The 225183-nt window shown below is 72.4% G+C and carries 203 protein-coding genes and 1 pseudogene (2 of these 204 running past the window's edge); 96 read left to right on the top strand and 108 right to left on the bottom strand.

The window, feature by feature from the left end:
• On the top strand, window positions 1–201 hold the 3' end of the coding sequence (locus ACQPZP_RS30400) for an SAM-dependent methyltransferase (RefSeq protein ID WP_433462802.1). Its footprint begins 582 nt before the window's first position; 201 of the gene's 783 nt are visible here — the last part of the coding sequence; its start codon lies beyond the left edge, outside the window; the stop codon is at window positions 199–201.
• 18 nt (window positions 202–219) lie between these two features.
• Here the strand turns inward: ACQPZP_RS30400 and ACQPZP_RS30395 are convergent, their stop codons facing one another.
• From ACQPZP_RS30395 to ACQPZP_RS30350, 10 genes are all read right to left on the bottom strand, one after another.
• Complete coding sequence (locus ACQPZP_RS30395; protein ID WP_433462801.1) at window positions 220–1230, bottom strand: LacI family DNA-binding transcriptional regulator; 1011 nt, start codon at window positions 1228–1230, stop codon at window positions 220–222.
• A gap of 32 nt (window positions 1231–1262) precedes the next feature.
• The gene (locus tag ACQPZP_RS30390; RefSeq protein WP_433473143.1) at window positions 1263–2687 is read right to left on the bottom strand and encodes a GH1 family beta-glucosidase; all 1425 of its coding nucleotides are present in this window, start codon (window positions 2685–2687) and stop codon (window positions 1263–1265) included.
• Window positions 2684–3583 (bottom strand): carbohydrate ABC transporter permease, encoded by a 900-nt coding sequence (locus ACQPZP_RS30385; protein ID WP_433473142.1) that lies wholly within the window; start codon window positions 3581–3583, stop codon window positions 2684–2686. Before ACQPZP_RS30385 ends, ACQPZP_RS30390 begins: the two co-directional genes overlap by 4 nt.
• Window positions 3580–4566, bottom strand: coding sequence for a carbohydrate ABC transporter permease (locus ACQPZP_RS30380; protein ID WP_433479701.1), 987 nt, complete (start codon window positions 4564–4566; stop codon window positions 3580–3582). The genes ACQPZP_RS30385 and ACQPZP_RS30380 overlap by 4 nt, the downstream gene beginning before the upstream one ends.
• A gap of 109 nt (window positions 4567–4675) precedes the next feature.
• On the bottom strand, window positions 4676–5971 hold the full coding sequence (locus ACQPZP_RS30375) for an ABC transporter substrate-binding protein (RefSeq protein ID WP_433473141.1): 1296 nt from the start codon (window positions 5969–5971) through the stop codon (window positions 4676–4678).
• A 178-nt stretch (window positions 5972–6149) separates the two neighbouring features.
• The gene (locus tag ACQPZP_RS30370) at window positions 6150–7196 is read right to left on the bottom strand and encodes a LacI family DNA-binding transcriptional regulator (protein WP_433473140.1); all 1047 of its coding nucleotides are present in this window, start codon (window positions 7194–7196) and stop codon (window positions 6150–6152) included.
• Window positions 7197–7206: 10 nt separating this feature from the next.
• On the bottom strand, window positions 7207–8844 hold the full coding sequence (locus ACQPZP_RS30365) for a glycoside hydrolase family 13 protein (protein WP_433473139.1): 1638 nt from the start codon (window positions 8842–8844) through the stop codon (window positions 7207–7209).
• Window positions 8845–8872: 28 nt separating this feature from the next.
• Window positions 8873–9697, bottom strand: coding sequence for a carbohydrate ABC transporter permease (locus ACQPZP_RS30360; RefSeq protein WP_433473138.1), 825 nt, complete (start codon window positions 9695–9697; stop codon window positions 8873–8875).
• Window positions 9694–10710, bottom strand: coding sequence for a carbohydrate ABC transporter permease (locus ACQPZP_RS30355; RefSeq protein WP_433473137.1), 1017 nt, complete (start codon window positions 10708–10710; stop codon window positions 9694–9696). The genes ACQPZP_RS30360 and ACQPZP_RS30355 overlap by 4 nt, the downstream gene beginning before the upstream one ends.
• Window positions 10711–10715: 5 nt before the next feature.
• Window positions 10716–12032, bottom strand: coding sequence for an ABC transporter substrate-binding protein (locus ACQPZP_RS30350; RefSeq protein ID WP_433473136.1), 1317 nt, complete (start codon window positions 12030–12032; stop codon window positions 10716–10718).
• A gap of 209 nt (window positions 12033–12241) precedes the next feature.
• On the opposite strand from ACQPZP_RS30350, the gene ACQPZP_RS30345 reads away from it, so the two are divergent.
• The 9 genes from ACQPZP_RS30345 (at window position 12242) to ACQPZP_RS30305 (ending at window position 19503) form a co-directional block, all read left to right on the top strand.
• Window positions 12242–12943, top strand: a complete 702-nt coding sequence (locus tag ACQPZP_RS30345; RefSeq protein WP_433473135.1) for a nucleotidyltransferase domain-containing protein — start codon at window positions 12242–12244, stop codon at window positions 12941–12943.
• Entirely contained in the window at window positions 12940–13686 is a 747-nt protein-coding gene (locus ACQPZP_RS30340; RefSeq protein ID WP_433473134.1) for a nucleotidyltransferase domain-containing protein, read from the top strand. The genes ACQPZP_RS30345 and ACQPZP_RS30340 overlap by 4 nt, the downstream gene beginning before the upstream one ends.
• 112 nt (window positions 13687–13798) lie before the next feature.
• Window positions 13799–14461 carry a GTP cyclohydrolase II gene (locus tag ACQPZP_RS30335; protein ID WP_433462789.1) on the top strand — a complete coding sequence of 221 codons (663 nt, stop codon included), beginning with the start codon at window positions 13799–13801 and terminating at the stop codon, window positions 14459–14461.
• Between the two features lie 11 nt (window positions 14462–14472).
• The gene (locus ACQPZP_RS30330; protein WP_433473133.1) at window positions 14473–15327 is read left to right on the top strand and encodes a CDP-alcohol phosphatidyltransferase family protein; all 855 of its coding nucleotides are present in this window, start codon (window positions 14473–14475) and stop codon (window positions 15325–15327) included.
• A complete protein-coding gene (locus tag ACQPZP_RS30325; protein WP_433473132.1) occupies window positions 15284–16255 on the top strand; it encodes a zinc-dependent alcohol dehydrogenase in 972 nt (323 codons plus the stop codon). Before ACQPZP_RS30330 ends, ACQPZP_RS30325 begins: the two co-directional genes overlap by 44 nt.
• A gap of 20 nt (window positions 16256–16275) precedes the next feature.
• Entirely contained in the window at window positions 16276–16674 is a 399-nt protein-coding gene (locus ACQPZP_RS30320) for a 6-pyruvoyl trahydropterin synthase family protein (protein WP_433473131.1), read from the top strand.
• A complete protein-coding gene (locus tag ACQPZP_RS30315; protein ID WP_433473130.1) occupies window positions 16671–17783 on the top strand; it encodes a glycosyltransferase family 4 protein in 1113 nt (370 codons plus the stop codon). The genes ACQPZP_RS30320 and ACQPZP_RS30315 overlap by 4 nt, the downstream gene beginning before the upstream one ends.
• Window positions 17780–18577 (top strand): SAM-dependent methyltransferase, encoded by a 798-nt coding sequence (locus ACQPZP_RS30310; protein WP_433473129.1) that lies wholly within the window; start codon window positions 17780–17782, stop codon window positions 18575–18577. Before ACQPZP_RS30315 ends, ACQPZP_RS30310 begins: the two co-directional genes overlap by 4 nt.
• On the top strand, window positions 18574–19503 hold the full coding sequence (locus ACQPZP_RS30305; protein ID WP_433473128.1) for a lysylphosphatidylglycerol synthase transmembrane domain-containing protein: 930 nt from the start codon (window positions 18574–18576) through the stop codon (window positions 19501–19503). The genes ACQPZP_RS30310 and ACQPZP_RS30305 overlap by 4 nt, the downstream gene beginning before the upstream one ends.
• A gap of 3 nt (window positions 19504–19506) precedes the next feature.
• Here the strand turns inward: ACQPZP_RS30305 and ACQPZP_RS30300 are convergent.
• The 3 genes and pseudogenes from ACQPZP_RS30300 to ACQPZP_RS30290 all read right to left on the bottom strand — a co-directional run.
• Window positions 19507–20010, bottom strand: a pseudogene (locus ACQPZP_RS30300) (creatininase family protein); the annotation flags it as partial.
• Entirely contained in the window at window positions 19910–20842 is a 933-nt protein-coding gene (locus ACQPZP_RS30295; protein WP_433473127.1) for a phosphatase PAP2 family protein, read from the bottom strand. The pseudogene ACQPZP_RS30300 and the gene ACQPZP_RS30295, both read right to left, overlap by 101 nt.
• A gap of 149 nt (window positions 20843–20991) precedes the next feature.
• Window positions 20992–22452 carry a metallophosphoesterase family protein gene (locus ACQPZP_RS30290; protein ID WP_433479700.1) on the bottom strand — a complete coding sequence of 487 codons (1461 nt, stop codon included), beginning with the start codon at window positions 22450–22452 and terminating at the stop codon, window positions 20992–20994.
• A gap of 344 nt (window positions 22453–22796) precedes the next feature.
• Here ACQPZP_RS30290 and ACQPZP_RS30285 point away from each other — a divergent pair, with 344 nt between their 5' ends.
• Window positions 22797–23300, top strand: a complete 504-nt coding sequence (locus ACQPZP_RS30285) for a hypothetical protein (RefSeq protein WP_433473126.1) — start codon at window positions 22797–22799, stop codon at window positions 23298–23300.
• A gap of 12 nt (window positions 23301–23312) precedes the next feature.
• On the opposite strand, the gene ACQPZP_RS30280 is transcribed toward ACQPZP_RS30285, so the two are convergent.
• The 5 genes from ACQPZP_RS30280 to ACQPZP_RS30260 form a co-directional block, all read right to left on the bottom strand.
• Window positions 23313–23927, bottom strand: a complete 615-nt coding sequence (locus tag ACQPZP_RS30280) for a hypothetical protein (RefSeq protein ID WP_433473125.1) — start codon at window positions 23925–23927, stop codon at window positions 23313–23315.
• 234 nt (window positions 23928–24161) lie between these two features.
• Window positions 24162–24587 (bottom strand): VOC family protein, encoded by a 426-nt coding sequence (locus ACQPZP_RS30275; RefSeq protein WP_433479699.1) that lies wholly within the window; start codon window positions 24585–24587, stop codon window positions 24162–24164.
• 218 nt (window positions 24588–24805) lie between these two features.
• Window positions 24806–25297, bottom strand: a complete 492-nt coding sequence (locus tag ACQPZP_RS30270) for a hypothetical protein (RefSeq protein WP_433473124.1) — start codon at window positions 25295–25297, stop codon at window positions 24806–24808.
• Between the two features lie 297 nt (window positions 25298–25594).
• Window positions 25595–26818, bottom strand: a complete 1224-nt coding sequence (locus ACQPZP_RS30265; RefSeq protein WP_433473123.1) for a DUF222 domain-containing protein — start codon at window positions 26816–26818, stop codon at window positions 25595–25597.
• A 438-nt stretch (window positions 26819–27256) separates the two neighbouring features.
• Entirely contained in the window at window positions 27257–28012 is a 756-nt protein-coding gene (locus ACQPZP_RS30260) for a class I SAM-dependent methyltransferase (protein ID WP_433473122.1), read from the bottom strand.
• A gap of 85 nt (window positions 28013–28097) precedes the next feature.
• Here ACQPZP_RS30260 and ACQPZP_RS30255 point away from each other — a divergent pair, with 85 nt between their 5' ends.
• Window positions 28098–28598: a winged helix-turn-helix transcriptional regulator gene (locus tag ACQPZP_RS30255; protein WP_433473121.1), complete on the top strand. Its 501-nt coding sequence runs from the start codon at window positions 28098–28100 to the stop codon at window positions 28596–28598.
• A 3-nt stretch (window positions 28599–28601) separates the two neighbouring features.
• On the opposite strand, the gene ACQPZP_RS30250 is transcribed toward ACQPZP_RS30255, so the two are convergent.
• A complete protein-coding gene (locus ACQPZP_RS30250; RefSeq protein WP_433473120.1) occupies window positions 28602–29720 on the bottom strand; it encodes an ROK family protein in 1119 nt (372 codons plus the stop codon).
• Between the two features lie 149 nt (window positions 29721–29869).
• Between ACQPZP_RS30250 and edd the strand changes: the two genes are divergently transcribed.
• The 4 genes from edd to ACQPZP_RS30230 are packed head-to-tail and all read left to right on the top strand — an operon-like array spanning window position 29870 to window position 33704.
• A complete protein-coding gene (edd, locus tag ACQPZP_RS30245; protein WP_433473119.1) occupies window positions 29870–31681 on the top strand; it encodes a phosphogluconate dehydratase in 1812 nt (603 codons plus the stop codon).
• Entirely contained in the window at window positions 31678–32655 is a 978-nt protein-coding gene (glk, locus tag ACQPZP_RS30240) for a glucokinase (RefSeq protein WP_433473118.1), read from the top strand. The genes edd and glk overlap by 4 nt, the downstream gene beginning before the upstream one ends.
• Window positions 32652–33278, top strand: a complete 627-nt coding sequence (locus ACQPZP_RS30235; protein ID WP_433462759.1) for a bifunctional 4-hydroxy-2-oxoglutarate aldolase/2-dehydro-3-deoxy-phosphogluconate aldolase — start codon at window positions 32652–32654, stop codon at window positions 33276–33278. The genes glk and ACQPZP_RS30235 overlap by 4 nt, the downstream gene beginning before the upstream one ends.
• 36 nt (window positions 33279–33314) lie before the next feature.
• Window positions 33315–33704: a PPOX class F420-dependent oxidoreductase gene (locus ACQPZP_RS30230; RefSeq protein WP_433473117.1), complete on the top strand. Its 390-nt coding sequence runs from the start codon at window positions 33315–33317 to the stop codon at window positions 33702–33704.
• Here the strand turns inward: ACQPZP_RS30230 and ACQPZP_RS30225 are convergent.
• Window positions 33677–33856: a hypothetical protein gene (locus ACQPZP_RS30225; protein WP_433473116.1), complete on the bottom strand. Its 180-nt coding sequence runs from the start codon at window positions 33854–33856 to the stop codon at window positions 33677–33679. The genes ACQPZP_RS30230 and ACQPZP_RS30225 overlap by 28 nt on opposite strands.
• A gap of 73 nt (window positions 33857–33929) precedes the next feature.
• Between ACQPZP_RS30225 and ACQPZP_RS30220 the strand changes: the two genes are divergently transcribed.
• Window positions 33930–34856, top strand: coding sequence for a LysR family transcriptional regulator (locus ACQPZP_RS30220; protein ID WP_433473115.1), 927 nt, complete (start codon window positions 33930–33932; stop codon window positions 34854–34856).
• Window position 34857: 1 nt separating this feature from the next.
• Here the strand turns inward: ACQPZP_RS30220 and ACQPZP_RS30215 are convergent, their stop codons facing one another.
• Window positions 34858–37398 (bottom strand): ABC transporter permease, encoded by a 2541-nt coding sequence (locus ACQPZP_RS30215; RefSeq protein WP_433473114.1) that lies wholly within the window; start codon window positions 37396–37398, stop codon window positions 34858–34860.
• Window positions 37399–37528: 130 nt separating this feature from the next.
• On the opposite strand from ACQPZP_RS30215, the gene ACQPZP_RS30210 reads away from it, so the two are divergent.
• Both ACQPZP_RS30210 and ACQPZP_RS30205 read left to right on the top strand, forming a co-directional pair.
• Window positions 37529–38812 (top strand): sensor histidine kinase, encoded by a 1284-nt coding sequence (locus ACQPZP_RS30210; RefSeq protein ID WP_433473113.1) that lies wholly within the window; start codon window positions 37529–37531, stop codon window positions 38810–38812.
• Window positions 38813–38817: 5 nt separating this feature from the next.
• Window positions 38818–39453 (top strand): response regulator, encoded by a 636-nt coding sequence (locus tag ACQPZP_RS30205; protein WP_433473112.1) that lies wholly within the window; start codon window positions 38818–38820, stop codon window positions 39451–39453.
• A gap of 6 nt (window positions 39454–39459) precedes the next feature.
• Here the strand turns inward: ACQPZP_RS30205 and ACQPZP_RS30200 are convergent, their stop codons facing one another.
• Both ACQPZP_RS30200 and ACQPZP_RS30195 read right to left on the bottom strand, forming a co-directional pair.
• Window positions 39460–39948, bottom strand: a complete 489-nt coding sequence (locus tag ACQPZP_RS30200; RefSeq protein ID WP_433473111.1) for a DUF1707 SHOCT-like domain-containing protein — start codon at window positions 39946–39948, stop codon at window positions 39460–39462.
• A 2-nt stretch (window positions 39949–39950) separates the two neighbouring features.
• Complete coding sequence (locus ACQPZP_RS30195) at window positions 39951–40610, bottom strand: PadR family transcriptional regulator (RefSeq protein WP_433473110.1); 660 nt, start codon at window positions 40608–40610, stop codon at window positions 39951–39953.
• Window positions 40611–40826: 216 nt separating this feature from the next.
• Between ACQPZP_RS30195 and ACQPZP_RS30190 the strand changes: the two genes are divergently transcribed.
• On the top strand, window positions 40827–42818 hold the full coding sequence (locus ACQPZP_RS30190) for a phosphatase PAP2 family protein (protein ID WP_433473109.1): 1992 nt from the start codon (window positions 40827–40829) through the stop codon (window positions 42816–42818).
• A gap of 4 nt (window positions 42819–42822) precedes the next feature.
• Here ACQPZP_RS30190 and hpnH read toward each other — a convergent pair whose 3' ends face one another.
• From hpnH to ACQPZP_RS30155, 7 genes are all read right to left on the bottom strand, one after another.
• On the bottom strand, window positions 42823–43821 hold the full coding sequence (gene hpnH, locus ACQPZP_RS30185; protein WP_433473108.1) for an adenosyl-hopene transferase HpnH: 999 nt from the start codon (window positions 43819–43821) through the stop codon (window positions 42823–42825).
• Window positions 43822–43831: 10 nt separating this feature from the next.
• A complete protein-coding gene (gene shc / locus ACQPZP_RS30180; RefSeq protein WP_433473107.1) occupies window positions 43832–45778 on the bottom strand; it encodes a squalene--hopene cyclase in 1947 nt (648 codons plus the stop codon).
• Window positions 45778–46803 carry a polyprenyl synthetase family protein gene (locus tag ACQPZP_RS30175; RefSeq protein ID WP_433473106.1) on the bottom strand — a complete coding sequence of 342 codons (1026 nt, stop codon included), beginning with the start codon at window positions 46801–46803 and terminating at the stop codon, window positions 45778–45780. The genes shc and ACQPZP_RS30175 overlap by 1 nt, the downstream gene beginning before the upstream one ends.
• The gene (gene hpnE, locus ACQPZP_RS30170) at window positions 46800–48119 is read right to left on the bottom strand and encodes a hydroxysqualene dehydroxylase HpnE (protein WP_433473105.1); all 1320 of its coding nucleotides are present in this window, start codon (window positions 48117–48119) and stop codon (window positions 46800–46802) included. Before hpnE ends, ACQPZP_RS30175 begins: the two co-directional genes overlap by 4 nt.
• Window positions 48116–49033: a phytoene/squalene synthase family protein gene (locus ACQPZP_RS30165; protein WP_433462745.1), complete on the bottom strand. Its 918-nt coding sequence runs from the start codon at window positions 49031–49033 to the stop codon at window positions 48116–48118. The genes hpnE and ACQPZP_RS30165 overlap by 4 nt, the downstream gene beginning before the upstream one ends.
• Entirely contained in the window at window positions 49030–49893 is an 864-nt protein-coding gene (gene hpnC / locus ACQPZP_RS30160; protein ID WP_433473104.1) for a squalene synthase HpnC, read from the bottom strand. The genes ACQPZP_RS30165 and hpnC overlap by 4 nt, the downstream gene beginning before the upstream one ends.
• 111 nt (window positions 49894–50004) lie before the next feature.
• Window positions 50005–50283 carry a DUF1905 domain-containing protein gene (locus ACQPZP_RS30155; protein WP_433462743.1) on the bottom strand — a complete coding sequence of 93 codons (279 nt, stop codon included), beginning with the start codon at window positions 50281–50283 and terminating at the stop codon, window positions 50005–50007.
• Between the two features lie 262 nt (window positions 50284–50545).
• Here ACQPZP_RS30155 and ACQPZP_RS30150 point away from each other — a divergent pair, with 262 nt between their 5' ends.
• Both ACQPZP_RS30150 and ACQPZP_RS30145 read left to right on the top strand, forming a co-directional pair.
• Complete coding sequence (locus tag ACQPZP_RS30150; RefSeq protein WP_433473103.1) at window positions 50546–50764, top strand: hypothetical protein; 219 nt, start codon at window positions 50546–50548, stop codon at window positions 50762–50764.
• A gap of 630 nt (window positions 50765–51394) precedes the next feature.
• Window positions 51395–54160, top strand: a complete 2766-nt coding sequence (locus ACQPZP_RS30145; RefSeq protein ID WP_433473102.1) for an aconitate hydratase — start codon at window positions 51395–51397, stop codon at window positions 54158–54160.
• A gap of 55 nt (window positions 54161–54215) precedes the next feature.
• On the opposite strand, the gene ACQPZP_RS30140 is transcribed toward ACQPZP_RS30145, so the two are convergent.
• Complete coding sequence (locus tag ACQPZP_RS30140) at window positions 54216–54935, bottom strand: SDR family oxidoreductase (protein WP_433473101.1); 720 nt, start codon at window positions 54933–54935, stop codon at window positions 54216–54218.
• 86 nt (window positions 54936–55021) lie between these two features.
• Here ACQPZP_RS30140 and ACQPZP_RS30135 point away from each other — a divergent pair, with 86 nt between their 5' ends.
• Window positions 55022–55612, top strand: a complete 591-nt coding sequence (locus ACQPZP_RS30135) for a TetR/AcrR family transcriptional regulator (RefSeq protein ID WP_433473100.1) — start codon at window positions 55022–55024, stop codon at window positions 55610–55612.
• Here the strand turns inward: ACQPZP_RS30135 and ACQPZP_RS30130 are convergent.
• Window positions 55609–56229 carry a LysE family translocator gene (locus ACQPZP_RS30130; RefSeq protein ID WP_433473099.1) on the bottom strand — a complete coding sequence of 207 codons (621 nt, stop codon included), beginning with the start codon at window positions 56227–56229 and terminating at the stop codon, window positions 55609–55611. The genes ACQPZP_RS30135 and ACQPZP_RS30130 overlap by 4 nt on opposite strands.
• A gap of 74 nt (window positions 56230–56303) precedes the next feature.
• Here ACQPZP_RS30130 and ACQPZP_RS30125 point away from each other — a divergent pair, with 74 nt between their 5' ends.
• Genes ACQPZP_RS30125 through mug form a run of 3 tightly spaced genes read left to right on the top strand, consistent with a single transcriptional unit; the run spans window position 56304 to window position 58586 of the window.
• Window positions 56304–57242, top strand: coding sequence for an aldo/keto reductase (locus tag ACQPZP_RS30125; protein WP_433473098.1), 939 nt, complete (start codon window positions 56304–56306; stop codon window positions 57240–57242).
• 46 nt (window positions 57243–57288) lie between these two features.
• The gene (locus ACQPZP_RS30120; protein WP_433473097.1) at window positions 57289–58008 is read left to right on the top strand and encodes a sulfite exporter TauE/SafE family protein; all 720 of its coding nucleotides are present in this window, start codon (window positions 57289–57291) and stop codon (window positions 58006–58008) included.
• On the top strand, window positions 58008–58586 hold the full coding sequence (mug, locus tag ACQPZP_RS30115; RefSeq protein WP_433473096.1) for a G/U mismatch-specific DNA glycosylase: 579 nt from the start codon (window positions 58008–58010) through the stop codon (window positions 58584–58586). The genes ACQPZP_RS30120 and mug overlap by 1 nt, the downstream gene beginning before the upstream one ends.
• A gap of 24 nt (window positions 58587–58610) precedes the next feature.
• Here the strand turns inward: mug and ACQPZP_RS30110 are convergent, their stop codons facing one another.
• The 5 genes from ACQPZP_RS30110 to idi form a co-directional block, all read right to left on the bottom strand.
• Window positions 58611–59024 carry a hypothetical protein gene (locus ACQPZP_RS30110; RefSeq protein ID WP_433473095.1) on the bottom strand — a complete coding sequence of 138 codons (414 nt, stop codon included), beginning with the start codon at window positions 59022–59024 and terminating at the stop codon, window positions 58611–58613.
• A 259-nt stretch (window positions 59025–59283) separates the two neighbouring features.
• Complete coding sequence (locus ACQPZP_RS30105; RefSeq protein WP_433473094.1) at window positions 59284–60120, bottom strand: carbohydrate ABC transporter permease; 837 nt, start codon at window positions 60118–60120, stop codon at window positions 59284–59286.
• The gene (locus tag ACQPZP_RS30100) at window positions 60117–60983 is read right to left on the bottom strand and encodes a carbohydrate ABC transporter permease (RefSeq protein WP_433473093.1); all 867 of its coding nucleotides are present in this window, start codon (window positions 60981–60983) and stop codon (window positions 60117–60119) included. The genes ACQPZP_RS30105 and ACQPZP_RS30100 overlap by 4 nt, the downstream gene beginning before the upstream one ends.
• Before the next feature lie 23 nt (window positions 60984–61006).
• Entirely contained in the window at window positions 61007–62311 is a 1305-nt protein-coding gene (locus ACQPZP_RS30095) for an ABC transporter substrate-binding protein (protein WP_433462732.1), read from the bottom strand.
• Window positions 62312–62449: 138 nt separating this feature from the next.
• Window positions 62450–63028 carry an isopentenyl-diphosphate Delta-isomerase gene (gene idi / locus ACQPZP_RS30090; protein WP_433473092.1) on the bottom strand — a complete coding sequence of 193 codons (579 nt, stop codon included), beginning with the start codon at window positions 63026–63028 and terminating at the stop codon, window positions 62450–62452.
• 151 nt (window positions 63029–63179) lie between these two features.
• On the opposite strand from idi, the gene dxs reads away from it, so the two are divergent.
• The gene (gene dxs, locus ACQPZP_RS30085; protein ID WP_433473091.1) at window positions 63180–65102 is read left to right on the top strand and encodes a 1-deoxy-D-xylulose-5-phosphate synthase; all 1923 of its coding nucleotides are present in this window, start codon (window positions 63180–63182) and stop codon (window positions 65100–65102) included.
• Here the strand turns inward: dxs and ACQPZP_RS30080 are convergent.
• From ACQPZP_RS30080 to ACQPZP_RS30055, 6 genes are all read right to left on the bottom strand, one after another.
• On the bottom strand, window positions 65099–65464 hold the full coding sequence (locus tag ACQPZP_RS30080) for a hypothetical protein (RefSeq protein ID WP_433462729.1): 366 nt from the start codon (window positions 65462–65464) through the stop codon (window positions 65099–65101). The two genes, dxs and ACQPZP_RS30080, sit on opposite strands and share 4 nt — an antisense overlap.
• A gap of 71 nt (window positions 65465–65535) precedes the next feature.
• Window positions 65536–66894, bottom strand: a complete 1359-nt coding sequence (locus tag ACQPZP_RS30075) for an FAD-dependent oxidoreductase (protein ID WP_433473090.1) — start codon at window positions 66892–66894, stop codon at window positions 65536–65538.
• 56 nt (window positions 66895–66950) lie between these two features.
• Window positions 66951–67778 (bottom strand): SAM-dependent methyltransferase, encoded by an 828-nt coding sequence (locus ACQPZP_RS30070; RefSeq protein ID WP_433473089.1) that lies wholly within the window; start codon window positions 67776–67778, stop codon window positions 66951–66953.
• Between the two features lie 73 nt (window positions 67779–67851).
• Window positions 67852–69336: an amino acid permease gene (locus ACQPZP_RS30065; RefSeq protein ID WP_433473088.1), complete on the bottom strand. Its 1485-nt coding sequence runs from the start codon at window positions 69334–69336 to the stop codon at window positions 67852–67854.
• Between the two features lie 192 nt (window positions 69337–69528).
• Window positions 69529–71616, bottom strand: coding sequence for a 3-hydroxyacyl-CoA dehydrogenase NAD-binding domain-containing protein (locus ACQPZP_RS30060; RefSeq protein ID WP_433473087.1), 2088 nt, complete (start codon window positions 71614–71616; stop codon window positions 69529–69531).
• A complete protein-coding gene (locus ACQPZP_RS30055; protein ID WP_433473086.1) occupies window positions 71613–72815 on the bottom strand; it encodes a thiolase family protein in 1203 nt (400 codons plus the stop codon). Before ACQPZP_RS30055 ends, ACQPZP_RS30060 begins: the two co-directional genes overlap by 4 nt.
• 216 nt (window positions 72816–73031) lie before the next feature.
• Here ACQPZP_RS30055 and ACQPZP_RS30050 point away from each other — a divergent pair, with 216 nt between their 5' ends.
• Window positions 73032–74837 (top strand): AMP-binding protein, encoded by a 1806-nt coding sequence (locus ACQPZP_RS30050; protein WP_433473085.1) that lies wholly within the window; start codon window positions 73032–73034, stop codon window positions 74835–74837.
• Here ACQPZP_RS30050 and ACQPZP_RS30045 read toward each other — a convergent pair.
• Genes ACQPZP_RS30045 through ACQPZP_RS30035 form a run of 3 tightly spaced genes read right to left on the bottom strand, consistent with a single transcriptional unit; the run spans window position 74834 to window position 77561 of the window.
• Entirely contained in the window at window positions 74834–76018 is a 1185-nt protein-coding gene (locus ACQPZP_RS30045) for a sensor histidine kinase (RefSeq protein ID WP_433473084.1), read from the bottom strand. The two genes, ACQPZP_RS30050 and ACQPZP_RS30045, sit on opposite strands and share 4 nt — an antisense overlap.
• An 11-nt stretch (window positions 76019–76029) precedes the next feature.
• Window positions 76030–76692, bottom strand: a complete 663-nt coding sequence (locus ACQPZP_RS30040; RefSeq protein ID WP_433473083.1) for a response regulator transcription factor — start codon at window positions 76690–76692, stop codon at window positions 76030–76032.
• A 41-nt stretch (window positions 76693–76733) separates the two neighbouring features.
• On the bottom strand, window positions 76734–77561 hold the full coding sequence (locus ACQPZP_RS30035; RefSeq protein ID WP_433473082.1) for a hypothetical protein: 828 nt from the start codon (window positions 77559–77561) through the stop codon (window positions 76734–76736).
• A gap of 178 nt (window positions 77562–77739) precedes the next feature.
• Here ACQPZP_RS30035 and ACQPZP_RS30030 point away from each other — a divergent pair, with 178 nt between their 5' ends.
• A complete protein-coding gene (locus ACQPZP_RS30030) occupies window positions 77740–79242 on the top strand; it encodes a serine/threonine-protein kinase (protein ID WP_433473081.1) in 1503 nt (500 codons plus the stop codon).
• 439 nt (window positions 79243–79681) lie between these two features.
• Window positions 79682–80797: an IS701 family transposase gene (locus ACQPZP_RS30025; RefSeq protein ID WP_433479551.1), complete on the top strand. Its 1116-nt coding sequence runs from the start codon at window positions 79682–79684 to the stop codon at window positions 80795–80797.
• Between the two features lie 13 nt (window positions 80798–80810).
• On the opposite strand, the gene ACQPZP_RS30020 is transcribed toward ACQPZP_RS30025, so the two are convergent.
• A complete protein-coding gene (locus ACQPZP_RS30020) occupies window positions 80811–80933 on the bottom strand; it encodes a hypothetical protein (protein ID WP_433473080.1) in 123 nt (40 codons plus the stop codon).
• A gap of 338 nt (window positions 80934–81271) precedes the next feature.
• On the opposite strand from ACQPZP_RS30020, the gene ACQPZP_RS30015 reads away from it, so the two are divergent.
• From ACQPZP_RS30015 to ACQPZP_RS29995, 5 genes are all read left to right on the top strand, one after another.
• A complete protein-coding gene (locus ACQPZP_RS30015) occupies window positions 81272–81622 on the top strand; it encodes a hypothetical protein (RefSeq protein ID WP_433473079.1) in 351 nt (116 codons plus the stop codon).
• A complete protein-coding gene (locus ACQPZP_RS30010) occupies window positions 81589–82665 on the top strand; it encodes an efflux RND transporter periplasmic adaptor subunit (RefSeq protein ID WP_433473078.1) in 1077 nt (358 codons plus the stop codon). Before ACQPZP_RS30015 ends, ACQPZP_RS30010 begins: the two co-directional genes overlap by 34 nt.
• A complete protein-coding gene (locus ACQPZP_RS30005) occupies window positions 82662–83378 on the top strand; it encodes an ABC transporter ATP-binding protein (protein ID WP_433473077.1) in 717 nt (238 codons plus the stop codon). The genes ACQPZP_RS30010 and ACQPZP_RS30005 overlap by 4 nt, the downstream gene beginning before the upstream one ends.
• Window positions 83375–84568, top strand: coding sequence for an ABC transporter permease (locus ACQPZP_RS30000; RefSeq protein WP_433473076.1), 1194 nt, complete (start codon window positions 83375–83377; stop codon window positions 84566–84568). The genes ACQPZP_RS30005 and ACQPZP_RS30000 overlap by 4 nt, the downstream gene beginning before the upstream one ends.
• Window positions 84569–84647: 79 nt before the next feature.
• Window positions 84648–85010 carry a hypothetical protein gene (locus tag ACQPZP_RS29995; protein ID WP_433473075.1) on the top strand — a complete coding sequence of 121 codons (363 nt, stop codon included), beginning with the start codon at window positions 84648–84650 and terminating at the stop codon, window positions 85008–85010.
• Here the strand turns inward: ACQPZP_RS29995 and efeU are convergent.
• The 4 genes from efeU to ACQPZP_RS29975 all read right to left on the bottom strand — a co-directional run bounded on the left by efeU (window position 85007) and on the right by ACQPZP_RS29975 (window position 88287).
• Window positions 85007–85873 carry an iron uptake transporter permease EfeU gene (efeU, locus tag ACQPZP_RS29990; RefSeq protein WP_433473074.1) on the bottom strand — a complete coding sequence of 289 codons (867 nt, stop codon included), beginning with the start codon at window positions 85871–85873 and terminating at the stop codon, window positions 85007–85009. The genes ACQPZP_RS29995 and efeU overlap by 4 nt on opposite strands.
• A 108-nt stretch (window positions 85874–85981) precedes the next feature.
• Window positions 85982–87181, bottom strand: a complete 1200-nt coding sequence (locus tag ACQPZP_RS29985) for an HRDC domain-containing protein (RefSeq protein WP_433479698.1) — start codon at window positions 87179–87181, stop codon at window positions 85982–85984.
• Between the two features lie 220 nt (window positions 87182–87401).
• A complete protein-coding gene (locus tag ACQPZP_RS29980; protein WP_433473073.1) occupies window positions 87402–87968 on the bottom strand; it encodes a DUF3000 domain-containing protein in 567 nt (188 codons plus the stop codon).
• A 139-nt stretch (window positions 87969–88107) separates the two neighbouring features.
• Window positions 88108–88287, bottom strand: a complete 180-nt coding sequence (locus tag ACQPZP_RS29975; RefSeq protein ID WP_433462691.1) for a hypothetical protein — start codon at window positions 88285–88287, stop codon at window positions 88108–88110.
• A 257-nt stretch (window positions 88288–88544) separates the two neighbouring features.
• Between ACQPZP_RS29975 and hemE the strand changes: the two genes are divergently transcribed.
• Window positions 88545–89561 (top strand): uroporphyrinogen decarboxylase, encoded by a 1017-nt coding sequence (hemE, locus tag ACQPZP_RS29970; RefSeq protein ID WP_433479697.1) that lies wholly within the window; start codon window positions 88545–88547, stop codon window positions 89559–89561.
• Here the strand turns inward: hemE and ACQPZP_RS29965 are convergent.
• A complete protein-coding gene (locus tag ACQPZP_RS29965) occupies window positions 89558–90538 on the bottom strand; it encodes a DUF4349 domain-containing protein (protein ID WP_433473072.1) in 981 nt (326 codons plus the stop codon). The genes hemE and ACQPZP_RS29965 overlap by 4 nt on opposite strands.
• A gap of 156 nt (window positions 90539–90694) precedes the next feature.
• On the opposite strand from ACQPZP_RS29965, the gene hemG reads away from it, so the two are divergent.
• Genes hemG through ACQPZP_RS29950 form a run of 3 tightly spaced genes read left to right on the top strand, consistent with a single transcriptional unit; the run spans window position 90695 to window position 93457 of the window.
• Window positions 90695–92167 carry a protoporphyrinogen oxidase gene (gene hemG / locus ACQPZP_RS29960; RefSeq protein ID WP_433473071.1) on the top strand — a complete coding sequence of 491 codons (1473 nt, stop codon included), beginning with the start codon at window positions 90695–90697 and terminating at the stop codon, window positions 92165–92167.
• Window positions 92124–92822, top strand: coding sequence for a hydrogen peroxide-dependent heme synthase (hemQ, locus tag ACQPZP_RS29955; RefSeq protein ID WP_433473070.1), 699 nt, complete (start codon window positions 92124–92126; stop codon window positions 92820–92822). The genes hemG and hemQ overlap by 44 nt, the downstream gene beginning before the upstream one ends.
• A 56-nt stretch (window positions 92823–92878) precedes the next feature.
• Window positions 92879–93457 carry a hypothetical protein gene (locus tag ACQPZP_RS29950; RefSeq protein ID WP_433473069.1) on the top strand — a complete coding sequence of 193 codons (579 nt, stop codon included), beginning with the start codon at window positions 92879–92881 and terminating at the stop codon, window positions 93455–93457.
• Window positions 93458–93560: 103 nt separating this feature from the next.
• On the opposite strand, the gene msrB is transcribed toward ACQPZP_RS29950, so the two are convergent.
• Window positions 93561–93962 (bottom strand): peptide-methionine (R)-S-oxide reductase MsrB, encoded by a 402-nt coding sequence (gene msrB, locus ACQPZP_RS29945; RefSeq protein WP_433473068.1) that lies wholly within the window; start codon window positions 93960–93962, stop codon window positions 93561–93563.
• A gap of 51 nt (window positions 93963–94013) precedes the next feature.
• Here msrB and ACQPZP_RS29940 point away from each other — a divergent pair, with 51 nt between their 5' ends.
• Both ACQPZP_RS29940 and ACQPZP_RS29935 read left to right on the top strand, forming a co-directional pair.
• Window positions 94014–95096: a DNA polymerase domain-containing protein gene (locus ACQPZP_RS29940; protein WP_433473067.1), complete on the top strand. Its 1083-nt coding sequence runs from the start codon at window positions 94014–94016 to the stop codon at window positions 95094–95096.
• A 68-nt stretch (window positions 95097–95164) separates the two neighbouring features.
• Complete coding sequence (locus ACQPZP_RS29935) at window positions 95165–95935, top strand: MBL fold metallo-hydrolase (protein WP_433473066.1); 771 nt, start codon at window positions 95165–95167, stop codon at window positions 95933–95935.
• Between the two features lie 47 nt (window positions 95936–95982).
• Here the strand turns inward: ACQPZP_RS29935 and ACQPZP_RS29930 are convergent, their stop codons facing one another.
• The gene (locus ACQPZP_RS29930) at window positions 95983–97923 is read right to left on the bottom strand and encodes a Xaa-Pro dipeptidyl-peptidase (RefSeq protein WP_433473065.1); all 1941 of its coding nucleotides are present in this window, start codon (window positions 97921–97923) and stop codon (window positions 95983–95985) included.
• A gap of 244 nt (window positions 97924–98167) precedes the next feature.
• Here ACQPZP_RS29930 and ACQPZP_RS29925 point away from each other — a divergent pair, with 244 nt between their 5' ends.
• Window positions 98168–98359: a DUF4236 domain-containing protein gene (locus ACQPZP_RS29925; RefSeq protein ID WP_433473064.1), complete on the top strand. Its 192-nt coding sequence runs from the start codon at window positions 98168–98170 to the stop codon at window positions 98357–98359.
• Here ACQPZP_RS29925 and leuA read toward each other — a convergent pair.
• The gene (gene leuA / locus ACQPZP_RS29920) at window positions 98356–100083 is read right to left on the bottom strand and encodes a 2-isopropylmalate synthase (RefSeq protein WP_433479696.1); all 1728 of its coding nucleotides are present in this window, start codon (window positions 100081–100083) and stop codon (window positions 98356–98358) included. The two genes, ACQPZP_RS29925 and leuA, sit on opposite strands and share 4 nt — an antisense overlap.
• A gap of 278 nt (window positions 100084–100361) precedes the next feature.
• Between leuA and ACQPZP_RS29915 the strand changes: the two genes are divergently transcribed.
• On the top strand, window positions 100362–101057 hold the full coding sequence (locus ACQPZP_RS29915) for a FadR/GntR family transcriptional regulator (RefSeq protein ID WP_433473063.1): 696 nt from the start codon (window positions 100362–100364) through the stop codon (window positions 101055–101057).
• Here the strand turns inward: ACQPZP_RS29915 and ACQPZP_RS29910 are convergent.
• Complete coding sequence (locus ACQPZP_RS29910) at window positions 101040–103445, bottom strand: HelD family protein (protein WP_433473062.1); 2406 nt, start codon at window positions 103443–103445, stop codon at window positions 101040–101042. The genes ACQPZP_RS29915 and ACQPZP_RS29910 overlap by 18 nt on opposite strands.
• A gap of 218 nt (window positions 103446–103663) precedes the next feature.
• On the opposite strand from ACQPZP_RS29910, the gene ACQPZP_RS29905 reads away from it, so the two are divergent.
• Window positions 103664–105337 carry an alkaline phosphatase D family protein gene (locus tag ACQPZP_RS29905; RefSeq protein ID WP_433473061.1) on the top strand — a complete coding sequence of 558 codons (1674 nt, stop codon included), beginning with the start codon at window positions 103664–103666 and terminating at the stop codon, window positions 105335–105337.
• Window positions 105338–105403: 66 nt separating this feature from the next.
• Here the strand turns inward: ACQPZP_RS29905 and ACQPZP_RS29900 are convergent, their stop codons facing one another.
• Window positions 105404–106495, bottom strand: a complete 1092-nt coding sequence (locus ACQPZP_RS29900; RefSeq protein WP_433473060.1) for an ATP-dependent DNA ligase — start codon at window positions 106493–106495, stop codon at window positions 105404–105406.
• Between the two features lie 73 nt (window positions 106496–106568).
• On the opposite strand from ACQPZP_RS29900, the gene ACQPZP_RS29895 reads away from it, so the two are divergent.
• Together ACQPZP_RS29895 and ACQPZP_RS29890 are read left to right on the top strand one after the other, a co-directional pair.
• Window positions 106569–107267, top strand: coding sequence for a dihydrofolate reductase family protein (locus ACQPZP_RS29895; RefSeq protein ID WP_433473059.1), 699 nt, complete (start codon window positions 106569–106571; stop codon window positions 107265–107267).
• 115 nt (window positions 107268–107382) lie between these two features.
• Entirely contained in the window at window positions 107383–107784 is a 402-nt protein-coding gene (locus ACQPZP_RS29890; protein WP_433473058.1) for a hypothetical protein, read from the top strand.
• A 3-nt stretch (window positions 107785–107787) separates the two neighbouring features.
• Here ACQPZP_RS29890 and glgX read toward each other — a convergent pair whose 3' ends face one another.
• The 10 genes from glgX to ACQPZP_RS29840 all read right to left on the bottom strand — a co-directional run bounded on the left by glgX (window position 107788) and on the right by ACQPZP_RS29840 (window position 121603).
• Complete coding sequence (glgX, locus tag ACQPZP_RS29885; RefSeq protein WP_433473057.1) at window positions 107788–109881, bottom strand: glycogen debranching protein GlgX; 2094 nt, start codon at window positions 109879–109881, stop codon at window positions 107788–107790.
• A 106-nt stretch (window positions 109882–109987) separates the two neighbouring features.
• Window positions 109988–110569: a GNAT family N-acetyltransferase gene (locus ACQPZP_RS29880; protein ID WP_433473056.1), complete on the bottom strand. Its 582-nt coding sequence runs from the start codon at window positions 110567–110569 to the stop codon at window positions 109988–109990.
• Between the two features lie 47 nt (window positions 110570–110616).
• Entirely contained in the window at window positions 110617–111192 is a 576-nt protein-coding gene (locus ACQPZP_RS29875; RefSeq protein ID WP_433473055.1) for a DUF4262 domain-containing protein, read from the bottom strand.
• A 70-nt stretch (window positions 111193–111262) separates the two neighbouring features.
• Window positions 111263–112117 (bottom strand): hypothetical protein, encoded by an 855-nt coding sequence (locus tag ACQPZP_RS29870; RefSeq protein WP_433473054.1) that lies wholly within the window; start codon window positions 112115–112117, stop codon window positions 111263–111265.
• Between the two features lie 28 nt (window positions 112118–112145).
• Complete coding sequence (locus ACQPZP_RS29865) at window positions 112146–113645, bottom strand: dihydrolipoyl dehydrogenase family protein (RefSeq protein WP_433473053.1); 1500 nt, start codon at window positions 113643–113645, stop codon at window positions 112146–112148.
• A gap of 58 nt (window positions 113646–113703) precedes the next feature.
• Complete coding sequence (locus tag ACQPZP_RS29860; protein ID WP_433473052.1) at window positions 113704–116055, bottom strand: xyloglucanase; 2352 nt, start codon at window positions 116053–116055, stop codon at window positions 113704–113706.
• A gap of 82 nt (window positions 116056–116137) precedes the next feature.
• The gene (locus ACQPZP_RS29855; RefSeq protein WP_433473051.1) at window positions 116138–117640 is read right to left on the bottom strand and encodes a bifunctional 3-(3-hydroxy-phenyl)propionate/3-hydroxycinnamic acid hydroxylase; all 1503 of its coding nucleotides are present in this window, start codon (window positions 117638–117640) and stop codon (window positions 116138–116140) included.
• Complete coding sequence (locus ACQPZP_RS29850; RefSeq protein WP_433473050.1) at window positions 117637–119538, bottom strand: acyl-CoA synthetase; 1902 nt, start codon at window positions 119536–119538, stop codon at window positions 117637–117639. The genes ACQPZP_RS29855 and ACQPZP_RS29850 overlap by 4 nt, the downstream gene beginning before the upstream one ends.
• Window positions 119535–120473, bottom strand: a complete 939-nt coding sequence (locus ACQPZP_RS29845; protein WP_433473049.1) for a fumarylacetoacetate hydrolase family protein — start codon at window positions 120471–120473, stop codon at window positions 119535–119537. Before ACQPZP_RS29845 ends, ACQPZP_RS29850 begins: the two co-directional genes overlap by 4 nt.
• Window positions 120470–121603: a VOC family protein gene (locus tag ACQPZP_RS29840; protein ID WP_433473048.1), complete on the bottom strand. Its 1134-nt coding sequence runs from the start codon at window positions 121601–121603 to the stop codon at window positions 120470–120472. Before ACQPZP_RS29840 ends, ACQPZP_RS29845 begins: the two co-directional genes overlap by 4 nt.
• 134 nt (window positions 121604–121737) lie before the next feature.
• Here ACQPZP_RS29840 and ACQPZP_RS29835 point away from each other — a divergent pair, with 134 nt between their 5' ends.
• Window positions 121738–122400 carry a TetR/AcrR family transcriptional regulator gene (locus ACQPZP_RS29835; RefSeq protein ID WP_433473047.1) on the top strand — a complete coding sequence of 221 codons (663 nt, stop codon included), beginning with the start codon at window positions 121738–121740 and terminating at the stop codon, window positions 122398–122400.
• A gap of 5 nt (window positions 122401–122405) precedes the next feature.
• On the opposite strand, the gene ACQPZP_RS29830 is transcribed toward ACQPZP_RS29835, so the two are convergent.
• Entirely contained in the window at window positions 122406–123047 is a 642-nt protein-coding gene (locus ACQPZP_RS29830) for a TetR/AcrR family transcriptional regulator (protein WP_433473046.1), read from the bottom strand.
• A gap of 102 nt (window positions 123048–123149) precedes the next feature.
• Between ACQPZP_RS29830 and ACQPZP_RS29825 the strand changes: the two genes are divergently transcribed.
• Window positions 123150–124757, top strand: a complete 1608-nt coding sequence (locus tag ACQPZP_RS29825) for an MFS transporter (protein ID WP_433473045.1) — start codon at window positions 123150–123152, stop codon at window positions 124755–124757.
• Window position 124758: 1 nt separating this feature from the next.
• Here ACQPZP_RS29825 and ACQPZP_RS29820 read toward each other — a convergent pair whose 3' ends face one another.
• A complete protein-coding gene (locus ACQPZP_RS29820) occupies window positions 124759–125691 on the bottom strand; it encodes an amidohydrolase family protein (protein ID WP_433473044.1) in 933 nt (310 codons plus the stop codon).
• A gap of 219 nt (window positions 125692–125910) precedes the next feature.
• Between ACQPZP_RS29820 and ACQPZP_RS29815 the strand changes: the two genes are divergently transcribed.
• The gene (locus ACQPZP_RS29815) at window positions 125911–126546 is read left to right on the top strand and encodes a TetR/AcrR family transcriptional regulator (protein ID WP_433473043.1); all 636 of its coding nucleotides are present in this window, start codon (window positions 125911–125913) and stop codon (window positions 126544–126546) included.
• A gap of 54 nt (window positions 126547–126600) precedes the next feature.
• On the opposite strand, the gene ACQPZP_RS29810 is transcribed toward ACQPZP_RS29815, so the two are convergent.
• From ACQPZP_RS29810 to ACQPZP_RS29790, 5 genes are all read right to left on the bottom strand, one after another.
• A complete protein-coding gene (locus tag ACQPZP_RS29810) occupies window positions 126601–127371 on the bottom strand; it encodes a sulfite exporter TauE/SafE family protein (RefSeq protein WP_433473042.1) in 771 nt (256 codons plus the stop codon).
• A complete protein-coding gene (locus tag ACQPZP_RS29805; RefSeq protein ID WP_433473041.1) occupies window positions 127368–127973 on the bottom strand; it encodes a rhodanese-like domain-containing protein in 606 nt (201 codons plus the stop codon). The genes ACQPZP_RS29810 and ACQPZP_RS29805 overlap by 4 nt, the downstream gene beginning before the upstream one ends.
• A gap of 51 nt (window positions 127974–128024) precedes the next feature.
• Complete coding sequence (locus tag ACQPZP_RS29800) at window positions 128025–129368, bottom strand: rhodanese-like domain-containing protein (RefSeq protein WP_433473040.1); 1344 nt, start codon at window positions 129366–129368, stop codon at window positions 128025–128027.
• 130 nt (window positions 129369–129498) lie between these two features.
• Window positions 129499–129768, bottom strand: coding sequence for a metal-sensitive transcriptional regulator (locus ACQPZP_RS29795; protein ID WP_433473039.1), 270 nt, complete (start codon window positions 129766–129768; stop codon window positions 129499–129501).
• 120 nt (window positions 129769–129888) lie between these two features.
• Window positions 129889–130527, bottom strand: a complete 639-nt coding sequence (locus tag ACQPZP_RS29790; RefSeq protein WP_433473038.1) for a TetR/AcrR family transcriptional regulator — start codon at window positions 130525–130527, stop codon at window positions 129889–129891.
• Between the two features lie 125 nt (window positions 130528–130652).
• On the opposite strand from ACQPZP_RS29790, the gene ACQPZP_RS29785 reads away from it, so the two are divergent.
• On the top strand, window positions 130653–132092 hold the full coding sequence (locus ACQPZP_RS29785) for an MFS transporter (RefSeq protein ID WP_433473037.1): 1440 nt from the start codon (window positions 130653–130655) through the stop codon (window positions 132090–132092).
• A gap of 142 nt (window positions 132093–132234) precedes the next feature.
• Here the strand turns inward: ACQPZP_RS29785 and ACQPZP_RS29780 are convergent, their stop codons facing one another.
• Window positions 132235–133860 (bottom strand): acyl-CoA dehydrogenase family protein, encoded by a 1626-nt coding sequence (locus tag ACQPZP_RS29780; protein ID WP_433473036.1) that lies wholly within the window; start codon window positions 133858–133860, stop codon window positions 132235–132237.
• Window positions 133861–134032: 172 nt separating this feature from the next.
• On the opposite strand from ACQPZP_RS29780, the gene ACQPZP_RS29775 reads away from it, so the two are divergent.
• Window positions 134033–134743: a DUF1707 SHOCT-like domain-containing protein gene (locus tag ACQPZP_RS29775; RefSeq protein ID WP_433473035.1), complete on the top strand. Its 711-nt coding sequence runs from the start codon at window positions 134033–134035 to the stop codon at window positions 134741–134743.
• Window positions 134744–134779: 36 nt separating this feature from the next.
• Here ACQPZP_RS29775 and ACQPZP_RS29770 read toward each other — a convergent pair whose 3' ends face one another.
• The 5 genes from ACQPZP_RS29770 to ACQPZP_RS29750 all read right to left on the bottom strand — a co-directional run bounded on the left by ACQPZP_RS29770 (window position 134780) and on the right by ACQPZP_RS29750 (window position 138560).
• A complete protein-coding gene (locus ACQPZP_RS29770; RefSeq protein ID WP_433473034.1) occupies window positions 134780–135541 on the bottom strand; it encodes a sirohydrochlorin chelatase in 762 nt (253 codons plus the stop codon).
• The gene (locus tag ACQPZP_RS29765; protein WP_433473033.1) at window positions 135538–136248 is read right to left on the bottom strand and encodes a phosphoadenylyl-sulfate reductase; all 711 of its coding nucleotides are present in this window, start codon (window positions 136246–136248) and stop codon (window positions 135538–135540) included. The genes ACQPZP_RS29770 and ACQPZP_RS29765 overlap by 4 nt, the downstream gene beginning before the upstream one ends.
• A complete protein-coding gene (locus ACQPZP_RS29760; RefSeq protein WP_121437748.1) occupies window positions 136245–136412 on the bottom strand; it encodes an Insertion element protein in 168 nt (55 codons plus the stop codon). Before ACQPZP_RS29760 ends, ACQPZP_RS29765 begins: the two co-directional genes overlap by 4 nt.
• 16 nt (window positions 136413–136428) lie before the next feature.
• On the bottom strand, window positions 136429–138081 hold the full coding sequence (locus ACQPZP_RS29755; RefSeq protein WP_433473032.1) for a nitrite/sulfite reductase: 1653 nt from the start codon (window positions 138079–138081) through the stop codon (window positions 136429–136431).
• A gap of 287 nt (window positions 138082–138368) precedes the next feature.
• Complete coding sequence (locus ACQPZP_RS29750) at window positions 138369–138560, bottom strand: hypothetical protein (protein ID WP_433473031.1); 192 nt, start codon at window positions 138558–138560, stop codon at window positions 138369–138371.
• Window positions 138561–138788: 228 nt separating this feature from the next.
• Here ACQPZP_RS29750 and ACQPZP_RS29745 point away from each other — a divergent pair, with 228 nt between their 5' ends.
• The 3 genes from ACQPZP_RS29745 to ACQPZP_RS29735 are packed head-to-tail and all read left to right on the top strand — an operon-like array spanning window position 138789 to window position 141673.
• Window positions 138789–139895 (top strand): YihY/virulence factor BrkB family protein, encoded by a 1107-nt coding sequence (locus ACQPZP_RS29745; RefSeq protein ID WP_433473030.1) that lies wholly within the window; start codon window positions 138789–138791, stop codon window positions 139893–139895.
• A 39-nt stretch (window positions 139896–139934) separates the two neighbouring features.
• Window positions 139935–140921 (top strand): phosphotriesterase family protein, encoded by a 987-nt coding sequence (locus tag ACQPZP_RS29740; RefSeq protein WP_433473029.1) that lies wholly within the window; start codon window positions 139935–139937, stop codon window positions 140919–140921.
• A gap of 35 nt (window positions 140922–140956) precedes the next feature.
• Entirely contained in the window at window positions 140957–141673 is a 717-nt protein-coding gene (locus ACQPZP_RS29735; protein ID WP_433473028.1) for a phosphoribosyltransferase, read from the top strand.
• A gap of 275 nt (window positions 141674–141948) precedes the next feature.
• Here the strand turns inward: ACQPZP_RS29735 and ACQPZP_RS29730 are convergent, their stop codons facing one another.
• The 4 genes from ACQPZP_RS29730 to ACQPZP_RS29715 form a co-directional block, all read right to left on the bottom strand.
• Window positions 141949–142245 carry a WhiB family transcriptional regulator gene (locus ACQPZP_RS29730; RefSeq protein WP_021600082.1) on the bottom strand — a complete coding sequence of 99 codons (297 nt, stop codon included), beginning with the start codon at window positions 142243–142245 and terminating at the stop codon, window positions 141949–141951.
• Between the two features lie 184 nt (window positions 142246–142429).
• Complete coding sequence (locus ACQPZP_RS29725; RefSeq protein WP_433473027.1) at window positions 142430–143359, bottom strand: sucrase ferredoxin; 930 nt, start codon at window positions 143357–143359, stop codon at window positions 142430–142432.
• Between the two features lie 19 nt (window positions 143360–143378).
• Window positions 143379–144941 carry a glycerol-3-phosphate dehydrogenase/oxidase gene (locus ACQPZP_RS29720; protein ID WP_433479695.1) on the bottom strand — a complete coding sequence of 521 codons (1563 nt, stop codon included), beginning with the start codon at window positions 144939–144941 and terminating at the stop codon, window positions 143379–143381.
• A 17-nt stretch (window positions 144942–144958) separates the two neighbouring features.
• Complete coding sequence (locus ACQPZP_RS29715; RefSeq protein ID WP_433473026.1) at window positions 144959–145567, bottom strand: TetR/AcrR family transcriptional regulator; 609 nt, start codon at window positions 145565–145567, stop codon at window positions 144959–144961.
• Window positions 145568–145631: 64 nt separating this feature from the next.
• Here ACQPZP_RS29715 and ACQPZP_RS29710 point away from each other — a divergent pair, with 64 nt between their 5' ends.
• From ACQPZP_RS29710 to ACQPZP_RS29690, 5 genes are all read left to right on the top strand, one after another.
• Window positions 145632–147272 (top strand): FAD-binding oxidoreductase, encoded by a 1641-nt coding sequence (locus tag ACQPZP_RS29710; protein WP_433479694.1) that lies wholly within the window; start codon window positions 145632–145634, stop codon window positions 147270–147272.
• Between the two features lie 5 nt (window positions 147273–147277).
• Entirely contained in the window at window positions 147278–148159 is an 882-nt protein-coding gene (locus tag ACQPZP_RS29705) for a diacylglycerol/lipid kinase family protein (protein ID WP_433473025.1), read from the top strand.
• Window positions 148160–148477: 318 nt separating this feature from the next.
• On the top strand, window positions 148478–149992 hold the full coding sequence (locus tag ACQPZP_RS29700) for a metallophosphoesterase family protein (protein ID WP_433473024.1): 1515 nt from the start codon (window positions 148478–148480) through the stop codon (window positions 149990–149992).
• Between the two features lie 168 nt (window positions 149993–150160).
• Complete coding sequence (locus ACQPZP_RS29695; protein WP_433462635.1) at window positions 150161–150685, top strand: DUF4234 domain-containing protein; 525 nt, start codon at window positions 150161–150163, stop codon at window positions 150683–150685.
• 388 nt (window positions 150686–151073) lie between these two features.
• Window positions 151074–152813, top strand: a complete 1740-nt coding sequence (locus ACQPZP_RS29690) for a bifunctional 3'-5' exonuclease/DNA polymerase (protein WP_433473023.1) — start codon at window positions 151074–151076, stop codon at window positions 152811–152813.
• On the opposite strand, the gene ACQPZP_RS29685 is transcribed toward ACQPZP_RS29690, so the two are convergent.
• A complete protein-coding gene (locus ACQPZP_RS29685; protein ID WP_433473022.1) occupies window positions 152795–153535 on the bottom strand; it encodes an SGNH/GDSL hydrolase family protein in 741 nt (246 codons plus the stop codon). The genes ACQPZP_RS29690 and ACQPZP_RS29685 overlap by 19 nt on opposite strands.
• Window positions 153532–154932: an MFS transporter gene (locus ACQPZP_RS29680; RefSeq protein WP_433473021.1), complete on the bottom strand. Its 1401-nt coding sequence runs from the start codon at window positions 154930–154932 to the stop codon at window positions 153532–153534. The genes ACQPZP_RS29685 and ACQPZP_RS29680 overlap by 4 nt, the downstream gene beginning before the upstream one ends.
• A gap of 108 nt (window positions 154933–155040) precedes the next feature.
• Between ACQPZP_RS29680 and ACQPZP_RS29675 the strand changes: the two genes are divergently transcribed.
• Window positions 155041–155661: a TetR/AcrR family transcriptional regulator gene (locus ACQPZP_RS29675; RefSeq protein WP_433473020.1), complete on the top strand. Its 621-nt coding sequence runs from the start codon at window positions 155041–155043 to the stop codon at window positions 155659–155661.
• Window positions 155662–155732: 71 nt separating this feature from the next.
• Here the strand turns inward: ACQPZP_RS29675 and ACQPZP_RS29670 are convergent, their stop codons facing one another.
• The 5 genes from ACQPZP_RS29670 to ACQPZP_RS29650 form a co-directional block, all read right to left on the bottom strand.
• Window positions 155733–156995, bottom strand: coding sequence for a flavin-dependent oxidoreductase (locus ACQPZP_RS29670; RefSeq protein WP_433473019.1), 1263 nt, complete (start codon window positions 156993–156995; stop codon window positions 155733–155735).
• A 94-nt stretch (window positions 156996–157089) separates the two neighbouring features.
• The gene (locus ACQPZP_RS29665) at window positions 157090–157947 is read right to left on the bottom strand and encodes an ABC transporter ATP-binding protein (protein ID WP_433473018.1); all 858 of its coding nucleotides are present in this window, start codon (window positions 157945–157947) and stop codon (window positions 157090–157092) included.
• Between the two features lie 67 nt (window positions 157948–158014).
• Window positions 158015–158818: an ABC transporter permease gene (locus ACQPZP_RS29660; RefSeq protein WP_433473017.1), complete on the bottom strand. Its 804-nt coding sequence runs from the start codon at window positions 158816–158818 to the stop codon at window positions 158015–158017.
• Window positions 158815–159591 (bottom strand): ABC transporter permease, encoded by a 777-nt coding sequence (locus ACQPZP_RS29655; protein WP_433462628.1) that lies wholly within the window; start codon window positions 159589–159591, stop codon window positions 158815–158817. The genes ACQPZP_RS29660 and ACQPZP_RS29655 overlap by 4 nt, the downstream gene beginning before the upstream one ends.
• Complete coding sequence (locus tag ACQPZP_RS29650; protein ID WP_433473016.1) at window positions 159588–160574, bottom strand: ABC transporter substrate-binding protein; 987 nt, start codon at window positions 160572–160574, stop codon at window positions 159588–159590. The genes ACQPZP_RS29655 and ACQPZP_RS29650 overlap by 4 nt, the downstream gene beginning before the upstream one ends.
• Before the next feature lie 348 nt (window positions 160575–160922).
• On the opposite strand from ACQPZP_RS29650, the gene ACQPZP_RS29645 reads away from it, so the two are divergent.
• The 5 genes from ACQPZP_RS29645 (at window position 160923) to ACQPZP_RS29625 (ending at window position 166747) form a co-directional block, all read left to right on the top strand.
• On the top strand, window positions 160923–164234 hold the full coding sequence (locus tag ACQPZP_RS29645) for a nitrate- and nitrite sensing domain-containing protein (protein WP_433473015.1): 3312 nt from the start codon (window positions 160923–160925) through the stop codon (window positions 164232–164234).
• A complete protein-coding gene (locus ACQPZP_RS29640) occupies window positions 164231–164680 on the top strand; it encodes a roadblock/LC7 domain-containing protein (RefSeq protein WP_433462625.1) in 450 nt (149 codons plus the stop codon). The genes ACQPZP_RS29645 and ACQPZP_RS29640 overlap by 4 nt, the downstream gene beginning before the upstream one ends.
• 28 nt (window positions 164681–164708) lie before the next feature.
• Complete coding sequence (locus ACQPZP_RS29635; protein ID WP_433473014.1) at window positions 164709–165182, top strand: DUF742 domain-containing protein; 474 nt, start codon at window positions 164709–164711, stop codon at window positions 165180–165182.
• Between the two features lie 34 nt (window positions 165183–165216).
• On the top strand, window positions 165217–165834 hold the full coding sequence (locus tag ACQPZP_RS29630; protein WP_433479693.1) for a GTP-binding protein: 618 nt from the start codon (window positions 165217–165219) through the stop codon (window positions 165832–165834).
• A gap of 139 nt (window positions 165835–165973) precedes the next feature.
• Entirely contained in the window at window positions 165974–166747 is a 774-nt protein-coding gene (locus ACQPZP_RS29625) for an SGNH/GDSL hydrolase family protein (protein WP_433479692.1), read from the top strand.
• On the opposite strand, the gene ACQPZP_RS29620 is transcribed toward ACQPZP_RS29625, so the two are convergent.
• Window positions 166744–167097 (bottom strand): STAS domain-containing protein, encoded by a 354-nt coding sequence (locus ACQPZP_RS29620; protein WP_433473013.1) that lies wholly within the window; start codon window positions 167095–167097, stop codon window positions 166744–166746. The two genes, ACQPZP_RS29625 and ACQPZP_RS29620, sit on opposite strands and share 4 nt — an antisense overlap.
• A 190-nt stretch (window positions 167098–167287) precedes the next feature.
• Here ACQPZP_RS29620 and ACQPZP_RS29615 point away from each other — a divergent pair, with 190 nt between their 5' ends.
• Window positions 167288–170854, top strand: coding sequence for an AAA family ATPase (locus ACQPZP_RS29615; protein ID WP_433473012.1), 3567 nt, complete (start codon window positions 167288–167290; stop codon window positions 170852–170854).
• Here the strand turns inward: ACQPZP_RS29615 and ACQPZP_RS29610 are convergent.
• On the bottom strand, window positions 170851–172866 hold the full coding sequence (locus tag ACQPZP_RS29610) for an ABC transporter ATP-binding protein (protein ID WP_433473011.1): 2016 nt from the start codon (window positions 172864–172866) through the stop codon (window positions 170851–170853). The two genes, ACQPZP_RS29615 and ACQPZP_RS29610, sit on opposite strands and share 4 nt — an antisense overlap.
• Window positions 172867–173072: 206 nt before the next feature.
• Here ACQPZP_RS29610 and ACQPZP_RS29605 point away from each other — a divergent pair, with 206 nt between their 5' ends.
• From ACQPZP_RS29605 to ACQPZP_RS29580, 6 genes are all read left to right on the top strand, one after another.
• Window positions 173073–174197: an LCP family protein gene (locus tag ACQPZP_RS29605; protein WP_433473010.1), complete on the top strand. Its 1125-nt coding sequence runs from the start codon at window positions 173073–173075 to the stop codon at window positions 174195–174197.
• Window positions 174198–174226: 29 nt separating this feature from the next.
• A complete protein-coding gene (locus ACQPZP_RS29600; protein ID WP_433473009.1) occupies window positions 174227–174520 on the top strand; it encodes a hypothetical protein in 294 nt (97 codons plus the stop codon).
• 86 nt (window positions 174521–174606) lie between these two features.
• Window positions 174607–174765: a hypothetical protein gene (locus ACQPZP_RS29595; protein ID WP_433462617.1), complete on the top strand. Its 159-nt coding sequence runs from the start codon at window positions 174607–174609 to the stop codon at window positions 174763–174765.
• 169 nt (window positions 174766–174934) lie between these two features.
• Window positions 174935–175090: a hypothetical protein gene (locus tag ACQPZP_RS29590; RefSeq protein WP_433462616.1), complete on the top strand. Its 156-nt coding sequence runs from the start codon at window positions 174935–174937 to the stop codon at window positions 175088–175090.
• Window positions 175091–175185: 95 nt separating this feature from the next.
• Window positions 175186–175674, top strand: coding sequence for a glutathione peroxidase (locus ACQPZP_RS29585; RefSeq protein WP_433473008.1), 489 nt, complete (start codon window positions 175186–175188; stop codon window positions 175672–175674).
• Window positions 175675–175805: 131 nt separating this feature from the next.
• Entirely contained in the window at window positions 175806–176720 is a 915-nt protein-coding gene (locus ACQPZP_RS29580) for an oxidoreductase (RefSeq protein WP_433473007.1), read from the top strand.
• Between the two features lie 27 nt (window positions 176721–176747).
• Here the strand turns inward: ACQPZP_RS29580 and ACQPZP_RS29575 are convergent, their stop codons facing one another.
• The 4 genes from ACQPZP_RS29575 to ACQPZP_RS29560 form a co-directional block, all read right to left on the bottom strand.
• Window positions 176748–177290, bottom strand: a complete 543-nt coding sequence (locus ACQPZP_RS29575) for a methylated-DNA--[protein]-cysteine S-methyltransferase (RefSeq protein ID WP_433473006.1) — start codon at window positions 177288–177290, stop codon at window positions 176748–176750.
• Between the two features lie 73 nt (window positions 177291–177363).
• Window positions 177364–180015, bottom strand: coding sequence for a DUF6493 family protein (locus ACQPZP_RS29570; protein ID WP_433473005.1), 2652 nt, complete (start codon window positions 180013–180015; stop codon window positions 177364–177366).
• Window positions 180012–181382: an SWIM zinc finger family protein gene (locus ACQPZP_RS29565; RefSeq protein WP_433473004.1), complete on the bottom strand. Its 1371-nt coding sequence runs from the start codon at window positions 181380–181382 to the stop codon at window positions 180012–180014. Before ACQPZP_RS29565 ends, ACQPZP_RS29570 begins: the two co-directional genes overlap by 4 nt.
• A gap of 48 nt (window positions 181383–181430) precedes the next feature.
• The gene (locus tag ACQPZP_RS29560; protein ID WP_433473003.1) at window positions 181431–182669 is read right to left on the bottom strand and encodes a LeuA family protein; all 1239 of its coding nucleotides are present in this window, start codon (window positions 182667–182669) and stop codon (window positions 181431–181433) included.
• A gap of 67 nt (window positions 182670–182736) precedes the next feature.
• Between ACQPZP_RS29560 and ACQPZP_RS29555 the strand changes: the two genes are divergently transcribed.
• The 5 genes from ACQPZP_RS29555 (at window position 182737) to ACQPZP_RS29535 (ending at window position 187551) form a co-directional block, all read left to right on the top strand.
• Complete coding sequence (locus ACQPZP_RS29555; protein WP_433473002.1) at window positions 182737–183951, top strand: citrate/2-methylcitrate synthase; 1215 nt, start codon at window positions 182737–182739, stop codon at window positions 183949–183951.
• Window positions 183952–184014: 63 nt separating this feature from the next.
• Window positions 184015–184371: a hypothetical protein gene (locus ACQPZP_RS29550; RefSeq protein ID WP_433473001.1), complete on the top strand. Its 357-nt coding sequence runs from the start codon at window positions 184015–184017 to the stop codon at window positions 184369–184371.
• A gap of 39 nt (window positions 184372–184410) precedes the next feature.
• Window positions 184411–184734 (top strand): DUF3817 domain-containing protein, encoded by a 324-nt coding sequence (locus ACQPZP_RS29545; protein WP_433473000.1) that lies wholly within the window; start codon window positions 184411–184413, stop codon window positions 184732–184734.
• A 71-nt stretch (window positions 184735–184805) separates the two neighbouring features.
• Window positions 184806–185729, top strand: a complete 924-nt coding sequence (locus ACQPZP_RS29540) for a bifunctional helix-turn-helix transcriptional regulator/GNAT family N-acetyltransferase (protein ID WP_433472999.1) — start codon at window positions 184806–184808, stop codon at window positions 185727–185729.
• An 871-nt stretch (window positions 185730–186600) separates the two neighbouring features.
• Window positions 186601–187551, top strand: coding sequence for a hypothetical protein (locus tag ACQPZP_RS29535; protein ID WP_433472998.1), 951 nt, complete (start codon window positions 186601–186603; stop codon window positions 187549–187551).
• Between the two features lie 63 nt (window positions 187552–187614).
• Here the strand turns inward: ACQPZP_RS29535 and ACQPZP_RS29530 are convergent, their stop codons facing one another.
• Window positions 187615–189237 carry a hypothetical protein gene (locus tag ACQPZP_RS29530; RefSeq protein WP_433472997.1) on the bottom strand — a complete coding sequence of 541 codons (1623 nt, stop codon included), beginning with the start codon at window positions 189235–189237 and terminating at the stop codon, window positions 187615–187617.
• A gap of 141 nt (window positions 189238–189378) precedes the next feature.
• Here ACQPZP_RS29530 and ACQPZP_RS29525 point away from each other — a divergent pair, with 141 nt between their 5' ends.
• The 3 genes from ACQPZP_RS29525 (at window position 189379) to ACQPZP_RS29515 (ending at window position 192985) form a co-directional block, all read left to right on the top strand.
• A complete protein-coding gene (locus tag ACQPZP_RS29525) occupies window positions 189379–189774 on the top strand; it encodes an alpha/beta fold hydrolase (RefSeq protein WP_433472996.1) in 396 nt (131 codons plus the stop codon).
• Window positions 189775–189975: 201 nt separating this feature from the next.
• Window positions 189976–192375, top strand: a complete 2400-nt coding sequence (lon, locus tag ACQPZP_RS29520; protein WP_433472995.1) for an endopeptidase La — start codon at window positions 189976–189978, stop codon at window positions 192373–192375.
• Between the two features lie 193 nt (window positions 192376–192568).
• Window positions 192569–192985, top strand: a complete 417-nt coding sequence (locus ACQPZP_RS29515) for a VanZ family protein (RefSeq protein ID WP_433472994.1) — start codon at window positions 192569–192571, stop codon at window positions 192983–192985.
• Here ACQPZP_RS29515 and ACQPZP_RS29510 read toward each other — a convergent pair.
• Entirely contained in the window at window positions 192982–194493 is a 1512-nt protein-coding gene (locus tag ACQPZP_RS29510; RefSeq protein ID WP_433472993.1) for a nitroreductase family deazaflavin-dependent oxidoreductase, read from the bottom strand. The two genes, ACQPZP_RS29515 and ACQPZP_RS29510, sit on opposite strands and share 4 nt — an antisense overlap.
• 165 nt (window positions 194494–194658) lie before the next feature.
• On the opposite strand from ACQPZP_RS29510, the gene ACQPZP_RS29505 reads away from it, so the two are divergent.
• Genes ACQPZP_RS29505 through ACQPZP_RS29470 form a run of 8 tightly spaced genes read left to right on the top strand, consistent with a single transcriptional unit; the run spans window position 194659 to window position 203108 of the window.
• Complete coding sequence (locus ACQPZP_RS29505; RefSeq protein WP_433472992.1) at window positions 194659–195672, top strand: Gfo/Idh/MocA family protein; 1014 nt, start codon at window positions 194659–194661, stop codon at window positions 195670–195672.
• Window positions 195669–196520: a TIM barrel protein gene (locus ACQPZP_RS29500; RefSeq protein ID WP_433472991.1), complete on the top strand. Its 852-nt coding sequence runs from the start codon at window positions 195669–195671 to the stop codon at window positions 196518–196520. Before ACQPZP_RS29505 ends, ACQPZP_RS29500 begins: the two co-directional genes overlap by 4 nt.
• Entirely contained in the window at window positions 196517–197452 is a 936-nt protein-coding gene (iolC, locus tag ACQPZP_RS29495; protein ID WP_433472990.1) for a 5-dehydro-2-deoxygluconokinase, read from the top strand. The genes ACQPZP_RS29500 and iolC overlap by 4 nt, the downstream gene beginning before the upstream one ends.
• The gene (gene iolB, locus ACQPZP_RS29490) at window positions 197449–198306 is read left to right on the top strand and encodes a 5-deoxy-glucuronate isomerase (RefSeq protein ID WP_433472989.1); all 858 of its coding nucleotides are present in this window, start codon (window positions 197449–197451) and stop codon (window positions 198304–198306) included. Before iolC ends, iolB begins: the two co-directional genes overlap by 4 nt.
• Entirely contained in the window at window positions 198303–200153 is a 1851-nt protein-coding gene (gene iolD, locus ACQPZP_RS29485) for a 3D-(3,5/4)-trihydroxycyclohexane-1,2-dione acylhydrolase (decyclizing) (RefSeq protein ID WP_433472988.1), read from the top strand. The genes iolB and iolD overlap by 4 nt, the downstream gene beginning before the upstream one ends.
• Window positions 200154–200197: 44 nt before the next feature.
• Window positions 200198–201187, top strand: a complete 990-nt coding sequence (locus tag ACQPZP_RS29480) for a sugar ABC transporter substrate-binding protein (RefSeq protein WP_433472987.1) — start codon at window positions 200198–200200, stop codon at window positions 201185–201187.
• Window positions 201184–202245, top strand: coding sequence for an ABC transporter permease (locus tag ACQPZP_RS29475; protein WP_433472986.1), 1062 nt, complete (start codon window positions 201184–201186; stop codon window positions 202243–202245). The genes ACQPZP_RS29480 and ACQPZP_RS29475 overlap by 4 nt, the downstream gene beginning before the upstream one ends.
• On the top strand, window positions 202242–203108 hold the full coding sequence (locus ACQPZP_RS29470) for an ATP-binding cassette domain-containing protein (protein ID WP_433472985.1): 867 nt from the start codon (window positions 202242–202244) through the stop codon (window positions 203106–203108). Before ACQPZP_RS29475 ends, ACQPZP_RS29470 begins: the two co-directional genes overlap by 4 nt.
• 74 nt (window positions 203109–203182) lie before the next feature.
• On the opposite strand, the gene ACQPZP_RS29465 is transcribed toward ACQPZP_RS29470, so the two are convergent.
• From ACQPZP_RS29465 to ACQPZP_RS29450, 4 genes are all read right to left on the bottom strand, one after another.
• Entirely contained in the window at window positions 203183–206530 is a 3348-nt protein-coding gene (locus ACQPZP_RS29465) for a hypothetical protein (RefSeq protein WP_433472984.1), read from the bottom strand.
• A gap of 97 nt (window positions 206531–206627) precedes the next feature.
• Complete coding sequence (locus ACQPZP_RS29460) at window positions 206628–208067, bottom strand: aldehyde dehydrogenase (protein WP_433472983.1); 1440 nt, start codon at window positions 208065–208067, stop codon at window positions 206628–206630.
• 109 nt (window positions 208068–208176) lie between these two features.
• Window positions 208177–208611: a deaminase gene (locus ACQPZP_RS29455; RefSeq protein WP_433472982.1), complete on the bottom strand. Its 435-nt coding sequence runs from the start codon at window positions 208609–208611 to the stop codon at window positions 208177–208179.
• The gene (locus tag ACQPZP_RS29450) at window positions 208604–209290 is read right to left on the bottom strand and encodes a RibD family protein (RefSeq protein ID WP_433472981.1); all 687 of its coding nucleotides are present in this window, start codon (window positions 209288–209290) and stop codon (window positions 208604–208606) included. The genes ACQPZP_RS29455 and ACQPZP_RS29450 overlap by 8 nt, the downstream gene beginning before the upstream one ends.
• Window positions 209291–209408: 118 nt before the next feature.
• Here ACQPZP_RS29450 and ACQPZP_RS29445 point away from each other — a divergent pair, with 118 nt between their 5' ends.
• Both ACQPZP_RS29445 and ACQPZP_RS29440 read left to right on the top strand, forming a co-directional pair.
• Window positions 209409–210536, top strand: a complete 1128-nt coding sequence (locus ACQPZP_RS29445) for an exonuclease SbcCD subunit D (RefSeq protein ID WP_433472980.1) — start codon at window positions 209409–209411, stop codon at window positions 210534–210536.
• Complete coding sequence (locus tag ACQPZP_RS29440) at window positions 210533–213556, top strand: AAA family ATPase (RefSeq protein ID WP_433472979.1); 3024 nt, start codon at window positions 210533–210535, stop codon at window positions 213554–213556. Before ACQPZP_RS29445 ends, ACQPZP_RS29440 begins: the two co-directional genes overlap by 4 nt.
• A gap of 27 nt (window positions 213557–213583) precedes the next feature.
• Here the strand turns inward: ACQPZP_RS29440 and ACQPZP_RS29435 are convergent, their stop codons facing one another.
• Both ACQPZP_RS29435 and ACQPZP_RS29430 read right to left on the bottom strand, forming a co-directional pair.
• Entirely contained in the window at window positions 213584–213952 is a 369-nt protein-coding gene (locus ACQPZP_RS29435; RefSeq protein ID WP_433472978.1) for a PH domain-containing protein, read from the bottom strand.
• 47 nt (window positions 213953–213999) lie between these two features.
• Complete coding sequence (locus ACQPZP_RS29430) at window positions 214000–214452, bottom strand: MarR family winged helix-turn-helix transcriptional regulator (protein WP_433462584.1); 453 nt, start codon at window positions 214450–214452, stop codon at window positions 214000–214002.
• Between the two features lie 103 nt (window positions 214453–214555).
• Here ACQPZP_RS29430 and ACQPZP_RS29425 point away from each other — a divergent pair, with 103 nt between their 5' ends.
• Window positions 214556–215563: an SMP-30/gluconolactonase/LRE family protein gene (locus tag ACQPZP_RS29425; protein ID WP_433472977.1), complete on the top strand. Its 1008-nt coding sequence runs from the start codon at window positions 214556–214558 to the stop codon at window positions 215561–215563.
• A gap of 58 nt (window positions 215564–215621) precedes the next feature.
• On the opposite strand, the gene ACQPZP_RS29420 is transcribed toward ACQPZP_RS29425, so the two are convergent.
• Genes ACQPZP_RS29420 through ACQPZP_RS29410 form a run of 3 tightly spaced genes read right to left on the bottom strand, consistent with a single transcriptional unit; the run spans window position 215622 to window position 218497 of the window.
• Window positions 215622–216416, bottom strand: a complete 795-nt coding sequence (locus tag ACQPZP_RS29420) for a citryl-CoA lyase (protein ID WP_433472976.1) — start codon at window positions 216414–216416, stop codon at window positions 215622–215624.
• Entirely contained in the window at window positions 216413–217630 is a 1218-nt protein-coding gene (locus ACQPZP_RS29415) for a CaiB/BaiF CoA transferase family protein (protein WP_433472975.1), read from the bottom strand. Before ACQPZP_RS29415 ends, ACQPZP_RS29420 begins: the two co-directional genes overlap by 4 nt.
• Before the next feature lie 45 nt (window positions 217631–217675).
• Complete coding sequence (locus ACQPZP_RS29410; protein ID WP_433472974.1) at window positions 217676–218497, bottom strand: IclR family transcriptional regulator; 822 nt, start codon at window positions 218495–218497, stop codon at window positions 217676–217678.
• A gap of 354 nt (window positions 218498–218851) precedes the next feature.
• Between ACQPZP_RS29410 and ACQPZP_RS29405 the strand changes: the two genes are divergently transcribed.
• From ACQPZP_RS29405 to ACQPZP_RS29385, 5 genes are all read left to right on the top strand, one after another.
• Window positions 218852–220333: an aldehyde dehydrogenase family protein gene (locus ACQPZP_RS29405; protein ID WP_433472973.1), complete on the top strand. Its 1482-nt coding sequence runs from the start codon at window positions 218852–218854 to the stop codon at window positions 220331–220333.
• On the top strand, window positions 220330–221331 hold the full coding sequence (locus ACQPZP_RS29400) for a zinc-dependent alcohol dehydrogenase (protein ID WP_433472972.1): 1002 nt from the start codon (window positions 220330–220332) through the stop codon (window positions 221329–221331). The genes ACQPZP_RS29405 and ACQPZP_RS29400 overlap by 4 nt, the downstream gene beginning before the upstream one ends.
• A gap of 73 nt (window positions 221332–221404) precedes the next feature.
• Window positions 221405–223210, top strand: coding sequence for a thiamine pyrophosphate-binding protein (locus ACQPZP_RS29395; RefSeq protein WP_433472971.1), 1806 nt, complete (start codon window positions 221405–221407; stop codon window positions 223208–223210).
• 62 nt (window positions 223211–223272) lie between these two features.
• Window positions 223273–224430: an ABC transporter substrate-binding protein gene (locus ACQPZP_RS29390; protein WP_433472970.1), complete on the top strand. Its 1158-nt coding sequence runs from the start codon at window positions 223273–223275 to the stop codon at window positions 224428–224430.
• A gap of 16 nt (window positions 224431–224446) precedes the next feature.
• A protein-coding gene (locus ACQPZP_RS29385) for a branched-chain amino acid ABC transporter permease (protein WP_433472969.1) crosses the window boundary here: on the top strand, window positions 224447–225183 show its 5' portion. It continues 133 nt past the right edge of the window; only the first 737 of its 870 coding nucleotides appear in the window; it begins with the start codon at window positions 224447–224449; the stop codon falls past the right edge of the window.

Below are 225183 nucleotides of genomic sequence, written 5' to 3'. Positions count from 1 at the left end.
CACCCGGACACGGGCCGGCAGGCCGTCGGCGCGTGGCGCAACGCGACCGCCCGGCTCCGCAGCCGGAACCGCGCGGAGGTCGCCGCCCTGCTGGACGGGTTCGAACTGCTAGACCCCGGCGTCGTGTGGGTGCCGGAGTGGCGCCCCGAGGGCGCCGGTGAGGGGACCCGCTGGATGTACGCCGCCGTCGGACGGCGCTGACCCCCCACCGGCGCGGCCTCAGGCGGAGTCGCGCAGCACCAGGTGGGGACGCAGGATGACCACCGGGTCCGGCACCGTCTCGCCGCGGATCCGGGAGACCAGGAGCCGTGCCATCTCCAGGCCCATCTCCTCCGGCGACTGGTGCACGGTGCTGAGCGGCGGGTCGGCCAGCGGGGCGGCGGACGAGTCGTCGAAGCCGATCACCGCGACGTCGTCGGGGACGCGGCGGCCCCGCCGGTGCAGGACGCGCAGCGCCCCGAGCGCCATCGGGTCGTCGGCGGCGAAGACCGCGTCCAGGGCCGGCTCGGCGGCCAGCAGCCGCTCCGCGGCGGTGATGCCGCTCGCCTCGCCGAAGTCGCCGAACTCGACGTACTCGGGCAGCCCCGCGGCGGCGAGCGCCTCCCGGTAGCCGGCCAGCCGGTCGATGCCCACCCCCATGTCCTGGGGGCCGGCGATGGTCGCGATGCGCCGCCGGCCGCCCGCGATGAGATGGCCGACGGCCTCGCGCGCGCCGCTGCGGTTGTCGACGTCGACGTAGCTGACCGGATGCAGGCCGGGCGGCCGGCCGCCGAGGACGGTGGGCACGCCGTTGGCCTCCAGCTTGGCGGGCAGCGGGTCCTCGGCGTGCAGCGAGGTGAGGAGCACCCCGTCCACGTGCTGGGTGGTGAGGTAGTCCTCCAGCCGGCCGTACTCGGCGGGGGAGCGGGCCAGGGCGAGCAGGAGCTGCAGCCCGGTGTCGCCGAGGCCGTTGCTGATTCCGCGGATGATCCCGGCGAAGTACGGCTCGCCGAACAGCCGCTGGTCCGACTCGGCGACGACCAGCGCCACCGTGTCGGTCCGGCGGGTGACGAGCGTGCGAGCCGCGCGGTTCGGCACGTACCCGAGCTCGTCGATCGCCTTCAGCACCGCCTCGCGCGCCTGCGGGCTGACCCGCGGCGAGCCGTTGACCACCCGGGACACCGTGCCGCGGCCCACCCCGGCCCGCGCCGCGACCTCCTCCAGGGTCGGGCGCGTGCTCCTGCCCGTCATCTGGCCCCCTTCGTCCGTACCGTCGCCCCGGGTCAGCCCCGCTCGGGCAGCCCGCCCCGCCGGATCACCCCGGCGTACCACCGTGCGCTGTCCTTGGGCACCCGGCGCTGCGTGGCGTAATCGACGTGGACCAGCCCGAAACGCTTGGAGTAGCCCCAAGCCCACTCGAAATTATCCAGCAACGACCAGGTGAAATAGCCCTGCAGCGGCACGCCGTCGGAGATGGCGTCGTGGCAGGCCCGCAGGTGCGCGTCGAGGTAGGCGATGCGCCCCGCGTCTTGGACCGTGCCATTTTCGTCCGGCGTCTCGTCGTAGCCCGCGCCGTTCTCGGTGATGTACAGCGGGACGGACGGGTACTCGCGGTGGACCCGGGTGAGCACCTCGTGCAGGCCGCGCTCGTCGATCTCCCAGCCCATCCCGGTGACCGGGCGCCCGGCCGGGACGAACCGGACGTGGTCGCTCCCGACCCAGGGGGAGTGCGTCGAGAACGGCGACGACGCGGTCTGCGACGCCTCGCCGGGTGTGCCGGCGACGGTGTGCCGCGAGTAGTAGTTGATGCCCAGATGGTCGATCGGCTGGTGGATCACGGCCAGGTCCGCGTCCGGGGGCCGGAACCCGTAGCGGGAGGTGTCGGCGAGGACGTCCTCCGGATAGCGGCCGAGCAGGAGCGGATCGAGGAACAGCCGGTTCTGCAGCCCGTCGATGCGGCGCGCCGCGTCCACGTCGGCGGGGTCGTCCGTCGCCGGGGAAACCGCGTAGAGGTTGACCGCCGCCCCGAAACGGTTGTCCGGGCGGCGGGCGCGCATCGCCTCCACGGCGAGGCCGTGCGCGAGCAGGAGGTGGTGCGTGGCCTGCAATGACGCGGCCGGGTCGAGGCGCCCGGGCGCGTGCTCCCCGGACGCGTAGCCGAGGAACGCCGCGCACCACGGCTCGTTCACGGTCGTCCAGTGCCTGACCCGGTCGCCGAGCGCGGCGTGCACGTGGGTCGCGTACTCGGCGAACCGGTGCGCGGTCTCCCGCTCGGGCCAGCCGCCCTTGTCCTCCAGCGACTGCGGAAGGTCCCAGTGGTACAGCGTCGGCCAGGGCTCGATGCCCGCCTCCAGCAGCGCGTCCACCAGCCGCCGGTAGAAGTCGAGGCCCTCCTGGTTGAAGGCCCCCGCGCCGGCCGGCTGCACCCGCGACCAGGACACCGAGAACCGGTACGCGGTCAGCCCGAGGTCGGCCATGAGCGCCACGTCCTCGGGGAACCGGTGGTAGTGGTCGACCGCGACGTCTCCGGTGTCGCCGCCGAGCACCTTGCCCGGAGTGCGGCAGAACGTGTCCCAGATGGAGGGCCCGCGGCCGCCCTCGGCGGCGGCGCCCTCGATCTGGTAGGACGCGGTGGCGGCCCCCCAGCGGAACCCGGTCGGGAACGGTGCGGCCGGGGCCGCGCTGGTGTCGTCCTGTAGGGAGGTCACGCCTTCACTGCACCTTCCATGATCCCGCCGATGATCTGGCGGCCGAAAATGATGAACACGACGAGGAGCGGCAGGATGGCCACGCTGGTCCCGGCGAACATGAGCGTGTAGTCCTTGAAGTACGCGTTCGCCAGGTTGTTGATGGACAGCTGCACCGTCGGGTTGTCGGGATTGAGCACCGCGAGCGGCCACATGAACTCGTTCCAGGTCTGCATGAACGTGAACAGGCCGAGGACGCCCGCGGCGGGACGCAGCGCGGGGAGCACGACGCGCCAGTAGATGCCGAACGTGGTGCACCCGTCCACGCGGGCCGCCTCGATCAGCTCGTCCGGGACGGCCTGGTCGGCGTACTGCCGCATCATGAACACGCCGAACCCGGTGACGAGGAACGGGACGATGACGGCCTGCAGATGGTTCTGCCAGCCCAGCTTCACCATGATCATGTAGAGCGGGATGATGCCCATCTGCACCGGGATCATCATGGTCGCGATGATGGTGAGCAGCAGCCCGTTCTTGCCGCGGAACCGCAGCTTGGCGAACGCGAACCCGGCGAGCGAGGCGAAGAACACCGTGGAGACCGTCACCGCGGCGGAGGCGATCGCGGAGTTCAGCAGGCCCTTGGCGAAGTACGCCTCCGGGTTGTCGAACAGCCGGCCGACGTTGTCGGAGCCCTGCCCGCCCGGGAGCAGCGGTGGCGGGACGTCGGCGACCACGCTGTTGGTGCGGGTCGCCACGATGATCATCCAGTAGATCGGGAAGACCGACAGCACCAGCGCGACGATCAGCGTGAGGTAGGTCAGCGGACTGGCGTTCCACATCCCGCGGTAGCGGCCGGAATGCGCGGCGTGCTTGGCGTCGGAGCGCCGGCCGCCGGGGCCGGCGAGGAGCGTGGTCACTTGGTGCCTCCCGTGCGCCGCACGGCCAGGAAGTTGATCAGGGAGAACACGATGATCATCACGAACAGGGCCCAGGCGACGGTGGCGCCGTAGCCGTACCGGTCGTGGCCGAACGCGTTGTCGTACATGTACATCGTGATGGTCTGGAACTGGTGCGCCGGGCCGCCGTCCATCTTGTTCGGCGTCCCGACGCTGAACAGCACGGGCTCGGTGAACAGTTGCAGCCCGCCGATCGTCGAGATGATCACCGTGAAGATGATCGTCGGCCGCAGCATCGGCACCGTGATCTGCCAGAACTGCCGGATCCGGGACGCGCCGTCGATCGCGGCGGCCTCGTACAGGTCCTTCGGGATCGCCTGCATGGCGGCCAGGTAGATCAGCGCGTTGTAGCCGGTCCAGCGCCAGTCGACCATCATCGCGATGGCGGCCCAGGACCAGCCGCGGCTGCTCGACCAGTTGATCGGGTCGATGCCGACCAGCCCGATCGCCCAGTTGATCATGCCCCAGTCCTTGTCGAACATCTGGGTGAACACGATCGCGACGGCGGCGGTCGAGGTGACCAGCGGGGCGACCATCCCGATCCGGAACAGCGTCGGCATCCGCATCCGCCGGTTCAGGGTGTTGGCGATCAGCAGCGCGATCAGCAGCTGCGGGACGGTCGAGAAGGCGAAGATCCCGAGGGTGTTGACCGTGGCGTGCCAGAAGTCGGCGTCGGTCAGCAGGTAGTCGTAGTTGTCGAGCCCGACGAACTTGCGCGTCCCCGACGCCAGCTCCCACTGGTGCAGGGAGACCCAGAGGGTGTAGACGAGCGGGAAGGCGCCGAAGATCAGGAAGACGATGTAGAACGGCGAGATGAAGGCATAGGGCGCGCCCTTCACGTCGAGCCGGGCCAGCCGGGCCCGCCAGGTGCGGGAGGGCCCCGGGCGGTCCCGCGCCGGCGAGGGGGGCGGGCCGTTCCGGCTGGGGCGCAGATCGGTGGTCACGTCGTGCGCCTCCTTTCCGAGGACGGGACGGAGCGGGATGGGAACGGCGGCGGCGCCGGCGGGGAGGTAGCGGCGCGGCGCCGCCGCCGTGGTCACGGGTCGTCCGGGGTTACCGGGCGGCCTTCTTGGCCTCGTCGACCGACTTCGTCCAGGCGTCGCCCGGCTTCTGCTTGCCCTGGCCCACGGAGATCAGGATGTTCTCCACCGCGGACCGCACGTCCTCGTTCTTCGGCCCGAGGTAGACCGGCTTCACGCCGGCCGCCAGCTGCCCGAAGATCTGGCCGACCGGGGCGTCGTTGAAGTAGGCGCTCTTCGCGCCCGCGACCGCCGGGTCCTGCGCGGCCTGCGGCGAGGACGGGAAGACGTTCGCGGCCTTGTACGCGCCGACCTGGCCCTCCGGGGAGGTCAGGAACTTGGCCAGCTCGGCGGCGGCCTTCGCGTGCTTGGTCTGCTTGGGCACGGCCAGCCACGAGCCGCCCCAGTAGCCGGCGCCGCCCGGAGTGGTCGCCACGTCCCACTTGCCCTTGCCGAAGTCGCCGGAGAATTCCTCGATGCCCCCGAGCATCCAGGACGGGCACGGCAGGGTGGCGAAGGTGTTGCGCTTGAGGGCGGTCTGCCACGGCGGCGTGAAGATCGACATGTCGGCGGTGAGCTTGTTCTCCGCGAACTTCAGCGACGTGTCGAACGCCTGCTTGACGGCCGGGTTGGTGTCGTAGGCGAGGTTGTCGCTCTTGTCGAAGAAGCTGTAGCCGGGCCCGCTGCCGGCGTTCTGCAGGACGGTGGCGCGGAAGACGGCGGTGGGTCCGTCCAGCCACTTGCTGTCGGGCACCTTCTGCTGGAACTTCTGTCCGGTCGACATGAACGCGTCCCACGTGGGCCAGAGCTTGCCGACCTCGTCGCGCTCGGTGGGCAGGCCCGCCTTCTTGAACAGGTCCTTGCGGTAGCACATGGCGAGGGGGCCGATGTCGGTGCCGAGGCCGATCAGCTGCTTGCCGTCCGGGGTGACGCCCATCTGCCACTTCCACGGCAGGAAGTTCTTCTCCAGCGACTTGCCGCCGTAGTCGAAGAGGTTGAGGAACTTGGCCTTCTGCTGCATGTAGAGCGGCAGGATGCCCTCCTCCAGCATGACGACGTCGCCCGCGCCGCTGCCGGTGGCCATCCACTGCTGGATGCGCGGCTTGTACTCGTCCAGGGTGGAGACCTTGCGCTGCTTGATCTTCACGTTGGGGTGCGACTGCTCGTACTGCTTGTAGAGCGCGTCGTAGCCCGGCTCGCCGAACACGTCGACGGTGAGCTCGACCGGCCCGCTGTCGGAGCCGTCCTTGTCGTTGTCGTCCCCGCCGCAGGCGACGGCAAGGCCGCCGACGAGCACGGCCGCCAGGGCCGTACTCAGTCCGCGCCGCATGATGGCCCTCATCGCGGACCCCTCTCAGGTTGTGTCTTCCGGGTGGGTGTGGGAGCGCTCCCACGAAGGAAAGACCGTGACCCGGCTCACTGTCAATGCGCCGAAACATAACCGTTACAACAACCTGGCCCCGGCGCGAGGCCGGTCAGTCCCCGTCCGACATCCGGTCAGCGCCGGGTCAGCCGTCCTTGACGGGGGACAGCCGGGCCGCCGCGGGAGCCGGCGCCGTGGACCGCCGGACGACGAGTTCCGGCCGGTAGAGCAGCTCGGTTCGGGGTGCGCGGGCGCCGCGGATCTCGTCCAGAACGGTGCTCACCGCAGCCATGGACATCTCCCGCACCGACTGCCTGACGGTGGTGAGCGGAGGGTCGAGGTAGGCGGTGAGAAGCGAGTCGTCCATGCCGGTGACCGACACGTCCCCGGGCACCCGAAGGCCGCGCGCCCGCGCGGCCCGGATCGCGCCGAGCGCCATGATGTCGTTGCCGCCGCAGATCGCCGTGCAGCCCGCGTCGAGCAGCTTCGCCGCCGCGGCCTGCCCGCCTTCGACCGTGTACATGGTGTTGACGATCAGCTCGTCCACCTCGTCCGGGGCGAGGCCGGTGTGCGCGGCCATCCCGCGCCGGAACCCCTCGGTCTTGCGCCGCGTCGGCACGTACACGTCCTGGCCGATCGCCAGCCCGATCCGGCGGTGGCCCATTGCGGCCAGATGCGCGACGATCGCCTCCAGCGACGCCACGTCGTCGTTGGAGATGTACGGCGCGTCGATGTCCGGCCGGTAGCCGTTGATCAGGACGATCGGGAGCGCCTGCTCCAGCAGCCGCACGTAGCGGGCCCGGTCGGAGTTGGCGTTGGCGTGCAGGCCGTTGACGAAGATGATCCCGGCGACGCCGCGCTCCAGCAGCATCTCGATGTAGTCGTCCTCGGCGACGCCGCCCGGCGCCTGCGAGCACAGCACCGCCATGTACCCGTGCCGGGCCAGCGCGCTCTCGATGACCTCGGCGAACGCCGGGAAGATCGGGTTGGTCAGCTCGGGGATGATCAGCCCGATCAGCCCGGCCCGCTGCTGGCGCAGCCGGGCCGGGCGCTCGTAGCCGAGCACGTCCAGGGCGGTCAGCACCGCCTGGCGCGTGCTCGGGGACACGCCCGGCTTGCCGTTGAGCACACGGCTCACGGTCGCCTCGCTCACCCCGGCATGTGCCGCGATGTCCGCCAGGCGCGTCGTCATGGGTTTCAAGCTATCTCTCCTCGACGTCCCACCACAGTGCGGTGTCCGGGGGCAGGTGCACGTGCTCGCCGTCCACGTCGAGCGGCCCGCTCGCCAGGAGCGGGCTCCCGTGCACGCGGACGCGCGCGCTGCGGTCGCCCATGTTGATCGCGCAGGCGAGCCGCCTGTTTCCGTCGCCGGCCTCCCGGACGAAGACCAGTGTGCCGGGCGGGCCGGCGAGCCACCGCAGGTCGCCGTCGCCCAGCGCCGGGTGCTCGCGGCGGATGCGCAGCGCCTCGTGGTACAGGGCGAGCATGGAGCCGGGGTCGTCGCGCTGCGCCGCCACGGTCAGGTCACGCCACGCGGTGGGGATCGGGAGCCACGAGGCGGTTCCCGCGCCGAAGCCGAACGGGGGCTCCTCGCCCTCCCACGGCAGCGGGACGCGGCAGCCGTCCCGGCCCGCGCCCTCGCCGCGCAGCCGCTGCGGGTCCTGCTGGAACTCCTCCGGCAGGTCGAGCACCTCCGGCAGGCCCAGCTCCTCGCCCTGGTAGACGTAGGACGAGCCGGGCAGCGCGAGCGTCAGCAGCGCCGCCGCGCGGGCGCGCCGCAGCCCCCGCTCACCGCCGCCGTACCGGGTGACGTGCCGTTTCACGTCGTGGTTGGACAGCACCCAGGTCGCGGGCGCGCCGACCGCCTCGGCGGTGCGCAGCGACTCCTCGATCACCTCCCGCATCCCGGGCGCCTCCCAGGGCGCGGTCAGGTAGTGGAAGTTGAACGCCTGGTGCAGCTCGTCCGGGCGGGTGTAGGCGGCAAGCCGCTCGGGCGTGGGCGCCCACGCCTCGGCGACGGCGATCCGCTCCCCGTCGTAGGAGTCGAGCAGGCGCCGCCACTCGCGGTGGATGTCGTGGACGGCGTCCTGGTCGAAATACGGCAGGACGGCCGTGCCGAGCATCTCCACCTGGTCCGCGTGGCCGACGTCCGGGAGCCCGGGCGCCTTGGCCATGCCGTGCGCGACGTCCACGCGGAAGCCGTCCACGCCGAGGTCGAGCCAGAACTTGAGGACGTCCGCGAACTCGGCGTGGACCTCGGGGTTCTCCCAGTTCAGGTCGGGCTGCTCGGGCGCGAACAGGTGCAGGTACCACTGGCCGTCCGGCAGCCGTGTCCAGGCGGGGCCGCCGAACACCGACTCCCAGTCGTTCGGCGGCTGCGCGCCGTCCGGTCCCCGACCGTCCCGGAAGATGTAGCGGGCGCGTTCGGGGGAGCCGGGCGGTGCGGCGAGCGCGGCCTGGAACCAGGCGTGCCGGTCGGACGTGTGGTTCGGCACGATGTCCGCGATGATCCGCAGGCCGTGCGCGTGCGCGTCGGCGATCAGGTCGCGGGCGTCGGCGAGCGTGCCGAACAGCGGGTCGACGTCGCGGTAGTCCGCCACGTCGTAGCCGAAGTCCGCCATCGGGGAGACGTAGAACGGGGTCAGCCACAGCGCGTCCACGCCGAGGCCGGCCAGGTAGGGCAGCCGCGACCGGATGCCCGGCAGGTCGCCGACGCCGTCCCCGTCGGAGTCGGCGAAGCTGCGCACGTACACCTGGTAGATGACGGCGTCGCGCCACCATCGGGTGTCCTCCGCGGCGAGGTCGCCGGCCGCGGGGACGAGCAGGGTGTCCTGGGTCATGAACATCCTTCGGATCGGGAGCGGGACATCACTTCACGCCGCCGGCGGTCAGCCCGGCGACGATCCGGCGCTGGAAGACCAGCACCACGGCGATGAGCGGGACGGTCACGACCACCCCGGCCGCCATCTGGGTGCCGAACGGCTGGTCGAACCCGGAGACGCCGGTGAACTTGGAGATCGCGACCGTTGCGGTCTGCATCTCCTTCTTGTTGACCATGGACAGCGCGATGAGGAACTCGTTCCACGCGGCGATGAAGGTCAGGATCGCCGTCGTGAACACCCCGGGCGCCGCCAGCGGGACGATGATCTTGCGGAACGCCTGGCCGCGGGTGCAGCCGTCCACCATCGCCGCCTGCTCCAGTTCGAACGGCAGCTGCCGGAAGAACGCGGTGAGCAGCCACACCGACAGCGGCAGCGCGAACCCGAGGCTGGGCAGCACCATCGCCTGGTAGGTGTTGATCCACTTGATGTCGGTGAAAAGCTTCAGCAAAGGAACGAGCTGCGAGATTCCCGGGAACATCGTGGTCGTGACGATGAGCCCGAGCACCGCGTTCTTGAACCGGAAGTCCAGCCTGGCCAGCGCGTACGCGGTGAACGTGCCGATCAGCAGCGTCAGCACGGTCGTGCCGCCCGCCACGATCAGGCTGTTCAGCAGGGCGCGGCCGAACCCGTTGCCGCCGGAGAACACCGCGGAGAAGTTCTCCCACGACCACCGGGACGGGACGATCGAGTTGTCGAACTGGTCCTGCGGGCGGCGGAACGCCGAGATCGCCATCCAGTAGAACGGCGCCAGGCAGTACACGGCCACCGCCGCGAACCCGAGGTAGGAGGCAAGACGCTTGGCCCCGGTCATTGCGCGACCCTCCTCTTGCCCCGTACCGGCCGGCTCTTGCGGTCGCGTTTCGTGTGCCGGCGGGCCTCGCCGATGATGTCGGCGCCGAGCAGCTTCACGAACAGGTAGGCGATCAGCGCGATGTACAGGAACAGCACGGTCGCGTACGCCGCCGCCGACCCGTACCGCAGGTTGGACGCCTCGAACCAGGCGATCATCGTGAGCGTCTCCACGGACTTCTGGTTGACGCCGATCAGCACGGCGGGCAGGTCGAACATCCGCAGCACGTCCAGCATCCGGAACAGCACGGCGACCAGCAGCGCGGGCTTGACCAGCGGCAGCGTGATCCGCCAGAACTGCTGGACGGCCCCGGCGCCGTCCACCCGGGCCGCCTCGTAGACGTCCCGTGGGATCATCTGGAGGCCGGCGAGGACGAGCAGCCCGATGAACGGGGACGTCTTCCACACCTCGGCGATGACGACGGCCGTCTTGGCGGGGAACCCGTCGGCGGTCCACAGGATCTCCTGGCGCAGCACCGCGTTGGCGGCGCCGTCCGCCTGGAAGATCCACCGCCACAGCAGGCCGGAGATCGCGGTCGGGATCGCCCACGGGACGAGGATGCTCGCGCGTACGATCGCCCGCCCGCGGAACGCCTGATGCATGATCAGCGCCATTGCGACGCCGATCAGCGTCTCCAGCACGACGGTGGTGAGCGTGAAGAACGTGGTGTTGGAGAAGGCGTTCCAGAACGCGTCGGCGCGGTCGCCCTGGAAGATGGCCGTGTAGTTGCCGAGACCGACGAACCTGTCGCCCTCCACGACGAACCCCTCGGCGTCCAGGCCCTCGCCCCGCGCGTACAGCGATTCGCGGAACCCGGCGAGGACCGGGTACCCGATGACCAGCGCGAGCACGAGCAGCGTGGGGGACAGCAGCAGCGCCGCGAGCCGCCGCGTCCCCTGCACGTCGGCCCTGCGTCCGCGGGGCGCGTCCGCCGCGGCGGTGCCCGCGGCGGACGCGCTCTCGGTGGTGGTCATGCCGCTCACTGCGCGGTCAGCGGCTGGAGCTTGGACTGCAGGTCCGTCAGGGCCTGGTCGACGGGCTTCTTGCCGGTCACCGCGTCGTACATCTCGCCCTGGACGGCGGCGGTCACGTCGCCGTACTTCACCGTGACCGGACGCGGCCTGGCGTTCGCGATGGCCTGCTTGAGGACGGGCAGGTACGGGAACTTCTTCACCATCTCCGGGTCGTCGTAGAGCGCGGCGACGGTCGGTGCCTTCGAGGTCGCGAGCAGGTTGGCGCGCTGCGACTGCTCACCGGCCAGATACCGGATGAAGTCGAGCGAGGTCGCCTTGTTCTTGGCGAACGCGGAGATCGCGAGGTTGTGGCCGCCGAGGTTGGCGACGCCCGGGCCCGCCGGGCCGGGCAGCGGCGCGACCGCGAACTTGCCCGCGACCTTCGACGAGCCGTCATCGGAGTTCGCGAGGGCGTACTGGTACGGCCACTGCCGCTGGAAGACCAGCTTGCCGGACTGGAAGAGGCGGCGCCCGCCCTCGGTGTCGAGGGTGACGGCCTCCTTCGGCATGTGGTCCTTCTTGGCGCCCACGAGGAACTCGACGCCCTGCTTCGCCTGCGGCGTGTTCAGCGTGGGCTTGCCGTCGGCGCCCATGATCGAGCCGCCGGCGCTCTCGATCGCCTCGACCGCGCTGATCGTCATGCTCTCGGTCTTGTTGACCTCGGTGAAGTAGCAGTCGGCGTCCTCGGCCTCGGGCAGCTTCCTGACCTTCTCGCAGTCGGCCCACATCTCGTCGTAGGTCTTCGGCGGGGCGGCGATGCCGGCCTTCTCCAGCAGGTCCTTGCGGTAGTACAGCATCCCGGCGTCGGACGTGGACGGCACCGCGTACAGCTTGCCGCGGTACTGCCCGGTGGTGATCGTCGCGGGCAGCATCCTGGCGAGGTCGACCTGGTTCTTGGGGAGCTCGGTCAGCCAGCGGTTCGCGGCGAACTCCGCCGTCCACACCACGTCGAGGCTCAGCACCGAGTAGGCGTCCGACTTCGTCGTGGCGTTCTGGATCATCTGCTGCCGCTGGTCGTTCGGCTCGTCCGGCAGTTCGATGAGGCGGACCCGCTCCTTCGGGTGCTCGGCGTTCCAGCCGTCGACCTGCTTCTGCAGGTAGCCCGAGCGGTCCTTGCCGGTCACGAAGGTGATCGGCCCGCGGCCCCGCAGGCTCGCCGCGCTCGTGCCGCCCTTCGAGCCGCCGCCGTCATCGCCGCCGCAGGCGGAGAGCGAGAGCGCGAGGGCGGCGCACACGACGCCTCCGGCCAGAGGGGCGCGGCCGATCGGGGGGATGCGCCGCATGGTGTCCTCCTTCGCGGGACGCCGCCTCGCCGGGCCGCCGTCCCGCAGGTGAGAAATGGGGGTGGCTGGACCGGGACGCTAGCAAGGCGTTTCAGTCTCGTAAACCTCTTGCAGAAACTTTCAGCAAGTCCGTGGCTGATCTGTAACCACCTTGCAGGGGTCGGTCAAAACGGTCGACACGCCCGCGCACCCTGCGCCAGGCTTCCTCCGTGACGGAACCCGGCCATGACCCCGCCCTCGACCTCGTCCGCGACCACACGATCCTGTCCGTGGTGACAGGGTCGCGAGCATACGGGCTCGCCACGGGTGAAAGTGACGTCGACCGGCGCGGCGTCTACGCGGCCCCCGCGCCCCTGTTCTGGGGTTTCACCAAGCCGCCGACCCATCTGGACGGCCCGCTCCCCGAGCAGTTCTCCTGGGAGCTCGAACGCTTCTGCGAGCTGGCGCTGGGCGCGAACCCGACCGTCCTGGAGTGCCTGTGGTCGCCGCTGGTCGAGCGCGTCACGCCGGTGGGCAAGGAGTTGCTGGCCGCCCGGTCCGCCTTCCTCTCCCGGCACGCGCACCGCACCTTCCTCCGCTATGCCGAGGCCCAGTTCCGCAAGCTGGAAGGTGACTTGCGCAACGGCGGCGTGCCGCGCTGGAAGCACGTCATGCACATGCTGCGGCTGCTGGAGAGCGGCGTCCACCTCGTCCGGAACGGCGAGCCGCGCGTGGACGTCGGCGACCTGCGCGACCGCCTCCTCGCCGTCCGCCGCGGAGAGGTCGGCTGGGACGAGATCGGCGCGTGGCGCGCCTCCCTCACCGCCGACCTCGACGACGCCCTGGACCGCAGCCCGCTGCCGCCCGAACCCGACCGCGCCACGATCGAGGAACTGCTGATCTCCGTCCGACGCAGGAGCGTGACCTGGTGAACCTCCCCGAAGGCATGATCGACCGCTTCGCCGCCGACCACCCCTACCCGCGCGCGTTCGTCACCGTCAGCGGCGCGCACCTGTACGGCTTCCCGTCCAAGGACTCCGACGTCGACCTGCGCGGCGTCCACCTGCTGCCGCTGGAGGAGATCGTCGGCCTGGAGACGGGGGAGGAGACCGTCACGCTCATGTGGGACCACGCGGGCGTGGAGGCCGACGCCGTCACCCATGACCTGGCCAAGTTCTGCACACTGCTCCTGCGCCGCAACGGGTACGTCCTGGAGCAGGTCATGTCGCCGCTGGTGGTGGCGACCTCCCCGGTGCACGCCGAGCTGAAGGCCCTCGTCCCAGGTCTGATCACCTTCCACCACGCGCACCACTACCTGGGGTTCGCGCGGTCCCAGTGGAAGCTGTTCGAGCGGTCAGGCGAGCTGAAGCCGCTGCTCTACACGTTCCGGGTGCTGCTGACGGGCATCCACCTGATGCGGACGGGCGAGGTCGAGGCCGACCTGACCCGGCTCACCGGCGACGGGCCGTCCTACCTTCCCGAGCTGATCGAGGCGAAGCGGGCCGCCGAGCACGGCGCGCTGCCGGAGGACGCGCCGGGCAGGTCCCGCCTCCAGGACGACGTCGCCTCGCTCACCGCCCGGCTGGAGGAGGAACGCGACGGCAGCGACCTCCCCGAATCCCCCTCGGACCGTCGCGCCCTCCACGACTTGGTGGTTCGGTCCCGCCTAGGGTGAACCCTGAGGCGCCTCCCCTGCGTGCCACCGGTTATACGGACCGTTTCAGGACGCAACCACCCGGTGCGGTCGCCACGTACCAAGGGTGATTCGTAGCCGAGAAAGGGGAGCGATGCACGACCAGGGCATCGACCAGAAGGACATCGCGGAGGCGGACCTCAGGACCCGGCGGGGCGTGTTCCGCGCCGTCGCGTTCCGGGACCCGGTCGACGGGCACGAGCACATGGCGCTGGTGCGGGGCGACGTGCGGGGGCGCGAGGGCGTGCTCGTCCGGATGCACTCCGAATGCATGACGGGCGACATCTTCGGCGCGACGCGCTGCGAGTGCGGGGACCAGCTCGGCGCCGGCCTGGACGCGATCGTCCGCGAGGGCGCCGGCGTCCTGGTCTACCTGCGCGGCCACGAGGGACGCGGGATCGGCCTCGTGGCGAAGGTCCGGACCCACATCCTGCAGGACGACCAGGGCCTGGACACCGTCGACTCCGCCACGGCCATCGGGCTGCCGGTGGACGTCCGCGACTACGGCCCGGCCGCCCGCATCCTGCGCCACCTCGGCGTCGGCTCGGTGCGGCTGATGTCGAACAACCCGGTCAAGCTCCGCGCGCTGGAGTCCTACGGGATCACCGTCGCGGCGCGTGTGCCGCTGCTCGTCCCGGTCAGCGACGACAACGTCCGCTACCTCACCGCCAAGCGCGACCGGCTCGGTCACGACCTCCCCCAGCTCGACGTCCCGGCCGTGCCTCTCGACGACGCCCAGGTCAGCGAGGTCCGCTGATGACGAGGCCGATGACGATGACACGGCCGGTGACCCGGCCGCCGACGGAGCCGCTGACGGAGCCGGTGGCCGGGCCGGCGGTGCCGCCGGCGCCGGTGCGGCTGCCGGCCGCGCCGCGCCGCCCGTGGCTGACCCGGCGGCCGGAGCTGGCCGCCGCGGTCATGGCGCAGGTCGCGCTGCTGGCGCTTCTCCGCCCCGGCCATGCGGGCTTGGCCGTGGGCGCCGGATACGCGCTGGCGTCGTGGGCGGTCCTGGCCCGGGCTTTCCGGCGGCGCCGGACGCTCGGCCCGGCCGACCACGTGACGCTGGCCCGCGTCGTCCTCACCGGGGGTGTCGCGGCCCTGGTCGCGGGGCATCTGACGGGTGCCGGGCACACCTGGCCGCTCGTCGCGGTCGCCTCCGTGGCGCTGGTCCTGGACGGGGTGGACGGGCAGGTCGCCCGGCGCACCGGGACGGCGTCCGAGCTCGGCGCGCGCTTCGACATGGAGGTCGACGCGTTCCTCGTGCTCGTGCTGAGCGTCGAGGTCGCGTGGTCGGCGGGCGCGTGGGTGCTGGCGATCGGGGCTATGCGGTACGTGTTCGGCGCGGCGGCCTGGGCGGCGCCTTGGCTGCGCGGGCGGCTGCGGCCGAGCGTCGCGCGCAAGGCCGTCGCGGTCGTGCAGGGCGTGACGCTGGTCGTGGCGGCGTCCGGCGTCGTCCCGTACGCGGGGCTGCTGGTGGCGGCGGCGCTGGGGCTGCTGGTGTGGTCGTTCGGACGCGACGTCGTGTGGCTGTTCACGCGGCGCCACGCCGGTCATCGGGGGGCTCGGGGGAGGAGCACGGATGGAGCGCGAGGCGCGCGCCTTCTGGATCCGGTCGCCCGGTAAGGGGGAGATCCGCGACGTCGTCCTGCCGGAGCCGGGGCCCGGGGAGGTGCTGGTCCGGACGGTGTTCTCGGGCGTGAGCCGCGGCACCGAGGCGATCGTGTTCCGCGGCGGCGTCCCGCCGAACCAGCACGCGATCATGCGGGCGCCGTTCCAGGACGGGGCGTTCCCGGGGCCGGTCAAGTACGGGTACCTGAACGTCGGCGTGGTGGAGCACGGGCCGTCCGAGCTCGCCGGGCGCACGGTGTTCTGCCTCTACCCGCACCAGACGCGGTACGTCGTCCCGGCCGGCGCGGTCAGCGTCGTCCCGGCCGGGGTGCCGCCGGAGCGGGCGATCCTCGCCGGGACGGTGGAGACCGCCGTGAACGCGCTGTGGGACGCGGCGCCGCTGGTCGGCGACCGCATCGCCGTGGTCGGCGCAGGGATGGTCGGCAGCGCGGTCGCGGGCGTCCTCGCGGGCTTCCCCGGGAGCCGCGTCCAGCTGATCGACACCGACCCGTCCCGGGCCGATGTCGCGCGGGCGCTCGGCGTCGGGTTCGCCCACCCCGACCAGGCCGAGGGGGGCTGCGACCTCGTCGTCCACGCGAGCGCGACGGAGGCCGGGCTGGCGCGGTCGCTGGAACTGCTCGCACCCGAAGGGGAGGTCATCGAGCTGAGCTGGTACGGGGACCGGCGCGTCACCGTCCCGCTCGGCGAGTTCTTCCACTCGCGGCGGCTGACCGTCCGGGCCAGCCAGGTCGGCGCGGTCCCGCCGGCCCGCCGCTCGCGCCGGTCGTTCGCCGACCGGGTGGCGCTGGCGCTGCGGCTGCTCGCCGACCCGGCGTTCGGCGCCCTGATCACGGGGGAGAGCCCGTTCGGGGAGCTGCCGCAGGTCATGCCGCGTCTCGCCGCCGGTGAACTTTCCGCGCTGTGCCACCGAATCACCTACTGAAACCCCGACTGGAGGCGTTCTTGTTCGCCATCACCGTCCGCGACCACGTGATGATCGCGCACAGCTTCCGCGGCGAGGTCTTCGGACCCGCGCAGCGGCTGCACGGCGCCACATACGTGGTGGACGCGACGTTCCGCCGGGCCGGTCTGGACCCGGACGGCCTCGTCGTCGACATCGGGCTCGCCACCCGCGAGCTGGGCGAGGTCCTGGGCGGGCTGAACTACCGGAACCTGGACGACGAGCCGGACTTCGCCGGGGTCAACACCTCGACGGAGTTCCTCGCCAAGGTCATCGCCGACCGGCTCGCCGGCCGCGTCCACGAGGGCGCGCTCGGCGAGAACGCGCGCGGCCTGTCCGGCATCCAGGTGACGCTGCACGAGTCGCACGTCGCCTGGGCCAGTTACGAGCGTGAGCTATGACCGTGCACGAGGCGGACGCCGCGCCCGCCCGGCGGGCGGGCGCGCACGAGATCTGCGTGGTCGTCCCCGGCGACATCGACGACGCCGAGGTGCCGAGCGGCGGGAACCGGTACGACCGGCGGCTGTGCGACGAGCTCGCGGCGGCGGGGCGTCCCGTCCGGGAGCTGGCGGTGCCCGGGGCCTGGCCGCGCCCGGACGAGACGGCCCGGAGCGGCCTCGCCGGGTCGCTCGCGGAGCTGCCCGACGACTCGGTCGTCCTGCTCGACGGGCTGGTGGCGTGCGGCGTGCCGGAGATCGTCGTCCCGGAGGCGCGGCGGCTGCGGATGGCCGTCCTCGTCCACCTCCCGCTGGCGGACGAACCCGGGCAGGCCGACCTGAACGCGGGCGAACGCAAGGTGCTGGAGGCGGCTGGCGCCGTCGTCACCACCAGCCCGTGGGCCAAGGACCACGTCCTCGCCCACCACGGCCTCGACCCGTCGCGCGTCCACGCGGTCACCCCGGGCACCGACCCGGCGCCGCTCGCGTCCGGCACCGACGGCGCGGCCCGCCTGCTGTGCGTGGCGTCGGTGACCCCGCGCAAGGGCCACGACGTCCTCGTCGAGGCGCTCGCCACCATCGCGCATCTGCCCTGGCAGTGCGCATGCGTCGGCCCGGTGCGCCGCGACTCCGACCACGTGACGCGGCTGCGCGGCCTCATCGGCGGGCACCGCCTCGACGACCGCGTCGAGCTGGTGGGGCCGCTGACCGGCAGACCGCTGGACGACGCCTACGCCGCCGCCGACCTGCTCGTCCTGGCGTCCCGGGCGGAGACGTTCGGGATGGTCGTGACGGAGGCGCTCGCGCGCGGCATCCCGGTCGTCGCGACCTCCGTGGACGGCGTCCCGGACACGCTCGGCTGGGACCCGGTCGGCGCCGTCCCCGGCCTCCTCGTCCCGCCGGACGACCCCGCCGCGCTCGCCGCGGCGCTGCGCCGCTGGCTCGTCGAACCCGAGCTGCGCGGCCGGCTGCGCGCCGCCGCCCGGCTGCGCCGCGGTGCCCTGCCCGGGTGGGACGACACCGCCCGCCGCATGGCGACCGTCCTGTCCCGGCTGAGAAGGGAAACACGATGACCGAGTACGCGCCCTCGTGGCTGGCGCTCCGGGAGGGCGCCGACGCGACCGCGCGCGCCGCCGAACTGCTCGACCCGCTGCGCGCCGCGCTCCCGCCGGACGGGCCGCTGGTCATCTGGGACCTCGGCTGCGGCACCGGCTCGCTCGGGCGCTGGCTGTCCGGGCGGCTGCGCGGCCCGCAGCACTGGATCCTGCACGACCACGACGCCGCGCTGCTCGACCGGGCGGGCGGCAACGCCTACGTCACCGCCGACGGGCTGCCCGCGACGATCGAGACCCGGCAGGGCGACCTCGGCTCGCTGCGCGCGTCCGACCTGGTGGGCGCGTCCCTCGTGACGGCGTCCGCGCTGCTGGACGTGCTGACCGCCGCCGAGATCGAGGCGATCGCGGCCGCGACGCCCTGTCCGGCCCTGTTGACGTTGTCGGTCGTCGGCCGCGTCCGGCTCTCCCCGTCCGAGCCGCTCGACGCCGAGTTCGCCGCCGCCTTCGACGCCCACCAGCGCCGTGCCGGGCTCCTCGGACCGGACGCCGTCGGCGCCATGACCGAGGCGTTCGGGCGCCGCGGCGCCTCCGTGCAGACGCGTCCGAGCCCGTGGCGGCTCGGCCCCGGACAGGCCGCGCTGACCGCCGAGTGGCTGCGCGGCTGGGTCGCCGCCGCCGTCGAGCAGGAACCCGGCCTGTCCCCGTTCGCGGACGACTACCTCGGCCGCCGCATCGCCGAATGCGTCGCAGGCCGGTTGACCGTCGAGGTCCGCCACGTCGACCTTCTCGCCCTTCCAGGGAGTACACAGTGAAGAAGCTCTGGCCCTGGCTGCGCCTGCTCATCGGGCTGGGCATCATCACCGGGCTGCTGTGGTGGCACAGCACGGACGCGTTCGTGAACGCGCTCCATGCCATCAGTCCCGGTGCCGTGGTGGTGGCGCTCGCCCTGGGCCTGCTGACCACCGCGCTGAGCGCGGCCCGCTGGTGGCTGATCGCCCGTCGCCTCGGGCTGCACCTGCCCTTGGGCGGCGCCGTCATGGACTACTACCGCGCCCAGTTCCTCAACGCCGTGCTGCCCGCGGGCGTCCTCGGGGACGTCCACCGTGCGGTGAGCCATGGACACCGATCCGGGGACGTGGCCCGTGGGGTGCGGGCCGTGTTCATCGAACGGGTCGCAGGCCAGGGTGTCGCCATCGTCGCGGGCGTCATCGCCCTGTTCGCGCATCCCGGTCTGCTGTCGGCGATGGCCCCGGCCCTGATTCCGGCCGGTGTCGTCCTGGGCGTCGTACTGATCCTGGCCCGCTGGCGTCACCGCGCCATGGCGGCCACGTTCGCCGACCTGCGCGCCGTCCTGCATCTCTGGCCGGGCGTCGTGGGGCTGTCCGTCGCGGCGCTGGCCGGGCACCTGGCCCTCTTCGTCGTCGCCGCCCGGCTGGTCGGCTCGACGGCCTCGCTGCTCACCCTCCTGCCGCTTCTGCTGCTGGCCCTGCTGGTGATGGTGCTGCCGGTGAACGTCGGCGGCTGGGGCCCGCGCGAGGCGGTCCTCGCCCTCGCGTTCGGCGCCGCCGGGCTGGGCTCAGCGCAGGGCCTGACCGTCTCCGTCGTGTACGGGGTGCTGACCTTCGTCGCGTCCCTGCCCGGCGCTGCGACCCTGCTGCTGAAGCACCGCGAGGCAGTCCCCGAACGACGCGACCAGGCTCCGCAGCGCGTCCCGGCCCTTCTCGGCGCGGGCCATTGACGGCCGCCCGATGACGCCGGTCCGCGTGTAGGCCGCCATCCCCGTGGTGAGCAGGTGCCGCCGGTCGTCGGCCAGGTGGTCGGCGGTCTCGTACCCGTCCCTGACCAGTTCGGGATGGGCGTGCAGCAGGATCGACGTCTCCAGTTCCCCGGCGTGCATGTCGCTGGCGCCGGGCGTCTCGACACCGGCCGCCGCGCTCGCCTCGTCCCACTCGTCCAGTCCGGGGAACAGGGCCATGTCGCCGTGCGCCTCCTGGACGACGTTGCCCAGCACGTAGTTGCCCCCGTGCCCGTTGACCAGCACCAGCTTCGGGACACCGGCCCGCCGCAGCGACTCGGCGACGTCCCTGACCACCGCGTGGAGGGTCGCCGCCGAGATGCTCACCGTCCCGGGCCAGCCGTCGTGCTCATGCGAGCACGAGATCGTCACGGGCGGGAGCGTCCGCACCGGATGGACCTTCGCGATCTCCGCCGCGATCGTGCAGGCGATCACCGTGTCCGTCGCCAGCGGCAGGTACGGGCCGTGCTGCTCGTGGCTCCCGACCGGCAGGACCGCCACGGGAACGTCCGGAACCTCGGAACTCGTGTGCGTCGGCAGCATGCCCCCCACTCTGCCGCACCCGCCCGGTGATCGAAACCAGCGCCATGGCGCCCGCGAGGAGCAGGGCGGCGACGATCCCGTCCGTCCAGTAGTGGTTGGCCGTGACGACCACCACGAAGACCGTGACCGGCGCGTGCAGGGCGACGACCCACCGCCACCGGCTCCGCGACACCCGCAGGACCGCGACGGCGACCAGGATCGCCCACCCGATGTGCAGGGACGGCATGGCCGCGTACTGGTTGGCGATCCCGTCGGCCGCCGCCGGATAGGCCGACGGCCCGACGGTCAGCATCGTGTCCACGGCGCCGATGCCCGCCAGCCGCGGCGGCGCCAGCGGGAACAGCATGTGCACGGCGAGCCCGGCGGCCGTCAGCACCACCAGCTCGTTCCGCACCCTGGCGTAGGCCGCGCGATGCCGGACATAGAGCCAGACCAGCAGCAACGCCGTCCCCGGGAAATGGACGCTCACGTAATACACGTTGGCCAGGAACGCCGTGTGATCCCATCCGAGCGCCCAATGCTGGAAACCGACCTCGCTCGGCAGCCAGTGCCGCTCGAACCCCCACAGCCGGTGCGCGTTCGACATGGCCTGGCCGGGGCCGTGCTCGATCAGCGTCCGGCCCCACTTGTAGAAGGAGAACAGGACCGCGAGCAGCCCCATCTCGGTGAGGAGCGGCCGCACCCCGCCCCGCACGGCCCCGCCCCGCATCGCCCCGCCCGCCGCGACCCCGCTCGCCATCGTGTCCTCCCGTGCCGGTGTTCCGCGTCCAATCACAACCCTCGCGTCCGACACTTCTCGGGACATTGGGCCCAGCTACCCGAACCCGGGAGGGAAAGCCCACGGCCGGGGGTGGAGCTAACCCCACCCCCACCGTGGATTCCCGATGGTCACTTGCAGGTGAACTCCTTGGTCGGGCCGGTGCTCAGAACGCAGTCCAGCGGCCATGCCTGCCCGGAACTCTCGTGGAAGGTGAGATGCCACTGACCGCCCGTGTCCCGCAGTAGCGCGTAGCCGTGCATACCGTGCGAGACAGAGTGCTGAACGGTCTGGCCGTCGACCGTCTGGCCCATCACCTTGGTGTCGTCCGGAGGGGTGTCGAGCGTCGTCCCGGAGGAGCCCACGGTCAGTTGCGGGGGGCGCGTGCTGTTGAGGAAGTCGAGCATTTGGTAAAGGTGCACGTGGCCCGACAACACGAGGCGGACGTTGGCGGCCAGGGACCCTTTGGACGTCTGCCGCACCGCGCTCGCGAGCGTCGGGTTCGTCCATCCCACGGCGGTGGACGAGGCGCGTTTGACCATCCACAGCGGCTTGTGGCTGATGAGGAAATAGTCGTGCTTCTGATGGTTGGCGGCCAGGGCGTTCACCTCGTCGAACCGTTTCGCGTACTCGCGCGCCTGGGCCTTGTCCGGCTGGTCGCCGTCACTGGCCGAGCTGGAGTCGAACAGGATGAAGTGCAGGCTGCCCGCATTGATCTGGGCGGGCTCGGTCTCGGTCTGCCGGTCCGTGAAGCATTTGTTGTCCTTCTGGGGAACCGTGGCGAAATAGCGGAACCACTCGGCGCCGCGTCCCACTTTTCCGGGCGTGCAGTCCTCGTGATTGCCTCGCGCGAAGATGAGCGGCGCCTCGGCGAGCAGGGCCTCGGCCGGCCGGAGGAAGTCCTTGATGAGGCACGCCCAGTCGGCCGCCTGTCCTTGAGCGTCGCAGCCCGGGGTGGCGTCGTCGGCGCCTTCCGGCTGTTCCCGGTACACGTAGTCGCCGACGTGGACGACGAGGTCCGGTCTGGACTGGGCGGCCGCGTGCATGGAGAGCGGCTCGAAGGGCCAGTTCTTCTGGCAGTCCTGGTTCTGCGGACTGCCGACCGTGGACGATGTGACCTCGCAACCGGCGTCTCCGATGACCGCGACGCTCCGGGGACGCCCGTTCACGGGCCATTCGGGCAGCGGAAGCTGGTGATTCCCCGGATGCACGGTGAGCGCGTTGGTCGTCGTCGGCTCGATCAGCGCATTTGCCGCTCCGTCGGGAATCGGCACTGTGCAGAAGGTGGTCGGAAACTGCTGGAGCCCGCCGCCGGTGATGTAAGGATCGCTGACCTTCCTCATCACCGGGTTGTGAAGCAGCCCTCCATGGCTGTATTGCACGGTTGGACAGTGCCCGGTGGGCTTCTCGGTCGTGGCGAACCGGATCTCGGTCGAATGGCTCGTCCCGTTCACCAACTGCGTCCAGGCCCATGCCTCGCCGTTCTTCGTCATGACGGGCGGCGCCGGCCCCGACGGTTTCGCGGACGGGCTGGGAGCGGAATGCGCCAGCCCGGCCATCACGGCGGCCAGCAGCCCGCCGGCGGCCATCATGGACGCCACTATTCGCGACATAAAACCAGGTATCCCCTCAAATGTTTAAAATGGGCTAATCCGACACCTGGGAATCGGTGCCCGACGCCGATCGATCTGCCCTGGTTGATCCGCCGCCATGTCAGATGTTGCATGTGGTGTTGTTCAAGTTATGTCCGTCCGATTGTGGAAGGACGGCTCTTCGCCCCGATGCTCCATCCAGGGCGTCCGCGCGACGTCGGCGGCACCAGGCGGGGCCGGTCCGGCAGCCGACAGGCGATTGCCGTTTTTGGGAGGTTCTCGTCCCTCCCTTTGCGAGTGTTCGTGCGAGGCTCGATGAAGCGGACCGACCGCCTGGAGGGCCGATGAAGGCGCTGCTGAACTCGTTGAACGAGCCTGAGCTGGCTCTCGTCCGGGAGACCGAGACCGCTGTGCTCTCCGACCTCACGGAGGACGGGCTCGCGGACCTGCACACACGGGTCCGGCGTGCCCGCAACAAGTACAGCAAGCTGTACCGGCGCGCCGCGAGCACGCGGGTCGAGGAGTTCGGCGGACGCGGCAAGGCCCGTCCGAAGAACCAGCGGAACGCCCAGAAGGCGGAGGTGTTCGAGGACGCGCTGGCCCGCGTGAGCTGGTACCTGGCAAGGGCCGCGAGGCGCAGCGCCGCGGAACTGAAGGCCGAGCGCCTCGCCGCCGCCGGCCCCGCCCGCACGCCCCCGCCGCAGCCCGGAGCCCCGCACCCGGAGGCGATGACGGCCCAGACCACGCCCCGCCGCAGACCGACGACCGCCGACCCGGCCCTCAACCGCCGCCACGCCGCGACCCGCGCCAAGGGAGCCCGGAGGCAGGCCCGCCGCGACAGCCGCTGACCGCGGCTCTGGTCAGCGACCGATTCTGCGCGCCACCGTGGCCCGGTAGCAGAAGAGTTTCCAGTGGGCGGTCGCGTCGGTATGCCCCACCGGGACGACCTTGGAACCGGTCGCGGCCGTCACGTCCTTCGCGCCGGCGAGGAAGACCATGAACGTACTGAGGTTGTGCTCGTATCCCTCGTAGTACCACTTGCTGCGCAGGATCTTCTGGCCCCTGCCGAAGGGCTCCTGCAGAAGCTCCTGAGCCCGCGGAGGCAGGTTGCCGATCACTCCGCGGGCCTCCCCGCTGAGACCCAGGTCAGGAGGCGTGGCTCCGTTGGAACCGATCGACGGAGAAGCGTGCGGAGCCGGACGGTGGTCCACCTCGACGGTACGCAGCGAACCGGGCGCGAACTGAAATGAGGAGATGGCGTACACCGGGCGGTGTGCGGTGTTGATCCGCGGCTCGGCAATGGAGAGTCCCGCATCGCCGAAGGTCACGGCGTAGGCACGGCCATCTCCGCTGGACCTGTCGGGACCGGCGAGCCACTCGATGGCGGTTCCGGACAGCTCGGCGAGCCGCTGCCGGGTACGCGGTCCGATCGACTCCCAATACTCCTCACGCAGCATGCCCTCGCCGAGCGTCATCTCACCCGGACGATGAAGGGGAGTGGCGCCGCGGGTGGTGAGCGGGCCGCTGCCACGCCGCTCCGGGCTGACGGAGCCGGACGGCACTACCGGGAAGGACGAATCCACGGGCCGCGCCCCCTTGACCACTCACCGACACTCTTGATCAGGCTACCGGGACGACGCACGACAAGTCAGGTGTCCGTCACCGATCCTGCGGCCTCTTCAGGCCGGGCACGCGGCAACGTTCCGTCTTCACCCGAGCTGCTCGGCCAGCCCGACGACGATGCCCTCGGGGCCGCGGACGTAGCAGAGCCGATAGCTGTCCTCGAACCGCGCGATCTCCCCGACGAGTTCGGCGCCGTGGGCCTCCAGGCGGGCCACGACGTCCTCGATGTCGTCGACGGCGAACATGATGCGGCGTATGCCCAGCGTGTTCGCCGGCGCGTTCTGCGGCTCCGGGTTGATCGCCGCCGGCGTGTGGAAGCTCGCCAGTTCGATCCGGCCGTGCCCGTCCGGGGTCCGCAGCATGGCGACGTCCTGCCGGACGTCGTCGATTCCGATGACGCGTTCCACCCAGCGCCCCTCGATCGGCCCCTTGCCCTCCAGCTCCATACCGAGTTCGACGAAGAACGCAATAACAGCCTCAAGGTCATCGACCACGATGAGCACGTTGTCCATGCGCTGAATCGCCATAGGCCCGAGCGTAGCGGCCGATCTTGCGTCGGCATCGCCCAGCACCGCGACCATGCCCGCACTGCTGCACCCAAGCCATGGCGCCACCACTGCCAACCCGCCCGCATTGTTCACGGTCGGGCGTCTTGAGTAGGAAGCCGCTGGCGCCGGCGCGCGCGGCGGGGGACCGGTAACCTCGGCCCCCCGCCGAATGGCGGCCTCCATCAGACCTCAGTCCGGCGCGTCGCCCGTCGGCGCTGGAACACCATTGCGCCTCCGGCCCCCAGGATCAGGGCAACACCAGCGCCCATGAGCGGCAGGCTCGTGCCACCGGACACACCACCGATACCGGTCTTCGCCCCACCCTTTGGGGTGATCGTCACGTGGCCGTGGAACTTGATGGGGCGGTCCACGTCATCGCAGAGCCCCTCGATGCGGTGCTCACCCACTGTGGCGGTGCTCTTGATGGGCACCGGATTCGGCGTTGCCCCTTCAGTAAAGCTCGCAGGGGCGTTGAACGCGGTCGAACTCAGCGTCACGTTGTGGGCTTGGCACGCCGAGGGGACGTCGACGGTGACCGGCCCCGTCTCCCCCTGACGCACCGAGTTCGGGCTCACGGTCACCTCACCCGGCGGATCCGCCATCGCGGGCGCCGCGAGACCCATGGTGGCCGCGCCGACCACCCCGGCGGCCGCCACTGCGCTCCTCAGTTGCATCTTGTCCTCCTCGCAACACGGCAGCGGATTTTCCCCCGCTCCGGAACCGTGCTGTTTCAACCTCCGATGAGCGACCTGCCCGAGTTTGTTTGCAAATTCGCAGCAAACCATCGCCGATCATTCCTGTGCCCGACCATCGCAAAGTTGGCGATGATCAACATGGTCACCAGGGCCTCTCCCTGTCTCCGATGCCGTCGTGACTACGGCGCCCGGTTCGTTGAAGGCCGCGCTCGTCCCCAGGTCCGGTGGCGGACTGAGGGCTGATCCTCGGTTTGCGTTTCGCCCCGCCCTCGCGAGTTACTGGCGGGTGGGGAGGGGGATGTGCCAGCGTCCTGAAGGGGTTATCCAGATGAGGAGGCCTGGCCAGGGTTGGATCAGTGTCCAGCCGGGGGACTGTTTCGCCCGGTGATGTCGCCTGCAGAGTGGGGCGAGATTGCAATGGCAGGTGATTCCCCGGCCCCAGGGGATGGTGTGGTCGAGGTCGCAGCGGCTTGACCGGCGGTTGCACGTCGGGAAGGCGCAGGTTTCGTGGCGTGCCTCGATCATCCGCCGCATTGCCGCCGGTGGGCGGTAGCCGCTGTGGCCGTGCCGGTCGGGCGTCTGGCCGGTGGCCTGGCACCAGTTTTCGTGTAGGCCGCGCAGTTGGTCGTGCATGTCCTGGACGGCGCGCGTGATCATGAAGGGGAGAGCCTTCGCTCGTCCCGTGGCGCGGGCGTGGGTGAGAATCTTGGTGAGGCGCTGGTCGGCCATCTCGGCGAGCGTCTCGACGAGTGAAAGAGGGCGGATGTCGCCGTCACTCTTGATTCCTCGCGCCACCGCGGTGATCTTGTTGAAGATGGCGTGGGCCTCGCTCGTCTCCAGCCCGGTGATGGCAAGGTCGGCCGTGCCGTCCGGCGTGCCCCAGATCTGCAGGTCGCGGCGGCGGACGGCTTCGCGCTTGCGCTCTTCGAGTTGTTCGGGGGCGAGTCGCTGCACGATGCGCCTGAGGCGCCGACGGAGTTGCCCGGTGGTCTGATCTGGTGCCTTGTCGAGGACGGCGGCCTCGGCTCGTTCGGGGATTCCGTCCGGGAGCCCATTGGTGAGATCGCAGATCACGCGGGTCTTGTGCAGGTCGATCCGACCGGTCTCCAGGGCCTGGCGTGTGCCGGGCAGGTCATCGGCAAGCCGGTCGGCGAGGTGGACCAGAGTGGCGGCCGCGTTGCCGGTGACCGTGAGTGTGGCGGCCACTTCCTCGACGACCGACTCATGGGCGGACAAGATCCGGTAATCGGTGTCATCATCTTCGTCCGCGGCAGCTTTCCGGCGGCGCGACAGTTCGGCGATGGCGGCGAGTTCGCGAGCCTGCGCCCAGGAGGTCTGGCGTCGCGCCGCGGCGGCCACTTCCATGAGTTCCGTGTCCGAGAGTTCGTCCAACCCACCGGAAAGGCAGATCGCCAGCTGCGGTCCTGGGGGAAACCATCCGCGCCCATCCCATTCGCCGATTTCCGTACGCACGTCATCGACGATCGACAGAGCACTCATCGCAAGATCCCCCCTCTCGCAAGTAAAACCATAATACCACGATGGTGACCCTGCGGAGCCAATTAACGACCTTCTGTGAAGCTTTTCCTTGACCCTTCTCTTGATCGTCAAAGCTGAGGCGGTCTTTTTGTCGGAATAGCGTGGCTGAGCGAGGTGGACGGCTGGGCAGGCCCCTGCGGGGTAGAGGCGCGCGCCTTCGGTACGTGCTTCGTCGAGACCACGCGGCCGTCAGGCCGCGCCAAGGGGCAGAAGGCTCGTAAAGCCGCAGATGAGAACCCCATCAGAACCGGCTACCTCGGCCAACGTGACAGCAATATGCGGTGACCGAAACGGGCACGCAGGCAGAAAGGACCGGGCCCAGCCGTCCACTCGCATCAGCCAGGCTTTTCGGTAAATCACCCACCTGTAGGTTCACCAACCATCACGTAAGCACAGGCTTCAGTTGCGGCGGGCGTGGCCCAGGTAGGTGACCAGAGGCGGGCCGTCCGGGTCGAGTTTGAATTCCACCAGGGAAGGCAGTTGCTCGTCCGTGACGCGCCCTGCACGTCGGGCGCGGGTGGCGGTCACCAGGGCGGGGGCGCTGCGGGGTTTGAATGAGCAGGTCCCCAGGTTGATAAGGCCGTGCGCGGTCATTCGAGAGGCCAGTTCGGCGGGCGGACGCAGCCGGGAGGCCGTGTATCGGCCGGGCGGCATGATGCGGGTTCCGGGGAAGCGCTGGAACGCACCAAGATAGATCAGGCGGGACAGCGGAGTGCGGTTGACGGTGTCGTAGATCAGGGTGCCGCCGCTGCGCAGTAGCCGGGACGCAGCGGAAAGCACGGCGTCCAAGTCCTCGGTGATTTCGAAAGTGTCCGCGCAGTACACCAGGTCGTAGGCGCCTTCCGGCAGGCCGGGATGCTCGGCTGGGGCGACCGCGTACACGACCTCCCCTGCGTCGTCGGCCTGCCGGGCGAGTTCGGCGGCCTCGGGTGACGGGTCCACCGACGTGACCTCCATGCCCCGGCCGGCGAGGCCGCGGGCGAGCAGGCCCCGGCCGCCGCCGATCACCGCCGCGCGGATTCCGGCGGTGGGCACGCCGTGAAGGACATCGGCGACGTAACGCAGGCGCACGTCCTGGAACACGACCGCCCGGAGGTGGCGTCCGTCGACGGTGCCGGGTGCGGACGAGTTCAGGGCCAGGGTCGGTGCTGCCATGGCGGGTCCCTTCCCGAGAGTGAGTTTCCTAAGGGAACTTAACATCGCCAGGTTCCCTCGGGGAACTCGGGTAGGGTCGGATGCCGTGACGCGTACACCACTGGGCCAGGTCGCCTGCTCGATCGCCCGGGCCACCGACCTGTTCGGCGACGCCTGGACGGCGCTGATCATGCGGGACGTCATCGCCGGCGTCACCCGGTTCGACGATCTGGCCCGCGACCTGGGCATCTCCCGCAAGGTTCTGGCCGCGCGGCTGGCCCGCCTGGTGGAAGAGGACGTGCTGGTCCGCGAGCGCTACCAGGATCACCCGCCGCGCGAGCACTACCGCGCCACCGTCAAGGGCGAGGAGCTGTATCCGGTCCTCCTAGCGCTCATGGCCTGGGGTGATCGCTGGTATGCCGGGCCGGAAGGGCCGCCGGCGCGCATCCGGCACCTGGACTGCGGGCACGACACCGTGTCCGTCCCGTCGTGCGCCCATTGCGGCGGGCCGTTGACGCCGGCCAACACCACGCAATTGCCCGGCCCGGGCGGGCGCGTCGGACCCGGGACACGCGTGCTCGGCCCCCTGCTGGCCGAACGCGCCTGAAACTCAGGTGGCGTCGATGGCGGTGGGGGCGAGGATGTGGTCCAGCACCATGGCGGCGCACCCGGTCAGGCCCGCCTGTTCGCCCAGGCGGCTGGGCTCGATGCGCAGGTTGCGGGTGGCCAGCGCGGTGGAGCGCTGGTAGACGATCTCGCGCAGGCCCGCGATGAGGGGCTCGTCGGCGCCGACGAGGTCGCCGCCGAGGACGACGACGGCGGGGTTGAGGAGATTGACGGCGGTGGCGACGACCTCGCCGATGCGGCGGCCGGCGTCGCGGAGGAGGGCCACGGTGGCGGGGTCGCCGGAGCGGGCGAGGGCGGCGAGGCCGGGGAGGTCGTCCGCCGGGGACCGGGCGAGGAGCGCCGTGCCGCTCGCGATGGCCTCGACGCAGTTCACGTTGCCGCAGCGGCAGGGGGCCTCGACGGACGACGGGACGGGGACGTGCCCGATCTCCCCGGCCGCGCCCAGTGCCCCGCGCTGGATGCGGCCGCCGAGGATGAGGGCCGCGCCGATGCCCGTCGAGACCTTGACGAAGAGGAGGTCGTCGACGCCGGGGTGGGCCTGGTGCTCGCCCAGGGCGGCGGCGTTGACCTCGTTGTCCAGGTAGGCGGGGACGCCGAAGCGGTCGGAGACGGGGGCGCCGATCTCGACGGCGTCCCAGCGTCCGGCGACGTGCTCGACGGCATCGGGGACGCCGAGGCCGACGCCGCGGACGGCGGACGGGTCGATGCCGGAGGACGACAGCAGCGACGACCACTGGTCGAGGAGCCGGGGGAGCGTCTTGCTCGCGGTGACCTCGGCCGGGGGGCCGTCGGCGCGGGCGAGGATCGTCCCGGCGAGGTCGCAGACGGCGAGTTGGCCGCGGGACTGGCCGAGGTTCGCGACGAGGACGGCCCCGCCCGCGGCGTTGAACTCCAGGCGGGCCGGGGGACGCCCGCCGGTGGACGGTCCGTCGGCGCGTTCGACGAGGAGGCCGCGGGCGATCAGCGAGGAGACGCGGGACGCCACCGCCGGGCGCGACAGACCGGTGATGCGGCCGAGGTCGGCGCGCGTGGCGATGCCGTCCTCGCGAATCAGGCGGAGGATGTCGCCGCTCGTTGAGGGGCGCGTGACGGGGCGCGGCATCCGGCCAGTCAAGCATGAGCCCCTTCGGTACGTCCAGTTGGCGGAACCGACGAACTTTTGTCATCCAAAGTTCATAAGTGGGCTTGATTGCATGACCAATGTCTCGATAGCTTGACGATCTGGAGATCCCCCCGGTCCTGGAGCATCTGATGGCTGTGCATCCCGTGTTGGCGGAAGTGACCCGCCGCGTCGTCGAGCGGAGCGCCGGACGGCGTGACGCGTACTTGAGCCGCCTGGGGGACGCCCGCACCGAGGGCCCCGTGCGCGGCGGGATGGGCTGCGCCAACCTCGCGCACGGCTTCGCCGCCTGCGGCGTCCAGGACAAGCTGTGGCTCCGCGGTGACGTCACGCCGAACATCGCGATCGTGTCGGCGTACAACGACATGCTGTCCGCGCACCAGCCGCTCCAGGACTACCCGGACATGCTGAAGGCCGCGATCCGGGCGGCGGGCGGGACGGCGCAGTTCGCCGGCGGCGTGCCCGCCATGTGCGACGGCATCACGCAGGGCCGTGCGGGCATGGAACTGTCGCTGTTCAGCCGGGACGTGGTGGCGATGGCGACGGCCGTGGCGCTGTCCCACGACATGTTCGACGGCGCCCTCATGCTGGGCGTGTGCGACAAGATCGTCCCGGGACTGGTGATCGGGGCGCTGTCGTTCGGGCATCTGCCGGTGATCCTGGTGCCGGCCGGGCCGATGGCGTCGGGGCTGCCGAACGGGGAGAAGGCGAAGGTCCGCAAGCGGTTCGCCGCCGGGGAGATCGGCCGCGACCAGCTGCTCGCCGCCGAGGCCGCGTCCTACCACTCGCCCGGCACCTGCACCTTCTACGGGACGGCCAACTCCAACCAGCTGCTCATGGAGGTCATGGGCCTGCACCTTCCGGGGGCGAGCTTCGTCCCGCCGGGCACGAAGATGCGGGACGCCCTGACCGAGGCGGCCGGCCGCCGCATCCTGAAGCTCACCGGACTGGCCGACGAGTACACCCCGATCGGGGAGCTGCTGGACGAGCGCGCGTTCGTGAACGGCGTCGTCGCCCTCCTCGCGACGGGCGGCTCGACCAACCACACGCTGCATCTGGTCGCGATGGCCGCGGCCGCGGGCATCGAGCTGACCTGGGACGACTTCGACGAGCTGTCGAAGGTCACGCCGCTGCTCACCCGGCTCTACCCGAACGGGACCGCCGATGTGAACCACTTCCACGCGGCGGGCGGCACCGCGTTCCTCATCGGCGAGCTGATCGACGCCGGGCTGCTGCACGAGGACGCGCGGACGGTCGGCGGCGCCACTCTCGCCACCTACAGGAACGTTCCAGAGTACGCCGACGGCACGGTCGAGTGGCGTCAGAGCGTGACCGCGTCGGGCGACACGGACGTGCTGCGCCCGGTCGCCGAGCCGTTCGACTCGCACGGCGGCCTGCACACCGTGCGCGGCAACCTCGGGCGCGCGGTGATCAAGGTGTCGGCCGTCCGTGCCGAGCACCGGACGATCGAGGCCCCCGCCCGCGTGTTCGACTCGCAGGAGCGGCTCCAGGAGGCGTTCGCCGCCGGGGAGCTGGACCGGGACGTGGTGGCGGTCGTCCGCAACCAGGGCCCGCGCGCCAACGGGATGCCGGAGCTGCACCGGCTCACGCCGCCGCTTGGTGTCCTGCAGGACCGCGGGCACCGCGTCGCGCTCGTGACGGACGGCCGCATGTCGGGCGCGTCCGGAGCGGTGCCCGCCGCGATCCACGTGTCGCCGGAGGCGGCGGCGGGCGGACCGCTCGCCCGGGTCCGCGACGGCGACATCGTGCGGCTCGACGCGGACGCCGGTGTGCTGGAGGTCCTCGTCCCCGACGAGGAGTTCGCCGCCCGCGAGCCCGCCGCAGGACCGCCCGAGCAGACCTGGGGCACGGGACGCGAGCTGTTCCAGTCGTTCCGCCACGCGGTCGGCCCGGCCGAACGCGGTGCCGGGGTCTTCTCATGAGCGAAGCCGGTTATTGGCTGGTCGCCGACGTTGGCGGTACCAATGCCCGGTTCGCGCTGGTGGACGGCCCGGACGGCACCCCGTTCAACGTCCGGTCGCTGCCGACCCGCGGCCACTCCGGTCTCGCGGAGGCCGCGGCCGCCTACCTCGCCCGGTACGCGCCGGAGGCCGAGCCGGTGGCCGCGTGCCTGGCGGTGGCCGGGCCGGTCGGGGACGGCACCTTCCACCTGACCAACGCCGGATGGCCGAGGACCTCGGCCGAGGCGGTGCGCACCCGCCTCGGCCTGCCGCACCTGGAGGTCGTCAACGACTTCGAGGCGCTCGCCCTCTCCCTGCCGCGCCTGGGCGCGGACGACCTCGTCTTCATCGGGGACGAGCGGCCGGCGGCCGGCGGGCCGCGGGCGGTGGTCGGCCCGGGCACGGGCCTCGGCGTCGCCGGTCTCGTCCCGGCCCCGTCCGGCTGGGTGCCGCTGCCCGGCGAGGGCGGCCAGGTCGACGTCCCGCCCGCCACCGACCGGGAGGTGGAGGTGACGCGGCTGCTCCGCGCCGAGAAGGGCGCGGCCACCGCCGAGTACCTGCTCTGCGGGGCGGGCCTCGCCCGCATCCACCGCTACCTGGCCCTGATCGACGGCGCGCCGGTGAGGGTACGGACCGCCGAGCAGATCAGCGAGAACCGCGACGACCCGCTGTGCCGCGAGGCGCTGGAGATGTTCTGCGCGCTGCTCGGGTCGCTCGCCGGCAACGTGGCCCTGACGCTCGGCGCCCGGGGCGGCGTCTATCTTGGCGGGGGCATCCTGCCCCGCATCGTGGACGTGCTGCGCGGCAGCGCGTTCCGCGCCCGCTTCGAGGGGAAGCCCCCCGTCGAGGACTACCTGCGCGCCATCCCGACGGCGCTCATCGTCCACCCCGCCCCGGCCCTCGCCGGGGCCACCGTCCGGCTCGCGCAGAGCCTGCCCCACCTGGAGCCCGCATGATCGCCGAAGACCTGTTCGACCTCGCGCCCGTCATTCCCGTCGTGGTGCTGGACGACGCGGAGACCGCCGTCCCGCTGGCCCGCGCGCTGGTGGACGGCGGGCTGCCGGTCATCGAGGTGACGCTCCGCACGCCGGCCGCGGTGGAGGCGATCACGCGGATCGCCGCCGAGGTCCCGGACGCGGTGGTCGGCGCGGGGACGGTCGTCCGCCCCGAGGACGCCGAGCGCTCGGCCGCCGCCGGGGCCAGGTTCCTGGTCAGCCCCGGCTGCACGCCCCGGCTCCAGGCGGCGATGGTCGCGACCGGGCTGCCGTTCCTGCCGGGCGTCGCGACGGCGTCCGAGGCGATCGCGCTGCTGGAGGGCGGGATCACGGCGATGAAGTTCTTCCCCGCCGAGGCCGCGGGCGGGGCCGGCTACCTGAAGTCGCTCGGCGGGCCGCTGCCGCAGGTCCGGTTCTGCCCGACGGGCGGCATCAGCCCGCGGAACGCCGCCGACTACCTGGAGCTGAAGAACGTCGGCTGCGTCGGCGGCTCCTGGCTCACCCCGGCGGACACCGTCCGCGCCGGCGACTGGGACCGCATCCGCAAGCTCGCCTCCGAAGCGGCGGCCCTCCGCGCGCGGTGATGTCACATCCGGCGGCGGCACTCCCGTCTCCTGGGCATGAACACCACAATGACACCGGAGACGCTGAAGAAGCAGCGGACGTTCCTGCTGACGTCCTACCGTAAGGACGGGACGCCGGTAGGGACGCCCGTCAACATCGTCGTGCGGGACGGCCGCGCGTACTTCCGCACCTACGACAAGGCGTTCAAGACCAAGCGGCTCGCGCGCAACCCCGAGGTGGAACTGGCGCCGAGCACCTTCAAGGGCAAGGTCACCGGCCCGGAGGTGCACGGCCGCGTGCGGCCCGTCGCCGCTGAGGAGTCGAAGCCGATCGCCAGGCTGCTCGCCCGCAAGCATCCCCTCCTGCAGGGGATAGCGGTGCCGCTCGCGCACCGGCTGAAGCACTACCGGACGATGTACTACGAGCTCATCCTCGCCGAGGAGTGATCGCGGCAGTGCGGGCAGGGGCCCGCGACGAGGCCCTGGCCGCCGCCCGTCGGGACGAGGTCCATCCGGAGCCGCCCGCAGGCGCAGCGCGTCCAGACCACGATGCCGTCGCTGGTGAGGTGCCGGGAAACGAGAGTGTTCTGCTGGCTCATGGCAGCAGTCTGCAACCGGCCGAACGTTGGCGTCCATTTCAGATTTACATACTGGATCGTGCAATATGGTTTCATGATTGACCTGCGGCGACTGCACATGCTCCGGCTCGTCCACCAGTACGGGACGGTCACGTCCGCGGCCGAGGCGCTGCACCTCACGCCGTCCGCCGTCTCGCACCATCTGCGCGAGCTGGCGCGGGAGCTGAAGGTGCCGCTGCTGGAGCCGCAGGGCCGCAAGGTGCGGCTGACCCCGGCCGCGTACCTGCTGATCGAGCACGCCGACGGGCTCCTCGCCAAGTGGGAGGAGACCCTCGCCGACCTGGAGTCGCACCGGGCCGGGGGCGCCGGCCCGCTGCGCATGTGCGGGTTCACCACGGCGGTCGGCGGTCTCGTCGCCCCGGCCGCCGGCGCGCTGCTGCGAGACGATCCGGATCTCACCGTCGAGATCCGCGAATGCGACACCGACGTCGCCATGGGGATGCTGGCCGCGGGAGAGACCGACATCGCGGTCATCGAGCCGACCCCGGACGCGCCGCCGCCCGGCGACCCGCGCTTCGACCGGGAGCCGCTGCTGGAGGAGGCCCTCGACCTCATCGTCCCGGCCGGGCATCCGCTCGCCCTCCGGCCCGGCGTCCGGCTGGAGGACGCGGCCGGTGAGCCGTGGATCAGCGTCGAGCCCGCGGGCTGCGCCCACCACCAGCAGGTCATGGCCTACTGCGCCGCCGCCGGGTTCACGCCCCGCATCGCGCACAACGCCACCACCTGGTCGGTGATCTGGGCGCTCGTCGCCAACGGCCTCGGGGTGTCCCTCGTCCCGCGGCTGGCCGGAGGGCCGTCCGACCAGCCCGTCGTGCGGGTGCCGCTGAGCGGCGACGGCGTCCCGAAGCGGCGCGTGCTGACCTGCGTGCGGCGCGGCAGCCGCGGAAACCCGCTGATCGCGCGCGGGCTCCGGGCCCTGCGGGACGCCGTCCCCGACCGCTGCGGCCGCATGGCGGCATGACTCATTCCGTGGCGATCGCCTGGAGGACGTTCAGCCGGGCGGCCCGGCGGGCGGGCCACACGGCGGCGGCGACGCCGATCGCGGCCGCCGCCGCGACGCACACCGCCAGCCGCCCGTAGGGGATCGCGAGGACCTCCATCCCGCCGTCCCCCGCGGCCAGCGCGTGCTGCAGGACGATCCCGAGCAGCACCCCCGTGCCCACGCCCAGCACCGCGCCGAACAGCGACACCACGACCGCCTCGCAGCGGATCATCCGGCGGAGCTGGCGGCGCTGCATGCCAAGGGCCCGGAGCATGCCGATCTCGCGCGTCCGCTCGGTCACCGCGAGCGCGAGCGTGTTGACGATGCCGAGCGCGGCGACGAGGACCGACAGCACCAGCAGGCCGAGGACGAGGTCGAGGAACAGGTCGATGTCGCCGGCGGCGTCGGCCTTGATCTGGGCGCGGTCCTTCAGCTCCAGGTTGGGCCAGGGGGCGAGCGCCTTCTCCAGCGCGCCTCGCGTCGCGGTGGTCACGTTGATCTCGATGCGGTCGACGGGGGCGTCCGGGTCGTGCGCCCGGTAGCCCGCCCAGTTGATGATCATGGTGGGGGCGGACGGAGTCAGGGACGGCCGGTCCGCGTAGACCCCCGCTATGCGGAACCTCCGGCGCGTCCCGTCCTGGTACTCGCCGCCGATCGTGGTCCCGGTCTTCCAGCCCTGAGCCTTGGCGACCGTGGCGCCGACCAGCAGTTCGTCTCCGCCGGCGGATGAGGAGCCCGCCTGGAGTGGAAGCCGGAAGTGGGCCAGCAGCTCGCCCGGCGTACCGGCCGTGGCCGTCCGGACGGAACCGTCCAGCCTGAACCGGGCCGTCCGGATCGGGATCGCCGTCCGCACGCCCGCGACCCCCGCCACCGCGCGGGCCGCGTCCGCGCCCACCGGCGTTACCTGGCTGCGGCCCGTGACCTGGTAGTCGGCGGTGAGGCCGGCGTCGAGCTGCCGGTCCACCGACGACGCCATCGACTGGACGATCACCGACACGGTCGCGATCAGCGCGAGGCCGATCGTCAGCGCGGACGCCGTCGCCGCCGTCTGCCGCGGCTCGCGCAGCGCGTTCCGCCCGCCCATCCGGCCCGCGCTGCCGCCCCACCGCGCGAACGGCCAGGCCAGGACACGGATCGACGGACGGCTCAGCACCGGCGAGACCGTGACCACCCCGGCGAACACCGCCAGGGCCCCCGCTCCGGTCAGCGTCAGCGCCGCGCGCCCGTCCGCCGCGAATCCGGCGGCGATCAGCCCCGCGCCCGCGACGGACGCGCCCGCGCCGCAAACGACCCGTCCGCGCAGCGGCCGGGGCGGCGCCGTCCCCTCGCGCAGGGCGGCGACGGGCGGGATCCGCGACGCGCGGCGCGCCGGGACGAACGCCGCGGCGAGCGTCACCGGCATCCCCACCGCGTAGGACGCGACCACGGCCGAGGCGGGCAGCACCAGCGTCCCGAGCGGCAGTTCGCCGCCCGTGACGGCCGACAGCAGCCGGGCCAGCCCGGCCGCGACGCCCGCGCCCGCCGCCAGGCCGAGCGTCGAGCCGGCCAGGCCGACCCCGGCCGCCTCGCCGAGCACCGACCGGGTCACCTGGCCGCGGGACGCGCCGACGGCCCGCAGCAGCGCCAGCTCCTTCACCCGGGCGGTCACCAGCATCGCGAACGTGTTGAAGATGATGAACGAGCCGACGAACACGGCGATCAACGCGAAGACCAGCAGGAACGTCCGCATCACCTTGAGGATCTCCTTGAAGGGGCCGGCCTGCTCGTCGATGGCGCGCCGACCGGTGACCGCCTCGATCCCCGGCGGGAGCGCCGCGGCCACGGCGTCCCGGAGCCGCTGTTGCGAGACGCCGTCGTCGGCGTGCACCACGATCCGCGCATATGTCCCCGGATGGTCGGAAAGGACCCGCATCGCCGTGCCCGGCGCGAACGCGGTCATCGAGATCGCGCCGCTCAGCGCCGAGTCGCCGACCTCGAACAGGCCCGTGAGGCGGAACGTCCGCGTGCCGGAGAGCAGCGCGACCCTGACCCGGTCGCCGATCCGGTAGCCGGCATCGCGCGCGGTGGTGACGTCGGTCGCGATCTCGTCCGGCGCCGCGGGCGGCCTGCCGGAGGTGAGGCGGGGCAGGGACAGGTCCCGGTCGCCGTCCCAGGCCACCCCGGTCTGCGGCTCGGAGCCGGCGATCCGGCCGCGCCGGTCGACGACGGCGGCGAATCCGGTGACGACCCCGTGCGCCTTCGCGACCCCGTCCACGTCCTGGACGGACGCGAGCACCGATGCCGGGACCGGACGGTCGGACGCCCGCTCGCCGAGCCCTGGCTCGAAGGCCCGCTGCGACCGGACGATCACGTCCGTGCCGCGCCCGAGGTCGTCGAAGGCGCGGTCGAACGAGCGGTCCAGCGTGGCCGAGAAGATCAGTGTGCCTGCGACGAACGCGACGCCGGCGACCACCGCGACCGTCGACATCAGCAGGCGGGCGCGGTGCGCGACCAGGCCCCGGAAGACGAGCTTGACCATCATGCCGCCGATTCCAGCCGGGAGAGGCGTCCCGGCGGCAGCGCGGATCGTCGCGTCCGGGCCCTACGAACCGCCGGGCGGACGCGACTTTCGTAGGGGTGGCGGGGGCCGCCGGGGTGCGTACCGTGAGGGGATGACCCGGCTCCTGCCGCCCGGACGGCGCCGTGACCGCATGGCGGACGCCGTCGTCGTGCTGTCCGGGGCGGCGCTCAGCCTGCAGACCGCCACCGACCCGCACACGATCGTCCGCTGGTACGGCGGCGCGTCGATCGCGCTGCTCATGGTGCCCGCCGCCGCGCTGGCGTTCCGGCGCCGCGCACCGCTGCGGGTCGCCTGGCTCACCGCCGGGTTCGCCGCGCTGGTCTGGCTCCTGGAGGTGATCGCGCCGGGCACGGTGCTGCGGGTGCACGCCGACCACACCCTCGACCCGGTGCTGTGGTGGCCGCCGACCGCGCCGCTCGCCGCGTACGCGGTGATGGCGTTCCCGCGCGAGGGCGGCCGGCCGGTCTGGATCCGCTGGCCACCCGTCGCCGCGCTGCTCCTCACGCTCGGCTGGACGGACGACGTGCTCCCCGACTCGGCCATGCGGCACTTCTCCGCCGGCGAGACCGACAGCGTCGACGCGATGGTGTTCCGCAGCTTCGCCGTCGTGATCGGCGGGGCGCTGCTCGGCATGTACGCCGCCGCGCGCCGCCGCGTCCTGCACGCCCTCACCGAGCGGGCCGAGCGGGCCGAGCGGGAGCGGCACCTCCTCGCCGAGCAGGCGCGGGCGGAGGAACGGGCCCGGCTCGCCGCCGAGATGCACGACGTCGTGGCGCACCGGGTCACGCTGATGGTGCTCCAGGCGGGGGCGCTGCGGGTCCGGGCGCCGGACGAGCCGACCCGCGCGGCCGCGGAGGAGTTGCGCGGCACCGGGTGCCAGGCCCTCGAAGAGCTGCGCGACGTGATCGGCCTGCTGCGCCGGGACCCGGAGGGCGCGCCCGCGGCGGTCTCCGAGCCGCTGCCGGATCTGTCCGCGCTGGTCGCCGACTCGGCGGCGGTCGGCGTCCCGGTCGAACTGGCCGAGCACGGCGACCCGCCGTCCGCCTCGCCCGCCGTCGGGCGCACCGCCTACCGGATCGTCCAGGAGGGGCTGACGAACGCCCGCAAGCACGCGCCGGGCGCCGCCGTCGAGGTGGACGTCCGCTACCGGACGGACGGCGTGACGCTGACCGTCCGCAACGCGGCCCCGTCCCGCGAGCCGGACGCCGAACTGGCCGCCAGCGGCTCCGGGATGGGCCTCGCAGGGCTCCGCGAACGCGTCGAGCTGATCGGCGGGACGTTCACGGCGGGCCCGGACGGGGGCGGCTTCCGCGTCGAGGCGTCCCTCCCCGCCTACGTGCCCGTGCCGGCGCCCGACCCGGCCGGCCTGCCGTGATCACCGTGCTGCTCGTCGACGACGAGCCGATGGTGTGCGCGCACCTGCGCACCATCCTCGGCGCGGCCGGCGACGTCCAGGTGGTCGGCGAGGCGCACGACGGGGCGGCGGGCGTCGAGGCCGTCGTCCGGTACCGGCCGCACGTGGTCCTCATGGACCTGCGGATGCCGGGCGTGGACGGTCTCGCCGCCATCGAGCGGATCGCCGCGCTGCGCTCCCCGCCCGTGGTCGTCGCGCTGACCACGTTCGACGCCGACGAGTACGTCATCCGGGCGCTGCGGGCGGGCGCGGCGGGATTCCTGCTGAAGTCGACGCCGCCCGAGGACCTGGTGAAGCTCGTCCGCGTCGCCGCCGACGGGCACACGGTCATGTCGGCCGCCGCGACGATGCGGCTGCTCGGCTCGGCGGCGGACCGCGCGTCCGGCCGCGACCGGACGCGCGCGCTCGTCGGCGGCCTCACCGAACGGGAGACGCAGGTGCTGGCCTGCCTCGGCGAGGGCCTGCCCAACGCGCAGATCGCGGGCCGCCTCCACCTCAGCGAGGCCACCGTCAAGGGCCACGTCTCCCGGCTGCTCGACAAGCTCGGCTGCGCCAACCGCACGCAGGCCGGCCTCCTCGCCCGCGACGCCGGCCTGCGCTGAGCCCGGTCAGGCTCCCGGCAGGCGCCGGTGGGACCGGCGGCGCACCCCGAACGCCAGCATGAGCGCGCGGATGACCCAGACGGCCAGCGCGATCTGCAGGACGACGAGGAATCCCGTCCCCGGACCGGCCGTGAAGGCGAGCACGAGGAACACCCCGAGCAGGAGCGGGAACGCCGGGAAGCGCGGCCCGTGCCGGTGGTGGCGGGCCATGTGCCGGTGATGGCGCTGCCACGCGGGGTGCCCCGGCCCGCCGAACATGACCGACATCCCCGGCTCCCACGCGGGCGCCTTGGGTGGTTCGGGCAGTCCGGTCGGGGACGGGAGGTCGCGGACGAGGGCCCGCAGGTCGCCGCGCGTCTTGGCGGACAGCACGGCCTCCAGCCGCTCGTCCAGTTCGCCGCGGTCCAGGCGTCCCTCGGCGAAGTGGTCGTGCAAGGCGACCATGACGGCGTCCCGCTCGGCGTCGCCGATCCGGATCTCGTCGTGGAGGGCCATGATCACTCCTCGGTGTCGTCCGCCGTCGGCCCCGGTTCGTCCCCGCGGTCGTCGGTCAGGTCGTCGGCCAGGATGCGGTACAGGCTGCGGCGGGTCTCCGACAGGACGTCCTTGGCCTGGGCGACCTGCTCGGGCGAGCCGGAGTGGACGATCTGCATCACCGCGGCCCCCGTCTGCGCGGCCTGCTTGAACAGCTCCGGGACGCCCTCGCCGAACTCGGGCGTCATCTCCGCCCACGGCTCGGTCAGCCGGTCGGCGTTCTCCTCCACGTAGGCCCGGCCCTCGTCGGTCAGGTGGAAGGTGCGGCGCCCGCCGGACTCGTCGCCGGCGATCAGCCCCTCGTCGGCGAGCTGCTGCAGCGCCGGGTAGACCGCGCCGGGGCTCGGCTTCCAGGCCCCGTCGCTGCGCTCGTTGATCTCCTGGATGATCTGGTAGCCGTTGCGCGGCTCCTCGGCCAGCAGCACGAGGATCGCCGCCCGGACGTTCCCCTTGCGCGCCTTGGGGCCCCGGCCCCACGGCCCGCCGCGCCCCCGCGCCCAGGGCGGGCGGGGGCCCGGTCCGTGGCCGAAGCCGCCGGGCGGCCCCCAGGGGCCGGGCCCGCCGCCGAACAGCGCGCCGAAGTTCGGCAGGTCGCCGCGTCCCCAGGGTCCGCGTCCATGCATGTGCCCCATGTTCTCCACCACCTTCTGAGAGCTCTCTATGATCTCTCGCGATACGACAACGATATATCGAAGACGTACGGTCGGGCCAGATGGTTCCGGGAGATTCCGAGCGGACCGCAGAGGGGTTCATCGCGGCGAACCGGGCATGATCCCGAATACCGGCATCGCCGTCTGTTATCGCGGATCAGTGGGTACCAATCCGGGGCGAGGGGGACGATGGGCGTACACGAAGCGGTGACCGCGCGTGACACGGTCTACACACCGGGCGTCACGGGCAGCCGGCCTCGCGCCAGGAACGAACTCGCGCTGGGCCTGGCGCTGTTCGCGCTGTACTCGCTGGTGACAATGCTGCCCGAGCAGTCGAGGATGACGGCGGCCCGCGAGCACGGGGACTCGCTCTACAGCCTGGAGCGGGCCCTCCATCTCGACGTGGAACCGACCCTCAACGGCTGGCTCGCGGGCCAGCCGTTCTGGCGGGTGCTGGCCAACTACGAGTACGCGATCACCTACATCGCGAGCGCGCTGGTCCTGCTGATCTGGTTATTCCTGCGGCATCCCGAGCGGTACCGGACGGCCCGCAACGCCTTCGTCATGCTCAACATCGGCGGGCTGGCGTGCTTCGCGCTGTATCCCGTCATGCCGCCGCGGCTGATGCCCGACCTCGGCTTCATCGACACCGTCAGCAAAGGCCGCACGTGGGGGTCGTGGGGCTCCCCGATGGTGGAGCACGCGGACGAGTTCGCCGCCGTCCCGTCCCTGCACATGGCCTGGACGCTGTGGGTCGGCGTCGAGCTCGCCCGGGTGAACGCGAAGCGATGGGTGCAGGGACTGAACACCGCGCACATCCTGCTCACGCTCTACGTCATCCTGGCGACCGCGAATCACTATTTGCTGGACGCCGTCGCCGCCGTACCCTTCGTTGTCGTGCCGGTGTACGCCGCGGAACGCCTCGCCCGCCCGCCGTCGTCGCGCGTCCAGGGGCCCGACGCCTTCTTCCTCGCGGTGGAGACGCCCGAGGCGCCGCAGCATCCCGGCGGTGTGATCATGCTCGACACCTCGCGCGCGGACGTCGGCCGGGCCGATCTCGTCCGGGTGATCAAGGAGCGGCTGGACGGGCTCCCGCGCTTCCGGCAGCGGCTCGTCCGCCACACGGGATGGCGGGGCGGCTGGCGCCGCCCCGTGTGGCGCGACCACGACTCCGTCGACTGGGAGTGGCACGTCCCCGAACGGCACGTCGACGGCATGGCGGGCCTGCGAGCCGAGGTCGCCCGGATCCAGTCCGAGGTGCTGCCGCTGGACCGGCCGCCGTGGCGGATGGTCGTGGTGAAGGGGGCCGAGCCCGGCCGCACCGCCGTCGTCTACCTGATGCACCACGTCGTCGCCGACGGCGTCGGCATCGTGGCGCAGGCCATGTATCTGATGGACCCGCCGCCGGAACCCGTCGCCGGGCCACCCCGCGCGCCGTTCCGAAAGGCGCTCGCCACCGTGGTCGGTCTCGGCCAGCTCGCCACCGCCGTCACGAGGCCGGAGCCGCTGCCCGCCGCCGGGACGGCCGAACGCCGGTACAGCACCATGGACCTGCCGCTGAGCACGGTGCGGGACGTGGCCCGCCGCTACGGCGCCCGCGTGACCGACGTCGTCCTGTGCGCCGTCGCGGGCGCCCTGAACCGGGTCGTCAGCGAGGACGACGGGCGGCCCGACACCTGCCGCGTCGCGGTCCCGCTGATGATGCGGCCGCCCGGCAGCGCGATGGTGGGCAACCACACCACCGCCGTGATGGTGGACCTGCCGGTCGGGAAGATGTCGGAGCCCGACCGGCTCGCGTTGATCGCCAGGCGCAGCCGGGTGCTGCGGTCGGGGACGCGGGCGCAGGCCGCCTGGTTCGTGATGTGGCAGGCCGGACGGCTGATGCCGGTCCCGCTGCACGCCCGCTTCGCCCGGATGTCCTACAGCGGACGGTTCCTGCAGGGCACCGTGTCGAGCCTCCCGGGGCCCGACAGGCAGCTGTGGCTGGCGGGCGCGGCCCTCACCGCCGTGTACCCGATCGTCCCGCTCGCGCCCGGCGCGCCGCTGGCGATCGCCGGGCTCGGCGTCGACCGCGACCTGTGCTTCGGCCTCTCCGTAGACCCGGGCCTGGCCGAGGACGCCGACGCGCTGATGGACGCCGTCCACGACGTCATCGAGGAACTGCGCGACGAGCCCGAGTGAAGGATCATACGCTCCGCATCGCGCGGATCGACTCCCTGAGCGAGCCCATCGTCGCGAACACGGCAGTGGGCTCGTAGCCGCAGTGCGCCATGCAGTTCGCGCAGCGGTCGTCTCGTCCCCGGCCGTAGGCGTTCCAGTCGGTCGTGTCGAGGAGTTCCTGGTAGGTCTCGGTGTACCCGTCGTCCATCAGGTAGCAGGGCCGCTGCCAGCCCTTCAGCGAGTACGACGGGATCGCCCACGCCGTGCACGGGAAGTCGACCTTGCCTTCGAGGAAGTCGAGGAACAAGGGGGAGTGGTTGAACCGCCAGCGCTTGCGCCGGCCGTCGGCGAACGTCTTGCGGAACAGGTTCCTGGTCTCCTCGACGCCGAGGAAATGGTCCTGGTCAGGTGCCTTCTCGTAGGCGTAGGCGGGCGAGATCATCATCTGGTCGACGCGCAGGTCGTCGTTGAGGTAGTCGAGCACGTCGATGACGGTCTGCGGGGTGTCGGTGTTGAACACGGTCGTGTTCGTCGTGACCCGGAACCCGCGCTCCTGGCACATCCTGATCGCCTCGACCGCCTGGTCGAACACGCCTTCCTTGCAGACGGACGCGTCGTGCCGCTCTCGTAATCCGTCGATGTGCACCGCCCAGGCGAAGTAGCGCGACGGCTTGAACAGGTCGATCTTCTTCGGGATCAGCGCCGCGTTCGTGCACAGGAACACGTACCGCTTCATCCTGATCAGCTCGGCGACCAGCTCGCCGATCCGCGGATGCATCAGCGGCTCGCCGCCCGCGATCGACACCATCGGCGCGCCGCACTCGCGGACCGCCGCGACCGCCTGCTCGACCGGCATCCGCTGCTTCAGCACGTCCGCCGGATGCTGGATCTTGCCGCAGCCCGCGCACGCCAGGTTGCACGCGTACAGCGGCTCCAGCTCGACGATCAGCGGGTACCTCGTCCGCCCCGCCAGCCGGTTGCGCAGGACGTATCCGCCGACGCGCAGGCTCTGGCGCAGTGGCATCGCCATTCTTCTAGGCCCCTTCCGGGTCGCTTCGCTCACCGTGCGCGGTCGCGGCGGGCTGTGGCAGGGAGAGCGGACTCCCCTTCACGTACCGGCCGAGCGCGCTCAGCGGGAACACCAGGCGGTACAGGTGGTAGTTGATGTAGAAGTCGCCGGGGAAGCCGGTGCCGGTGAAGTGGTCCTCGTCCCACGTCCCGTCCGGGCGCTGGTGCTCGACGAGCCAGCGGACCCCGCGCTCGACGGCCGGGCCCCGTTCACCGGCGGCGAGCAGCGCGAGCAGCGCCCACGCGGTCTGCGACGCCGTGGAGGCGCCGTGCCCGACCCACGTCCGGTCCCGGTAGGAGCGCAGGTCCTCGCCCCAGCCGCCGTCGTCGCGCTGGTGGCGCTCCAGCCAGCCGACCGCGTCCCGGATCGCGCGCCCGCCCGGCCGGACGCCCGCCGCGATGAGCGCGGGCACGACGCTGCCCGTCCCGTACACGTGGTTGGCGCCCCACCGGCCGAACCAGGACCCGTCCGGTTCCTGCGCCTTCAGCAGCCAGACGACGGCCCGCTTCACGAGCAGCGAGTCGGCCATGCCCCGGTGCGCCATCGCCTCCACGACGTGCGCGGTGACGTCGGCGGACGGCGGGTCGATGACCTCGCCGAAGTCGCAGAAGGGCAGCCTCCGGCACAGGGCGCGGGTGTTGTCGGCGTCGAACGCGCCGAACCCGCCGTCCCGGGACGCCATCCCGGCCATCCAGCGGACGCCGCGCTCGATCGCCGGCTCGGCGTCCGGATGCCGGACGCGGTTGAGCGCGATGACCGCCTCGGCGGTGTCGTCGGTGTCGGGGTAGCAGTCGTTGTCGAACTCGAACGCCCAGCCGCCCGGGGGCAGGCCGGGACGCCGCACCGCCCAGTCTCCGGGCCCCTTCACCTCCTCGCCGATCACCCACTCCGCGGCCCGCTCCAGGGCGGGATGCCCGGCCTGCAGGCCCGAGTCGGCGAGCGCGTTCATGGCGAGGACGGTGTCCCAGACGGGGGACTGGCACGCCTCCAGGCGCCGCCCCTTCTCGTCCCGGATCGTGAAGCGTTCGAGCCCGTCCAGTCCCCGCCGGACGACCGGGTGGCCGAGGCCGTAGCCGAGCAGGTGCAGCGCGATCAGCGAGTACACCCAGGGCGGCTGGATCCCGCCCCAGGACCCGTCCCGCTCCTGCCGCGCGACGATCCACTCGCCGGCGCGGCGGAGCGCGGCCGTGCGCAGCCCCTTCAGCGGACGCCGCTCGTACACGTGCAGGGCCCGGTCGAGCGCCCCGAACGTCTCGCCCCAGCCGGGCAGGCCCCGCCTCCGGGGACGGGGGACGTCGTAGCCGGGGTACAGCTCGTCCAGCCCGAACGGCAGCGGCCGGACGGGACGCAGCGCGGCCACCACCGTCAGCGGCACGACCGTCTGCCGCGCCCAGCACGCGAAGTCGTAGACGTTCAGCGGGAACCAGCGCGGCAGGAAGATCATCTCCGGGGGCAGGACCGGCAGCCGGTCCCACGGCCAGCGGCCGAACATGGCCAGCCAGAACCGGGTGAACACGCGGGTCGCCGGGACGCCGCCCTCGCCGCGGACGTAGGCGGCGGCGCGGACCATGTGGCCCGCGTCCGGCGGGTCCCCGGCGAGCCGCAGCGCCACGTACGCCTCGACGGTCGTGGACAGGTCAGGCGGGCCGTCGTGGAAGTTGGCCCAGGTGCCGTCCGCGGCCTGCTGGGATCTGATCCAGCGGGCCGCCTCGCGGGTGTCCTCCTCGGAGCGGATGCCGAGGAACTCGCGGAGCAGCAGGTCCTCGGCGTCCATCGTCACGTTGGTCTGCAGCTCGCCCTTCCACCAGCCTTCCGGCGACTGGAGGAACAGCAGATGCTCGCGGGCGGCGTCCAGCGCGTCCGCGGCCGTCCTCGTCCCGGTGGCCGCCGCGGCGGGTTCGGTGGTCGTCATCAGTGGTCCCGGCAGGTGACGAAGTCGGCGATGTGCAGGAACTCGGCGCGGACGGGCTCGGGCAGCCGGGCGGAGACGAGGTGCTCGGCGGCGCGCTGGATGCGGCTCTCCGCCTCTATCTCGGCCCAGGCGCGCCCGCCCGCCGCCTCCACGAGGGCGGCGGCCTCGGACAGCTCCTCCTCGGCGGGCTCCTTCCCGGCCGGCCCGGGCCGCGCGTACAGAGCGGCGAGCTTCGCGGCCTCCGGGGTGCCGGAGTTCAGCGCGGCGACGACCGGCAGCGACATCTTGCGGGACCGCAGGTCCGACAGAGCGGGCTTGCCGGTGGTCTCCGGGTCGCCCCAGATGCCGAGCAGGTCGTCCACGAGCTGGAACGCGATGCCGAGGTCCTCGCCGAACGCCTGCAGCGCCTCGCAGAGCCTGTCGGAGGCCCCGTCCAGGACGGCCCCGATCGAACAGGAGCACGCCAGCAGCGCGGCGGTCTTGCCGGACGCCATGGCGACGCACTCGTCCACGCTGATCTGCCTGCGCGTCTCGAAGTCCATGTCGAGGGACTGACCGGCGATGAGGCGGCGCGTCGCGACGGACAGCGCGCGCGCCGCCCGCGCCGATCCCTGGCCGGGCGCCTCCAGCAGGACCTCACCGGCGAGGGCGAGAAGCGCGTCCCCGGCCAGGATCGTGGACGCCTCCCCGAACACGGTCCATGCCGCCGGACGGTGCCTGCGCGTCCGGTCGCGGTCCATGATGTCGTCGTGCAGGAGCGAGAACGCATGGGTCAGCTCGACCGCGACCGCTCCCGGCAGCCCGCTTTCCGGCGGCGCCACCGCGGCGCGCGCGGACAGCAGCGCGAGCGCCGGGCGGAGGGCCTTGCCCACCGGCGCCTTGTGCGGGCGGCCCTCCTCGTCCGTCCAGCCGAGGTGGTAGGCCGCGACACGGTAGGTGCGCGGGTCGAGGCGGCCGACCGCGGCGCGCAGCGCGCCGTCGACGAGCCCGCGGACGTCGGTCATCGAGACCGGCACAGTAGTCATCGGTCGGTCACCCTCTCCAGGTGGCGGCGGACCAGGCGGGCGGCGGTGAGACCACTGCGCACTGCTCCCTCCATCGTGTCGGGCCAGCCCGTGTCGGTCCACGCGCCGGCCAGGAACAGCCCGGGGGCGCGCGTCGCCGCGCCGGGACGCGCGGCCGCGGTGCCGGGACGCTGCCGGAACGTCGCGCGCCGCTCCCGCGTCACGAACAGCTCGCGGACCTCGGCGTCCCACGCGGCGGGCAGCAGCCGCCGCAGCTCCGGCAGGAACCGGGCGCGCAGCCGCGCGGTCGGCATGTCGACCCAGCGGTCCGCGGCCGACAGCGACACCGCGAGGTACTGGCCGCGGCGCAGCCCGCTCACCGCCGTCCGGTCGAACACCCACTGGACCGGCGAGCCCACCGCGGCGGCGAACGGCCCGTCCATGACCTTCCGGTCGTAGACGACGTGCACGTTCACGATCGGGCTGGCGTCCAGCTCGGGCCAGCGCAGCGGGTCCGGCAGCGCCTGCGCCGGCAGCAGCCGTGCCGCGGCCTCGTGCGGCACCGCCATGATCACCGCGTCGGCGGCGATCGGCACCCCGTCCACGACCACCTTCGGGTCGGTCGTGACGGCCTCGACCTTGGCCTTCAGCCGGACGGTCCCGCCCATCTCCGCGATGCGCCGCAGCGCCGGGCCGCCGTGCAGCTCCTCCAGCGGGACGAGCGGCAGCCCGATGTCGGCCGCGTCGGCGCGTCCGAACAGGGCCCGCCCGCAGACCATCGCGGACAGCCCGAGCGCCGCCTCGTCCACGTCGGCGTTCAGCGCGGACGTGATGAACAGGCCCCACAGGGCGTCCCGCGCCCACGGCCGCTGCCCGTGCCGCGACAGCCACGTCCCCGCGGAGACCAGGTCGAGCTCGGGGTCGGCGGGATCGAGGCGCCGGAGCGCGGCCGCGGCGCGCACCGCGCGGAGCCGGTCGGCGGCCGACAGCGGCGCGTACCGGGCCAGCGCCGGCAGCAGGTGGAACGGGCTCGGCAGGTTCGACCGCCGCAGCCGCGCCGGGCCGCCGCCCGCCCGCAGGACGGGGACGTCGAACCGGTCCTGCAGGTCGACGAGATGGTCGGCGCGCAGCCTGCGCAGCAGTCCCTGGTACGCCGAGCAGCACCGCAGGAACACGTGCTGGCCGTTGTCGACGCTCAGCTCGCCGCGCACGAACGAATGCGTGGCCCCGCCGAGCCATGGCCGGGCCTCGACGAGCGTGACCGGCACCCGCGACTCCTGGAGCGCGATCGCGGCGCTGATGCCCGCGAGCCCGCCGCCGACGATGACGACGCTCATCGCTCCACCCCCGAGAGTGCGCGTGCGGCCACGACCGCCTTCTGCCAGGTCGGCAGGGAGACCCGGGTGTTCAGCGCCAGCTGCGGGCGGGCCGCGATGGACTCCAGCAGCCGCCGGTAGATGCCGGCCATCGCCGCCGTGCACGCCGCGCTGCGCCGGTCCAGCAGCGGCAGGAGCCGCAGGCCCTCCGCGTACCAGGCGCGGGCCCGCTCCGCCTGGAAGCCGATCAGCTCGCCCAGCCGCCACGGCGGGTCGATGAACGTGCCCGACTCGTCCAGCTCCAGCGTGCAGCCGAACCGCGCGAGGTCCTCGGCCGGGATGTAGACCCGCCCGGCCATCCGGTCCTCGCGCAGGTCGCGCAGGATGTTGGTGAGCTGCAGCGCGACGCCGAGGGAGTCGGCGAGCCCCTCCGCCCGCTGCCGGCCGTCCGAGCCGAACACCCCGAGCGACAGCCGGCCGACCGTCCCCGCGACCCGCTGGCAGTAGCGCAGCAGGTCGTCGAACGTCCCGTAGTCGGCGCCCCGCACGTCGTTCTCGCACCCGTCGATCAGCTCGTCGAACGCGTCGAGGGGGATCGGGTAGCGGCCCGCCGCGTCCGCCAGCGCGGTCAGCACCGGATGCCCCTCCAGCGCCTGGACGTCCACCCGCCGCCGCAGCACCTCCTGGACGGTCAGCAGCCGCTGCCGGGACCGGTCCAGCAGATCCAGCCGCACGCACGCCGGCTCCGGCCCGTCCCCGATGTCGTCGATGCCCCGCGCGAACGCGTAGATCGCGCTCATCGCCCGCCGCTTCGGGGCCGGCATCAGCCGGATCCCGTAGGCGAAGTTGCGGGCCTCGTCGCGCACCACCCGCTCGCAGTGCCGGTACGCCTCGACGACCCGCTCGGAACGCTCGCAAGCCTCCGAAACCGTCATCGCCCCCTCCTTCCAAGAGCGCGCGCCCAGCCGGCCGGCAGCGTCGCCCGCCGTGGACGCAGCGGATGCGCGAGCACGTCATGGCGCCCGCGTTCCAGGGCCGACAGCGCCGCGCGCCCCCCGGCCACATAGCCCGCGACGGCGAATCGCGCCCAGCCCGTCAGATCCGCCATCAGCGGGGCGGCACCGCCGTCCAGCAGGTCGCGGGCGCGGCCCGCCTGCAGCGCCAGGACGCCGCGCAGCCGCGTCGGCGTCACCCGGCGCGCCAGGTCCTCCTCCGCGCAGCCGAACCTCCGCAGGTCCTCGGCGGGCAGGTAGATCCGGCCGTTCCGGTAGTCCTCCCCGGCGTCCTGGCAGTGCTCGATGATCTGTAACGCCGTGCAGACGTCGTCGGACGCGGCCACGAGACGCGGCCGGTGCGCGCGGAACAGGTGCAGGACGATGCGTCCCACGGGCGCCGCCGACAGGGCGCAGTAGCCTCTCAGCTCCTCGAACGTCTCGTACCGGTGGACGGCCTGGTCCTGCCGGTTCGCCTGGACGAGGTCGCGGAACGGCTCCTCCGGGATCCGGTGCGCGTGCACCGTCCCCGCCAGCCTGCGCAGTTGCGGCAGTGCCGGCGTCCGCCCCGCGAACACCCGGTCCAGGTCGTCGTCCACGAGGCCGAGCAGCTTGGGCCGCTGCTCCGGCGGCGCCTCGTCGCCGATGTCGTCGACGAGGCGCGCGAAACCGTAGACGGCCCGCAGGTCGGCGCGGTGGCGGGCGGGCAGCAGCCGCGCCGCCACCGGGAAGTTCTCCCGTGCCGCGAGCCGGTCCAGCGCGCGATCGTGCTCCGCGGCGCTCCAGGACGGTTCAATGATCACCTTGATGAGATCGACCGGTCCGGCACCAGAGAAACTCTGGCCAAGGTATGGACTTATTTAAACGGTGCGTGTCCGGGGCCTGAACCGTTCCAGGGCCCCGCCTGGGCGGCCCTATCCGAGGCGTTCGTCCAGGTGGACGGTGACGGTGTCGCCGGCGTCCTTGCCGAGCGCCTCGCGGATCTCCGCCTTCACGGCCAGCTTGTGCGTGCCGTCGCCCAGCGCCATGAAGGAGCCCCGGAACGGATGCCCGTCGATGGTCCCCTTGACCTTCACCAGGCCGCGGGTGCCGAAGAACTCCACCGACTTCGGCCAGATCACGTACGTCCAGCCGCCTTTGGCCGGGCTCTTCCGCAGAACCGCCGTGAATGCCTCGTCGAGTTGCGTGGTCATGAGGTGTCCTTTCCGTGGCCGTTGTTCTCGGATGCAGACTTTCCGGGGGGCCGGAACTCATCGCCGCGCGTGCGGCCGAACGCCGCGCGGCGAGGCGGCATGTCGGAACATGACCAAGCGGCGTCCCCCTTCTCGGCATCAACCCATGATCCGGAACGGCGGGCATTGGACCTCTTGCAAGGCCGAGATCCGCGGTGCATCGTGGACCCATCGCGTCGAAGATCGTTTCGGATGCGATCCCCCTACAGGGAGGAAGACGCAGATGCGCCTGCGCAGGACAGCCGTTGGCGTCGGGATCGCCATCGCGGCGGTCGGCGGCATGAGCGTTCCCGCTCACGCGGCCGGCTGGAAGGCCTGGGACCGGTTCACCAGCAAGTCCAAATGCATCGACGCCGGCCAGCAGTATGTGCGCGAGGGCTTCAACGACTACAAGTGCACCTACGACCCCGGGTACCCGCCGTGGATCCTGTGGCTCAAGTAGAGCCCCCTTCATCCACCCGATTCACCAGCTGAGAAGAAGGCCGTAACCCGCCTCGGCGGTCTCCTCCATCCACCGGAGCGTTTCGCCCGGGAGGGGGACCGCCGAGGAATTCCTCGAACGATGGCGCTTCCGCCACGAACACTTTCTGATTCCCCGGCACACGCCGGTTCCATTCCCGCGCCAGCCCGATAAAAGGCGCGGCATCGACGCTGCCCGTTGCCGGAGGGTCGTCCATTCCTCGGCGAGACGGCGGCTCACGGAGTAGACGTACCAGGCGTGGAGATACCGCCTGTGCCCTCCGTCCCCCACCTCCGCGATGTGGGCGCGCCGGCGCCGCACGGCGGTCGACGTCCCCCCGTCGAGCCTGCGGAGCCCTGGTCCGGTGGGTGCAAGTAACTTGATGTCGAGATAAATTGGAGATAGCTTGACGTCGAGAGAAAAGACGCGGAAGTTAGGCGGACCTGATTCCCGGTCGGGGGCCTGACTAGGGCAGGATCAAGGAAGACGAGCATCCCGCTCCGCCGCGCGCCGCCCCGCGACGGCCCCCGGGGCGGGCCTATCGAGGAACAAGACGAGCGCCGCGCGCTCATGTCCCGGACCGGACGCGCGGTGTCGACTGAGGAGGAGTCCGTGTCCGCGAACAGCTTCGGCAGCCGTGACAAGCTGCAGGTTGGCGACAGGTCGTACGACATCTACCGGCTGGACGCCGTCGAGGGCGCGGCCCGTCTCCCGTACAGCCTGAAGGTGCTGCTGGAGAACCTGCTGCGCACCGAGGACGGCGCGAACGTGACCGCCGAGCACATCAGCGCGCTGGCGCAGTGGGACTCGCAGGCGCAGCCGAGCAAGGAGATCCAGTTCACCCCCGCGCGGGTGATCATGCAGGACTTCACCGGCGTGCCGTGCGTGGTGGACCTCGCCACGATGCGCGAGGCCGTGCGGGATCTGGGCGGCGACCCGGCCAAGATCAACCCGTTGGCGCCGGCCGAGATGGTGATCGACCATTCGGTGATCGTCGACTACTTCGGCTCGCCGGACGCCTTCGAGCGCAACGTGCAGCGCGAGTACGAGCGCAACAAGGAGCGCTACCAGTTCCTGCGGTGGGGGCAGACGGCGTTCGACGAGTTCAAGGTCGTGCCGCCCGGCACCGGCATCGTCCACCAGGTGAACATCGAGCACCTGGCCCGCGTGGTGTTCGACCGGAACGGGGTCGCCTACCCGGACACGTGCGTCGGCACCGACTCGCACACCACGATGGAGAACGGCATCGGCGTCCTCGGCTGGGGCGTCGGCGGCATCGAGGCGGAGGCCGCCATGCTCGGCCAGCCGATCTCGATGCTCATCCCGCGCGTGGTCGGCTTCAAGCTGACCGGTGAGCTGCCCGCCGGCACGACCGCGACGGACCTGGTGCTGACCATCACCGAGATGCTGCGCGAGCACGGCGTCGTCGGCAAGTTCGTCGAGTTCTACGGCGAGGGCGTGCACGCGCTGCCGCTGGCCAACCGCGCCACGATCGGCAACATGAGCCCCGAGTTCGGCTCCACCTGCGCCATCTTCCCGATCGACGACGAGACGCTGAAGTACCTGCGGCTCACCGGGCGGGACGAGGAGCAGATCGCGCTCGTCGAGGCGTACGCCAAGGCGCAGGGCATGTGGCTCGACCCCTCGGTGGAGCCGGAGTTCTCCGAGTACCTGGAGCTGGACCTCGCGACGGTCGTCCCGTCGCTGGCCGGCCCGAAGCGCCCGCAGGACCGCATCTCCCTGGCGGAGGCCAAGCAGACCTGGCGGCGGGACGTGCAGAACTACGTCGCGAGCGTGCAGGGCGCGGCCGACGAGGCGTCCAACGAGTCGTTCCCGGCCTCGGACTCCCCGGCGATCAGCCACGACACGAGCGGGGACAAGCCGCGCCCGCACGGCACCAACGGTGCCGGACGGCCGCACAACCTCGTCCCGGTCACGCTGGAGGACGGGACGGCGTTCGAGCTCGACCACGGGCACATCGCCGTCGCCGCCATCACGTCCTGCACCAACACGTCCAACCCGTACGTGATGATCGGCGCCGCGCTGCTGGCCAAGAACGCGGTGGAGAAGGGCCTGACCCGCAAGCCGTGGGTGAAGACGTCGCTCGCGCCCGGGTCCCAGGTCGTCACCGACTACCTGGAGCGCGCCGGCCTCACCCCGTACCTCGACAAGATCGGCTTCAACCTGGTCGGGTACGGCTGCACCACCTGCATCGGCAACACCGGCCCGCTGCAGCCGGAGATCTCCAAGGCCGTCAACGACAACGACCTGGCGGTCACCGCGGTGCTGTCCGGCAACCGCAACTTCGAGGGCCGCATCAGCCCCGACGTGAAGATGAACTACCTGGCGTCCCCGCCGCTGGTCATCGCCTACGCGCTGGCCGGGACGATGGACATCGACATCCTCAACGACCCGATCGCCGAAGGCGCCGACGGCCCCGTCCACCTGCGCGACATCTGGCCCGGGCCGGAGGAGGTCGCCTCGATCGTCGAGTCGTCGATCGGGCAGGAGATGTTCGCGCAGAGCTACGCCGACGTCTTCAAGGGCGACGAGCGCTGGACCGGCCTCGACATCCCGACCGGCGACCTGTTCGAGTGGGACGCCGCGTCCACCTACGTCCGCAAGGCGCCGTACTTCGACGGCATGGCCGCCGAGCCGGAGCCGGTCGCCGACGTCCACGGCGCCCGCGTCCTGGCGAAGCTGGGCGACTCGGTCACCACCGACCACATCTCCCCGGCCGGGTCCATCAAGGCCGGCACCCCCGCCGCCCAGTACCTGCGGGACAACGGCGTCGAGGTCAAGGACTTCAACTCCTACGGCTCGCGCCGCGGGAACCACGAGGTCATGATCCGCGGGACGTTCGCCAACATCCGGCTCCGCAACCAGCTCCTGGACGGCGTCGAGGGCGGCTACACCCGCGACTTCACCCAGGACGGCGCGCCGCAGGCGTTCATCTACGACGCCGCGCAGAACTACGCCGCGCAGGGCACCCCGCTCGTCGTCATCGCCGGCAAGGAGTACGGCTCCGGGTCGTCTCGCGACTGGGCGGCGAAGGGCACCGCGCTGCTCGGCGTCCGCGCCGTCATCGCGCAGTCCTACGAGCGGATCCACCGCTCGAACCTGATCGGCCTCGGCGTCCTGCCGCTGCAGTTCAAGGAGGGCGAGTCCGCCGAGTCCCTCGGCCTCACCGGCACCGAAACGTTCGACATCACCGGCGTCACCGCGCTGAACGAGGGCGGTGTCCCTGACGAGGTCACCGTCAGCGCCGACGGCAAGGAGTTCACCGCCGTCGTCCGCATCGACACGCCGGGCGAGGCGGACTACTACCGCAACGGCGGCATCCTCCAGTACGTCCTCCGCAACCTGATCCGCAAGTAGCCCACGACCGCGAAAAGGGCCGCTCCCTCCCGGGGGAGCGGCCCTTTTCTCGTGTTCAGCGGCCGGTGGGCAGGCTCAGGCCGCCGTTGCACTCGACGACGTTGCCGGTGATGAACCCGTTCGTCGCGGTCAGCAGGACCGCCTGCGCCACGTCCTCCGGACGTCCGATGCGCCCGACCGGAAGGGCGGCGGCGTGCTCGGCGAACATGGCCGCGCGCTGCTCGGCCGGCATGCCGTCCCACCACGGGGTCTCGATGACGCCGGGGGAGACCGCGTTGACGCGCAGCGGGGCCAGTTCCGCCGCCAGCGGGCCGACCATCGCCTCCAGCGCGCCGTTGATGGCGGCGAGGCCGGCCGTGCCGGGCAGCGCGGCGCGCGCCGACGACGCGGTGATGAACGTGATCGAGCCGTCCGGCGCCATCCGGGGCAGCGCCGCCTGCACGAGCCGCAGGTGCAGCCAGAACTTCGCCTCGAAGCCGGCGCGGAGGTCGGCCAGGTCGAGGGTGGCGATGGGGCCCGCCCCGGATCCGCCGCTCAGGGCCAGGACGAGGTGGTCGTACGTGGCGTCCCCGGCGAAGAAGCCGGTCACCTCCTCCTCCGCGGACGCGTCCATGCGACGGGCGGTGAGGCCGTCGGCCGCGGCCTTGGCAAGGCGTTCCTCGTCGCGTCCGGTGACGGCGACGTCGGCGCCCTGACCGGCGAACAGCGCGGCCGTGGCCGCGCCGATGCCCGAGGTGCCACCGCAGACCAGGACCTTCTTCCCGTTCAGCGTCATGGTGTGCGCTCCTTCATTGTCGAGACTTGCCGTCTCGTCAATTATTTGTCGAGACCGATGGTTTCGTCAAACGGTATGCTCGGGCCATGACCGCCGAGACCCGCCGCCCGCACACCGGCCGGCGCCGCAACGAGGCCGCGCGCCAGGCGATCCTGGACGTCGCCGTCGACCTGCTGGGACGCACCGACGACACGCCCGTGACGATCGACACGATCGCGGCCGCGGCCGGTGTCGGGAAGCAGACGATCTACCGCTGGTGGCCGTCCAAGGGGGCCGTCCTGCTGGAGGCGCTGGCGGGGCGGGCGGGGGTGGACGTGCCCGTGCCCGACACGGGCACGCTGGAGGACGATCTTGAGGCGTTCCTCCGCGCGACGTTCCTCGCCGGCGGGCATCCTCGGACCGTCTCGGCTCTGCGGTACACGATGGCCGAGGCGCAGCGCGACCCGCACTCCCGCGAGCACATGCGCGAGTTCATCGCGGGGCGCCGCCGCGTCCTGCGCGGCCTGCTGGAACGCGCGCGCGATCGTGGCGAGATCGGCGCGGGGGCCGACCTCGATCTCATCGTCGACCAGGCCTACGGCGTGCTCTGGTATCGCATCCTGACCGGGCACGCGGACCTGTCCGAGGCGGACGCGGTCGCGCTGGCCGCGGCGCTCGCCGGGCAGGCCCGGGGTTAGTGCTCGACGGCGAGGCGGAGGCCGAAGCCGATGAAGGCGAGGCCCGTGACCTGCTGGACGCGGCGCTTCACGGCGGGGCGGGCCAGGGCGCGGCGCGCGGCGCCCGCGGCGCCGACGACGAGCCCGAACCACAGCAGGCCCTCGACGGCGTGGATCGCGGCGAAGAGCATGCTCGTCCAGAACATGGACGCCCCGTCCGGCACGAACTGGGGCAGCAGGCTCATGTAGAAGACGCCGATCTTGGGGTTGAGCAGGTTGGTGGTGAAACCGGTGCGCAGCGCGGCGGCGCCGGACAGTTCAGGCTCCGGGGTCCCGGCGGAGTCGTGGGATTTGCGGCGGGCCCTCCACAGCGCCTGGCCGCCGAGCCACAGCAGGTAACAGGCGCCCGCGACGCGCAGCACGTCGAACGCGATGCGGGACGCGGCGAGCAGCGCGGTCAGCCCGGCAGCGCTCGCCATCGCCCAGCACAGGCAGCCGGACGCGACGCCGAGGGCGGCGAGGTAGCCCGTCCGCCGTCCGCTGGTCACGGTGGTGCGCAGGACGAGCATGGTGTCGAGCCCCGGTGTGATCGTGACCAGGGCCGCCATGGCGGCGAAGGCGAGGCAGGCGGCGAGCATCCGGACATTCTGCCAAGAATCATCTTCGCGGCGGAGGGAAGGGCCGCCTCGAACCCGTTTGATTGGATCGACACATGGCTGACTCGAAGAAGATCGGTGACCTGGACGTCTTCCCCATGTGCCTGGGCGGCAACGTCTTCGGCTGGACCGCGGACAGGGACCGCTCGTTCGAAATCCTGGACGCCTATGCCGAGGCCGGCGGCGACTTCGTGGACACGGCCGACTCGTACCTGGCGTCCGCGCCCGGCAACAGCGGCGGCGAGTCCGAGACGATCATCGGCGAGTGGACGGCGTCGCGCGGCAACCGGGACGACATCGTCGTGGCGACCAAGGTGGGCCGCCATCCCGCGCGCCCGGGGCTGTCGGCGCCGAACATCAAGGCCGCCGCGGACGACTCGCTCCGGCGGCTCCGCACCGACCGCATCGACCTCTACTACACGCACTTCGACGACCCGGACGTCCCGGTCGAGGAGATCATGACGGCGCTGGACGACCTGGTCGCCGCCGGCAAGGTCCGGCACATCGCGGTGTCCAACATCGAACCGGACCGGCTCGAAGCCTCCCTGGCGTTCAGCGAGCGCGAGGGCACGGCCCGCTACGTGGCCATCCAGCCGCACTACAACCTGGTGTCCCGCGACACCTACGAGGGCCCGCGCCGCGACATCGCGCAACGGTACGGTCTGGCCGCCGTGCCGTACTTCGGGCTCGCGTCCGGATTCCTGACCGGCAAGTACCGTCCCGGGGCCCGGGTGGACAGCGCGCGCGCCGGCCGTGCCGCCGGGCACCTGGAGACCGAACGCGGCCGCCGTGTCCTGGCCGCGCTCGACATCGTCGCCGGGGAACAGGGCGTCGCCGTCGCGGCCGTGGCGCTCGCCTGGCTGGCCGCGCAGCCGACCGTCGCCGCGCCCATCGCGAGCGCCCGGACCCTCGAACAGCTCCCGCCGATCATCGAGGCCGCCAGGACGACCCTGACCGGCGACCAGCTCAAGCGCCTCACCGAGGCGTCCGCGTGATAGTGGCTTCACCGATCGGATAAGTCGGGATGTACCGTCCGGCGGCGTGCCGGATCTCGACTTCCTCCTGTTCGGCGGCCTCGCCGCGCTGGTCGGCGCGATCGTGCAGGGCAGCGTCGGCCTCGGCGTCGGGCTGGTCGCGACCCCGATCGTGACGATGCTGTTCCCGTCCCTGATGCCGGGGTCGATCCTCGTCGTCGCGCTCGCCCTGCCGCTCGCGACCCTCGCCCAGGAGGTCGGGCACGCCGACCTGCGCGGGCTCGGCTGGGCGTTCGGCGGCCGCCTCGTCGGGACGCCGCTCGGCGTGTGGCTGGTGGCGGCCGCCCCCGAGCGCGTCCTCGGCATCGTGATCGGCGTCGTCGTGCTCGCCGCGCTCGCCCTGACGAGCTGGTCGCGGGAGGTGCCGCGCAACCGCCGCACGCTCGCCACCGCCGGCGTCATCTCCGGCACCACCGGCACCGCGTCCGGCATCGGCGGCCCGCCGATGGCGCTGCTCTACCAGCGTGAGAGCGGCCCCCGCGTCCGGGCGACCCTGGCGGTCTTCTTCATCGCCGGCGCGCTGGTCTCCCTAGCCACCCTCGCCGCCGCCGGACGCCTCCCCGCCCGGCAGGTCGTCGCCGGGCTGGAGCTCCTCCCGTTCGTGCTCGCCGGGTTCCTTGCCGCCGGTCCGCTGCGCCGCTACCTGGACGCCGGACGCCTCCGCCTGGCGCTCCTCGTCGTCGTGGGGACGTCCGCGGTGACGCTGATCGTCCGTAATCTGATCTGATGCGCCCCACCCGGACCCGCCCCACCAAGGACGACCTCGAGGCCGCCCGCGACCGCCTCATCCCCGACGTCCTGCCACCGGTCGGCGGGACGCTCCACGTCCTGTTCAGCGGCATCAACCCCGGCCTGTACTCGGGGGCGACGGGCCACCACTTCGCCCGCCCGGGCAACCGCTTCTGGCCCGCGCTGCACCGCTCCGGATTCACCGGCCGCCTGCTGGATCCGTCCGAGCAGGACCTTCTGCCGGGCTACGGCCTCGGCATCACCAACCTGGCGCCCCGCACCACGGCGCGCGCGGACGAGCTGACGGACGCCGAACTCCGCGAGGGCGGACACCGGCTGGCCGCGCTCGTCGACCGCCACCGGCCGTCCTACCTCGCGGTGGCCGGCATCACCGCCTACCGCACCGCCTTCGGCCGCCCCCGCACCCGTATCGGGCCGCAGGACGAGGCGTTCGGTCCCGCGCGCCTCTGGGTCCTGCCCAACCCGAGCGGGCTCAACGCGAGCTGGACGCTCGACAGGATCGCCGCCGAGTTCCGCCGCCTCCGCGAGGCCGCCGAAGCCCTCCGGGCCGTGTGACCGAGGCCCTCCGGCCCGGGTGAGTCAGGAGTTCAGGGCGAACATCGTGTTCACCTCGTTGACCAGGGTGGGAGACGGCTGCCAGAGGTCGGTGCGGCCCAGCGCCACGATGGGGCGGGGGAGGGCCCGGATCCCGGTCAGGTGCCAGTGGTGGAGGCCCGGCTGCGCCCAGGGGCCGCAGTCGCAGGAGGCGTTCCCGACGGCGGCCGAGCACACGTGGTCGAGCTCGGCGACCGCGATGACGGCGCCGATGGTGGCGAGCGGGTCGCGGGGGTCCCAGCCGGCGGCCTGGATGAGCGGGGAGTCGCACGCCTTCAGGTCGACGCGCATGGAGGCGTGGATGAGGATCGGCCCCCGGTAGGCGGACGGCAGGCTCTGGTTCGAAACCGACTTGCCACCACGCGCGATCGCGAACGCCCAGGGCTGCTGAACACTCATCGCCTGCACGCGGTCACCTCCAGTGCTCGCCCGTCCTCCACCGGCCCGGAATCGTCCGGGGCCTCCGGCCGGACGCCGGGGTGCCGCGCGACGATGCCCGAGAGGCTAGGCGCATCCCGGCTGATTTGCCAATGAACGAGGCGAATGGGTTGTTGTCCGCATGGGACGGCTGCCGGGCCGTTTCATCCCCATGCGGAACTCGTCTGAACACCCATGTGACGCCTGAGGACGGGGCCCGGTTGACGTGTTCGTGAGACTTTCAGCCCTTCAGCGCGCCCGCCATGAGACCGCGCATGAAGAACCGTCCGAGCAGCAGGTAGACGAGGAGCGTCGGCAGGGAGGCCAGGAGCGCCTCGGCCATCTGCTGGTTGTACTGGACGGCGACCGCGCCCGACCCGGCCGTGTTGTTCAGCATCACCGTGACGGGCCAGCTGTCGGGCGCGCCGAGGAAGACCGCGAACAGGAAGTCGTTCCACATGGACGTGAACTGCCAGATCAGCGTCACCGCGAACGCCGGCGCCGACACGGGCAGGACGACCGACCAGTACGTGCGGAGCATCCCGGCGCCGTCCACGCGGGACGCCTCGATCAGCTCGTCCGGGATCGTCACGTAGTAGTTCCGGAAGATCAGCGTGCAGATCGGGATGCCGTACACCACGTGGGCGAGGACGAGACCGCGGATCGTCCCGACGAGCTCCATGTCGGTCAGCAGCCCGGCCAGCGGGATCATCACCGCCTGGTACGGGATGAACATGCCGAACAGGAACAGCGTGAAGACGACGTCCGCGCCGGGGAACCGCCACTTGGACAGGACGTACCCGTTCAGCGAGCCGAGCACGGCCGAGATCAGCGACCCGGAGACGGCGATCTTGACGCTGTTCTCCAGGCCCGGTCGCAGCGCGTCCCAGGCCGAGCTCCAGCCGGACGTGCTCCACTGGCCCGGCAGGTTCCACGCGCTGCTCGGATCCGCCTCGTCCAGCGGCTTGAAGCTCGTGACCACCAGCACGTACACGGGGATCAGGAACAGCAGGACGAACGCCAGCAGGACGGCCGGCTTCGCCGCCCGCCAGGCGCCGGGTGCCGCTGCGCGCGTCATCGCGTCCGCTCCGAACGTACCGACCAGACCAGGTAGGGGATCACCAGGACGGCCACCGCGACCAGCATGTACGTGGCGATCGTGGCGCCGTTCGCGGGATCGTGCCGGTCGAAGATCTCCACATAGGTGGCGACGGCCGGCACGTAGGTGATGATCTGCTTGCCCGCGATCGCCATGATCAGGTCGAACACCTTCAGCGAGATGTGCCCGAGGATGATCAGCGCGGACAGCGTCACCGGGCGCAGCTGCGGGAACACCACGTACCGGTACACCTTCCACTCCGACGCGCCGTCCACCCGCGCCGCCTCCCGCAGCTCCTCGGGGACGCTGCGGAACCCGGCCAGATACAGCGCCATGACATATCCGGACATCTGCCAGATCGCGGGGAGGGCCATCGCCGCCATACCCCAGTCCGGGTCCTGCCACCAGTCGTTCGCCAGCGCCCCGAGGTGCAGCTTGTCGAACAGCTGGTTGAAGCCGACCGCGCGCTCCGGCGGCGCCGGGTTCATCAGCCAGCGCCACACGACGCCGCTGGCGATGAACGACACCGCCATGGGGAACAGGTAGATGACGCGGAAGGACGCCTCACCCCTGATGCCCTTGTCCATCAGGAACGCCAGGAACGCGCCGAGCAGCAGCGCGCCGAGGACGAACACCGCCGTGAACAGCAGCGCGTGCTTCACCGCGCCGGGCCAGCTGGGCTGGTGCCACAGGTCGACGAAGTTCCTGCCCTTGTCGAACCCGTACTCGGTGACCTCGTCGTGCTTGCCGCTCAGCGCGACCCGCGTGTTCCAGAAGATGAGCCCGTAGACGAACAGGCCGATCGCGACGATGGACGGCGAGACCAGCAGCAGCCCGGGCAACCACTTCCGGCTACGGCGAAACCTCACTGGCCGCTGTTCTTGGCCGCGTTCACCAGTCCCTGCTGCAGCTTGCCGACGTCCTTGTTCTGCAGGAAGAGGCCCACCGCCGTGTCGATGTCGGTGTGCTGCTTCTTACTGGCGTTGACGCCGTGCCAGAACGAGCCCGCCAGCTTGATGCTCGGGCTGTTCCACTGCTCGAACGCGTACTGGAGGTAGCCCTTGTAGAGGCTCTTGTCGGCGTCCTTGCGGGCGGGGACGGAGCCCTTCTTCGGGTTGAACAGGTCCTGCCCCTCCTTGCTGGACACCTCCTTCAGCCACGCGAGGGCGCCGCCGCGGTGGGGTGCGCCCTTGGGAAGGGTGAAGCTGTCCGACAGCCACATGTAGGTGCCGTCCGTGCCGGGGGACGGCGCGTACTTGAAGTCGGTGTCGAGCTTCTTGCCGAGGCCGTTGGGCGCGCTGCCGGTGAAGTACCCGTACGCCCAGTCGCCCATGATGTTGAACGCGGCCTTGTCGTCCACGACGGCCTTCGCGGCGCCCTGCCAGTCGGTGGACGCGGCCTCCAGGGTCGTGTACTTCATGATCTCGGCGTAGTCGTTGAGCGCCTTGGTGACCTGGGGGCCGCTCCAGTCGGCGCCCGGCTTCCACAGCGCGTTGTAGCCGTCGGTGCCGAGGTCGCCGAGCAGGACGTTCTCCAGCAGGTGGTCGGCCGTCCACTGCGCGCCGAGCGACAGCGGGACCTTCTTGGTCTTCTCCTTGACGGCCTTCAGCGCGGTGATGAACTCGGCGATCGACTTGGGCGGTCCGGCGACCCCGGCGTCCTTGAGGATGTCCGGGTTGTACCAGAGCACGTTCGACCGGTGGATGTTCACCGGCACCGAGTAGATCTTCCCCTTGTAGCTGATCTGGTCGAGCAATTGCTGGGGGTAGACCGACTTCAGCTTGTTCTCGTCGTAGAAGGAGTCCAGCGGCTCGATCTGGCCGGCCTTGATGTAGTCGAGCAGCTCGGCGCCCGCGTGGCCCTGGAACGAGTCCGGCGGCTTGCGGTTCTGCAGCCGGCTCGCCAGGACGGCCTGGGCCTGGGTGCCCGATCCGCCGGCGATGGCCGCGTTGACGAACTTGGTGCCGGGGTTCTTCTTCTCGAAGTCGGCCTGCATCGCGGCGAGCCCGTCCGCCTCGCCCGGCCCGGTCCACCAGGAGAAGACCTCGACCTCGGACTTGTCGTTCGAGCCCTTGTCGTCGTTTCCGCCGCAACCGGAGACGGCAAGGGCGCCGGTCATGGCCACGGCCGCGAACACCGTCCAGCGGCGCCGGGGAACACGTACTCGCATCGTCCGTCCCTTCGTTGCCCCGAAAAGCAAGCGTCCGCTCGGGAAACGGGACGGTCAACACCGGGCACCGCAATGTGATCTTTCGGTGATGCGCGGTGATCTTCCGGTGATCGCGCGGGCGCGCCGGGCCGCCGGCCGCTACCAGCCGAGCGCGGGCGGCAGGCCCGACCGCCCGGCGTCCGGCCAGTCGGCGGGCGCGCCGAGCGGCGCGAGCTCGGCCAGCTGAAGCCGGTACCAGGGGGAGGACTCGGGCCGCCCGGTCAGCTCCAGGCAGCGCTCCCAGGTCCACCACTCGGCCTGCTCGACCTCGTCCGGGTTCGGGCGGACGGCCTCGTCCGCGGGGACGGTCGCGCGCACGACGGGGCAGCGCTCGTGCTCGACGGTGCCGTCCTCGGCCACGGCCCGGTACCGGAACCGCGGCAGGACGGACGTGAGCGAGGCGTCCGGGATGCCGAGCTCGTCCCGCAGCCGCCGGAGCACGGCGTCGCGGAGCTTCTCGCCCGGGCCGGGATGGCCGCAGCAGCTGCCCGTCCACACGCCCGGGAACGTCCGCTTGTCCAGCGCGCGCCGAGTGATCAGCACGCGACCCTCCGTATCCACCACATAGCATGAAAAAGCCAGATGATATGGCGTGTCACTGTGGTGGCTGTCGCTCTTCGGCGCGGTCCCTACCGCCTCGTCATCCGCGTTGAGCAGCACGATCTCTTCGACGCCCATGCTCACTTCCTACCCCATCCCTCCCGATGGGGTCAGCCTTTTCACACCCGCGAGGCGGGTGGCGTACGACGCGTCGCGGGCGAACCGGGATTAAACTCGGAACGGCCCGAGCCAGGGGCGAGACCGGGCCCCGACGGAGGAGTTGAAACGAGTGAGCCTGCTGGAGTCGATCACGGGTCCCGACGACCTCAAACGACTGGAGGCCGGTCAGCTGACTCGGCTCGCGGAGGAGGTCCGCGAGTTCCTCGTCCAGGCGGTCTCCAAGACCGGCGGGCATCTCGGCCCCAACCTGGGCGCCGTGGAGCTGACGATCGCGCTGCACCGCGTCTTCGACTCGCCGCACGACAAGATCCTTTTCGACACGGGGCACCAGGCGTACGTGCACAAGATGCTCACCGGGCGGCACGACTTCGAGCTGCTGCGCAAGCGCGGCGGCCTGTCCGGCTATCCGAGCCGCGCCGAGTCCGAGCACGACGTCATCGAGAACTCGCACGCCTCGACCGCCCTGTCCTACGCCGACGGGTTCGCCAAGGCGTTCCAGCTGCGCGGCGAGAGCGACCGCGCGGTGGTAGCGGTCGTCGGTGACGGCGCGCTGACCGGCGGCATGTGCTGGGAGGCGCTCAACAACATCGCCGCCGGCGTCGACCGTCCGGTCATCATCGTCGTCAACGACAACGGCCGGTCCTACTCGCCGACGATCGGCGGTCTCGCCTCCCACCTCGCCGACCTGCGCGTCACGCAGGGCTACGAGAACGCGCTCGACCTCATCAAGAAGACGGTGCCGCGCGCCCCGGTGGTCGGCAACGTCGCCTACGAGGCGCTGCACGGCATCAAGAAGGGCCTCAAGGACGTCCTGCAGCCGCAGGCCATGTTCGAGGACCTCGGCATGAAGTACGTCGGCCCGATCGACGGCCACGACGAGGACGCCGTCGAGCGCGCGCTGCGCCGCGCCCGCGGGTTCGGCCGCCCGGTCATCGTGCACTGCATCACCACCAAGGGACGCGGCTACGCGCCCGCCGAGAACGACACCGAGGACTGCATGCACGGCGGCGGCGCGTTCGACCCCGCCACCGGCAGGTTCGTCACGAAGAAGGGCGGCCCCGCCTGGACGAAGGTGTTCGGCGAGGAGATGGTCGCGATCGGCCGGGAGCGCCGTGACGTCGTCGGCATCACCGCCGCGATGCTCTACCCGGTCGGGCTCGCGCCGTTCGCCGAGGCGTTCCCCGACCGCATCTTCGACGTCGGCATCGCCGAGCAGCACGCCGTCACCTCGGCCACCGCCCTCGCGATGGGCGGCATGCACCCGGTCGTGGCGGTCTACGCGACGTTCCTCAACCGCGCCTTCGACCAGGTCCTTATGGACACGGCGCTGCACCGGCAGCCCGTCACGTTCGCCCTGGACCGCTCCGGCGTGACCGGCGACGACGGCGCCAGCCACAACGGCATGTGGGACATGTCGATCCTCCAGCTCGTCCCCGGCATGCGCGTCGCCGTGCCGCGCGACGGCGCCCGGCTGCGCGAGCTGCTGCGCGAGTGCGTGGAGGTCTCCGACGGCCCCACCGCGATCCGCTACCCCAAGGGCTCGGCGGCCGACGACATCGAGGCGATCGGCAAGGCCGGCGGCATGGACGTGCTGGCCCGCCACGAGGGCTCCAACGGCACCCGCGTCCTGCTGGTCGCGGCCGGCTCGATGGCGACGCCCGCGGTCGAGGCCGCCGAGCTGGTCGCCGCGCAGGGCATCGGCGTCACCGTCGTCGACCCCCGGTGGGTGAAGCCGCTCGACCCGGCGCTGCTCGATCTCGCCCGCGAGCACGCGCTCGTCGCCGTCGCCGAGGACAACGGCCGCACCGGCGCCGTCGGCGACGCGGTGGCCCGGCTGCTGCGCGACGCCGAGGTGGACGCCCCGATCCGCACGTTCGGCATCCCTCAGGAGTTCCTCGACCACGCGTCCCGCGGCGAGATCCTCGCCGACATCGGCCTGACGCCGCAGGCTCTGGCCCGCGACATCACCGAGTACGTGACCCGCATCACCGCGGACGCCCACGAGCCCGCGACCTCGGACGAGCGGCCCTAGACGCCCTCCGCGGACACCAGATGCCAGAAGTGGGTGATGGACGCCGAGGACGTGCCGAGTTCGCGTCCCGAGTACGTCCATCGCCCACGCAGGCACCAGGGGCGTCCGGCGCCGTCCTGGACGTAGACCTGGAGCGGGAAGCAGGCGTCGTGCGCGCGGATGACGCCCGCCGGGTCGACCGAGGGATCGAGCCGGGGCTCGCCTTCGCACCGCACGCCCATGACGGACGTGCGCGGGTCCTGGCGCAGAAGTCCCTGCGTCAGGTCGTACACGAGTACGGACACGTAATCGGGGCCGAGCCACCTCAGGTCGGGGACCGTCTCGGGTGGGGGGAACCCGTACAGTTCTGGACCGCCGGTCACACGCCGCACCGTAGCGCTCACGCCACATGTCCGTCACTACTTTCCCGGCGGGAACTTTTCGCGAAGATGAATCACTCGTGTTTGCGGCAGGCGGACGTCATCGCCTCCCAGCGGGCGAGCTTGACGCGCTCGCCCCGGTCGAGGCTGCGGGCGAGGGCGATCTCGGCGGCGTCGAGGTTGAGCCAGTCGTCGTAGGTGACGACGGGCAGCCCGCGCGACTCCAGCAGCTCCTCGACGGTGCGCTCCGGCGCCGTGCCGGCCCCGGCGACGTCCTCCAGCAGGTTGCGGACGGTCTCGGCGGCGTCGGACTTGTTGGTCCCGACGACGCCGGTCGGCCCGCGCTTGATCCAGCCGGCGACGTACTCGCGGGGGACGGGCGCGCCGTCCGCCCCGATGATGCGGCCGCCCTCGTTGGGGACGACGAAGGAGCGCTCGTCGAACGGGACGCCCTCCAGCGGCACGCTCTGGTAGCCGACCGACCGCAGCACCATCCCGACGGGCAGCGTCTCGAACTCGCCGGTTCCGGTGACGCGGCCCGAATCGTCCAGCCGGGTCCTCTCCAGCCGGAGGCCCTCGACCCGGTCGGTGCCGATGATCTCGGCGGGGGCGCGCCAGAACCGCACGTCGATGTGGCGGGCCCGGTCCGCGGCGGGCTCGCCGGTCCAGGCGTTCAGGACCTTGACGTTGCCGCGGACGTGCCGGTCGCTCTCGGCCAGCTCGGCGCTCGCCGGGTCGAGGTCCATGTCCTCCGGGCTGACGTGGATGCTCGCGTTCGGCAGCTCGCCCAGCTCGCGGGCCTCCTTGGTGGTGAACTTCGCCTGCGCCGGCCCGCGCCGCCCGATCATGTGGACGCGCCTGACCCGGCTCCGCGACAGCGCCTCGATGACCTGCTCGGGGACGTCGGTCTCGCGCAGCTCCCCGGCCGTCTTGGCGAGGATCCGGACGACGTCGACGGCGACGTTCCCGACCCCGATCACCGCGACCTCCTCGACGGAGAGGTCGAACTCGTGGTCGGCGGCGTCGGGGTGCCCGCAGTACCAGTTGACGAAGTCGGTCGCGGCGATGCTGCCGGGCAGGTCCTCGCCCGGGATCCGCATGTGCCGGTCGACCATCGCGCCGGTGGAGTAGATGACGGCGTCGTAGCAGTCCAGGAGGTCGGCGCGGGTGATGTCGCGGCCCAGCTCGACGCAGCCGAAGAAGCGGACGCCGGCCGTCTCCAGCACCTTCTGCAGGTACCGGGCGATCGACTTGATCGACGTGTGGTCGGGCGCGACACCGTAGCGCACCAGCCCGTACGGCGTCGGCAGCCGGTCGAACACGTCCACCCGGACATCGCCGCCGGTCTGCTTGACGAGGGCCTCCGCGGCGTAGATCCCCGCCGGGCCGGAACCGATCACCGCGACGCGCGCTGGAGGAGCCATGCGGGTCATTGTGCCCACCCGCCGGTCAAAAGGACACCGTGACCCGGGTCACGGGTTGGGCGTGTTCAGGGTTTGCGCGCGACGCCCGCCCACATCGGCACCTCGCGGGGCTCCCGCTCCCCGTCGCCGTCCGGGCGCCACTGCGGCGGCGAGACCAGCCCCGGTTCCACCAGCTCCAGCCCGTCGATCAGCGCCAGGACCTCGTCGTGGTCGCGCGGCCGCGCCTTCTGGACGGCGTTCTCGTTCCACATGCGGAACGCCTCCCGCACCTTCGGGCCGCCGAGCTCCGCGGTGGCGTGGGTGAAGGCCAGCCAGCTCCCGGACGGGACGGCGTCCAGCAGCCGCCACAGGATCGCGTGGGCGTCGCCGGCGTCGGTCACGAAGTGCATGAGGCTCATCAGCGTGATGGCGACGGGCTCGCCGAGGTCCAGGGTGCGGGACGCCTCGGCGAGGATCCGGCCGGGTTCGCGCAGGTCCGCGTCCAGGTAGGCGGTGACGCCCGACGGGCCGGAGTTCAGCAGCGCCCGGGCGTGCGCGAGCACCACCGGATCGTTGTCGGCGTACACCACGCGGGCGTCGGGCACGACGTCCTGCGCGACCTGGTGGACGTTCGGCTCGGTCGGCAGCCCGGTGCCGATGTCGAGGAACTGGCGGACGCCCTGCCCGGCGAGGAAGGCGACCGAGCGCCGCATGAACGTCCGGTCGGCGCGCACCATCGCGACGACGTGCGGATTGGCCTGGGCGATCTGCTCGCCGAGCTCGCGGTCGACCTCATAGTTGTCCTTGCCGCCGAGCCAGTAGTCCCAGACCCGGGCCGAGTGCGGCCTGGTCGAGTCGATCCGGTCCGAGGGGGTGGGGCCGCCCGCCGGAGGGGCGGAGGTGTCGCCTGCCATGTGCCTGTCACCGTCCAAGCGGGGGGATGCCGTGGCGCCTCACCAAGATCATATGACGGATGAGACCGCGGTATCAGGACTTGACGGAAACCTCCGACGCGCGGCCCAGCCGGCTGTTGCGGTACCCGTACAGGGCGTAGACGACGATGCCGACGGCCATCCAGGCCAGGAAGCGCAGCCAGGTCGCCACCGGCAGGTTGATCATCACGAACAGGCAGGCGAGCACGGACAGCACCGGGATGACCGGCACCCAGGGGGTGCGGAAGGCGCGCGGCAGTTCGGGGCGGGTGCGGCGCAGGATCATGATGCCGACGGAGACGACGAGGAACGCGAACAGGGTGCCGATGTTGACCAGCTCGGCGAGCTCGCTCAGCGGGATGAACCCGGCGAGGACCGCGACGATCACGCCCATGATGATCGTCGAGCGGTAGGGCGTGCCGAACCGCGGATGGACGACCGACAGCCAGCGCGGCATCAGGCCGTCCCGTCCCATGGCGAAGAAGATGCGGCTCTGCCCGAGCAGCAGGATCATCACCACGGTGGTGAGGCCGATCACGGCGCCGACGCTGATGATGGTGGAGAAGGCGGTGTGGCCGACGGACTTGAAGGCGTCGGCGAGGGGCGCGTCGGTGCTCAGCTTCTTGTAGTTCTCCATCCCGGCGACGACGGCCGAGACGGACGAGTACAGGACCGCGGTGACGACGAGCGAGCCGATGAGGCCGATCGGCAGGTCCCGCTGCGGGCGGCGGGCCTCCTCGGCGGCGGTCGCGACGACGTCGAACCCGATGTAGGCGAAGAAGACGATGGCGACCGCGGAGAAGACGCCGGGCCAGCCGTAGCTGACCGGCGCGCTGCCGAACATCACCTGGATCAGCGGCGCGTCGAGGCCCGCCACGTCCGGGGTCGGCTGGGCGGGCGGGATGAACGGATCGTAGTTGGCGCCCTTGATGAAGAACAGCCCGGCGAAGATGACCAGGAGCACCACGATGACCTTGATCGCGACCACGACCTCGTTGACCCGCGAGGAGATCTTGACGCCGAGGACGAGCAGCCCGGTCACCAGCAGCACGAGGGCGATGGCCGGGACGTTGACCGTCCCGCCCTCGCCGGGCGGGTCGGCGAGGGCGCCCGGCACCGTGACGCCGATGTCGTCCAGCAGCTCGGCGAAGTAGCCGGACCAGCCGACCGCCACGACCGCCGCGCCGAGCGCCATCTCCAGGATGAGGTCCCAGCCGATGATCCAGGCCGGGAACTCGCCGAGCGTGGAGTAGGAGAACGTGTACGCCGACCCCGCCACCGGGAGGGTCGACGCGAACTCGGCGTAGCAGAGGGCCGCGAGACCGCACACCACGGCGGCGAAGATGAACGACAGCGAGACCGCCGGGCCCGCCTTGTCCTTGGCGACCTGCCCGGTCAGCACGAAGATGCCGGTTCCGATGATCACGCCGACGCCGAAGACGGTGAGGTCGAGCGCGGACAGTTCCCGGCGGAGCCGGTGCGCCGGCTCCTCGGTGTCCCGGATCGACTGCTCGACCGACTTCGTGCGCAGCAGGTTCATCCTCGGCGCCCCCTCGCGTCCCGGTGCTCAACGGCCGTCAGCCGTATGCCCATATGTGCGCGGCTTATGATCAGCCGAAACGCGGGTGTGTCCGTGACGTGCGGAGACGCCGGAAAAGAGGCGTTCCGAGAGCGGCTCGGGACGCCTCTTCTCCGGTGTTCTCCGGTCTCGGCGGTGCGACAGGGGGGAGCCTCAGGCGGGCAGGGAGGCGACCCCCGGGCGCAGGAAGCGGCGGCCGGCCGTCCGCTCCGCGACACCCGACCTGTCCAGGTACGGGGTGATGCCGCCGAGGTGGAACGGCCAGCCGGCGCCGAGGATCATGCACAGGTCGATGTCCTCGGGCGCCGCGACGACGCCCTCGTCCAGCATGATGCGGATCTCGTCGGCGAGCGCGGCGAGCGCCCGGTCCAGGACCTGCTCCTCGGTGGACGGGGCCGTCCCGCCGCCGAAGATCTGCACGACCTCCGGGTCGAGGGAGAAGTCGGGCAGGTACACGCCGCTCTTTCCGGCCGCGACCATCTTCGCCAGGTTGTCCGACAGCGGGAACCGGTCCGGGAAGGCGCCGTGCAGGGTCTCGTTGACGTGCAGCGCGATGGCCGGGCCGACCAGTCCCATCAGCACGAACGGCGGCATCGGCAGGCCCAGTGGCGCGGCGGCGCGTTCGGCCACCTCGATCGGGGTGCCCTCGTCCACCGTCCTGACGATCTCGGCGAGCAGCCGCAGCAGGACCCGGTTGACGACGAACGCCGGGGCGTCCTTCACCAGCACGCAGGACTTCTTCAGCGCCTTGCCGGTCGCGAACGCGGTGGCGAGCGCCGCGTCGTCGGTCCTCTCACCCCGGACGATCTCCAGCAGCGGCAGCACCGCGACCGGGTTGAAGAAGTGGAACCCGACCACGCGCTCCGGGTGCTTCAGCCGCGCCGCCATCTCGCCAACCGACAGCGACGAGGTGTTGGTCGCGAGGACGCACTCGGCCGAGACGTACTCCTCGACCTCGGCGAACACCTTCTGCTTGACCGACATCTCCTCGAAGACGGCCTCGATGACGAAGTCGGCGTCGGCGAAGGCGTCCTTGGTGAGCGAGCCCGTGATGAGGGCCTTGAGCCGGTTCGCCTTGTCGGGGGAGAGGCGTCCCTTGCCCAGCAGCTTGTCGATCTCGCCGTGCGCGTAGCCGACGCCCTTGTCCAGGCGCTCCTGGTCGAGGTCGGTCAGTACGACCGGCACCTCCAGGCGGCGCGCGAACAGCAGCGCGAGCTGCGAGGCCATCAGGCCCGCGCCGACGACGCCGACCTTGGTGACCTTGCGGGCCAGCGACCGGTCGGGCGCCCCGGCGGGACGCTTCGCGCGCTTCTGCGTGAGGTCGAACGCGTAGAGGCCGGCGCGCAGCTCGTCGCTCATGATGAGGTCGGCGAGTGCCTCGTCCTCGGCGGCGAAGCCCTCGTCGCGGGTGCGGTCCTTGGCGGCGGCGACCAGGTCCAGGGCGCGGGTGTAGGACGGGGCCGCGCCGTGCAGCTTGCCTTCCACGTTCCAGCGGGCCATCGCGACGGCGTCGTCCCACGCCTTGCCCTTGTCGACCTCGGGACGCCGGACGGTGATGTCGCCCTTCAGGACCCGGGCCGTCCAGGCCAGCGACTCCTCCAGGAAGTCGGCCGAGTCGAAGACCGCGTCGGCGATGCCCAGCTCGTACGCCTGCGCACCCTTCAGCATCCGGTTCTGGGAGAGCGGGTTCTCGATGACGACCTTGAGGGCCTTCTCCGCCCCGATCAGGTTCGGCAGCAGGTACGTCCCGCCCCAGCCGGGCACCAGCCCGAGGAACGCCTCCGGCAGCGCGAACGCCGGGACGCCGGACGAGATCGTCCGGTAGGTGCAGTGCAGGCCGATCTCGACGCCGCCGCCCATCGCCGCGCCGTTGTAGTAGGCGAAGGACGGGACGCCCAGCTCGCCGAGCCGCCGGAACACGTCGTGGCCGAGCTTGCCGATGGCGCGCGCGTCCGCGTGGTCCGCGATCAGCGGGACGCCCTTGAGGTCGGCGCCGACCGCGAAGATGAACGGCTTGCCGGTGACGCCGACGGCCGCGATGTCGTCGCGGCCGGCGATCGCGTCGATGGCGGTGTTCAGTTCGGCCAGCCCGTTCGGGCCGAAGGTGTTCGGCTTGGTGTGGTCGTGGCCGTTGTCGAGCGTGATGAGCGCGAGCGTGCCCGCGCCATAGGGAAGCGCCACGTCACGGACGTACGCGTGCGTGACGACCTCGTCCGCGAAGAGTTCTCCGAGGCTGCTCACTTGGTGCCCTCCCAGTTGGCGTTCTCCCAGAGGACGGTTCCGCCCATGCCCATGCCGACGCACATCGTGGTCAACCCGTACCGGACGTCGGTGCGCTCCTCGAAGAGGCGGGCGAGCTGGTTCATCAGCCGCACGCCGGACGAGGCGAGGGGGTGGCCGATTGCGATCGCGCCGCCCCAGGGGTTCACCCGCGCGTCGTCGTCGGCGATCTTGAAGTGCTCCAGGAACGCCAGCACCTGCACGGCGAACGCCTCGTTGATCTCGATGAGGCCGATGTCGTCCATGGTCAGCGCGTTGCGGGCGAGGAGCCGCTCGGTGGCGGGGACGGGCCCGACGCCCATGACCTCGGGCTCCACCCCGGCGAAGGAGAAGTCGATCAGGCGCATCTTCGGCGCGAGGCCGAGCTCGCGGGCGACGTCCTCGGCGGCCAGCAGGCACGCGGTGGCGCCGTCGTTGAGGCCCGCGGCGTTGCCGGCGGTGACGTTGCCGTGCACGCGGAACGGGGTCTTCAGCTTGGCGAGGTCGTCCAGCGTGGTGCCGGGACGCGGCGGCTCGTCCTCCGTGGCGAGCCCCCATCCCTTCTCGGCCGAGCGGATCGCGGTCGGCACGAGGTCCGGCTGGATCTTCCCGGCGGCGTAGGCGGCGGCGACCTTCTGCTGGCTGCGCACGGCGTAGGCGTCTGCGCGCTCCTTGGTGATGCCGGGGAACCGGTCGTGCAGGTTCTCCGCCGTCGACCCCATGACCAGGGCGGACGGGTCGACGAGCTTGTCGGCGAGGAACCGCGGGTTCGGGTCGACGCCCTCGCCCATCGGGTGCCGGCCCATGTGCTCGACGCCGCCCGCGATGACGACGTCGTAGGAGCCGAAGGAGATGCCGGCGCCGGAGGTGGTGACGGCGGTCATCGCGCCCGCGCACATCCGGTCGACGGCGTAGCCGGGGACGCTCTTCGGCAGCCCGGCCAGCACGGCGGCGGACCGCCCGATGGTCAGGCCCTGGTCGCCGGTCTGCGTGGTGGCGGCGATCGCGACCTCGTCCACCCGCGCGGGCGGGAGGGACGGGTTGCGGCGCATCAGCTCGCGGATCGCGCGGACGACCATGTCGTCGGCGCGGGTCTCCGCGTACAGGCCCTTGGGGCCGGCCTTGCCGAACGGCGTGCGTACGCCGTCGACGAACACGACGTCGCGTGCGGTGCGAGGCACGGGGTCCTCCCTGGGATGGGACTCGGTGAAGGTGTCGAGCCTCGTGCCGCCCCTGCCTTCGGACGGCGGCACGAGTACCCGCCACAGCGATGCTACTCGCTGGTAACCGCTTATTCTACTCGTCAGTAACCACTGACCGGTGGCGCGGGTCCCGGTGCCCTTGTCCGGTTGGTGACCGATGGGTAACGTGGCTTGAAATCACCGCAGGAGGGCACGGTGACGCACGCGAGGCCCACGTACCGGCCGGGGATGCGCCGGCGGATCGGGCATATCCGCGATCTCACCTCGCTCCTCCTGTGGACCGGCCTGCTGTTCGGCGGCGGCCCGCGCCGGCTCGTCCGGCAGCTGCGCACGCTGCGCCGCTGGGGCACCACGCTCGCCGGGCTGGTCGCCTCGTCCGCCGCCCGCTCCCCGGCCCGCCCCGCGCTGATCGACGACGAGGGCGTCCTCACCTTCGCCGAACTGGACGAGCGCGGCGCCCGCCTCGCCGCCGGACTGCCGCTGCGCGGCCCCCGCCCGCGCGTCGGCGTCCTCTGCCGCAACCATCGCGGCATGGCGGTGACGCTCGTCGCGTGCTCCCGGCGCGGCGCCGAGGTCGTGCTGCTCAACACCGGCTTCGGAACGGGCCAGATCCGCGCGGTGCTCGGCGAGCTGCGGCCCGGCCTGATCGTCGCCGACGCCGAGTTCGCGCCGCTCCTCGCGAACGTCCCGATCGCGCTGCGCCGGACCGTCCTGTGGGCCGACCGCCGGCCGCCCGCCGCCGCCCCGCTGTCCGCGCCCGTCCCCGCCGCGACGCTGCCGCCCCCGCCGCGCCCGGCGCCGGACGCCGACCCCGGCCCGGTCGAGCCGGGGCCGAGCATCGAGGAGATCATCCGTTCGGTGCCGGCGTCCGCGGCCGTGGCCGCGCCGCCGCAGATCCAGAGCCGGACGATCATGCTCAGCTCGGGCACCACCGGGCGGCCGAAGGGCGCCCGCCGCCCGCCCCGCCCCGGGCTGTGGCCGCTGGCCTCGATGACGTCGCGGATCCCGCTGCGCGCCCGGCAGACGATGATCGTCGAGGCGCCGCTGTTCCACACCTGGGGCTACGCCGCGCTGCAGATGGCGTGGGCGCTGCGCGCGCCGGTCGTCCTGCACCGCCGGTTCGACCCCGAGCAGACGCTGCGCGCCATCGCCTCGCACCGGGACGTCACCCTGTTCGCCGTCCCGGTCATGCTGCAGCGGGTCATGGAGCTGGCCCCCGAAATCCGCGCCGTCTACGACGCCTCCTCGCTGCGGATCGCGGCGCTGAGCGGCGCCGCGCTGCCCGGCGACCTCGCCACCCGGTTCATGGACGCGTTCGGAGACCGCCTCTACAACGTCTACGGCTCCACCGAGGCGTCCTGGGTGTCCATCGCCACCCCGCGCGACCTGCGGCTCGACCCGCGCACAGCCGGGCGTCCGCCGCGCAACACCAAGCTGTCGATCCTGGACGACGAGGGCCGCCGGCTGGGCCGCTCCACCCGCGGCCAGATCTTCGCCGCCAACGAGCTGCTGTTCGAGGGCTACACCGGCGGCGAGCCCATGGAGGTCCGCGACGGGCTGCTGTCCACCGGCGACCTCGGCCACATCGACCACCGCGGCCTGCTGTTCGTGGACGGGCGCAGCGACGGCGTGGTCGTCTCCGGCGGCGAGAACATCGTCCCCGGCGACGTGGAGGACGCCCTGATGCGCCTGCCGGAGATCCACGAGGTCGCCGTCACCGGGGTCGCCGACGCCGAGTGGGGGCAGCGGCTCGCCGCGTACATCGTCCTGCGGCCCGGCGCGCGGCTGGACGCCGACACCGTCCGCGAGTACGTGCACGCGCAGGTCGCCCGCTACGCCGTGCCGCGCGACGTCCACTTCATCCCCGAGCTTCCGCGCAACGCGACCGGCAAGGTCGTGCACCGCTGGCTGTCCGCGCGCTCCGACCGGCCCGAGCCCGAGGGACGCGTCAGCTGGCCGCAGCCGCCGCCCTGGCCCCTCGGCGCGCAGCGGACGGGCTAGGCCGCGGCGAGGGCCGGCTCCCGCGCCACCGGCAGCCGGACGGTGATCGACAGCCCGCCTTCCGGCCGCGGGACGGTCTCGATGGCGCCGCCGTGCGCGCGCACCACGGCCCGGACGATCGACAGGCCGAGACCCGCGCCGTCCTTGGACCCCGTCCGGTCCGCGCGCAGCCGCCGGAACGGCTCGAAGATCGTCGCGACCTCGTAAGAAGGAACGGGCCGGCCGGTGTTGACCACCTGCAGGAACGCCTCGCCGTCCCGGACACCCGTGCGGACCCAGATCCGCCCGTCCCGCACGTTGTACTTCACGGCGTTCTCCAGCAGGTTCACGGCGCACCGCTCCAGCAGCACGGGATCACCGGTCACGGTGGCCGGGGCGAGCCGCGCCTCGACGTCCACCTCCGCCTCGTCGGCCGGATCGTCCAGCTGGTCGAGCGCGCTGCGGACCACGTCCGGCAGGGGAGTGCCGACCCGGGTCGCGAGCTCCCGCTCGGACTTCGCGAGCAGCAGCAGCCCCTCGATGAGCCGCTCGTGCCGCGCGGTGTTGCCGAGCAGGACGTCGGCTAGCGCCTTCGTCTCCGGCGGGCTCTTGCGGCTCGCGAGCGCGACCTCCAGCACCGTCCGGTTGATGGTCAGCGGCGTGCGCAGCTCGTGCGAGGCGTTCGCGACGAACCGCCGCTGGCCGTCGAACGCGCGGTTCAGCCGGTCCAGCATCCGGTCGAACGTGTCGGCCAGGTCCTTGATCTCGTCCTGCGGGCCGTCCAGCGCGATCCGCTCGTGCAGGGTGCTCTCCGACAGCCGCCGCGCCGTCGCCGTCACCTTGTGCAGTGGACGCAGCATCCGCCCCGCCACGACGTACCCGATCACCACGGCGAGGACGCCGAGGACCAGCATCGTCACCAGCGAGCTCTGCAGCAGCTGCTGGAGGACGTCGTGCTTCTGCTGGGCGAGCTGCCGGTCGGCGTCCGCCTTCAGCCTCATCAGCTGGCCCACGTCGCCGTTGACCGCCATCGCCCGCAGCCGCGTGACCGTCGTCGTGTCCATGCTCTGGCGCACCGGGAACCGGTCGTCCATCGTCCGCACGGTCAGCAGGTACGTCACCGCGACCAGCGTCGCCGAGGTGACGAGGAACAGCGACCCGTACACCAGCGTCAGCCGCGTCCTGACACTAAGCCTCTTCACCACCGGCCCCCTCACCGCGCCTCCAGCCGGTATCCCGAGCCCGTCACCGTCTCGATCACCGGCGGCCCGCCGAGCTTGCGCCGCAGCGTCGCCATCGTGACCCGGACGATGTTGCTGAACGGGTCGATGTTCTCGTCCCAAGCCCGCTCCAGCAGCCGTTCGGCGCTCACCACGCCGCCCTCCGCCCGCAGCAGTTCCTCCAGCACGGCGAACTCCTTGTTCGTCAGCCGCAGCTCCCGGCCGTCCCGGGCGACCCTGCGCCGGTGCGGATCGAGCCGGATTCCGCGGCACTCCAGGACGGGCGGCACCGGCGGCCCCGACCTGCGTCCGAGCGCCCGCACCCGCGCCACGAGCTCACTGAACGCGAACGGCTTCGGCAGATAGTCGTCGGCGCCGAGCGACAGACCGTCCACCCGGTCCTCGACGTCCCCGGAAGCGGTCAGCATCAGAATGCGGCCGGTGCGGCGGGACTCCACCAGCTCCCGGCACACGTCGTCCCCGTGGACGGTCGGCAGGTCCCGGTCGAGGACCACCACGTCGTACTCGTTGTACGACGCCCGCTCAAGCGCGTCGTCGCCGTCGTACACCACGTCAACGGCCATGGCCTCGTCGCGGAGCCCTTCGGCGATGGTGTCCGCGAGCACCCGCTCGTCCTCGACGATCAGCACACGCATACCGCGAGCATGCCCCGCCAGGGGTTAAACCCCGATAAGGCCTAGCGGTGGCGGCAGGTGAACGACACGGTCGCTGTGCCTCCCGGCTCGAATGAGACCGTCCCGCCGCCCCGTCCGCCGATGAAACACAGCACCGTGGGATGCACGGTCACCGGCAGCGACTCCGACCGCCCTCCGGCGAGGGTTCCGCCTCCGGCGGCGCTGACGCGTCCGGCTCTGTCCTGCACCGACGACACCGACCACCTCACCGTCCCGCCGACGGCGGTCAGCCGGATGTAGCACCGGGCCGGCAACCCGACCGCCCGCACTCCTAGACAGCCCCCGTCGTCCACCGAGAGCCGCCCGGGCCCGTCCGGCACCTTGTGCGTCTTCTCGGGCGCGGCCTTCTCCGGCTTCGGTGCGGGTTTCTTCTCCTCCTTCTTCGGGGGAGACGGCGTCGGGGTGGCCGTGGGGGAGGGCGACGCGGGCGTGGTCATCGCCACCGGCGGGGCGGCCGACGGCTTCGGCTCCAAGTCCGTCGACTCGAACAGGGCGAGCATCCCGCCGGTCAGCGCGACCGCGGCCGCCGCGCCGCCGATCACCACGAGCCGTCCGCGCGGGGGCGCCGTCCGGCACCGGTCGCGCACGAGTTCGTACAGCCGGTCCCGGAACGTCCCGGCTTCGAGCGCGTCCGCGTCCCGCAGCGAGAGCAGCGCCTCCTGGACGGCCTCCACCGCCCGCTCGTGATCGCCGAGCAGCTCCCGTGCGTATTCGGCGAGCTCCGCTCCATAGACGTTGTAGACAAGGCCGACCGCCCCCGGCTGCTGCGCTTGGAGCGCTTCGACCAGCCGGAAGTCCTCATTCAGCGGCGGCGCGCTTTGAGAGGGCACGACCGGATTATCACCGACCGATCGCACCGTGTATTGCGCTGTGAACCAACAGATCGCACCCCCGCTTTGTCAACCGGAGAAGGAATCCGCACTCGGCCGTCCGGGCATGTTGGATTTTTCTGGAGTTTGTACGGATCATGGGGATTGCTAACGTCCGCTGGCCGCTCGCGGAGGCGACATGGTGGCACCGCTGCGCGCCGGTGACCCGGCGCGGGTCGGCCGGTACCGGCTCACGGGCCTGCTGGGCGAGGGCGGCCAGGGCGCCGTCTACGAGGCGGAGGGGCCGGACGGCGGCCGGGTGGCCGTCAAGGTGCTGCACTCCCGTTTCGCCGCCGACGAGGCGGCGCTGCGCCGCTTCGTCCGCGAGGTGGACGCCACCCGCCGCGTCGCGGGATTCTGCACGGCCGCGGTGCTGGAGGTGTCCACCGTCGGCGCCGCCCCCTTCATCGTCAGCGAACTCGTGGACGGCGAGCCGCTGAGCGCGCTCGTGGCCAGGGACGGGCCGCGCGACGGAGGCGCGCTCGAACGCTTGGCCGTCGGCACCGCCACCGCGCTGTCGGCGATCCACCGGGCCGGCATCGTGCACCGCGACTTCAAACCGAGCAACGTCCTGCTCGGCCCGGACGGCCCCCGGGTCATCGACTTCGGCATCGCCCTCTCACTGGACGCGATGACCACGCTGTCCAGTGGTCCGGTCGGCACCCCCGCCTACATGTCACCCGAGCAGATCACCGGCGCCGAGGTGGGCCCGCTGTCGGACGTGTTCGCCTGGGGCGTCACCATGGTGTTCGCCGCCACCGGCCGCCCGGCCTTCGGCGACGACACGGTCCCGGCGGTGATGAACCGCGTCCTGCATGAACAGCCCGATCTCAGCGGCCTGTCGCGGATGCCGGGGACGCTGCCCGATCTGGTGGCCGCAACGCTGGACAAGAAGGCCGCCGCCCGGCCGTCCGCCACCGACGTCATGATGAGCCTCCTCGGCCATCGGGACAGCGGACCGGAGGCCGCGCCGCGCCGAGGCGCACGCCAGGCCGCCTCCCTCGCCCCGGAACCTGTCGCGCCCCCGCGCGGTCGGCGCCGCTGGTGGGCCGGAGGCGCCGTCACCGCCGTGGTCCTGGCCGCTGCGGCCGGGGTAGCGATCGTTCTGTTCCCCGGAAACGGGAGGCACGGCGCTCCAGCGGCCAATGCCTCGACACCGGCGCCTTACGCCGCGCCGCCCTCGACGCCGTCCCCGTCCGAGACCCCTTCGCCCTCCCCGGTCTCGTCCGCCGACGAGCCGTCGCCGTCCACCGAGCCCACGAAGACCCGGCGGACTACGGAACCCGGGCCGACGACCTCCAGCGCCGCCCCGCCCAAGAGCGAGCGACGCGAACAGGCGGGAACCGTACCGAAGTACGTCCGGCCGTCGGACGGCGACAGCATCGACTACGACGGCGCCTACCGTTTCAAGGTCACCCCGGTGCGCGACTCGTCCGGCTATCTCTACGGCTTCTTCCAGCACGGCGACATGGTCTGGGAGAACTACCGCGACGAGGGCCGCCTGTCCGGAACCGACTACGCCATAGAGCCCGGGAGCGACGCCCACTCCCACTTCCGCAAGGGCACCGTAGACGTCTGGGTCCGCGCCTACGTCCACAACCAGTGGACCGCGCCCACCATCATCACAATCCACCTCACCTGACCCCACGACTGTGATTCAAGCGGCAGTTCGCGAACCTCGCGAAGAGACGGGCGTCGAGTGTCCGGCAAAGCGGTTGTTTTGGTCGACTTTGCAATTAAGACTGGCCCTCACATCAAGGATGTGAGGGCCAGTTGCTGGCTCATGTCAGAGCGGTGGTCATTGTGGCTTGCGTGATCTCTAGGGGATGTTCGCCTCTTCCGGACGTTCTTGCTGGTGAGAGGCTCTTTCGGCGACACCCTCAGACTTGGTCCGATCCGCTCAGAGGCGACACGACTAATACTCCAGCCGCACTTGGAGATCTCGGTCTGATCGAGGGCGGGACGTAAGGCGGCCACCGCTGTGATCGTGTGGGTGTGTTGGAACCAGACGATCGGCGGTGGCCGTGCCGCCCACTGTAGAAGATGTTGACCCGGCAGGGTGGGCTGATGGGTTCGATGAGCTGTTCGGGCAGGTGGTAGCTCCCTTCTTCGGGCGCAGAGAGCCTCGGCTGCGGGCACGGTCGTACTCGCTGGGCCTGCTGAGCGGGCTGGAGCGAAAGAACGGCTGGTCACTGGCGGAGTTCGCCGGGGACACGCGGCCGGACGGGATGCAGCGGCTGCTCAACCATGCCAAGTGGGACGCCGATCAGGTGCGGGACGCGCTGCGGGCGCAGGTGGCCGAGCGGATCGGTGACACCGGCGGGGTGCTGGTGGTCGATGACACCGGGTTTGAGAAGAAGGGCCGCCGCTCGGCGGGGGTGCAGCGCCAGTACACCGGCACCGCAGGAAAGATCACCAACTGCCAGATCGGGGTGTTCTGCTCCTACGTCAACCCCGATAAGCAGCGGGTCCTCATCGACCGGGAGCTGTATCTGCCCGAGTCCTGGTTCGCCGAACCGGGTCGGCTCGCCGACGCGGGCGTCCCCGAGCGTGCGCTGTTCGCGACCAAGCCGGAGCTGGCCTGGCGGATGATCGAACGCGCCTGCGACGACCCGCTGCTGGTGTTCGGGTGGGTGACCGGAGACGAGGCCTTCGGCGACAACACGGCGCTGCGTCACCGCTGCGCCGGCCGCGGCGTGAACTACGTGTTCGCGGTCTCCTGCGACCACCCGCTCGTGCTCGGCGGCGTCCGCACCAGGACCGATGCCGCATTCGCCGCCGTTCCGCAGACGGCGTGGCAGCGGCGTTCATGCGGGGACGGGGCCAAGGGCCGCCGCTGGTACGACTGGGCGTGGATCCACCTGGCCGAACACCAGTGGGTGCTGGCCCGCCGGTCGATCAGCGACCCTACCGACCTGGCCTTCTACCGGTGCGCGGCGAACCGGCCGGTCGGCCTGCCCGAGCTGGTGCGGGTGGCCGGCTCCCGCTGGAGCGTCGAGGAATGCTTCCAGGCCACCAAGAATGAAGTCGGCCTCGATCACTACCAGGTCCGCAAGCACATCGCCTGGTACCGGCACGTCACCTTGGCCATGGTCGCCCACGCTCACCTGGCCTTCCTGGCTGCCGCCCCGCCTCCAGGCCCCGATAACGACACCGGCGGCGGCGAGGCCGACGACCTCGCCACACAGGGGGCCTAACCAGCAGGGACGATCACGCCTCGACAGCGCGGACCGGGACGAACCCGGCGATCTGGTCCCGCTCACCGTCAACGAGATCCGCCGCCTGCACGCCCATTTCCATCAGCCCCGACACCCGCCAGGGCACCGAATCCACTGGTCACGCTGGCGACGCCGCCACCAAGCCCGCGCCCGCCGCTGCCACTACCAACGACAACGACGCCTCATCGATCACTAAATGCGGCTGGAGTACTAATCCTCGTTTAACCCTGGGGTGGGTCTTATGGGGTTCCGCTGGGGCATTGGGTTCTGGCGGAGAGGAGCGGGATGGGACTGCGGGTTTGGGGCGCCGCCCTTGTGCTGGTGCTGGGTGTCGCGGGTTGTGGGGATGACGGTGGTGGGGGTGGGGTGGCCAGCGTTGGTGGGGCGGCGGGGAAGGTTTCGGCTTCGGCTTCGGCTTCGGCGAGTCGGTCGCTTTCGCCCGAGGACGCTCAGTTGAAGTTCGCGCAGTGCATGCGGGAGAACGGGGTGGACGTCCCCGACCCCGGCACCGGTGACGGCAGGGCGTTGCGGCTGGGGAAGGGCGGCGACCGGACGAAGTTGCAGGCGGCGCTGGAGAAGTGCCAGCAGTGGCTGCAGGCGGGCGGGAAGATGCCCGATCTGAAGGACCCGAAGGTGCGCGACCAGTACGTCAAGTTCGCGCAGTGCATGCGCGAGCACGGGGTGAACATCCCGGATCCGGGGCCGGACGGGCAGATCACCATCCCGACGCAGCGCGTCGATCGGAGCAAGGCCGAGAAGGCGCGTGAGGCGTGCAAGGGCAGTCTGCCGGGGGCCGGACGGTGAAGCGGGTGGTGGTCGCGGGCGGTGTCGCCGTCGCGGTGGTGGCCGGCGGGGGAAGCGCGCTGGCCTGGACGATGGACGGAAGCGAGGCCGAAGCCGGGCACGAGACACGGCTGACCACCGCGGCCGTGAGCCGGGGCGATCTCGTGGACACCGAGGAGGTGGACGGGAAGCTCACCTACGACGACGTCCGCGAAGTGTGGACGGGTGCCTCGGGAGTTGTGACCTGGGCGCCGAAGGAGGGCCAGACCGTCAAGCGGGGCGGGACGCTGCTGAAGGTGGCGGGTAAGCCGGTCACGCTGATGTACGGCGGTAGCCCCATGTACCGGACGCTCAGGAGTGGAGACTCCGGCAAGGACGTCCGGCAGCTCGAAGAGAATCTGAAGGCCCTCGGCTACGACGGCATGACCGTGGACGACGAGTTCACGGGGGCGACCGAGACCGCGGTCAAGGAGTGGCAGGACGATCGAGGACTGGACCAGACGGGGATGGTCGACGCGAGCCAGGTCGTCTTCCTGGGCGGGGCCGTCCGGGTCCGGGACGTCAAGGCGCCGGAAGGGAAGCGGACCGCCCAGGGACAGCCCGTCCTGACGGTCGCCGGGACGAAGCGTGTCGTGCACGTCGATCTGGACGCCGACAAGCAGGATCTCGCGAAGGAGGGCGCCAAGGTCTCGGTGGAGCTGCCCGGCGGCACGACAGTCAAGGGGACGATCTCCGAGGTCGGCAGCGTCGCCGAGACCACCGGGTCGGGCCAGGACAAGCAGACCACGGTCGGCGTCGACATCTCGCTCGGGAACGCGAAGACGGGGCGGCTGGACGAGGCGCCTGTCACTGTGCAGTTGGAGAGCGAGCGGCGGGAGAACGTCCTGTCGGTGCCGGTCGAGGCGCTGCTGGCGCTGCGGGAGGGCGGTTTCGGGGTCGAGGTCGTGGACGTCGGTGGGCGGCACCTGCTTCCCGTGGAGGTCGGGGCGTTCGGCGGCGGGCGGGTCGAGATCAGCGGGAACGGGCTGCGCGAGGGCCTGAAGGTCGGGGTGCCGGCCGAATGAACTCACTCGGAGTGGACGTCCAGGGCGCGAACATCGTCGAGCTGTCCGGGGTGACCAAGGAGTACGCGGGCGGGGTCGCGGCGCTGCGGGGCGTCGACCTGATGATCGCGCCGGGTGAGCTGGCCGCGATCGTCGGGCCGTCCGGGTCCGGCAAGTCCACGATGCTGCACATGATCGGGACGCTCGACCGCCCGACCCAGGGAAGCGTCCAGGTCGCCGGGCACGAGGTCGCCGGCCTCACCGACCGGGAGCTGTCGGCGCTGCGGGCGCGGCACATCGGGTTCGTCTTCCAGCAGTTCCACCTCGCCGCGGGGGTGAGCGCGCTCGACAACGTCGCCGACGGCCTGCTCTACAGCGGCTCCGGCTTGAAGGAGCGGCGGGAGCGGGCACGCGCCGCCCTCGACCGGGTCGGGCTCGGGGAGCGGACGACTCACCGGCCGCATCAGCTGTCGGGCGGCGAGCAGCAGCGGGTCGCGGTCGCGCGGGCCGTCGTGGGGGAGCCGGACCTGCTGCTCGCGGACGAGCCGACCGGCAACCTCGACTCCGCCGCGGGCGCCGAGGTGCTCGCGCTGCTGGACGAGCTGAACCGCGCCGGCACCACCGTCGCGATCATCACGCACGACCTGGAGGTCGCGGCGCGTGCGCCGCGGCGGGTCCGGGTCCGGGACGGCCTCGTCGTCGCCGACGAGCGGGCGGAGGTGGGCAGCCGATGAGGGCGGCGCTGGCGCCGGCGAGACTCGGCGCGAACGACGTCCTGCGCGTCGGCCTCGGCGGGCTGCGGGCCCGCCCGGCGCGGGTCTTCCTGTCGGCGCTCGGCATCGCGATCGGGATCGCCACGATGGTCGCCGTCATCGGGATCTCGTCGTCCAGCAAGGAGGACCTGCTGCGGCGGCTCGACCGGCTCGGCACCAACCTGCTGACCGCCAAGCCGGGCGACACGCTGTTCGGCGAGAAGGCGGAGCTGCCCGAGACGGCGCCGGAGATGGTGCGCCGCATCGGGCCCGTCACGGCGGTCGGCGCGACCGGCTCGGTGGAGGCGACCGTGCGCCGCACCGACAGGATCCCGGACGAGGTCACCCAGGGCATCGCCGTGCAGGCCGCGACCACCGAGCTGCTCGGCACGCTCGACGTCGCACCGGCGAGCGGAAGCTGGCTCAACGCGGGCACCGGAAGGTATCCCGGCGTCGTCCTCGGCTCGGAGGCCGCGCGGCGGCTCGGCCTGGACCGGGCGGGCGGCCAGGTGTGGATCGGCGGCCGCTGGTTCGTCGTCCTCGGCGTCCTGCGGCCGGCCGAGCTGGCGCCGGAGATCGACCGCTCCGCCCTCGTCGGGTGGGACGCGGCGCAGCGCTATCTCGGCTTCGACGGGCATCCCACGACGATCTACGAACGGTCCACGGACGCGTCCGTCGACGACGTCCGGGAGGTGCTCGCCCGCACGGTCAGCCCGGAGCGCCCCGAGGAGGTCGAGGTCAGCCGCCCGTCCGACGCGCTGGAGGCGCGGGCCGCGGCGGCCGGCGCGTTCACCGGGCTGCTGCTCGGGCTCGGCGCCGTCGCGCTGCTCGTCGGCGGCGTCGGCGTCGCCAACACGATGGTGATCTCGGTGCTGGAGCGGCGCCGCGAGATCGGGCTGCGCCGCTCGCTGGGCGCGACCCGCGGCCAGATCCGGGTCCAGTTCCTGGCAGAGTCGCTGCTGCTGTCGGCGTTCGGCGGCGCGGCCGGGGTCGTGCTCGGCGCCGCGGTGACCACCGGGTTCGCGCTGTGGAAGGGCTGGCCGCCGGTCGTGCCGCCGTGGGCGCTCGGCGGCGCGCTCGCCGCCACGCTGGCGATCGGGACGGTCGCGGGCCTGTACCCGGCGATGCGCGCGGCGCGGCTGCCGCCGACCGCGGCGCTCGCGACGGCCTGAGGCTGGTCACGCTCCGCCGAACCGGTGCATGATTGTCACGGCCGATGACATCACGCCTGGGGGAGGTGCCTCACCAGCCATGCCGGTGCCACGCCCGCTCCGCGAGCGCTGCAGGGAGTTCCTCGGGATCGACGGAGAGATCCGCTACATCTTCCCCGCGATGGCCTACGGCGGCGGTGCGGGGTTCATCTTCGTCGTCACCGACGACCAGGTCGCGGTGATCTCCACCGGCTCGCTGAGCCGCAGCACCCCGAAGACCATCTGGGGCAGCTATCCGCGCGGCACCCGGATCGGGCCGGTGGAGACCGGCGGCGGCGCGTCGTTCGAGTTCGCCGGCGCCGTGTTCGAGGTGGACGACGAGTACGTCCCGGTCGTCAACGCGGCCGACGCGGAGATCTTCGCCCGCGACAGCCTCCCCCGCGACCCGCTCCCCGACCTCTAGGACGAGCTGGCGGCGGGCTCGGTGGTCTTGGCAGGGGCGGGCTTGGGCGTGGACGGCTTGCGCAGGAACAGGAACATCACCGGCACCAGGTAGGCCGCCCACATGATCAGCTGCAGCCAGGTGATCTGCGGGGTGACGTTGAGGACGCCCTGGAAGACGGTCTGCATCCAGTCGCCCGCGCTGCCGAACTTGGCGAAGAACGCGTGCGGCTCCAGCGCGACGGAGTTCAGGCCCGGGAAGACCTCGGCCTCCTGCAGGTCGTGGAAGCCGTAGCCGAAGACGCCCGCCGCGACGACGATGAGCGCGGCGCCCGTCCAGGTGAAGAACCGCTTGAGGTTGATCTTGAGGCCGCCCCGGTAGAGCAGGTAGCCGAGCGCGACGGCGACCGCGAGGCCGAGGAACGCGCCGGCGATCGGCTGGGTGGAGCCGCCGGACGAGTTGGAGATGTTCGTCCACAGGAACAGCGCGGTCTCCAGCCCCTCCCTGCCGACGGCGAGGAACGCGACGGCGCCGAGGGCCAGCGGCCCGACGTTCAGCGCCCCCTCCAGCTTGCCCTCCAGCTCCGCTTTCATGAACCGGGCCGTCTTGCGCATCCAGAAGACCATCCAGGTGACGAGCCCCACCGCGACGATCGACAGGACGCCGCCGAACAGCTCCTGCGTCTTGAACTGCATCTCCGACGACGCGGCGGTCAGCGCGATGCCGAACGCGAACGCGAGGACGATGGCGATGCCGATCCCCGTCCAGACGGGGAGAAGGGCCCGGCGGTTGCCGGTCTTCACCAGGTACGCGATCAGGATGCTCACGACCAAGGCGGCCTCGAGCCCCTCGCGCAGTCCGATGAGGAAGTTGCCCAGTAGCATCGCCGCACTCCTCCGGGGGTCACACAGACGTTTTAGGCAAACCTAACCTAAGCCAGTGTGTGCTTCCCGGCCGCCCCCTGACAAGACTCGAACGATGCCGACCGGCGGCTACAGTTCGCCCTTGCTCTCGAGGCGGAGGAACGCCTTGGCGATGGGCTGGGCGGTCAGGTCGACCTGCCAGCGGCGGGCGCCGAGCTCGCGCAGCGCCGCGCCGACCGCGGACGCCGACGACTCCGCGGGCGGCGTCCAGGCCAGCCTGCGGACGTAGTCGGGCTGCACGAGGTTCTCCGACGGCATCGAGTGCTCGTCGGCGAGCGCGGCGACGACGGCGCGGGCGGCGGTGAGCCGCTTGGCGGCCTCCGGGTCGCGGTCGGCCCAGCGGTGCGCGGGCGGCGGGCCGTCGCCGGGCAGGTTGGACTCCGGCAGCGCGCGGTCGCCGAGGTCGCGGGCGCGGGCGACGGCGCGCAGCCACGCCGACTGGTGCCGGCGGGCGCCGCGGCCCCGCATCGTGGGCAGCGACTGCAGCTCGGCCGGGGTCTTCGGGGTCTTCTGCGCCAGCTCGATGATCGCGGCGTCCTGCAGCACCCGGCCGGGGGACAGGTCCCGATCCCGGGCGATCCGGTCGCGCGCCTCCCAGACCTCGCGGACGGTGGCGAGCGCCCGCCGGTTCCGCACCCGGTGGATGCCGGACGTGCGGCGCCACGGGTCGGGACGCGGCGGCTTCGGCGGCGTGGTCAGGATCGAGGCGAACTCCTCCAGCGCCCAGTCCAGCTTGCCCTCGGCCTCAAGCTCGTCCTGCAGGGCGTCGCGCAGCTCGACCAGCAGCTCGACGTCCAGCGCGGCGTAGCGCAGCCAGTCCTCCGGCAGGGGACGCGTCGACCAGTCGGCCGCCGAGTACCCCTTCTCCAGCACGAAGCCCAGCACGTTCTCGACCATGGAGCCGAGCCCGACCCGCGGATAGCCGAGCAGCCGCCCGGCGAGCTCGGTGTCGAACAGCCGCCGCGGCGCGAGGCCGACCTCGGCCAGGCACGGAAGGTCCTGGTTCGCGGCGTGCAGCACCATCTCGACGTCGGCGAGGGCGGCGTCCAGCCCGGACAGGTCGGGCAGCGCGACCGGGTCGATCAGCGCGGTGCCCGCGCCGGCCCGGCGCAGCTGGATCAGGTAGGCGCGCTGCCCGTACCGGTAGCCGGAGGCCCGCTCGGCGTCGACCGCGACCGGGCCGGTGCCCGCGGCGAACGCCGCGATGACACGTTCCAGATCCGCGGCGGTGGTGAGCACCGGCGGGACGCCCTCGCGCGGCTCCAGCAACGGGACGGCGGGGGGACCGGTGTCGGCCTCCGTGCCCGCCGGGCCGGGTTCCGGCCCGGCCGGCCCGGGAACGGTCCCGGGCGGAGTCGTCGCCGTCTTTTCTGCACCGGCGTCCCGTTCGGGGCCGGTGGCGCGCGTTTCGGACACTCCCACTGCTTCCGTGTTCTCCCCCGCCGCCTCGGTTTCGGACGCTGTGCTCACGCCCCCTACCGTACGTCGCTCAGCCGCCCGCCCCGCCCGGCCGGTCGGGCAGCGCCGCGACGCCGGTCGGCGGCAGCCCCGCCGTGGTGCACATCACCTCGCACCACGCCAGCACGTGACCGGCGAGATCGTCGCCGGCCGGGGACCACGACGCGCGCAGTTCCAGCTCGGTCGTGGACGGCTCGTCGCGCTTGTCGCCGAAGCTCTCCGACACCGCGCGGGTGATCGTGCCGGACTCGCCCGCGTAGCCCGCGGGCTCCAGCGCCTCCAGCAGCCAGTCCCACGCGACGGAGCCGATCAGCTCGTCCGCGGCGATGTCGGGCTCCAGGTCGGCGCGGATGTAGGCGACGACGCGGAAGCCGTTCGTCCAGCCGGGACGGCCGTCCGGGTCGTACAGCACGATGAGGCGTCCCATCGCGACCTCGGTGTCGTCGTCGCGGTAGACGCTGCCGGACATGGCCGCCGCGTACGGCGCGAGGCTCTGCGGGGCGGGCATGTCCTCCAGGTCGAGCTCCGGCCGGAGGGCGGGGCCGTCGAGGATCTCGCGCAGCGTGTCGACGGCCCGCTGGAAGGCAGGTGGGTTCATGGGTGGACCGGCCTGATCGCGGGGGAGTGACTCGGGTCGGGGAAGCCGGGACGGGGTGCCGCCGCACGCGGCGGCGGCGGGGGGACGCGGAGGGGAGAAAGGCACGGCACAGGCTGTTTCGTTTCGGGGGCCGGGCCGTTCAGGCCACGGCCCGCTCGGCTGCGGCGCGGGCGCGCGCCGGGGCGGTGCCGGAGACCCGGACGGGGGCCGGAGCGGTCACGGGCGGCAGACCGACCAGGATGGCCGTGCCGCACTCCGCGCAGGCCCGCTCCGGGCACTCCTCACCGTGACCGTCGGGACACGGCGGCTGCTCGAACACACGTTCATCACCGCAGGTGGAGCAGTACAAGGGGGAACCTCCCTCGGCTATGACACGCATCACGTTCGCATGCGCCGGTGACAGAATGCGGGACTTCGCTCGGCGTGTCCGGAAGTTCGTGCCGCCTCACATGTCACTCCCGTGCCTTGCCGACATGTTTTCGTGGGACCATACGCAACGTGACCGCTGACGTTGCCCGTCCCAACGACGACTCCGCGAATCCGCCCGGCGACGGCGGCCTTGCGGGGAGCCCCTTCCTGCTGGCCTGCCGCCGGCGGCCGGTCCCGCACACGCCCGTGTGGTTCATGCGGCAGGCCGGGCGCTCCCTGCCGGAGTACCTGCGGGTGCGCGAGGGCGTGCCGATGCTGGAGTCGTGCACCCGGCCCGACATGATCGTGGAGATCACGATGCAGCCGGTGCGGCGGTACGCGGTGGACGCGGCGATCTTCTACAGCGACATCATGGTCCCGCTCAAGGCGATCGGCGTCGACCTCGACATCAAGCCGGGCGTCGGGCCGGTCATCGCCGACCCGATCCGCTCGGCGGCCGACCTGGACGCGCTGCGCCCGCTCGTGCCCGACGACGTCCCGTACGTCACCGAGGCGGTCGCGGGGCTGACCGGTGAACTCGGGACGACCCCGCTGATCGGTTTCGCGGGCGGCCCGTTCACGCTCGCCTCGTACCTGATCGAGGGCGGCCCGTCCAAGAACCAAGAGCGCACCAAGGCCATGATGTACGGCGAGCCGGACCTCTGGGCGAGGCTCATGGACCGGCTGGCCGACCTCACGATCGCGTTCCTGAAGGTGCAGGTCGCCGCCGGTGCGAGCGCCGTGCAGGTCTTCGACTCCTGGGTGGGCTCGGTCGCCGCGCAGGACTACCGGGAGTCGGTCCTCCCGCACACCCGCCGCATCTTCGCCGAGGTCGAGCCGCTCGGCGTCCCGCGCATCCACTTCGGCGTCGGGACGGGCGAGCTGCTCGGCCCGATGGGCGAGGCCGGGGCGGACGTCGTCGGCGTCGACTGGCGGGTGCCGCTAGACGAGGCCGTCAGCCGCGTCGAGCCGGGCAAGGCCCTGCAGGGCAACCTCGACCCGGCGATCCTGTTCGCGCCGTGGGAGACCGTCGAACGCCGCGCCCGCGACGTGCTGGCCCGCGGCCGCACCGCCGAGGGGCACGTCTTCAACCTGGGGCACGGCGTCACGCCGTCCACGGACCCGGACGTCCTGGCCCGCCTCGCGGACCTCGTCCACGAGGCGAGCACCGAGGACGCGTCCTAGGCCGGCGGCGGGCCCTGCGGAGCCTCTTCATCGGCAGCGGCACCGGCCACGGCCTTCTCCGGCTCCGGTCCGGGCTCGCCGTCCGCGCGGTCGCCCTTGGCGCCGCGGCGACGGTCGCGGAGGCGGTTCCGGAGCGCCAGCAGCGGGATCCCGATCACGGCGGCCGTGACGAGGAACGGCAGCAGCCAGCCCAGCACGGCGGCGACGCCTCCGACGAACGCGGTGAACGCGTGCCAGCCGCTCTCCAGCCCGCCGGCGAAACCGCCGCGGGGCTCGTCCCTCTTCGGCGGCGTGGGCTTGGTCACGACCGTCACGGTCACGGTCGCGTACTGCGTCCGGTGCGCCAGCGACCTCTGGCGGGCCTGCAGCGCCTCCAGGTCGGCCTCCCGCTCGGCGATCTCCTGCTCGACGTTGATCACCTCGCCGACCGAGCCCGCGCGGTCGAGCAGCTTGCGGAACGACTCCAGCGCGGCCTTGGCGGACCGCACCCGCGCGTCGACGTCGGCGACCTCGCCGGTGACGTCCTCGGCCTGCTGGCTGAGCGAGAGCTTCGTGCCGAGCTGCGTGCTCAGCTGGTTCAGCACGTCGGTGTACCGGTCGCCGGGGATCTTCAGCGCGATCTCCGAGCGCGCCGGGTCGCTGGAGGTCGACTCCCGTTCGACGTATCCGCCCGCCGCCGCGACCAGCTGCTTGGCCTTGCCGGCGGCGGCCTCCACGTCCCCGGCCCTGATCCGCAGGTCCGCGGTGTGGACGACCTCATGCCCGGTGGGCAGCGGCGCCTGCGGCGACTTCTGCGCCCCCGGCTGGGAAGGGCCCGCCTCGCCGCGGGTGCCGCTCGCTCCGGCCGGTGCGCCGGCGCCGGCCCGATCGGCCGCCTCCGAGGACGTCCCGGAGTCGCCGCCGCCGCTGCATGCGGCCATGACCCCGGCCAGCAGCAGGACGACCAGTGCGCAGGTGATGCTCCTGACGATCCGCATAGGGCTTGGACGGGGTGACGTGGATCACCGTTCCGCGGACCGGATCGCGATGCGGGCACGGAGAGGGCACGCGCCGGTCACGGCCCGGCCCCGTGCGGGGCGCTGTGCCCGCCGCCCCGGTGCGCGGTGCGGCGGGACGTCTGGGAGGCTGGGGCCATGACCACGTCCCATGCCGTTGTCGTCGGGGGCGGCATCGCGGGCCTCGCCGCCGCGCGCCTGCTCGCCCGGGGCGGCCTGCGGGTGACCGTCCTGGAGGGCTCCCCGGACATCGGCGGCAAGCTGCGGGTCGGCGACATCGCCGGCGTCCCGGTGGACGAGGGCGCCGAGTCGATGCTCGCCCGCCGCCCCGAGGGCCTGGACCTGGTGCGCGACCTCGGCCGTTCCGGCGACCTCGTGAACCCCGGCACCACATCCTCGGCGATCCTCAGCCGCGGCGCGCTCCGGCCGATCCCGTCCGGGCAGGTGATGGGCGTCCCGTCCGACCTGAAGGCGCTGGCCGCCTCGCAGGTGCTGTCGCCGGCCGGGCTGGCGCGCGTCCCGCTCGACCTGGTGCTGCCCGAGACGCCGCGCGGCGCGGACGTGTCCGTCGCCGACTTCATCGGCGCCCGCCTCGGCCGCGAGGTCGTCGACCGGCTCGTCGAGCCGCTGCTCGGCGGCGTCTACGCGGGACGCGCCGAGCTGCTGTCGTTCGACTCCACCCTCCCCGCCGTCGCCGCCGCGGCGCGCGCGCACCGGTCGCTGATCAGCGCCGTCCAGGGCATCAGGGACGCGGCGCCCAAGGACCCCGGCCCGGTGTTCGCCACGCTGCCGGACGGCCTCGGCACGCTCCCGCACCTGGTCGCCGCCGACCTCGCCGAGGCCGGCGGGACGGTCCGGACCGGCGCGATGGTCCGTGAGCTGCGCCGCCGCGCGGACGGCTGGCGGCTCACCATCGGCCCGGCCCGCGCCCCCGAGTACCTCGACGCCGACGCGGTGGTGATCGCGGTCCCGGCGGCCCCCGCTTCCCGGCTGCTGAAGCCGGACGTGCCCGCCGCCGCGCGGGAGCTGGCCGGCATCGAGTACGCCAGCATGGCGATCATCACGCTCGCCTACCGGGCCACCGCGTTCCCGCGGCCGCCGGAGGGCAGCGGCTACCTCGTCCCGGGCGTGGAGAGCGCCCCGGACAACGGCGGCCGAGGGGTCAAGGCCGTCACCTTCAGCTCGGTAAAATGGCCTCACCTGCGCGACCGTGACCCCGGTGTCATCGCGGTCCGCTGCTCCATCGGGCGGTTCGGCGAGGAGCACACGCTCCAGCGGGCCGACGAGGAGCTCACCGCGACCGCCATGGCCGAGCTCGGCGCGACGTGCGGCGTCACCGAGCTCCCGGTGGAGAGCCGGGTGACCCGGTGGGGCGGCGGCCTCCCGCAGTACAACGTGGGCCACGCCGACCGCGTGGCCAAGATCCGGGCCGCAGTCGCCGGTGAGCCGGGGCTGGCCGTCGCCGGCGCCGCCTACGACGGCCTCGGCGTCCCCGCGTGCATCGCCTCGGCGCGCGCGGCGGCGACCCGGGTGCTGGACCATCTGCGCAGTCGAGAAGGAGTGGATCATGACCGAGCCGGCGGGCAAGCCGAAGGCACGCGAACTCAATAACGTCATCTGCTACACCATGTGGTCGGTCTTCCGGGTCGCGAACCCGGGCACCGTCGGCGAGAAGGACGCGGCCGAGGTCCAGGACCTCCTCGACCAGGCGGCCCAGAAGGACGTCACCACGCGCGGTGCCTACGACGTCGCCGGCCTGCGCGCGGACGCCGACTTCATGTTCTGGTGGCACGCCCCCACGTCCGACGACCTCCAGGAGGTCTACACCCGGTTCCGCCGGACGGCGCTGGGCCGCGCGAGCGAGCCGGTGTGGTCGCAGATGGCGCTGCACCGTCCTGCCGAGTTCAACAAGAGCCACATTCCCGCGTTCCTCGCCGACGAGGAGCCGCGCGACTACGTCTGCGTGTACCCGTTCGTCCGGTCCTACGAGTGGTACCTGCTGCCGGACGAGGAGCGCCGCGCGATGCTCGCCGAGCACGGCATGATGGCGCGCGACTACCCCGACGTCCGGGCCAACACCGTGTCGGCCTTCGCGCTCGGCGACTACGAGTGGATGCTCGCGTTCGAGGCCGACGAACTGCACCGCATCGTCGACCTGATGCGCCACCTGCGCGGCGCGAAGGCGCGGTTGCACACCCGCCTCGAGATCCCGTTCTACACCGGCCGCCGCAAGCCGGTCGCCGAGCTCGTCGCCGGCCTCGCCTAGCGGCACATCGCCCGACCCGGCGGAGGACGGGGCGAATCAGCAGTAAGGTGCCGTCCGTGACCAAGTCTCCCGGCAGCCACTCCCGCGGACGGCACGCGAGGCCGCCGTCCGCATTCGCGATCCGCTGGAACCGCCTGATCGCGTCCGTGCGAGGGTCGCGGCGGCGCCGGCTGGCCGCCGCCGGCACGGCGGCCGCGGCTGTGGCGGCGGTCGCGACGGCCGGTGTGCTGGCGCTGCCCGGCGGCGCGGAGCCCGCGCCCCGCGCCGCCGCCGTCCGCAGCGCCGCCGCCTCCCCGTCGACGCACGAGAGCCTCGCGGCCGCGGGGGACCCCGACGAGATCACCGACGCGGTGCCGTACTTCGAGACCAAGGACCCGGACGGGAAGGTCGTCAAGCACGTCACCGACGTCCGCCGCAGCGGCAGCTTCGTCCGCGTCTACACGGACCTGGGCGAGGAGGACGAGAACTCCAAGCCCGCCCTCGACCTGTGCAAGTGGACGACCCAGTTCCTGGAGGACGGCGGCGACGACGAACCGCGCGTCTTCGTCCACGGCAAGAGCGACGACAACGGCAGCGTCGTCCTCGCGAACAAGCAGAGCGACAAGGACGACTGCGAGGTCCCCGAGACCCGCTAGCAGGCGCCGCCGCGATCACCTGGCCGAGCGGCGCCCGATGCGGGGGATCTCGCGGAGGACCCGCGTCCGGGCGTCCACCGGGGTCGCCTTGCCGGGCTCGGGGTCAGCCGGCGGGTTCGAGCGTGAGCGAGATCGAGTTGATGCAGTAGCGGTCGTCGGTCGGGGTGTCGTAACCCTCGCCGTGGAAGACGTGGCCGAGGTGCGAGTCGCAGGCGGCGCACCGCACCTCGGTGCGGACCATGCCGAGCGAGCCGTCCTCGATCAGGATGACGGCGTCGGACTCCGACGGCTCGAAGAACGACGGCCAGCCGCAGTGGCTCTCGAACTTGGCACCGGACCGGAACAGCTCCGTCCCGCAGGCGCGGCACCGGTACACGCCGACGGTCCTGGTGTCGGTGTACTCGCCGGTGAAGGGCTTCTCGGTGCCCGCTTCGCGCAGCACGTGGTACTCCTCGGGGCTGAGCCGCGCCCGCCACTCGTCCTCGCTCTTGCGGATCTTCTCCATACTCACGACGGTACCCGCCACCTTGTCGGACGAGTGGGTTAGCGTGCTGCCATGGCCTCGCCCTTCATCGAGATCCCGGTCGGGGATCGGCTCGTCAAGGTGACCAATCCCGACAAGGTCTACTTTCCGGAGCACGGCTACACCAAGCGGCAGCTGGTGGAGTACTACGTTGCCGTGGGAGAGGGGATCCTGCGCGCCACCCGCGACCGGCCGACGACCCTGGAACGCTGGCCGGCCGGCGTCTTCGAGGGCGCCAAGATGGCCACCCGCGAGGACTACGCCCGTGGCCAGGCCGGCATGGGCGCCGGCAAGTCCGACGCGTTCTACCAGAAGCGCATCCCGAAGGGCGCGCCCGACTGGGTGCAGACCGCCCGGATCGCCTTCCCCAGCGGACGTTCCGCCGACGAGGTCTGCCCGACCGAGGTCGCCGTGATCGCCTGGGCGGCGAACCTCGGCACGCTGACGTTCCACCCGTGGCCCGTCCGCAAGGGCGACGTCGATCATCCGGACGAGCTGCGGATCGACCTCGACCCGCAGCCCGGCACCGACTTCTCCGACGCCGTCAGGGTGGCTCTCGGCCCGGCCCGCGACCTGCTGTCGGAGCTGGGTTACACCGGTTACGTGAAGACGTCCGGCAAGGGCGGCGTGCACATCTACGTCCGCATCGAGCCCCGCTGGACGTTCACCGAGGTGCGCCGGGCCGCCCTCGCGTTCGGCCGCGAGGTGGAGCGCCGCGTCCCCGCCGAGGTCACCACGAAATGGTGGAAGGAGGAACGGGGGGAACAGATCTTCATCGACTTTAATCAAAACGCGCGCGACCGCACGATCGCCTCCGCGTACAGCGTCCGCCCGGCTCCGCACGCCCCCGTCTCCGCCCCGGTGACCTGGGACGAGCTGCCCGACGCCGACCCGCACGACTTCACCATCGCCACCATGCCCGACCGCTTCGCCAAGGTCGGCGATCTCCACGCGTCCATCGACGACGAGTCGTTCTCCCTTGAGGCGCTCCTCGAAATGGCCGACCGCGACGAGGCGGACCATGGCCTCGGCGACATGCCGTACCCCCCGAACTACCCGAAGATGCCCGGCGAGCCCAAACGCGTCCAGCCGAGCAAGGACACCGACAACCACTGATCACCGGGAATTTCCGGTGCCGCCCAGCGATTACGGCAAGACCACGTGATCGACCTGAAGGCGGCGCAATGCCCTCGTTGAACGTCCGGTATCTCGGCGGTCCGAGCGCGATCCTGGAGACCGGTGGCATGCGGCTCGTCGTCGACCCGACGTTCGACGCGCCCGGCGACTACCCGATCGGTTCCCGGAAGCTGACCAAAACCGCCGAACCCATCCTCGGCCCGGACGAGATCGGCCCGGTCGACGCGGTGCTCCTGTCCCACGACCAGCACCCGGACAACCTGGACACCGGCGGCCGCGCCTACCTGGCCGGGGTCCCGCTCACCCTGACGACGGAGGCCGGCGCCGGACGCCTCGGCGGCACCGCCCGTGCGCTGCCGAACTGGGAGCATGTCGACCTGCCCCGGCCGGACGGCGGGACGCTCCGGGTCACCGGTGTCCCGGCCCAGCACGGCCCGGACGGCACCGAGCACCTCACGGGCCCGGTCACCGGCTTCGTCCTGTCCGGCGAAGGGCTGCCCACCACCTATGTGAGCGGCGACAACGCGTCCCTGGCCGTGGTCCGTGCCGTCGCCGGGCGGTTCGCCCCGTTCGACGTGGCCGTCCTCTTCGCCGGCGGAGCCCAGACCCCGCTCCTGGGCGACGCCTACCTGACGCTGACCAGCGAGGACGCCGCCGAGGCGGCCACCATCCTGGGCGCCGCCCACATCGTCCCGCTGCACTTCGAAGGCTGGGCGCACTTCTCCCAGGGGCGCGACACGATCCCGCCCGCCTTCGACAAGGCCGCCCTCGCCGACCGCCTCCACCTGCTCGGGCCCGGCGAGAGCGTCGAGGTTTGAGACGTGCGTGAGGCCCGCCGCGCGGGGGCGGCGGGCCTCGGGGCGGGTCAGTAGAGCTTGCGCTCCTGGACGGGGAGGGTGACCTTGGACGGGCCGCGCCAGGTCTCGGCGGGCTGCGGCGGGGCGACCAGGGCGGTCACGCCCTCTTCGGCCGCGACGACCGGGATGCGGATGGAGCTGCCGCGCAGGTCCACCGTCACCTGGGCGCCGGTCGGCGTGTCGAAGTTGTAGTCGGCGTCCGTCCCGGCGAGGACGAGGGCCAGCCGGTGGCCCTTCTTGAGCAGGTACTCCTGGCTGAGCGTCCCCCAGCGGACGTCGTAGTAGCGGCCCGGCTCCAGCGGCGACGGGCGGCTCAGCGACCGGTCGTTCTGGGCGTCGAGCCAGCCGCGGGCGACCACGTTCACCGGTGAGGTGACCGTCGTGACCTGGGTCTGCTTGTAGCAGGCGTCGTCGGCGGGCGTGCTCTCACCGTGGCAGTCCTCGGTGGTCAGCGTCCGGATGCCGGAGCCGGGGCCGAGGTAGTTCACACGGGTGTCGTCGCCGTAGTCGACGAGCAGGGCGGTGAGGTCGGCCGTGGGCTCGTCCAGCTTGATCCGCAGGCGGGCGTCCGGGGTCCCGGACAGGCGGCCGGTCTTCGGCAGCGGGGCCGAGACGAACGCGGCCCGGTAGGGCTGGGAGGCCGTCGGGTCGGAGACCATCGCGTCCTCGGGGTAGCCCGCGCCCTGCGGGCCGGCGGCGTCGGCGAAGGTGGCGGTCGTGCCCCCGGCGGCCTGCTTCAGGCCCAGCGTGCCGTTCGCGCCGGGGCGGAGGGTGATGGTGCGCGCGCCCGGGGACGGCCAGTCCCGCTGGGTGATCCACTGGTCCGGGCCGACCTCGATGTCGGCGCGCGGCTGCTCCATGACGTCGTTGGGGACCTTCTGCAGCTCGTGGTCGAACCACTTGTGCAGGATCGCGACCCACGCGTCCCGCCGGGTGTCGAACGGGTCGACGTGGCCGCGCTGCGTCAGCCACACCTTGCGCTGCACGCCGCGCCGCGCGAGTGCGTTCCACCACTCGGCGAAGTTGTCGTCCTTGACGTTCAGGTCGTTGACGCCGTGGGCCGCGAAGATGCTCGCGCGGACGCGGGACGCGCGGGCGATCGTCCCGTCCCGGTAGTCGGCGGTCTTCCAGTACGCGTTGTAGTTGCCGGTCGCGTCGTCCTCGCCCCGGTCGAGCCCGGCGTTCACGGCGGCGCACTTCGCGGGCGGGTCGGTGTCGACGTAGTCGGCGAGCCAGGGCTGCTCGTCGTCGGTGTACTTCACGCCGTTCATCCGGCTGTAGTCGTACCAGCTGCTGATCGCCGAGATCGGGACGATCGTCTCCAGCCCCTCGACGCCGGTCGCGGCGACGCCGTTGGCGAGCGTCCCGTCGTACGACTTGCCGATCATGCCGGTGCGGCCGGTCGTCCAGGTCGCCTTCGCCGGGCTCCCGTCCGGCCGGTACGCCTTGGCGCGCCCGTTGAGCCAGTCCACCACGGCCTTGCCGCCGAGGACGTCCGTCGGCCCGCCGCTGACCGGGCAGCCGTCCGAGCGGGTCGTCCCCACCATGTCCACGGCGAGGAACGCGTACCCGCGCGGGACGAAGTAGTTGTCGTAGAACAGCGGGAACTTCACCGGGTTCCCGTTGGCGTCGTAGGTCTTGCGCTCGCTCTCGTTGCCGCGCCCGGCGTTGTCGTAGTACGGGCTCTCATCCATGATCACCGGCACCTTGAGGCCGTGGTCGGTCTCCTTGGGCCGGATGATGTCGACGTTGACGCGGTCCTTCTTGCCGTCTCCGTCGCTGTCCACGCCGGACTCGACGTAGACGTGCTCGCGGATCGCGTCCTTGTAGGAGAAGACGGGCTGGGTCACGCCGTCCTTCACCACGATCTTGGGGGACGGCTGGGCCAGCGCCGTCGCGCCGCCGCCCGCGCCGGTGAGCGCCGCGCCGGTCAGCACGGCCACCGTCATCGTCCGCCGGGTTCGTCTCAGGGGTCGCCTGGCCAACCCGCACCTCCGGGAATGAAAATGATCTCCGACGGGGCACAGGTTCCTCGCCCCGCAACGGCGGGTAAAGGGCGGCGCACGACGAACTCGGGCCGGTTTTGGTCACCTCCTGCCCTTGCGGGCAACGGTCGATCCGTATTCCGGTTCTCGGTCCGGCCGTGAAGGAGGGCGGGGATGCCCGGCCTCTTCGCCGGGCATCCCCGTCCCCATGGGTTGGAGCTATCGAAAATCAGTCCGGATGGGACCGTTCCGGATCAACTTCTCGAAGAAGGGCGTCGGCCACAGCGTCGGGACGCGCGGCGCCCGGTACAGCCACTCGGCGGACGGGCGCCGGGAGATGACCTTCCGCATCCCCGGGACCGGCCTGTCCTGGCGGCGCCCCCTGCGGCGGCGCCGCTAGACGGTCTTCGCGCGGTTCACCGCCGACAGGACGGCCTGGACCGAGGCGGTGAGCACCGACGTGTCGTGGCCGGCGCCCCAGGACGTGACGCCGTCAACGCGGCACTCGGCGTAGGCGGCGGCCCTGGCGTCGGGGCCGGCCTCGGTCGAGTGCTCGGCGTACTGCAGGACGTCCACCTTCATCCCGGCGGCCGCCAGGGCGTCGGTGAGGGCGTCCAGCGGACCGTTCCCCGAACCGGTGTACTCGCGCTCACTCCCGCCGACGCGGATGACGCCGGTGAAGTCGTGCCGCGCCGGACCTGTCTTCTGTGGGGGGCGACCCCCCACACCCCCCGGAAGAGCGCCGGTGTGCGACGTCCGCCACCCGGCGAGCCTCACCGGGCCGCCGTCGGACCGGTCCAGGTACTCGGCGCGGAACAGGTCCCAGAGCTCGGCCGCCGTGATCTCCTCGCCGCTGCCGTCCGTCGCCCGCTGGACGACCTGGGAGAACTCGATCTGCAGGCGGCGCGGGAGATCCAGGCCGTACTCCGTCTTCAGGAGATAGGAGATCCCGCCCTTCCCGGACTGGCTGTTGACGCGGATGACGGCCTCGTAGCCGCGGCCCACGTCGGCCGGGTCGATCGGCAGGTACGGGACGTCCCACGCCAGTTCCTCCGGAGACACGCCCCTCTCCTCGGCGCGCCGCGCGTGGAGGGCCATGCCCTTGCCGATGGCGTCCTGGTGCGTCCCGGAGAAGGCCGTGTACACCAGGTCGCCGCCGTACGGGTGCCGCTCGTGGACGGGCAGCCGGTTGCAGTACTCGACCGTCCGGCGGATCTCGTCGATGTCGGAGAAGTCGATCCGCGGGTCGACACCCTGGGCGTGCAGGTTCATCGCCAGCGTGACCAGGTCGACGTTGCCCGTCCGCTCGCCGTTGCCGAACAGGCAGCCCTCGACCCGCTGCGCGCCCGCCAGCAGCGCCAGCTCCGCGCAGGCCACGCCCGTCCCGCGGTCGTTGTGCGGGTGGACGGACAGGATGACCGCGTCGCGCCGGGCCAGGTTGCGGTGCATGTACTCGATCTGGTCGGCGTACACGTTCGGCGTGGCGATCTCGACCGTGACCGGCAGGTTCAGGATCACCGGACGGTCGGGGGAGGCGTCCCAGAGCGCGGTGACCGCGTCGCACACCTCCAGCGCGTAGTCGGGCTCGGTGACGTTGAACGTCTCGGGCGAGAACTCGAACCGCACGCCCGGCCCGGCGAGCCGGGCCACGTCCGCCGCCCCGTCGAGGATCAGCTTCCGCACTCCGTCCCGGCCGGCACCCAGCACGACGTCCCGCCATACCGGGCCCGTCGCCGTGTACAGGTGCACGACCGCCCGGGGCAGTCCCTCGATCGACGCGAAGGTCCGCTCGATCAGGTCCCTGCGGGCCGGTGTGAACACCACGGGCGTCACGTCGTCCGGCAGCCCCGCCTTCGCCAGGTGCCGGACGAAGTCGAAGTCGGTCCGGCTGGCGGACGGGTAGCCGACCTCGATCTCCTTGAACCCCATCGCGACGAAGAGGTCGAACATGCGGCGCTTGCGGGCGGTGTCCATCGGCTCGGCCAGGGCCTGGTTGCCGTCCCGCAGGTCGACGGGCACCCACAGCGGCGCGCTCTCGATGCGCCTGGACGGCCAGGTGCGCTCGATCACCGGCACGGGGGACGGCACGCGCTCGTGAACGGAGCGGTAGCGGTGGAACGGCATTGAGCTGCCGCGCTGCGGATTCCAGAAGGGCGCGCCCTCCGGAACCGGGCCGGACGGGGTGCGCAGAGTCGGGAAGTTCATTGGGGCTTGTCCTTTTGCGATCGCCGGACGACCGGCAGCACCGGACCCCGCGGCGGGGTGCCGGTCCGGATCAGGCCCCGCCGCGGCGACCGAGAAGAAGAACTCGCCACGACACGCGGCACACCCAATCACACATCAACTCCTCAGACAAGCTGAGGGGCGGCTAGCCTGGAGGCTCGTCGTCCTGGAGGAACCACATGCCCCTCGGCCGCCTTCGGCCCAGTCCGCTCGTCGAGCAGGCCGCGCAGCGTCTCCGCGACCAGATCGCCGGCGGTGCATGGCCGGTCGGGACGAAGCTCCCAGGGGAGACGACGCTGGCCAGAGAACTGGGCGTGGGCCGCTCCACCGTCCGCGAGGCGCTGCGCGCCCTGGCCGGCGCCGGCCTCGTCCAGGCCCGCCAGGGCGCCGGCGTCTTCGTCATCGCGACCGAGCCGGACGAGGACTGGCCCGCCCGGCTCCGCCGCGCCTCCGTCGCCGACGTCTACGAGATCCGCACCATGCTGGAGGTCCGCGCCGCCGAGCTCGCCGCCGAGCGCCGGACCGCCGCCGACCTCACCGCCCTCGACCGGGCGCTCGCCGCCCGCGACGAGGCGTTCGCGGGCCCGGCCGTCGAGGCGTTCATCGACGCCGACATCGCCCTGCACACCGCCGTCATCGCCGCCGCGCACAACCCGGTCCTCGCCGACCTCTTCGCCGGGTTCGTCCCGGTCCTGCGCGACGGCCTTCTCGACCTCGTCACCCTGGTGGACGTCCGCGAGTCCGACACCGCCCACGGCCGGGACGCCCACGCCGCCCTGGTGGAGGCGATCCGCGCCGGCGACCCCGCGGCCGCTGGCCGGATCATCGAGACCGAGCTCCACCTGACCCTGGCGGGCCTACTCCAGGGCCGCTAGGAGGGGCGGGAGGTCGTGGTCGTGGACGATCGTCAGACGGCGGGTCGCCCTGGTCAGCGCCACGTAGAGATCTTGACCGCCCTTCGGGGACTCGGTGAGGACGCCGGACGGGTCGACGACGATGACGGAGTCGAACTCCAGGCCCTTGGCCTCCTCCGCGGTGAGGACGACGGTGGGGGAGTCGAGCGCCTCCGGGGTGGCGCCCACGGCGGCGTCCGGGAGGGCGTCCAGGACGGCGGTGCGGCGGGCTCCGGAGGTGATGACGGCGAGGCGGCCCTCCTTGAACGCGCCGCCGATGTCGTCGTCGCCCGCGATGCGGGACAGCTCCGAGCCGACGAGCGACGGCAGTTCGGCCACCGGCAGCGCGATCGCGGCAGGGGGCGGGCCGTCGTCGCGGACGGGTTCGGGCGGGGTCTCGCCCGGGGCGACGGCGGCGAGGACGTCGGCGGCGACCCGCATGATGGCGGCCGGGGTGCGGTAGTTGACGAGGAGGCGCTGCTCGCGCCAGCGGCCCGGGACGTAGCGGTCGAGCATCTGGCCCCATGACGCGGCGCCCGCCGCGTTGCCGGTCTGGGCGATGTCGCCGACGACGGTGAGCGAGCGGGTGGGGACGCGGCGCATCACCGTGCGCCAGGCCATCTCGGAGAGTTCCTGCGCCTCGTCCACGATGACGTGGCCGTACGCCCATTCGCGGTCGGCCTTGGCGCGCTGGGCGGTGGTGAGGAACGGGCCGTCGGCGTTGTGGCGGTCGGCGAGGGCGCCGGCGGAGATCACGTCGGCCGCGGAAAGCAGGTTCGTGGTGCCGGCGGCCTCGATGACCTCCTGGGCGTAGCGCTCCTCCTCGGCGCGGGCGGCGTCGGCGGCGCGCTGCCGGGCCCTGTCGGCGGAGTCGTCCTTGCCCAGGTGCTCGGCGGCCTCGTCGAGGAGGGGGACGTCCGGGACCGTCCACGGGGACCGGGGCGGACGCTGCAGGAGCGTGCAGTCGGCAAGGCCCACCTGGGCGCCGAGGCGGGCGAGGGTCTCGGGGGAGTCGTAGAGGTCGCTGAGCAACCGCTGCGGTGTCAGTCTGGGCCAGAGCTCGTTCAGGGCCTGCCGGACGGCCGGGTCCTGCCAGAGGGCTTCCTTGGCCAGGCGGAGGTCCGTCTCGTCCAGGAGGGGTTCGTCTTCGGCCTCGTCGATGAGTTCCTGAATCCAGTCGGGGAGCCCGCCCGATTTGGCCATCTCCTCCAAGGGCTCGTCCATGATGCGCTCGTACTGCTCGGCCCGGTTGACGGCGAGGGCCTCCAGCATGTCGTGGACGAAGCGGCGCCGCTGAACGTTGTGGGGGAGGCGCAGGCCACGGGCACGGTCACGGATCTGCTCGCACTTTTCGGCGTCCACGACGAGAGTGAGGCCCTCCACGTCGAGATGGAGGCCGCCAGAAGGCACGCGCTGCCGGTCGTGAACGGCCGCTTGCACGAGGTCCGCCATGCGAAGGTCACCCTTGATGACGGCGACCGCGGGCGTTTCGGTGGCCGTCGCCTTGAGCCCCGGATACAGCTCGCCGACCGTGGCCAGGGCGACATCGGTCTCGCCCAGACCCGGAAGGACCTGCTCGATGTAGCGGAGGAACGTGGCGTTGGGGCCGACGACGAGCACCCCGCGGCGTTCGAGGACGTCCCGGTGCGTGTACAGGAGATACGCGGCCCGGTGCAGCGCGGCGACCGTCTTGCCGGTGCCGGGCCCGCCCTGGACGACCAGCACACCGTGCAGGCCCGAGCGGATCACCTGGTCCTGCTCCTCCTGGATGGTCGCGACCACGTCGCTCATCCGGCCCGTCCGGCGGCGGCGGAGGGTGGCGAGGAGGGCGGCCTCGCCCACGACGCCGCCGCGCTCCGACTCCTCCAGGCCCTCCAGGTCGAACACCTCGTCGTCCAGCCGGACGACCTCGCGGTGGCGCAGGTGCAGGTGGCGCCGGCGCGCGAGCGTGCCGGGGGCGCCCGGCGTCGCGGTGTAGAACGGGCGGGCCGCGGCGGCGCGCCAGTCGATCAGGACGGGTTCGTGCTCCGCGTCGCGGAGGCCGATCCGGCCGATGTAGAACGTGTCGCCGGGGCCGTCGGCGTCGGCGCGGTGATCGATCCGGCCGAAGCACAGGCCCTGCTCGACGCCGCCGAGCCGGGCGAGCCGCCGGGCGGCCTCGTCGGTGGCGACGGCGCTCTCCAGCCGCGCCTGGAACGCGGCCCCGCCGCCCGTCGCCGGGCCCTGGCGCAGCGCGGACTCGGCGCTCTCCCGCTCGGCGTCGAGCAGCGCGTACACGCGGGACACGTACTCCTGCTCGGTGCGCACGGCGGCCTGCCGCGATTTTTCTTCCCGTTCCGGGTTGACAGCGTCGGCTTGACGGAGTCCCATGCCTCGGCTACACTCCTATTCATAGGATGGAGCTATTTGTGCGCAAGTCGCGATCTGCAAGCTTACCATCCTTCCTCCCGCGCCGCATGATCTTCTAGCGCCGCCCAAAAGCTCGTCTTTGTTGTGGCGGGCGTCATCCGCGCGGTGCCCCGAGGTCACCGATCTTCGTGAGGCTGTCCGGCGATCGCTGCCGGACCCCTCCGAAAGGTCGCTCCTCCATGGCCGACTTCGCCCGCCCGCTGAACCGGCGCACCTTCCTGGTCACCAGCGGACTCGCCACCGCCGTCGCCATCGCCCCCGGAACCGCCGCCAACGCGGCCCTTCGCACCCGTGCCCTCCCCGGCGACCCGTTCACGCTCGGCGTCGCCTCCGGTGATCCCGGCCCGGACGGATTCGTCCTCTGGACCCGGCTGGCCCTCGACCCCCACGCCGAGGACGGCCTCGGCGGCATGCCGGCCCGCACGATCCCGGTGCGCTGGGAGGTCTCGTCCGACCCGCGCTTCCGCCGCGTCGAACGCCGCGGCACCGCCGCCGCCCGGCCCCAGTCCGCCCACTCCGTCCACGTCGAGCTGAACGGGCTGCGCCCGGGACGCGACTACTGGTACCGCTTCCGCGTCGACGACCACGTCTCCCCGGCCGGGCGGACCCGCACCGCCCCGCACCCCGCCACCTTCGGCCCCGCCCTCGCCATGGCCTTCGTGTCGTGCTCCCAGTTCGAGCACGGCTACTTCACCGCGTACCGGCGGCTCGCCGAGGAACACCCGGATCTGATCCTGCACCTGGGCGACTACCAGTACGAGTACAAGAAGGGCGTCTACACCATCCCGGGCGGCAACGTCCGCGACCACGAGGGCCCTGAGACCGTGACGCTCGCGAACTACCGGCTGCGGCACGCCCAGTACAAGTCGGACCGCGACCTGCAGGCCGCGCACGAGGCCGCTCCGTGGCTCGTCGTGTTCGACGACCACGAGGTCGAGAACAACTGGGCCGGCTACATCCCCGAGGAGGGCTCGGACACGCCCTCCTACGAGGAGTTCCGCGCCCGGCGCGCCGCCGCCTTCCAGGCGTACTACGAGAACATGCCGCTGCGCCGCCGGTCCATCCCGAAGGGACCCGACATCCAGGCCTACCGGCGCGTGCAGTGGGGCCGGCTCGCCAATTTCCACATGCTGGACACCCGCCAGTTCCGGGACGACCAGGGCTGCGGCGACGGCTACAAGGACTGCCCCGAGGCCACCGACCCGAAGCGCTCCATCACCGGCAACGAGCAGGAGAAATGGCTGCTCGACGGCTTCCGCCGCTCCACCGCCCGCTGGGACGTCCTCGGCCAGCAGGTGTTCTTCGCCCAGCGCGACAACACCGCCGGGCCCGTCAAGAAGACCTCCATGGACGCCTGGGACGGCTACGCCGCGTCCCGGGACCGGATCACCAAGGGGTGGCTGGACGCCAAGGTCCGCAACCCGGTCGTGCTCACCGGTGACGTGCACGCCCACTGGGCGAGCGACCTCAAGGCCGACTACGACGACCCGAACTCCAGGACCGTCGGCTCCGAGCTCGTGTGCACCTCCATCACCAGCACCGGCGACGGCACGGACTCCGACCCCGCCGCCCAGCCCTTCCTCAAGATCAACCCGCATCTGCGCTTCTACAACAACCAGCGCGGATACGTGCTGACGAAGATCGGCAAGGAGGAGATGAAGGCCGACTTCAAGACGCTCCCGACCGTCCGGACGCCCGGTGCCGCGATCTCCACCAAGGCGACGTTCGTCGTCGAGGACCGCGTCCCCGGCGTCCACCAGACCTACCTGCGCCCCTACGTGTCGCCGAAGCTGGCCGCCGAGTCGGAGCGGCAGCTGATCCAGCAGACCATCGACAACGAGACCCAGCCCTGACGTCGCGCGGCCGGGACGCGCCGCACGCGTCCCGGCCGCGGGGCCCACCGCCTGGCCGCCGGGTCCTCAGCGGTCGACGCGCGGATTCGTCGCCGGGCCGCTGAAAATGTCGTCCAGGTCGTAGGCCACCGGCACCTCCAGCTGCTCGTAGGTGCAGGAATCCGGTGTCCGGTCGGGGCGCCAGTTGCGGAAGCGGGCGGTGTGCCGGAACCGGTCGCCCTCCATGGCCTCGTACGCCACCTCGACGACCAGGTCGGGGCGCAGCGGCACCCAGCTGAGGTCCTTCTTGCCGGTCCACCGGGAGATGGCGCCCGGCATGCGGTCGACGGTCGCCTCCGTCTGGTTCGCCCATTCCGCCCACGGATGCTCGGAGAGATCCTCCAGCCGGTACGGCTGCAGCTCCTCGACCAGCTCGGCACGGCGCTTCATCGTGAACGAGGCCGCGACGCCGACGTGCTGGAGGTGCCCCTCGGCGTTGTAGAGGCCGAGAAGCAGCGATCCCACGATCGGGCCGGACTTGTGCCAGCGGAAGCCCGCCACCACGCAGTCGGCGGTCCGCTCGTGCTTGACCTTGAACAGCACCCGCTTGTCGGGCTGGTACGGGGTGTCCCGCGGCTTGGCGATGACGCCGTCCAGCCCGGCGCCCTCGAACTCGTCGAACCAGCGCAGCGCCAGGTCGTAGGAGTCGGACGCCGGCGTGACGTGGACCGGCGCCTTCACCCCGGACAGGGTCTCGGTGAGCCGCCGCCGCCGCTCGCCGAGCGGCACCTCCATCAGCGACTCGTCGCCGAGGGCGAGCAGGTCGAACGCCACGAACGAGGCCGGGGTCTGCTCCGACAGCAGTTTGATCCGCGACGCGGCGGGATGGATGCGCTGCTGCAGGGTGTCGAAGTCCAGGCGCGTCCCCTTCGGCAGCACGATCTCGCCGTCCACCACGCAGCGCGCGGGCAGTTCGCGCTTGACCGCCTCGACCAGCTCGGGGAAGTAGCGGGTGAGCGGCTTCTCGCCGCGGCTGGACAACTCCACCTCGTCGCCGTCGCGGAAGACGATGCAGCGGAAGCCGTCCCATTTCGGCTCGTACAGCAGGTCGCCCTTGGGCATGGTCTTGACCGCCTTGGCCAGCATCGGCGGCAGCGGCGGGCTGATCGGCAGATCCATCCCCCCATCTTGCGCCCCGGCACCGACAAAGGACATCACGGGCGGGGAAAGGGGGTTCGATAATGTGCAGGTCATGCGCCGCCTGCTGCCCGAGCCCGCCGCCGGCGTCGACCCGTACGACGCCTACGGCGACCAGCCCGGGCTCAGGCTGGGCATGGTCATGAGCGTGGACGGCTCGGTCACCGACGCCGAGGGCTGGACGGACGGCCTCGGCGGCGCCGCCGACTTCCGCGTCTTCCGCACCCTCCGGGCGTTGACCGACGCGATCCTCGTCGGCGCCGGAACCGTCCGCACGGGGCGCCTCGGCCCGGCCCGCCTCGGCGACGATCTGCGCGCGCGCCGCGGCAGGCCCCCGGCGCCCATCGTCGTCGTGAGCCGTTCCCTCGACCTCGACTGGACATTCCCGCTGTTCACCGGCGCCGAGACACCCACCATCGTGGTGACGTCACGGGACGTCCGGCAGAAGGTGCCGCCCCACATCCAGGTCGTCGCAGAAGGCGAAGGCGACGTCGATCTGAACGCCGCTGTCAGAACGCTCCGCGAGGACCTCGGGTACGAGCATCTTCTCTGCGAGGGCGGCCCGTCCCTGGCGACCGCGCTCATCAGGGCGTCCCTGGTGGACGAACTGTGCCTCAACATCGCCCCGGCACTCTCCGGCGGCCCGCGCCACACCCGCATCCTGGGCGACCTCGACGCCGAGGTGCCGCTCCACCCCACCGCCCTCTACCTGGATGAGGGCGTGCTTTTCGCCCGCTACCGGGCGCGGATCTGACCGTCCGAGTGACCGGCCGTACATCAATCTGTACGAATCCGTCATGCCGGGAGCGTTGGAGGGCGACACTATGCGACGGGGACGGGGATGAGAATTTCACGAAAGGAGCCGGGGGGTGGAGTTCGCCGCATTAGGGGCGTGGATTCTCGCCGCCTTAGCGGGCGGTTACCTGCTGATCATCTGGATGGTCAACGGGGGAACCTCGACGAAGGTGACACGGTTCCCGATCCTGGTCGTGGTGGGGCATCCCCTCGCGGCCGTCGCGGGCCTGGCCGTCTGGATCGCCTACCTGGACACCGGGGCCGCCGCGTACGCCTGGATCGCGTTCGCGGCCCTGCTGATCGTCATCCTGCAGGGCTTCCTGCTGTTCACCCGCTGGCTCGTCGGACGCGGCGGGCGGCACGCCCGGGGCGCGGAGCAGGCGTTCCCCGCCACGGCGGTCGCCGTCCACGGGACGGTCGCGGTCACCACCCTCGTCCTCGTGTTCCTGACCGCGATGGAGGTCACCCGCGCGTGACGGTCACGAGCCCCTCTTCAGGACGAGGAGGGCGCGGCCGGTGACCCGGACGACGTCGCGGGCCTTGACGCGGGGACGCTCGCCGACCGTGCCGGGCTCGGCGGTGTCGAGGGTGAACTCCCAGCGTTCGCCGTACTCGGCGCTCGGGAGCGTGAACTCGACCGGCTCGGACCCGGCGTTGATCAGCAGGAGGAACGAGTCGTCCCGGACGCGGCGGCCACGCGGGTCGGGCTCGGTGATGGCGTCGCCGTTGAGGAACACGCCGAGCGACTTGGCGAACCCGACGTTCCAGTCCTCGTCGGTCATGGTCTCGCCGGCCGGGGTGAGCCAGGCGATGTCGGCGGCGGCGCCGGTGCCCGTTCCGGTGAAGAAGCGGCGGCGGCGGAACACCGGGTGGTCGTGCCGCAGCCTGGACAGGATGCGGACGAACTCCATGTCGTCCGAGTCCTCCCAGCGGACCCAGGCGATCTCGTTGTCCTGGCAGTAGGCGTTGTTGTTGCCCTGCTGCGTGCGGCCCAGCTCGTCCCCGTGGGAGAGCATCGGCACGCCCTGCGAGAGGAACAGCGTGGCGAGGAAGTTGCGGCGCTGCCGGGCGCGCGGCTCCAGGACGGCGGGGTCGCGGGTGGGGCCTTCCACTCCGCAGTTCCAGGACCGGTTGTCGTCCGTCCCGTCCCGGTTGTTCTCGCCGTTGGCCTCGTTGTGCTTGTGGTGGTAGGAGACGAGGTCGGTCAGCGTGAACCCGTCGTGGCAGGTGACGAAGTTGATGGACGCGAACGGGCGCCGCGCGCTGTGCTCGTACAGGTCGGACGAGCCGGTCAGCCGGGACGCGAACTCCGGCATGGTCGCGTACGAGCCGCGCCAGAAGTCGCGGACGGTGTCGCGGTACTTGCCGTTCCACTCCGTCCACAGCGGCGGGAAGTTGCCGACCTGGTAGCCGCCCTCGCCCACGTCCCACGGCTCGGCGATGAGCTTCACCTGGGAGACGACCGGGTCCTGCTGGACGAGGTCGAAGAACGCGGCCAGCCGGTCGACGTCGTGCAGCTCACGGGCGAGCGCCGAGGCGAGGTCGAAGCGGAACCCGTCGACGTGCATCTCCAGGATCCAGTAGCGCAGCGAGTCCATGATGAGCTGCAGCGCGTGCGGGTTCCGGACGTTCAGCGAGTTGCCGCAGCCGGTGTAGTCGAGGTGGTAGCGCTTGTCGTCGTCCCTCAGCCGGTAGTACGAGGCGTTGTCGATGCCGCGGAACGACAGCGTCGGCCCGAGGTGGTCGCCTTCCGCGGTGTGGTTGTAGACGACGTCCAGGATGACCTCGATGCCCGCTTCGTGCAGCGCGCGGACCATCGCCTTGAACTCCAGCACCTGCTCGCCGTACTGCCCGGACGAGCTGTAGGCGTTGTGCGGCGCGAAGAACCCGATCGTGTTGTAGCCCCAGTAGTTGTCGAGACCCCGCGCCACCAGCGCATGCTCGGGGACCGACTGGTGCACCGGCATCAGCTCGACGGCCGTCACGCCGAGGTCCAGCAGATGGTCGATCATGACCGGATGGGCGAGTCCCGCGTACGTCCCGCGCTGCTCCTCCGGGATGCCGGGGTGCAGCTTCGTCAGGCCCTTGACGTGCGCCTCGTAGATGACGCTCTCGTGGTAGGGGACGCGCGGCGGCCGGTCGTCCGCCCAGTCGAAGAACGGATTCACCACGACGTTCTTCGGCATGTAGGGGGCGCTGTCGTCCTCGTTCAGGGCGTCGGGGTCGGCGAACCGGTAGGAGAACAGCGACTCGTGCCAGCGGACCTCGCCCTCCACCGCCTTCCCGTAGGGGTCGAGCAGCAGCTTGGACGGGTTGCAGCGGTGCCCCTCGCGCGGGTCGAACGGCCCGTGCACCCGGTAGCCGTACCGCTGGCCGGGGCCGACGCCGGGCAGGTAGCCGTGCCAGACGAACCCGTCCACCTCGGGCAGCTCGCGCCGCGTCTCGCGCCCGCGGTCGTCGAACAGGCACAGCTCGACCCGCCGGGCGACCTCCGAGAACAGCGCGAAGTTCGTGCCCGTGCCGTCCCAGGTGGCGCCCAGCGGATAGGGATCCCCGGGCCAAACCTCCCGCATGCTCTCCACCCCTCGGCCGCTACGTTCCTGGCCCGTCGATTGTGGCCTACCCACCGTCCTCCAGCCCCCACCCCCCACCCCTCACCCACCGTTCCGGATCAGGGTGTCACGGTGGGGTGGCGTGGGGGAGGCGCCAGACGGTCTCGTCGTCGCGGGTCTCGGCGGTGCGGCGCAGGCCGATCCTGGACGCGACGGTCTCGGACGCGCGGTTGTCCGGGTGCACGGTCGCGACGACGTCCCCGATCCCGTGCCCGAGGAGCCAGTCCAGCAGCGCGCGGGCGGCCTCGGTGGCGAAACCGAACCCCTGGTAGGGCATGCCGATCACCCAGGCTACCGACGCGACGTGCCGCGGCGGGCCCGGCGTGACCGTCGACCCGGCGGACGCGGGCGTCACCGTGAACCCCGGCGCCGCGGGCGTGACCGTCGCCTGGACGTAGCCGACGGCCTGCCCGTCCCGGACCCGGCGGACGATCCAGTTCAGCCAGTACTCCTGGTGGAAGGGGGCCGGGCCCGCGACGAGATGCGCGTAGCGGGCGCGGAGCTCGTCCCGCGAGAGGGGCTCGCCGCCGATGTAGCGGTGCAGGCGCGTGTCGTCCAGGACGGGGGCCATCTCGTCCGCGTGATGGACCGCCAGCGGCTCCAGGACGAGCCGCTGGGTGCGGATGGTCTCGGCGATCGGCCCGTACACCCGCCGATCGTACGCCCTGGCGGCCCACGCCCCAGCGAAGTCGCAGGTCAGAGGCGCCATTCGGCGCGTTTGTCGGAGAGCCTTCTGGTCCAGGCGCCCTCCGGGTGCTGTTTCGGGTCGAGCCACAGCCACGGCTGGGAGTGCCGGAACGGCAGTTCGGTGCCCGGCTGCCAGGGGAACAGGCCCTGCGGGTTCGGCCAGACGACCTGGAGGACCGGCAGCGGGGGGCGCCGGTAGAACGCGACCGCGCCGCCGAACATCCCGTCGTACCAGTGCGGGTCGACGTCCCGGAAGGCCGCCTGCTGCCCCCGGACGACGCCGTCGCGGCGCTCGCCGTCCGCCGGGCCGCGTCCCTCGGCGGTCTCCCGGCCGAGCCTGTTGAGGATCTCCTCCGTCTCGTACACGTCCCCGCCGAACATCGCCAGCTCGGGCGCCCGGTGGCTGTGCCAGAGCCCCACCGTGTACGCCCATCCGGGCCCTTCGTCGTCCGGGTGGACGAGGACGACGCTCCATCCGTACTGCGTGATGTGCACGATCGTGCGGAGCTGGAAGTTGTCCAGGCTGCCGCGGTCGCCGTAGTCACGGCAGATCACGCACGTGCACGAGGGACGATCGCCGGACATGACCCTCAGTTTACGATCAATCGACCCTGGGCGAGTGCGCCGTCCGGGTCCGCGAGATCGGGGCGCGCGGTCACCAGAAGACGCCGGTGTCCCGCGGCCGCGTCTCGGGCCCGTACCGGTCGGCCGGGCCGGCGAGCCGCCGGACGGCAACCGTGACGAGCAGCATCGCGGCAGGGAGGCCGAGCGGGACGGCCGTCAGCGGGGCGACGGACGCCACGTCCAGCGCCGTCCCGCCGAGCAGTCCCGCGACGCCGAGGTCGGCGCCGGGCCGTCCCGCCGAGAGCGGCACCGCGAGGATCGCGGCGCAGACGGCGAGCGCGGCCGCCGGGAGCGCGAGGACGCGGCGCCGGACGAAGAAGCCCAGCGCGACGCCGAGCGCCCCGAGCACCGGCAGCGCCATGACGGCGAACCAGCGTCCCGGCTCCGGCTTCATCTCGATGTCCACGACCGGAGCCGGGTCGCCCTTGCGCAGGTGCCACAGTCGATGTCCGGGCGAATCCGGGCGCACCGTGGCCGAAACCGGCGGCAGCCGCAGTTTCATGGCCGTGTCGTGAAACCCCCGTGCGGTGAGTTCGCGCAACGCGCCGGAGGCGTCGATCCGCATGACCGGCCGGCGGCCCGTCCGGTAGGCGCGGGCGATCTCGGCCCGGGCGAACGGTACACCGCGCCCTTTCCGCGTGCCGACGCGGACGTTTCCGGCGCCGGGGAACAGCTCCCGGCCGATCCGGGCGGCGAGCGCGCGCACCTCGGCGTCCGAGCGGAGCCGCCCCGCCGCGTACAGGTCGACGCGGGCGTCCCCGTCGTCGAGGACGGCGACATCGACCCGGGCGCGCTGCTCCCGGACCGGCGTCCCGCCGCCGCACCCGGCGAGCACGCCGAGCGCGATCAGCGTGATCACGATCGCGGCCAGCCGCCGAGAACGCATTCCGGCCTCGCTTCGTCGGTCCGAGCGGCTACCGGCCGGCGTGCCGTTGCGTGCGCAGCGTCTCCAGCAGGCGGAGCCAGATCTCGCTGGCGGTGGGATAGCTGGGCACGACGTGCCACAGGGTGGACAGCGGAACGCGTCCCACGATGGCCACGGTCGCCGAGTGCACGAGCTCGGCGATCCCGGCGCCGGCGAACGTGGCGCCGACGAGGACGTCGGCGGCCCGGTCGACGACGAGCTTCGCGCGGCCGCGGTAGTCGGCGCGCATGACATAGGTCCCGGCGAGCGCGCCGAGGTCGTACTCGACCACCTCGACGTCGAGGCCCGCCTCCCGCGCCTGCCGTTCGGTGACGCCGGCACTGCCGACCTCAGGGCTGGTGAACACGACCTGCGGCGCCCCGACGTGCCCGGCCGCGGCGGACGGCAGGTCGGCCGACCCGGCGGCCCGTGCCGCGATGACCTCGCCGGCGATGCGGGCCTGGTACTTGCCCATGTGCGTGAGGAGCGCGCGGCCGCACACGTCGCCGATGGCGTACAGCCAGGTGCCGTCCGCGCCCCGCACGCCCTGCTGGTCGTCGACGTCGATGTACCCGCCGGGGGACAGGCCGACGGTCTCCAGCCCGATGTCGCCGGTGTTCGGGGTGCGGCCGGTCGCCACGACGACCTCGTCGGCGACGACTGCGGTGCCGTCGTCGAGGGTCACGCTCACCTCTCCGCCGTGCACGCGGCCCTCGCCCGTGTCACGGATGTCGGACCGCTTCACCTGGGACATGGTGCGTCCGAGGCGCAGCCGCACACCCGACTCCCGCAGCTCCTCGGCGACGAGGTCGCCCGCGAACGGCTCGTTGCGGGCCAGCAGCCGTTCGCCGCGATGGACGAGCGTCACCTCGGCTCCCAGCCCGCGCAGCCAGGTGGCCGCCTCGCAGGCGACCACCCCGCCGCCCAGGACGGCCACGCGGCGCGGCACCTCGTGCATCGTGGTCACGTCGCGCGAGGTCCAGGGCAGCGCGGCGCGCAGACCCGGGACGTCCGGTACGGCCGGGCAGGAACCGGTGTCGATGACGACGGCGTGCCGTGCGGTGAGCGTCCTGACCGAACCGTCCGGACGGCTCACCGCGATCGTGCGCTCGCCGGCCAGCCGCCCGTAGCCGCGGACCACGTCGATCCCGGTGTCCAGCGCCCACGCGACCTGGGAGGCGTCGTCCAGTCCGTTGATCACGACGTCGCGCCGGGCGAGGACGCCGGCGGGATCCAGTTGCGCGGACACACCGGGTAGATGGCCCGCCGCGTCCACCACCTCCACGGGCCGGAGGAGCGCCTTACTGGGCATGCACGCCCAGTAGGAGCACTCCCCGCCGAGGAGCCGGTCCTCCACGAGCACCGAGGACAGGCCGGAGAACTGGCTCGCGTACTGGGCGGCGTTCTCGCCCGCGGCGGCTCCGCCGAGGACGATGACATCCCACTCCGACCGATCCGGGTCCACTGCCGCCGTCATGAGGTCCTCCCGGTCGTCCTTCGCCACTGGCACGCGAGGACAGCCTATTGGCCCGGCGGGCCCAGGGGAGTGGACCCGCCGGGCGGCGGCGTCAGCCGGAGGTGTCGCCGTAGACGATCCCGCGGCCGTTGGTGCCGAGGTAGACGCGGCCGTAGACGCGGGGGTCGCCGGTCAGGGCCTCGCCCATGTTGCCGTACTGGTGCTGGTCGTCGTTGACGCGGACCCACGTCTGGCCGGTGTCGTCGGAGCGGAACACGCCCGTGACGCCACCGATCGTGGCGACCGTGTAGATCGCCTGGTACGACCGGCCTGGCGCTGCCTTGCCGAAGCCGACGTTCACCGCCTTGGCGACCGACGGCAGCTTGGTGAACGTGGCGCCCGAGTCCGTGGAATGGAAGAGGCCGGTGTCGCCCGCCAGCCAGATGTCCCCCTCGTGTCCAGGTACCGCCTTGAGTTGAGCCGAGCGAAGCTCGTCGTTTGAATGGCGGTGGGTGGGGGCTGGAGGACGGTGTTCGGAGGCGGGGAGGCCGGAGGCGGCGCCGGTGAAGGTCTGGCCGCCGTCGGTGCTGACGTACAGGCGGCCGTTGGAGAACGCGTAGAACTTACGGGGATTCACGCGGTCCGACTCGATCCGGGCGTTCGCCGGCACGCCCGAGGACTGCGCCCAGCTGTTGCCGAAACCGGTCGAATACACCACGGGCTGCCCGCCGTCACCGGGCGCCCACACGAACCGCGCGCCGTCCGCGGACGCCGCGATGGTTCCTCCGTTGTTGACGCCACCGGGCTCGGTCCCCTGGAACCAGTTGGCGCCGCCGTCGGTGGAGAACGCGACATGGCTGTCGTTCGGGCGGTCGGAGTCGGTGAAGTCGCCCGCGCGCACCATCACCGACGGATTGTTCTCGGCGTAGTCCAGGCTGGTGGTGCTGGTGAAGCCCGGCCGCACGAACATCATGGCGGGCACGGCGTTCAGGTCGTCGTGCCGGAAGCCGCCGATGTCGCCGAGGCCGCTGACCAGTGGTGCTCCGGAGGGCGGGCTGACGAGGTCGAGGACGGCCGTCTCTTCGAGCCCGGTCACCATGGGCTTGATCGTGAACTGCCCGCCGCCGTCCCACTGGGTGAGGTTCTCGGTTCCGTAGATCGTGGCGCCCGTCCCGTACATCATGCGGTCGGAGCTGAACGGGTCGATCTCGACGGACTCGGTCATCCAGCCGAGCTTGGGGGTGGCTTCGGGCGGGGCCGGGTTCTGGCCGAAGGTCAGCCAGGGGACGGCCGAGACGTCCAGCTTGTAGCGGAGGCTGCGGTTCGGGTAGCTCGTCCAGTCCCAGACCCGGGTCCAGGTCTGGCCCGCGTCGATGCTGCGGAAGAAGATGACGTCCGGCCACCAGGAGATCTGCGTGGCGACCATGAGCGTGTTCGGGTGCTGCCGGTCGATGGTCAGGCCGCTGTAGCCGTAGTACGCGTCGGAGCTCGTGGACGGCACCGGACTGACGCGCGTCCAGGTGGACGCCCGGGTGTCGTACTTCCACACGTCTCCCTTGGCGCCGTTGTACGGGCCGGCGGTGTCGCTCGTGGCGATGTAGAGCGCGTGGCCGGCGGCGTCCAGCACGCCCTTGTGCGCGATGTAGCCGGTCGGCTGCCCCGGCACGCGTTGCCAGGAGGCGCCGGCGTCGGTGCTGCGGTAGACGGTGTTGTCCTTGTCGGCCACGCCCGCGTAGATGGTGCGCGTGGGCGTCCCGGACGTCGCGGTGCCCTCGTCGAACGTCACCCACACGACGCCCGGCCGGTGACTGCCGTAGCCGCTGGAGTCGGACGGGTCGTCGGAGTGGTTCCCGGGATTGGGGAAGGCGGAGACCTTCGACCAGGTCGCTCCCCGGTCGGTGCTTCGCCACAGGCCGTTGCCCTCGGGGGCGCCGAAGTACAGGACGCGGTCGTCGCCGGGGTCGACGGCCAGCCGCTCGCCCATGCCGCGCCCGGGCATGTTCCCGCCGAGCTTGAACGGCAGCTGCGTGACCTGCCAGGTCCGTCCCCGGTCGGCGGACCGCAGGATCGCCCCGTTGTTCGGGTCCCAGGAGTTGGTGTACATCCCGGCGGCGGCGTACACCCGGTCGGCGTCCACCGGGTCGGCGGCGAGGCTGATCACGCCGTTGCAGCCCCACTTGTCCCAGCCCACCCAGTCCAGGAGCGGGGTCCAGCGCCGGGCGGCCTGGTCCCACCGGTAGGCGCCGCCGATGTCGGTGCGGGCGTAGATCAGGTTGCGCTCCTTGCGGCTGAACACGATCCCCGGGACGAAACCGCCGCCCGCGATCTGCACGTTCCGCCAGCTGTAGGCCGCCGCGCGGGGGGCCGCGGGCGCGGCCGCCGAAGCGGGCGCGGTGAAGGACGTGACGGCCAGCGTCAGCGCGGTCACGGCGGTCGCCATGAGGCGGGGGCGGTGTCTTCGCATCGGAGCCTCCTCGGGGATGCGGCGTTCTCCGAGGAGGATGATCGAAGCGCTTCGACAGGGTCAAGACGGCTTTCGCCGACTTTCACACCACCGCCCCGAAAGCGGGCAGGACGGTGTGGAGCGCGGAGAGCCGCCCGGCGCGCAGGACCGTGCCGTCGGGCCGGACGATCGCGGCGTCCACGCGGCCTCGCCTCAGCCAGTGGTCCAGTGCGTCACCCCGCCCGGTGGTGATCACCACCGCCCCGCGCCGCTCGATCTCGGCCCGCTGCCCGGCGGACGGTTCGGTGGCCGTGACGATCGCGAACCGGCCCGCGGCCACGTCGTCGAACCGGCGGCCGCCGTCCAGCGGCGCGTTCGGGCACAGCCGGCCCGCCAGGGCGCGGCCGGGACGGCTCCGCGCCACCAGGCCGGAGCGGCGCAGCGCCGGGGTCGCGCTGTTCGCGATCTGCTCCCTGAGGCCCGGGACGAGACGCAGCCGCGGCGCCACCGCGCGGCGCAGGAGGTCGCCCGGCCCGCCTCCCTCCGTCATGGCCGTCCCGACGAGCTTGGCGTTGCGGATCAGGGCGCGGGCGTGCGGCTCGCGTTCGGCCTGGTAGGTGTCCAGCGCGCCGGCGGGCAGGGTCCGGTCGAGGACGCCGGCCAGCTTCCAGGCGAGGTTCAGCGCGTCGCGCATGCCGGAGCCCATCCCCTGGCCGATGAAGGGCGGGGTCAGGTGGGCGGCGTCGCCCAGCAGGAAGACCCGGCGGTCGCGCCACCGGTCGGCGATCTGCGCCCGGAAGGTGTACTCCGCCACGCGGAGCGGCTCCAGGTCACCGGCCGGGACGCCGCCCGTCCAGGGCCTGATCAGCGGGTGCAGCCGGGCCATCTCGCGGTAGTCCTCGGCGGTCTCGCCGCCCCGCAGGCGGAACTCCCAGCGGTGGCGGGCCGCGCCGACGCGCATGTACGTGGCCGCGCGGACGGGATCGCAGACCTGGTGGACGCCCTCCCACTGGGCGAGGTCGGCCTCGGTGGCCACGTCGACCACGAGCCAGCGCTGTTCGAACCGCAGGTCCCGCATCGCGGCGCCGATCGAGGCCCGGGCCAGGCTGTTGGCGCCGTCGCACCCCAGGACGTACCGCGCGTGGACGTGCTCGCGGTCTCCGGTGACCCGGTCGGTGCAGTCGACGCGGACGCCGTCGCCGTCCTGGACCAGCCCGGTGACCTCCGCGTTGCCGCGGAGCGCGACGTGGGGATGCCGCTCCAGGTTCGCGCGGAGGATCGCCTCCAGGTCCGGCTGGTCGAACATGTTCGCCTGCGGATAGCCGTGCCTGCTGTTCGCGGTGTCGCGCTGGAACTCGGCCAGGATCCGCATGTCGCGGTCGAGGAGCCGCAGCCCCAGGCCCGGCCGGGAGATCGCGGCGAACTCGTCGCGCAGTCCGAGGCGGGCCAGGATCCGGTAGACCTCGTCGTCGAGGTGGACCGCCCGGGGCCGCGGATAGACCGTCTCCCAGCGGTCCAGGACCAGGCACTCGACGCCGTACCGCGCGAGCAGGGCCGCGGCCGTGAGCCCGGTGGGCCCGGCGCCGAGGATCACGACCGGGATCATGACGCCACCACCAGTCTCCAGGTGAGCGCGTAACGGCCGGCGACCGCGGTGACGGCCGCCTCGTCGGCGGCGGGGGAGACCTCGACGGTCGCGACGACCGAACCGTCCTCGACGGCGGTGTGGACCCCGCGCACCCCGGTGACCTCGCCGAGCGCCCGGAGCAGTTCCCGCCGCGCCGCGTCCGCGCGCAGTGCGAGCTTGTACGGCTTGCCGACGTCGGTGACGGGCAGCGTGTCGAGGACCGTCACCTTCTTGGGGGCGGCGGCGCGTTCGGGGACCCGCGCGGCCGCCCAGTCGAGGAGTTCGTGCTCGGTCACCGAGGCTCCGGGGGTCAGCGTCACGTAGGCGACGGGCACCTCGCCGGCGTGCACGTCCGGGCGTCCGACCGCGGCGGCCCCGCCGATCCGGGGGTGGGCCAGGAGGACGTCCTCGATGACGGCCGGGTCGACGTTGTGCCCGCCGCGGATGATGAGGTCCTTGGCGCGGCCGGCCAGATGGACGAAGCCGTCCTCGTCGACATGCGCGAGGTCTCCGGTGTCCAGCCGGCCGCCGGCCAGCTTGCCGAGGCCGTCCAGGACATGGCCCTGGCCGTCGTGTCCGGTGACGTAGCCGGGGAAGACCGTGGGGCCGCTGATGGCCAGCACGCCCCTCTGGCCTGCGGGCAGGTCCTCGCACGTCCCGTCCTCGTGGACGCGCACCGCCTTGATGTGCTGGTAGGGCAGGCGCTGCCCGGCCGAGCCCGGCCTGGGGGCGTCGGGGAAGCCGCGTGCGCTGGCGCAGGTCGCCTCGGTCAGCCCGTAGCCCTCGACCAAGGTCGCCCCGGTGTGCGCCTGGAAGCCGTCCCGGACCGCGTCGGGCAGCGGTGAGGCTCCCACCATGGCGACCCGCAGGCTGCTGATGTCGGCGTCGACCGGGCACTGCGCCAGCACGGCGTACACCGTGGGCACAGCGCTCATGGCGGTGATCCGGTAGCGCTCGACGATCTTCCAGAACTCGCCGTACAACGCGGGCTCGCGGTAGCCGAGCGGGCCGGCCCACACCACGCCCTGCCCCTTGAACAGCGGCGTGAGGAGGGTGACCACGAGCGCGTTGACGTGGAACAGCGGCAGCGCCGCGAAGATCACCGAGTCGTGGTCGAGCAGGGAGCCGGCGGCCAGCATCCAGGCGTCGGCGACCTCGTTGGCGTGCGTGTGGGCGGCCAGCTTCGGTGCTCCGGTGGTGCCGCCGGTGTGGAACAGCGCGGCCAGGTCGGACGGCTCGGGCAGGTCACCGCCGAACGCGGACGACTCCATCCCGGCGGCCAGTTCGTCCAGGTACCCGACGCGCACACCGTCGATGGGAGGTGCCTCGGGGGAGTCCTGCGCCCCGGTGGGCCGGAGCAGCAGGACGGCGTCGAGCATGCCGTCGGCGGCGAGCGCCCGCGCGGTGTCCCAGGTGTCCGGGGCGAGCTCCGGCCCGCCGGCCACCAGCACCCTGGCCCCCGAGCGGCGCAGCAGCTCGGCGAGGTGGGAGCGCGACAGGCCGCCGTTGAGGGGAGCCGCGATCCCGGCGAGCTGGGCGGCGAGGGTGGCGGTGATCAGCTCGGCGCAGTTCGGGGACATCAGCGCGACCGCGTCGCCCCGCCGCACGCCGAGGGCGCGCAGAAGGTTCGCGTAGCGGTGGACCTCCGCCAGCAGCCCGGCGAACGTGCGCCGCAGCGGTCCCCGGCCGGGCGCGGCCTCGGGCAGGACGGTGATCGCCGTGCGGTCCGGCCATCGTTCGGCTGCCCTGGCCAGCAGCGCGTAGGTCGACTCGGGAAGACCGCGGGCCTCCAGCGGCACGGCTTCGATCGCGGCCAGGTCGGCGGGCTCGGCGTAGACCGGCCACAGCAGGTCGTCGCTCATCGGATCCTCGCTCATGTGCCGCCCCTGACCGTCGTGCGCTGCGTGCCCAGGTCGATCGCGCCGTCGTCGGTGGCGACGGACGCCTCGATGACGTCGCCCTCCCGCAGGTACTTGGGGTTGCGGGCCTGCCCGCGGAAGAACAGCCGCCACTTCGCCGCGTCGGGCAGGAGCGAGGCGAGCTTCTGGACCGGCTTCGGCGGCGCGCTCAGGGCCGTGCCGACGGGCGTGCCGGTCAGCAGCAGGTCACCGGGGTCGAGCCGCTGGAACCGGGTCAGCGCCCGCAGGGTCTCGACGGGGTCGTAGATCATGTCGGCGGCCGTCATGTCCTGCCGGGGCTCGCCGTTGACCGACAGCTTGAGGCGCAGGTCGGTGAACCGCTTGAACTCGCCGGCGTCCAGCAGCACCAGCCGGGGGCCGGCTGGGGTGAAGGTCGGGTACGACTTGGCCTCGTAGAACTGGGTCTGGGGCAGTTGGACGTCGCGTGCGGAGACGTCGTTGGTGACCACCAGCCCCGCGACGTGATCGGCCAGATCGTCCGGCGTGACGGCGGTGCCCACCGGCATCTCCTGCCCGATGACGAGCCCGATCTCCACCTCGTAGTCCAGCAGCCGCACGTGGGCGGGGCGGACCACGTCGTCGTACGGGCCGCTGATCGAGCCGGACGACTTGCGGAAGAACGTCAGCGGGACGGTCGCGGGATTCCCGCCCGTGTCGGTGACGTGCGAGGCGAAGTTGGTCATCTGCGCGACGACGCGGCAGGGCGCCGTCACCGGCGAGACCAGTGCCAGCTCGCCGACCGGAACCGTGCCGCCGCCAGTGGCGGCCGCGGTGATCGCCTGCCGGTCGGCCAGCAGGGCGGCGGTGGTCGTGGCGCCGGTCTTCACCTTGGCGGCGCCGGTGGGGGTGACGACCCACCAGGCGTCGGCGGTGCGGAGGATGGAAGTACTCATGAACCGGCCACTTTCAACAGGCCGCGGAGGCGGCCGAGGTCGAACTCGTTGTCGTCTCGCAGCGCGCCGAGGACCGCGCGGAGTTCGCGCAGCGACTCCCGGCCGGGCTTGATGCCGAGGAAGTCCTTGGTGGCGGGCGGACCCCACTGGGCCAGGCCCGACGCGGTCATCGGAGCCCAGCCGGGTTCCAGCGTGCAGTCGAACATGTCGCCGTCGCTGAAGTGCTCGACGAGGAACCCGTCGGGGTCGCGCCAGTAGTCGAAGATCTGGCTGCCCTGGATGTGCCTGCCGATGCCCCAGGACCGCCTGTACCCCCGGTCGAGCAGGTACTCGCCGCCCGCCGCCAGCGCGTCGAGGTCGGCGACCTGGTAGGCCGAGTGCACGTAGCGGTCGGCCGGGCCGAGGACGAGCGCGAGCGTGTGGTGGTCGGTGGGCGTCCGGCCGCGGTCGCACCGGATGAAGCTCATGACCGGGCCACGGTCACGCTGCCGGGGGTGGTGGAGGAAGTCGCTGACGATCAGGCCCAGGTTCTGGAGATACCAGTTGAGCGTCTCCAGGTACCGCGTCGTCTGCAGCACCACGTGCCCGAGCCGCCGCACCTTGGCCGGCTCGCGCGGCGGCCGCTGGACGTCGTTGATCCGGTGCACGTCGTGGCCGAAGTTCAGCGTCTGCGGGTCCTGCGCCGGCAGCGCGGGCAGTTCGAGCGTGTCCGCGACGACCCGCACCCGGGCCCCGCTCGGATCCACCAGGTCGACCGTGACCCCGCCCAGGCTCTCCGGCAGCGGCGCCACCTTCCGGCCGGTCGCGTCCGCGAGCCGCAGCACGCCCTGCCGGTCGGCCGCCTTGAAGGCGGGCCCGGCGAACCGCGACCGGGCGCCCCGGCGGACGAGCACGCAGGGCGCCCCCGGATCGGTGCCCCGCAGGTGCAGCTCCTCCGGCGTGCGCAGCACCGGAGTGAAGCCGAAGGCACGGGCGAACGCCTCGGCCCGGGCGAGATCCGGCTTCTCGAACTCCAGCCATGCCAGGTCGTGGACCTTCACGACCGGGTCGCCGGCCCTTCCCGGGTGCTCGCCGCGCAGGGCGCCCTGGTCGCTGTGCAGATCGGTGTGCGGGTCACGTCGGCCGGTCATCGTCCGCTCCTTCCTTCGTCTGACGAAATCGTCACTTATGAGAGTAGCCTCAGTCAAGGCATGCTGACGATTTCGTCATTGCTGAGCGCTGTGGCAGGGTGGCGTCAGGCCGGCGCGAGAAAGGGGAGCAGGGCATGGCGGAGCAGACCCGGGACGCCCCCAACCGCTCAGCCCGGCGCAAGGCGCGCACCCGCGCCGCGCTCGTCCGCGCGGCTCAGTCCCTCATCGCCGCGGGACGGACGGACGTGCCGATCCTGGAGATCACCCAGGCGGCGGACGTCGGCATGGGGTCGTTCTACAACCACTTCTCCACCAAGGAGGAGCTGTTCCAGGCCGCCGTGGAGGAGGCCCTGGACCGCCACGGCGCCCTGCTCGACCAGCTCACCGCCGACCTTGACGACCCGGCGCACGTCTTCGCGCAGAGTTTCCGCCTGACCGGCCGTCTGCACCGCCAGGAGGCCGAGCTCAGCAAGGTCCTGCTCAACAACGGCCTGGAACTGGCCGCGTCCGACAGGGGCCTCGCCCCGCGCGCCCGGCGCGACATCGAGGCCGGCGTCCGCGCCGGCCGGTTCAGCGTGCGCGACCCGGAACTCGCCATGGTCACGGTCGCGGGTGCGGCGCTGTGCCTCGGCCGCCTGCTCCATGACCGTCCCGAACGCGACGACGCCGAGGCCGCCGACCAGGTCACCGAGGACCTTCTGCGCATGCTCGGCCTCCCGGCCGGCGAGGCGCACGAGATCTGCCGGCGTCCGCTGCCCGGCCTCGGCCGGGCCCGGCGCAGCGAGGGCACCGGGTAGGAGGGTTACGCCGGGGTCCGGCCGTCCTCGTCGAGGATCGCGCGGACGCGGCGAGCGGCGTCAGCGGGGGCGATCCCGGCGGCGACGAGAGCGGCGGTCGCGGCGGGCTCCGCCGTGTCGCCGGTCCAGCCGGGGCCGCCGCTGTTCTCGACGAGGCTCAGCAGGAACGCCTCCAGCGCCTGGGCGAGGACGGGCGCGGGCAGGTGGCGGGCGAAGACGCCCTCCTCCTGGCCGCGCCGCAGGATCGAGATCGTCTCCTCCCGGGCCGGGCTGAGGACGGCGCGGACGCCCTCCTCGCCCAGGTCCCGGCGCGCGAGCGAGATCAGCATGCGGTAGCGGTCCCCGACCCCCCAGACCGCCAGCGTCATCCGCGCCATCGCCGTGGCGGGATCCGCGCCCGGACGCCGCGCCTCGGTGAACGCCTGCTCCACCGCCTGCCCGGCCTCCTCGGCCAGTGCCTCGATCAGGATCTGGCGGTTCTGGAAGTGGCCGTAGAGCGTGCGGCGCACCACACCGGCGGCGCGGGCGATGTCCTCGATGCTCGCCTCCGGGTCGCGGCTCAGCTCCCGGCGGGCGGCGGCCAGGATGCGGGCCCGGTTGGAACGCGCGTGACTGCGCTGCGGGGCGCCCCCTGTGAGCTTCGTCATGCTCCTCATACTTGCACATCACTGTGCACGTAACTAAATTTGCACACGAATGAGCAAGTTTCGTGGGCCGACTTCCGGCCCGCTCGTGCGGAAGGAACGCCGATGTCGTTGATCGCCTCCACGCCGGTGGAGCGGATGAACGCCCCCTATGCCCGCCGGTGGCAGGGCCTCCTGGTGCTGTGCCTGAGCCTGCTGATGGTGCTGATGGCCAACACCTCGCTGCTCGTCGCCGCGCCCGACATGACGAAGGACCTGGGGCTGAGCAGCAGTGACCTGCAGTGGGTCATCGACGGCTACACCGTCCCGTACGCGGCGCTGATGCTGGTGCTGGGCGCGGTGGGCGACAAGTACAGCCGCCGGGGCGCGCTGGTCGCCGGCCTCGTGGTCTTCGCGGCCGCCTCGGTGGCCGGCAGCCTGGCGCACAGCGCCGCGGCCGTCATCGCGGCCCGCGCCGTGATGGGCGTCGGCGCGGCCGTCGTCATGCCGGCCACCCTGTCGCTGCTGGTCGCCATGTTCCCGCGCGCGGAGCGGGCCCGGGCGATCACCGCCTGGTCGGCGACCTCCGGGCTCGCCATCGCCGCCGGCCCATTGCTGGCCGGGTGGCTGCTGGAGGACCACGGCTGGGGCTCGACGTTCCTCATCAACGTGCCCATCGCCGCGGTGGCCGCCGTCGCCGCGCTGGTGCTGGTGCCGCCGTCCAGGGCCGCGGTGACCGGACGGCTCGACCTGATGGGCGGGCTGCTGTCGGTGCTGACCGTCGGTTCCCTCGTCTACATGATCATCGAGGGCCCGCACTACGGCTGGGGCGCCGCCGCCGTCACCGCCGCCGTGGTCGCCGCCGCCGGGCTGGCCGCCTTCGTCGCGTGGGAGCTGCGCCACCCGCGTCCGCTGCTGAACCTGGGCATGTTCCGTGACCGGACGTTCACCGGTGCGGTGCTCGCCGTGCTGCTGTTCTTCCTCGGCGCGTTCGGCACCATCTACTACGCCAGCCAGCACCTGCAGTTCGTCCTCGGCTACGGCCCGCTGGAGACCGGAACGCGGCTGCTGCCGCTCGCCGCCGCCGTGTTCGCCGGCGCCGTGCTGACCGGCCGGCTGACGCCGCGCCTGGGCATGAAGCCCGTCGTGGTGACCGGCATGGTGCTGGGCACCATCGCGATCTTCCTGCTCACCCAGGTCGACTCGGGCTCGTCCTACGCCGACTTCCTGCCGACGCTGCTGCTGCTCGGCGTCGCCATCGGGCTCAGCGCCTCACCGTGCACCGACACCATCATGGGCGCGTTTCCCGAAGCCGAACTCGGCGTCGGCGGCGGCATCAACGACACCGCCCTGGAGTTCGGCGGCTCGCTGGGGATCGCCGTGCTGGGGTCGGTCCTGGCGACCGCCTACAGCGACAAGCTGGGCGCGGCGCTCGCCGGACACCTGCCGCCCGCGGCCCTGGCCACCGCCCAGGACTCCATCGGCGGCGCCCTGGGGGTCGCCGAGCAGGTGAGCCGGAACCCGGCCGGCGGACCCGAGCAGGCCCACGCCCTCGTCATGGCCGCCGACAGCGCCTTCGCCCACGCCGTCGCGCACACCAGCCTGGTCGGCGGCATCATCCTGGCCGTCGGGACCGTTCTGGTCGCCCTGATCCTGCCCGGCCGCCGCCCGGCCCCGTCCGAGCCGGAGCCCGAGCGGGACGAGCCGGAGACCCTCGCTCTCCCGGTCCGGTAGATCAGTGCCCGGCAAGGCGCGGGAACAGCGCGAGAGCGTTGGCGGAGTCGATGGCCTGGTGCAGGTCCTCATCGTCCGCGGTGAAGGCGTCCAGGCCGTCGGTGAAGTACTTCACGGCGGCGTCCGGGGCGAACGGCCAGTCGGAGCCGAAGAGGACGTGCCCGGGACGCGCGAACGCCAGCAGGCTCGGCAGCGCGGCCGGGCTGCCCGACAGGGCGGTGTCGAAGTAGAAGGAGGTCAGATCCTCGAACACCTCGCCGGGATCGTGCCCCTGGCCGACGAGGGTGACGGCGATGCGGTGGGCGGCGTAGGGCAGGAAGCCGCCCGCGTGCGAGAGGATGATCTTCAGGCCGGGATGCCGGTGCGGGATGCCGTGCAGGACCAGGTTCGCGGCCGCGCGGGTGGTGTCCAGCAGGAAGTCGGCGGCGAACGGCGGCAGCCCGGGCACGGCGGGCGCGGGCAGTTCGGCCGGGTGGACGAAGACCACCGCGGACCGGCGGCCGAGCTCGGCCATCAGCGGGTCGAAGGCCGGGTCGCCCAGGTACGTGCCGCGGGAGTTGGCGAGCAGCACGACGCCGTCGGCCCCCAGCTCGTCCAGGGCGCGGACGCTCTCCTGGACGGCGCCGTCGACGTAGGGCAGCGGAACGGTGGCGAAGTGGCCGAACCGGTCGGGACGGTCCTTGACCAGCTCTGCGCCGAAGTCGTTGATCTCGCGCGCCAGATCGAGCGCGCGGGCGTCGTCGCCCAGATGGGTGCCGGGCGTGGACAGCGACAGGACGCCGGTCGCGATGGAATGGTCGTCCATCAGCGCGACGGCGCCCTCGGCGCTCCAGGCGGGGAGATCGCGTCCGCCCGCCTGGGCGATCCCCTCGGCGTTCAGCCGCCGGACGTACGCGTCGGGCAGCAGATGCTGATGGACGTCGATGCGGCTCATGATCCTCCCCCTGGCCGTTCCCTACCCTGGCCCGGTCATGGAACGATTAGTACAGTCCGGAACGATTGGTCCAGAGCGTATGCGGCCCGGGGCGGCGGCGTCAACGAAGCGGGAGCGGCCGGACGAGCGCCCGCGGGCGGGTCGGTCCCGGCGGCTCCGGGCTGAGAGACTGGGCGCACATCGACGCCCCCGCCGAAGGGCGGGCCGGGAAGGACACGGATGGGCCCGAAGACCGAGCGCCGCCAGCAGCACGGCGAGGAGTCGCGGCGGCGCATCCTCGACGCCACCGTCGAGATCGCCGCCGAACGCGGTTACGAGGGGACCAGCATCGGCCTGGTCAGCCAGCGGTCCGGTCTGCCCCGCAGCTCGATCTACTGGCACTTCCGCGACAAGGACGACCTGCTCGCCGCCGTGATCGAGCGCAGTTACCACCTGTGGCGGGAGCGCCTCCTCGGGGCCGAGATGACCAGCGATCCGCGGGCGGACCGTGCCGGGCGGCTGCGCGAGATGACCGCCGCCGTCGCGGCGAGCCTGCTCGACCAGCCGGAGTTCCTGCGTCTCGGGATGATGCTCACCCTGGAGCGGCGTCCGGTCGAGGCCAAGGCGCGCCAGCTGTTCGTCGACATCCGCGACGAGGTCCTGGCGTACGCGGCCGGGGAGTTCCAGGAGATGCTCGCCGACGCGCCGGCCGCCGAACGCGAGGCCGTCGCCCGCAAGCTGGCCGCGTTCACGCTCGCCGCCGCCGACGGGCTCTTCCTGGCCTACCAGCTCGATCCCGGAAGCTTCGACATGCGGGGCCAGTTCGAGATGCTCGCCGTCACCATAGACGCGGCCTGGGACCGCCTCACCGCCTGACCGCGGGCGCCCTCAAAGGCCGGGCTTCCGGGGAGGAACCGCGCGGCCGACTCTTCAGATGAAGGCGCCGGAGGCGGTGATGGGGGCCAGGACGAGGATGGTCCAGGCGAACCAGCGCCGGGCCCGGTCGGCGTCCAGGTGTCCGGCCGCTCGTCCTGCGGCCAGGGAGGTGATCAGGGCGCCGGCGGTGAAGGCGAGCACGATCGGCCAGCTCAGGTCGGCGGCCGCGCCGGTGTGTCCGGCGAAGCCGGCGATGGAGTTGATGGTGATGACGACCAGGGAGGTGGCGACGGCTTCGGTGGCGGGCAGGCCCAGCAGCAGGGTGAGGGCGGGGACGACGGCGAAGCCGCCGCCGACGCCCAGCAGCCCGGTCAGCAGCCCGATGGCGGCTCCGGTGGCCAGCGCGCGGGGCAGGCAGCGGCGGCGGTCGACGCGGCCGCCGACCGCGCGGCAGACGCCGCCCGCGCCGTCGCCGCCGCGCAGCATGCGTACGGCGACCGTGATCATGATCAGTGCGAAGGCAGGGAGCAGCAGCCGGTCGGGCAGGTCGCGGCCCAGCGCCGCCGCGGCCAGCGCGGCGGGCATGCCGCCGGCTGCGAAGACCGCGGCGACCGGCCAGCGCACCTGCCCACGGCCCAGCCGCGGCAGCAGGGCGCCCAGGCTGGAGACGGTGACGACGAGCAGTGAGGTCGGGATGGCCACCCGCATCGGCTGCCCGGCCCCGTAGACCAGCACCGGCACGGCCAGTACCGATCCGCCCGCGCCGAGCAGGCCCAGGGCGGTCCCGACGATCAGCGCGCCCAGCAGCACCAGGGTGAGCGTCATGACTGTTCATGGTCTCCGCCGCCCGTGCTGTCGGTCCCGCGCAGGACCGACAGCACGGCCTCGACGTCCACGCGTGGTCCGCGGTTGTAGGGCAGCCGGCTCAAGGCGCTGCCCATGGTGCAGGTGTCGGTGAGGGCGGCGAAGGTGAGTCCGGCGCCGATCGCGCCGGCCAGGAATCGGGCGCGGGGCCAGCGGAGGCTGGCGGCGATGGAGGAGGCGACGATGCCGCCGGCGACCAGGCGGACTTGGCGTTCCAGGGCCCAGCGCGGCTTGCCCGCGGCGCTGACGACGGGGGCCGCGGCGGCGGTCCAGGCGTTCATGCCGCCGGCCAGGACCCGGGCCGTTTCCAGCCCGTCACCGGTGAGGAGTGCGTGTGCCTGGGCGGCCCGGGCGCCGGCCTGGCAGACCAGCAGCAGCGAGACGCCCGCGTCGGCGATGTGCGGCCGGTGGGCGCCGAGGTCGGCCAGGGGCAGGTTGAGGGCGCCGGGGATGTGGGAGGCGGCGAACTCACCGGGGGTGCGCACGTCCAGGACGAGCATGTCGGAGTCGTCGCGCAGCAACTCCTGGGCGGTGGGCACGTTGATCGCGGGTGCCGAGGTCATCGAAGAGGGTCCTTTCTCGGGATGGGGTGCCCGGGGGCGAGTGGTGTGGCGTCAGGCGGCCGTGGCGGACGGTAGGTCCTGCACCCCGGCGCCGGTCAGCACGACCGGCCTGTATCCGGCCGCCAGCAGCAGGCTGGCGGCGATGGCGGCGCGCCGTCCCGAGCCGCACGCCACCAGCACCGGCCGGTCGGAGTCCAGCTCGGCGGGCACGCCATCGGTGACCAGATCGGGCAGGAAGCGGTGCGCCGCGCCCGGGTGGGAGGCCGTGCGCCGCTCGGCGGGCATCCGCACATCCAGCAGCTGGGCTCCGGGCTCGGCGAGCCGCTCGCTGAACTCGGGCAGTTCCAGCAGCTCGAACCCCTCGCCCGCGGCCCGTCCAGGGCCCTTGACGACGCCACGGACGCTGTCGATACCGATCTGGGCGAGCTGGGTGGCCGCCTGCCGCGCCTCGACACCGATACCGGCTCCGGTGCCGGCTTGGGTGACCAGGACGATCGGGGCCTGATAGGGCAGCAGCCATCCCGCCCAGCTGCCGAAGTCGTCGGCCAGCTCGATGCCGACCGAGCCGGGAAGCATCCCGGCGGCCTGCTCGGTCCGGGGCCGGATGTCGACCAGGTGGGCACCGCCTGGCACCTGACCGGCGTCGATCAGCGGCGGCGCCGCGGGCAGGGGCGGTGCACCGAGGATGTTGGCCGGTCCCATGTGCTCGTAGAACGCGGGGATCGGCATCGGGTCGGCCAGCAGGCGGTCGGCGAACTGTTCGACGTCGGAGATGGCCCGCAGCGGGTTGGCGGCGTTCTCGCCGGCGATGGTCGAGGTGTAGGTGCCCGCGCCGCCGGCGGTGCAGAACGATCCCTGCCCGTGGGTGGGCAGCAGCTCAACATGACCGGGCAACGCGGCAAGCCGGTGCAGCGAGCGGTGCTGGTGGCGGGCCAGGGTGCGGGCTCGCTCGGGCCCCAGCAGGTCGGGACGTCCAGCCGAGGACACCAGCAGGCTGCCGCCCGAGAACACCGCCAGCGGCTCACCGTCGATCAGCACCAGGTAAGAGGTGTGCTCCGGGGTGTGCCCGGGGGTGTGGATCGGACGTAGCGCCAGCCCCCGCCCGCCGGGGATGTCCTCCAGGTGGAAGGCCGGGGTGTGCCGGTACGCGGGTGCTGCGGCGGCGGGCAGGACCAGCTCGGCGCCGGTGCTCTCGGCGGCCCGCGGACCGCCGGAGACGTAGTCGTTGTGCAGGTGGGTCTCCAGCACGAACCGCATTTCCACGTCGCGTTCGGCAGCGGCGGTCAGGAACCGGTCGATGTCGCGCTGCGGGTCCACCAGCACACCCTGTCCCTGATGGACCAGCAGGTAGCTCTGGTCACCGAGACCAGGGGTGCGGAACGAAACGATCTCCACGAACTCTCCTCTCTATACCCCCGGGGGTATGTGACGGACATGGCTCCGCCCAACTCGAAAGCCAGGCAAGGGATCGGTGGTGGCGCCTCTCAGGTCGCGCCGGATCGGGTGCGCAGGGGGCAGGGAATGGTCAGGCGAGTGCCAGGAAGAGGCGCTCCAGTTCGGCGACCTGCATCGGCGGCTCCTCGCCGCGCTCCTGGACGGCCTGGCAGTGCCGCAGGCCGCTGGCGATCAGCTTGAACCCGGCCCGGTCCAGCGCCTTGGAGACCGCTGCCAGCTGGGTGAGCACCTTGGCGCAATCGTCACCGGCCTCGATCATCGTGATCACGCCGGCGAGCTGACCCTGCGCCCGGCGCAGCCGCACCAGCGCGTCGCCGGCCAGTTCCTGATTCATCTCCATGACTCCACCCCTCATCTCCCGCGACGATACCCCACGGGGTATGTAACCAGGCAAATTGGTCGGAACTTCCCTGGCGGCGCATGCCCGCGCGCCGGAGACCGGGACAGGGCACGGGAGTCGTCAGCTTTGCGCAGGGTGAGTGTCTTCGGGCTCGCTGCGCAGGGCCCCCAGCAGGGTTTTGACGAGGGCTTCGCCCGCGTCGTTCTGGTCGAGGTGTTGCGAGGCGACCGCTTCCATCGCGGCGTGCAGCAGCGCGTAGACGGTGCTGACGAGCCATTCCAGGGGAAGGTCGGTCCGGAACTCTCCGGCTTCTTGCCCTTGCACGATCAGCTCCCGGACGTGTGCCATCGGCGGGTCGTGCAGGTGCCGGACTTCATCGGCGGGCAGAGCTCGCTGTGCGGCGTTGTGCAGACGGCCGAACCGGCCGATGAGCGGCCAGGTCGTGCGGATGAGGTGGGCGAAGGCGTCCACCGGCGGCAACCGCGCGCCGCGGGCGTCCTCGATGATCTGCGTGCTCTGACCGATCGCCTGTTCAAGAACGGCCCGGATGAGTACTTCCCTGGACGGGAAGTGGGAGTAGAGGGTCACTCTGCCGACGCCTGCGGCGCGCGCGATCTCGGTCATGTTCGCGTCTGGAGCGTGGGCGAACAGGTCGGTCGCCGCCGCGACGATGGTGGCGATGTTGCGTTCGGCATCCGCTCTGCGACGGCCTGCGCCTTCCTGCGCCGCCCCTGTGCGGCTGCTCGTCCTGCCTGTCATGCCTCGCAGCCTACAAGAAATCGAACACTGGTGTTCACTTTAATGCGGGGAGGGGGTATACATAACCCGAACAGCAGTGTTCGAGTTAAGGGCGGCACGTCGTGGCCGCCGACGGGGAGGACCTCATGGCTCACGGATCGCCCGCCCAACACCATGCCGCCGCGCCGACGGCGCCACCGGACCCGCGGCGCTGGAAGGCGCTCGCGCTGATCAGCGTGGCCCAGTTCATGCTGATCCTGGACGTCACGGTGGTGAACGTGGCGCTCCCCGACATCGGCATCGACCTCGGGCTCGGCCGCTCCGCCCTGACCTGGGCGGTCACGGCCTACACCCTGTTCTTCGGCGGGCTGATGCTCCTCGGCGGGCGGCTCGCCGACACCTTCGGTGCGCGCCGCATGATGCTGACCGGCCTGGTCGTCTTCACTCTCGCCTCCCTGGCCACCGGGCTTGCGCAGGATCAGGCGCTGCTGCTCGGCGGCCGGATCGCGCAGGGCATAGGCGCGGCGCTGCTGTCCCCGGCGGCACTGTCCACCGTGACCCTCACCTTCCACGGCTCTGAACGCAACAAGGCGCTCGGTGTCTGGGGTGCGCTCGGCGGAGTCGGGTTCGCCGCGGGCGTACTGCTGGGCGGTGTCCTCACCGCGGGACCCGGCTGGCGGTGGGTGTTCTTCATCAACGTCCCCGTCGGGCTCGTCCTGCTGGCGGCGCTGCCGACGGTCGTGCGCGGTCACACCACGCGGCCGTCCCGGCAGCGGCTCGACCTTCTCGGCGCAGGCACCGTCACCGCCGCCACGGCCACGTTCATCTACGGGATGATCAACGCCGGTGACGACGGCTGGTCCGCCGCCGGAACCCTCGGACCGCTGGCGGCGGCCGTCGTCCTGTACGGCGCCTTCGGCTGGATCGAGCGGACCGTGCGGACCCCGCTGATGCATGTGACCATGCTGGCCCGCCGTCCTGTCGCCGCCGGTGCGTTCCTCATGCTGGTCGCGTCCGCGCTGCTCATCTCGCTGTTCTTCCTTGGTTCGCAGTATCTCCAGCACGCGCGCGGAATCAGCGCGCTGGAGACGGGCCTGCTGTTCCTACCCGCCGCCCTCGGGACGGGCGTTGGGGCGCACATCGCCGGGCGGCTCGTCGGCTCCGTCGGAACCCGGCCCGTCGCCACGGCGGGACTCGTCCTGGTCGCCGTGGGCGCGGGCCTGCTGACCGGCCTTTCGCCGGACGGCGCGGTCGGTCCCGAACTGCTCCCGGGGATCGTGATCGCGGCCGCCGGTGTCGGGCCGGTGTTCGTCGCGGCCAGCACTTCCGCCTTGGCTCACATCGACCACGCGGAGGCCGGCCTGGCCTCCGGTGTGATCAACACCTTCCACGAACTCGGTGCCGCGATCGGGGTCGCGGTCGCGTCCACCATCGCCGCCACCGGGCTGGCGGACGTCCCCTCCATCGGCGGCTTCACCAGCGCGTTCACCGTGTTCGCCGTGGCTGCGGCGGTGGCCGCCGTCGCGTCTCTCTGGCTGGTGCCGCCCGGTAAGCCGCAAATCACGGGCGGCCCGCACGTTCACTAGCCCTCGGCCCGGACGACCACGTGGACGCCCGGTCCTTTTCCGAAAGGGCCGGGCTTCCTTCTGATCGTAGGGACCATCGGCCGCGGGCCCAGCGCCACGGCGGCTCCCGGCCACGTCCGAACGCTGATCTCCGAGTGCAGGCTCAGCCGACTTTCGGTGTGGCGCGTTCGATGATCGGGGCGAGGTCCGATCCTGCTGGGAGAGTGCCGTAGGCGTGGCCCCAGTCGCCGGACAGGCGGGTGGCGCAGAAGGCGTCCGCGACGGCCGGGTGGCCGTGCCGGACCAGCAGGGAACCCTGCAGCGTGAGTGCGAGGCGCTCCACGACGCGGCGGGCCCGCAGCTCGATGGTCGCGAGGTCGCCGAGGGACGTCTTGACCTCGCGGACCGCCGCGTCGAGCCGGGCGTCGGCCCCCGCCGCCCGCTCGATCTCGGCGAAGACCGCCTCGACCGTCTGCGGCTCCTTGGCCATGGCGCGCAGGACGTCCAGCGCGGCGACGTTGCCGGAGCCCTCCCAGATGGAGTTCAGGGGCGACTCGCGGAACAGGCGCGGCATGCCCGACTCCTCGACGTAGCCGTTGCCGCCCAGGCATTCGAGCGCTTCGGCGGCGTGCGCCGGCCAGCGCTTGCAGATCCAGTACTTGCTGACCGCGAGGCCGAGGCGCTTGAAGGCGGTCTCGGACTCGTCCCCGCGCGCCGAGCGGTCGGTGGCGCCCGCCAGGCGCAGCATGGTGATCGTGGCGGCCTCGGACTCGATCGCCAGGTCGGCGAGCACGTTGCGCATCAGCGGCTGGTCGATCAGGTAGGCGCCGAACGCCCTGCGGTGCGCGGCGTGGTGCGCGGCGGCGGCGACGCCGTGCCGCATCCCGGACGCCGCGCCGATCACGCAGTCGAGCCGGGTCATGTTGACCATCTCGATGATGGTGCGGACGCCGCGGCCCTCGTCCCCGACGCGCCAGGCGACCGCGTCGTCGTACTCCACCTCCGAGGACGCGTTCGACCTGTTGCCGAGCTTGTCCTTGAGGCGCATCAGGCGGAGCGGGTTGAGCGCGCCGTCCGGCAGGACGCGCGGGACGAGGAAGCAGGTCAGGCCGCCGGGAGCCTGGGCGAGCGTGAGGAACACGTCGCACATCGGGGCGCTGGTGAACCACTTGTGGCCGGTGAGCCGGTACGTCCCGTCCGGCTGGGGCGCGGCCTGCGTGGTGTTGGCCCGGACGTCCGAGCCGCCCTGCTTCTCGGTCATGGACATGCCGGCGAGCAGGGCGTTCTTGGTGAGGGGTGCGCGGAGCCCGAAGTCGTACTCCGGCCGCGCCAGCAGCGGCTCGTACCGAGCGGCCAGTTCCGGGGACTGCCGCAGGGCGGGGACGGCCGCGTACGTCATCGAGATCGGGCAGCCGTGGCCCGCGTCCACGCGCCAGGCGTAGAACTTCGCGGCGCGGGCGACGTGGGCGCCCTCGCGCGAGTCGGTCCAGGCGGTGCCGTGCAGGCCGTGCGTCACCGCGACGGTCATGAGCTCGTGCCAGGCCGGATGGAACTCGACCTCGTCGATCCGGTGCCCGTAGCGGTCGTGCGTGCGCAGCACGGGCGGGTGCTCGTTGGCGAGGCGTCCCCACTCCTGGGCGCGCTCGGTGCCCGACAGCCGGCCGAGCTCGCGGACCTCGGCCTCGGCCCATCCCGCGCCCTCGCGCTCCAGCCCGTCCAGCAGGACCGCGTCGTCGGCCACATCGTGACCGGTCAGCGGGGGAACCTGATTCGACACCTCGTGCGTCACCCTGCTCCTCCCAACAACGTTCACGCCGCCGAACGAAGGATACAGAACCACGTTCGGGCAAATGTTGATCATGCCTGTGCGGTGGGCGGAACGTCCATCCTCCTCAGGTGGTGGGGCGATCTCGTTCGCGTGGCGGATTGTCCGGCGGCGCGAAGGGCATACCTTCTGAATCATGAGTCAGTCCAGTCCGCAGCCTGAGCGGCCGTGCCCCAGCCGCCCACTGGACCGGCGGCCGGACGCCCACCCCGAGCGGCACGTTCCCGAATCCCTCGACGCCGCCATCGCGCCGGACGGGGTCCGCGCGTCCGACGCCGAACGGGAGGCGGCCGTCGAGCGGCTGCGGATCGCCTCGGTCGAGGGACGGCTCACCTTCGAGGAGCTCACCGAGCGCACCGAGGCCGCCTACGCGGCCGTCACCCGCGGCGACCTGGAGCACATCACCGCCGACCTGCCCGGCATGGGCGCGCCCGGGGCCACCCCCGCGCCCCTGCAGGTCAAGCGCAGGTTCAGCGCGGTCATGGGCGACTGCAAGGAGCGCATCGTCGGGCGCATCGACGGCCCGCTGGAGGCGGTGTCGGTGATGGGCGACGTCGAGCTCGACCTGCGCGGCGCCCAGGTCCCCACCGGCGAGGTCCTCATCTCCGCGACCGCCGTGATGGGCGACGTCAAGATCATCGTCCCGGACGGGGTCAGCGTCGAGCTGTCCGGCCACAACTTCCTGGGCGACCGCAAGGTCGCCGTCCGCGACCCCCATCCCGGCGCCCGCGTCCCCGTCGTCCGGGTCACCGCGCACGCCGTGATGGGCGATATCAAGATCGTCGACGACGAGCACCACACCCCGCTCCGCCGCGCCCTCACCACCTGGTGGAAGGACCGGCGGTAAAGCCGGGGGCTCAGACGGCGGGCTCAGACGGCTGTGTCAGACGGCGGTGGCCGCCCGCGTGGTCTCCAGTGCCTCCTCGTACCGGAGGAGGACCAGCTCGGCGATCTCCGGGGCGGCGCCCAGCACCGGGGAGACCACGGACGCGCCCGCGGCCAGGGACTCCTTGCGGACCTTGTCGGCGAAGTAGCCGGGCGCCAGGAAATAGCACGCGACGGCCACCCGCGGCGCACCCGCGTCGAGCAGGGCCGCGACCGCCTCGGCCGGTTTCGGGCCGGTCGCCGACGCGTACGCGGGGACGACGTCCCGCCAGCCGCGCGGGCGCCACTCCCGGGCCAGCCGGGCGATCGTGGCGTTGGCGGACGGGTCGCTGGAGCCCGCCGAGACGAGCACGACCGCGTTGTCCGGGTCGCCGGGCTCCACGCCCGCGTCGGACAGCCGGCGCTCCAGGGCGTCAAGCAGCAGCGGGTGCGGCCCCAGCGTGCCGGCCGTGCGCAGGCGCAGCCGCGGGTGCCGGCCCCGCACCCGGTTCAGCACACCCGGGATGTCGGTCTTGCTGTGGTAGGCCGCCGTGAGGAGCAGCGGCAGCACGACCGCCTCGTCCGCGCCGTTCCGGGCCAGGCCGTCCAGGACCCGGTCGGGGGCGGGCGGCGCGTGGTCCAGGAACGAGGCGTGCACGGGCACGTCCGGGCGGCGGTCCCGGACGGCGCCGAGCAGTTCGGCGACCGTCGCGGCGGCGCGGGGGTCCCTGCTCCCGTGCGCCACCGCGGTCATCGGCACCGCCGCGGGGGAGGCGCTCAAAGGTGGATACCGCACTCGGTCTTGCCCATCCCGGCCCACCGGCCGCTGCGCGGGTCCTCACCGGGCGCCACCGGGCGGGTGCACGGCTCGCAGCCGATCGAGGGGTAGCCGTCGTAGTGCAGCGGGTTGATGATGACCCCGTTGTCCTCGATGTAGTTGTCCATGTCCTCCTGGGTCCAGTCCAGGATCGGGTTCACCTTGACCATGCCGCGCTTGCGGTCCCACTCGACGACCCTGCGCTCGCGGCGGCTCGCGGTCTCGTCCCGGCGGATGCCGCTGAACCAGGCCATGTAGCCTTCCAGCGCGCGGCCGAGCGGCTCCACCTTGCGCAGGTGGCAGCACAGGTCGGGGTTGCGGCCGAACAGCCGGGGGCCGAGCGCGGCCTCCTGCTCCTCGACCGTCCGGGACGGGGTGACGTTGATGACGTTCACCGGGTAGACGGCCTCGACCGCGTCGCGCGTGCCGATCGTCTCGGCGAAGTGGTAGCCCGTGTCGACGAACAGCACGTCGATGCCGGGCTTCACCTTCGACACCAGGTGGATCAGCGCCGCGTCCGACATGGACGAGGTGAGGCAGATGCGGTCGCCGAACGTCGCGGCGGCCCAGCGGATGACCTCCAGCGTGGGCGCGCCCTCCAGGGCGGCGGCGGCCGATTCGACGATGTCTTCGAGGTCGAGGGTAGGTCTGTCGGTCTCCAGAAGGGTCACCGAGGGATCTCCTTGCTCGCGGTGCGGGGAGCTCCGACACCGAGGAATTTCAACGTGAAGGAACGAAGGCAGTCGGGGCAGAACCACGACCCGTGCTCGGCACGGGGTTCGAGGTTCTCCTCGCCGCAGTAGGGGCAGTAGAACGGCGCCATGCGCTCGCTCATTTGAGGTCGGCTCCGCTCATTTGAGGTCGGCGTCGTCGGCGCGGTGCACCCACTCGGCGAACGTCTCGCCGTCGGCGCGCTGCTCGTCGAACCTGCGGACGACCCGCTCGACGTAGTCGGTGAGCCCGGCCGAGGTGGTCTTCAACCCGCGGACCTTCTTGCCGAACGAAGCGCCCAGCCGTCCGCCGAGATGGATCTGGAAGCCCTCGACCTGGTCGCCGTTCTCGTCCACGACCAGCTGGCCCTTCAGCCCGATGTCGGCGACCTGGATGCGGGCGCAGGCGTTCGGGCAGCCGTTGACGTTGATCGTCAGGGGCTGGTCGAAGTCGGGCAGCCGCTTCTCCAGCTCGTCGATCAGGTCCATCGCGCGCTGCTTGGTGTCGACGATCGCGAGCTTGCAGTACTCGATGCCGGTGCACGCCATCGTCTGGCGGCGGAACGTCGACGGGCGGACCTGGAGGTCGTGCTTCGCCAGCTCGTCGGCGAGCGCCTCGGTGTTCTCCTCCGGGACGTCCAGGATGACCATCTTCTGCTCGATGGTCGTCCGCACCCGGCCCGAGCCGTAGCGCTCGGCGAGGTCGCCGATGACGCCGAGCATCTCGCCGCTCACCCGGCCCACGCGCGGGGCGAACCCGACGTAGTAGGTGCCGTCCTTCTGCGGGTGGATGCCGACGTGGTCGCGGCGGGCCAGCGGCGCGGCCGGCTCGGGGCCGTCGGGCAGCGCGTACCCGAGGTACTCCTTCTCCAGCACCTCGCGGAACTTCTCCGCGCCCCAGTCCTTCATCAGGAACTTCAGCCGGGCGCGGCTGCGCAGCCGCCGGTAGCCGTAGTCGCGGAAGATGGACGTGACGCCGTGCCAGACCTCGCTGGTCTGCTCGGGCTTGACGAACACGCCGAGGCTCTGCGCGAACATCGGGTTGGTGGACAGCCCGCCGCCGGCGAACAGCGCGTAGCCGGTCTCGCCCGTCTCGTTCACCACGCCCACGAACGCGATGTCGTTGATCTCGTGGACGGTGCAGTGCGACGTGCAGCCGGACAGCGCCGTCTTGAACTTGCGCGGCAGGTTGGAGAACTCGGGCGAGCCGATGTAGCGGTCGTGGATCTCGCGCAGGTCGCGGGTCGCGTCGATCACCTCGTCGGCCGCGATGCCGGCGAGCGGGCAGCCGAGGATGGTGCGCGGGACGTCCCCGCACGCCTCCATCGTGTGCAGCCCGACGGCTTCGAGCGCGTCCCAGATCGCCGGGACGTCCTCGATCCGCACCCAGTGCAGCTGGACGTTCTGCCGGTCGGTGATGTCGGCGCTGCCGCGCGCGTACCGGGTGGAGATGTCGGCGATCGTGCGGAGCTGCGGGCCGCTCAGCTGCCCGCCGTCGATCCGCACCCGCATCATGAAGTAGCGGTCCTCGAGCTCCTCGTCCTCCAGCGCGCCGGTCTTGCCGCCGTCGATGCCGGGCTTGCGCTGGGTGTAGAGGCCCATCCAGCGGAAGCGGCCGCGCAGGTCGGCCGGGTCGATCGAGTCGAAGCCGGTCTTGGAGTAGATGTCGATGATGCGGCGGCGGACGTTCAGGCCGTCGTCGTTCTTCTTGTTCTCTTCGTTCTTGTTGAGCGGCTCGTGGTAGCCCAGGGCCCACTGGCCCTCGGCCTTCTTGCGTTTGATCGCGGGTGGCACGGCGCGCGTCCTCGTCTGTGGTCGTGAGGGACGCGTAGCGCACCGGCGCTCTGAGGCAGCCGGCTCGACGCTGAGCTGGATGAGGTCAAAGGTGACGCCGATGCGCCACGCGCCCGGCTGAGCTGGGGCGTGGTCGGAGCGTCACCGACAGATCGCGCTGCGGACGCGGAGGAAGTCGACGTGCCGGCGCTTGGCCAGCAGCGGGTCCGCGGCAGTCATACCAGAACTGTGACATGCCGTCTCGCGGACTGTCCAGTTACGTCCGGCATGCGGACGCGTGAGATGTGTCATCCCTGCCGCCTCCAGTTCACCGGAGGCTCGGCGTCCTCGCCGGCCGGAGTCCCGGGTGCGCCGCCGCGGCGCTCGCCGCCGGGCGTCGCGGGCGCGGGGAGGTGCTGGCAGTCGCACCAGGAGCCGCCACGGCACTCCTCGTGGCGGCGCTCACGGCACGACTCGCAGATCATGTCTTCTATTGTCACCCATGAAGGCAAATGCCCGGTTCACCGTGGCCGGAGGGGGACGATCATGGTCCGGGCGACGTTCCGCGCCGTCATAGCGGGTATGGGCAAAGGGATGTGCAGGGGGCGGGCGGCACGCCCGCGCAATGACCGGGCGGGGGAGGCGATCGGCACGCCACGCGCGGAGCGGACCAGCGAAATGGGCGAGGCGGCATGTTCCGGGCGCGTAACGCTCTACGGTGGGGCGGTGTGACCACCGTCTCCGACGCCGCGGGCGTCCCCTCGGCCGGGGACTCCGACTCCGCCACCGGCTCCGAGTCCGGCTCCGGCTCCGGCTCCGGCTCCGGCTCCGGCTCCGGGGAGGGCCGGAAGGGCCCGGAGCCGCGCGTGCGCGACCGCCTGCTCGCCCGTGCCAAGGCCGGGGCGCGGGCGGCCCCGGGGACCACGTGGATCCTGATCAAGGGCACGGCGGTCGGCGCGTTCCGCTACCGGGTGACCGGCCTCGCCGCGGAGGCGGCGTTCTTCGCCCTGCTGTCCCTGCCGCCCCTCGTCATCGGGCTGATCGGCACGATGGGCCACATGCGCGGCCTGTTCGGACAGGAGACCGTGGACGACGTCCACAAGTGGGTGATCGAGCAGGCGCAGACCGTGCTGACCGGCCCGGCCGTCAACACCGTCGTCGAACCGCTGATCCAGGACGTGCTCAGGGGCGGCAGTCCCGACATCGTCTCGGTCAGCTTCCTGATCTCGCTGTGGGCGGGGTCGCGGGCGACGAACGTCTACGTCGACACGATCACGATCGCCTACGGGCTGTCCGGCGTCCGCGGGGTGATCCGCACCAGGGTGCGCGCGTTCTTCCTCTACCTGATCGGCCTGCTGGTCATGCTGATCGTCATCCCGCTGCTGGTGGCCGGGCCCGCGCTGGTGCGGCAGGCGCTGCCGGAGAGCGCGGCGGCGGTCCAGACGGCCTACTGGCCGATCGTGGTGACCCTGTCGATCGTCTTCCTCTCGCTGCTGTACCACATGAGCATCCCGGTGCGGACGTCCTGGTGGCGGCAGGTGCCCGGCGGCATGCTGGCGCTGCTGATCTGGATCGTCGGCAGCGTCAGCCTCCGGCTCTACCTGGCCGGGTCGCTGAGCGGGGTGTCGGTGTACGGGTCGCTGGCCGCCGCGATCGCCGTGCTCGCCTGGCTGTACGTCGCGGCGCTCGCGGTGCTGATCGGGGCCGCGCTGAACGCCGAGATCGACCGGCGGTGGCCGAGCGGCGACACCGCCCAGGCCCGCGCGGTGCGCGAGGCGCAGACCGCGCAGGTGCCCCGCGATCAGGAGGCTACGGGTAAAAACAACCCCGCCTGAGGTCTTGAAAAGGGCAAACATGTCGTAGCCTCCGGTGGCATGACCCCCCGTGAGGAGCCCGGTCGGCTGCGCACCGTGACCGGCACGATCGCCACGTCCGACATCACCGGGCCGGTGCTCTCCCACGAGCACCTGCAGCTGGACCTGCGCTGGCCGGCGCGCCCGCAGCAGGCCGCGTCCGACCCGGCGCGCTGGCTGGACGAGGAGAAGGCCGTCCAGCGGGAGCTGTCCGAACTGCGCAAGGAGCACGGCCTCGGCCTCGTCGTCGACCTGACGTGCTCGGGCATGGGACGCAACGCCGCAGCGCTCGCCCGGATCAGCGCCGGCGCCCGGGTCGCCGTGGTCGCCGGGACGGGCGTGTTCACCGAGCCGTTCCATCCCGCGTTCGTCCGCGAGACCCTCGCCGCCGCGACGGGGCCGGGCGCGCCGTCCGCCGTCGAGCGGCTCTCCGAGCGGCTGCTCGCCGAGGTCGGCTTCGGCATGGACGGCACCAACGCGCTGCCCGGCGTCATCGGCGAGATCGGCACCTGGGGAGAGGCGCCGACCGAGACCGAGGAGCTGTGCCTGCGGGCCGCCGCCCAGGCCGCGCGCTACTCCGGCCTCTCCGTGGCGACCTACGGGCGGGCGGGCCTCGCGCAGCTGGAGATCCTCACCGCCGCCGGGCTGTCCCCGGACCGCGTCGCGGTCGGGCAGCAGGACCGGGTGGACGACCCGGGCCAGCACCGCAAGATCGCCGAGATGGGCGGCTATATCTCGTTCGGCACCCTCGGCCTCGCGGGCGACGACCGCGCCGCCCTCGGCGCGCGCGTCCGCTGCGTCATGGACCTGCTGGAGGCCGGGCACGCCGGCCGCGTGCTGCTCAGCACGGGCGTGTCCCGCATGGCGCAGGTCACGCGGTACGGCGGCGCCGGCTTCGGGTACCTCTTCGGCACGTTCCTGCCCGCGCTGCGCGCCGCCGGCGCGGACGACGCCGCCCTCGCCGCGGTCCTGCACGACAACCCGCTGAGGTGGCTCACGGGTTCCTGAGTGGGTAGGGGTCCCTGGATGAAGGGGGTGCGCCGATGTCCTGGAACAGGTCAGCGCACGAAGACTTCCAGCAGACGGAGACCGTCCGGCTCCCCTACACCGACCGCGCCGAGGCGGGCCGGGTGCTCGCCGGGCGCCTCGCCCCCATGGGACTGGACGGCGCCGCGGTCCTCGCCCTGCCGCGCGGCGGCGTTCCCGTCGGGTTCGAGATCGCGCGGCGGCTCGGCTCCCGGCTCGACGTCCTGGTGACCCGCAAGATCGGATACCCGCCGCAGCCGGAGCTCGGCGTCGGGGCGATCGCCGAGGGCGGCGTCCCGGTGTTCGACGGCGAGCTGCTGGCCCGGCTCGGGCTCGGAGAGGACGACCTGGCCCGCACCGTGGAGGCCGAACGCGCCGAGCTGGACCGCCGGGTGGCGGTCTACCGGCGCGGCCGCCCGCTGCCCGAGATCGCCGCCCGCCCGGTGATCGTCGTGGACGACGGGCTCGCCACCGGCGGGACCGCCCGCGCGGCCGTGCGGGCGATGCGCGAGCGCGGCCCGTCCCGGCTGGTCCTCGCGGTCCCGGTGGGCGCCGCCGAGACGGCGCGGAGCCTGGAGGCGGAGGTGGACGACCTGGTGGTTCCGGCCGCGCCGTGGGAGTTCCGCGCCGTGGGCCAGTGGTACCGCGACTTCGACCAGCTCACCGACGACGACGTGATCGCGTGGCTGGACCGTGCCGCGCGGGCGGCCGGGGGCGGCACGGGGAAGGGCTGAGCGACGGGCCGGGCGCCGGGCGCCCGGCCGAATGGCCCGGCGCGGAATTCCGGTGAATTGGCCACATCGGAGAGCCGGCTGCGGTAAAAGGGCGTCTCGCGAATGTCGCGGCACGATGTAACTCTACTGTGATGCACATGTGACGAAGCGCCGGGCCCGGCCGGGAGGGACCGGGCCCGGGGAACGCAAACGGCCCCGCGGGGCGGGGCCGTGACGTTTTCCAGGTGGCGTGCCGGGGATCGCGATGGGAGCGTTCTGGCTGCCTGCGTTCTCGGTTAGGCGGCGTTGGCGCGACGCATCCGGCGACGGCGCTCGGACGCGCGCTCGTCCTCGTTCAGCCCGCCCCAGGTGCCGTACTTCTCCGGCCGGGACACGGCGTAGTCCAGGCACTCCGTGCGAACGGGGCACCCCATGCAGATCTGCTTGGCCTTGCGCTCGCGAATCTCGCGCTCGGGCTGGCGTTCGCCGTCGGGACCGAAGAAGAGGACGAGGTCTTCCCCCCGGCACGCCGCGGCGTCCTGCCAGCCCCAGCTGGGACGAGGGAGGTTTGCCTGCCGACGTACCTGAGCCATGGAACACCCACCTTGATTGGTTTCGAACAAATTCGGGACATGGACGCTCGACGTACTTCGAGTGACATGAGTCAGAAGCGCCGAATGTTCCAACGTCTGGAGTTGCCGCTCTGTTCCCCACCCGGTTACTCCGGAATCTTGGGGACGTGCGACAGGGAGACCCTCGAATGGGGCCTCCAGGAGATTACACGAGGGCCGCCTCGTTGAGAAGGGTGAGTTCCCTAACAACATAGGTTCGCTGGTTCTCCGCGCACCCCGTCCCGCACGGGTCGGGCTGCTGAACGGGCTCCACGATCACCCGGTAACGGCTCTGCCGGACGGCAACGACCGCTTCGTACCGAGATGTCCCAGTGACCGATTCCACCCTCAGGCCGTCCACCCCGAGGTAGCCCGTGTGCAGCCGGACGAAGTGCTCGGCCGCCTGCGCCGGCTCGGGCGTCCCGGCCCGGCCGCGCAGCCTGTCCAGGACGACCTCGCCCCGCAGGTAGGCGTCCACCGCCGCGACCGCCTCGGTCTCGCCGAGGTCGCCGTAGGAGAGCGCGTGGGGAAGACATACCAAATTCGCAGCAAATCGGTCACCGCCGACATGGGTGGTTTCCCAGATGAGCCGTTCGAAACGCGCCGCGAGGGAACGGGCCAGCGGACCGCCCGTCCGGGCGCAGCAGGCGTTGCGGCGGCCGTGCGCGCAGACCAGCAGCACCGGCTCCGGCGCCGGGTCGCCGAGCCCGGGCGACCGGCCCTCGGCGAGCGCGCGCAGGTCGAGCGCCGCCAGCTCGGCCGGGTCGGCGAGTTCACGCCCCTCGATCCAGACCTCGTCCCCGCGCGAGAACGCGGCGTAGACCTGCAGCGGCGGGGTGGCGCGGCGGCGACCGGCCCGGCGGATCAGCTGCGGCCGGACGCCCGCCTTCTTCGCCGCGCGCACCGCCTCGGCGACGGGCCCCGGGCCGGCGAGGTCGGTGACGCGTTCGGGCCAGGGGCCGGGGTGCTCCAGGAGCAGCCAGGCGCCCGCCTTCACGGTCGCGGTCGCCAGGCACGGCCGCTCGCCGGTGTGGCTCCCCGGGCAGTGCCCGCAGCCCTTGCCGCGCGTCAAGTGAACCCCCCTGCCGATCTTCACTCGATTAGGTTAGGGTAACCTAACAGATCGCGGCGAAACCTGGTGGGGTTGCCAGGAAAGCCTCGGCCGCGGGCAGCGCGGTCTCCCGGTCGGCGGCGACGAGGCCGATCCGGGTGCGGCGGTCCAGGAGATCGCCGGCGTCGAGAGCGCCCTCGTGCAGGACCGCCCAGGCCAGCTCCGCTCCGGTCACCGGCAGTCCCGGGACGACCGGCTCCAGCAGCGCCGCGTCCGCCCGGCCCAGCGCGGCGAGCAGCGGCGCCTCGGTCCCGTACCGCTGGACGAGGCGGGACGGCGCGTCGAGCGCGTCCAGCCGGGCGCGCGGAGCCGCGCCGACGAGGGGCAGGCGCGCGGTCCGGCAGGGCCCGGCGGGCAGGCCGCGGGCGCGCACGACCGCGTCCACGGCGTCCTGCGCCATCCGCCGGTACGTGGTGAGCTTGCCGCCGACGATCGTGACGACGCCGTCCCGCGAGGTCAGGACGGCGTGCCGGCGGGAGATGTCGGCGGTGTCGCCTCCGCTCCCCATGTCCAGCAGCGGGCGCAGTCCGGCGAACGCCCCGATCACGTCGCCGCGGCGCACCGGGACGTCGACCGCCGAGCCGAGCACGTCGAGCAGGAACCCGATCTCGCCCTCCGCGGGCTCCGGCACGTCCGGGACGGGCCCGTCCGCGGGCTCGTCGGTGAGGCCCACGTAGACACGGCCGTCGCCCTGCGGCATCACCAGCATGAAGCGGTTGCCCCCACCCGGGATGGGGACGTGCATCGCGGCGGTCAGCCCGCGCAGCGTCTCCGCCCGGAGCACCAGGTGGGTGCCACGCGACGGGCGCAGCCGGACCCCGTCCACCAGGTCGCCCGCCCACACCCCCGTCGCGTTCACCACCGAACGGGCCCGGACGGTGATCTCCCGGCCGGTCAGCTCGTCCCGGACGAGCGCGCCGTCGCCGGTCAGCCCGACCGCGCGGCAGCGGGTGAGGACGCGGGCGCCGTGCCCGGCGGCGGTCCGGGCGATCGCGGTGACGAGGCGGGCGTCGTCGGCGAGCTGCCCGTCCCACGACAGCAGCCCGCCGCGCAGCCCGTGGGGGCGCAGCGCGGGCGCGAGCCGGAGCGTCTCGACCGCCGACAGCCGGCGCGGGCCGGGCAGCACCGAGCGCGGGGTGCGCGCGGCCAGCCGCAGCAGGTCGCCGGCCCGCATCCCGCCGCCGGCGAGCAGCGCCTGCGAGCGGGAGACGAGCGGCGTCAGCGGCAGCACGAACGGCAGGGCCCGCACCAGGTGCGGGGCCGTGTGCCGCATCAGCGTGCCGCGCTCGACCGCGCTCTCGTGCGCGACGTCCACCTGGCCCTGCGCGAGGTAGCGGAGCCCGCCGTGGATCAGCTTGGAGCTCCACCGGGACGTGCCGAACGCCAGGTCGCGGGCGTCGATCGCGGCGACGGACAGGCCGCGGGAGGCGGCGTCCAGCGCCGCGCCCGCCCCGGTCGCGCCGAGGCCGACGACCAGGACGTCCACCACCTCGCCGGGCAGGGCGGCGAGCTCGCGTTCGCGGCGCGCCGAGTTGAGTGACGTCCCCGGGACAGGACCCCCGGGCATGCTTCGGCTGGACGAGGTCACGGTGCGAGCATCCTTTCCAGGATTCCGTGGAGTTCGGCGTCGAAGGCGTCGGAATCCAGGTCGGGGTCGGCGTCGTCGAGCATCGTCGGCGCCGACAGCGCGTAGGACTGGACGACCAGCAGCAGCGCGCGGGCCTGCCGGGCGGGATGGCCGGGGCGGATCGTGCCGTCCCGGTGCCCGGCCGCGACCGCCTCCTCGAACCAGGCGAGGAACGCCTTCTGGCTGGCGCCGCAGCGGTCGAGCAGGTAGGGCAGCAGCAGCTCCGGGTCCACTTCGATGATCTTGCGGAGCAGCGGGTGGTCGCGGAACGTCCGCACGCCGGTGACCAGGCCGTCGACGAGCCGGGGCCGGACCGGGCGGCCGTCGTCCGGCGGCTGCAGCGCCGCGCCGATCCCGGTCCACTCGCGGGTCATCAGGTCGGCGACGATCGTGCGGACGTCCGGCCACCGGCGGTACAGCGTCATCCGGGAGACGCCGGCGCGGCGGGCGATGTCGGTCAGCGTCGTGCGGCGCACGCCGACGGCCAGCACGCAGTCGCGCGCGGCGTCGAGCACGGCGTCGTCGGCGGTCCGCCCGCCGTTCCTGTTGTGACGAATCGACGTCATGTGTCACAGTGTAAGCATACGAATGGGAGGCCCGGTGACCGGAGACAGGGTGCACGCGCGGGACATGCTGTGGAGCGGCTGGGGCGACCCCGCGAAGGCGTCGCCGCTGCCCGGGCCGACGACCGGCCTGCTGCGCGACCTGCTCGGCGTGCGGCCCTCGGACGCGCCTCCGGTCGCCCTCGCCGACGTCAAGGTCGCCGGCCCCCGGCTGTCCGGAGCCGACCTGACCGCGCTCGCCGGCATCGTGGGGGACGCGAACGTCCGCGCCGACAGCGAAGCGCGCGTCCGGCACACGCGCGGCAAGTCGACGCCCGACCTGCTGCGCATCCGCACCGGCGACACCTCCGACGCGCCGGACGCGGTCGTCCTGCCCGGCTCCCACGACGAGGTCCTCGCCGTGCTCAGGACCTGCGCCGGCCGGCGGATCGCGGTCGTCCCGTTCGGCGGCGGCACCTCGGTCGTCGGCGGCCTCGCGCCGCGGGCCGTGGACAAGTTCATCGCCCTCGACCTGCGGCGCATGGACCGGCTGGTCGAGCTCGACGAGGTCTCCCGCACGGCCGTCCTCCAGCCGGGCCTGCGCGCCCCCGCGGCGGAGGCGCTGCTCAACGAGCGCGGCTTCACGCTCGGGCACTTCCCGCAGTCGTACGAGTGGGCGACGATCGGCGGGTTCGCGGCGGCGCGGTCGAGCGGGCAGGCGTCCGCCGGATACGGGCGGTTCGACGACATGGTGCTCGGCCTGACCGCGGCCACCCCGGAGGGGACCCTCGATCTCGGCCGGGCGCCGAAGTCGGCCGCGGGGCCGGACCTGCGGCAGCTCGTCCTCGGCTCCGAGGGCGCCTTCGGCGTGATCACCTCCGTGCGGGTGCGGATCCATCCGGTCCCCGCGGCCAGGGAGTACGAGGGCTGGCGGTTCACGTCGTTCGACCGGGGCGCCGCCGCGCTGCGCCGGCTCGCCCAGGACGGCCCGCTCCCCGCGGTGCTGCGGCTGTCCGACGAGGCCGAGACCATGGTCGGACTCGCCGACCCGGCCGCCATCGGGACGCCGAGCGGAGCTCGTCGATCGGATGGCGGTGGGCGGGGGCTGGAGGACGGGCCGCCGTCGGCCGCCGGGTGCCTCGCCGTCCTCGGGTTCGAGGGCACGCCCGCGCGGGTCGCCGCCCGGCGGGCCGAGGCCGCGGACGTGCTGCGCGACGCCGGCGGCGAGCCGCTCGGCGCGGGGCCGGGCGAGAAATGGGAGCGCGGCCGCTTCCACGCCCCCTATCTGCGCGACGCCCTGCTGGACGTGGGCGCCTTCGCCGAGACCCTGGAGACCGCCGCGTTCTGGTCGGACGTCCCGGCGCTGTACGAGGCCGTCCGGGCCGCGCTGACCGGGACGCTGGCCGGCGCGGGGACGCCGCCGCTCGTGATGTGCCACATCTCGCACGTGTACGAGGCCGGCGCGTCCCTCTACTTCACCGTCGTGTCCGCGCAGGGCGAGGACCCGGCCGGGCACTGGGACCGGGCCAAGCGGGCGGCCAACGACGCGATCGCCGGCGCCGGCGGGACGATCAGCCACCATCACGGCGTGGGCACCGACCACCGCGACTGGTACGCACGGGAGATCGGGCCGCTCGGCGCCGCCGTGGTCCGCGCCGTCAAGGACCGGCTCGATCCGGCCGGGATCCTCAACCCGGGCGTCCTCGTCCCGCCGGCCGCGGGGGAGTAGCCGCCGTGCGCGCGTTCACCGCGATCGTCAACCCGGCGGCGGGCGGGTCCGCGTCCGCCTCGTCCCTGGTGCCGCTGGCCCGGCTGCTGCGCGACGCGGGCGCCGAGCTCGACGTCGAGTACAGCCGCGGGATGGAGCACGCCGCGGGCGTCGCGCGGGCCGCCGCCGAGGCCGGGCGCGTGGTGCTCGGCGTCGGCGGGGACGGGATGGTCGGCTGCGTCGGCGGGGCGCTTGCGGGCACCGGGGCCGTCCTCGGGATCGTCCCGGCCGGGCGGGGCAACGACTTCGCGCGGCAGCTCGGCGTCCCGTCCGAGCCGGAAAGGCTCGCCCCGCTGCTGCTGGAGGGCGAGCCGCGCGCCGTGGACGCCATCGACGCCGACGGGACGGCCGTCCTGGGGAGCGTCTACGCGGGCGTGGACGCGGTCGCCAACGACAACGCCAACAGGACGCGGCTGCTCCGCGGCTCGGCCGCGTACTACGTGGGGGCGCTGCGCGCGATCCTGTCGTGGCGGCACGCCGACTACCGGATCACCGTGGACGGCGAGGAGTACCGGCGCGAGGGCTACACCGTCGTGGCCGCCAACTCCGGCTACTACGGCTTCGGCAAGCACATCGCCCCGGACGCGCGCGTGGACGACGGGCTGCTCGACGTCGTCCTGATCCGGAAGGCGCCGAGGAGGCTGTTCTTCGCGGTCATGCGGGAGCTGGAGGACGGGACGCACGTCCGGCGTCCCGAGGTGGAGGTCCTGCGCGGCCGGGAGGTGCGGATCGAGCTGGCCGGCCCGGCCGGCCGGACGCTCCCGTACGGCGCGGACGGCGAGCTGCCCGGCGTCCTGCCGGTCACCGCCAGGGTGCTGCCGGGCGCGCTCCGCGTCCTCGCCCCCTGACCTGCGGTTCCGCGGCGTCCCGAGGTTTTGGGCACGCGTTTGGGGCGGTTTACGCCCCCATTACGGCCCCCCGGATAGCGTCGATTACGTCCCGCTTTCGGGACCTTGGGGCCGTCTGTGGACCCATCATGGGAAGGCGACTGCTCGCCGTTCTGGGGGGACTCATGATGACCGCAGACGACCTGGTCGTGGTGGCGCCGGCGTCTCTGGGGGTGGCGCCGGCGTCCACCACGCGCGGCTGACCGTCGTGTCAGCTTGACGGCACGATCACCTCCGGACAGGCTGTGAGCAACCCCTCACCCTGGCCGGAGGCGTTCTGTGTCTGCCGAGGTTCCCCCCGGACCCGACAACTCGCGCACGTCCGAAGCGGGCGCCGGATGGGTCTGCGGAAGACCCGGCACGTTCAACGACCTTCTCCCGGACCGCGTCCCCGACTTCTCCTGGCGCCGCCCGTCGGTGCTGTGGCGGTCGCGCAACGACGTGCTCGCGCGGCTGTTCGGCGACCCCGCGGACGCGATCCGGCGCCGCTGCATCGCGGCCCTGCGCGAGCGGGGCACGCCCGCGGCGTTCACCGTGCACCGCTCGGCGCCGGAGTTCTCGTTCGCGCTGCTCGGCGACACCGGGGAGGGGGACCGGTCGCAGTACGCGGTGGTCCCGCCGCTGCTGCACGCCGCCGTCGGCACCGACTTCATGGTCATCGCCAGCGACGTGATCTATCCGACGGGGGACGCGGGGGACTACCCCGAGAAGTTCTTCCGGCCTTACAAGGACTACCCCGCCCCCATCTACGCCGTGCCCGGCAACCACGACTGGTACGACGGCCTGCGCGGCTTCCTCCACGTGTTCTGCGACCTGGACGAGAACTGCTCACCGCCGCCCTGGCGCGGCCCCCTCGCCTTCCTGCCGCGTCTGCTCTGGCGCCATTCCGGGACGGTCGACTCGCGCGCGCTCGCCGAGGCCCGCCGGACGTACCGGGGGGCGCCCGGCCAGCAGGGCGGGCAGCCGGGGCCGTACTGGGCGATCGACACGCCCTCGCTGCGCATCATCGGCGTCGACACCGGGATCACGGGGGTCCTCGACCGAGACCAGGGCCGCTGGCTGCGGGAGGTGTCCGGTGGTCCGAAACCCAAGCTGCTGGTGACCGGAAAACCCCTGTACGTGGACGACGACCACCGTCCCGGGCCGATCCGCGGCGGCGGGACCGTCGACGCGATCGTCCAGGACCCGGCGCACAACTACGTGGCCGCGGTCGGCGGCGACATCCACAACTACCAGCGCTACCCGGTGCGGACCGGCGACGGCCGCACGATCCAGTACATCGTCTCGGGGGGCGGCGGCGCCTTCATGCACGCGACCCACACCATCCCGCGGACGCGCGTGGTGGAGGAGCGGGAGTTCCGCTGCTACCCGCTGCGCGGCGACTCCCTCTCGCGCTACAGCAAGCTGTACGGCCGGTGGCTCCGGCTCCCGAAGCTCTTCGAGCTCACCCCGGAGGAGGCCACCGCCGCCGTCCGGCACCGGCTCGGCATCCGGCCGGGGCGCGGCTACAGCGGCCCCGAACCGTCCCGGCGCGCGCGCTTCGTCGCGGCCGTCCTGGGCGTCCCGCGCGACGGCCGCCGCCGTCCCCGCTTCCTGCGCTTCCCGGTGCGCAGGCTGCCGCAGCGGTTCCGTTCGGAGTTGGCCGACTGGGACAGGCCGCCGTTCTTCAAGAGCTTCCTGCGCCTGGACGTGACCGAGTCGCGGCTCCGCATCCGCTGCTACGCCGTGACGGGCTGCGGCGACCACGAGACTGCGCCGCCGTGCGAGGACGAGGTGACGATTCCGCTGCGCTAGCCGGGCGGCCGGCCACCCGGTTTGGAGAATTCGCCAGTAATACGCGGAAAGTGGCCGATCTTGCCTCCCGACGTGCCCCGATGCCGTTACAGTCGTGGATCACCACATCGGTGGACGGTAACGGACGGTCGGCCGGAAAACGACCGCGTCCTTCAGGAGAGCTTCTCGATGAGTTACCCCCAGCAGGGTCAGGGCCAGCAGTACCCGCAGCAGCAACAGCAACAACAGCAGGCGTACCAGGGCGGCTACTCGCCCGCCCCGGCCCAGCAGCAGCAGGCGCCCGTCGCCCGCGGCGCCGGCTACAACATGAAGCGCCGCAACCCGGCCGGTGCCTGGCTCGGCCTGCCCATGGTCACCTTCGGCATCTACGGCCTCGTCTGGTTCTTCAAGGTCCACAACGAGCTGCACGAGTACGACCGCCGCATCGACAACGCCGCGACCAACGCGCTGCTGTCCATGCTCTTCGGCGGTATCACCCTCGGCATCTGGCCGCTGGTCATGTGGGTCAAGCTCGGCGGCCGCATCGCCGAGGCCCAGCGCGCGGCCGGCCTGCAGCCGAGCTGCAGCGGCGGCATGGGCTTCCTGCTCGGCATCCTCGGCTTCGGCGTGCTCTACTACCAGATCCAGCTGAACAAGGTCGTCGACCGCTACGGCGACACCCCGGCCGGCCAGCAGGTCTCCCTCGTCGCGTGACTTATGGCGTTTCCCTCCTCCTTCGGGCCTGGCGGCCCTGCTGTGCTCATGGCAGTGCCCTCCTCCTTCGGGCGCAGGGCGCCCTCCATCGTCGGGCACTGCATGCGATCGCTGCATCGCTCCGGCTCGCCTGGCGGCTCGCTGCGCGATCAGGTTCTCGCAAGCTCGGGCCTCCGCCCCCGGCTTGGCCTTCGCACGCGATCGCAGCACCTGAGGTCGGAGACGGCTGAGATCCAAAACTGAGATTCAAACGCCGCAACGGCGGGCCGCGGCCCTGGCCTGCTGAATGAGATTGCGAAAGGCCCCTCCGGGTGCACGACTCCCGGAGGGGCCTTCGCGTGTGCGCGGTGCCCGTGGTTCTGTCGGTGGGCGGAGACACAATGGGGCGGTGAGGATCGCGGTGGCCGCCGGGCCGCGGGGCGGGGGAGCGCTGCGGGCGCTCGCCGAGGACGGCTCGCCCGCCGGGCCCGTGCAGGTCGTGCCCGACCTCGTCGCGGCGATCGCGGAGCGGGAGCGGGACGAGGCGCCGCGGTGGGTCTGGGCGTCCACGGCGCGGCTCTATCCCCGGCTGCTGGACGCGGACGTGCGGGTGGGCCGCTGCCATGATCTTGAGCTGGTCGAGAGCCTGCTGCTCGGTCACGCGGGACGGTACGGGGAGCCGCGCTCGGTCCCGGCGGCGTGGGCGCGGCTGCGCGGCGAGCCGGTGCCGCCGGACCGGCCGCCGCAGGAGGAGTCCGCGCAGGCGCCGCTGTTCGACGACGACCCGGGCGGACGGGACGAATCCGCCGACGACATCGACCGGATCGTCGCGGTGCACGCCGAACAGCAGCGCGCCGTCGCCGGGCTGGACGGGTTCGCGCTGCTCGCGGCGGCGGAGTCGGCGGGCTCGCTGGCGGCGGCCGAGATGGGCCACGACGGGCTCCCCTGGTCGGCCGAGGAGCACGACGCGCTGCTCACCGACCTGCTCGGGCCGCGCCCGTCGGGCGGGCTGCGGCCCCGCAGGCTGCAGGATCTGGCCGACCGCATCAACGCCGCGTTCGCACCGTCCTCCAGCCCCCACCCGCCACCATCCAATCGACGAGCTCCGCTCGCCCGTCCCATGCACGTCAACCCCGACTCTCCGGCGCAGATCCTCAAGGCGTTCGCGTCGGCGGGGCTGGCGGTCCCGTCCACCCGCGCGCACGTCCTCAAGCAGCTCGACCACCCGGCCGTCCCGCTGCTGCTGGAGTACAAGGAGCTGGCGCGGCTGCACACCGCGCACGGCTGGGCGTGGCTCGACACCTGGGTGAGCGGCGGGCGGTTCCGGCCCGAGTACGTGGTCGGCGGCGTGGTGTCCGGACGGTGGGCGACGAGCGGCGGCGGCGCCCTGCAGATCCCGCGCGTGCTGCGCAGGGCCGTGGTCGCCGACCCCGGCTGGGCGCTGGTCGTCGCCGACGCGGCGCAGCTCGAACCGCGGGTGCTGGCGGCCCTGGCCGGCGACCGGGCGTTCACCGAGGCCGCCGCGCACGGCGACCTCTACGCGGCGCTCTCCGACGCCTTCCGCGACGGCGGCGGTGAAGGGAGCGCGCGCGACAAGGCCAAGATCGCCCTGCTGTCCGCGATGTACGGGGGAGGGACGGGGGAGGCGGTGCAGCTCCTCGCCATCCTCAGGAGCAGGTTCCCCGACGCGTTCGAGTACGTGGAGTCCGCCGCGCGGGCGGGGGAGCGGGGGCGGCTCGTCCGGTCCCGCCTCGGCCGCACCTGCCCGCCGCCGTCCGCCGGCTGGCGGGAGCTGACCTCGGCGGGCGACGACGACACGCTGCCGGAATCGCGCCAGGGCTCGGCCGCCCGGGCGCTGCGCAGCCGCGGCCGCTTCACCCGCAACTTCGTCGTCCAGGCGACGGCCGCCGACTGGGCGCTCGCCCTCCTCGCCTCCCTCCGCCGCCGCCTCACCCCCCTGAGAGCCCCCCGGCTGGTGTTCTTCCAGCACGACGAGGTCATCGTGCACACCCCCGCCGAGCTGGCCGGGGACGTCGCGGACGCCGTCCGCGCCTCGGCGGACGAGGCGCGGCGGCTCCTGTTCGGCGACATCCCCGTCGTGTTCCCCATGGAGATCGCCGTGGTGGACCGCTACGCCGACGCCAAGTGAGCCGCGAGCGCGCGGATCGTGTTGGCGGCGGCGAACGCGTGCCCCCGGGCGTTGAGGTGCAGCTGGTCGCTGCTGTAGATGCCCGGGTCTGCGGCGACCGGATGCTCGGGCGGGTTGTCCACGTGGCAGGCGCCGTGCTCGGCGGCGACCTCGGCGGTGAGGGCGGCGAGCCGCCGCGTCCGCGCCGACATCACCTCCCGGAAACGGGAAGGGCCGAGCGGAGCTCGTCGCTTGATTGGTGGTGGGTGGGGGCTGGAGGACGGTGGGCCGAGCCCGGCGGCCGTGATGTCGAGCAGCCCGATGGTGACGACGTCGGCTCCGGCCGCGCGGAACGCGGAGACCATCGAGGCCAGCTCGCGGCGCACCTCGTCCTCGTCGAAGTGCGGGCGGAGCATGTCGTTGCCGCCAGCGACCACGAAGGCCAGGTCGGGTCCGAACGCCAGCGCGGGCCGGAGCTGCTCGGCCGCGACCTGGGCGGCGACCAGGTCGCGGCGGCCGAGGTTCAGCGCGGCGAACTCCGGCGTCACCGCGCCGAGCGCCTCCTCGACGCGGTCCGTCCAGGACATGTCGCGGTACCCGGGGACGGCCTCCCGGATCCCCTCGGCGACGCTGTCGCCGATCGTCACCATCCTCGTCCAGGGCGCGTCGGCCAGCAGCGCGGCCGCGTCGGCGGCGGGCATGACGGACGGGTCCGTCCACTCCGACAGGGTCGTCTCGGTCATGGTCTCTCCTTTCCGGGCCTGGCCGGGCGGACGGCGAGGAGCAGCCCCGCGACGGCCGCGCCGGCGGCGGCGAGCGTGCAGAACAGGTAGACGGCGGTGTAGTCGCCGTGCACCGCCCGCTCCGGCAGGAGCGCGGCCAGGACGGCGATGCCGAGCGCGCCGCCGAGCTGCCGCGCCGTGGTGTTGAGCCCGGTCGCGCCGGCGAACCGCAGCGGGCCGGCCGACAGCGCGGCGGCCGAGGCGGTGCCCGTGCTGACCATCCCCATCCCCGCCCCGGCCAGGAGGCCGAGCGGGAGCCAGAACGTGAGGAAGTGCGGCTCGGCCGGCAGCGAGACGACGGCCCAGACACCCGCGGCGACCATGACCAGCGCGCCGCCGGCCACGGCGGGACGGACGCCGATGCGCCCGGTGAGCCGTCCCATCACCACGGCCGCCGCGGTGGCGGTGAACGCCCCCGGCGTCGACGCGAAGCCCGCCTTCAGGATCGAGTAGTGCCACTGGCCGGTCACGTAGAGCACGCCGAGCAGCAGCCACGCGTACAGGGCCGTGCCGTACAGGAACGAAGCGGCGTTGGCGACGGCGAACTGGCGGTTTCGCCACAGCGAGATCTCCAGCGCCGGCACCGGGTGCCGCGCCGACCGCCACAGCGCGAGGGCGGCGAGGGTGGCGCCGCCCAGCAGCAGCGCGAGCGTCCGCGGGTCCGACCAGGCCCAGTCCTGGGTCTGCGTCACGCCGAGCGCGACCCCGCCCACGCCGGCGCCGAGCAGGACCGTCCCGGCGAGGTCGGGCAGCCGGCCCGCCGCGGCCTCGGCGCGCGGCAGGCGCAGCCCGCCGAGCAGCATCGCCAGGCCGAACGGCACGTTGATGACGAACAGGGCGCGCCAGCCGGACTGGTCGACGAGGACGCCGCCCAGGCTGGGGCCGATCGCGGCGGCGAACGCGCCCGCCGCGCTCCACAGCCCGATGCTGCGCGCCCGCCGTTCGGCGGGCGTGTCGTGCAGCAGCAATGCGAGGGACGCCGGGATCAGCGCGGCCGCGGCGGCGCCCTGCACGGCCCGCGTCGCCAGCAGGACGGGCACGTTCGGCGCGATCGCGCAGGCCAGCGAGGCCAGCGTGAACAGCCCGGTGCCCCACAGGTAGAGCGACCGCCGGCCGACGAGGTCGGCCAGCCTCCCGGCGGGGGCGAGCAGCGCCGCGAACAGCACCGCGTACAGGGTGATCACCCAGGTCAGGCCGGACAGCGAGGTGCCCGGGAAGTCGGCGTGCAGGTCGGCGATGGCCAGGTTGGCGACGGTCGCGTCGAGCATGGCCAGGAACGTCGCCCCGGCCGCCAGCCAGGGCACGTCCCGCCGCGTGCCGGCCGCGCGCGGCGGCGCCGCGGTGGTCTCGGTGGTCATGACGGAGTCTCCCAGAAAAATAAACGAACGGTCGTACAATCTTCTATGGCGGAGGCTCGCGTCAAGGGGATCGGCGCGTTGACTTTGAACGAACGGTCGTGCAGATTAATGAGGGTGAGCACCGACGGACGGCTCCTCAAGGGGGAGCAGACGCGCAAGGTCATCCTCCGCCGTGCCGCCGACATCGCCTCGGCGGAGGGCCTGGAGGGCCTGTCGATCGGCCGGCTCGCCACCGAACTGCGGATCAGCAAGAGCGGCGTGTTCACGCACTTCGGCTCCAAGGAGGAGCTGCAGCTCGCGACCGTCCGCAAGGCGGTCGAGGTGTTCCGCGAGCACGTGGTGGAGCCCGCCCTCGCCGTCCCCGCAGGGCTCGGCCGCGTCCGCGCCCTGCTGGACGCCTGGCGGCGCTACCAGCGAGAACCGGTCTTCCCCGGCGGCTGTTTCTTCCACTCCACGATGGCCGAGTTCGACGCGCGTCCGGGCCGGGTCCGCGACGCCATCGCCTCGTCCCAGCGCGACTGGGGCGCCTTCCTGGAGCGGTGCCTTCGCGAGGCGCGCGACCTCGGCGAGATCGACGCGTCCGCCGACCTACCGCAGCTTGCCTTCGAACTGGACGCCCTCTGCCGCACGGGCGCCGCGCACGCGCTCCTCTACGACGACCCGTCCCTCTTCGACCGCGCCACCCGCGCCATGACCGCCCGCCTTGCCGCGGTCATGACCTCGTCCTGAGCCGGAAAGCGCGACGGGCGCGGTGAGGCCGGGACCTCACCGCGCCCGTGCGGAGCGCCTGGTGGACGCCGTCAGCTAGCCACCGTGTACGAGGGACGGGAGTTCAGGGCCTCGACGTCGGAGAACGAGGTCTGCCGGTACGCGCCGCTGATCGTGCTCAGTTCGTCGGGGGTCAGCACGTCCTCGATCGAGTCGAAACCGTGCGGCGCCCGCTGGGTCACCGTGTGCAGCACCCGGTCGGCCGGCATGTCCCGGCAGGCCATGACGATGGCGTTGACCGGCTCGCGGCGCGCCTTCTCGTAGGCGAGCAGCCCGTCGGCGGGGTCGGCGGAGACGGCCAGCTCGTGCGCCAGCACGCGGGCGTCGAGGACGGCCTGGGAGCCGCCGTTGGAGCCGATCGGGTACATCGGGTGGGCGGCGTCGCCGAGCAGGGTGACGCGGCCGAACGTCCAGCGGTCGAGGGGGTCCCGGTCGACCATCGGGTACTCCAGGATCTCCTCCGCCCGGGACATCAGCGCGGGGAAGTCGAGCCAGTCGTACTTCCAGTCGGCGAAGTAGGGGAGCACGTCCTCCAGGCGGCCGGCCTTGTTCCAGTCGGGGTCCCAGTCCAGCTCGTCATTGGCGAGCCTGACCTCCGCTGCCCAGTTGAGCAGCGCCTTCCCCCGGCGCTCCGCCCGCATGGAGATCGGGTAGACGACGATCTTGGACGTGGCGTTGCTGCCCGCGACGACCATGGTCCGCCCGGTCAGGACGGGGTCGGCCTCGGTGACGCCGCGCCACAGCCTGATGCCGTTCCACAGCGGTGCCGTCTCGTCCGGGTACAGCTGCGCGCGGACGGCGGAGTGCAGGCCGTCCGCGCCGATCAGCGCGTCGGCCGTCACCGTCTCGGCGGTGCCCGACCCCCGGTCGAGCAGGCGCGCCCGCACCTGCGTGCCGTCCTGCTCGAAGCCCTCGAAGAGGGTCCCGGTGCGGACGGCGTCCTTGCCGAGCCGCGTCAGGACGGCGTCGAGCAGCATCATCTGCAGCTCGCCGCGGTGGATCGAGTACTGCGGCCAGTTGTAGCCGAGCGCGCGTCCGCGCGGCTCCGCCCAGATCCGGCCGCCGAACCGGTCGAAGTGCACCATCTCGCCCGTCGGGATGCCGATCTCGGCCATCTCGTCGGCGAACCCCAGCTCGGTGAGCTCCCGGACGGCGTGCGGCAGCAGGTTGATGCCGACGCCGAGCGGCAGCAGCCGGTTGGCGGAGTCGACGACGAGGGCCTCGACCCCGGCCTCGTGCAGGCTCAGCGCGGTGGTGAGCCCGCCGATGCCCGCCCCCACGATGAGTACGCGCATGAATCACCCTCCGTTGGTCTCGGGGCGAACGGGATCCCTGTGGCGGCCCCGCCCGCGCCGGTCTCTTCCGTGTCGCCGCTCGTGGCGGCCGTTCTCACCGGCCGGGGTTCGTGCCCCGGCCGGGACCGGACTTGGACACCGTCACGATCTCCGGCCCGTCGTCCTGCTCCGGTGTGCCCGCGGGGGCCGCGCCGGGCACCTTCGCGCCACCGCGGACCAGCCGCCCGACCTCGGCCCGGAGCTGGACGAACTCGGGCATCCCCCGGGTCTCGATCTGGTCGCGCACCGAGGGCAGCCCGACCGGCAGGTCGGCGTGCACGCGGGCGGGCGAGCGGTTCAGCACGACCACCCGGTCACCGACGTAGACGCTCTCGTCGATGTCGTGTGTGACCAGCAGGATCGTCATCTTCCGGGTCCGGTGCATCTGCAGGACGAGGTCTTCCAGGTCCTCCCGGGTCTGCGCGTCCACGGACCCGAACGGCTCGTCCATCAGCAGCAGCGACGGACGGTAGGCCAGGGCCCGCGCGATCGACACGCGCTGCTGCATGCCCCCCGAAAGCTGCCAGGGGTACTTGCGTCCCGCGTCCGCGAGGCCCACGGACTCCAGCGCCTCCTGGGCCGCGGCGCGCCGCTCCGAGCGGCGCTTCCCGCGCCGCCGCAGCGGCAGCGCCACGTTGTCGCGGACGGTCAGCCAGGGGAACAGCGACCGGCTGTAGTCCTGGAACACCACGGCGAGGTCGTCGGGCACGCCGTTGATCGGCGTGCCGTCCAGGGTGACGGTCCCGGCGGTCGGGCGGATCAGCCCGCCGATGCAGCGCAGCAGGGTGGACTTGCCGCAGCCGGACGGGCCGACGATGCTGATCAGCTGGCCGTCCGGGACGGTGAGGTCGAGTCCGTCGATGGCTCGGTGGCCGTCGCCGTAGGAATGGCTGAGGCCGGTTATCTGCAGCATCACGGCCGCCTTTGCTGTGTGTACGTCTGCTGTGTGTACGTCGTCAGGGTCGGCGTAGGGGACATCGTCAGCTCGCGAGCCTCTTCGCGCCGGTGTGCCAGGACAGCAGGCGCCGCTCCAGGAGTATGAAGACCGCGTTGAACAGAAGGCCGAGTATGCCCAGCATGACGATCCCGGCCCACATCCTGGGCAGTTCGAACGAGCGCTGGGCGCCGATCAGCTCGGAGCCGATGCCCGCGGTGCTGCCGAACAGCTCGGAGATGACCATCAGGATCAGCGCGAACGACAGCGCCACCCGCAGGCCCGCGAAGATCTTCGGGGAGGCCGCCGGGAGGATGACGGTCAGCAGCCGGCGGAGCCGGCCGACGCCGAACACCCGGGCCGTCTCCAGCTGCAGAGGGTCCACGGTGCGGACGCCCTCGCAGGTGTTGAGCAGCACCGGCCACACCACGCCGAACGCGATCGTGACGACCTGCATGGTCGCGCCGAGCTGGAACACGATGATGAAGAACGGCACCAGCGTGGGGGGCGGCACCGCGCGCAGGAACTCCAGGACCGGGTTCAGCAGGTCGTACAGGGCCCGCGACCGGCCGATCGCCGCGCCCACCAGGACGCCGGCCGCGCCCGCGGCCGCCCACCCGATGAACAGGTGGGTGAGGCTGGTGGAGAAGTCGTCCACCGCTTTGTCCGTGAGGAACAACTGGGACGCGGGTCCGGAGAACCACAGTTCGTGCAGCGCGTCGATGATCGTCGTGGGCGGGGGGAAGTAGGTCTCCTTCACCGCGCGCGTGATCAGTTCCCACAGCACGACGGCGACGGCGACCAGCCAGACCCGCTCGGCGAACGCGCGCAGCGCTCTGAGCGCCCTCATGCGACCCCCTCCACGCGAGCGGTGTGCCAGCGGAACGCGATCCGTTCCAGCCCGAAAAGGGCGGTGTTGGCCAGCAGCCCCAGCGCACCGGCCCAGCAGGCGCCGGCCAGCAGCAGGTCGGTCCGGCCGCCTCCGGACTGGGTGTCGCTGAGGTAGATTCCCACGCCGTTGATCCCGCCCGCCAAGAGCTCGGTGCTGATCACGACGATGAGGGCGACGGAGGCGGCGATCCGGACCCCGGTGGCGATGAACGGCGCGGCACTCGGCAGCGAGACGCGCCACAGCACCGACAGCGTCCCGAACCCGAAGCTGCGCAGGCTCTCCTTGGCGACCGGGTCGACGTCGCGGAGCGCGTACAGGGTGTTGATGAGGATCGGCCACAGGCACGCGTAGAAGATCAACGACATCTTCATCTGCGTGGGGTCGGCGAACAGGATGATGGCGAGCGGGATCAGCGCGACCGAGGGGATGGGGCGCAGCAGTTCGACCAGCGCGCGGGAGGCGGTGCCCAGCAGCGGTACCGAGCCGAGCAGAACGCCCAGCGGCACCGCCACGAGCACCGCCAGCGCGAGCCCGCCGAACCACGCCTTGAGCGTGGCCCCGACGTCGACGAGGAACTCCTCGTCGACGGCCAGTTTCCCGGCCTCCCGCAGGACGGTCGACGCCGGGGGCAGGGCGGTCGCGTCGACGAGGCCGGCACGGCTGACGACCTCGACGGCGGCGACCACCCCGGCTACCCCGGCGGCGCCCAAAGCGATACGGCGGTATTTCATTGAGCGGATGTCGCCATGAAGGTCTTGACGTCGAGGGGCTTGTCCAGGTAGCCGAACTGCTGCATCAGGTCGGCCACGCGCTGGAGACGGGTGGCGTTCAGCGTGGTCGGCCACGTGCCGAAGCTCATGGTGGAGGCGACCTTGGCGTCGATCCCCTTGGCGTAGGTCGGCAGGACGTCCTGGACGACCTTGCGGTCGGCGGCCATGCCCTGCGCCTTCAGCATCGCGCGCTGGAAGGCGGCGACCGTCTTGGGGTTCTCCTTGGCGAACTTCTCGGTGGTGGCGTAGCCCGCGATCGGGAAGTCCGCGGTCGGCCCGCTGGACAGGTCGGCGACCATGCGGGCGCCCATCGACTGCTGCATCTGGGTGCCGAACGGCTCGATCGCCTGGACGGCCTCGACGCTCTTGGACTTCAGGGCCTGCTCCATTGCGGGCGGGGCCACCTCGACGAAGTTCTTGTCCTCGTCGAATTCGACGCCCTGGGGCTTGCCGGCGGCGCGTACCAGCAGCGTGGCGATGTTGCGCTTGGTGTTGACGGCGATCTTCTTACCGGCCAGGTCCTTGACCGTGTGGTACGGGGAATCCTTGCGCACCATCAGCGTGTGCGTCTTCGGGGCGCTCTGCATGCCCTCGACGACGATCTTCGGCTTGAAGCCGGGGTCCTTGGACCCTGCCGTGAGCAGCGAGACGTAGTTGCTGATGCTGAAGTCCAGCCGGCCGCTCTTCAGGAGCGGGATGCCCGCGGCGCCACCCGGGATGACCTGTGTCTTGACGGTCAGCCCCTCGGCCTTGAACAGGCCCTTGGAGATGGCGAGCTGGACGGGCGCGGTGTCGGCGACGGTCATGTTGCCGAGGGTGATCTCGGACTTCTCAAGACCGTTGGCCGACACCTTCTTCTCTGAGTCGCCGCAGGCTGCGGCGGAGAGCGCCAGCGCGATCGCGAGCGTGCCGGCGACGGCCGTGCGGCGGTGGGAAGCAGACATGAGCAAGGCTCCATTTGCGGGGGAAGCTAGTTGAAACCTGATCTTTCAAACGAGGCGGGAGCGTAGCGCACCGTGGGCATGACGGGGGTGAGATGTGAGGTTTACGTGCAATTATGTGAACATGGGCTAACACACTGTGACATTGGTATCTTCCGCATCACAAGTCCAGACCTGTGTGATCATTCGGGTTGGCCATGATGGTGGCTCTGTGTTGCAATGTTCCGCGCTCGCCGTCAGTGGCGCGGGCGAGCGATGCGACCCGAATCCCGTTCAGGTCACTGTACGCCGCGAGCGATCCACCCCATTGAGAGGTAGCGGAGGGCAGTGCGGAAAGCCGAAGGGGCCGAGATGGCCCCGCAGTCCCCCCAGCCAGGCCCGTCTGCCAGGGACGACGCCCCCAAGCGAGGCTCCCAGGGCGGCAGGTACAAGCTGCGCAACTGGCGCGTGCGCACGCGCCTGTTCGCCCTCATCGCGGTGCCCACGATCGTGGCCGCCCTCCTTGCGGGTTACCGGGTTTCGGTGTCGATGGACAACGCCGAGGCCTATAACCGGACGGGCCAGTTGGCTACGCTCGGTAATCAGCTGACCGCGCTCGCGCACGACGTGGAAGCCGAGCGCGACGTGATGGCGGAACGGGCGGCGGGAGGTTCGCGCGCCGTCACTCCCGAGACGGTCGCCGCACGCCAGGAATCGGTGGACGCCGACGCGCGCAAGGTGCGGGCCGCCGCCGCGGATGTCAAGACGTACTCGCCCGGCCTGCGGCTGGCGGTCGGCAACGTCCTCAACCGGGTGGACGACCTGCCCGCGCTGCGCACGGCCGCCGCGCGCCTCGCGCCCGGAGTGGTCATCGACAAGTACACCGAGTTCGTCGACGACTTCACCTCCTTCCACGTCCTGGTCTCCCAGGACGCCCCGACGGCCGAGCTCGCGCAGAGCGCGCTGGCGCTCGCCGACCTGGCGAACGCCAAGGACGCCGCGTCCCGCGAGCGGGCCCTCCTCTCGGCGGCGCTCTGGGAAGGCCGGTTCGAGCCGCTCGACCGCTCCGCGGTCGACGACGCCCGCGCGGACATGAACACCAGCATCACCGCGTTCCGCAGCTCGGCGACGCCGGCCCAGCTGCGGCTGTTCGAGGACACCGTCACCGGCCCCGAACTGGACCGCGCGGAGGTCACCCGGCTGCAGACGCTCGCCGTCGCCGACGCCTCCCCGCAGCTGAAGGTCAGGCTCGGCGCCCGCACCGCCCGGTCCTGGACGTCCGACTCGAGCGTGCGGGTCGACAAGCTGCGGACGGTCGAGAAGAGCATCGCCGCCGACCTCGCCGCCTCGGCCGACGATGCCCGGACCGACGCGCAGACGGCCGCGATCCGCGACGGCGTGCTGCTGTTCCTCGTCCTCGCGATCGTGCTGGCGACCCTGATCGTCATGGCCCGCTCGCTGGTGCGGCCGCTGCGCCGGCTGCAGTCCGGCGCGCTCGACGTCGCCAGCACCCGGCTGCCCGGCCTGGTCGACCGGCTCCGCGACCCGGAGGCCGCCGCCGACGGCATCGAGGTCGAGCCGATCGAGATCGACTCCACCGACGAGATCGGCCAGGTCGCCCGGGCCTTCGACGAGGTCCACCGGGAGGCGGTCCGGCTGGCGGCCGACGAGGCCGTCCTGCGCGGCAACATCAACGCGATGTTCGTCAACCTCTCCCGCCGCAGCCAGTCCCTCATCGAGCGCCAGCTGCGGCTGATCGAGGAGCTGGAGCAGAGCGAGCGCGACGAGGAGCAGCTCGGCAACCTGTTCCGGCTGGACCACCTGGCCACCCGCATGCGTCGCAACTGTGAGAACCTCCTCGTCCTCGGCGGGCAGGAGCAGGTGCGCCGGTGGAACCAGGCCGTCCCGCTGATCGACGTCGTCCGGGCGTCGTTGTCGGAGGTTGAGCAGTACGAACGGGTCGCGCTGCGGGTTCAAGGCGACATGACGGTCGCGGGGCCTGTCGTCAACGACCTCGTCCACCTGCTGGCCGAGCTGGTGGAGAACGCCACGGTCTTCTCCTCCGAGAACACCAAGGTGACGGTCTCCGGGCAGATGCTGAGCGGCGGCGGCGCCATGCTGCAGATCACCGACAACGGCGTCGGAATGTCGCCGGAGGAGCTGGAGCAGGCCAACTGGCGGCTGGCCAACCCGCCCGTCATCGACTTCTCCGCGGCCCGCCGGATGGGCCTGTTCGTGGTCGGCCGGCTGGCCGTCCGGCACGGCATCCGCGTGGAGCTGCGGGCCGCGCAGGGCGGCGGGCTCACCGCGTTCGTGGTGCTGCCCGACGTGGTGGTGACGCCCGGCGAGACCGGCGGCATCGGCGCCCGCGGCCTAGGCCCCCGCGACCTCGGCTCGCAGGGCCAGCTCGCCGCGCTCACCACCGCGGCCGAGCCGCCCGCTCCCGGCGGCGCCTTCCGGCCGGACGAGTACGGCCCCGCGGGGCAGCCCATGGGCGCCCCGCCCGGCGCCCCGGTCGCGGGCGGCACCGGCTCGAACCCCATGGTCGGCGGCACCGGCCCGCTGCGGCCGGTCCGCGGCGCCACCGGCCCGCAGCCCGCCCTCGGCGAGACGGGCCCCATCCCCTCCGCCGGCACCGGCGGGCACCCCGTGTACCCGGCCACCGGCCCGCAGCAGGCGGTCCCGCCCATCGACCGCCGCCCGCCCCGGGACCGCCGTCCCGCCGCGGAGGACCCGTACCAGCCGGGCGACTCCTACCGGCCCGGCGACCCGCGGCCGACGCGCCGGCCGGGCGAGCTGCCCGTCCGCGAGCCCGGCGCGCATCTGCCGGGACGTACGTCGAACGACCCGCCGAACGGCCTGTTCCAGCCGCGCGAGGAGCGTCCGCAGGAGGACCGCCCGCGGGACGGCGCCGCCGGACGGCCCGGGACCAACGGCGTCTACCGGACCGGCGGTGGCCAGACCGGGCCGCAGTCCGTCGTCCCGGAGGCGCAGCCGATGATGCCCGAGCCCGGCGGCGGCCGGCACATCCCGTGGGAGACCGGGCCGCTGGAGCAGGTCGCGAACCCGGGCGTGGGGCCGTCCGGCCCCTACGCCGGCGGACCTCCCTCCATGTCCGCTCCCCACCCGCCGGAGAGCCCCGTTCCCGAACCCGTCGTGCGGGCGCCGGAACCGGCGGCGCCGAGGCGGATGCCCGAGCGCTCGCCCATCTTCGACGCGATGCAGTCGGAGTGGTTCCAGCGCAGGTCGGGCGGCGCGTCCGGCGAGGACCCGGGGAGGGGCTGGGAGTCCCCGGCCGACGAGGGCTTCCGCGCCGCCGAGGCCGTCCGCGAGCCCGTGGCGGCGTCCCGGACCAACGTCGGGCTGCCGAAGCGGGTGCCCGGCAAGAACCGCATTCCCGGGGCGGTGGGCCGGGCGGCGCAGGACGCGCCCCAGGCTCCGCCGGGGGCCCCGTTGCCAGGTGGGGCCGCCCAAGGGCAGGCTGTGCAAGGTCAGCAGATGCAGAGTCAGCAGGGTCAGCAGGTGCAGGGTCAGCAGGGTCACGGCCAGTCGGCCGACGTCGTACGCAACCGCTTCGCGAGCCTGCAGCGCGGCGTCCACCGCGGACGCAACGAGGCTCGCGGCGGAGGCACTTCAGGTGAGGTGCCGTCACAGGGTGACGGCGAGACAGGAGGCACCCGGTGAGCGGGCAGGATCTCAACTGGTTGGTGACGAACTTCGCGGACCGTGTCGCGAAGGTCGCGCACGCCGTCGTGGTCTCCTCGGACGGACTGCCGATGGCGTACTCGTCGGGTTTCCCGCCGGAGCGGGCGGACCAGCTTTCGGCGATCGCCTCGGGGCTGATGAGCCTGACCCAGGGGGCTGCGAAGATCTTCGACGCCGGCGGGGTGAACCAGACCGTCGTGGAGATGGACCGCGGGCTGCTGTTCGTCATGTCCATCACGAACGGGTCGGTGTTCGCGGTGCTGGCGGCGCCCGACTGTGATCTCGGACTGGTCGCGTACGAGATGACGCTGCTGGTGGAGCGGGTGGGCCGGGTGCTGACCCCCGCGCTGCGCGCCCAGGATCAGCAGCCGCCCCATGCGGGGCCTTCCGTGACCGAGCTGGGCGCCGGGCCCGCCCGCTATTGACCGTGAATGACTGACGGAGGTCGGCGACATGGATCGAGGCAGTCCCTACGGCGGGGGTCCCGGCGGACCCGGCGGTCCGGGCGGGCCCGGCCGCTGGCCGGGTGACCAGGGACGAGGCCCGGTGCAGGGGCGGCCCGCCGCCCGCGACGAGGGCGACTCCAGCTCGCTGGTGCGCCCCTACGCGGTGACCGGCGGGCGGACGAAGCCGCGCTACGACCTGGCCATCGAGGCCCTGGTCACCGCGGCTCCCTATCCGCCGCGGGACGTGGCCGTGCTGACCCCGGAGTACCGGGCGATCATGGACCTGTGCCGGTCGGCCCGCTCGGTCGCCGAGGTGTCCGCGCTGCTGCGCCTGCCGCTCGGGGTGGCGCGGGTGCTCGTCGCCGACATGGCCGTCGAGGGGCTGCTGCGGCTGCACCAGTCGCAGCCCCCCACCACCGCCGGCGGACAGCCGGACCTCCGCTTGCTAGAAAGGGTGCTCAGTGGCCTTCGGAAGCTCTGACCAGGTCCCGGGGCCGCACGGCGGGGAGGCCGAGCTGACCTCGGTCAAGATCGTCGTCGGCGGCGGCTTCGGCGTCGGCAAGACCACGTTCGTCGGCTCGGTGTCGGAGATCATGCCGCTCACCACCGAGGCGGTGATGACCGCGGCCAGCGCCGACGTGGACGACCTGTCGGCCGTCCCGGACAAGACGACCACCACGGTCGCGATGGACTTCGGCCGCGTGTCGCTGGACAGCGAGCTGATCCTCTACCTGTTCGGCACGCCCGGGCAGCACCGCTTCTGGTTCATGTGGGACGACCTCGTCCGCGGCGCGATCGGCGCCGTCGTGCTCGTCGACACCCGCCGGCTGGAGGACTGCTTCGCCGCGGTGGACTACTTCGAGGAGCTCGGCCTGCCGTTCGTGGTGGGGGTCAACGGGTTCCACGGCGAATTCCAGTACGCCGTCGAGGACATCCGCGAGGCGCTGTCGATCAGCGCGCACGTGCCGATCGTGCAGTGCGACGCGCGGAGCCGCGAGTCCACCAAGCAGGTGCTGATCACGCTGGTGAAGCACGCGATGACGGTGCACGCCGGCGGCGCGCCCGCCGCCCCGGCGGCGCCGCCCGGCGCCCCGGGCGGCCAGCTCGGCTCCACCTCCCCGAGCTGGACGTAGCCGCGAGCGGCGCCGCCCGGCCCGGATGGGACCGGCGTGTCGCGTCGCCCACATCCGGCCGGGCTACGGTCGCGTAGGTCGTGTGTACGATGCATGATTGATCTTCGTGATCGACCATGAATCCGTGCTGGGGGTTGCGATGAGCGAAATGGAGCAGATCCGGACGTACGTGGCCATCGGCGACAGCTTCACCGAGGGCCTGAACGACCCCTATCCCGGCGAGGACGACGTCTTCCGCGGCTGGGCGGACCGGCTCGCCGAGCACCTCGCCGAGCTGAACCCCGGCCTGCAGTACGCCAACCTCGCCGTCCGCGGCAAGCTCGTCCGCCAGATCGTGGACGACCAGGTGCCGGTGGCCGTCGACCTCGCCCCCGACCTGGTGACGCTCTGCGCGGGCGGCAACGACATGATCCGCCCCGGCGCCGACCCGGACGCCGCCGCGGTCGTCTTCGACGACGCGGTCCGCCGGCTGCGCGGCACCGGCTCCCGCGTCGTGATCTTCACCGGGTTCGACCCGCGCGGGCTGCGCAGCGGCGGCCGCATCCGGGGCAGGGCCGCGACCTACAACATGCACCTGCGCGCGATCGCCGACCGCCGCGGCTGCACCGTCGTCGACCTGTGGTCGCTGCGGGTCTTCCACGACCCGCGCGCCTGGTACGAGGACCGCCTGCACCTGTCGCCCGAAGGGCACCGGCGCATGGCCCTCCTCGTCGCCGAGGCCGTCGGCGTCCCGGCCAGGGGGGACTGGCGCGAGCCGTGGCCGCCGCTGGACCGCGCCGACTGGCTCACCATGCGCCGCGAGGACGTCCACTGGGCCCGCACCTACCTCCTCCCGTGGATAGGCCGCCGGGCCACCGGCCGGTCCTCCGGCGACGGCCGGGGGCCCAAGCGCCCGACGCCCCTGCCCCTCTAGGCCGGGTCGGGCTCGGCCGCCAGCGCCTCCTCCAGGGTGTCCAGCACCGGGATGCGGCGGTGCAGGCCGGTGATCTCCAGCGTGCGGCGGACGATGGGGCGGGGCCCCGCGAGGACGAGGCCGCCGCCCGCCGCGATCGTCGCCTTGTAGCAGGCGACGATCACCGAGAGCCCGCCCGAGTCCATGAACGCCAGTTCCGTCATGTCCAGGACGAGGCGCTCGCCGTGTTCGCGGCGGGCCTCGATCAGATGCCTGCGCAGGTCGTCCGCGGAGGCGATATCGAGTTCTCCGCACAGCCGGACGACGGCGCGCCCGCCGTCCGGCCGTGTGGTGACTTCCAAAGGTGGCACGGGGGGTTCCCCTCCTGTGGTGCGGCATGCGCCGGAGGGTCGTCCGGCGGATATTTTCCGTGTGACAACTATCGCCGACGGCGGGCCGCCTGCCAACCCGGCGCGCAACAGGGGTGTGCGTGATCGTGCCGGGTCGTAGGGTGCTGGGGGATGTGAATGCCCCGATCCGCTGCGTAGGAGACGACCACAGGTGAGTTCCCCCCGGCTGCCGGACCATCTCGAAGTGCTGCTCACCGAGGAGCCCGTCCTCGACGTGTACGCGCACGGGCCCTGGCGGGTGCCCGACGGCCTGTACGAGGAGATGCGCGAGCGCGCGGTCGCCTACAACACCGACCAGCGCGCCGTCGTGCTGACGCGGCAGCTCAGCGACTTCTACGGGACCGGCACCAGCGCGGCGGGCGCTGAGCAGTGGTCGCTGCTGACCTTCCTGCTGGGCGCCTCCGCGGTCCGCGGCGGGTCGCGGGGGGACGTGGACTACGAACTGCTGTCGGACTTCCTCGCGACGCCCGAGTCGGCCGTCCACGACCCGGTGGCGTGGTTCACCCAGGGCGGGCGGTGGCGCCCGCCGGGCCTGTGGCTGCCCGAGCCCGCCGGGGACGACCGGGAGCGCCGCGCCGTGATGTTCGAGCTGGCGCGGGCCGGGCTGGACGTCTTCGAGGGCCTGGAACCGATCGAGCGGCGCCGGCGGACGCTGATGGACCTGTTCGACCGGCGCGCCGCCGACCCGGCGCTGCGCGAGGTGGACATGACCGTCCCCAACCGCCGGCTGGAGGACGCCTGGGTCTCCGGCCTGACCGACGAGGAACTGGCCGTCCTGCCCGAGCTGGGCGGGCCGGTGGCCTATCTGGGCTGGGCCTGCGCGGGCCTCGACACCGCGCACGAGCGGCTGGCCGGAGCCGTCGACGACGGGGACGAGCCGGACGTCTCGCTGGCCAGGCTGCTGCTGGCGGCCGAGGCGCCGGTCGTCCCGGCCGAGCTGGCGGTCGTGCTCGGCACGGCGCGCTACGAGAACGTGGAGGAGCGGTTCCGCGCCGCGCGCGAGGGCTTCTCCGCCGAGGCATGGCAGTTCGAGGTGCGCGCCTGGCTGGCCCGGGGCCTGGTCGCCGGGGAGGCGGACGCGTCCCGCGCGTGGCTGGACATGGCCGTGCGCATCACCGGCGCCGTGCAGGGCCTGCCGGACGCGCCGGTCAGCCCGCGCTGCCGGGTGCCGGTGCGCCCCTTCCAGGCCGACCTGCGGCGGCTGTTCACCGTCCGCCGGGTCTTCAACACCCTGACGTTCGGCGCCGACAAGAGCGAGGAGGGCGCCGGGACCGGCCGGCCCGAGCCCGCGGAGGCCGCCGGACCGGCGCTCGTCGGGCAGCCGGAGCTGTCCCGGGCGCTGCGCGACGCGGTGGCCGCGCGGCTGGCCGGCGAACGGCCCGTCCGGCTGCTCATCGCCGGCCCGGAGGGCACCGGGAAGGGCACCGCCGCCGAACTGGCCGAGGGCATGCTCGCCGAGCGCGGCGCCGTCCGCGAGGCACTGTGGATCTCCGACCAGGTCTTCGCGTCGCTCGGCGTGAGCGACGCCGTCCTGTGGCTCCAGGCCCGCGTCCGGGACTGCCAGGAGGGGCGGATGCTCCTCGTCGTGGACGACCTGGAGAAGCTCGCCGCCCACGAGCGGTGCGGCGCCGCCGCGGCCGAGGAGCTGCGGCGGCTGATGGCGCGCTCGCCGGCCCTGAACGTCGTCGCGCTGTGCCGCCCCGGCGGCGACCGGCGGCTGTTCGACGCCAACCCGGCGCTCGTCCGGGCGTTCGACGTCGCCCGCACCCGGGACTTCGCCGAGGACGACTTCGCCGAGCTGTTCACCCTCGCCGTCGCGCGGCGCGGCGCGCACGCCGCCGCCGAGGTCGCGGCGGCCGCCGCGGGCATGCTGCGGCGCACCCCGCCGCTGCTGAACCTGCGCGGCGCCCGGCTGGTGGAGCACATGGCCGGCCAGGCCGTCGCCGCGGCGGACCGGCGCGCCCGGGAGGCCGACGGCGCCGGGAGGTCCCTGGAGGTCACCGCCGCGGACCTGCCGCAGCGGCTCATCGCGGGCAGTCCCGCCGAGGCCGACCCGCTCGCCGAGCTGGCCGCCTGCGCCGGCATCGAGCCGGTGAAGCGCGAGGTCGAGGCCCTCGTCGCCGAGGCGAAGGCGGTGCGGCTGCGCCGCGACGCCGGCATGCCGGCCACCTGGCGGCCCCGCCACCTGGTGTTCGCGGGCGGCCCCGGGACCGGCAAGAGCAGCGTCGCCGGCATCATCGGCCGGATCTACGCCGACCTCGGGGTGCTGTCGTCCGGGCACCTGGTCGAGGCCGAGCGCGCGGACCTGCTCGGCGACTTCGCGGGGGACAGCGTCCAGCGCGTCCGCAGGACCGTCGAGCAGGCGTACGGCGGCGTCCTGGTGATCCGTGACGCGCACACGCTGGTGTCGGCGGCGTCGGACGCGGCGCGCGGGCGCGAGGCGCTGGACGTGCTGCTGGGCACCGTCCAGGCGCACACCGAGGACCTCGTCGTCGTGCTGACCGGGCCGGAGGCGGAGCTGAACGGGCTGCTGAAGTCGCAGCCCGACCTGGCCGCGTACTTCCCGCGCACCGTCCGGTTCCCCGACCTCGCCCCGGACGAGATGGCGGAGGTCTTCGCGGGCAAGGCCGAGGACGCCGGGTTCGCGCTGGCCCCCGGGGTGCTGGACAAGGTCCGCTCCCTGGCCCAGGCCGCGCCGCGCGAGCAGGGCTCCGGCAACGCCCGCGCGATGATCGCCCTGCTGGACCGCGCGGTGGCGATGCAGGGCCGCCGCGTCCTCGCCGACGGGGTCGTCGACGAGGACGAGTCGCTGGACGAGATCCTGCTGGTGGACGTCCCCGACACGCTCACCCGCGGCTCGGGCGCCGGCGACGTGCCGGGCGACCCGCTCGCCGAGATCGACCGCCTGATCGGCCTGGCCGAGATCAAGCGGGAGGTGGCGACGCTCGCCGCCGAGGCCCGTGCCGAGGGGTTGCGGCGCGACGCCGATATCGTCCCCGCCGCCCCGGCGCGGCACATGGTCTTCATGGGCAACCCCGGCACGGCCAAGACGACGATCGCCCGGCTGATCGCCGCCGTGTACGCGCGGCTGGGGCTGCTGTCGTCCGGCCACCTGGTGGAGGTGAGCCGCGCCGATCTCGTGGCCGAGTTCGTCGGCCAGACGGCCCCCCGCGTCCGGGGCGTGGTCGAGCGGGCGCTCGGCGGCGTGCTCTTCCTGGACGAGGCGTACGCGCTGGCGACCGGGAGCGGGGACCGGCACGACTTCGGCCACGAGGCGATCGCCGAGCTGCTGCGGCTGATGGAGGAGCACCGGGGCGACCTCGTGGTCATCGTCGCCGGCTATGACGCCGAGATGGAGCAGTTCCTCAAGGCCAACCCGGGGCTGCGGGCCCGGTTCCCCAAGGTGCTGCGCTTCCCCGACTACACCGACGCCGAGCTCGTCACGATCTTCGAGTACATGGCTGCGGAGGCCGGGTTCACGCTGGCCGACGGGGTCCTGGACGCGCTGCGCCGGCTGGTCGGGGCGCACCGGCGGGACGCCTCGTTCGGCAACGCCCGGCTCGTCCGCAACCTGCTGGAGGCGGCGATCTCCCGGCAGGCGCTGCGCATCACCTCGGGCGGCGACGTCGAGGTCGCCGAGGTGCGGCTGCTGCGCCCCGAGGACCTGCCGGACGCCCCGCAGCCCGAGAGGTCCATCGGCTTCGGCGCCTACATCTAACCCGCCTGGGCGCGCGGGTCCACCGCCGGTTCCTGGGCGCCGTACGCCGCCGCCTGCAGCGAGTACAGGTCGGCGTAGAGGCCTCCGCGCGCCATCAGCGAGGCGTGGTCTCCCTCCTCGGTCACCTCGCCGTGCTCCAGCACGTAGATCCGGTCGGCGTAGCGGACGCTGGCGAGCCGGTGCGTGATCAGCAGGACGGTCCGGCCGTCGGCGTGCGTGCGGATCCGCTCGAACAGCTGGTGCTCGGCGCGGGCGTCGAGGGCGGCGGTGGGCTCGTCGCAGATCAGCAGCGGCGCGTCCCGGAAGAAGCCGCGGGCCACGGCGAGCCGCTGCCACTGCCCTCCGGACAGTTCGGCGCCGCCCTTGAAGCGGCGGTCCAGCAGCGTCCCGTACTTGTCGGCGAGGTCCTCGACGACCTCGTCGGCCCCCGAGGCGCGGGCGGCGCCGAGCATCACGGGGTCCTCGTCGTCGCCCTCCGCGTGCTCGCGCCCGCGGCCCATGGTGATGTTCTGCCGCGCCGTCATCGGCCAGTGCGTGTACTCCTGAGCGATGACGGCGATGCGCTCCCACACGTCCTGCGGGTCCACCTTCGCCAGCGGCACCTCGTCCCAGCGCACCTCGCCGGCGTCCGGGTCGTACAGGCCCGCCATGATCTTGGCGAGGGTCGTCTTGCCGGAGCCGTTCTCGCCGACGAGCGCCACCACCTCGCCCTTCCGCAGGTTCAGCGAGACGCCCTTGAGGGACGGGGTCTTCGCTTCCGGGTAGGTGAACGTGACGTCCAGGACGCGGATGCACGCGAAGTCGTCCGGGAGCCGCTCGCGGCCCTCCGCGGCGGCCGCCGGCAGGGCCCGGCGCGGGATCCGCTCCTCGGCGGCGGCGCAGAACGCCACGTAGTCGCCGAAGTACAGCCCCTCCTCGTAGCACCGGTTGACGGCGAACACGAGGTTGACCAGGGACGTCTGGCCCGACCGGATGGCCAGCACCGCCGTTCCCGCGACCGCCAGCGGTACGGCCCCCTTCCACAGCATGACGCCCAGCGCGACGTAGACCAGTGCCGTCGCCACGCCCTTCAGCATGTCGCCGGTGATCTTCACGACCGTCTGCCGGCGGGCGACGTCCAGTTCGACGTGGCGCTGGTAGGAGGCGGACCGGTCGTACTGGTCCAGCAGGAACCCCCGCATCGTGAAGGAGCGCACCTCGGCCGCGTGCCGCCGGTCCACCATCAGGTCGGACAGGATCCACTTGCGGCGCGTCACCCCGATCAGCGACAGCATCATCAGGTACCGCATCCGCGCGCTGCGGACGGACGCCCAGCCCTCCGGCACGGCGGTGAGGAGCAGCAGCGGGAGCAGCAGCGGATGCAGCACGCCGAGGGTCCCCGCGGCCGCGACCATGCCGATGAGGCCGGTGAGGACGTCCACGGCGTGCTGGACGACCAGGGGCGCCGACATCATGCCCCGCCCCTGCGCGCGCTTCAGATCGTCCAGGAAGTCCGAGTCGTCCAGCGCGGTCATGTCCACCGCGGTCGTCGCCTCGTACAGGCGCAGCTCGACCAGCCGCTCGACCTGCGGTTCCAGCCGCGCCTGCGCCCAGCCGGCGCCCGCCTGCAGCCCGGCGCGCAGCGCCACCGCGCCCGCGACCAGCGCGAGCGACGGCAGCGCGTCGCGGACCCGGGACGGCGTCGGCGCGGCGCCGAACAGCGCGGTCAGCACGCCGGTCGTGGCCAGCAGCCAGAACGCGGTGAAGAACCCCGCGGCGATGTTGAGCGAGACCGTCACGAGCGTGTCGGCGCGGCTCGCCCGCCACGCCAGCGCCGAAGCCTGGACGATCATCGACGGGAGCCGCCGCGCGATCGTGGCCATGCCCGTCTCGGTGAGCTCCTTGTCCCGCGCGTGCCAGGTGAGAATCACCTCGGGCAGCCCCGGATCGGGGGGTGCCTCCCGGTGGCGGCGGCGGCGCCGGGCCGTCCCGCGCACCCCGAGCCGCCTCGACAAACGCCGTCGTGCACCCATGCGCCGCCCTCCGCGCGTACTACCGGCCAGGGGCAGTGTGCGCCTTTAGGGGGACGGTGTCCGCTTCATTCGTCACAGAGAGCGGTGATTTGTGGCTGTGGACAATCATGCGGCGGACCGACGCGGCGGGCGGTCGGGTTTGTCTATGGTGTCTACGCATGACCGAGGCCTGGCCAGAGGGCCGGACACACAGGGAGGGCGGCCGCGTGGCGCGCAGCAGAGACCATTCCGCACGCGCGGAGCACCAGCACGCCGCCTACGGGCGGGACACCTACGGGGACCCCCGCGACCCGTACGACGACCCGTACGCCGGAGACCAGCTCGCCGGCGGCCACTTCGACGAAGGCGGCCCGGGCGGCGGCGCCCCCCGCCGGCGGCGGCGCCGGCGCCGCTGGCCGCGGGTGCTCGGCGCCCTGGTGGTGGTGCTCGTGCTGGTCGTCGTCGGCGGCTACTTCTACCTGGACTCGCGGCTGAAGCGGGAGTCGGTCCTGGTGGACTATCCCGGCCGGGTCGCCGACACGCCGGGGACGAACTGGCTGATCGTCGGGTCCGACAGCCGCGCCGGGCTGTCGAAGTCCGACCAGAAGCGGCTGCGCACCGGGTTCGCCGCCGGCCGCCGCACCGACTCGATGATGCTGCTGCACTACGGGTCCGGCGGGACGTCCCTCATCAGCCTTCCGCGCGACTCCTACGTCCCGATCGCGGGGCACGGGTCGAACAAGCTGAACGCGGCGTTCGCCTTCGGCGGCCCCAAGCTGCTCGTCCAGACGGTCGAGAAGGCCACCGGCGTCCACGTCGACCACTACGCCGAGATCGGCTTCAACGGCTTCGTGGGCGTGGTGGACGCGGTCGGCGGCGTCGACATCTGCGTCAAGGAGAACATCAACGACCCGAAGGCGGGGCTGAAGCTCAAGGCCGGCTGCCAGACCCTCGACGGCGGCCAGGCGCTCGGCTACGTCCGGACCCGCGCCTTCGCCCGCGCCGACCTCGAACGCGTGGAGCACCAGCGGCAGTTCTTCGGCGCGCTGATGAAGAAGGCGGCGAGCCCGGGGACGCTGATCAACCCGTTCCGCAGCGTCCCGCTGGCCCTCAACGCCACCAGCAACTTCCTGGTGGACGACAACGACCACCTGTACGACCTGGTCCGGATGATGTGGGCGATGAAGAACGTCAGCGGCGGGAGCGGCGTGACGACCACCGTCCCCATCGGGGGCACCGGCAGCTCGGCGGCCGCCGGTTCCTACATCACGTGGGACAGGTCCAAGTCGTCCAAGCTCTTCGACGCGCTCAAGCAGGACCAGGAGATCCCTCAGGACGTCATCACGAAGTGACCGTCCCGGCGCTCGAATAGAGTCGGACCATGTCCGATGTGACGCCGGAGGGCGCGGGGCTGGACGACCTGACGTCCAAGGAGCTGTACGACCGCGCGGTGAACCTCGCCAAGGAGCGGCGCGACGTCGGCTTCCTCTGGGACCTGCTGCGCGCGATACCCGCCGCCGCGGCGGCCACGGGGGAGGTCGGCCGGGCCGAGTTCGACCTCTTCCACGGCCTGTCGCTGCTGGAGGAGTTCACGCACGCGGGGGAGGGCGAGATGGCGGACGCGCTCCGGCCGTTCTACATCGAGTACCTCAGCGAGCACGCCAAGGGGACCTGACCCGCTCTTTACGCCCCCTTGATCTCCGTTTCCCCGTCCTCGGGTAATCACTCTCTGTAGTCCGTTGACCGCAGAGGGTGGTTGAAGTGAACAAGAAGCATATGAAGATCGCCGCCATCGCCTTCGTGGCGTGGTACGTCATCAGCAGGCCCGAGGGGGCGGCGAGTCTCGTCAACAACGCCCTCAGCGGGCTCGGCAACGCCGCGGAGTCGTTGTCGCAGTTCATGAGCGCCATCCCGAGCTGACAGGCGGGTCCCTGGCCCCGTGCCCCCGGCGGCGCGGGGCTTCTTCGTGCCCCGCCACCAAGCGGTGGCGCGCGCGTCACAGTAAAATCGCGCTTTGCGGGCAGACGCGGCTGGGCACAATTGGATCGGGTCAATTGTGTCGCGCGCTACAACCAGGGACGGCGTACGGATGAAGAAGAACCTCCGCTATGTGGCGATCGCCTTCGTCATCTTCTACTTGCTGAGCTCACCTACGGATGCGGCGGGAGTGGTCAACAACGCCTTCGACCAGCTGGGCAACGCGGGCAACCAGCTCGCCGCCTTCGTGAACGCCTTGGGCAAGTGAGACGCCGCCGGCGGCGCGGGCTCTCCGGCCCGCACCGGCGGCACGTCGGCGCAGGCCGGGGCCGGCCGGGGGAGTGATCTCCTAGGATCGGCCTCATGTCTGTCTTCGACGTAGAGATCGATGGTCTGCGGGGCGGATCCGCAGACCTCGCCCAGTACCGGGGCAAGGCCGTGCTCGTCGTCAACGTCGCCTCCAAGTGCGGCCTCACCCCGCAGTACTCCGGCCTGGAGCGGCTGCAGGAGACGTACGCCGGACGCGGCTTCACCGTCCTCGGCGTCCCCTGCAACCAGTTCATGGGCCAGGAGCCCGGCACCGCCGGCGAAATCGCCGAGTTCTGCTCCACCACCTACGGCGTCACGTTCCCGATGACCGAGAAGATCGAGGTCAACGGCGACGGCCGGCACCCCCTCTACCAGGGGCTCGTCGGCACGCCGGACGCCGAGGGGCACACCGGCGACATCCGGTGGAACTTCGAGAAGTTCCTGGTCGCCCCGGACGGTACGGTCGCGGCGCGCTTCGCACCCCAGACCGAGCCGGAGGCGGACGAGGTCGCCGCCGCCATCGAGAAGAACCTCCCGGCCTGAGAAGAACGGACGCGCCCTCCGTCGCCGGAGGGCGCGCCCGCGGCTGTGAATCGCGCCACATCGCGATTCCTTGCCCTCTATTCGAGCGCACGTCTAACTTGTGAATTCGAGATATGACGTGGAGGTGCCCCATGGGCGGATGGACGGCCGGCGACATCCCCGAGCTGCGCGGGCGGCGGGCGATCGTCACCGGGGCCAACAGCGGCATCGGCTACCACACCGCGCTCCAGCTCGCCCGGCACGGCGCGTCCGTCGTGCTGGCCTGCCGTAGCGCCGAACGCGGCGGAGCCGCCCTCGACCGGATGCGGACCGCCGCGCCCGACGCCGACATCGTCCTCGGCTCCCTGGACCTCGCCGACCTGTCGTCCGTCCGGACGTTCGCGGCCGAGCACGGCGACGGTCCCCTCGACATACTCGTCAACAACGCCGGCGTGATGGCCATCCCGCGCCGCGCCACCGCCGACGGGTTCGAGATGCAGTTCGGCACCAACCATCTCGGCCACTTCGCGCTCACCGGCCTGCTGCTGCCCGCGCTGCGCGCCGCGTCCGCCGCCCGCGTCGTCACGGTGACCTCGGGCTTCGCCTGGGCCGGGCGGCTCCGCTTCGACGACCTGCAGGGCGAGCACCGGTACCGCAAGTGGTCCGCCTACGGCCAGGCCAAGCTCGCGAATCTGATCTTCGCCAAGGAACTGGACCGGCGCGTCCCCGAGCTGACCAGCGTCGCCGCCCACCCCGGCTACGCCGCGACGAACCTGCAGCGGACGGGGCCGAGGATGCAGGGCAACACCCTCATGGAGAAGGCCACCGACCTCGGCAACACGGTGATGGCCCAGTCCGCCGCCGCGGGCGCCCTCCCGTCGCTCTACGCGGCGACGGCGCCGGACGTCCAGGGCGGCGCCTGCTACGGCCCCCGCCTGCTGCAGTACCGCGGCGCCCCGGTCAAGGTGGTCACGCCCCCGCAGGCGGACCGTCCGAACCTCGGAGAGCGCCTGTGGAAGGTCTCCGAGACCCTTACCGGCGTCACCTACGCCGAGGCGCACGCCTGACCGGGCCCCGGCCGCTCGCCGAGACGGTCACGGGGCGCGGGTGATGTCCCAGTCGAGCGTGGCGGGGACGGCGCCCTCCAGGGTGAGGAGCCAGCGTTTGACCTCGACGCCGGAGCCGCCGCTGTAGCCGCCCAGGCCGTTCGAGGCGACGACCCGGTGGCAGGGCACGATCAGCGGGATCGGGTTGCTTCCCATCACCTGGCCGATGACCTGCGCGTGCACGCCCGCGCCGCTGCGGTCGCCCAGTTCACCGTAGGTGACGGTCCGCCCGTACTGGACGGACTCGTACAGCGTCGAGAGCACCTGCCGCTGGACGTCGGAGGTGAGCCGCCAGTCGACCGGCACCTCGAAGCGTTTCAGGTCGCCGGCGAAGTAGTCGCGCAGGGCGGACAGGACGGGTGCCGTCCGGCCGGGGGCCTCCACGACCGGCAGGCCGGTCGTTTTGGCGACGCGGGCGCGGTGGGCCGGGGTGTCGCGGAAGTGCAGCGAGACGACGCCCGTCTCCGTCTCGCCGACGAGCAGGCGGCCGAGCACGGTGTCGACCGTGCCGAACGCGAGGGTCTCGGTCATCGTCCAGCGCTCCTTCCCAACGGTTCAGAGTCCCATACGGGACCGACATTCCTCTCAACACCGCAGCGGGCCGTCACGTTGCGAGGGTGCGGGCGAGGCGGGCGGCCTCCTTGACCAGACGGCTGGAGCCGCCGCGGGACGCCGCGGCCTCCACCGCGGGGATCGGACCCCTCGCACCGGTGGTCTCGGCCAGGCGGGTGGCCAGGGCGAGGAGGTCGGGCAGGCCGGTGGCGGCGCGCTCGCCCGGTGCGGGGAGCGCGTGCGGGAGCGCGGCGCCGATGATCGTCCAGACGCCGGCATGGGCGCCCGCGTCGGCGGCCGTGGTGAGAGCCTTCACCGCGCGGGGGAGGGTGACGCGCTTGAAAGAGGTCAGCCTTCCGAGCGCCGTGCCCGTCTCGGCCGCCGGAAGCGCGCCCTGGGCGCTGAAGGCGAGCAGGGCCTCGACGGCGTTCACGCGTTCGTCCGCGTGCCGGTTGGCGAGCGCGTAGGCGAGCAGCGTTCCGGTGGCGGCGCCGGTGGGGCCGCCGGCCTCCGCCAGGTCGAGCATGACGGCGCCCTGCTCCCATTCGCTGTCATCGGTGCCCGCCAGGTAGGGGACGAGATGCGCGGCGGCGACCTCCCGGTGTGAAGGCAGCACCGACGGCCAGAACGTCGTGGACACGTTGTAGGTCGGCCTTCCGAAGTCGGTCCAGCCCTCTTCGGGGAAGGCGCAGAGATGCGCGATGTCGGAATCGCCGGGCACGTCCACCGTGGACAGGACACGGGTCGGGAGCCGCAGCTTCCGGTCACCGACACGTCCGACCGGCTCGTCGAGGACCTCGCAGGCGACGCCGGGGTCGGCCAGCCCGCCCTCGGCGAGCCAGGACGCGACGGCCCGGCCCGCCGTGGACGTCAGGTTCTTCGCGCGCACGACGGCGGCCGCGTCGATGTCGCGGGGGACGCGCAGCATCGCCTGCGTCAGGTCGGACCGGCCGGGTTCGGCGCCGGCCTTCTCCAGCCTTTCGAGCCGGCCGACCAGGGCGCCCGGGTCGACGTGGCCGCTGCCTTCGGTCGGCGTCGCCAGCAGGACGGGCACCTTCCCGACCGCGGACGCGATCTCGTGTCTCCGCAGGGTGAGGAAGCGCTGCATCTGCGGCTCGAACACGGTCCCGGACTTGCGGGACCGTCCCTTGAGGAACGAGCCGAGCACGCTGAACAGGCCGTGCGGCGTCGCCGGGACGAGCAGGCTCTGCACCGGGAACTGGATCCAGCTTGAGCGGACGTGGCCGCGCATGTACGGGTAGGCCTCGGCATTCGTGATCCACTGCGCCGTGCCGTCGGCGGCCTTCCGGAGGGCCGCACGGGTCGCCTCGGGGTCGCGGTAGGCGAACTCGACGAGCGCGGCCAGGAAACGTTCGGCCGCGCGCCACTCCTCGGGGGCCCGCAGCAGGAGGACGAACTCCTCGGCCAGTTCGGCGAGAGAACCGATGGGGGCCAGGGCCTCGCGCGGGACGAAGGGCGGCGGGCCCATGGTCGGCTCCGGCTCGGCCGGCGCCTCGACCTCGCCGAACGCCGTCGCGATCGCCTCGCGCAGGGCGGCAGGGAGGTCGGCGGCGGCGCCCCGGATCTCCTCGCGCACCGCCCCGCTCGCGCGATCCGCGTGCCTGACGGCGATCTTGACGGCGCGTTCCCTGAGGTCGAGGGCGTCGGAGGCGAAGACGGCGGCGACGGCGCGCAGCGTGGCGTCGACCCGGTCGCGCTTGCGCGCCGACCTGTCCAGCCAGGTCAGCGTGGTCTGGACGAGCTTCTTCTCCGGGCGGAACAGCACCGCCCCCGCGGCCTCTTCGAACAGCGCGTCGTCCAGCCGCCCCTGCTCGTCGGCCCGCCGTACCTGGCGCAGGGCCGGCGCGGCGACGGTCGAGGGCGCCGCGGGCAGGAGGCGGACGTAGTCGCGCACATGGGCCACCGCTTCGTCCTCGGTGGGCTCCAGCGCGTCGTGCAGCCGCACGAACCAGCGGAGGTTGTGGGGCGTGCCGCCGCGCAGGAAACGGCTGACGCAGCCGTCCAGCAGGGGGGCGCGATCGAGGCGGCCGGTGCGCGCCAGGTCGGCGAGGGCATCGGCCCAGGTGCCCGCCCGGGTCTTGTCCCAGCGGAGTCTCGACTCGTCACTGGCCAGGGCCGCGCCCACTCCGTCCGACTCGAACAGCTTCGGGACGAGGGCGTCCAGGAACGGATCGCCGGCGAGGTCGTGCGGAAGGACGCCGTCCGTGACCCAGCCGACCACGAAGCCGTCCGACAGCGGGGGAGCCGCCCCGGCGGACCTGGTGAGGGCGGCCGCGATGTGCCAGAGCGCCCATTCGCCGTCGGAGACGCGGAGGCGGTCGGCGACGCGGCGGGCGACCTCCGCGCGCCACTCGTCCGGGCGGATGGACGTCACCGCGCACAGCGCCGTGCAGAGCCGGGCGTAGCGGTCCTGACTCCACCACAGCCGCAGGTCACGGCGGCACAGCCACGTGGCCGCGGCGGCGGCCCCGCCGATCGTCCCCGCGCCGGTGAGCAGCAGCGGTTCCAGCACCGTGCGGTCCAGGAACCCGTACTCCGAGGCGGCGCGCATGTCCTTCAACCGGCCGGGCAGCTGTTTCGCGACTTCGCGGCGCGCGGTGTCGTCGAGCCCGGCGACCAGGCGCGCCGTCCGGTCCAGATCACCGGAGTCGATGGCCTTCCGGATCTCGTCCCAGGCGCTCATCGTCCCGCCTCCACGGTCGCCTCGCGGCGGACGATCCGGGCGGCGAGGACGTGCTTGCACGGCCCGCGCTCCCCCCGATGGTCGAACCACCACGGGCACGTGCACGTGACGCGGTCGCCGTCGAAGCGGACCTGACGCTCACCGCCGTTGCTCAGCACGATCGCCGTGTCGTCACCGGTGAACCGCACGGCACCGTCCTCGACGAGCGCGCGGGCCGAACGCAGCCGCGGATTGAGGCCGGCCACCCGCGCGGGATCGTAGGGCAGCTCCCGGTGGAAGAACGCGGCCTCGGCGGTGTCGAACCCGACCCGCCCGGACGTGCCCAGCTGAACCAGCGCGGCCTTCGTCCGCTCCGGCGTCAGCCCCGATCGCTCGGCGAGGAGGTCCGGCTCCACGCGCGGCTCGAAGGACAGCAGCGCGCCGACCAGGTCGGCGTCTCCCGCGGCCTCGTCGGTCGACAGGGCGTCCAGCACGGCGCCCTCGCCGGAGAAGCCGCGCGAGTGCTCGGGAGACAGCGTCAGGACGTACCGCATGCCCGGCAGCTCCAGTTCCCAGACGCTCGCCACGGGACCGCCGCCGCCGACGGCCGGCCCGTAGACGCGCATGGCCCGCGCGAAGCGGAGCAGCGGCAGCATCGTCCGCAGCCGGTCCGGCCCCGCCAGGCACACCGCCCCCGGAGCCGGACGGGACGTGACCCGGAGCGTCCGCCCGGCGGGCACCGCCCACAGAGCCCCGCGCGAGCCGCGCGGCAGGGAGCGCAGGAACCGCACCGCGTCGGGCCCCTTCAGCTCCCCGCGCAGATCGAACCCCGCCGTGATGACCTGCACCTCGGCGAAACCGCGAAGCCACCGGTCGGGCAGCGGCACCTTCTTCTCCACGACGGCGCCGTCCATCGTGGTCACCGCCAGTTCCTCGGCGCCGACCGCCAGGTGCAGCGGATCGGAACCGCCCACCCGGGCGAGGGCCTCGCGCAACGGCCCGTTGACGTCCACGTTCGTCGTCCCGCGCTCGTGCACCTCGCCGTCCAGCGCGGGTTCCAGGACGTCCAGCCGGGCGTAGACGCCGCCGCACGCGGAGAACGACTCCATCCGGATCCGGTCGCCGTTGCACGTGACGACCGGATCCCGGAAAGCGGTGGGACGCGGCTGGAAGTACCGGGTCTGCGCGACGTCGGCCAGCCCGAGCATCGCCGCCGCGGCCGGCGCCGCCTGGGTGAGCACGCCGCTGAAGAAACGCGGATGAGCCTGCGCCCCGCTGCTCGTCGTCCCGCCGGATGTGGACAGCCCCAGAAGGCCCTCCTCCAGCCCGGACGGCCGTGCGTACGTATAGGACTGTGCGACCCCTGCCGCCACCGCGCTGCTCGCCATGCCGGAACCGTAGAGCCCAGGCCCGACAAATCAGATCGAATCCCAAGATCAGGTGATCTGTCCTGGGAAGAGGAGGGCCAGTTCGCTGGGGTAGGTGGCGATCAGGCGGAGTTCGTCGTCGGTCAGGGGGCGGCCGGTCTGGGCGTTGCAGAGCTGGACGAGCTTGAAGGCCAGGTCCTCGTCGGCGGGCTCGACGCCCAAGCCGTCCATGACGTGCCGGAAGCCGGCCTTGCCGCCGTATTCGCCGGTCAGGACGACGCGTCCGGGACGGGTGTGCCAGTCGTCCGGGAAGGGGCCGAGGGTCTGCTCGTCGTACAGCTCGTAGTTGCCGTGGTCCTTCAGCGCCCCGTCGGCGTGGATGCCGGATTCGTGCGCGAACGCGTTTCGTCCCACGCCCACCTGGTTGTAGGGGAGCGGCTGGCCGAACGCGTAGCTCGCCCATAGCGCGAAGCGACGCGCCCACGTCAGGTCGATCGGATCGCCGAACTCGGCCCGTCCCTCCAGGCCGAAGCCGTGACGGAACGCCAGGATCGTCGACAGCAGGTCGGCGTTGCCCGACCGCTCACCGATGCCGTTCACGCACGTGTTGATCCAGGCGTCCTGGCCCGCCTCAAGGTCGCCGAGGGCGCCGCTGACGGAGTTGGCGACGGCCAGGCCGAGGTCGTTGTGGCAGTGGGTTTCGACCGGCATCTCTGTGGCGGAGGCCAGTTTGGCGAAGCGCTCCTTGATGCGTTCGGGCGTGTCGCCGCCGATCGTGTCGCAGTAGCGGACGCGGTCGGCACCGGCCTCCTTCGCGGCGAGCGCGAACTCGGTGAGGAACCCGTCGTCGGTCCGTGAGCCGTCCTCGGCGTTGACCCCGACGGTCTCGGCCCCGCCCGCCTTGGTCGCGCGGACGGCCGCGACCATCTCGCGGACGATCGCGTCCCGGTCGAGGCGGCCCCGGAACTTGTTCGCGATCATGTAGTCGGACGTCGAGATGGACAGGTTGTAGTGCGCCAGCCCGGTCTCCCCGGCCCGCACCTGGACGGCCTTCTCCACGTCCTGCGCGACGCCCCGGCACCAGCCGGACAGCCGCAGGCCGCCGAACGCGCCCGCCTCCGCCAGCGCGATCTGCGCGCGGACGTACGGGACCTCGTGGAACAGGAACGGGAAGCCGATCTCCGACTGCGCGACGCCCAGCCGGCCCAGGTAGAAGTTGACCATCGTCTTGCCGAACTTGGACAGCCCGGTCCGGGCGGTCTGGACGCCGTCGCGGTTCGTGACGTCGAGGAAGTGAATCTGTGGCATGCCCTCAGATTGACATTGGCATCCATATGTATCAATATTGACGATAATCAATGTCAGGCGGAGGAGTATGAGCGAGAACGACCAGGTGGGCGGGTGGATCGACGCCGGCGCGGCGGCCGAGCGGCTCGGTGTGAAGCCCGCCACGTTGTACGCCTACGTGAGCCGGGGCGTCCTGCGGCGCAGGCGGGCGCCGGACGGCCGCCGCAGCCTCTTCGACGCCGCGCAGGTGGAGGAGCTCGCCAGGCGCGGGAAGCCCCGCCGCCCGCCCGGCCCCGGGGAGCTGGCGATCGAGTCGGCGATCACCGCGCTCGGGCCCGACCGGCCGTTCTACCGGGGGCGCGACGTCCTGGACATGGCGGAGACCATGGCGTTCGAGGACGTCGCCGAGTGGCTGTGGACGGGCCTCGACGGCCCCGGGCCGGCCTGGCGGGCCCGGCCGGACGGCGTCGCCGCGGCCGTCGCCGCCCAGTCGGGACTGCCGCCGGGGCTCCTCCCGCTCGACCGGCTCCAGCTGATCGTCAGCGCGCTCGCCGCGACCGATCCGCTGCGCCACCACCTCGATCCCGAGGGCGTCACCGCGACCGGGCGGGCGCTGATCGCCGGACTCGTGGAGGCCCTTCCGGCGGCCGGTGCGGTGCCGGGCGGCGGACGCCTCGCCGAACGGCTCTGGGCCCGCCTGTGCCCGCGTCCGCCGGGCGACGGGCCGCTGCGCGCCTTCGAGGCCGCGATGATCCTGCTGGCCGACCACGAGCTCGCCGCGTCCACGGTCGCCGCGCGGGTCGCGGCCTCCGTGCGCGCCGATCCGTACGCCGTCGCCGCGTCCGGGCTCGGGGTCCTGAGCGGCCCGCTGCACGGCGGCGCGTCCTACGGCGCGGAGCGCCTGATCGCCGAGGTGGGCGATCCGGCGGAGGCGTCCCGCGTGATCGGGGAGCGGCTGCGCGGCGGCGAGCGCGTCCCCGGATTCGGGCACGCGGTGTACAGGTCCGGCGACGGGCGCTTCACGCTGCTGATGGATCTCGTCCGGGCCGCGGCGCCCGGTCACGACCGGCTCGCCGCCGCGGAGGCCGTCCTGGACGAGGCCGCCCGGCGCCGCCTGCCGAGGCCCAACGCCGACTTCGCGCTCGCGACGCTGGGCGCGGTCGCCGGGCTCGTGCCGGGGGCCGGCGAGGCGGTCTTCGCGGTGGCCCGCACCGCCGGATGGCTCGCGCACGCGCTGGAGGAGTACGGCCGGCGCAGCCCGCTGCGTCCCCGCGCCGTCTATGTGGGGCCGGTCCCCGGATGACCGCCCGAACGCCCGGACGGGGTCGGGGACGCGATGCGCGGGACCGGCGGTAGGCTCGGTGACGTGCGACGGTTCCTCACCCCAGGCTGGCTCGGGCTGCACGCGCTCGCGATCGTGCTGTGCGGCGCGTTCATCGGCTTCGGCTGGTGGCAGTTCGACCGCGCCCAGGGCGGCAACGACCGCAGCTGGGCCTACACGTTCGAGTGGCCGATCTTCGCGATCTTCGTCATCGTGATGTGGGTCAAGATGATCCGGGACGAGCGGGCCGGGGTGCAGCCGGCTCCGAAGGTCCTGGAGGAACCGGCGGAGGCCAAGGTCAAGCGGGAGATCATCCGGCGGCAGGAGGAAGAGGACCCCGCCCTCGCGGCCTACAACCGCTACCTCGCCCGGCTCAACTCGCAGAGCCGCGGACGCGGCTGACCCCGCCTCGCGGGACGTTGACGTGAAAGGTGTGCTCCTGTGGAAGGCGCGGTGACCAGGTACCGGATCCTGGCGCTTGTGGTCGGCACGCTGCTGGTGCTGCTGACGATCGGCATGATCCTCAAGTACGGGCCCACCGACATGCCGATGCTGGCGGGCATCGTCGCGCCCGTGCACGGCTTCCTCTACATGGTCTACCTGGCGGCCGCGTACGACCTCTGGCGGCGCACGGACTGGCCGCTCACCAGGATGGTCGTGATCGTGCTCGGCGGCGTCGTGCCGCTGATGACCTTCTTCGTCGAGCGCAGGGTCGTCCAGGAGGCGCGCACGCTGCCGCCCGCCAAGGCCGAGGCGAACGCCTGACGCTTCCGGGGCTGGCGCGTTCTCTCTTCCCGGTCTAATGTTTGACTGAGTCAAACATTGGAGGCTGCGGCATGGAGGTGACCCGGGAGGACGTCGGCACCGTCCGCGCGTTCAACCGCTTCTACACCGGCGTCATCGGTGTGCTCGGCGAGGGACTCGTCCGGTCGCCGTACTCCCTCACCGAGGCACGGGTGATCTTCGAGCTGGCCCAGCGGGAGGACACCGAGGTCCTCGCCCTGCGCCGCGTTCTCGACCTCGACGCCGGCTACCTCAGCCGGATGCTGGCCCGGTTCGAGACCGACGGCCTCGTCGTCCGGGAGCGCGCGGCGGAGGACGCCCGCCGCCAGATCGTCCGGCTCACCCCGCGGGGCCGCGAGGTGTTCGCCATGCTGGACGAGCGGTCCGTGGCCGAGATCCGCGGGCTGCTGACCGGGCTGGACCCCGGCGACCGCCACCGCCTCCTCGCCGCGATGCGTTCCATCAACGGCATCCTCGGCGACCGCCCGCGCGGGGACGCGTTCGTCCTGCGCCCGCCGCGTCCCGGCGATCTCGGCTGGGTGGTGGAGCGCAACGGCGCCCTCTACGACGAGGAGTGCGGCTGGGACCGCACCTACGAGGCCCTGGTCGCCTCCGTCGTCGCCGACTACGTGCGCGGCCACGACCCGGAACGGGAGAACGCGTGGATCGCCGAGTCCGGCGGCGACCGGCTGGGCGCCGTGTTCTGCGTCCGGCGGGAGGACGACGTCGCGCAGCTCCGGCTGCTGCACGTCGAGCCCGCCGCCCGCGGGACGGGCGTCGGGGCCGCGCTGGTCGCCGAATGCGTCCGGTTCGCCGCCGAGGCCGGCTACGCCGAGATCATGCTGTGGACCACGGCGCTCCAGCGTCCCGCGCATCGCCTCTACGAGCGGGCGGGGTTCGTCCTGGACGAGGAGGAGCCCCCGGCCGAACGCTTCGGCGACGTCATCACCGGGCAGGTCTGGCGCAAGAAGCTGTGAACCGGGCCCGTGGAGGGTGTCGCGCCTCCACGGGCCCGGCTCCGCAGCGATCCCTACTGCGTGGGCGGCCGGGACGGGGGTCGGACGGAGTTCCGGCCGCCCGGGTTCACCGGCGGGACGCCGGTTCGTGTCGCGGCTGATTCCCACCTCCTCTCCGTGCCCGGCCGGACGCGGGCGATCGTCCGGCGTTCGGGGGAGGGCGCCGTCGCGGCGCCCGGATGCCTGCGGCCGGACCGGCGGCACGGCTCGCCGCCGCGGCCGGCCCGGCCGTCGGGGACGCCGGTGCCGCGGGGGCGGGCGGCACCGGGCCCAGGGGAGGACGATGACGCCGGTCCGGTCCGATACGGCCGAGGACCCGAGGTGTGTCGCCGTGTGCCGTCGCCGCGGCAGCCGCCGGGGGGCGGTGCCGGCCGCGGTTCGGCGCGCCGCGAACGCCCTCGGCCGTATCGGGCCGGGCCGTGCGGGGGAGGGACGCGAGGGCGGTCCGGATCTCACGCTCCGTGCGGTGCATCCGCCGCCTCCCGTCTCACGACCTGGGGCTTTGCCGCCCCGAGGTCTTCTCGTTCACCGTGTGTCACGATCTCGTTGCGTTAAGTACCCGCGCGTCATGCGCACGTAAACCGGCCCCCGCGCAAATAATCAAGATCGCGAAGCGTCCTTTACCTCCGCATGGTGCGAGCTTCCGGCCGCGGCAGATTCTCCAGTTTTTCGACTGGTTTAGTTGACAACCCGCCACCGCCCCGCACGGTCTCCCTTGCCGGTTCGCGGAACCGGTGGCCGACCGCTCCCAGAGCTCCGGCCACCGGTTCACACGACCGGTGGCTGCTCGCTCGCGGAGTGCTCGGCCCCTCACAAACAGAGGGGCGGACGCATGTCCTCTTCACCTGAACCTCGCCGGCACTTCGCCGGCAGAGGTCTCGTCGTTGCCGGCCTGTTATCGGCGGGCATCGGCTACGCGCTCACGACAGATTATCCGGCGCTGGAGGTCGCAGGACCGATGCAGTCGGTCGGTGCTGTCGCTCTCTGCACTCTGATGCTGTTCACAGGACGGTCTCCGTTCAGACGATACAGCGCCGTCATGTGGTGGCTGATCGCCCGTCTGGCGGCGGGAAACGCGATCGTGGCGGTCGTCTACCCTTTCGCCGTCCAGGGACTGACGCTGGGCACCGTCGCCGCCGTCGTGGTGATCGGCTACCTTTCGGTGGATCTCGCCGCGATCTGGCGGCTCCGTGCCACCGCGTGGGGACTCAAGCACCTGTGCGGCCGCGCACTCGTGCTGGGCGGGGTCATCATGCTCAACTGGCCGCTGCAGGGCGGGAGCGAGTCTCTGGGGATGCTGTGCGCCGTGATCAGCGCATTGTGTGTCTGGAACACGATCGACGTCCTGGGGCGGATGAAGAAGCACGGACTGGAGGACCAGGGCGCCGCCATCGCCAACCTGCTGGCCGCGCCGGTGCTCTTCCTGCCGGTGTCCGTGCGGCACGGTTCCGGATGGATGTCCTGGGACCTCTTCACCACGGCCGGTCTGGCAGGCCTGCTCACGCTGTTCCTGCCGGTCCTGCTGATCAACGCCGCGCTCCGTCGTTCCGCGAAGGGCGACGTGGCGATGATGCAGTCACTCTCGTCGCCGGTCCACGCCCTCGTGGCGCAGGTCGGCGCCGGGATGGGGTGGCTCCCCTCCAAACAGGGCCTCGCGCTCGGAGACTGGGCCGCCATCCTCCTGATCGCCGGCTCGGCCGTCGGAGTCTCCTCGCTCAAGGAGCCTCCCGGCGGTGTGCCCGGCGACAGGACGCGACACCGCGGCAACGCAAGACGCCGCTGACCCGCAACGGCGGGAAGGGAACCCCCCTTTCCGCCGTTGTACCTCGCCACCGAGCGCCGAGGTCTACACGGTGACAGGCCAGAGCCGCACGGTCCCATCGGTTCGGTCGGCGGTGGCGAGAAGCGTTCCGTCGGGGCTGAAGGCGACCGCGTCGGCGCATGTGCCGAGGACGCCGATTTGATCGCCGGTCGCCGGGTTCCACATCCGGACCGCGGCATTGGTCCAGCCGGCCGACCGGCCGGTGGCCACCAGGCGTCCACCGGGGTGGAACGCGACCGCGTCGGCGCCGCTGTTACCGAGGTCGCCGACATGTTCACCGGTCGCCGGGTCCCAGAGCCCGACCCTGTCGTTGCCGGCGGTGGCGAGGACGGTCCCGTCGGGGCTGAAGGCAAGGGCGTTGGCGCTCATCTCGAGCGCGCGGATGTGCTCGCCGGTCGCCGGGTCCCATATCCGGACCGCCGGGTTCCACCGCCTTGCCCCGTCATCGGCGGAGTATCGGCCGGCGGTCGCGAGCATCCGGCCGTCCGGGCTGAACGCCACGGCCTGCGGCTCTCCCCGGTCAAGATCACGAATGTGCGCACCGGCCCCGAGGGCCCACAGCGCGGCGCTGGCGAGAGACATGCCGTCAGGGCTGAACGCAACGCCCGCCACGGAGCCTTCTGCGCCGAGGTCGCGGATGTGTTCGCCGGTTTCCGGGTTCCAGAGCCGCACCCGCCCGCCGCCGTTCCCGGCCATCAGCATGCCGTCAGGGCTGAAGGCGGCCGCACGGGCGACGCCGAAGGCCGGCAGGGTGTGGAGATGCTCGCCGGTGACGGGGCGCCAGAGCAGGATCGTCTGGTCGTTACCGCCGCAGGTGGCGAGCATCGCGCCATCCGGGCTGAAGGCCAGCGCGCACACGTAGCCCCCGCCGGTGAGGTCGATCGCCCTGAGCTCCCGGGTCGGTCGTTGAGCGGACAAAACCGCGGCCAGGTCGCGTTCTGCGATGCGATCTCCTCCGGAAGCCAGCGCTCGAAGCTCGCTGATCGCCTCGTCCCGGCGGCCTTGGAGAAGCAGCAATCCTGCCCGTGTGCGCCGGCAGAGCGGGTGGTCGATGCCTCCCAGCAGGCCGATGGCCTCCTCGCGAAGGTGGAAGCGACCCTCCCGCCAGCCCTTGGCGATGTTCAGCAACGCCTGGTCGAGATCTCGGTCCCCGGCGGGGAAGGCGGTGACCAGCTTGACGGCCTCGCCGACACGGGCCGCCCGCCACAGCCTTTGAATGATCCAGCGCAGTTCTCTCCATGCAGCGGCGTCCCCGGAAGCGGCCCGCTGCTGGAGGAGGTCGATTCGCCCTTGGCTCGCCAGCCAAGCGCATACGCGCCATCGGTCATCCAATCGGGCCTTCCGCAACTCCGCCATGGCCTCCTCGACGCGTCCCCGGCCTGCCAGCAGACGTGCCAGCCGCCAGGTACCGCCCTCATTGCCGGCCTCGGCCAGTGGCCGCAGTTCGTTGATGGCTTCGTCGATCCGGCCCTGCCCCACCAACCAGTCGGCCAGCTGCCGGCGAGCGAACCGATCCCCATCGCCCGCACGCGTCCGGAGCTCGTCGATACGCCCCGCGCGAGCCAGCAGAACGGCCAATTGCCGCGCCCCCTGCGGATCCCCGGCCTCCGCCAGCCGCCGCAATTCCTCGATGCGCCCCGCCCTCATCAACCGCACTGCCTCCTGACGTCCGACAAGAGCACGGTCTGGGGGCGATACCGACCGGCGCGGGGAAGACCAGCTCACGATGAATTCTCCGGATCGGACCGGTGCGGGACGGGCGGCGTGATGCGGTCACCGTAATCCAAGATGACATTGCTGGGACACTCATGGGGTGCTCAGTTGGCGCTGCTGTACGCGTTGGAGCATTCCGAGCGACTGGACGGACTGGTCTATGTGTCCGGCACCGGAATCGATCAGAACGCCACCTGGCATCCCGAGTATGAGCGCAACCTCCGTGAAGCATTGGGTCCCGGCTCGGGACGCTGGGAGGCTTTGAGCCGACGGGACCGGACCGACGCGGAAGACCGGGAAATGTCGGTGTTGCAGTGGTCGGCGGACTTCACCGAGCGGGATCGGGCGCTTGAGCATGCGGACCGTATGGCGACCCCATGGTTCGGTGTCAATTTCGAGTGCAACAAGATCCTCAGTGCGGAGGGCAGACGCCGCTGGGGGACGCCGGAGCGCGGATTTCTCCGCTCTTGAAGGCGTGGACGAGCGCGTCGAAGACCGGCAGCGGGCCCCAGAGGCGCACCGGCCGTCGGACCGGGCCAGGTTCGCGTGGGCGGGACAACCGGGGTGATCGCTGAGAGCGAACGTTGCTGCGGAAACAAAATGCTGCTCCGTTTTCTTGAGTGTCTATGACTCAACTTGAGGTTGGGTCGACCTACGGACTTGGAGCTGAGCATGAGCGAGACCCTGACGCTGCCGGTGCTGCCCCTGGAAGACGGGGTCGTTCTGCCCGGCATGGTGGTGCCTCTGGACCTGTCCGAGAGCGGCGAGGTCCGGGCCGCCATCGAGGCCGCGCGGGCGGTGGCGCAGTCCAAGGGGCCGGGCATCCGGTCGGCGGGCAAGCCGCGGGTGCTGCTGGTGCCCAGGCTGAACGGGCAGTACGCCGGCATCGGGACGCTCGGCGTCATCGAGCAGGAGGGGCGGCTGCCCGGCGGTGAGCCGGGCGCGGTCGTCCGCGGCGTGCGGCGGGTGCGGATCGGGACCGGGACGACCGGGCCGGGCGCGGCGCTGTGGGTCGAGGGAACCGAGATCGAGACGCCGCCGGCGTCCGGGCGCGCGCAGGAGCTGGCGAAGGAGTACAAGGGCCTGGTCAGCGCGATCCTGCAGAAGCGGGGCGCCTGGCAGGTCGTGGACGTGGTGCAGCAGATCGACGACCCGTCCACCCTGGCCGACAACGCCGGGTACGCGCCCTACCTGACGGACGAGCAGAAGATCGAGGTCCTGGAGACCGTCGATGTGGTGGAGCGGCTCGACCTGGTGATCGGGTGGACGCGCGACCACCTCGCCGAACTGGACGTGGCGGAGACCATCCGCAAGGACGTCCAGGAGGGCATGGAGAAGACGCAGCGGGAGTTCCTGCTGCGGCAGCAGCAGGAGGCCATCCGCAAGGAGCTGGCCGAGCTGAACGGCGATCCGGCCGACGAGGAGGACGACTACCGGGCCCGGATCGAGGCCGCGAACCTCCCCGAGAAGGTGCGCGAGGCGGCGCTGAAGGAGGTCGACAAGCTGGAGCGGTCGTCCGACGCCTCACCGGAGGGCGGCTGGATCCGCACGTGGCTGGACACCGTCCTCGACATCCCGTGGAACGAGCGGACCGAGGACGCCTACGACATCGCGGGCGCCAGGGAGATCCTGGACGCCGACCACGCCGGGCTCGACGACGTCAAGGAGCGCATCGTCGAGTACCTGGCCGTGCGCAAGCGCCGTGAGGAGCGTGGCCTGGGCGTCGTGGGCGGCCGCAGGAGCGGTGCGGTTCTGGCGCTGACCGGTCCTCCTGGCGTCGGCAAGACCTCGCTGGGCGAGTCGGTCGCGCGGGCCATGGGACGCGAGTTCGTCCGTGTCGCCCTGGGCGGCGTCAGGGACGAGGCCGAGATCCGCGGTCACCGCCGCACCTACGTGGGCGCGCTTCCGGGACGGATCGTCCGCGCCATCCGCGAGGCCGGTTCGATGAACCCGGTCGTCCTGCTGGACGAGGTCGACAAGGTCGGCGCCGACTACCGGGGCGACCCGACGGCGGCGCTGCTGGAGGTCCTCGACCCCGAGCAGAACCACACCTTCCGCGACCACTACCTGGAGGTGGAGCTCGACCTGAGCGACGTGCTGTTCCTCGCCACGGCGAACGTGGTGGAGGCGATCCCCGGGCCGCTGCTCGACCGGATGGAACTGGTGCAGCTGGACGGCTACACCGAGCACGAGAAGGTCACGATCGCCCGCGACCACCTGCTGCCGCGCCAGCTCGACAAGGCCGGGCTGGAGGCGTCCGAGGTGGGCTTCGGCGATGACGCCCTTCGGCTGCTGGCGTCGGAGTACACCCGCGAGGCCGGCGTCCGGTCCCTGGACCGCTCGATCGCGCGGGTGCTGCGGAAGGTCGCGGCCAACGTCGCGCTGGAGAAGGCGGCGCTGCCCGTCCAGATCGGCGCGGACGACCTGAAGGACTACCTGGGACGGCCCAGGTTCACTCCGGAGGTCGAGCTGAGCAGGAACGAGCGCCGCACCGGCGTGCCGGGCGTCGCGACGGGCCTGGCCGTCACCGGCGCGGGCGGCGACGTCCTCTACATCGAGGCGTCGCTGGCCGACCGGGAGACCGGCGACACGGGCGTGACGCTCACCGGGCAGCTCGGCGACGTCATGAAGGAGTCGGCCCGGATCGCGCTCAGCTACCTGCGCTCGCGGGGGGCGGAGCTGGAGCTGCCGGTCGGCGACCTGAAGGACCGCGGCGTGCACGTCCACGTGCCCGCCGGCGCGATCCCGAAGGACGGCCCGAGCGCGGGCATCACCATGACGACGGCGCTCGCCTCCCTGCTGTCGGGCCGGCCGGTCCGCGCGGACGTGGCGATGACCGGCGAGGTGTCGCTGACCGGGCGGGTGCTGCCGATCGGGGGGCTCAAGCAGAAGCTGCTGGCCGCGTCCCGGCTCGGCATCACCACCGCGATCGTCCCGAAGCGCAACGAGCCGGACCTTGAGGACGTCCCGGCCGAGGTGCTGGACAACATGACGGTCTTCACCGTCAGTGACGTCCGCGAGGTCCTGGACCTGGCCCTGGAGCCGGCCACCACGGCCGCGGTGGCCGCCTGACCCTTACCGAAACGCCCGCGCCGGGTTCGTCCCGGCGCGGGCGTTTTGACGTCAATTGGAGTTTCGGCCGACCCGAATTCCGGCCGGGCGCATGGAGCGGGACGGGCACGGGGACACCGGCAGCGTGTTGGTGGCGATGTGGCAGCCCGCCCCGGCGGGTGAACGGGTCTCGTGGTACATCATCGTCCTTCGCGTGATCGTCGTGACCATCGCGTTGGGCTGTCTCGGCATCTTCTTCTATTTCGCGTTCAGGCTCACTCTGACGCCCGTCCACGACAATGGGCAGGCGGGCGGGAACACCGACCCGGGGCGTTCGCTCCGCTTCTACCTGGACCGCCCCACCAAGGAGGCGTTGCCCCAGATAGGCGGCAACCTGGTGCTGCTCGCGCCCATGGGCGTGCTGTTGCCGATCATCTGGACGACCCTGCGCGGTCCCATTCGGCTCGCGCTGGTGACCGGCATGTTCTCCCTGACCATAGAGACGATCCAGGGCGCCTTCGTGGTGGGGCGGGCCTTCGACGTCGACGACGTCATCCTCAACGTCATCGGTGTGGTGATCGCCTATCTGTTCCTGGGCCGTCGGTTGTCGAGGACCTTCCGCGGCGCTTAGCGGGGCGTCAGACGGAAAATTCTGAGCTGCCGGTCTATGCGCTCGACGTAACGGTCGTAGACGGGCCAGACGGCGGTGAGCCGGGGCCAGATCTCCTTGCGCTCCGCGTCGTCCAAAAGGTGCGCGGTCACGGGAACGGGACGGCCCTGGAAGCTGACCTCCGCGTCGGGGTTCTTCAGGAGATTGCCCGTCCAGGCGGGATGCTTCTCGCGGCCGAAGTTCGAACCGACGACGTACCAGCCGCCCTCCGGGTCGGGGAGGCAGGCGAGCGGGGTCTGCCGGGGGAGGCCGCTCACGGCGCCGGTCGTCGTCAGGACGAGGCTCGGGACGAGGAGCTGGCCGAGCAGGAGCCGGCCGCCGCTGAGCCTGTGCAGCGTCTTGTCCACGGGCGGGACGATCCTGGGACCCACCTTGGAGAACCATGCGGCGCCCGAGACCCGGTGGAAGACCGGCCCGAACGTGCGCTGGATGAGAGTCGGCATCGGTGTCTCCTTGGTGGCGAGCCGTCCGGCCCGGCGTGGGTTGAGGTGGCCGCTCTCGGCCAGCCACCGTAGGGCGTCGGCCACCGTCTCCTCGACGGGACGCAAGGTGAGGTCGAGCGCGTCCAGGATCGGACGGTCGTCGGTGGGCACCAGCGTGACCATGAAGTCGGCGGCGTCACGGGTGAGCGGGTAGTCGAAGTGATGGACGCGCTTGGCCGCGTCCAACATGGAACCCAGTCCGAGCATGACACGACTGGGGACGCGTACACGGCGGCACTTGACGCCGGTCAGGCGGTCGCACAGGTCGGCACACTGCTGCCATGTCAGGTAGTGGCCGCCGAGCACCCAGCGGCTCGGTCCTTGCCTGGCCTCGACGGAACGTGCCAAAGCCTCGCCCAGGTCACGGACGTCGATGACCGAGACGCCGCCTCCTGGAAGCGGCCACACCTTGCCGAGCGCGGCCGCGAATCCCTCCATCAGCGCGTCCAGCGTCGGCTGGTCCGGGCCGCACACGCCGCCCGGGTAGACGATCGTGACGGGCGCGCCGTCCGCTTGCAGACCGCGCACGTACCGCTCGGCCGCGAGCTTGGACTTGCCGTAGTCGGTCCTGGGGCTCGCCAAGGCGTCCCCTGCGGTGATGACCTGACCGGCCGGCGGGACGAACACCGCGACCGTCGACACGTGGATCACCGGGGAGAGGCCCTGGGCGACGGCCGCGCCGACCACGTTGCGGGTGCCCCGGACGTTGACCTCCACCAGGTCGCCGGCGCCGCCGGTCACCCCGATGGCGGCGGCGGTGTGGATCGCGGCGTCGCAGCCGGCGAGCGCATCGGACACCGCGTCCGCGTCCAGCATGTCGCCCGGGACGAGTTCCACCTCCTCGGCCGCGACACCGATCGCCTGCAGGACCTTGGCCGTCCTGCCCGGGTCCCGGACCAGCGCGCGCGGCCGGTGACCGGCGGCGAGGAGCGCGCGGACGGCATGGGATCCGACGAACCCGGAGGCGCCGGTGACGAAGATCCGCATGGGTGCAAAACTAGCGCTTGGTAAGACCGCGGCGACAGTCGCCGGAGTAACCGGCCCGATTTCGGACACCTCCTTTTCGGGGAAGGCGGACGGCCGGTCGTTGACGGTTCTGGAACGCTCCATCACACTCGTGACTTCACCTGACCGCCGACCGGGAGGGGATCGATGAGGATCGGACTGGCCGGCGCGGGGCGCATCGGTGCGCGCCACGCCGCCGCTCTGTGTGGACTGCCGGAAGTGGACGCGCTGGTCATCGCCGACGCCGACCCGGGACGCGCTCGCGACCTCGCGGCGCGGCTGCCCCGGACGCCGTCCGAGGTCACCGCGCTGGAGAACGTCGACGCGCTCTTCGCCGCGGGCCTGGACGGGCTGATCGTCGCGGCGGCCACGGACGCGCACGCGGACCTGGTGGACCGGGCCGTGACCGCCCGAATGCCCGTCTTCTGCGAGAAACCGCTCGCCTCGAACCTGGATGGAACGTTCCAAATCGTCCAGGCCGCGGCCGCCGCCGGGGTACCGGTGCAGGTCGGGTTCCAGCGCCGGTTCGACGCCGGGAACGCGGCGGCGCGCGAGGCCCTCGCCTCGGGGCGGCTCGGCTGGCTGCACACCGTCCGGTCGTGCAGCTTCGATCCCGCGCCGCCGCCGGCCGGGTACATCCCCTCGTCGGGCGGGCTGTTCCGCGACTGCGTCATCCACGATCTGGACCTCATCCGCTTCGTCACGGGACGCGAGGTCGTCCGCGTGATGGCCGCGGGCGCCAATCGCGGCGACGACTTCTTCCGCGAGTACGGCGACGTCGACACCGGGTCGGCACTGCTCGTCCTGGACGACGGGGCGCTCGGCCAGGTCTCGGCCACCCGCTACAACGCCGCCGGGTACGACGCACGGCTGGAACTGTTCGGGTCCAAGGACAGCGTCATCACCGGCATGGACGAGCGGACGCCCACGACCGCCCTCCCCGAGCGCGGGGAGGAGCCCAGGACCGCCTACAGCGGCTTCATGGACCGCTTCTCCGACGCCTACGACGCCGAACTCCAGGCGTTCGTGGACGTCGTCGCGGGCCGCCGCGCGAACCCGTGCCCGCCCGAGGACGCGCTGGAGGCGTTCTACCTCGCCGAGGCGTGCGAGCTGTCCATGCGGCAGGGGCGGATCGTCGGCACCGAGGAGGTGCGGCGGTGAGGATCGCCGGCGCGCCGATCTCGTGGGGCGTGTGCGAGGTGCCCGGCTGGGGTCACCAGATGGAACCCGGACGGGTGCTCGCCGAGATGCGCGCGCTCGGCCTCGCCGCCACGGAGCTCGGGCCGGACGGCTTCCTGCCGGGCGGTGCGCGGGAGCGGGACGAGCTGCTGGCGTCCCATGCGCTGGGCCTCGTGGGGGCGTTCGTCCCGATCGTCCTGCACGACCCCGCGTTCGACCCGGTGCCGGTGATCGACCGGGCCCTGGACGGCATCGGCGGTGTGCTCGTCCTGGCCGCCGCGACCGGCCTCGACGGATACGACGAGCGTCCCGTCCTCGACACGAAGGCGTGGTCCACGCTCCTGGCCAACCTCGACGCGATCACCGCGCGGGCCGCCGCACGCGGACGGCTCGTCACGTTGCATCCCCATGTCGGGACGGTCGTGGAACGGCGCGATGAGGTCGAACGTGTGCTCGGCGGCTGCAGCGTCCCGCTCTGCCTCGACACCGGGCACCTGCTCGTCGGCGGGACCGATCCGGTGTGGCTGGCCCGTTTCGCGGCGCCGCGCATAGCGCACGTCCATCTGAAGGACGTCGATGTGGGGCTCGCCCAACAGGTGCTCAAGGGCGACGTCACCTACACGAACGCGGTCAAGGACGGGTTGTACCGGCCACTCGGGGACGGTGACATTGACATCCCCGGCATCATCCGCACTCTGGAGGACGCCGGTTACGAAGGCTGGTGGGTGATGGAACAGGACACCATCCTGACCGAGGAGCCCGCAGAGGGCGCAGGGCCGTACGACGACGTCCGCCGGAGCTTGGACTTTCTCTCCAGGGTGGCCCGATGACGTTCGACCTCATCACGATGGGACGGGTGAGCGTCGACGTCTACCCCGACCAGGTGGGCGTGCCGCTGGAGGAAGTCGAATCGTTCGGGAAGTACCTGGGCGGCAGCCCGACCAACGTCGCCGTGGCGGCGGCCAGGTACGGCCGCCGCGCCGCCGTCATCACCCGTACCGGCGACGACCCGTTCGGACGATTCATCCACAAGGCGCTCCGGGGCTACGGCGTCGACGACCGGTTCGTCACACCCGTTCCCGGACTGCCGACGCCGCTGGCGTTCTGCGAGATCTTCCCGCCCGACGACTTCCCGCTGTACTTCTACCGCTATCCGAAGGCGCCCGACCTGGAGATCCGCCCGGACGAGCTCGACCTTGAGGCGATCCGCGCCGCCCGCATCGTGTGGGCCACGGTCACGGGCCTTTCGCAGGAGCCCAGCCGTGAGGCGACCCTCACCGCGCTCGCCGAACATCCCGGCCGGACCGTCATCGACCTCGACTACAGGCCGATGCTCTGGGACGACCCTGGGGAGGCACCGCACTGGGCCGGTCTCGCTCTGGAACGAGCGTCGGTCGCCGTCGGCAACCTGGACGAGTGCGAGGTCGCCGTGGGGGAGCGGGAACCGCATGCCGCCGCCCGCGCCATCCTGTCCCGCGGCCCGGAACTCGCCATCGTGAAGATGGGCCCCGAGGGCGTCCTCGCGGCGACGGCCGAGGAGGTGGTGCAGGTGCCGCCGGTCAAGGTCGACGTCGTCAACGGGCTCGGTGCCGGAGACGCGTTCGGCGGCGCGATCTGCCACGGCCTCCTCGCCGGGTGGGGCCTGCGGCGGCTGGTCGAGTTCGCCGGCACCGCCGGGGCGATCGTCGCGTCCCGCATCGCCTGCTCGGACGCGATGCCCACCCAAGACGAGGTCGAAGAACTCCTCAAGGAGCCTCGATGAAGTACCACCTGCCCGCCGGGACCGCCGGCGAGGGCCCGTACGGGCTCGTCGTGACGCCCGAGTCGGCCGGCTGGGCGCATTCCGCGTTGCGCGTCCTGGAACTGCCCGGCGGCGGCGAGCACACGTTCGCCACCGGCGAGTTCGAGACCATCGTGCTGCCGCTGGCGGGGTCGTGCGCCGTCGAGTGCGATGGCGAGCGGTTCGAGCTGGAGGGGCGGGACCACGTCTTCAGCCGGGTCAGCGACTTCGCGTACGTGCCGCGCGACGCGCAGGTGACCGTCCGGGGCCGCGGACGGTTCGCGCTGGCGGGCGCCCGGTGCGAGGGGCGGCTCGCACCCCGCTACGGCCCCGCGGAGAAGGTCCCGGTGGAGCTGCGGGGCGCGGGGCCGGCGAGCCGGCAGGTCAACAACTTCGGGACGCCCGAGGGTTTCCCGTTCGCCGAGAAGCTGATCGCGTGCGAGGTGCTGACGCCGGGCGGCTGCTGGTCGTCGTTCCCGCCGCACAAGCACGACGAGGAGACGCCGGACGAGGCCGTCCTGGAGGAGATCTACTACTTCGAGGTCGCCCGCGGCGGCATGGCCTACCAGCGCGTCTACGGTTCGCCCGGGCGTCCGATCGACGTGCTCGCTGAGGTGCGCAGCGGCGACGCCGTGCTGATCCCGCACGGCTGGCACGGCCCGTCGATGGCCCCGCCGGGGCACGACCTTTACTACCTGAACGTGATGGCCGGGCCCTCGCCGGAGCGGGCCTGGCGGATCTGCGACGATCCGGCGCACGCATGGATCCGGGACACCTGGTCCGGGCGGCCGGTCGATGCCCGGCTCCCCCTGACCTCGGCGGAGGGACGGTCATGAGGCTCACGGTCGGTCAGGCGGTCGTCCGGTTCCTGGCATCCCAGTACAGCGAGCGAGACGGTGCCGAGCGGCGGTTCTTCGCGGGCTGCTTCGGCATCTTCGGCCACGGCAACGTCGCGGGGGTCGGGCAGGCGTTGCTGGAGTACGACGACGAGTTCCCGTACTACATGGCGCGCAATGAGCAGGCGATGGTGCACACCGCCTCCGGCTACGCCCGGATGAACGACCGGCTTTCGACGTTCGCGTGCACGACTTCCATCGGCCCTGGGGCCACCAACATGGTGACCGGAGCCGCTCTGGCGACAGTCAACCGGCTGCCGGTGCTGCTGTTGCCCGGCGACATCTTCGCCACCCGGGTGGCCAACCCGGTGTTGCAGGAACTGGAGGACGCCCGCTCCTACGACGTGTCCGTGAACGACTGCTTCAAGCCGGTGTCGAAGTACTGGGACCGGATCAACCGTCCCGAGCAGCTGCCCAGTGCGCTGCTGGCGGCGATGCGGGTGCTCACCGACCCCGCCGAGACCGGCGCGGTCACGCTCGCGCTGCCGCAGGATGTGCAGGCCGAGGCGTTCGACTGGCCGGAGGAGCTGTTCGCCCGCCGGGTGTGGCGGATCGGCCGCCCCGTGCCCGAGCCGGCCGCGCTGGCCGAGGCGTCCGGGATTCTCCAGGCCGCCGAGCGCCCGCTGATCGTGGCGGGGGGCGGCGTCATCTACTCGGGCGCGACGGAAGAGCTGCGCGCCTTCGCCGAGCGGACGGGCGTCCCGGTGGCCGAGACCCAGGCGGGCAAGGGCGCGCTGCCCTGGAACCACGCCTGCTCGGTGGGCGCGATCGGCGCGACGGGGACGACCGCCGCCAACGCGCTGGCTCGCGAGGCCGACGTCGTGGTGGGGATCGGCACCCGCTACAGCGACTTCACCACCGCGTCCCACACCCTGTTCGCCGACCCGGACGTCCGCTTCGTCAACATCAACGTCGCCCGCGCGGACGCGGTCAAGCTCTCCGGCGCCGCCGTCGTCGCCGATGCCAGGGAGGCCATCCGGGGTCTCGGCGCGGCCGTCGGCGGCTACACGGCCCCGGATTCCCACCGCGACCGGGCCCGGACCCTGATCGCCGGCTGGAACGCCGAGGTCGACGGCGCCTTCGCCCCCCAGAACGCGGAGCCGCCCACCCAGGCGGAGGTCATCGGCGCCGTCAACGAGATCAGCGAGCCGCAGGACGTCGTGGTGTGCGCGGCGGGCTCCATGCCGGGCGATCTGCACAAGCTCTGGCGGACCCGGGACCCCAAGGGCTACCACGTGGAGTACGGCTACTCCTGCATGGGCTACGAGATCGCCGGCGGGCTCGGGGTGAAGATGGCCGCACCCGGCCGAGAGGTGTTCGTCCTCGTCGGGGACGGCTCGTACCTGATGATGGCGCAGGAGCTGACCACCGCGGTCGCCGAAGGGATCAAGCTGATCGTCGTCCTGGTCCAGAACCACGGGTTCGCCTCGATCGGCAACCTGTCGGAGTCGGTCGGCGCGCAGCGGTTCGGCACCCGCTACCGCGCCCGGACCGGCACCGGCCTCGACGGCGGCACCCTTCCGGTCGATCTCGCCGCCAACGCCGCGAGCCTCGGCGCCGACGTGATCCGCGCGTCCACCGTGGACGATCTGCGGGACGCGCTCCGCACCGCCAGGAAGGCCGAGCGCACGACGGTCGTCCACATCGAGACGAACCCCTTGGCAGGGCCCCCGGGCAGTGCGGCATGGTGGGACGTCCCAGTCGCGGAGGTGTCGGCGCTGGACTCCACCCGGGAGGCCCGTACCCGATATGAGAGGGATCGGGGCGCACGCCGCCATCATCTGTGATCAACTCCTCAGACCGACCATTCGGGGAGAACGGAGATCAGTCGATGAGAGGCGTTTTCGCGCGTGGATCGTCGAGGGGACTCGCGGTGCTGGCCGCCGCGGGACTGCTGGCGCTGAGCGCCTGCAGCAGCTCGGGCGGCAAGAAGTCCGAGGAGGCGCCGGAGGGCGCCGGGCCCCGGCTGAAGATCGCGATGGTCACGCACTCCGGCGCGGGCGACACCTTCTGGGACATCGTGCAGAAGGGCGCGAAGGCCGCCGCCGCCAAGGACAACGTCGAGTTCCTGTACTCGGCGGACCCGGACGGCGGCAAGCAGGCCCAGCTGGTCCAGGCCGCGATCGACAAGAAGGTCGACGGCATCATCGTCACCCTCGCCAAGCCGGACGCGATGAAGGACGTGCTGGCGCGCGCCATCGCCGCGAAGATCCCGGTCGTGTCGATCAACTCCGGCGCCGCGGACTCGGCCAAGCTCGGCGCGATCGCGCACTTCGGGCAGGACGAGTCGATCGCCGGTGAGGCGGCCGGCACCGAGCTGGCGAAGATCGGCGCGAAGAAGGCGCTGTGCGTCGTCCACGAGCAGGGCAACGTCGGCCTGGAGGACCGCTGCGCCGGCGCGAAGAAGACGTTCGGCGGCGACATGCAGAACCTGTTCGTCCAGGGCACGAACATGCCGGAGGTGAAGTCGTCCATCACCGCCAAGCTGCAGGCCGACAAGAGCATCGACGGGATCCTGACGCTCGGCGCGCCGTTCGCCGCGACCGCCGTCGACTCGGTCAAGGAGACCGGCAGCAAGGCCAAGATCGGCACCTTCGACCTGAACAAGGACCTGATCGCCTCGATCGACTCCGGCGCCATCCAGTTCGCCGTCGACCAGCAGCCCTACCTGCAGGGGTACGAGGCCGTGGACGAGCTGTGGCTGCTGAAGAACAACGGCAACGTGCTCGGCGGCGGCCGTCCCGTGCTGACCGGCCCCGCGATCGTCACCAAGGAGAACGCGGGTCAGCTGGCGGCGTTCGCCAACCGGGGGACGCGATGACGCAGGCCGTGACCGAGCCGCCCCCGGTGGCCGGCCCTGGCTCCGACGAGCGTCTGGCCCGGCGGTCGCCGATGCGGCGGCTGCTGGGCCGCCCGGAGCTCGGCGCGCTGCTCGGCGCGGTCGCCCTGTTCGTGTTCTTCTCGATCGTCGCGGACGCGTTCCTGCAGACCGGGTCGTTCTCGACCGTGCTGTACGCCAGCTCGACGTTCGGGATCATGGCGGTCGGGGTGTCGCTGCTGATGATCGGCGGCGAGTTCGACCTGTCCGCCGGGGTGATGGTGACGTCCTCCGCGCTGATCGCCGCGCTGACCGCCTACCAGCTCACGCTGAACGTGTGGGCGGGCGTGGCGATCTCCCTGGTGCTGACGCTGGCGCTCGGCATGGTGAACGGCATCCTCTACGTCCGGACGAAGCTGCCGAGCTTCATCATCACGCTCGCGACGTTCTTCATGCTCGCCGGCCTGAACCTCGGCGTGACGAAGGCCCTCACCGGCAACGTCGCCAGCGACTCCGTCCGCGACATGGACGGCTTCGGCTCGGCGCGCTCGATCTTCGCGTCCGACATCGACGTCCTCGGCGTCAACGTGAAGATCACCGTGTTCTGGTGGCTGCTGTTCGTGGCGATCGCGACCTGGATCCTGCTGCGCACCCGCATCGGCAACTGGATCTTCGCGGTGGGCGGCTCGGCCGACAGCGCCCGCGCGGTCGGCGTCCCCGTGGCCCGGGTGAAGATCGGCCTGTTCATGGGGGTCGCGTTCTGCGCCTGGTTCTCCGGGATGCACCTGGTGTTCGCGTTCGCGACCGTCCAGTCGGGGGAGGGGGTCGGCAACGAGTTCCTGTACATCATCTGCGCGGTCATCGGCGGGTGCCTGCTGACCGGCGGCTACGGGTCGGCGATCGGCGCGGCCATCGGCGCGTTCATCTTCGGCATGACGAACAAGGGCATCGTGTACGCGGAGTGGAACCCCGACTGGTTCCGGTTCTTCCTCGGCGCGATGCTGCTGATCGCCACCGTGGTCAACCTGATCGTGCGGCGCAGAGTGGAGCGGTCGTCATGACGGACGCGAAGACCGAGGCGGAGGCGGACGCGAAGGGGCCGCCGCTGATCAGGCTGACCGGCGTCGGCAAGAACTACGGCAACGTCATCGCGCTGCGGGACGTGACGCTGGAGGCGTCCGCCGGCGAGGTCACGTGCGTGCTCGGCGACAACGGCGCGGGCAAGTCCACGCTCATCAAGGTCGTCGCCGGGCTGCACCGCCACGACACCGGCACCTACGAGGTCCAGGGCGAGGAGATCTCCTTCGGGTCGCCCCGCGAAGCGCTCGACCGAGGCATCGCGACGGTCTACCAGGACCTCGCGGTCGTCCCGCTGATGCCGGTCTGGCGGAACTTCTTCCTCGGGTCGGAGAAGCGCAAGGGGCTCGGCCGCATGGACATCGACTTCATGCGGAGGACCACCCGCGGCGAGATGGCCGCGATGGGCATCGACCTGCGGGACGTCGACCAGCCGATCGGGACGCTGTCGGGCGGCGAACGGCAGTGCGTGGCGATCGCCCGCGCCGTGTACTTCGGCGCCAAGGCCCTCGTCCTGGACGAGCCGACGGCGGCCCTGGGCGTCAAGCAGGCCGGGGTGGTGCTGCGCTACATCGTCCAGGCGCGGGAACGCGGCCTCGCGGTCATCTTCATCACCCACAACCCGCACCACGCCTACCCGGTCGGTGACCGCTTCCTGATCCTCAACCGGGGCCAGAGCATCGGCTACCACACCAAGGACGAGATCACCCGCGAGGAGCTGACCGGCCTCATGGCGGGCGGCAGCGAACTGGAGGAACTGGCCCACGAGCTGGACGCCGCGGGGTCGCCGGCCGCGGCCGGGCGGCTGACCAAGGAGGCCGAGCACCTGGGCCTCACCAAGGAGTGACCGGACCGCCCTCCCCGCGCCCGGCGGGCGCGGGGAGGGCGGTCGAGCCTCCTGGTATGCACCAGGAGGCGCCGTCACTCGCCGGCAGTGTGGATGTCGCGTGCGGTGAAGGCGACGTCGGGCGCCGGGTGGGTACGGAGGGTGCGCAGGAGCGTCCTCCACTCGGGTGGCCAGCCGGCGCGCGGGCCGTGCCGGTCGGTGAGCGCGCACGCGAAAAGGCCGCCCGCCAGGTCACCGCGGCCCGCGAGCCGCACCGCGTGCGGGCGCACGTCGTCCGCGTCCGGCAGCAGCCAGACCGAGGATCCCGAGTGCGGGCCGTTCGCGAGGGCCCGGGCGACCCACCGGACGGCGAGGGCGGCCACGCCCGCGCAGTCGTCGGCCAGCGCGTCCACGGTGGTGGCCGCGTCCGGCTCCGTCCAGCGCACGGTCGCGGCCGACAGCTCGCGCGCGAGCTGCGCCGGAAGCCGTCCGATGACGGCCCGCAAAGCGGGTTCGGCGGCGTCGCGGCGGTTGGCGGCGGAGCTGCGGAGCGCGTCCGCCAGCGCGGTCAGCCGCTGGGCCGCGGGCAGGTCGCGCTCGGCTTCGGCGTCAGCGACGTCGCCGGCCGCCGCGAGCGTCGCGGCGGCCCCGGCCAGCTCCTCCGTGCCGGTGCCGCCGATGGCGCACGAGACCAGCGTGAACAGGGCGGTCCGCCAGCTGCGCGTCTCTCCGAGGTCGGTGAGGACGCCGGCCAGCACCGCCGGGATCTCCGGCGCCCAGGGCGCCCACCGCCCGAGCGCGGACAGCGCCGGGTCCGACACCTCCGGGTCGGGGGAGTACGCCACCCGGACGGCCAGGTCCGCGAACGCGGCCCGCCACGCGTCCTGGATCTCGTACGGCCACGCGCCGAGCACCTGGCGGGCGAGGTCGCGGGGCCCGTCCGCGGCCTCGGCCAGGATCCGCCGCGCGACCGGCTCGGCCATGTGCGGGCGGACGGCCGACACGATCGCCGCGCGCACGTCGCGGTGCTGCCCCGGGTCGTCCCAGGCCGCCGCGACGACGTCCATCGCCTCCGGCACGCGGGTGCGCAGCAGGATCCGCAGCGCCTCCTTCCGCGCGGTGATCTTGCCGTCGGTGAGGACGGGGCGCAGCAGCGCCGCGAGCGCCGACGGCCGGACGAACCGCGCCGCGCGCCCCGCCGCGTACACGGCGACGTGCGCGTCGTCGGACGAGGCGTGCGCGAGCAGGTCGGGCAGGACGTCCTGCGGCCTGGCCGTCCACGGCGCGGCGGTCAGCGCCATCCGGCGCAGGTGGGTGTCGCCCGACTCCAGGAACGGGCGCAGCCGGGCGGCGTCCACGCCGGGAACGGTCGCGATCGCCGTGACCGCGCGTCCCCGGCTCGTGTCCGGAAGCCGTTCGTCGCGCGCGACCCGCTCCAGGAGGCTCAGGTAGGCGGTGTGCTGACGGGCCGTCCAGCGCCGCGTCCAGCGCGGCTCCACCCAAGGGACGTAGGTGACGTCGGCGCGCTGGAAACGGCCGGCGGGCGTGGCGTCCGACAGGACCAGGTGCAGGAGGTCGGTCCGCTCGGCGGCGATGGCGGCGAGCACGGCGGGGACGGCGACGGTCGACGGGTCCTTGGTGACGACGCGCTCGACGCGCTCCGCGCGGGTCGCCGGCGGCTCCAGCCAGAGTGTGATCGCGTCGCGGATCACCCCGTCCGCGCGGGCGTCCAGCGCCTTCTCCAGCGCGTCCTGGAGCACCTGGACGCCGTGGGCGCGGGGGCCGAGCGCCCGGACGAGCAGCAGCGCGAGGGCGTGGTCGTCGCGGCGCGCGCCCTCGTCGAGCAGCGGGACGAGCCGTTCGACGAGGCGGTGCTCCTGACCGCGGCGCAGGACGTGGTCGATCCGGCCGAGGCGAACGTGAGAGGCGCTGCCCATGAGGCGCGTCATCAGCCCGATGCCGGACACCGCCAGTTCGGCGTCGTCACGGACGGCGCCCTGCGCGAAGAACGTGAGAGCGATCCGCATGAGCATGTCGCGCGTCACGTCGGAGCAGTCACGGGCGTTCAGCGAGTCCTCGGTGAGCCGCTCGACGGCGGCCGCGTGCCCGGCCCGCAGTACCGTGCTCGGGACGGAAGCCAGGGCATGCAGCGCGGCGAGCCGCACGGGATTCTGCTCGTTCCGCAGCCGGCCGAGCGACTCCAGCAGGACGGCCAGCACCTCCGGGTCGCGCTCCCGCCCGGCGCACTCGACGAGCAGCCCGTAGCCCTCCGCGCGCTCCTCGGCGTCGGGCCTGCGCGTCTGCTCCTCCAGGACGGGCCGCGCCTCCTCGAACGGGAGGAACGCGGTGACGGCGCGCACCCGCCGCGGCCGTTCGGCGACCGTGCGCAGCGCCAGCATCCGGCGTGCCTCCCGGACCCGGACCGGGCGGGGCAGGACGTTCAGCAGCTCCTCCCCGAGCTCGGCGGCGGTGAGGTCCACACCGGCCATCGCCGCGTCGAACAGGGCGCCGCGCCGGCTGGGCGGGACCGTCTTCAGCAGCCGCCGCAGCACGTACTCGTCGTCGCGGAGGGCTCGGGCCACGGCGGTGAGCGCGTCCCCGCCGATGCGGGCGAGGCGTTCGCACAGGGAGCGGGAGTTCAGCAGCGAGGGGAGCATCGGCCGGCAGCCGTCCGACAGCAGCAGCCGCAGCGTCCGCTCCGGCTCGGCGTCCAGCAGCGCTCCGATCCGGGGCCGCACCGCCTCCGGCAGCCCGCCCGCGTGCCAGTAGTCCTCCACCAGGCCGAGGACGCGCCCCGGGTCGTGCCGTACGGCCGCCGCGACGCCCGGGCCGTTCCAGTGCCACCAGGAGTTCCGCGCGCTTCCGGCAAGATCGCGAAGCTCCCGCCCCGCCTGGTCCAGGACGGTCTCCGGATGGGCGCGGCCGAGTGAGCGGCGGTTCGGGACGGCGTGCGCCAGCCCGGCGAGGTGCTCGGCGGCCTGCTCCGGATCGCAGGCGGGCAGCAGCGCGGCGGCCTCGTCCGCGCCCCACCGCGCGGCGACCGGGCCGACGAGCGCGCCGGCGAGGTCCGCGCGGCGGTACCTGCGAATCGCCCGGTACGTCGCGGTCCGGATCGCGATCGGGGCGTCCGTCAGGCTCCGCACCAGCGGCTCCGGCGCCGGCGTGTACCGCACCGACAGCCGGATCGCCTGCAGCGCCAGCGCCGTGTCGGGGTCGCGCGCCGCCGCGAGGATGTGCGCGAGCGACGCCTCGTCCCGCACCGCGGACGCGATGAACAGCGCGACCGACCGCTCGTAGTGGCCGCGTCCTCCCAGCTCCGCGAGCAGCGCGGTGAGTTCCGGCCCGCCCGCGAGCCTCCGCAGGCCGACCAGGCGGCGGACGCGGTCAGGGTAGGAGAGGGGCTCGATCTCGTCGAGCAGATCGTCGGCGCGCATGAGCTGCATCGTTCCGGATCATCCGCCCCGATTCACCCGGTTTTCCGTTACTCGGGCGGCCACCGCGCCCCCGGGACGGAATCGGCGGGGGCGCGGGGCCGGGCCGTCACGCCGGTGCGGGGTGGGGGATGGACTTGTGCTCCAGGTAGGCGCGCATGCCCTCGGGGCCGAGCTCGCGGCCGAGACCGCTGTTCTTGTAGCCGCCGAACGGCGTGTTCGGGTCGAGCGTGTACATGTTCACTCCGCAGCTGCCGGTGCGGATCCGGCGGGCGACCTCGACGCCGTGGCCGACGTCGGACGTCCACACCGAGCCGCCGAGGCCGTAGTCGCTGTCGTTGGCGATCCTGACGGCGTCGGCCTCGTCCTCGTAGGGGATGAGGACGAGCACCGGCCCGAAGATCTCCTCGCGGGCGATGCGCATGTCGTTGCCGACGTCGCCGAACACGGTCGGGGCGACGTACCAGCCGCGGTCGTGCGGCCGGTTCAGCCCGCCGGTGATCAGCTTGGCGCCCTCGTCCTGGCCGATCCGGATGTAGTTCTCCACGCGCTCCTGCTGCCGCCTGGCGACCAGCGGGCCGATCTCGCTGCCGTAGTCGGCGGGGTCGCCGACGTTCAGGCCGCCGACCATGGTCGCGAGCGCGTCGGCGACCTCGTCGTAGCGGCGGCGGGACGCGAGGATGCGGGTCTGCGCCGCGCACGCCTCGCCGTTGTTCATCAGCGACGCCAGCTTGAAGCCCTCGACGGTGGAGGCGAGGTCGGCGTCGTCCAGGATGATCGCGGCTGACTTGCCGCCGAGTTCGAGGGTGACCCGCTTGAGCTGCTCCCCGCACACCGCGCCGATCTTGCGGCCGGCGGCGGTGGAGCCGGTGAAGGACACCTTGTCGACGTCCGGGTGCGCGACGAGGTACGCGCCGACCTCGCGCCCGGCCGGGACGAAGTTGACGACGCCCTCCGGGATCCCGGCCTCCTTGATCCACTCGGCGAGCAGGTAGGAGTCGAGCGGCGTCTCCGGGGACGGCTTGGCCACCACCGTGCAGCCGGCGATCAGCGCGGGCGCGAGCTTGAGCATCAGGGTGAACTGCGGGACGTTCCACGGGACGATCGCCGCGACGACGCCGACGGGTTCCTGCGTGACCGTGACCGGCCCCAGCATGCCCTGCCGCTGCTCCTCCCAGGTGTAGGAGCCGGCGAGGTCCACGTAGTACTGCAGGACCATCTGCGGGATCGCGGACTGCCCGAACACCGAGAACATGATGGGCGACCCCATCTCCGCGGTGACGAGGTCGGCCATCTCCTGCTGCCGCTCGGCGTAGATCGCCGACAGCCGGCCGACGATCCCGGCGCGCTCCGCGGGCGTCATCCGGGGCCAGGGGCCCTCGTCGAACGCGCGCCGCGCCGCCGCGACGGCCGCGTCGATGTCGCCCTCGGTGCCCTCGGGCACCCGCCCGATGACCTCCTCGGTGTGCGGGGAGACGACGTCGATGGTGCCGGTGCCGGCCGGTGCGGTCCACTCGCCGCCGATGAACAGCCGATCGTGCTCGCGCATGCTGCTGTGCCTCCCTGCCCGCCGGGCCGATTCGGGTAACCGAATGCTTGCTTGGGCTCAGCATCGCATGCGGTCCCGGGGCGTTGGCAAGAGGAATGAGACTCGCGTCTCATTTCCCGAGGAGATGGGCGTTGGGTTCGCGGGCCCGGCCGGCCAGTTCCGGCACCTCGACCAGCTCGACCCCCGCCGCCGCGAGGATCTCGGCGCCCCTCCCCGCGGCGAACAGCGCCGGCTCCCGCCACGCGAACACCACGCGGCGGGCGCCCGACGCGACGATCAGCTCCGCGCACGTCCGGGGGCGGGACGCCCGGTGCCCGCACGGTTCGAGCGAGCTGTACACGGTGGAGCCGGTCAGGTCCCGGGCGGCCTTGGCGAGGGCGGCCTCCTCGGCGTGGTCGTGCGGATCGTGCTCGCGGGAGAAGCCGCGCGCGACCTCCCGGCCGTCCGCGCCGACGACGACCGCGCCCACGGAGAACGCCGTGCTCGACGGCGGGCACAGGGCCGCCAGATCGCAGGCGAGCTCCAGCCAGCCGAGATCATCCACGCACGTGCCCGATCACGTAGCGGAGCAGTGCCAGGTCGCCGATGCGCGTGACCTCCTCCAGCCGCATGGGGCGTTCCGGTGACTGCGGGAACACCCCGGACCGGACGAACCGCGGCGCGGACGGGTCGCCGACGAAGAACGGCGCCACCACGAGGTGGATCTCGTCCACCAGGTCCGCCGTCAGGAACAGCGTGTGGACGCCGCCGCCGCCCTCGACCATCAGCCGCCGGACGCCCCGCCTCGCGAGGTCGGCGAGCACCGTCCGCAGCGCGAGCGGGTCGCCCGCGTCCACGACCTCGGCGCGGCCCTCCAGCCGGGGCGCCAGCTCGCCGGCCGTGCCGGACGGCGCGTACACGAGCTTCGGCGACTCGCCCGTGGTGAAGAAGCGCGCGCCGGGGTCCAGGCCGCCGCTCCAGGTCAGCGTCACCTTGGTGAGGTCGGCGGGCAGTCCGCGCGCCACCCGCTGCTCCCGCCGCGCCGCGGAGCGGATCAGCAGCCGGGGATCGTCGGCGCGCACCGTCCCGGCGCCGACGAGGATCGCGTCGCAGCCGGCCCGCACCGCGTCGACCCGGTCCCAGTCCGCCGTGCTGGACAGCCGCAGCCGCTCGGGAGTCGCGTCGTCGATGTAGCCGTCGGCGGACATCGCGCAGCTCAGCAGCACATGGGGACGCTCGCTCACGCCGCAACCCTACGGGAGCGCGCAGGCCCGTGACCGCATGGGGTTTCGGAGATCGTTCGGGACGACTCGGCGTTTCTGCGCGGGATGTGTCGGAGGGGGTGCCTATGGTTGCTGCGACATGCGATTCCTGCACACCTCCGACTGGCATCTCGGCAGATCGTTCCACCGCGAGGACCTGCTGGCCGCGCAGGCGGCGTTCGTCGACCACCTGGTCGAGACCGTCACGGCGGAGCGGGTCGACTGCGTGCTGGTCTCCGGGGACGTCTACGACCGCGCGCTGCCCGGCGTGGACGCCGTCCGGCTGTGCGACGAGGCGCTGGCGCGGCTCGCCGCCCGCACCCGGGTCGTGGTCATCGCCGGCAACCACGACTCGGCGCGCCGCCTCGGGTTCGGGTCGGCGCTGATGGACGCGGCCGGCGTGCACGTCCGCACCGACTTCGCGGCCGTTGGGGAGCCGGTCATCGTCGGCGACGCCGCCGTCTACGGCATCCCCTACCTGGAACCCGAACTCGTCCGGCACCCATGGGAGCTGGACGAGCGCAGCCACGCCGCCGCGCTCACCGAGGCCATGCGCCGCGTCCGCGAGGACGCCGCGGCCCGCGCCGAGCGATCTGTCGTCCTCGCCCACGCGTTCGTCACCGGCGGCGAGTCCAGCGAGAGCGAACGCGACATCTCGGTCGGCGGATCGTCGCAGGTGTCCGCGTCGGTCTTCGAGGGCGTCGACTACGCCGCGCTCGGCCACCTGCACGGCGCCTGGCGCATCACCGACCGGGTCCGCTACTCGGGCTCGCCGCTCGCGTACTCGTTCTCCGAGGAGAAGCACGTCAAAGGCTCCTGGCTCATCGATCTGCGCGAGGACGGCGTCGCGTCGGAGTTCGTGGAGGCGCCCGTCCCGCGCCGCCTCGCCCGGTTGAAAGGCCGCCTGGACGACCTGCTCGGCGACCCGGCCCACGAGGCGCTCGAAGACCGCTGGCTGCAGGTCACGCTCACCGACGCGCGCCGCCCGTCCGCCGCGATGGAACGGCTGCGCCGCCGCTTCCCTCACACGCTCGTCCTCGGCTTCGAGCCGGCGGGCGGCGGGACGGACGGCGCCCGCACCTGGTCCGGGCGCGTCCGCGAACGCTCGGCCCTCGAAATCGCGGGCGACTTCGTCGCCGAGGTGACCGACGGCCCCGCCACCGGCGCCGAGCGCGCCCTCCTCCACGAGGCCTTCGAGGCCTGCCGCCGCAAGGAGGCGCTCGCTTGAGGCTGCACCGGCTGGAGATCGCGGCGTTCGGGCCGTTCTCGGGGACGGAGGTCATCGACTTCGACGCGCTGTCGGACGCCGGGCTGTTCCTCATCCAGGGCCGGACGGGCGCGGGCAAGACGAGCATCCTCGACGCGGTCTGCTTCGCCCTCTACGGGCAGGTGCCCGGCGTCCGCAACGCGGCGAAGGGGCTGCGCAGCGATCACGCGCCGCCCGGCGCCGGGCCGCGCGTCGTGCTGGAGACGACGATCCGGGGCCGCCGGCTGCGCATCACGCGGTCCCCGGCGTGGGAGCGGCCGAAACTGCGCGGTTCCGGGACGACCCTGGAGCACGCGAAGGTCGTTCTGGAGGAGTCCGAGCACGGCGGGTGGATCGGGCTCACCACGCGGCTGGACGAGGCGGGCGACCTGGTGTCGCGGATGCTCGGGATGACCGCCGTCCAGTTCTGCCAGGTGGCGATGCTGCCGCAGGGCGAGTTCGCCGGGTTCCTGCGCGCCGGCGCCGACGAGCGCCGCAAGGTGCTGGAGCGCCTCTTCGCCGCCGAGGTGTTCACGCAGGTCGAGAAGTGGCTGGCCGACCGGCGCGCGGCCACCGGGCGGGAGGCCGCCGAGTTCGGCGCCGTCGCGGCCTCGATCGCCGACCGGATCGCCGGGACGACCGGTGCCGCGCCGCCGCGCGGGGAACGTCCGGTCGTGCCCGCTCCGCGCCGCGGCGAGCCCGCCGTGGAGCCGTTCGCCGAGGTGGAGGCGCTGCCCGCATGGGCCGCCGAGCTGGCCGGCGGGCACGAGGACGTCCGCTCAACGGTCGAGGAATTGCGCGCGGGCGTCACCGCGACGCTGCGCGCGGCGCGCGAGGCGCTCGACGAGGCGAAGGCGATCGCCGACCGGCGGCGCCGCCACGCCGAGGCCGTCGCCAGGCGGGACGCCCTGGCCGAACGGGCGGAGGAGAAGTCCCGGCTGGCGTCGCGGCTCGACGCCGCCGCCCGTGCCGACCGGGCCGTCCCGCTGGTCAAGGACGTCCAGGCCCGGTACGGCGAGGCGGCCCGGGCACGCCGCTGGGCCGACGAGACCCGCTCCAGGGTCGCCGCGCTGCTGCCGCCGAAGGCGCCCGAGGACGTCCTCGCCAAGGCCGAGCGCGACCGCCGCGACCAGGTCGCGGCGCTGGACGGGCACCGCCGTGCGACGGCTCGGCTCAAGCGGATCGAAGACGAGCGAGCGGAACTCGGCCGCGAGTTGTCCCGCCTCGAACCCGAGGAGGCCGGGCTCGGCGCGATGGTCGCCGACCTGCCGGGCATCGTCGCGGCGCGGCAGGCCGAACGCGACGAGGCCAGGGCCGCGGCGGCACGGCTGGCCGGCGCCGAGGCCGCCGCGACCGCCGCCCGGCACCGCTTCGAGGCGGCGCGGCGCCGTGACCAGGTGGAGCACCTGCTCGGCGACGCCGAGGCGGCGCACCGCGACATGGTCGACGCCGCCCAGGCCGCGCGGCAACGAGTTCTCGACCTTCGCCAGGCGCGTCTCGACGGCATGGCCGCGGTGCTCGCCGGCGAGCTGAAGGACGGTGAGCCGTGCCTGGTCTGCGGTGCGACGGAGCACCCCGACCCCGTCGCCTCCCTCGCCGTGATCCCGACCGAGGAGCAGGTGGACGAGGCGCAGGCCGCCGCCGACAGTGCGCAGGCCGGCCGCGAGGAGAGCGGACGGCAGGTCGAGGCCCTCCGCACCGAACGCGACGGCCTCCTTGAGACCTCCGGCGAGGTCACGGCCGAGTCGCTCGGCGAGGAACTCGCCGAAGCCGATCGGACCGTCCGCGAGACGGCGGCCCGCGCCGCGGACGCCGAACGGCTGGAGGAGGCCCTCCACCGGGACGAGCGGGAACTCGCTCGGGTCCGCGACAAGAGGGAGGAGATCACGCTCGCCCTCACCGCGAACCGCACCGAGGACCAGAAGCTCGCCGACGAGCAGGCGAGGCTGTCCGCCGAGCTCGACGATGCGCGAGGCGACGATCCCAGCCTTGAGGCGCGCATCGCACGTCTCGGCCGGGAGGCCGACGCGCTCGCCGAGGCGGTCGAGGCGTCGCGCGCCTCCGGCCGCGCCGACGAGGAGCTGTCCGCCGCCCGTGCGAAGGCGAGGCAGGGGGCCGAGGAGCAGGGCTTCGGAACGCCCGAGGAGGTCCTCGCGGCCGCACTGTCCGACGAGGACCAGGGGGAGCTCCGCGACGGGATCCGCCGCCTGGACGACGAGGAGGCGGCGGTCCGCGCGCTCCTCAAGGACCCGGCGCTGGCGGCGGCCGCCGCCGAACCCGAACCCGACCTGGCCGCGCTCGAAGCGTCGGTGCAGGTGGCGGAGGCGGCGCACACCGAGGCCGCGAACGCCGCCGACCGGGCCCGGCACCGCTGCGACCGCCTCGCCGAGCTCCGCGCGGAACTGGACCGGGCCGTCCGCGCGTGGCGTCCGGCCGCCGAACGGCACGCGGTCGCCGAGCGGCTCGCGGGCCTGACCTCGGGCAAGCACGGCGCGAACCGGCACGCGATGTCGCTGTCGGCGTACGTGCTGGCGGCCCGCCTCGAACAGGTCGTCGCCGCAGCGAACGAGCGGCTGCACCGCATGTCCGGGGGGCGTTACGCCCTCGTCCACACCACCGAGAAGGCGGCCGGCGACCGCACCAGGGGCGCCGGCGGCCTCGGCCTGCGCGTCGCCGACTCCTGGACGGGCCTCGAACGCGACCCGGTGACCCTGTCCGGCGGCGAGTCGTTCATCACCTCGCTGTCCCTGGCGCTCGGGCTCGCCGACGTCGTCACCGCCGAGGCGGGCGGCACCGAGATCGGCACCCTGTTCGTCGACGAGGGGTTCGGCACGCTCGACGAGGAGACGCTCGACGAGGTCCTGGACGTCCTCGACGGCCTGCGCGACGGCGGCCGGGCGGTCGGCATCGTCAGCCACGTCGCGGAACTGCGCGCCCGCATCCCCGCACAGCTCCGCGTCGCCAAGGACCGCGCCGGCTCCACCGCCCGCGTCGTCGTCTGACCGGCGGCCCTTCGGGCCGCGGCGGGGTCAGCCGGAGATGTACTGCAGGATCACGTTGTGCACGTGGTGGCTCTTGTCGGAGCCGCGGAACTCGATCTCGTAGGTGTGGGTGCCGACGTTGATCGCGATCGACCCGGTGGAGAAGTACGACCCGGCCCACGACTTGTTGCTGACCACGCTCACCGAGGTGATCTTGGAGTAGGGGACGCTGGTGATCGCGTACCTCTTGCCCGCGAAGCTCTTGTCCTGGATGATCACGCGGCGGTCGGTGAGGCCGATGAACCCGGTGCCGGTGCCGACGGCGTCGTAGACGGCGATGATCTGCTCGCCGGGCAGCAGCCCGCTCTCGATCTGCTTGAGCTGACCCGACCTGTCGTGCTCGACTTCGTTGCCCATGAGCCCTCCCGTGCCGGCGGTGTTCGTCCCGTTCCGTAGTGAGTGTCTCAGCCGCCGGGAGCGGACCGCGCGGCATCCAGGAAGCCGACGCACCGGCCCAGCAGCGCGATCAGCGTCTCCCGCTCCGCGTCGGTGAACTCGGCGGCGAGCCCCCGCTCGACCCGGACCGCGCGGGCGTCGGCGTTCTCCAGCACCGCCTCGCCCTCGGCGGTGAGCCGGGTCTCCAGGATGTTGCGGTGCCATTCGTGCGGGGTGCGCTCGATCAGCCCGCGCTCCTGGAGGTTCTTCAGGACGGTGTTCATCGTCGGCGGGGTGACCGCGCACGCGCGGGCCAGCGCGGCCGCCGACATCCCCGGGTGGTCGGCGAGATGGAGCAGCGCCGCGTACTGCGGGACCGTGAGCCCGCTCGGCTTCAGCGCCGCGTGCTTGGCCCCGTTGAGCGCCTGCTCGGCACGCTTGAGGTGGGAGCCGAGCCGCTCCGGGGCGGGCATCGAGGTCATTCCCGCATGGTATCGAGCCGCGAAGAGAAGTCCGTTGACGAGTATTAGAGTTCTAACTATCGTATGAACGCATTCTAAGAATCTAGCTCGAATGGAGACGTTCATGTCGCGCTTCCAGCGCTCCACGGCGGCAGCGGCGGCCGCCCTGGCCGTCGCCGTGCTGCCCGCGTCCGTGGCCCTGGCCTCGCCCTCCGGCGCCTCGCCGACGACCGCCTCGCACGCGCGGATCTCCACGGCCTATGTCCTTCCGGGAGACCGCGTGTACCCGGAGGGGATCGCCGCCGACCCCCGGAGCGGCACGATGTACGCCGGTTCCTTCGCGGACGGCACCGTCTACCGGATGCGGCCGGGCCACCGCGTGGCCGAGGTGTTCCTCCCGGCGGGCGCGGACGGCCGCCACACCGCCAACGGCCTGAAGGTCGACCGGGCGGGACGGCTCTGGGTGATCGACTCCTCGTCCGGCGTCGCGGTCTACGACGCGCGAAGCCGCCGCCTCCTGGCGCGGTTCACCGTCCCGGGCGACGGCGCCCGGTTCGTCAACGACCTCGCCATCGCCCCGGACGGCACCGCCTACCTGACCGACAGCGCCCGCGCGGTCGTCTACCAGGTCACGCCGGACGACCTGGCGAAGGCGCGGGGTGGACACGGCACGCTGGCCACCCGGTTCGACCTGGACGGCGTCCTCGAACCGCACAAGCCAGGCGATTTCACCCTGAACGGGATCGTCGCCGACCCCGCCGGCCGGTTCGTCCTGACCGACGACATGCTCGGCGGGGATCTCTACCGGCTGGACATCAGCACCGGCGCGATCCGGAAGGTCGCCCTGGACGGGGGCGACATGCACAACGCCGACGGGCTCGAACTCCAGAACGGGCGGATCTGGACGGCCGACAACGTCGACAACGTCCTCACCCGCTGGCGAGTCGCGCGCGACGGAACGCGGGCCCGCCTTGAGCGCACGCTGGCGGACCCGTCCCTCCAGGTCCCGACGACGCTCGTCCGCCGCGACGGGACGCTCTACGTGGTCCGCTCGCAGTTCGACAAGGGCGGCCCGCTCGGCGACGGCACCCCGGAGATCCCGTTCACCGTCGCCGCCGTCCGGGGGATCTGAAGAGCGGAGCGAACCGGGGGGTGTGGGGGGTCGTCCCCCCACAGGCGGCTCTGATCCGTCAGGACGGCGGACGGTAGGCGGGCAGGACCGAGCGCGGTACCGGTCCCTTGTTGCGCCGGCCGCTCTGGGTCTCCTCCCAGGCGTGCGCGAGGATGCCGATGCTGCGGCTCAGCACGAACAGGCCGCGGGCCAGGGGGGCGGGGAAGCCGAGTTCGGCGTAGACGATCGCGGTGGCGCCGTCGATGTTCATCGGCACCGGCCTCTCCCGGCCCCGGGCCAGGTACGCCTCCACGGCCAGGCCGGCGCGCAGGTGGCCGCCCGGGACGACACCGTCCCGGGCGGCCTCCTCCACCAGGGACAGCAGCGGGTCCCGGCGCGGGTCCACCGGGTGGAACCGGTGGCCGAACCCCGGCAGGTAGCGGGGCCAGGCCGCGACGACCTCCGCGGTCGCGGTGTCCAGCCCGGCTCCCGCGGACTCCCGTTCGAGGATCTCGTCCAGCAGCCGGACGCACTGCTCCCCGGCGCCGCCATGGGAGTCGCCCAGGGTGTTCACCGCGCTGGCGACGGCGCCGTTGAGGCCGATGCCGCAGGTGGCGGCCATCCGCGCGATGGCGATCGAGGGCGCCTGCGGGCCGTGGTCGACGGCGGCGACGAGCGCCGCGTCGAGCAGCGCCGCCTGCCGGGGCGAGGGCGGGTCGCCGCGCAGCATCAGCCAGATCATGGAGGTGAGGCCGGTGGTGCCGATGAGCTCCTGGACCGGACGTCCCCGCAGCTCGATCACACCGGGCTCCATGCGGCTGATGCCGGTGGCCCACCACTCGCCGACGGCCCCCGTCGGATCGACGTCGCTCACGGGGTCTCCCGCCGCGTGCCGTTCATGGCGGCGTCGTCCTCCCGGCCGTTCCAGCGGGCCGTGAGGGTCTCCCTTTCGCCGTTCTGCTGGCCGAGCAGCGGGGGAGGGGCGGCCGGCCGCAGCGCCTCGCCGTCGTGCAGGACCCCGCTGCCCGCGACCCGGAGGACGCGCCCGGACCCGTCCGGGAACGGGAGATCGGTGAAGAAGCCGCGGTGGTCGAGCTGTTCGAGCCGGACGGCCTGCGGGACGTCGGTGACCCGGGCGGCGGGGACCCCGGCCGCACCGAGGAGTTCCTCCCATTCCGCGGCGGTGCGGCGGCGCAGCGCGCGGTTCAGCTCGTCCGTCAGCTCGTCGCGGTGCAGCTTGCGCGCCTCCCGGTCGGCGAACCGGGGGTCGTCGAGGAGATCGCGCCGGTCGAGGAGGCCGCAGAGCGTCTCGAACTGCCGCTGCCGGTTGGCCGCGATGTTCAGCGGCCCGTCGGCGGCCTCGAACGTGCCGGACGGCGCGGCGGTGGCGTTCTGGGTCCCCATCGGCTCGGGCGCGACCCCGCTGACCAGGTAGTTGGAGACCGCCCAGCCCATCGCAGAGACGGCCGCCTCCAGCATCGACACGTCCAGGAACGTCCCCCCGCCGGTGCGGGACCGGCCGGCCAGCGCGGCCGCGATGTGCAGCGCGGCGGCCAGCCCTCCGATCGTGTCGCAGACGGGGAAGCCGACGCGCAGCGGGGCGGTCTCCTTGGTCCCGGTGACGCTCATCATCCCGGACAGCCCCTGGATGATCTGGTCGTAGGCGGGCGCCTGGCTCATCGGGCCGGTCTGCCCGAACCCGGAGATGGCGCAGTAGACCAGCCGCGGGTTCAGCTCCCGCAGCCGCGGCCACCCGAAGCCGAGCCGGTCGAGGACACCGGCCCGGAAGTTCTCCAGCAGCACGTCCGCCCCGCGGACCATCGCCGCGAAGCCGGCGCGGCCGTCGGTGTCCTTGAGGTCGAGCTCGACCGACTTCTTCCCCGCGTTCTGGGCGAGGAACGAGGCGCCGAGGCCGCCGCGGTTCAGCTCGGCGTCCGGGCCGAGCCGGCGGGCGAGGTCGCCCTGGCCGGGCACCTCGATCTTGACGACCTCGGCCCCGAGCAGCATCAGCTGGTAGCTGCAGTACGGCCCGGCGAGGACGTTGGTGAGGTCGAGGACCCGGATGCCGCTGAGCGGTCGCTCCTGCATGCGCGTGCTCCTTCCGCCCCGCCGTGCGGACGGCGGGGCGATTGGTCAGTGCGTGGGGCTGAGCGGGTGGTCGAAGCCGCGTTCGGACATCTCCTGGGCGACCTGCCGCAGGTCCTCGGCGAACTCCCGGACGACGTCGTCGGGGAACCGGACGGTGGGGCCGCTGAGCGACAGCGCCGCGACGACCGCGCCCGAGCGGCCGACTACGGGGACGGCGACGGCGGACAGGCCGTCCTCGCGCTCGCCGTGGCTGACCGCCCAGCCCTGATGGGCGGCCTCGTCGATCCACTCCCGGAGCCTCTTGACGTGGCCTTCTCCGTAGGGGGAGCTGAGGGCGACGCGCCGCAGCAGCGAGTCGGGGGCGTCCCTCAGCAGTGCCTTGGACGACGCGCCCGCCCAGAGGGGGAGCTCGTCCCCGACGTGCACGACGTGGCGGAGCGGCTGCGGGCTCTCCTGCTGGGCGACGCAGACCCGGTGGATGTCGCGGAGCATGTAGAGGTTCACCGTCTCGCGGCGGCGCGCGCCCAGGTCCCGCATGGCCTTGCGGGTCTCGGGCGGCAGCTCCCAGCTGCTGCGGGCCAGGTGCGCCCAGCGCCAGAGGCCGGGGCCGGGCAGGTAGCCGTTGGGCGCGGCCCACAGCAGGCCGTTCTGCTCCAGGGTCTGGACGAGCCGGATCACCGTCGTCTTCGCCAGGCCGGTCGCCTCGACGATGTCCCGGACGGACACGACGGGACGCTCCTCGCTCAGCAGTGACATGATCTCGATGGCGCGCTGAACACTGCGAACGCCCTGCGCGTCGCCGGCGGGCGGGGTGCCCGGGTCCTCGGCCGGGCCGGAACGGGCCTCCGGCCGCTTCGCTGGACTCACTGGTCTTCGCTCTCCCCGCTCTCGTGCTCGGACGGCTGCGGTCCGTACGTTACACGCAGTCCACACAGTGGTCTAGTTGGACCGTCAGTCGGTTCATCATCGTCGCCCGGCGGGAAATCCGTCCCGTCCCCTTCCCTCGATCCGCCCGGTCGCCTATAACTAACTCACTGGTTCGAACATTAGAGACGCGGTCGGATCCGGGGAGGTGGCCGGGCATGCGCGAGTGCCACGCCCGCGGCCCGGTCGCGACTTTTCCGGCGGCGGGCCCTTGTCAGGGTCCCGAACCGCCCCTTACGTTGACTCGCAATCCATATAACGGAACTCATAGACCGCTGAGTGGTCCAGGAGGGCTTGATGCTGGAAGCCTTGCTCGCATCCGCATCCGAGGTCAGACCGGTTGACGCGGCGGCGCTCATCGGTGGCCGATGGGTCACGGAAGGTCCGCAGAGTGAACGAGTTGGACCGTATTTGCGACGTCCGGTGAGCCGGGCGCCGGCCGCCTCCACCGAGGACGTGGCGGCCGTCCGCGCCTTCGCGCGCTCCTCGGCCCGCGTCGTGGGACGCCTGGCTCCCGCCGTCCGGGCGGAGGTGCTGGAGCGCGCCTCCGCCGCCGCGTCCGCGAACCGCGACGGCCTGGCCCGCCTGCTCGCCCTCGAACTGGGCAAGCCCGTCAAGGACGGGCGCGGGGAGATCGATCGCGTCGCCGACACGTTCGCCGTCTGCGCGGCCGAAGCGCGGCGGATCGGCGGAGAGACGCTTCCGGTCGCGGGATGGGCCCGGGGCATCGGCGACACCGCCTTCACCTACCGGGCACCGGCCGGCGTCGCGCTCGCCATCACGCCGTTCAACGCCCCCGCCAACCTGCTGGCCCACAAGCTGGGCGCCTCGTTCGCGGCCGGCAACACCACGATCGTCAAGGCGCCGCCGCAGGCCCCCGCGACCTCGGCCGCCGTCGTGGCGCTGCTGACCGAGGCCGGGATGCCGTTCGAGGCCGTCCAGTTGCTGCACGGCGACGGTTCCGTCGGCGCGGCCCTGTGCGCGGCCGGCGAGGTCGCCGTCATCAGCTTCACCGGCGGCGCGGCCACCGGCGCCGCGGTCGCCCGCGCGGCGGGCGCGAAGCGCCTGGTCCTGGAGCTGGGCGGCAACGCCGCGACGATCGTGTGCGAGGACGCCGACATCGCCGAGGCGGCCCGCGTCTGCGCCCGCACCGGATACAGCAACTCCGGCCAGAGCTGCATCTCCGTCCAGCGCGTCTACGTGCAGCGCTCCCGGTTCTCCGAGTTCCTGGACCTGTTCGCCGGGCACGTCGCCGCCCTCAGGGTCGGCGACCCCCTCGACCCGGACACCGACGTCGGCTCGATGGTCGACGAGGAAGCCGCCGAGCGGGTCGTGCGCTGGAGCGCGGAGGCCGCGGCGGCCGGGGGACGCGTCGTCCTCGGCGGGAAGCGGGACGGCGCCACCGCCGCGCCGACCATCGTGGCCGATCCGCCCGCCGGCGCCTCGGTCGTCACCGAGGAGGTCTTCGGGGCGCTCGTCGCGGTCCTGCCGTTCGACGACCTCACCGAAGTGATCGAGCACTGCAACGAGAGCCGCTACGGCCTGCAGGCCGGCCTGTTCACCCGCGACCTCGACCGGATCGTCACCGCCTGGCGGGACCTGGACGTCGGCGGGCTCGTCGTCAACGGCTCCTCCAACCACCGGCTCGACCACGTCCCGTTCGGCGGGGTGAAGGACTCCGGCTTCGGACGGGAGTCGCCGCGCTGCATGATCGAGGACTTCACGGTCGTGAAGACGATGATCCTCCGCGGCACCTCCCTCTGGGGAGCGCGCGCATGAGGGCCGTCACGCTGGTCTCGCCGGACAGGGTGGCGGTCGTCGACGACTGGCCCGAGCCGTCCTGCGGACCCGGCGACGTCATCGTCGGGGTGCACGGCGTCGGCCTGTGCGGCTCCGACATGGCGGTGGTCTCCGGGCGCCGCAAGGTGCCGGTGCTGCCGTGGGTGCTCGGGCACGAGGCGTTCGGCGTCATCCTCGCCGCAGGCGCCGGCGTCACCGACCGGGTGCCCGGACAGCGGGTGGTCGTCGAGCCCAACTACGCGTGCCTGGCCTGCGAGCCGTGCCGGTCGGGCGCCACCGCCGGGTGCCGCAACCGGCGGGTCGTCGGGATCTCCGAGCCCGGCCTGCTGGCGGAGCGCGTCGCGGTGCCGGCCCGCTTCACCTGGCCCGTCCCCGAGCTGTGGGAGGACGCCGACGTCGTCTGCGTCGAGCCGTTCACCGTCGCGCTCAACGCGGTCCGCATGAGCGGCCTCGGCGACGGGGACCGCTGCCTCGTCGTCGGCGCCGGCTCCCAGGGTCTCCTTGTGTCGCTGGCCGTGCTCCACGCCGGGGGAGTGCCCTTCGTGACCGAGCCTCATCCCGGACGCAGGGAGCTCGCCCTCCAGATGGGGGCCCAGGACGCCGCCGCTCTGCCGGACGAGGCGACGTTCCCGGTGGTGATCGAGACCTCCGGGGTGCCCGAGGCGTTCGAACGCGCCGTGGAACGCACCGCCGACGGCGGCACCCTGATCGTGGTCGGGCAGAACCCTCGTCCCGCCCGCCTTTCCACCTTCGCCCTCGTGCAGCGGCGGCTGACCCTGCGCGGATGCCTCATCTACGACCACCCCACCGGATTCGCCCACACCCTCGCGACGCTCCGCGGGCACGACCTGCGGCCCGGCCGCGTGCTGCGCGAGCGCTTCGACCTGGCGCAGGCGCCGGACGCGTTCGCGCGCGCCGCCGCCGTCGCCGGCAAGACCTGGATCAGCCTGCCCCGAGCAGAGGAGACGGCCCGATGACCGCAGCGAAGCGAGGATCTTCGGACCGTCCGCCCGGGGGGCTGGGGGCCGTCCCCCAGGAAGGCAGGGCCCGATGACCGTGGACGCCCGGCCCCGCACCGACCCCGCGCCGGACGAGGCCGCGCCGGTACCGGCCGCCGAGGCGCTCGTCCGCCGCCTTGAGGCCTACGGCGTCGAGTACGTCTTCGGCACCTGCGGGCACACCAACATCGCGCTGCTGGACGCGCTCGGCCGCAGCCCCATCGAGTTCGTCATCGCCCGGCACGAGCAGGCGGCCGCGCACGCCGCCGACGGCTACGCCCGCGCCTCCGGCCGCCCCGGGGTGCTCCTGCTGCACGTCGGGCCGGGGATGATGAACGCCGTCACCGGGGTGGCGACCGCCGCGATGGACTCGGTACCGCTCGTCGCGATCTCCGGCGACGTCCCGTCCTACTTCCACGGCCGCCACCCGCACCAGGAGGTCAACCTCCACACGGACGCCGACCAGACCGCCGTCTACCGGCCGTTCGTCAAGCGGGCCTGGCACGTGCACCGCGCCGAGGACCTGACCCGGTTCACCGAACGCGCCTTCTGGACCGCCACGTCCGGGCGCCCCGGCGCCGTACTCCTCAACGTCCCGATGGACCTGTTCTCCCGGCCGGTCGTCCCGGACCACCGCCCGCTGCCCGCCAGTGCGGCGGCACCCGACCTGCCGGCGCCGGTGGCCGGACGCATCGCGGGGATGCTCGCCGGCGCCGAACGGCCGCTGGTCTACCTCGGCGGCGGGCTCCGCGAAGGGGCGGGACGCGACGCGCTGCTCGCGCTCGCCGAGCACCTGGACATCCCGATCGCGCACTCGCTGATGGCCAAGGGCGCCGTCCCCGACGACCATCCGCTCCTGTTCGGCATGCCCGGATTCTGGGGACTGGAGGAGACCAACGAGTACACCCGCGACGCCGACGTCGTCCTCGCCCTGGCGACCCGGTTCGCCGAGACCGACGCCAGCTCGTGGGACGACCGCCACACCTGGAACCTCGGCGCCGGCCCCGGGTCCGGGCGGCTCGTCCAGATCGACATCGACGCCGCCGAGATCGGCCGCAACTACCCGGTGGAGATCGGCGCCGTCGCCGACGTGACGCTCGCGGTTCAGGCCATCGAGAGGGCGGTGCGCGAAGTCCACCCCGACCCGGTCGGCCGTCCCGCCCTCCGCGAACGGATCCGTGCCGCCCGCACCGGCCTGTTCGCCGGGAGCCGCGAACGGGGCCGCGCCGACGACTTCCCGCTCCGGCCGGAGCGCATCCTCGCCGACCTGCGCGACGCCCTCCCGGCGGACGCGGTGCTCGTCACCGACGTCGGATGGAACAAGAACGGCGTCGCCCGGTGCTACGAGCTGCCCGCCGAAGGGCGCTTCATCACCCCCGGAGGCGCCTCGACGATGGGCTTCGGCCCCGCCGCCGCGATCGGCGTCCAGATCGCTCAGCCGGACCGGGTCGTCGTCGCGCTCGTCGGCGACGGAGGCATGAGCGCGCAGCTCCCGGCCGTGCCGATGGCCGTCGAGCGGGGCCTGCCGGTGATCTTCGTGGTGATGAACAACCGCGCGCACGGCACGATCGCCGACCTGCAGTCCGCCAACTTCGGCGCGAGCTACGGATGCGAGTTCCGCGATCCCGCCGGACGCCCCTACAGCCCCGACTTCGCCGCCTTCGCCAGGGCGTGCGGAGCCGACGGATACGACGTCCCGGCGCCGGCGGACCTGCCGCGGGCGCTGCGGGCGGCGACGGCCGGGCGGCGACCCGCCGTGCTGGACGTGCCCATGGTCAATGAGCCGGTGCCGACACCCGGGCACTGGAACATCAACGACATCTACCAGGGTGTCTTCCCGGAACGGGGGACGCGATGACCCGCGTGCCCGCCTCACTCCGACACCGCCCGCCCCGTTGTCCCACCCCCCGAGGTGACATCATGCGAAACCGTTCCAGACTCCGCCTGCCCGGGCTCGCCGCCGGCGTGCTCGCCGCCGTCCTCGCCGCGGGCTGCGCCGCCCCCGGCGAGTCGGACGACTCCGGCTCCGGCGGCACCGGCCCCATCAAGATCGCCCTGGTCGACGCGCAGAGCGGCCAGCTCAGCTCGCTCGGCAAGTGGGAGCACAAGGGCGCCAAGCTCGCCGTCGACGAGTGGAACAAGGCCGGCGGGATCAACGGCCGGACGGTCCGCCTCGACGTGTTCGACGACCAGGGCGACCCGACGGTCGGCACCAACCTCGCCCGCAAGATCGACAGCCAGGGCTACATCGCGATGCTCGGCACCGCGGAGAGCGCCGTCACGATCGCGATGGCGCCCACGCTGCGGACGGCCGAGATCCCCAACATCGCGTCCGGCCAGTCGCCGGGGATGGTGGCGCTGAAGAGCCCGTTCCTGTTCCTCAACGGGCCGACCAGCACCACCTACGACGAGACGCTCGCCAAGTACGTCGTCGACGGCAAGAAGCTCAAGAAGATCGCGATGATCACCAACAACGGCGCGTACGGGAAGGGCGAGCACGACGCCTTCCTCAAGGCGCTGTCGGACCGGGGCGTCAAGCCGGTCGCCGACCAGGTCGTCACCACCGACCAGAAGGACTTCAGCGCGCAGCTCACCAAGATCCGGCAGAAGTCGCCCGAGGTCGTCTTCCTCGGCGCCGAGGAGGTCGAGTCCGGACTGATCGTCAAGCAGGCCCGCGACCTCGGCATCGACGCGCCGTTCGCCGGCGCCGCCCCCCAGGGCACCCCGGTCTACCTCGACACCGCGGGCGCGCGGAACGCCGAGGGCACGATCGTCAGCTCGCCCTACCTCGGCAACGACATCAGCGACGCTTCCAAGAAGTTCGCCGCCGCCTACAAGGCCGCCTACGGCGAGGACGCCGAGATGCACGGCGCCAAGGCCTACGACGGCGCGCAGATCCTGCTCACGGCGCTGAAGAACTCGGGCGTCGCGAAGGGCAGGAAGCTGGCCGACGCGATCAGGGCGGTGAAGTACCAGGGGTTGCTCGGCAACTTCGCCTACGACGAGACCGGGGTCGGTATCAAGATCACCTCCATCGGAATCATCAGGAACGGGAAGCTCGTCAAGGCCGGCGGCTGACCGGGGAGGCGGAACGATGCAGGTCTTCCTTCAGACGCTGATAGGCGGGCTGAGCCTCGGCGCGATCTACGCCCTGGTCGCGATGGGGTTCTCCCTCGTCTACCGCACCATGGGGCTGGTCAACTTCGCGCACGCCGACGTGCTCATGATCGGCGCCTATGCCGCGTCCACCTTCTACATGTCCACCAGACTGCCGTTCGCGGTGGCGATGGCGCTCGCGATCGCGGTGACCGGGCTCATCGGCCTGTTCATCGAGCGGGTGCTGCGCCCGCTGGAGAACAAGGACTTCACGCTGATGCTGATCGGCACGATCGGCTTCGGGATGGTCCTGCAGGCGGTCGCCGTCCTGATCTGGGGCGCCACCGGGCGCGCCGTGTCGTCCCCGGTGGGCGGCGCCCCGCTGGAGTTCGCCGGGCTGCGGGTCCGCACCTACGACCTGGTCGTCCTCGCCATCGCCGCCGTAGCGGTCGTGCTGCTGGCCGGTTTCCTGCAGCGCACCAAGATGGGCGCCGCCATGCAGGCGGTCGCGATGGACCACGAGGCGGCCACCGCCGTCGGCATCCACGTCGGCCGCAGCAACGCGATCGCGTTCGCCATCGGCGCGGGGCTCGCCGCGCTGGCGGGCGGGCTGGTCGGCCCGCTGCTGTACGTGAACCCGACGATGGGCGGGACGATCGGGATCAAGGGGTTCGCGGCCGCCATGCTCGGCGGCTGCGGCAACATCCCGGGCGCCATCGCCGGCGGCTTCGCCAT

The sequence above is a fragment of the Spirillospora sp. CA-142024 genome (assembly GCF_050942325.1).
In the GTDB taxonomy this organism is placed as follows: Bacteria; Actinomycetota; Actinomycetes; order Streptosporangiales; family Streptosporangiaceae; genus Spirillospora.
Note: the sequence above shows the minus strand (reverse complement) of the source record. Positions and strands in the feature narration are given on the sequence as shown.

Excerpts from the sequence above, each read along its gene's own strand:
- ACQPZP_RS29505 (WP_433472992.1), top strand. The coding sequence starts at position 194,659 with ATGAGGATCGGACTGGCCGGCGCGGGGCGCATCGGTGCGCGCCACGCC.
- ACQPZP_RS30360 (WP_433473138.1), bottom strand. The coding sequence starts at position 9,697 with ATGACCGGGGCCAAGCGTCTTGCCTCCTACCTCGGGTTCGCGGCGGTG.
- ACQPZP_RS30265 (WP_433473123.1), bottom strand. The coding sequence starts at position 26,818 with ATGAGTGCTCTGTCGATCGTCGATGACGTGCGTACGGAAATCGGCGAA.
- ACQPZP_RS30250 (WP_433473120.1), bottom strand. The coding sequence starts at position 29,720 with ATGCCGCGCCCCGTCACGCGCCCCTCAACGAGCGGCGACATCCTCCGC.
- edd (WP_433473119.1), top strand. The coding sequence starts at position 29,870 with ATGGCTGTGCATCCCGTGTTGGCGGAAGTGACCCGCCGCGTCGTCGAG.
- ACQPZP_RS29570 (WP_433473005.1), bottom strand. The coding sequence starts at position 180,015 with ATGAGCGCCTGGGACGAGATCCGGAAGGCCATCGACTCCGGTGATCTG.
- ACQPZP_RS30210 (WP_433473113.1), top strand. The coding sequence starts at position 37,529 with ATGACCCGGCTCCTGCCGCCCGGACGGCGCCGTGACCGCATGGCGGAC.
- ACQPZP_RS29695 (WP_433462635.1), top strand. The coding sequence starts at position 150,161 with ATGAGTTACCCCCAGCAGGGTCAGGGCCAGCAGTACCCGCAGCAGCAA.
- ACQPZP_RS29915 (WP_433473063.1), top strand. The coding sequence starts at position 100,362 with ATGCCCCTCGGCCGCCTTCGGCCCAGTCCGCTCGTCGAGCAGGCCGCG.
- ACQPZP_RS30040 (WP_433473083.1), bottom strand. The coding sequence starts at position 76,692 with ATGCGTGTGCTGATCGTCGAGGACGAGCGGGTGCTCGCGGACACCATC.
- ACQPZP_RS30310 (WP_433473129.1), top strand. The coding sequence starts at position 17,780 with ATGACCGAGTACGCGCCCTCGTGGCTGGCGCTCCGGGAGGGCGCCGAC.
- ACQPZP_RS29870 (WP_433473054.1), bottom strand. The coding sequence starts at position 112,117 with ATGCGTTCTCGGCGGCTGGCCGCGATCGTGATCACGCTGATCGCGCTC.
- ACQPZP_RS30330 (WP_433473133.1), top strand. The coding sequence starts at position 14,473 with ATGACGATGACACGGCCGGTGACCCGGCCGCCGACGGAGCCGCTGACG.
- ACQPZP_RS29390 (WP_433472970.1), top strand. The coding sequence starts at position 223,273 with ATGCGAAACCGTTCCAGACTCCGCCTGCCCGGGCTCGCCGCCGGCGTG.
- ACQPZP_RS29830 (WP_433473046.1), bottom strand. The coding sequence starts at position 123,047 with ATGACGAAGCTCACAGGGGGCGCCCCGCAGCGCAGTCACGCGCGTTCC.
- ACQPZP_RS29995 (WP_433473075.1), top strand. The coding sequence starts at position 84,648 with ATGCCGGTGCCACGCCCGCTCCGCGAGCGCTGCAGGGAGTTCCTCGGG.
- ACQPZP_RS30275 (WP_433479699.1), bottom strand. The coding sequence starts at position 24,587 with ATGGACAACGTGCTCATCGTGGTCGATGACCTTGAGGCTGTTATTGCG.
- ACQPZP_RS30095 (WP_433462732.1), bottom strand. The coding sequence starts at position 62,311 with ATGCGAGTACGTGTTCCCCGGCGCCGCTGGACGGTGTTCGCGGCCGTG.
- ACQPZP_RS30335 (WP_433462789.1), top strand. The coding sequence starts at position 13,799 with ATGCACGACCAGGGCATCGACCAGAAGGACATCGCGGAGGCGGACCTC.
- ACQPZP_RS29575 (WP_433473006.1), bottom strand. The coding sequence starts at position 177,290 with ATGACCGAGACCCTCGCGTTCGGCACGGTCGACACCGTGCTCGGCCGC.
- ACQPZP_RS29790 (WP_433473038.1), bottom strand. The coding sequence starts at position 130,527 with ATGACAGGCAGGACGAGCAGCCGCACAGGGGCGGCGCAGGAAGGCGCA.
- ACQPZP_RS30215 (WP_433473114.1), bottom strand. The coding sequence starts at position 37,398 with ATGATGGTCAAGCTCGTCTTCCGGGGCCTGGTCGCGCACCGCGCCCGC.
- ACQPZP_RS30290 (WP_433479700.1), bottom strand. The coding sequence starts at position 22,452 with ATGATGGCCGCCGGCGGGCTGCTGGCCGCCGTGATGGCCGGGCTGGCG.
- ACQPZP_RS30350 (WP_433473136.1), bottom strand. The coding sequence starts at position 12,032 with ATGCGGCGCATCCCCCCGATCGGCCGCGCCCCTCTGGCCGGAGGCGTC.
- ACQPZP_RS30150 (WP_433473103.1), top strand. The coding sequence starts at position 50,546 with ATGCGCCTGCGCAGGACAGCCGTTGGCGTCGGGATCGCCATCGCGGCG.
- shc (WP_433473107.1), bottom strand. The coding sequence starts at position 45,778 with ATGACGACCACCGAACCCGCCGCGGCGGCCACCGGGACGAGGACGGCC.
- ACQPZP_RS30315 (WP_433473130.1), top strand. The coding sequence starts at position 16,671 with ATGACCGTGCACGAGGCGGACGCCGCGCCCGCCCGGCGGGCGGGCGCG.
- ACQPZP_RS30070 (WP_433473089.1), bottom strand. The coding sequence starts at position 67,778 with ATGGCAGGCGACACCTCCGCCCCTCCGGCGGGCGGCCCCACCCCCTCG.
- ACQPZP_RS30175 (WP_433473106.1), bottom strand. The coding sequence starts at position 46,803 with ATGACTACTGTGCCGGTCTCGATGACCGACGTCCGCGGGCTCGTCGAC.
- ACQPZP_RS30110 (WP_433473095.1), bottom strand. The coding sequence starts at position 59,024 with ATGAGTGTTCAGCAGCCCTGGGCGTTCGCGATCGCGCGTGGTGGCAAG.
- leuA (WP_433479696.1), bottom strand. The coding sequence starts at position 100,083 with ATGCCGTTCCACCGCTACCGCTCCGTTCACGAGCGCGTGCCGTCCCCC.
- ACQPZP_RS29475 (WP_433472986.1), top strand. The coding sequence starts at position 201,184 with ATGACGCAGGCCGTGACCGAGCCGCCCCCGGTGGCCGGCCCTGGCTCC.
- ACQPZP_RS29635 (WP_433473014.1), top strand. The coding sequence starts at position 164,709 with ATGGATCGAGGCAGTCCCTACGGCGGGGGTCCCGGCGGACCCGGCGGT.
- ACQPZP_RS29415 (WP_433472975.1), bottom strand. The coding sequence starts at position 217,630 with ATGCAGGAGCGACCGCTCAGCGGCATCCGGGTCCTCGACCTCACCAAC.
- ACQPZP_RS29850 (WP_433473050.1), bottom strand. The coding sequence starts at position 119,538 with ATGAGCGAGGATCCGATGAGCGACGACCTGCTGTGGCCGGTCTACGCC.
- ACQPZP_RS30285 (WP_433473126.1), top strand. The coding sequence starts at position 22,797 with ATGAAGGCGCTGCTGAACTCGTTGAACGAGCCTGAGCTGGCTCTCGTC.
- ACQPZP_RS29670 (WP_433473019.1), bottom strand. The coding sequence starts at position 156,995 with ATGCGCGTACTCATCGTGGGGGCGGGCATCGGCGGGCTCACCACCGCG.
- ACQPZP_RS29795 (WP_433473039.1), bottom strand. The coding sequence starts at position 129,768 with ATGGAGATGAATCAGGAACTGGCCGGCGACGCGCTGGTGCGGCTGCGC.
- ACQPZP_RS30200 (WP_433473111.1), bottom strand. The coding sequence starts at position 39,948 with ATGGCCCTCCACGACGAGATCCGGATCGGCGACGCCGAGCGGGACGCC.
- ACQPZP_RS29715 (WP_433473026.1), bottom strand. The coding sequence starts at position 145,567 with ATGACGTCGATTCGTCACAACAGGAACGGCGGGCGGACCGCCGACGAC.
- iolD (WP_433472988.1), top strand. The coding sequence starts at position 198,303 with ATGAGGCTCACGGTCGGTCAGGCGGTCGTCCGGTTCCTGGCATCCCAG.
- ACQPZP_RS29785 (WP_433473037.1), top strand. The coding sequence starts at position 130,653 with ATGGCTCACGGATCGCCCGCCCAACACCATGCCGCCGCGCCGACGGCG.
- ACQPZP_RS30220 (WP_433473115.1), top strand. The coding sequence starts at position 33,930 with ATGATTGACCTGCGGCGACTGCACATGCTCCGGCTCGTCCACCAGTAC.
- ACQPZP_RS29425 (WP_433472977.1), top strand. The coding sequence starts at position 214,556 with ATGTCGCGCTTCCAGCGCTCCACGGCGGCAGCGGCGGCCGCCCTGGCC.
- ACQPZP_RS30270 (WP_433473124.1), bottom strand. The coding sequence starts at position 25,297 with ATGCAACTGAGGAGCGCAGTGGCGGCCGCCGGGGTGGTCGGCGCGGCC.
- ACQPZP_RS30295 (WP_433473127.1), bottom strand. The coding sequence starts at position 20,842 with ATGGCGAGCGGGGTCGCGGCGGGCGGGGCGATGCGGGGCGGGGCCGTG.
- ACQPZP_RS29965 (WP_433473072.1), bottom strand. The coding sequence starts at position 90,538 with ATGCGGATCGTCAGGAGCATCACCTGCGCACTGGTCGTCCTGCTGCTG.
- ACQPZP_RS30130 (WP_433473099.1), bottom strand. The coding sequence starts at position 56,229 with ATGCTCGCCGCCTGCCTCGCCTTCGCCGCCATGGCGGCCCTGGTCACG.
- ACQPZP_RS30065 (WP_433473088.1), bottom strand. The coding sequence starts at position 69,336 with ATGAACCTGCTGCGCACGAAGTCGGTCGAGCAGTCGATCCGGGACACC.
- ACQPZP_RS29730 (WP_021600082.1), bottom strand. The coding sequence starts at position 142,245 with ATGGCTCAGGTACGTCGGCAGGCAAACCTCCCTCGTCCCAGCTGGGGC.
- ACQPZP_RS29825 (WP_433473045.1), top strand. The coding sequence starts at position 123,150 with ATGTCGTTGATCGCCTCCACGCCGGTGGAGCGGATGAACGCCCCCTAT.
- ACQPZP_RS29680 (WP_433473021.1), bottom strand. The coding sequence starts at position 154,932 with ATGACCACCGAGACCACCGCGGCGCCGCCGCGCGCGGCCGGCACGCGG.
- ACQPZP_RS29810 (WP_433473042.1), bottom strand. The coding sequence starts at position 127,371 with ATGACGCTCACCCTGGTGCTGCTGGGCGCGCTGATCGTCGGGACCGCC.
- ACQPZP_RS29400 (WP_433472972.1), top strand. The coding sequence starts at position 220,330 with ATGAGGGCCGTCACGCTGGTCTCGCCGGACAGGGTGGCGGTCGTCGAC.
- ACQPZP_RS30105 (WP_433473094.1), bottom strand. The coding sequence starts at position 60,120 with ATGACGCGCGCAGCGGCACCCGGCGCCTGGCGGGCGGCGAAGCCGGCC.
- ACQPZP_RS29600 (WP_433473009.1), top strand. The coding sequence starts at position 174,227 with ATGTCCGATGTGACGCCGGAGGGCGCGGGGCTGGACGACCTGACGTCC.
- ACQPZP_RS30355 (WP_433473137.1), bottom strand. The coding sequence starts at position 10,710 with ATGACCACCACCGAGAGCGCGTCCGCCGCGGGCACCGCCGCGGCGGAC.
- ACQPZP_RS30125 (WP_433473098.1), top strand. The coding sequence starts at position 56,304 with ATGGCTGACTCGAAGAAGATCGGTGACCTGGACGTCTTCCCCATGTGC.
- ACQPZP_RS29580 (WP_433473007.1), top strand. The coding sequence starts at position 175,806 with ATGGGCGGATGGACGGCCGGCGACATCCCCGAGCTGCGCGGGCGGCGG.
- ACQPZP_RS29845 (WP_433473049.1), bottom strand. The coding sequence starts at position 120,473 with ATGAGTACTTCCATCCTCCGCACCGCCGACGCCTGGTGGGTCGTCACC.
- glgX (WP_433473057.1), bottom strand. The coding sequence starts at position 109,881 with ATGCGGGAGGTTTGGCCCGGGGATCCCTATCCGCTGGGCGCCACCTGG.
- ACQPZP_RS30195 (WP_433473110.1), bottom strand. The coding sequence starts at position 40,610 with ATGCATGGACGCGGACCCTGGGGACGCGGCGACCTGCCGAACTTCGGC.
- ACQPZP_RS29820 (WP_433473044.1), bottom strand. The coding sequence starts at position 125,691 with ATGAGCCGCATCGACGTCCATCAGCATCTGCTGCCCGACGCGTACGTC.
- ACQPZP_RS29395 (WP_433472971.1), top strand. The coding sequence starts at position 221,405 with ATGACCGTGGACGCCCGGCCCCGCACCGACCCCGCGCCGGACGAGGCC.
- ACQPZP_RS29555 (WP_433473002.1), top strand. The coding sequence starts at position 182,737 with ATGAGCGAGAACGACCAGGTGGGCGGGTGGATCGACGCCGGCGCGGCG.
- ACQPZP_RS29900 (WP_433473060.1), bottom strand. The coding sequence starts at position 106,495 with ATGGATCTGCCGATCAGCCCGCCGCTGCCGCCGATGCTGGCCAAGGCG.
- ACQPZP_RS29585 (WP_433473008.1), top strand. The coding sequence starts at position 175,186 with ATGTCTGTCTTCGACGTAGAGATCGATGGTCTGCGGGGCGGATCCGCA.
- hemG (WP_433473071.1), top strand. The coding sequence starts at position 90,695 with ATGACCACGTCCCATGCCGTTGTCGTCGGGGGCGGCATCGCGGGCCTC.
- ACQPZP_RS29530 (WP_433472997.1), bottom strand. The coding sequence starts at position 189,237 with ATGAGGGCGGGGCGCATCGAGGAATTGCGGCGGCTGGCGGAGGCCGGG.
- ACQPZP_RS29645 (WP_433473015.1), top strand. The coding sequence starts at position 160,923 with ATGGCCCCGCAGTCCCCCCAGCCAGGCCCGTCTGCCAGGGACGACGCC.
- ACQPZP_RS29835 (WP_433473047.1), top strand. The coding sequence starts at position 121,738 with ATGGCGGAGCAGACCCGGGACGCCCCCAACCGCTCAGCCCGGCGCAAG.
- ACQPZP_RS29535 (WP_433472998.1), top strand. The coding sequence starts at position 186,601 with ATGTCCTCTTCACCTGAACCTCGCCGGCACTTCGCCGGCAGAGGTCTC.
- ACQPZP_RS30230 (WP_433473117.1), top strand. The coding sequence starts at position 33,315 with ATGAACACCACAATGACACCGGAGACGCTGAAGAAGCAGCGGACGTTC.
- hpnH (WP_433473108.1), bottom strand. The coding sequence starts at position 43,821 with ATGCCACTGCGCCAGAGCCTGCGCGTCGGCGGATACGTCCTGCGCAAC.
- ACQPZP_RS29465 (WP_433472984.1), bottom strand. The coding sequence starts at position 206,530 with ATGCAGCTCATGCGCGCCGACGATCTGCTCGACGAGATCGAGCCCCTC.
- ACQPZP_RS29650 (WP_433473016.1), bottom strand. The coding sequence starts at position 160,574 with ATGTCTGCTTCCCACCGCCGCACGGCCGTCGCCGGCACGCTCGCGATC.
- ACQPZP_RS29655 (WP_433462628.1), bottom strand. The coding sequence starts at position 159,591 with ATGAAATACCGCCGTATCGCTTTGGGCGCCGCCGGGGTAGCCGGGGTG.
- hemQ (WP_433473070.1), top strand. The coding sequence starts at position 92,124 with ATGACCGAGCCGGCGGGCAAGCCGAAGGCACGCGAACTCAATAACGTC.
- ACQPZP_RS29460 (WP_433472983.1), bottom strand. The coding sequence starts at position 208,067 with ATGCGCGAGCACGATCGGCTGTTCATCGGCGGCGAGTGGACCGCACCG.
- ACQPZP_RS29935 (WP_433473066.1), top strand. The coding sequence starts at position 95,165 with ATGCCCTCGTTGAACGTCCGGTATCTCGGCGGTCCGAGCGCGATCCTG.
- ACQPZP_RS30030 (WP_433473081.1), top strand. The coding sequence starts at position 77,740 with ATGGTGGCACCGCTGCGCGCCGGTGACCCGGCGCGGGTCGGCCGGTAC.
- ACQPZP_RS29590 (WP_433462616.1), top strand. The coding sequence starts at position 174,935 with ATGAAGAAGAACCTCCGCTATGTGGCGATCGCCTTCGTCATCTTCTAC.
- ACQPZP_RS29895 (WP_433473059.1), top strand. The coding sequence starts at position 106,569 with ATGCGCCGCCTGCTGCCCGAGCCCGCCGCCGGCGTCGACCCGTACGAC.
- ACQPZP_RS30325 (WP_433473132.1), top strand. The coding sequence starts at position 15,284 with ATGGAGCGCGAGGCGCGCGCCTTCTGGATCCGGTCGCCCGGTAAGGGG.
- ACQPZP_RS29760 (WP_121437748.1), bottom strand. The coding sequence starts at position 136,412 with ATGAGCGAGCGCATGGCGCCGTTCTACTGCCCCTACTGCGGCGAGGAG.
- ACQPZP_RS29875 (WP_433473055.1), bottom strand. The coding sequence starts at position 111,192 with ATGTCCGGCGATCGTCCCTCGTGCACGTGCGTGATCTGCCGTGACTAC.
- ACQPZP_RS29860 (WP_433473052.1), bottom strand. The coding sequence starts at position 116,055 with ATGCGAAGACACCGCCCCCGCCTCATGGCGACCGCCGTGACCGCGCTG.
- ACQPZP_RS29480 (WP_433472987.1), top strand. The coding sequence starts at position 200,198 with ATGAGAGGCGTTTTCGCGCGTGGATCGTCGAGGGGACTCGCGGTGCTG.
- ACQPZP_RS30365 (WP_433473139.1), bottom strand. The coding sequence starts at position 8,844 with ATGACCCAGGACACCCTGCTCGTCCCCGCGGCCGGCGACCTCGCCGCG.
- ACQPZP_RS29675 (WP_433473020.1), top strand. The coding sequence starts at position 155,041 with ATGAGGGTGAGCACCGACGGACGGCTCCTCAAGGGGGAGCAGACGCGC.
- ACQPZP_RS30375 (WP_433473141.1), bottom strand. The coding sequence starts at position 5,971 with ATGCGGCGCGGACTGAGTACGGCCCTGGCGGCCGTGCTCGTCGGCGGC.
- ACQPZP_RS29855 (WP_433473051.1), bottom strand. The coding sequence starts at position 117,640 with ATGATCCCGGTCGTGATCCTCGGCGCCGGGCCCACCGGGCTCACGGCC.
- ACQPZP_RS29560 (WP_433473003.1), bottom strand. The coding sequence starts at position 182,669 with ATGCCACAGATTCACTTCCTCGACGTCACGAACCGCGACGGCGTCCAG.
- glk (WP_433473118.1), top strand. The coding sequence starts at position 31,678 with ATGAGCGAAGCCGGTTATTGGCTGGTCGCCGACGTTGGCGGTACCAAT.
- ACQPZP_RS29840 (WP_433473048.1), bottom strand. The coding sequence starts at position 121,603 with ATGACCGGCCGACGTGACCCGCACACCGATCTGCACAGCGACCAGGGC.
- ACQPZP_RS29625 (WP_433479692.1), top strand. The coding sequence starts at position 165,974 with ATGAGCGAAATGGAGCAGATCCGGACGTACGTGGCCATCGGCGACAGC.
- ACQPZP_RS29665 (WP_433473018.1), bottom strand. The coding sequence starts at position 157,947 with ATGCTGCAGATAACCGGCCTCAGCCATTCCTACGGCGACGGCCACCGA.
- ACQPZP_RS29445 (WP_433472980.1), top strand. The coding sequence starts at position 209,409 with ATGCGATTCCTGCACACCTCCGACTGGCATCTCGGCAGATCGTTCCAC.
- ACQPZP_RS29470 (WP_433472985.1), top strand. The coding sequence starts at position 202,242 with ATGACGGACGCGAAGACCGAGGCGGAGGCGGACGCGAAGGGGCCGCCG.
- ACQPZP_RS30140 (WP_433473101.1), bottom strand. The coding sequence starts at position 54,935 with ATGACGCTGAACGGGAAGAAGGTCCTGGTCTGCGGTGGCACCTCGGGC.
- ACQPZP_RS29565 (WP_433473004.1), bottom strand. The coding sequence starts at position 181,382 with ATGGCGAGCAGCGCGGTGGCGGCAGGGGTCGCACAGTCCTATACGTAC.
- ACQPZP_RS29610 (WP_433473011.1), bottom strand. The coding sequence starts at position 172,866 with ATGGGTGCACGACGGCGTTTGTCGAGGCGGCTCGGGGTGCGCGGGACG.
- ACQPZP_RS30135 (WP_433473100.1), top strand. The coding sequence starts at position 55,022 with ATGACCGCCGAGACCCGCCGCCCGCACACCGGCCGGCGCCGCAACGAG.
- ACQPZP_RS29735 (WP_433473028.1), top strand. The coding sequence starts at position 140,957 with ATGTCCTGGAACAGGTCAGCGCACGAAGACTTCCAGCAGACGGAGACC.
- ACQPZP_RS29910 (WP_433473062.1), bottom strand. The coding sequence starts at position 103,445 with ATGGGACTCCGTCAAGCCGACGCTGTCAACCCGGAACGGGAAGAAAAA.
- ACQPZP_RS30005 (WP_433473077.1), top strand. The coding sequence starts at position 82,662 with ATGAACTCACTCGGAGTGGACGTCCAGGGCGCGAACATCGTCGAGCTG.
- iolC (WP_433472990.1), top strand. The coding sequence starts at position 196,517 with ATGACGTTCGACCTCATCACGATGGGACGGGTGAGCGTCGACGTCTAC.
- ACQPZP_RS29510 (WP_433472993.1), bottom strand. The coding sequence starts at position 194,493 with ATGCGGATCTTCGTCACCGGCGCCTCCGGGTTCGTCGGATCCCATGCC.
- ACQPZP_RS29685 (WP_433473022.1), bottom strand. The coding sequence starts at position 153,535 with ATGACCGAGACGACCCTGTCGGAGTGGACGGACCCGTCCGTCATGCCC.
- ACQPZP_RS29540 (WP_433472999.1), top strand. The coding sequence starts at position 184,806 with ATGGAGGTGACCCGGGAGGACGTCGGCACCGTCCGCGCGTTCAACCGC.
- hpnE (WP_433473105.1), bottom strand. The coding sequence starts at position 48,119 with ATGAGCGTCGTCATCGTCGGCGGCGGGCTCGCGGGCATCAGCGCCGCG.
- ACQPZP_RS30165 (WP_433462745.1), bottom strand. The coding sequence starts at position 49,033 with ATGACGGTTTCGGAGGCTTGCGAGCGTTCCGAGCGGGTCGTCGAGGCG.
- ACQPZP_RS30225 (WP_433473116.1), bottom strand. The coding sequence starts at position 33,856 with ATGAGCCAGCAGAACACTCTCGTTTCCCGGCACCTCACCAGCGACGGC.
- ACQPZP_RS30280 (WP_433473125.1), bottom strand. The coding sequence starts at position 23,927 with ATGACGCTCGGCGAGGGCATGCTGCGTGAGGAGTATTGGGAGTCGATC.
- ACQPZP_RS29405 (WP_433472973.1), top strand. The coding sequence starts at position 218,852 with ATGCTGGAAGCCTTGCTCGCATCCGCATCCGAGGTCAGACCGGTTGAC.
- ACQPZP_RS29430 (WP_433462584.1), bottom strand. The coding sequence starts at position 214,452 with ATGACCTCGATGCCCGCCCCGGAGCGGCTCGGCTCCCACCTCAAGCGT.
- ACQPZP_RS29925 (WP_433473064.1), top strand. The coding sequence starts at position 98,168 with ATGGGTTGGAGCTATCGAAAATCAGTCCGGATGGGACCGTTCCGGATC.
- mug (WP_433473096.1), top strand. The coding sequence starts at position 58,008 with ATGCGCCCCACCCGGACCCGCCCCACCAAGGACGACCTCGAGGCCGCC.
- ACQPZP_RS29525 (WP_433472996.1), top strand. The coding sequence starts at position 189,379 with ATGACATTGCTGGGACACTCATGGGGTGCTCAGTTGGCGCTGCTGTAC.
- ACQPZP_RS29980 (WP_433473073.1), bottom strand. The coding sequence starts at position 87,968 with ATGAACCCACCTGCCTTCCAGCGGGCCGTCGACACGCTGCGCGAGATC.
- ACQPZP_RS29905 (WP_433473061.1), top strand. The coding sequence starts at position 103,664 with ATGGCCGACTTCGCCCGCCCGCTGAACCGGCGCACCTTCCTGGTCACC.
- ACQPZP_RS29815 (WP_433473043.1), top strand. The coding sequence starts at position 125,911 with ATGGGCCCGAAGACCGAGCGCCGCCAGCAGCACGGCGAGGAGTCGCGG.
- ACQPZP_RS29805 (WP_433473041.1), bottom strand. The coding sequence starts at position 127,973 with ATGACCTCGGCACCCGCGATCAACGTGCCCACCGCCCAGGAGTTGCTG.
- ACQPZP_RS29775 (WP_433473035.1), top strand. The coding sequence starts at position 134,033 with ATGAGTCAGTCCAGTCCGCAGCCTGAGCGGCCGTGCCCCAGCCGCCCA.
- ACQPZP_RS30235 (WP_433462759.1), top strand. The coding sequence starts at position 32,652 with ATGATCGCCGAAGACCTGTTCGACCTCGCGCCCGTCATTCCCGTCGTG.
- ACQPZP_RS30155 (WP_433462743.1), bottom strand. The coding sequence starts at position 50,283 with ATGACCACGCAACTCGACGAGGCATTCACGGCGGTTCTGCGGAAGAGC.
- ACQPZP_RS29710 (WP_433479694.1), top strand. The coding sequence starts at position 145,632 with ATGCTGTGGAGCGGCTGGGGCGACCCCGCGAAGGCGTCGCCGCTGCCC.
- idi (WP_433473092.1), bottom strand. The coding sequence starts at position 63,028 with ATGGGCGTCGAAGAGATCGTGCTGCTCAACGCGGATGACGAGGCGGTA.
- ACQPZP_RS29940 (WP_433473067.1), top strand. The coding sequence starts at position 94,014 with ATGGCCTCGCCCTTCATCGAGATCCCGGTCGGGGATCGGCTCGTCAAG.
- ACQPZP_RS29660 (WP_433473017.1), bottom strand. The coding sequence starts at position 158,818 with ATGAGGGCGCTCAGAGCGCTGCGCGCGTTCGCCGAGCGGGTCTGGCTG.
- efeU (WP_433473074.1), bottom strand. The coding sequence starts at position 85,873 with ATGCTACTGGGCAACTTCCTCATCGGACTGCGCGAGGGGCTCGAGGCC.
- ACQPZP_RS30190 (WP_433473109.1), top strand. The coding sequence starts at position 40,827 with ATGGGCGTACACGAAGCGGTGACCGCGCGTGACACGGTCTACACACCG.
- msrB (WP_433473068.1), bottom strand. The coding sequence starts at position 93,962 with ATGGAGAAGATCCGCAAGAGCGAGGACGAGTGGCGGGCGCGGCTCAGC.
- iolB (WP_433472989.1), top strand. The coding sequence starts at position 197,449 with ATGAAGTACCACCTGCCCGCCGGGACCGCCGGCGAGGGCCCGTACGGG.
- ACQPZP_RS30000 (WP_433473076.1), top strand. The coding sequence starts at position 83,375 with ATGAGGGCGGCGCTGGCGCCGGCGAGACTCGGCGCGAACGACGTCCTG.
- ACQPZP_RS29930 (WP_433473065.1), bottom strand. The coding sequence starts at position 97,923 with ATGACGGTGGCCGTGCTGACCGGCGCGGCGCTCACCGGCGCGGGCGGC.
- ACQPZP_RS29740 (WP_433473029.1), top strand. The coding sequence starts at position 139,935 with ATGACCCCCCGTGAGGAGCCCGGTCGGCTGCGCACCGTGACCGGCACG.
- ACQPZP_RS29720 (WP_433479695.1), bottom strand. The coding sequence starts at position 144,941 with ATGCCCGGGGGTCCTGTCCCGGGGACGTCACTCAACTCGGCGCGCCGC.
- lon (WP_433472995.1), top strand. The coding sequence starts at position 189,976 with ATGAGCGAGACCCTGACGCTGCCGGTGCTGCCCCTGGAAGACGGGGTC.
- ACQPZP_RS30395 (WP_433462801.1), bottom strand. The coding sequence starts at position 1,230 with ATGACGGGCAGGAGCACGCGCCCGACCCTGGAGGAGGTCGCGGCGCGG.
- ACQPZP_RS30260 (WP_433473122.1), bottom strand. The coding sequence starts at position 28,012 with ATGGCAGCACCGACCCTGGCCCTGAACTCGTCCGCACCCGGCACCGTC.
- ACQPZP_RS30370 (WP_433473140.1), bottom strand. The coding sequence starts at position 7,196 with ATGACGACGCGCCTGGCGGACATCGCGGCACATGCCGGGGTGAGCGAG.
- ACQPZP_RS29435 (WP_433472978.1), bottom strand. The coding sequence starts at position 213,952 with ATGGGCAACGAAGTCGAGCACGACAGGTCGGGTCAGCTCAAGCAGATC.
- ACQPZP_RS30075 (WP_433473090.1), bottom strand. The coding sequence starts at position 66,894 with ATGACCCGCATGGCTCCTCCAGCGCGCGTCGCGGTGATCGGTTCCGGC.